Here is a 222623-nt window from a genome sequence, read left to right as displayed (position 1 = left end):
GCGGCGAGGGCCTTCTTCGCCTCGGCGAGCTCGGTGGCGACCTCCTCGCCGACGTCCTTCTTCTCGATCTTGGCCTCGACGGCGTCGCGCTTCGCGTCGATGGCCTCGATCTTCGCCTCGGCGGCCTCGACCGCGGCGGCGAGCTTCTCGTACTCCGCGAAGTCACCGTCCTCCGGGTCCTCCTCGCCGGAGGCGTCCTGCTTGCTCTGGGACGGGTTCGGGACGCTCGGCGTGTCGGCGAAGGCGGGCGCGGCGGAGAGGAACAGGGCCGGAGTGGTCACGGCGGCGGCGACGGCGGTCGCGATTGTGCGGCGAATCTTCACAGTGCGGACCTTTTCCTGGTCAGGGAAGAGCGAACAAGAGTGATGAGGCGTACTCCGCGGGGGCTTCACGCGAGACGACGCCACGGTGATCGTAGGTCCGGGAATGCCCCGGGGGGAGGGCCGGTTGCGGTGCTCGAAGTCGTTTACGCCGCCACCACGAGCGACATACCGCCCAAACATGGGTAGTTGCCCACGGAAAGCGCACTTTCCGTGTGATCCATGTCATCAGCGCCCGGCGGCAAGCGCCGTAACGTGTCCCCCACACACGGAAAGCGAGGCACGCACCGATGTCCGAGCACAGCCCGCTCGATCTGGCCGAGGGCGATCCCTTCGGCCCGCACAACCTCCCGTACGGCGTCTTCTCCACCGCCGACGAGCCCGAGCGGCGCCGACTCGGCGTCCGGATCGGCGGGTACGTCCTGGACGCGGGCGCCGCCGCCCACGCGCTCGGCTCCCCGTACGCGGCCCTCCTCGCGCAGCCGAGCCTGAACCCGCTGCTCGCCGCCGGGCGGACCGCCTGGCGCGACGTCCGCCGGGCCCTCACCGCCTGGGTGACCGTCCCCGCGCACCGCGCGGACATCGAGCCGCTGCTCCACGCGCTCGACGCGGTCACCCTGCACCTGCCGTACGAGGTCGCCGACTACGTCGACTTCTACGCGAGCGAGCACCACGCCACCAACGTCGGGAAGATCTTCCGTCCCGACGGGGACGCGCTCACCCCCAACTGGAAGCACCTGCCGATCGGCTACCACGGCCGCGCCGGCACGGTCGTCGTCTCCGGCACCGACGTCGTGCGCCCCTCCGGGCAGCGCAAGGCGCCGACGGACGCGGCGCCGGTCTTCGGCCCGTCGGTCAAGCTCGACATCGAGGCCGAGGTCGGCTTCCTCGTCGGCACCCCCTCGGAGCTCGGCACCTCCGTCCCGCTCGCGGACTTCCGCGAGCACGTCTTCGGCCTGACGCTGCTCAACGACTGGTCGGCCCGTGACGTGCAGGCCTGGGAGTACGTGCCGCTCGGCCCGTTCCTCGGCAAGTCCTTCCAGACCTCCGTCTCCGCCTGGGTCACCCCCCTGGAGGCCCTGGACGCCGCCCGTACGGCCCCGCCGGCGCGCGACTTCCCGCTCCTCCCCTACCTCGACGACGCGGACGAGGAGGAGCCCGGCGGCTTCGACCTGCGCATCACGGTCGAGATCAACGGCGAGACGGTCGCAGAGCCGCCGTTCTCCTCCATGTACTGGACGGCGGCCCAGCAGCTCGCCCACATGACGGTGAACGGCGCCTCGCTGCGCACGGGCGACCTGTACGGCTCCGGGACCGTCTCCGGCCCCGAGGTGAACCAGCGCGGCTCGCTGCTCGAACTCACCTGGAACGGCCGGGACGCCCTCGAACTCGCGGGCGGCAAGCGGACGTTCCTGGAGGACGGCGACGAGGTCGTCCTGACCGCCTGGGCCCCCGGCCCGGACGGCACGCGCGTGGCGCTCGGCGAGGTCCGCGGCCGGATCGTTCCTTCGGCCTAGCCCCGGATCCCCGGATCACCGGATCACCGGAGCCGCCAGAGCGCCGGGACGTTCGGCGGCTCCCACCCGGCCTGGGCCGTGTGTGCCTGGAGGCACACGTAGCCCAGGCCGCCGTACGTGACGGCGTCCCCCGCCTTGTAGGCGGTCCCGACGGCCCACGTGCCGCCGGGCGGCTGGGTCGTCGCGGTGGCCGTCGGGGTCGGCGTCGGGCTCGGGCCGGGGTTCTGCGGCACGTTCAGGACGAAGTCGAAGGCCGCCTCCCGGGCGCCGCCCGCGTCCCGCACGGTCATGAGGAGCCGCGGGTCGAAGATCGTGTCGGTGTTGTTGCGGGGCTCGTTCGGGAAGTACAGCTGCGTGGTGAGCACCGGACGGCCGGGCGCCTGGAGCTTGACGTGGATGTGCCGGGTGCGGCCGGGGTAGAGGCCGGGCACGATCGTGGTGAGCCGGAAGGCGCCGTTGGCGTCGGTGAACTGGTGGCCCCGGAAGCGGTAACCGGCGTTGTCGTAGGCGCCGTTGGTGTCGGCCTGCCAGAAGTCCAGCAGCACGCCGGATATCGGCCGGCAGGCGAGCCCGAAGACGTATCCGCTGACGGTGAGCCGCACGCCGGCCGTCCCCGCGTCCACGAGGCTCGTCCGGAGCGGCGAGTTCGGCTTGAAGTAGGGGCCCTCGGTCTGCGGCGGGGTGGGGTCGTCGCCGTCGTCGCACTCGGGGGTGAGCTCGGGTGCCGCCTCGCCGGCGGTGAGGGTACGGGCGAGCGCCGGGACGCCCATGAGCACCGCGGGCGCCGCCATGCCGGCGGCGAGCGCGGCCCGCAGCACCGCCTTGCGGGTGACGTGCCCGGTCGTGGTGGTTTCCTCGTCCATGACTGCTCTCCTCAGGTGGGGGCTGGGGTCGTCACGAACCTAGGGCCGCGCGGCACCGCCTTCGAGGGACGGAACGCGGCCGTCGTGGTGTTTCCGGAAGTCCCCGGGGCTGCGCCCGACCTCCCGCCGGAAGAAGCGGCAGAAGTACGCGGGGTCGTCGAACCCGACCCTGCTCGCGACCTGCCGGATCGTCAGCTCCGTTCCGATCAGCAGCCGTTGGGCCTCGCGCGTGCGCTGCTCGCGGAGCAGTTCCGCCGGGGTGCGGCCGGTGGCGGCCCGCACGGCCGCCGTGAGGTGCCCCGGCGTGACCCCGATCAGCGCGGCGTACTCCCGCACCGACCGGTACTCCTCGCCGGTACGGGCGATGAGCCGGCCGAACTCCTCGGCGACCGCCCCCGGCCGGCCGGCCGGTGCCCCGGGACCGGGCCCGGGGAGTCTCGCCGTGCGGACGAGGAGGACGCGCAGCAGGGACCGCAGGACGGTCGCGAAGCCCGCGCTCCCGTGCCCGTACTCCTCGGCGAGTTCGGCGAGCAGGCGTGCGGTACGGGCGTGCGCGGGCGCGTCGAGCGTGAGCCAGGGGCGTTCGCCGAGCCGGCGCAGCAACTCCCGGTCGCCGGGCTGGTCGAGGAGGAAGTCCTCCGTGAAGAGGACGGCGGTGCCTTCCAGGCCCCTGGCGCCCTCCCAGTGGTGCAGGCGGCCGGGCGCGATCACGGCCAGGTGGGGCGGGCGCAGTTCCCAGCGGTCGAGGTCGACGACGTGGGCCCCGGTCCCGGCGGTCACGTGGACGATCTCGTAGAAGGTGTGGCGGTGCGGGAACGAGGCCCTGGAGAGGGGTCCGAGGGCGTCGAGGCTCCCGACGGCGAAGGGCACGTCGTCGGGGAGGCGGAGCTCCAGGCGGTGGACGGGCGGGTCGCCCGCCCGCGGGTCGGCGCAGGGGGTCCCTGGCAGAACGGTCGAGCCACGCATCGGGCCGCCTCCCTCTCGACTGGTACAGACCATTCGGGGCGGCTCCACGATCGCACGCGGACCTCCAATGGGTCACCCCCGCGTGCGCGGCCCCCGTCGTCCGGCCGATGCTTCAGGAGGCGGCAGGACCAGGGGAGAGTCCGCCCCCCTCAGGCGCCCCGCACGGGCGGCGCGCCCCCTCCCTAGGAGCACACCCACATGTCCGCTCGACCCCGTACCCTCCTGGCCGCGACAGCCCTGGCCGCCACCGCGTCCCTGACCCTCGGGACGGCCCCCGCCGTCTCCGCCACCGCGCAGGGCGACGGCTTCCCCCACCCGGACCTGAAGGTCACCTACGCCGCCACGGTGAAGTACAAGAACGAACAGGCGGCCCTCGACGACGGCTACCTGCGCACCGACGTGTGCGTCGAGGACCCGCAGCTCGGCGGCATGGGCTACCACTACGTCAAGCCCGCCCTTCTCGGTTCGGTCGACCCGGCGAAGCCCACCGCGATGCTGTACGAGGAGAACGAGAAGACCGGCAAGCGCGAACTCGTCGCGGTCGAATGGGTCGTCCCCAACACCGGTCAGCCCCGGCCGCAGCTCTTCGACCGCGGCTTCGACGGCCCCTTCGACTTCCCGCCCGTCGGCCCCCACTACTCGCTGCACGCGTGGATCTACAAGAAGAACCCGAAGGGGGTCTTCACCCCGTACAACCCGCGGGTGACCTGCGACTGCGCGCCGGAGACGCCCGCGCCCGCGCACCCGTAGGAATGCCGAAGGGGCCCGGCTCTCGACGAGCCGGGCCCCTTCCGCGTACGCGCTCCCCCGCCGCTACCGGACGAAGACGCTCGCCTGGTTCGCCAGGTCCAGGAAGTACTGCGGCGCGAGGCCGAGCACCAGCGTCACGACGACACCGGCGGTGATCGTCAGCATCGTCAGCGCGGAGGGCACGGCGACCGTCGGGCCGTCCGCCTTCGGCTCGCTGAAGAACATGAGCACGATGACCCGGATGTAGAAGAACGCGGCGATCGCCGAGGACAGCACACCGACCACGACGAGCGCACCCGCGCCGCCCTCCGCCGCCGCCTTGAAGACCGCGAACTTCCCGGAGAAGCCGGAGGTCAGCGGGATGCCGGCGAAGGCGAGCAGGAAGACCGCGAAGACCGCCGCCACGAGCGGCGAACGACGCCCGAGACCGGCCCACTTGGAGAGGTGGGTGGCCTCGCCGCCCGCGTCCCTGACCAGCGTCACGACCGCGAACGCGCCGATCGTCACGAAGGAGTACGCCCCCAGGTAGAAGAGGACGGACGAGATGCCGTCCGGGGTGGCGGCGATGACACCGGCGAGCAGGAACCCGGCGTGCGCGATGGACGAGTACGCCAGGAGCCGCTTGATGTCGGTCTGGGTGATGGCGACGATCGCACCGCCCAGCATCGTGAGGATCGCGACGCCCCACATGACGGGCCGCCAGTCCCAGGTGAGGCCCGGCAGCACCACGTACAGGAGCCGGAGCAGCGCGCCGAAGGCGGCGACCTTGGTCGCGGCGGCCATGAAGCCGGTGACCGGGGTCGGCGCGCCCTGGTAGACGTCCGGGGTCCACATGTGGAACGGGACGGCGCCGACCTTGAAGAGCAGGCCCATGAGGACCAGCGCGAAGCCGATGAGCAGCAGCGCGTCGTTCCCCATGGTGTCGGCGAGGGCCGGGTCGACGGAGACGACGGCGCCGTCGACGACCCGGGCGATCGTGGCGTACGAGACGGAGCCCGCGTAGCCGTAGAGCAGGGCGATCCCGAAGAGCAGGAAGGCCGAGGAGAAGGCGCCGAGCAGGAAGTACTTGACGGCCGCCTCCTGCGACATCAGCCGCTTGCGGCGGGCGACGGCGCAGAGCAGGTACAGCGGGAGGGAGAAGACCTCCAGGGCGACGAAGAGCGTCAGGAGGTCGTTGGCCGCCGGGAAGACGAGCATGCCGGCGACGGCGAAGAGGGCGAGCGGGAAGACCTCGGTGGTCGTGAAGCCGGCCTTGACGGCCGCCTTCTCCTGGTCGCTGCCGGGGACGGCCGCGGCCTCGGCGGCGAAGGAGTCGACCTTGTGGCCGTGGTCGGCCGGGTCGAGCCTGCGCTCGGCGAAGGTGAAGATCGCGACGATCGAGGCGAGGAGAATGGTGCCCTGGAGGAAGAGGGCGGGTCCGTCGACGGCGATGGCGCCCATGGCCGCGATGTGGGCCTTGGTGGAGCCGTACCCGCCGGCCGCCAGGCCGACGACGGCGGCGAAGGCGGCGGCGAGGCCGAGGACGGACAGGAAGAGCTGGGCGAACCAGCGGCCCTTGCGGGGCACGAAGGCCTCCGCGAGGACGCTGACGATCGCCGCGCCGACCACGATGAGCACGGGCGCGAGCTGCGTGTACTCGATGTGGGGTGCCGGGATCTTCTGGAGCGGTTCCACCGCCGCCGTCGTCCACAGGCTGTGGACAGCCGTTGCACTCACTTGGCCGCCTCCACGGTGGGAACGGTGGGCTGGGGGTCCTTCTGCTGGACGTCCGACATGGTGTGCCGGACGGCCGGGTTGACGACGTCCGTCAGCGGCTTCGGGAAGACGCCGAGGAAGATCAGCAGGGCGATGAGCGGGACGACCACCGCCAGCTCGCGCACCCGCAGGTCGGGCAGCGCGCGCACCTCCTCCTTCACCGGCCCGGTCATCGTCCGCTGGTAGAGGACGAGGACGTAGAGCGCGGCGAGGACGATGCCGGTGGTGGCGACGATGCCGGCCACCGGGTAGCGGGAGTACGTGCCGACGAGGACGAGGAACTCGCTGACGAACGGGGCGAGTCCGGGCAGCGACAGGGTCGCGAGGCCGCCGATCAGGAAGGTGCCGGCGAGCACCGGGGCGACCTTCTGCACGCCGCCGTAGTCGGCGATGAGCCGCGAGCCGCGCCGGGAGATGAGGAAGCCGGCGACGAGCATGAGGGCGGCCGTCGAGATGCCGTGGTTGACCATGTAGAGCGTGGCACCGGACTGGCCCTGGGTGGTCATCGCGAAGATGCCCAGGATGATGAAGCCGAAGTGCGAGATCGACGCGTAGGCGACGAGCCGCTTGATGTCCCGCTGGCCGACGGCGAGCAGCGCCCCGTACACGATGCTGATCAGCGCGAGCACGATGATCGCCGGGGTGGCCCACTTGCTGGCCTCGGGGAAGAGGCCGAGGCAGAAGCGGAGCATCGCGAAGGTGCCGACCTTGTCGACGACGGCGGTGATGAGGACGGCGACCGGGGCGGTCGCCTCCCCCATCGCGTTCGGCAGCCAGGTGTGCAGCGGCCAGAGCGGGGCCTTCACGGCGAAGGCGAAGAAGAAGCCGAGGAACAGCAGCCGCTCGGTGTTGGTCGCCATCTCCAGCGAGCCGTTGGCCCTGGCCTCGGCGATCTCGGTGAGCGAGAAGTTCCCCGCGACCACGTAGAGCCCGATGACGGCGGCGAGCATGATGAGGCCGCCGACGAGGTTGTAGAGCAGGAACTTGACGGCCGCGTACGACCGCTGGGCCGCCGCGTTCTCGTCGGATCCGGAGTGCGCGCGGTCGCCGAAGCCGCCGATGAGGAAGTACATCGGGATGAGCATGGCTTCGAAGAGCACGTAGAAGAGGAAGACGTCGGTGGCCTCGAAGGAGAGGATCACCATCGCCTCGACCATGAGGATCAGGGCGAAGAAGCCCTGGGTCGGCCGCCAGCGCGACGACTTCGTCTCCAGCGGGTCGGCGTCGTGCCAGCCGGCGAGGATGACGAAGGGGATCAGCAGCGCGGTGAGCGCGATGAGCGCCACCCCGATGCCGTCGACGCCGAGCTCGTACCGCACGCCGAAGTCCTTGATCCAGGCGTGCGACTCGACGAGCTGGTACCGCTCGCCGCCCGGCTCGAAGCGCGCGAAGACGGCGCCGGCGAGCACGAGCGTGGCGAGCGAGACGAGCAGCGCCAGCCACTTGGCGGCGGTGCGACGGGCGGCGGGGACGGCGGCGGTGAGGATCGCACCGGCCGCCGGCACCACGGCCGTCAGGGTGAGGAGCGGGAAGGACATGTGGGTTACACCGCCCTCATCAGCAGGGTCGCGGCGATCAGCACCGCAGTACCTCCGAACATGGAGACCGCGTACGAGCGGGCGTAGCCGTTCTGGAGCTTGCGCAGCCGGCCGGAGAGGCCGCCGACCGCCGCCGCGGTGCCGTTGACGACGCCGTCGACGAGGGTGTGGTCCACGTACACCAGGGAGCGGGTGACGTGGGTGCCGCCGGTGACGAAGACGGCGTGGTTGAAGTCGTCCTGGAGGAGGTCGCGGCGGGCCGCCCGGGTGAGGAGCGAGCCGCGCGGGGCGACGACCGGGACGGGCCTGCGGCCGTACTGGAGCCAGGCGAGGCCGACGCCGATCACCATGACGGCGACGGTGGCGGCGGTGACGGCGGCGGCGCCGATCGGCGGGTGGCCGTGCTCGAAGTCCGTGACGGGCTCAAGCCATTCGACGAACCCGGCGAACTCGAAGAACGCGCCACCGGCGACCGAGCCGACGGCGAGCAGCACCATCGGGATCACCATGGACTTCGGCGACTCGTGCGGGTGCGGCGGGTTGCCGTCCGCGTCGTTCTGCCAGCGCTTCTCGCCGAAGAAGGTCATCAGCATCACGCGGGTCATGTAGTACGCGGTGATGGCCGCGCCCAGCAGCGTGACCGCGCCGAGGATCCAGCCCTCGGTGCCGCCCTTCGCGAAGGCCGCCTCGATGATCTTGTCCTTGGAGAAGAAGCCGGACAGACCGGGGAAGCCGATGATGGCGAGGTAGCCGAGGCCGAAGGTGACGAAGGTGACCGGCATGTACTTCCGCAGGCCGCCGTAGTGGCGCATGTCCACCTCGTCGTTCATGCCGTGCATGACCGAACCGGCCCCGAGGAACAGCCCGGCCTTGAAGAAGCCGTGCGTCACCAGGTGCATGATCGCGAAGACGTACCCGATGGGGCCGAGGCCGGCCGCCAGGATCATGTAGCCGATCTGCGACATCGTCGAACCGGCCAGCGCCTTCTTGATGTCGTCCTTCGCGCAACCGACGATCGCACCGAAGAGGAGCGTGACGGCGCCGACGATCGTGACGACGAGCTGGGCGTCCGGCGCCGCGTTGAAGATGTCGGCGGAGCGGACGATCAGGTACACGCCGGCGGTCACCATCGTGGCCGCGTGGATGAGGGCCGAGACCGGGGTCGGGCCCTCCATCGCGTCCCCGAGCCAGGACTGCAGCGGCACCTGGGCCGACTTGCCGCAGGCCGCGAGGAGCAGCATCAGGCCGATCGCCGTCGCCGTGCCCTCGGAGACCTCGCCGCTCGCCTCCAGGACCGGCCCGAAGGCGAAGGTCCCGAAGGTGGTGAACATGATCATGATGGCGACCGAGAGGCCGATGTCACCGACGCGGTTGACGATGAAGGCCTTCTTCGCGGCCGTGGCCGCGCTCGGCTTGTGCTGCCAGAAGCCGATCAGGAGGTACGAGGCGAGGCCGACGCCCTCCCAGCCGAAGTACAGCAGCAGGTAGTTGTCGGCGAGGACGAGCAGGAGCATCGCCGCGACGAACAGGTTGAGGTAGCCGAAGAAGCGGCGGCGGCGCTCGTCGTGCTCCATGTACCCGATCGAGTACACGTGGATGAGCGTGCCGACACCGGTGATCAGCAGGACGAACGTCATCGACAGCTGGTCGAGCTGGAACGCGATGTCCGCCTGGAAGCCCTCGACGGGGATCCAGGTGAACAGCCGCTGGTGCATCGCCCGGTCCTCGGCGCCCTTGCCGAGCATGTCGGCGAAGAGCGCCAGGCCCAGGGCGAAGGAGACGCCCGCGAGCAGGGTGCCGAGCCAGTGCCCGGCCCTGTCGAGCCGCCGTCCGCCGCAGAGCAGGACGGCCGCGCCGAGCAGGGGCACCCCGACGAGCAGCGCAATGAGATTTTCCACGGGTCAGCCCCTCACAGCTTCATCAGGCTGGCGTCGTCGACCGAGGCCGAGTGGCGGGCACGGAAGACGGACACGATGATCGCGAGCCCGACGACGACCTCCGCGGCGGCGACGACCATCGTGAAGAACGCGATGATCTGGCCGTCGAGGTTGCCGTGCATGCGGGAGAAGGTGACGAACGCGAGGTTGCAGGCGTTGAGCATCAGCTCGACGCACATGAACAGCACGATCGCGTTGCGCCGGATCAGGACCCCGACCGCACCGATGGTGAACAGCAGGGCCGAGAGATACAGGTAGTTGACGGGGTTCACCGGGTGGCCTCCTCTTCGTCCCGGTCGCGGCCGAGCCGCTCCTCGGAGCGCTGCTCCAGGGCCCGCAGGTCGGCCAGCGCCTCGCTGGACACGTCCCGGACCTGGCCCCGCTTGCGCAGGGTCGAGATGACGGTGAGCTCGGACGTCGTGCCGTCGGGCAGCAGACCGGGGACGTCCACCGCGTTGTGCCGGGCGTAGACGCCCGGGGCCGGCAGCGGCGGCACGTGCTTGCCCTCGCGCACGCGCTGCTCGGCGAGCTCGCGCTGCGTGCGGGCCCGCTCGGTGCGCTCCCGGTGGGTCAGCACCATCGCGCCGACGGCGGCGGTGATGAGGAGCGCGCCGGTGATCTCGAAGGCGAAGACGTACTTGGTGAAGATGAGGGCGGCGAGGCCCTCCACGTTCCCGCCGTGGGCCGAGTTCGCCGCGCCGAGGCCGTTGAACTCGGTCAGCGAGGCCTGGCCGATGCCGGCGAAGAGCAGGACGCCGAAGCCGAGGCCGCAGGCGGCGGCCCACCAGCGCTGGCCCTTGATGGTCTCCCGCACCGAGTCCGCGGCCGTGACGCCGACGAGCATGACGATGAAGAGGAAGAGCATCATGATCGCGCCGGTGTAGACGACGATCTGGACGATGCCGAGGAAGTACGCGCCGTTGGCGAGGTAGAAGATCGCCAGGATGATCATCGTTCCGGCCAGCGACAGCGCGCTGTGCATGGCCTTCTTCATCAGGATCGTGGCGAGGGCGCCGACGACGGCGACCGTGCCGAGGACCCAGAACTGGAAGGCCTCACCGGAGGACGTCGCGTACGCGGCGAGGTTGGTGGCGCTCATGCGTCCGCCCCCTCCGGCTCGGCGTTCTCGCTGCTCTCGCCCTTCTCGCCCTTGGAGACGGCGACCTGCGGGACCGTGCCCGGCGCGGCCTCGGTGACGAGGCCCCGGTAGTAGTCCTGCTCGGTCATGCCGGGGAAGATCGCGTGCGGGGTGTCGACCATGGTCTCCTCCAGGCCCGCGAGCAGCTGCTCCTTGGTGTAGATCAGGTTCTCGCGGGAGGAGTCGGCCAGTTCGAACTCGTTGGTCATCGTCAGCGCGCGCGTCGGGCACGCCTCGATGCACAGCCCGCAGAGGATGCAGCGGGCGTAGTTGATCTGGTAGACGCGGCCGTAGCGCTCGCCGGGCGAGTAGCGCTCCTCGTCCGTGTTGTCCGCGCCCTCCACGTAGATGGCGTCGGCGGGACAGGCCCAGGCGCACAGCTCGCAGCCGACGCACTTCTCCAGACCGTCGGGGTGACGGTTGAGCTGGTGCCGGCCGTGGAAGCGGGGCGCCGTCGTCTTCGGCTGCTCCGGGTACTGCTCGGTCAGCCGCTTCTTGAACATGGCCTTGAAGGTCACGCCGAAACCGGCCACAGGATTCTGGAAGTCAGACACCGTCCGTCTCCTTTCCCTCACTCACAGTTGCAGTATCGGCAGCGCCACTGACAACGAGGTCCCTGTCGTGCCGCGGCCTGCGCCGGGGCACGGGCGGCAGGGACTGCCCGGGCTTGGGCGGTACGGGGAAGCCTCCGGCCATCGGGTCGAAGGCGCGCTCGGCCTCGGGGCCCGCCGCGGCCGCCTTCGCCTTCCGGTCCCGGAACAGGTCGAAGAGGAAGGAGAGCAGGAGCAGTCCGAGGACGGCACCCGCCACGTACAGGACGATGTCGGAGAACGCGATGTTCTCGTTCCGCAGGGCCCGGACGGTGGCGACCAGCATCAGCCAGACGACCGAGACCGGGATGAGGACCTTCCAGCCGAGCTTCATCAGCTGGTCGTAGCGGACGCGGGGCAGCGTGCCGCGGAGCCAGATGAAGAAGAACAGCAGCAGCTGCACCTTGACGACGAACCAGAGCATCGGCCACCAGCCGTGGTTCGCGCCCTCCCAGAACGTGGAGACCGGGTACGGGGCCCGCCAGCCGCCCAGGAAGAGCGTCACCGACACGGCCGAGACCGTCACCATGTTCACGTACTCGGCGAGCATGAACATCGCGAACTTGATGGAGGAGTACTCGGTGTTGAAGCCGCCGACGAGGTCGCCCTCGGACTCCGGCATGTCGAACGGGGCGCGGTTCGTCTCACCGACCATCGTGACGATGTAGATGATGAACGACACCGGCAGCAGGATCACGAACCAGCGGTCCGCCTGCGCCTCGACGATCGCCGAGGTCGACATCGACCCGGAGTAGAGGAAGACGGAGGCGAAGGCCGCGCCCATCGCGATCTCGTACGAGATCATCTGCGCTGCCGACCGCAGACCGCCGAGCAGCGGGTACGTCGAGCCGGACGACCAGCCCGCGAGGACGATGCCGTAGATGCCGACGGAGGCGACCGCGAGGACGTACAGCATCGCGATCGGCAGGTCGGTGAGCTGCATCGTCGTGCGGTGGCCGAAGACCGACACCTCGTTGCCCGCGGGCCCGAAGGGGATCACGGCGATCGCCATGAAGGCGGGGATCGCGGCGATGATCGGGGCCAGGACGTAGACGACCTTGTCGGCCCGCTTGACGATCACGTCCTCCTTCAGCATCAGCTTGATGCCGTCCGCGAGGGACTGGAGGAAGCCCCAGGGGCCGTGCCGGTTGGGTCCGATGCGCAGCTGCATCCAGGCGACGACCTTGCGCTCCCACACGATGGAGAAGAGCACGGTCACCATCAGGAAGGCGAAGCAGAAGACCGCCTTGACGGCGACGAGCCACCAGGGGTCCGTCCCGAACAGGGACAGGTCCTCGGCGGCGATGACGTACGCGCTCATGCCTGCACCTCCTGCGGGGTCGCCGGGCCGATGCGGACCAGGTCGCCCGGGTGGGCGCCGGTGTCGGAGAGGACGCCGGAGCCCGTCGAGTTCAGCGGGAGCCAGACCACGCGGTCGGGCATCTCGGTGACCCGGAGCGGGAGGGCGACGGAGCCGGCGGGGCCGGTCACCTCCAGGAGGTCGCCGTCCTTGACGCCGGTGTCGGCGGCGGTGGCCGCCGAGAGCCGTGCGACCGCCGCGTGGCGGGTGCCGGCGAGGGCGGGGTCGCCCTCCTGGAGCCTGCCGAGGTCGAGGAGGAGCCGGTGGCCCGCGAGGACGGCCTCGCCGTCGCCGGGACGGGGCGCGACCTGTCCGGAGGCGGCGGGCTCGGAGGCGCGCTCCTCGGTCCAGCGGCCGAGCCGGTCCAGTTCGCCGCGGGCCGCCCGCAGGTCGGGCAGGCCGAGGTGGACGTCCATGGCGTCGGCGAGCATGTGCAGCACGCGCGCGTCGGTCGGCGGGAGCGGCCGGGTCATCTGCTCGGGCTTGAGCGCGGCCTCGAACATCCGCACCCGGCCCTCCCAGTTGAGGAAGGTGCCGGCCTTCTCGACGACGGCCGCGACCGGGAGGACGACGTCGGCGCGGTCGGTGACCTCGCCGGGCCGCAGCTCCAGGGAGACCACGAAGGCCCGGTCGAGCGCCTCACGCGCGCGTGCCGGGTCGGGCAGGTCCGCGACCTCGACGCCCGCGACGAGCAGCGCGCCGAGCTCGCCGGTGGCGGCGTGCTCCACGATCTGCCCGGTGTCGCGGCCGTAGCGGTGCGGGAGTTCGCGTACGCCCCAGGCGGCGGCGACCTCCTCCCGCGCGCGCGGGTCGGTCGCCGGCCGGCCGCCGGGGAGCAGCGCCGGGAGGGCGCCCGCCTCGACGGCACCGCGCTCTCCGGCGCGGCGCGGGATCCACACCAGCCGGGCGCCGGTGGCGGTCGCCGCGCGCAGGGCGGCGGTGAGCGCGCCGGGCACGCCCGCGAGCCGCTCGCCGACGGCGATGACGGCGCCGTCGACGCGCAGCGCCTCGGCGGCGGCGAGCCCGTCGCCGGACAGGCCGACCCGGGAGGTCAGCGCGTCGAGCCACTCGGTCTCGGTGCCGGGCGCGGCAGGCAGCAGCGTGCCGCCGGTCTTCTCCAGGCCCCGGGTCGCGAACGCCGCGACCGCGAAGGTCTTCTGGCCGTGCTTGCGCCAGGCCTTGCGGAGCCGCAGGAAGACGCCGGGGGCCTCCTCCTCGGACTCCAGGCCGACGAGCAGGACCGCCGGTGCGGCTTCGAGCGAGGTGTACGTGACGCCGGTGCCGTCCAGGTCCCTGCCGCGTCCGGCGACGGCGGAGGCCAGGAAGTCGGCCTCCTCGCCGGAGTGGACCCGGGCCCGGAAGTCGATGTCGTTGGTGTCGAGGGCGATCCGCGCGAACTTCCCGTACGCGTAGGCGTCCTCGACCGTGAGCCGTCCGCCCGCGAGGACGCCGGTGCGACCGCGGACGAGTCCGCGCGCGGCGGCCTCCAGGGCCTCCGGCCAGGACGCGGGCTCCAGTTCACCGGTCTCGGCGTTCCGGACCAGCGGCGTGGTGAGCCGGTCGCGCTGCTGCGCGTACCGGAAGCCGAAGCGGCCCTTGTCGCAGACCCACTCCTCGTTGACCTCGGGGTCCTCGGCGGCGAGCCGCCGCATGACCTTGCCGCGCCGGTGGTCGGTGCGGGTCGCGCAGCCGCCCGCGCAGTGCTCGCAGACCGACGGCGTGGAGACCAGGTCGAAGGGGCGGGAGCGGAAGCGGTAGGCGGCCGAGGTGAGGGCGCCGACCGGGCAGATCTGGATGGTGTTGCCGGAGAAGTACGACTCGAAGGGGTCGCCCTCGCCGGTGCCGACCTGCTGGAGCGCGCCGCGCTCGACGAGCTCGATCATCGGGTCGCCCGCGACCTGGTTGGAGAAGCGGGTGCAGCGGGCGCACAGGACGCACCGCTCGCGGTCGAGCAGCACCTGTGTGGAGATCGGCACGGGCTTCTCGTAGGTCCGCTTGACGCCGTCGAAGCGGGACTCGGCCTGTCCGTGGGACATGGCCTGGTTCTGCAGGGGGCACTCGCCGCCCTTGTCGCAGACCGGGCAGTCCAGCGGGTGGTTGACGAGGAGCAGCTCCATCACGCCGTGCTGGGCCTTCTCGGCCACCGGCGAGGTCAGCTGCGACCGTACGACCATGCCGTCGGTGCAGGTGATGGTGCAGGAGGCCATCGGCTTGCGCTGGCCCTCGACCTCGACGATGCACTGGCGGCAGGCGCCGGCGGGGTCGAGGAGGGGGTGGTCGCAGAAGCGCGGGATCTCGATGCCGAGCTGTTCGGCGGCGCGGATGACCAGCGTCCCCTTGGGGACGGAGATCTCGATGCCGTCGATGGTCAGCGTGACGAGGTCCTGGGGCGGGAGCGCCGCCTCGCCGCCCCCGGAGGGGGCAGACGTGGTGACTGTCATGCGTTCACCTCCGTGTGGTCTGCGCGCCGGTCGGCCCAGACGGTCGACCTGGCGGGGTCGAAGGGGCAGCCCTTGCCCGTGATGTGCTGCTCGTACTCCGCGCGGAAGTACTTGAGCGAGGAGAAGATCGGCGAGGCGGCGCCGTCGCCGAGGGCGCAGAACGACTTGCCGTTGATGTTGTCGGCGATGTCGTTCAGCTTGTCGAGGTCGTCCAGGGTGCCCTTGCCGGCCTCGATGTCGCGGAGCAACTGGACGAGCCAGTAGGTGCCTTCGCGGCAGGGGGTGCACTTGCCGCAGGACTCGTGCGCGTAGAACTCGGTCCAGCGGGTGACGGCCCGGACGACGCAGGTGGTCTCGTCGAAGCACTGGAGCGCCTTGGTCCCGAGCATGGATCCGGCGGCGCCGACGCCCTCGTAGTCGAGGGGCACGTCGAGGTGCTCCTCCGTGAACATGGGGGTGGAGGAGCCGCCGGGGGTCCAGAACTTGAGGCGGTGGCCGGGGCGCATGCCGCCGCTCATGTCGAGGAGCTGGCGCAGGGTGATCCCGAGGGGCGCCTCGTACTGGCCGGGCGAGGCGACGTGGCCGCTCAGCGAGTAGAGCGTGAAGCCCGGGGACTTCTCGCTGCCCATCGAGGTGAACCATTCCTTGCCCCGGTTGAGGATCGCGGGAACGGACGCGATGGACTCGACGTTGTTCACCACGGTGGGGCAGGCGTACAGACCGGCGACCGCGGGGAAGGGCGGGCGCAGCCGGGGCTGGCCGCGGCGTCCTTCGAGCGAGTCGAGGAGCGCGGTCTCCTCGCCGCAGATGTACGCGCCGGCGCCGGCGTGCACGGTGATGTCGAGGTTCAGGCCGGTGCCGAGGACGTTCCGGCCGAGGTAGCCGGCCGCGTAGGCCTCGCGGACGGCCTCGTGGAGGCGGCGCAGGACGGGGACGACCTCGCCGCGGAGGTAGATGAACGCGTGCTCGGAGCGGATCGCGTAGCAGGCGATGATCATTCCCTCGATGAGGGAGTGCGGGTTGGCGAAGAGGAGGGGGATGTCCTTGCAGGTGCCGGGCTCGGACTCGTCGGCGTTGACGACGAGGTAGTGCGGCTTGCCGTCGCCCTGCGGGATGAACTGCCACTTCATGCCGGTGGGGAAGCCGGCGCCGCCGCGTCCGCGGAGGCCGGATTCCTTGACGTACGCGATGAGGTCGTCGGGCGTCATCGCGAGGGCCCGCTTGAGGCCCTGGTACCCCTCGTGCCGCTCGTAGGTCTCCAGGGTCCAGGAGTTCGGCTGGTCCCAGAAGGCGGAGAGGACGGGGGCGAGAAGCTTCTCGGGGCTGCTGTTGTCGATCTCGGCCGCCAAGGTCATCACTCCCCCTCCTGACGGGTGGATTCACCGCGCGGGTGAACGATTCGGTGGTGGGGTGCCTCGCCCTTGGCGAGCCGCAGGCCGACGAGGGAGGCGGGGCCCGCTCCGCCGGTGGCCTCGACGGCGCCGGGGCGCTCGTCGGGGAAGCCGGCGAGGATGCGGGCGGTCTCCTTGAAGGTGCAGAGGGGCGCGCCGCGGGTGGGTTCGACGGTCCGGCCGGCCCGGAGGTCGTCCACCATCTTCTTGGCGGACTCGGGGGTCTGGTTGTCGAAGAACTCCCAGTTGACCATCACGACGGGCGCGAAGTCGCAGGCCGCGTTGCACTCGATGTGCTCGAGGGTGACCTTGCCGTCCTCGGTGGTCTCGTTGTTGCCGACGCCGAGGTGCTGCTTGAGCTCCTCGAAGATGGCGTCGCCGCCCATGACCGCGCACAGCGTGTTGGTGCAGACGCCGACCTGGTAGTCGCCGGAGGGCTTGCGCCGGTACATCGTGTAGAAGGTGGCGACGGCGGTGACCTCGGCGGTGGTGAGGCCGAGGGTCTCGGCGCAGAACGCCATGCCCGTACGGGTCACGTGGCCCTCCTCCGCCTGCACGAGGTGCAGCATCGGCAGGAGCGCGGAGCGGGAGTCCGGGTAGCGGGCGATGATCTCCTTCGCGTCCGCCAGGAGGCGGTCGTGGACCTCCGCCGGGTAGGCGGGGGCGGGGAGCTGGGGCATCCCCAGGCTGACGTTCTCCGTCATCGGTCGACGCCTCCCATCACGGGGTCGATGGAGGCGACGGCGACGATGACGTCGGCGACCTGGCCGCCCTCGCACATCGCGGCCATGGCCTGGAGGTTGGTGAAGGACGGGTCGCGGAAGTGGACCCGGTAGGGGCGGGTGCCGCCGTCGGAGACGACGTGCGCGCCGAGCTCGCCCTTGGGCGACTCGACGGCCGCGTAGGCCTGTCCGGCGGGGACCCGGAAGCCCTCGGTGACCAGCTTGAAGTGGTGGATCAGGGCCTCCATCGAGGTGCCCATGATCTTCTTGATGTGGTCGAGGGAGTTGCCGAGGCCGTCGGGGCCGAGCGCGAGCTGCGCGGGCCAGGCGATCTTCTTGTCGCCGACCATGACGGGGCCGGGGGCGAGGCGGTCGAGGCACTGCTCGACGATCCGCAGCGACTGGCGCATCTCCTCCAGGCGGACGAGGAAGCGTCCGTAGGAGTCGCAGGTGTCGGCGGTCGGGATCTCGAAGTCGTAGTCCTCGTATCCGCAGTACGGGTCGGTCTTCCGCAGGTCGTGCGGGAGGCCGGCCGAGCGCAGGATCGGGCCGGTGGCGCCGAGGGCCATGCAGCCGGCGAGGTCGAGGTAGCCGACGTCCTGCATGCGGGCCTTGAAGATGGGGTTGCCGGTGGCGAGCTTGTCGTACTCCGGCAGGTTCTTCTTCATGGTCTTCACGAACTCCCGGACGGCGTCGACGGCGCCGGGCGGGAGGTCCTGGGCGAGGCCGCCGGGGCGGATGAACGCGTGGTTCATGCGAAGACCCGTGATCAGCTCGTACAGGTCCAGGATCATCTCGCGGTCCCGGAAGCCGTAGATCATGATCGTGGTGGCGCCGAGCTCCATGCCGCCGGTGGCGATGCACACCAGGTGCGAGGAGAGCCGGTTGAGCTCCATGAGGAGGACCCGGATGACGCTCGCCCGGTCCGGGACGTCGTCGGTGATGCCGAGCAGCTTCTCCACGCCGAGGCAGTACGCCGTCTCGTTGTAGAACGAGGTGAGGTAGTCCATGCGCGTGACGAAGGTGGTGCCCTGCGTCCAGGTCCGGTACTCGAGGTTCTTCTCGATGCCGGTGTGGAGGTAGCCGATGCCGCAGCGGGCCTCGGTGACGGTCTCGCCGTCGATCTCCAGGATGAGGCGGAGCACGCCGTGGGTGGACGGGTGCTGGGGGCCCATGTTGACGACGATCCGCTCGTCGTCGGCCTTGGCCGCGGACTGGACGACCTCGTCCCAGTCGCCGCCGGTCACCGTGTAGACGGTGCCTTCGGTGGTCTCGCGGGGAGACGCTTCTGAGGTGGACATCAGCTGTACGACCTCCGCTGGTCCGGAGCCGGGATCTGGGCGCCCTTGTACTCGACGGCGATGCCGCCGAGGGGGTAGTCCTTGCGCTGCGGGTGGCCCTGCCAGTCGTCCGGCATCATGATCCGGGTGAGGGCGGGGTGGCCGTCGAAGACGATGCCGAAGAAGTCGTACGTCTCGCGCTCGTGCCAGTCGTTCGTCGGGTAGACGGCGACCAGCGAGGGGATGCGGGGGTCGGCGTCCGGCGCCGAGACCTCCAGGCGGATCAGCCGGCCGTGGGTCAGCGAGCGCAGGTGGTAGACGGCGTGCAGCTCGCGGCCCTTGTCACCCGGGTAGTGGACGCCGGAGACGCCGGTGCAGAGCTCGAAGCGGAGCGCCGGGTCGTCGCGGAGCGTGCGGGCGACGCGGACGAGGTGCTCGCGCTCGACGTGGAACGTGAGCTCGCCGCGGTCGACGACGGTCTTCTCGATCGCGTTCTCGGGGACGAGCCCCTGCTCCTCGAGCGCGCCTTCGAGTTCGTCGGCGACCTCGTCGAAGTAGCCGCCGTACGGGCGGGTGGCCGCGCCCGGCAGCCGGATGGAACGGACAAGTCCGCCGTAACCGGACGTGTCGCCGCCGTTGTTGGCGCCGAACATGCCACGCTGGACGCGTACTTCCTCGCCGTGCTCCCCGCGCTGCCCCGGCAGGTTCTGCGCGCTGAGGTCCTTCTCGGGATTGGGTGTCTCGTCGCTCACCGGAGCAGACCCTTCAACTCAATGGTCGGCAGCGCCTTGAGCGCCGCTTCCTCCGCCTCCCGGGCCGCCTCCTCGGCGTTCACGCCGAGCTTGGAGGTCTGGATCTTCTGGTGGAGCTTGAGGATCGCGTCGATGAGCATCTCCGGCCGCGGCGGACAGCCGGGCAGGTAGATGTCGACGGGCACGATGTGGTCGACGCCCTGCACGATCGCGTAGTTGTTGAACATGCCGCCCGAGGAGGCGCAGACGCCCATCGAGATGACCCACTTGGGGTTGGGCATCTGGTCGTAGACCTGCCGCAGGACCGGCGCCATCTTCTGGCTGACCCGGCCCGCGACGATCATCAGGTCGGCCTGGCGCGGCGAGCCGCGGAAGACCTCCATGCCGAAGCGGGCCAGGTCGTACCGGCCGGCGCCGGTGGTCATCATCTCGATGGCGCAGCAGGCGAGGCCGAAGGTCGCGGGGAACACGGACGCCTTCCGCACCCAGCCCGCGGCCTGCTCGACCGTCGTCAGCAGAAAGCCGCTCGGGAGTTTCTCTTCGAGTCCCATAGGTGCCCCTCAGCCCCTCAGTCCCATTCCAGGCCGCCGCGCCGCCACACGTACGCGTAGGCGACGAAGACGGTGAGCACGAAGAGCAGCATCTCCACGAGCCCGAAAAGCCCCAGGGCGTCGAAGGTGACCGCCCAGGGGTAGAGGAAGACGATCTCGATGTCGAAGACGATGAAGAGCATCGCCGTCAGGTAGTACTTGATCGGGAAGCGGCCGCCACCGGCGGGAGTGGGCGTCGGTTCGATACCGCACTCGTACGCCTCAAGCTTTGCCCTGTTGTACCGCTTTGGCCCGATAAGCGTGGCCATGACCACGGAGAAGATCGCAAACCCCGCACCCAGGGCACCGAGCACGAGGATGGGCGCGTACGCATTCACGCTCCTCGCTCCTTCCAGTCGTCCTTGACCGTTGGATCGCACGACCGGGCCCTGAAAGATCGCCCCCATGTGAGGCAGTTCACAAGCCCGGCTGCCCCGCATCTTATGCCCGGCCCTCTGTGATCTGCGACACGGGTGTCACCAACGACTTTGTGATCTCCACCACCTGACGAAGGATCATGAAGTCGGATGAGCGGTGATCTTGTCGCGCGAAGCGCCCAGGTGATCACCAGATGTGACATCCACACCGGTTACCGCTGGTCGGAGGGGGTGTTGCACTATCAAGTGTTGGCCTATGCAGGCAAATTGGCGATGGACCACGCACGGGTGATAAAGGAAGCGCCCGTCGCCCGGTCGAGCGGTCCGGCGTACCGAGGTGGACACGTGCGTCCGTTCACGAGCCCGAGTGCCACCCCGATGTGACCTGCGTCACACCTCAAGAGGGGCCAGGGAAGCGGGGGTTGGCCACAGAGGTGAAGAGGTGGTAAGTGACGGGCAATTCGGACTTTTCATTGAAAACCCATGATCAAGCCACCGATGAGCCGTGCCCGATTTGCCCGTTACGGCGTCAATAAAGGCGCTGGAGAAGCGGATTCAAGCCTTCCTGGCCCAACTGTGGCGCAGCCCACGTTTCTTGAAGGGAACCACGAAGCCCTGATAGCGGTTGTACCCATGTCCCACACCGCTCCCATACCCAGCCACCGGAAGCCCCGCCGCAGCGCTTCGAAGCTCGCGCTCCGCGCCGGAGTCGCCGGTGGTTTCCTCGGCACCATCGCGGTGGCCGGTGCTGCCGGGCCGGCGAATGCCGAGCCGGTGACCGAGACCATCGAAATGCCCACGCTCGGATCCCTCGACACGGGCAGCGGCCTCGCCAACGCGGTCGCCGCCTCCGCCGACGCGTCCCAGCAGGAGGCCCTCGACCAGAGCCTGGAGGCCCAGGAGAACGCGGCCCTCCAGAAGGCCGCCAAGGAGGCCAAGAAGGCCAAGGCCGAGGCGGACCGCAAGGCCGAGGCCGAGCGCGCCGAGAAGGCCCGCGCCGAGGCCGAGGCCAAGGCGGCCGCGGAGAAGGCCGAGCAGGAGCGTCAGGAGCGCCAGGCCGCCGCCGCGCGCGCCTCCCGCGACAGCGCGCGCACCCAGCTCTCCACCACCTCCACGAGCTCCTCCTCGTCGTCCTCCTCGTCCACGTCCTCCTCGGACGGCGGCTCGTCCTCGTCCTCCTCGGACTCGGGCTCCACCGCCTCCTCCGGCAGCTCGACCGAGACGCAGGCCGCCACCGGCTCCGCCGCCGCGATCGTGGCCTTCGCGCGCGCCCAGGTCGGCGACGCGTACGTCATGGGCGGCACCGGCCCCAACTCGTGGGACTGCTCCGGCCTCGTCCAGGCCGCCTACCGCCAGGCCGGCATCGACCTGCCCCGGATCTCCGGCTCGCAGTCGAGCATGGGCACCTCCGTCTCGCTGGGCAACCTCCAGCCGGGCGACATCCTCTACTGGGGCAGCCGCAGCGGCTCGTACCACGTCGCCATCTACGTCGGCGGCGGCAAGTACGTGGGCGCGCAGAACCCCTCCACCGGCGTCGTCGAGCGCTCCCTCAGCTGGGACACCCCCTCGGGCGCCGTCCGGATCCTCTGATCCCCCGCTCGTACGCATGACGAAGGGCCGACACTCCTCGGGGGAGTGACGGCCCTTCGGTCGTTCGGCAGGCGTCGTCAGGCCTTCGGGGCCACCTTCGAGAGGCCGTTGATGATGCGGTCCATCGCGTCGCCGCCCGTCGGGTCCGTCAGGTTCGCCAGCATCTTGAGGGTGAACTTCATCAGGAGCGGGTGCGTCAGGCCCTTCTGGGTCGCGACCTTCATTACCCTCGGGTTGCCGATGAGCTTCACGAACGCGCGGCCGAGCGTGTAGTAGCCGCCGTAGGTGTCCTTCAGGACCTGCGGGTAGTTCCGCAGGGCCAGTTCGCGCTGGGCCGGGGTGGTGCGGGCGTGGGCCTGGACGATGACGTCGGCCGCGATCTGGCCGGACTCCATGGCGTACGCGATGCCCTCGCCGTTGAACGGGTTGACCATGCCGCCCGCGTCGCCGACGAGCAGCAGGCCCTTCGTGTAGTGCGGCTGGCGGTTGAAGGCCATCGGGAGGGCGGCGCCGCGGATCGGCGTCGTCATGTTCTCCGGCGTGTAGCCCCAGTCCTCCGGCATCGACGCGCACCAGGCCTTGAGGACCTCGCGCCAGTCCAGCTCCCTGAACGCCGAGGAGGAGTTCAGGATGCCGAGGCCCACGTTCGACGTGCCGTCGCCCATGCCGAAGATCCAGCCGTAGCCGGGCAGCAGCCGGTCCTGCGGGCCGCGGCGGTCCCACAGCTCCAGCCAGGACTCCAGGTAGTCGTCGTCGTGGCGCGGGGACGTGAAGTACGTGCGGACCGCGACGCCCATCGGGCGGTCCTCGCGGCGGTGCAGGCCCATCGCCAGGGACAGGCGGGTGGAGTTGCCGTCGGCCGCCACGACGAGCGGCGCGTGGAAGGTGACCTCGCGCTTCTCCTCGCCGAGCTTGGCGTGGACGCCCGTGATCCGGCCCGTGCGGTCGTCGACGATCGGCGCGCCCACGTTGCAGCGCTCGTACAGCCGCGCGCCCGCCTTCTGCGCCTGCCGCGCGAGCTGCTCGTCGAAGTCGTCGCGCTTGCGGACGAGCCCGTAGTCCGGGTACGAGGCGAGCTCCGGCCAGTCCAGCTCCAGCCGTACCCCGCCGCCGATGATCCGCAGGCCCTTGTTCCGCAGCCAGCCGGCCTCTTCCGAGATGTCGATGCCCATGGAGACGAGCTGCTTCGTCGCGCGCGGCGTCAGGCCGTCGCCGCAGACCTTCTCGCGCGGGAACGCCGTCTTCTCCAGGAGCAGGACGTCGAGTCCGGCCTTGGCCAGGTAGTACGCGGTGGTGGAGCCGGCCGGGCCCGCGCCGACGACGATCACGTCCGCGGTGTGCTCGGAGAGGGGCTGCGGCTCGGTCACGGCTGGTCTCCCGGAGGGTCGAGGAAGGGGGGTCCTGGGCAGTTTATGGGGCTTGGTGTTACGGCTTGAAGCCGCGGTGCAGGGCCACGATCCCGCCCGACAGGTTCCGCCACGCGACCTTCTCCCAGCCCGCCTTCTGCAGCATGCCCGCCAGCGTCGGCTGGTCCGGCCAGGAGCGGATGGACTCGGCGAGGTACACGTACGCGTCCGGGTTGGACGAGACCGCGCGGGCCACCGGGGGCAGCGCGCGCATCAGGTACTCCTCGTACACCGTGCGGAACGGCGCCCAGGTGGCGTGCGAGAACTCGGAGATGACGACCCGGCCGCCGGGCTTCGTCACCCGGTACAGCTCGCGGAGCGCCTGGTCGGTGTCCTGGATGTTCCGCAGGCCGAAGGAGATGGTGACCGCGTCGAAGACGTCGTCGCGGAACGGCAGCTTCGTGCCGTCGCCGGCCGTGAACGGCATCCACGGGTGCTTCTTCTTGCCGACCCGGAGCATGCCGAGCGAGAAGTCGCAGGGGACGACGTACGCGCCCGCGCGGGCGAAGGGCTGCGAGGAGGTCGCCGTGCCGGCCGCGAGGTCGAGGATCCGCTGCGCGGGGCGCGCGTCGACCGCCTTCGCGACCTCCTTTCGCCACCGCCGGTCCTGCCCGAGCGACAGCACGTCGTTGGTGAGGTCGTAGTTCGCCGCCACGTCGTCGAACATCGTGGCGACTTCGTGCGGCTGCTTGTCCAGGGATGCGCGGGTCACTGGCGTTCGGCCTCGCAGACTCGGTGAAGGGAAGGCGGATGCATTGTTTCAGGGCCCTGACGACCCCGGGGTCAGCGGGCCCGGTGGACGAGCCTGCCGCCGATGACCGTCGCGACGCAGGTCGACGCGCCGAGGCGGACCAGGGACGCGCGGTCCGGGACGTCGAAGACGGCGAAGCGGGCCGGGGTTCCCGGCTGGAGGGCCGGGAGGAGGATGAGGGGAGTCGGCGAGAAGGACGGGCTGCCCGGGAGCTTCTCCGGGCGGCGGCCCACCGCCAGGCCCGCCCTGCGGACGGCGTCCGCCGCCGCCTGGACGCGGAGTTCGCCCGCGACCGCGACCGTCCCGTGGGCGAGGAGCCGCTGCACGCCCCGGCGCGCGGAGGCGCCCCGGCGCGAGGCGTCCATGCGGAAGATGCGCTGCGCCCGCTCGCCGGTGATCGGCTCGGTGCCGAAGCCCTCGGCCTCCCGGGGGTCCGGGTGGTACATGCCTTCGAGGAGCTCGGGCGCGTACGGGTTGAGCAGGCCGGGCGTGAGGATGCCCGGCCACTCGCGGACCCTCGCCTCGGGGCGGACGGCGGCCAGGTCCTCGTACGGGCCGACGGCCGCGACGAGGCCGCCGTCGACGAGGACGGCGGTCTCGGGGGTCGCCTCGGCGACGTGGATCGTCAGCACCTGTGTCTCGTCCGCTCAGTTCGCGTCGAGGAGCTTCAGCTCCGGGTGGGCCGTGCCGCCCTCGATCGCGACGGACGAGATGTGGGAGACCACCCGGTCGTCGACCGGGTCGTTCGCCGGGTCGTCGTGGACGACGAGGTGCTCGTACGTCGTGGCGCGCTGCGCCGGGACGCGGCCCGCCTTGCGGATCAGGTCGATGATCTCCAGGCGGTTCGAGCGGTGCTTGGCACCGGCCGAGGAGACGACGTTCTCCTCCAGCATGATCGAGCCGAGGTCGTCGGCGCCGTAGTGCAGCGACAGCTGGCCGACCTCCTTGCCCGTCGTCAGCCACGAGCCCTGGATGTGGGCCACGTTGTCGAGGAAGAGGCGCGCGATGGCGATCATGCGCAGGTACTCGAAGAGCGTCGCCTGCGTCCGGCCCTTGAGGTGGTTGTTCTCGGGCTGGTACGTGTACGGGATGAAGGCCCGGAAGCCGCCCGTCCGGTCCTGCACGTCACGGATCATCCGCAGGTGTTCGATCCGCTCGGCGTTCGTCTCGCCGGTGCCCATCAGCATCGTGGAGGTCGACTCGACGCCCAGCTTGTGGGCGATCTCCATGATCTCCAGCCAGCGCTCGCCCGACTCCTTCAGGGGCGCGATGGCCTTGCGGGGGCGCTCGGGGAGGAGCTCCGCGCCCGCACCGGCGAAGGAGTCGAGGCCGGCCGCGTGGATGCGGGTGACGGCCTCCTCCACGGAGACCTTCGAGATGCGGGCCATGTGCTCGACCTCGGACGCGCCGAGGGAGTGGATGACCAGCTGCGGGTACGCCTTCTTGATCGCGGCGAAGTGCTCTTCGTAGTACTCGACGCCGAAGTCGGGGTGGTGGCCGCCCTGGAACATGATCTGGGTGCCGCCGAGCTCGACCGTCTCCGCGCAGCGGCGCAGGATGTCGTCGAGGTCGCGGGTCCAGCCCTTCTTCGTGTCCTTCGGCGCGGCGTAGAAGGCGCAGAACTTGCACGCCGTCACGCAGACGTTCGTGTAGTTGATGTTCCGCTCGATGATGTACGTCGCGATGTGCTCGGTTCCCGCGTACCGGCGGCGGCGCACCGCGTCGGCGGCGGCGCCCAGCGCGTGGAGGGGGGCCGAGCGGTAGAGGTCGAGCGCCTCCTCCGGGGTGATCCGGCCGCCGGCTGCTGCGCGGTCGAGAACGGACTGCAGATCGGCCTTCTCGGTCACCGGATGCGTCCCTTTCGGAGGGGTTCTGAACGACCGAACCAGCGTACGCCAGCGGCTGTCGCCGCTTCAGCGGGGTGCCGGTCGGACGGTCGGAGGAATCGTGAATGGCGGATGAATGGCGTGCGGGTGACACGTGAGCGGTGCATGAGCGGCACATGAGCGGTGTGCGAATTGCGCCGGGCATTACCGCCGCGCGCCGGATCGCGGCCCTTATCGGGCGCAATTCGGCGCACGGTCGGCGTACCGCCTCCTAATGCGCGGCCGGGCTCCCCAGGAGTTCCACCGCGACATCGGCGGGGAATCCCGTGGTCGGTCCCGTGCGGCGGGCGAACTCGCGGACGCCGGCGAGCTGCTCGGGGCCGAACCGGAAGTCGAGCGTACGGAAGTACCGCTCCAGGAGTTCGGCGTCGAAGGTCTCCCAGCGGGCCGCCTGCTCCGCCACCTTGGCGACCTCTTCGAGGGAGAGGTCGCGGGAGGCCAGGAAGGCCTGGTGGACCTCGTGGACGGTCTCCGGCTCGCGCGCCAGGTAGTCCTTGCGGGCCGCCCACACGGCGAAGACGAACGGCAGGCCCGTCCACTCCTTCCACATGAGGCCCAGGTCGTGGACCTGGAGTCCGAGGCGGGGCGCGTCGTGGAGGGAGGCGCGGAGGGCCGCGTCGCCGATGAGGACCGCCGCGTCCGCCTCCTGCATCATCAGCCCGAGGTCGGGCGGGCAGGTGTAGTAGTCCGGCGCGACCCCGTACCGCTCGGAGAGCAGCAGCTGGGCGAGGCGGACGGAGGTGCGGGAGGTGGAGCCGAGGGCGACACGGGCGCCGTCCAGGTCCTCCAGGGGGCGCTGCGAGACGATCACGCAGGACATGACGGGTCCGTCGCAGCCGACGGCGATGTCGGGCAGGGCGACCAGGTCGTCCGCGTTGCGGAGGTACTCGACGAGGGTGATGGGGCCGATGTCGAGGCCGCCGCGCACGAGGCGCTCGCTGAGCTTCTCCGGGGTGTCCTTCGTGAGCTCCAGGTCGAGCAGCGTTCCCGTTCTCGCCAGGCCCCAGTAGAGGGGGAGGCAGTTCAGGAACTGGATGTGTCCGACGCGGGGCCGGTTGCGCTGGTGGTCGTCGGTTGCATTGTCCACATCGCGAGGCTAGACCCGTCTCGTACGGCGGGCATCGCCGGGGCGCGCGGGAGGGGGGCCCGGGCCTTGTTCGAGCGTCTGAACGTCAGCGCTGAACCGCAGATCAAACCTGTGGGTGACGTGATCTTTCCCTCTACCGCCCGTCGCACCCTGCGTGCTAGGCTCGACGCAAGTTGCAGTTTGGTTTCCCTTGCAGTACAGAGCCTGCGGAGCATGTGACCCGCAGGCTTTTGTAGTTTTCAGACTTGTTTGCAGGTTCTGGAGCAGGGCGACCCTTTGGCCCATAGGAGGGCTCATGGCTACCGGAACCGTGAAGTGGTTCAACGCTGAAAAGGGCTTCGGCTTCATCGCCCAGGACGGCGGCGGCCCGGATGTCTTCGTCCACTACTCCGCGATCAACGCGAACGGCTTCCGTTCGCTCGAGGAGAACCAGGTCGTGACCTTCGACGTCACGCAGGGCCCGAAGGGCCCGCAGGCGGAGAACGTCACCCCGGCCTAGTTTGCCCGGGTCGACGGACACGCTCGACTAGTGCAGTACCCAAGGAGCCCCGCTCCGTGCTTCGGCACGAGCGGGGCTCCTGCCCTTTTCCGGGCCAGGTCGGGTCGGGTCAGGCCGGGTCGGGGCGTCTCGGGTCAGCAGTTCGGGATGACCGTGCCGTTGTTGTCGCGGGCCTCGTCGTTGCCCCAGCGGGACAGGTAGTAGGCGGAGACGTACGCCCCGGAGCCGTTCTTGCCGGAGTAGACGCTGTCGAGGTCGGTCCGCAGCCACCAGTGGTTGTAGTTGCCGGAGGCGTCCCTGATCTCCTGGCCCCAGACCTTGCAGTAGACGTAGTTCGTGCCCGCGTACAGCACGCCCTGGGCGTCGTTGGTGTTCGGCTGGGCGTAGCCGGTGGCGTTGGCGAAGGTGTCGACCCAGTACTTCCCGCCTCCGCCGCCCGAGCAGCCGTTGTCGCTGGTCAGGTACTTGGAGCCGTACGAGCCGGGGTAGGGCGCGAGGGAGGCGCCGTTGATGACGATGGTCTGGCCGACGCCGTTGTAGAGCTGCTCGTAGTGGATGTGGGCGCCCGAGCTGTTGCCGGTCGTGCCGGTGGTGCCGATCTGCTGGCCCTGCGAGACGGCGGCGCCGTGGGCGACGGAGTAGGCGTTGAGGTGGAAGTAGTACGTCTTCCAGCCGCCGCCGTGGTCGACCACGACGTAGTTGCCCGCGCCGGTCGGCTGGGAGTACCGGTAGGCGGTGCCGGAGGCCGAGGCGAGGACCGGGGTGCCGGCGGTGGCGCCGCCGTCGGCGCGGACGAAGTCGAGGGCCTGGCGGACCTCGGCGGAGTGGTGGCTGTAGGTCCACTTCTGGCCGCAGGGGAAGGGCGCCTTGAAGAGCGGCGCCGCCTGGGCGGGGGTGGCGGTCGCGAGGGCGCCGAGCAGGCCCGCGAGGAGTGCGAGCACGGCGGCGATACCGGTGCGGCGGGTGGGGCCGGTTCGTCGGGTGAGGCCTGTTCGTCGGGTGAGGCCTGTTCGTCGGGCGGGGCCGGTGGGGCGGTGACGCATGCGTCCTCCAGGAGCTGGTGAGCCGGTGGGAACGGGGTCGACGCGCGTTGTACGGCGTACGAGGTCAGTCGTACGGTGTACGAGGGCACTCAGCGTGCCGGAAGACCACCCGCCGCGACAGCCCGCGAGCACCACACTCATTCCGCCCCGACTACGTAGGCTGGACACATGACCGAACGGAAACCCCCCGGCGTCAGCTTCGAGTCATTCGTCGACAAGCAGATCCGCGAGGCGGCCGAGCGCGGCGACTTCCGCAGCCTGCCCGGCTTCGGGAAGCCCCTGGCCGACGACTCCGCCCCGTACGACGAACTGTGGTGGATCAAGGGCAAGATGCACCGCGAGGGCGCCGCCGTCCTGCCGCCCTCGCTCGCCCTCCGGAAGGCCGCCGAGGACGCGGAGGCGGAGATCGCCGCGGCCGTGTCGGAGTCCCGGGTGCGGCGGATCCTCGGTGAGATCAACACCCGGATCGCCGAGGCCCTGGCCCGCCCGCCGGCCGGTCCCCCGCTCGGTCTCGGCCTCTTCGACGTCGAGGAGACCGTCACCCGCTGGAAGAAGGACAGGGGACTGACGTGAACAGCGCCGGACTTCTCACCGACGCCTTCGGGCGGATCCGCGAGGTCGTCCACGAGGCCGTCGAGGGACTGACCGACGACGAGCTGGCCGTACGGATCGATCCGGACGCCAACTCGATCGCCTGGCTCGTCTGGCACCTCACCCGCATCCAGGACGACCACCTCGCCGACGCCTTCGACACCGAGCAGGTGTGGACGGCGGACGGCTGGCGCGACCGCTTCGGCCTCCCCTTCCCCGCCGCCGCGACCGGCTACGGCCAGTCCCGCGCCCAGGTGGACGAGGTCCGCGCCTCCGCCGAGCTCCTCCTCGGCTACCACGACGCCGTCCACGCCCGTACGGCGGAACTCGTCGCCCCGGTCACCGACGCGGACCTGGACCGGGTCGTCGACACCTCCTGGGACCCGCCGGTGACCCTCGGCGTGCGCCTGGTCTCCGTCATCGCGGACGACCTCCAGCACGCGGGACAGGCGGCCTACGTCCGGGGGCTGCTTCCCTGATCCCCGGTGCCTCCGCGTACCCGGGCGGCCGTGTCGCGGAGCCAGTGGGCGCTCCGCTTCGGCGTGCGCTTCCGGGTGGCGTAGTCGACGCGGACGAGACCGAAGCGCTGGGCGTAGCCGTAGGCCCACTCGAAGTTGTCGAGGAGCGACCAGGCGAGGTAGCCGCGGACGTCGGCGCCGTGCTCGCGGGCGCGGGCGACGGCGGCGAGGTGGGCGGAGAGGTAGGCGGTGCGCTCGCGGTCGTCGACGAAGCCGTCCTCGTCGGGGTGGTCCTCGTAGGCGGCACCGTTCTCCGTGATGACCATCGGGGTGCCGGGGTAGTCGCGGGCGACGCGGAGCAGCAGGGCGGTGAGGTCGTGGGGCATGACCTCCCAGCCGAGGCCGGTGACGGGCAGTCCGCCGTGCGGGAGGCCGCGGGTGACGGGGAGGCCGCGGGCGTCGGTGGTGGCGCCGTCGGGGCCGGTGCCGGAGGACTTCATGGAGCGGTAGTAGTTGACGCCGAGGGTGTCGATCGGGGTGGCGATGGCGGCCAGGTCGCCGTCGTGGACGGGGATCTCGACGCCCTGCGCGGCGAGGTCGGCGATCAGGTCCTCGGGGTAGGCGCCGCGCAGGATCGGGTCGAGGTAGAAGCGGAAGCCGAAGGCGTCGGCGCGGCGGGCGGCCTCCCGGTCGGCGGGGCTGTCGGTGGCCGGCGCGCTGGTGCCGAGGAGGTGGGTCACGGCCAGGTCGATCGGGCGGCGGGCGGCGGCGCGCAGCCGCAGCGCGGCGAGGCCGTGGGCGAGGTGCAGGTGGTGCACGGCGGCGACGCCGTCGGCGAGGGAGCGCCCGCCGGGGGCGTGGACGCCCTCGACGTGTCCGAGGACCGCCGAGCAGAAGGGCTCGTTGAGGGTGGTCCAGTGGGTGACGCGGTCGCCGAGCCGGTCGTGGACGAGTGCGGCGTAGTCGGCGAAGCGGTGGGCGGTGTCGCGGGCGGGCCAGCCGCCGGCGTCCTGGAGCTCCTGGGGCAGGTCCCAGTGGTAGAGCGTCAGCCAGGGGGTGACGTCCCGGGCGAGGAGTTCGTCGACGAGCCGGTCGTAGAAGGCGAGGCCCTTCGGGTTGCCGGGTCCGCGGCCGCCGGGCTGGACGCGCGGCCAGGAGACGGAGAAGCGGTACGTGTCGAGGCCGAGCTCCGCCACGAGGGCGACGTCCTCGGGCATCCGGTGGTAGTGGTCGCAGGCGGTGTCCCCGGTGTCGCCGCCCGCCACCGCCCCGGGCACGCGGCAGAACGTGTCCCAGATGGAGGGGGTGCGGCCGTCCTCGGCGGTGGCGCCCTCGATCTGGAAGGCGGAGGTGGCGGCGCCGATCCGGAAGCCGGGCGGGAGGCGGTCGATGAGGGCGTCGTCGTCGGGGAAGCGGTCGTGGGCGGGCGTGTCGGCGGCGGACATGGCGGAGGGCTCCCGGGGGACGGTCGTACGGGGCGGGCCGGACGGGCGTCCGGGCCGCCCCGTACGGGGTGGGCGGGGTCAGGGCAGGATGTGGTCGTCGTTCAGGACCTGGCCCCGCTCGGGCCGGTACAGGTCGAAGCCGCGCGTGTCGCACTGCAGGCCGCCGTTGATGCAGTGGTCGACGAGGGCCTTGAGGGTGCGCTCCTCCCACGCGTTGAAGAAGTCGTAGTGGAAGGAGTAGCCGCGGCCGCTGGCGAGGCGGACCTGGCTCATGTCGCCGTTGACCGGCCACGCCATCTTGAACTCGATCATCGGCAGGGCGACCGGGTGGGAGGCCGGGCACATGTTGTCGTTGGTGCCGGGCTTCACGACGGGGTAGGCCATGTGGCTCTTGTGGTCGGGGGTGTCGAGGTGCAGGCCGTTCCAGCAGCTGGGGGCCTGCATGCGCAAGTTGAGCTGCACGTCGGGCCGGCTGGGACAGCTCGCGGGGAAGTCGGTGTTGAAGAAGCTGTCACCGCACTCCCAGCCCTCGACGAAGCCCTTGTGGGCGCGGAACTCCTGCTCGGTCTGGGTCGGGCTGCCGACGACGAACCGCAGTCCCTTGGGGAAGGGCCGCACGCTCCGGTAGTCGGTGACGCCCGCCTTGTAGTAGATGACCTGCGGTCCCACGGGCAGGATCTTCTGGTCGCCCTTGTAGAGCGAGGGCATCCAGTACGCGGAGGCGTCCGCGGGCGCCTTGCAGGTCGTGGCACCCCCGTAGAGGGAGGCGGTGACGCTGGCGGCGTTGGTGGAGGTGTTGCCCATGAACGTGTGGTCGTGGGACTTGCCGAACTGGCCGGGGTAGACGATCGGGTCGTCGCCCGCGGTGTGGCTGACGGCGCAGCCGGCCTGGAACTCGTGGTGGTAGGCCGGCGGCGGGACCGCCGTGGACGGGGTGACGCCGGTGACGGGCGGGACGGCCGGGATGTATCCGTCCCCGTCGGCGTCGTCGCCCGACGCCATGGTGGAGGCGGCCATCTGGTGGCCGACGTGCTGGACGGCGGCGGGCCGGGTGGCGGTGTCGCGGTCCGTGGCCCGTGTCATCGTGCCGATGCCCAGGGCGCCGGCCACCAGGGCCGTACTGACGAGCAGTAACGAGAGCCGTCTCGGAGTGGATCTCATGGGGGTCTCCTCGGTGTCTCAGCCGTAGATGCCGAACTCGTGCAGCGAGTAGCCCCACCCGGTCCCCCGGGCCGTCAGCTGGAGCCTGACGTGGCGGGCGGTGGCGGGGGTCTCGACGGTGTCGACGTCGCCGTTGCCGGCGGTCTGGGTGTGGAGGGTGCGCCAGTTCTGCCCGTCGTCGGAGACCTGGACCTCGTACGCGCGGGCGTAGGCCGGGTCCCAGACGAGCTGGAGGCGCTGGAAGGAGCGGACCGCGCCCAGGTCGACCTGGATCCACTGGGGGTCGCTCCAGTCGCTGGCCCAGCGGGTGGTGAGGTTGCCGTCGGTGGCGTTGCCGGGCGGGCAGGGGCAGTCGCCGTACGACGCCTGGGAGGAGGAGGCGGTGGTGGGGCGGCCCAGGGCGAGGTTCGTGCCGGCGACGGGCGGGGCGACGACCTTCACGGACCTGGTCTCGATGCCGGCGTTGCCGCGGCCGTCCTCGGCCTGGACGTAGACCTTCCAGACGCCGAGCTTCTCGGGGGCGGTGACGGCGAGGGAGCCGTCGGCGTTGCGCCGGTACGGGGTCTCGATCAGGCGCTTGTCGCCGTTGACGTAGTTGCCGCTGAGGAAGACCTTGGTGGTGACGGGGTCGCCGTCGGGGTCGCGGACGTCGGCGCGGACGGTGAACTCGCCGCCGGCCGGGGCGGATCCGGACGGGGTGACGGTCATGTTCGTGATGACGGGCGGGGTGTTGTCGCCCGCGGTGCTGCCCGTGTACGCCTTCTTGAGGGCGTAGTACGAGAGCCGCTTGAGGCCGTCGGGCAGGAGGTTGAACCAGACGCCGCCGAAGTCGTGCTCGGTGCCGTAGTGGAAGACGGTGGCGCCCAGGGCGACGCCCTGGTGGCCGGTGACGCAGTTCCAGGCGCGGGTGTAGCCCTCGGCCTTCTGGACGTCGGTGGGCTCCTCGGCGACGCCGTTGGCGTCCTTCGGGGTCTCCCACTCGCCCGCCGGGCCGGTCTCGGTGATGAGGTACGGCTTGGTGTAGCCGCCCTGCTCCCAGTCCTCGCGGACGCCGCACATGTCGCCGTAGGCGTTCATCGAGTACAGGTCGAGGTCGGGGGCGTTGCGCTTGTAGTACGGCCAGGCGCCGGTCCAGGCGTCGGTGGAGGTCACCGGGTGGTCCGGGTCGATCGAGTGGATCTTCTTGGCGACGTCGTTGACGAAGGTCGTGTAGGCGTTGCGCTGGGCTTCGAGCGCGGTGCCGGAGTAGCAGTTCTGGAGGCCGAGGACGGACTCGTTGCCGACGTTCCACATCAGGGTGGCGGGGTGGGACTTGTAGGTCTCGACCCACTTCGCGAACTCGCCGAGCATGGTCGTCTTGTACGCGGTGTCGGTGACGTAGTCGACGCAGCCGCCGGAGCCGGGGCCGCCGCCGGGCTGGAGCCAGAAACCGTTCATGACGCGGATGCCCTGGGCGGCGGCCGCGTCCAGGAGCGGCTTGCTGCCGCCGTCGGTGCCCCAGGTGCGGACGGTGTTGACGCCGAGGGACTTCACGTCGGGCATGTAGCGGGCCGCGTCGGCCATGGCCGGACCCCAGGTGACGCCCTTGACGGTGTACGGCTGTCCGCCGACGGTCAGCCGCCAGTTGCCCTGGGTGCCGGTGACGCGGACGGCGCCGCCGGTCTGGGGCGGGGTGCCGCCCTCCTCCCCGTACACCTTGAACTCCCAGAGGGAGAGGCCGTATCCGCCGGAGCGGGTGACGCCCTGGAGGCGGACGTGGCGGCCGGTGCCGGTGACGGCGATCTCGTCGGTGCCGCCGTCGGAGCCGGTCACGGACTTCACGGTCCGCCAGTCGGTGCCGTTGTCGGAGAGCTGGATGTCGTACGCGGTCGCGTGGGCGGTCTCCCAGCTGAGGACGATCCGGCTGACGGTGGCGGTGCGGCCGAGGTCGACCTGGAGCCACTGGCCGTCGGTCCACTGGCTGGCCCAGCGGGTGCCGGGGTCGCCGTCGACGGCGGCGGAGGCGGGGAAGCCGGCGCCCTCGACGCTGGAGGCGGTGGCCGTCCTGCCCTGGGAGAGCAGGGTCTCGGCGGCGGAGGCGGGGGCGACGGCGAGGGCCGTCAGGGAGCCGGCGAGCAGCGCGCCGAGGGAGAGGAGTGAGAAGGCGGTACGGGGGACCGCGCTGACGGACGGAGGCATGGGGGGACCTTCCGGGGCGAGGTGGGGCCTTCCGGGCGGCGGGGCGGGACGGAACGCCGCCCGGAAGGAGTGGGTGGGGGGAGTGCGGGGACTTCAGGCCGTCACGGGAAGCTGACGACGGTGGAGGGGACGGTCGCGGTGCCCTCGGTGGGGGCGCCGGTGTCGTTGATGACGTGGTTGAACTGGCCGTTTCCGCCGAGCGAGACGGTCAGCAGGCTGTGGAACCTCACGCCGGGCTTCACGGGGGCCTTGAAGCCGTGGTCCTGCCGGATGGTGGGGTCGACGTTGTAGTAGCAGTAGCTGCCGAGGCCCCAGCCCTCGTGGGTGTTCACCGAGTCGTCGACGCGGTAGGCGGCGTAGCCCTTGGTGGTGCCGTTCTGGATGGCGGCCTGGTTGGGGGCGTCGTACGCCTTCTCGTTCTGGAAGAAGATCGTCCGGCCGCGCTCGCCGTACCACTCGACGTCGTACTTGTTGAAGTGCTCGACGAAGAGGCCGGTGGCCAGGACGTCGTCGCCGTTGACGCGGACGCCGTAGTCGGCACGGTTGGTCTCCCAGCCGACGCCCTCGCCGTGGTCGGCGCGCCAGACCCAGGTGTGGTCGACGATGACGTCGTCGCTGTTGACGGCCATGCTGGTGGTCGCCTTGCCGGGGCCGGCGCCGCCGATGCGGATGTAGACGTCCTGGACGGTCGTCGGGTTGGCGGCGTGGTCGGCGGCGGCGTTCTGCGGGCCGATCTCCAGGAGGACCGGGGAGTTGACCGGTCCGGCGTCGACGAGGAAGCCCGCGAGGCGGACGCCGTCGACGTCGGCGACCTTCATCGCGGCGACGCCGTTGTCCGGGATGATCGTCGCGAGGCCGAGGCCGAGCACGATCGTGCCCGCGCGGTTGATCTCGATCGGCCGGTCGACGTGGTAGACGCCGGGCGTGAAGAGCAGGTGCAGGCCCTGCTGGACGGCCTGGTTCATGGTCGCGGCCGTGGTGCCGGGCTTGACGACGTAGAACTGGGTGAGCGGGATCTTGTCGCCCTGCGGGGTGCCGTTCGCCCAGGTGGTGCCGCGGGCGTTGGTCCGCTTGGCCGGGGAGAAGACCTTGTACTGGTTGTCCTCCCAGATCAGGTACGGCTTCTCGCGGGAGACCGGGGTGGTGTCCAGGGTCGTGTAGCGGGGCTCGGGGAAGGCGGTCGGGGGCGCGCCCTCGGTGCCGGAGAAGACCTGGTTCCAGACGCTGTTGCTCCAGCCGCCGATCGAGCTGTCGCGGGTGTACCACTGCTGCTGCGAGTAGTTCCCGACCTGGCCGTCGATCTTCGAGTCGGCGATGTAGCCGCCGGAGGCCCAGCCGTAGCCGTTGGGGGCGAGGTTGAGGCTGCCCTTGACGTGCATGCGGCGGAACGAGGAGGCCTGGGAGACGGCCCAGCGGTCGGTGCCGCTGACCGGGTTGAGGGCGAGGCCCTCGGCGCCGCGCCAGAAGTTCTGGGTGGCGTTGCCGTTGAACCAGCCGGCGTCGACGGTCACGTCACCGTTGATGGTGGTGTCGTCGGGGCGGACGCCGAGGCCCGCGATCTGGGTGTAGAAGCCGAGCTGGGCGTTGAGGCCGTTGTACGTGCCGGGCTTGAGCAGGAAGGCGTGGCGGCCGGCCCCGAACTGGGCCGACTCCTGCTCCTGGAAGACGGCGTCCAGCTTGGTCTGGAGGCCGGGCGTGGACGGGTCGAAGACGTGCACGTCGGGGCCGAGGTCGCCGCCGCCGGGCAGCGTCGGGCCGGTGCCGTCGGTGGAGCCGTACACCTGGAACTCCCAGAGGGAGTAGCCGTATCCGGTGCCCCGGGTGAGGCCGTTGACGCGGACGTAGCGGCCGGAGCCGGAGAGGGCCACGTCGTCGGTGCCGCCGTCGCCCGCGGAAACGGTGGTGACGGTGCGCCAGTCGGTGCCGTTGTCGGACGCCTGGATCGCGTAGCTCTTGCCGTAGGCCGCCTCCCAGGTGAGGACGGCCCTGCTGAGCTGCCGGACGGCGCCGAGGTCGACCTGGAGCCACTGGGCGTCGGTCCACTGGCTGGCCCAGCGGGTGCCGAAGTCGCCGTCGACGGCGGCGGAGGCGGAGAAGACCGCGCCCTCGACGCTGGAGGCGGTGGCCGGCTTGCCCTGGGAGAGCAGGGTGTCGGCGGCCTGGGCCGAGGTGGTGGGGACCACCGCGAGGAGGGTGCCGGCCAGGGAGGCGACGAGGGCGCCGACCGTGGAGCGGCGGAGGGGGGAGGGCATGGGTCTCCTCTTCGGGAAACGTGACGGACACACGGGAGAGCGCTCTCCCGAAACCTTGCACGGGGCCGGAGTTGACGGTCAAGCCGTATGACACGACTTTTCTTTCGGCTTGCATTAAGCACGTACATCCACCGGACACGCCTCACCGATAAAGTGCGTGAGTGGGGAATCGAGGACCGACCCTTGAGGACGTCGCACGCGAGGCGGGGGTGTCGCGCGCGACGGTGTCCCGCGTCGTCAACGGCGTGCGGAACGTGGCCCCGGAGATCCAGGAGGCCGTCCGCGCGGCCGTCGACCGCACCGGATACGCCCCCAACCAGGCCGCCCGCTCCCTGGTCACCCGGCGCACCGGCGCCGTCGCCCTGGTCCTCTCCGCGACCGGCGGCTCCTTCACCGCCCGCCTCTTCTCCGACCCCTTCTTCGGGCGCGTCGTCGACGGCGTGCTCCCGGTGCTGCGCGAGCGCGCCGTCCAACCGGTGCTGCTCGTCGCCGAGTCCGAGCAGGCCCGCACCCAGCTCGTCGCCTACCTGCGGCGCGGCGGCGCCGACGGGGCCCTCGTCGTGCCGCTCGACGAGGAGGACCCGCTGCCCGGGGCGCTGGTCGCCGCCGGGCTGCCCACGGTGCTCTTCGGGCGCCCGCCCGCCGGGCTCCGCTGCGGCTGGGTGGACCTGGACAACGGCGCGGGCGCCCGGCTCGCGGCCGAGCACCTGTGGGCCGCCGGGCGGCGGCGGCCGGCGGCCATCGCCGCGCCGCCGTCGGCGCCCACCGCGCGCGAAAGGCTCGACGGCTTCACGGCCGCCCTCGCCGCGCGCGGCGTGACCGGCGTCCCGGTCGAACGGGGCCGCTTCACCGAGGAGAGCGGCCGGGACGCGATGGCCAGGATCCTCGACCGGCACCCGGACGTGGACGCGGTCTTCGCCGCCAACGACCTGATGGCGCGCGGCGCTTGCCGTCTCCTCGCGGAGCGGGGCGTCGCCGTGCCGGAGACCGTCGCCGTGGTCGGGTTCGACGACTCGGCGGCGGCCCGGGACGCCGCTCCCCCGCTGACCACCGTGCGCCAGCCGGTGGAGGAGATGGCGGCGGCGATGACGGAACTGCTGCTCGAACGGCTGGACCGGCGGGACCGGCCGGACGCGGGCGCACCGGGGACCGGTTCGAAGGTCTTCGAACCGGTCCTGGTGGTAAGGGAGTCGGCCTGATCAGCCGCTGGTCTCCCGGTGGGCTCGGATGATCTCGGCGTACCGGCGGCCGCTGCTCTTCACGGTCCGCCGCTGCGTCGCGTAGTCGACGTGGACGAGCCCGAAGCGCTTGTCGTACCCGTAGGCCCACTCGAAGTTGTCCAGGAGCGACCAGGCGTAGTAGCCGGCGAGCGGGGCGCCCTTGCGGACGGCACTCGCGCAGGCGGCGAGGTGCTGCTCCAGGTAGCGGGTCCGGTCGGGGTCGTGGACGGCGCCCTCGGGTCCGACCGTGTCGGGGAAGGCGGAGCCGTTCTCGGTGACGTACAGCTCGCGGACGCCGTACTCCTCGGTGAGCCGGATCAGCAGGCTCTCCAGGCCCGCCGCCTCGATCTGCCAGTCCATGCCGGTGCGGGGCACCTCGGGCAGCCGGACCTCGCGGGCGTGCGGGACGGGGCCCTCGGGGTCGTCGGCGACGGTGACCGGGAAGTAGTAGTTGAGTCCGTGCCAGTCCAGGGGGGCGGCGATGGTCTCCAGGTCGCCGGGCCGCTCGGGGAGTTCGGCCCCGTACGACCCGTACAGCTCGCGCACGTCGGCGGGGAAGCCGCGGCCGTACACCGGGTCGAGGAACCACCGGTTGGTGTGCCCGTCCATGCGGCGGGCGGCGGCGACGTCCTCGGGGCGGCTGGAGGCCGGCTCGACGGTGGAGTGGTTGGTCACCAGGCCGACGCGGGCGCCGGGGACGGCGGCGCGGATCGCGGCGGTGGTGAGGCCGTGCCCGAGGAGCAGGTGGTACGAGGCACGGACGGCGGCCGTCAGGTCGGTGAGGCCCGGGGCCATCCGGCCCTCCAGGTGCCCGATCCAGGAGGAGCAGAGCGGCTCGTTGAGGGTGGCCCAGGTGGTGACGCGGTCGCCGAGGCGGCCGGCGACGACGGAGGCGTACGCGGCGAGGTGCTCGGCGGTCTCGCGGGAGGTCCAGCCGCCCCGGTCCTGGAGGGCCTGCGGCAGGTCCCAGTGGTAGAGGGTGACGGAGGGGGTGATGCCGGCGTCGAGGAGGCCGTCGACGAGCCGGTCGTAGAAATCGAGTCCGGCGGCGTTGACGGGGCCGTCGCCACCGGGGACGACGCGGGGCCAGGCGATCGACATCCGGTAGGTGTCGGTGCCGAGCTCCTTCATGAGGGCGACGTCCTCGGGCCACCGGTGGTAGTGGTCGCAGGCCGTGTCCCCGGTGTCGCCGTTGTCGACCGCGCCGGGGACGCGGGAGAAGGTGTCCCAGATGGAGGGGGCGCGGCCGTCCGCGCCGACGGCGCCCTCGATCTGGTAGGCGGAGGTCGCCGTGCCCCAGGCGAAGGAGGGCGGGAAGGCCGCCAGGTCGATCGGGGTGGCGGTGGGCTCGGACACGGGGTGCCTTTCTGCGGTACGAGGGGTACGGGGCGTACGGAGCGGGGTGGCGGTCACTTGACGGCACCCGCGGTGAGCCCGGCGACGAGGTAGCGCTGGAGCAGGAGGAACCCGACGACGACGGGGACGCTCACCACGAGGGAGGCCGCCATCACCTGGTTCCAGTAGACGTCGTTCAGGGTGGCGTAGCCCTGGAGTCCGACGGCGAGCGTGCGGGTGCTGTCGGTGGTCATGACGGAGGCGAAGAGGACCTCGCCCCAGGCCGTCATGAAGGCGTAGATCGCGACGGCGACGATGCCGGGCCGGGCGGCGGGCACGATCACCCGGAACAGCGCCGTGACCGGGCCGCAGCCGTCGACCTTCGCCGCCTCGTCCAGCTCGCGCGGGATCGAGTCGAAGTACCCGGTGAGCATCCAGATGGAGAACGGCAGCGAGAAGGTCAGATAGGTGAGGATCAGGCCCTCGCGGGAGCCGAAGAGTGCGATGCCGGTGGCGTTGCCGAGGTTGACGTAGATGAGGAAGAGCGGCAGCAGGAAGAGGATGCCGGGGAACATCTGCGTCGACAGGACGGTGACGGTGAAGACCCGCTTGCCGCGGAAGGTGTAGCGGCTGACGGCGTACGCGGCGAAGACCGCGACGATCACCGAGAGGACCGTGGCGCCGCCCGCGACGACGATCGAGTTCACGAAGTAGTCGGCGAGCGGGACCGTCTCCCAGATGTCGAAGTACGGGGCGACGGTGAGCCCGGAGGGGATCCACTCGAACTTGCCGGACACGTCCTCCAGCGGCTTCAGGGAGCTGGAGACCATCACGTACACGGGCAGCAGGACGAAGCCGGTGAGGAGGGTGAGGACGATCCGCCGGGTCCAGAGGAAGGAGGCGGGCGGGGCCATCGGGGAGCGCCGGCGGACCGGGCTCCCGTGCCGGGCGTCAGACATCGGAGGCCTTCCTTCCGCGGCTGGTGAGCAGCAGGTAGACGCCCGTGACGAGGAGGAGGAAGAGCAGCAGGAGCACGGACATGGCCGAGCCGGTGCCGAAGTTCCAGGTCTGGAAGGACGACTGGTAGATGTGGAGCGAGATGAGGTCGGCGGCTTCCGGCGCCGCCTCGCCGAAGAGGACGAACGGCGTGTTGAAGTCGTTGAACGTCCAGAGGAAGAGGACGAGGACGAGGACCTGGTTGACGGGGCGCAGGGACGGCAGGGTGATGTGCCGGATCTGCTTCCACACGCCGGCCCCGTCGAGGGCGGCGGCCTCGTACATGTCCCGGGGGATGTTCTGGAGACCGGCCATGACGGTCAGGAAGGCGAAGGGCCAGCCCTTCCAGACGGAGACGGCGAGCAGGGCCCAGAAGCTGTTGTCCCCGATGAGCCAGAAGGCGGGGCTGTCGCCGATGCCGAGCTGGTCGTGGAGGACGTGGTTGATGACCCCGTTGTCGCGCTGGAACATGAACGCCCAGGTGATGACGGCGGCGTAGACGGGCAGCGCGTACGGGACGAGGAAGAGGGTGCGCAGGACGCCCCGGCCCCGGAAGTTCTCCTGGAGGAGGACCGCGGCGGCCGTGCCGAGGAGCCAGCACAGGCCCACCGAGAGCACGGTGAACTGGCAGGTGGTCAGGAAGGACTTCAGCAGGGACTGGCCGACGGCCGCGTCGAAGTCGAGCGAGACCGTGAAGTTGTCGAGTCCCGACCAGGGGGCGGCCGCCCAGTCCCGGATGTAGAACTGGGTGAGCTCCTTGAAGCTCATGGCGATGCCCATGAGCATCGGCACGAGGTGGACGAGGAGTTCGAGGAGCAGGGCGGGCAGGAGCAGGACGTAGGGCAGTGCGAGGCGGCGGCGGTGCCCGGAGCGGCGTGCGGTGCGGCGCTTGGCGCGCGCCCCTCCGGGTGTGGCCCCCCGCACCGCCGGCTCCCGCTCGGGGGTGACGGCGGTCTGGGTCATGGGGCGGATGCCTACTTCTTCGTCATGGTGCGGGTGCCTACTTCTTCGCCATCTGCTGCTGGGCCTTGTCGAGCTTGGCCTTCACGGACTCGGTGGTGACGGGCCGGCCGGCGGCGGCGTCGGCGAACAGCTCCTTGACGGCGGTGCCGACGACGGTCTCGAACTGGGACTCCGCCGGGACCTGCGGGAGGGCGGCGGCGCTGGTGGAGAGGGTGTCGCGGATGACGGCGAGGGAGGGCCCGGAGAAGGCCGCGTCCTTCTGCGCGGTCTTGACCGGCGGCACGGAGCCGTAGGTCTTGTTGAGGTCGACCTGCTGCTCGTCGCTGGTCATGTACTTCACGAACTTCAGGGCGCCGTCGAGGTTCTTGGTGTTCTTGAAGACGGCCATGTTGATGCCCGCGACCATGGAGTTGACGGCGGTGCCGGTGCCCGGCTTGCCGGAGGGCACGGGGGCGGGGACGACGCCCCACTCGTCCTCGGACATGCCCTGGGAGGCGAAGGTCTGGGACGGGGTCTGCCAGAGGACCATGCCGGTCCGGTCCTTGGCGAAGTCGCTGAGCGACTGGTTCTGGGCGTACTCGGCGTTGCCCGGGGCGACGATCTTGTCGGCGGCCATGAGGTCGACGTACTGCTTGACGGCGGCGACGGCGCCGTCGGAGGTGAAGTCGGGCTTGCCGTCGGAGGTGAAGAAGTCGGCGCCGTGCTGCTTGGCGAGGACGAAGACCTGGTGGATGTTGTTGGAGAGGTTGGAGCCCTCGACGCCGATGCCGGACTTGCCGTTCTTGCTGAGCTTCTTGCCGGCGGCGACGACCTCGTCCCAGGTCGTCGGCGGCTTGGCTATGCCGGCGTCCTTGAACATCTGCTTGTTGTAGTAGAGGGCGTAGGCCATGGAGTAAAGCGGGACGGCGGCCGGGTCCTGCCCGGGGGCGCCGGTGGAGCCGAGGGCCGAGTCGACGAAGCGGTCCTTCCCGCCGATCGCCTCGAAGTTCTTCGCGTCCCAGGGGAGCAGGGCGCCGGTGGCCTGGAGGGAGGCGCTCCAGGTGTTGCCGATGTTGAGGACGTCGGGGCCCTGGCCCGAGGTGGTGGCGGTGAGGATCCGGTTGAGGAGGTCGGACCACGGGATCACCTCCAGCTTGACCTTGACGCCGGTCTGGCGCTCGAACTCGTCCAGTTCCGGCTGGAGGACGTTCTTGTCGACCTCCAGGCTGGAGCCCTGGTTCGTCGCCCAGTACGTCAGGGTCTTCTTCGCCTGGCCGCCGTCGTCCCCTCCACCGCCACAGGCGGTCGCGGTGAGAGCGAGGGAGAGGGTGACGGCACCCGTGACGGCGGCTCTGATTCTGCGCATGGCTCCTGGTCCCTTTCAGGGAAGGCGGGAGTACCGACAAGGGGAGCGCCCGGACCGCTCTCCGCCGCATCGGCTTAATTTAGGATGTGAGTTAAACCCCATGAGAAAGTCGCGTCAAGGCTTCGCGCCCAGGCTTTCGTGCGGGTATGTTGCAGCCGACGACTACGACGGACGGGGACGAGAGTGCACGCGAAGAGTGGCCGCACAGTGCGCGACCTGCGGCGCGAGAACCGGACGGCGGTGCTGCGGAGGCTCTACTTCGACGGTCCGATGAGCCGCCTGAAACTGGGCCCCGCGACCGGGCTCAGCTCCGGATCCATCAGCAACGTCGTCTCCGAACTGGTCACCGAGGGCCTCGTCGAGGAGGCCGGCAGCGTCGACTCGGCCGGCGGCCGCCCCCGCACCCTGCTGAGGATCGCCCCCGCCAGCGGCTGCATGATCGGCGTCGACATCGGCGAGACCCGCGTACGGATCGAGCTGTTCGACCTCGCACTCACCGAACTCGCCCGCACCGAACGCCCGTTGGCCACCTCAGGACCCCGCACCGATCGGTACGAGGTCGGGGTCGTGGTCCGCCACCTGCGCGACGGCATCGCGGAGGTCCTGCGGACCGCCGGTGTCGACGCGGAGCGACTCCTCGGCGTCGGCGTCGGCGTCCCCGGCATCGTCGAGCACACCGCCGACGGCGGCGCCGTCGTCCACGGCCAGACCATCGGCTGGGACGCCGTCCCCCTCGAACGGCTCCTCCGCGAAGCCGTCGACCTGCCGCCGGAGGTCCCCTACCGGATCGAGAACGGCGCCAAGACCCTCGGCCAGGCCGAGATGTGGTTCGGCTCCGGCCGGGGCGCGGGCAGCGCCGTCGTCGTCCTCTTCGGCTCGGGCGTCGGCGCCTGCGTCGTGACCGACCCGCTGGGCCACGGGCGGGCCCTGGAGTGGGGCCACCTGACCGTACGCGTCCGGGGCCGGCGCTGCCGCTGCGGCGCCCAGGGCTGCCTGGAGGCGTACGCGGGCGCCGAGGCGCTCCTCGAACGGTGGCGCGAGGCGGGCGGCGAGCCGCCGGCCGGCGCCGACGAGGAGACCGCCCTCACCGCGATGCTCGCCGCCGCGTACCCCGCCGACGGCGCCCCCGACGCGGCGGCCCTCGCCGTCCTGGAGGAGACCGCCGAGTACCTCGGCGCGGGCATGGCCGACCTCATCAACCTCTTCCAGCCCGAGCGGATCCTCGTCGGCGGCTGGGCGGGCCTCCAGCTCGGCGCCCGCTTCCTCGCCGCCGTGTCCGACCACGCCCGCGCGTACGCGCTCCGCCACCCCGGCGACCGCACGGAGATCGCCCTCGGCACGCTCGGCCCGGAGGCGGTGACGGTCGGCGCGGGCCTCCTCCCGCTGGTCGACTTCTTCGCCCAGGGCGGGCGGCGCGCGGAACTGGCGCCGAGCATCCCGGCACCGGCTTGGCAGACGGCGCTGCGGGACCGGGCGACGACCTGACGTACTCGACGCGCCCGGCGCGATCGACGCGTGTTCCCGTACAACCTTTCGGTACCCGTGGGGGTCTTGGGGCTGGTGGTGCGACGACGAGCGTCGCCCCGCGTCCCCCGGGGGGAGCACTCTCTTGTCCCGCACGTCCCGTACGGCCCGTTCGTACCGCACGCCCCGCACGGCCCGTACGTCGCACTTCCGGCTGGCCGCCGCGCTCGCCGTCACCGCGTCGCTGTCCCTGACGGTGGGGTCGCTCGCCGCTGGGCCGGCGGGGGCGGTGACGGGGGCCGGCGTGGCGGCCTCGACGAGCGACACGGTCGCCGACGTCCCGCCGTTCCCGAAGGACGCGTACATCTGGGGCTCCGGTCCCGAGGGTTACGGCAGCAGGCAGTACACCGACAGCGACACCACCAGCATCCAGCGGTGGACGCGTCACCGTGACGGGGTCACGACCGTCCTCCCCGCCGGTACGTACGGCTACTCGGCCGAGACCGACATCGTGCCGCAGGTCCTCGGAGGCGGCCGGTACGCCATGCACGACATGAGCACGGGCACCGTCCTGGAGCTCGACCTCAACCCCCTCGGCGCGGGCTACACGATCGCCTCGTACGCGGGCGCGGACATCGTCGCGAGGAAGGTCAACGCGACCGGCGGCACCGATCTCCACGTCATCGGCAAGCGGGCGGGCGTCCTCTTCGACGATGCCGTGACCGGCTTCCCCGCCGACGCCGTGATCGGCGCGGTCTCTCCGCAGGGACCCGACATCATCGCCGTCCGGTACTCCGCCACCGTCAACGGTTCCCCGCAGAACCGCCTGGCCGTCGTGGACATCGCGTCGCACGCGGTCGTCGAGCGGTACGACCTACCCGCCACGGCCACGGGCAACATCGACGTGTCGGCCACCCGCATCGCCTGGGTCGAGAAGCCCAGCCAGTTCAAGTCGGTGGCGGCGGTGACCCCTCGGGGAACGACCGCGACCGTGCGGTACGACCTGGGTGCGTTCGAACACGTCACCGTGCGGATGGTGGGCGACTGGCTGACATACGCGCGGAGCGAGAACTCCGCGCAGTACCCGTTCAGGGTCGCGGCCCCGCTCATGGCCCGTTCCCTCACCGCCACTGGTGCTCCCGTCACGCTCCTGGACAACACAGTGCTGTCCGCCAGCAGCGCCGATGGAAGCCTGATGGTGCGAGGCGGGACGTTCACCCAGGGAGAGGGCCTGTACCGCATCGACCCCCGCGACGGCGCCACCCGGCCGCCCGTCGCGCTCGTGGCGAGTACGGGCGATTCCACCAACCTGACGCTGGTGAGCCAGGCCGCCTCCGGGACGTTCGCCCTCGACCAGCCCGGGACGCCCAAGGCCCTGGGCTGGAAGCTCAGTTACCCGATCGCCCGCGTGAGCGTCGAGCTGACCCACAAGGCGACCAAGCGGACGTGGACGCACCGTGTCTACGCCAGGGAAGCGGACGAGGTGTACCGCTTCCCCTGGGTGGATCCGACCAGGGTGGGCGGCGAAGTTCCCCTCCCCAACGGCGACTACACCTGGCGTCTTCGCGGGACGTACTTCGACCCGAACGGCCCCGCCCTGGACAGGACCGGCTCCTTCAAGATCGTCCGCAAGACCGTCCCGCACGACTTCAACGACAACGGCGCCCCGGACCCGCTCATGCGCACGTACGACGGTCGGCTGGTCCTCTACAACATCGATGTGCCGTCTGAGCTGACGTACCAGCATCCGCCGGAGATCATCGGCTCCAGCGGCTGGAACACGTACGACCAGCTCCTCACCCCGGGCCACGTCGGCGGCACCCCCTACCCGGACCTCGTCGCCCGCGACAAGACCGGCGCCCTCTGGCTCCACCAGGGCACGGGCCGCGCCTTCTCCACCCGCGTGAAGATCGGCTGGGGCTGGAACATCTACACCCAGCTCACCGCCGGAGGCGACTTCACCAGCAACGGCAAGCCAGACCTCCTGGGCGTCGACAAGGCAGGGGGGCTCTGGCTCCACAAGGGCACCGGCGACGCGACCCGCCCCTTCACCAGCCCCACGAAGGTCGGAACCGGCTACAACACCTACAACAAGATCGTCGCCACCGGGAACCTCGCCGGCAGTCCCGCCGGAGACCTCGTCGGCCGCGACAAGGACGGCGTCCTCTGGCTCCACCTCGGCAAGGGCGACGGCACCTTCGGCACCCGCACCCGCATCGGCGCCGGCTGGAACCAGTACAAGGACGTCGTCGGCATCGGCGACCTCGACCGCGACGGCCGGGCGGACCTGCTGACAGGCATCAACTCCAGCCTGTACTTCTACAAGGGCACCGGCGACTCGCGCGCCCCCTTCAAACCCGGCATCAAGTTCTACATCGCCGATGGATGGTCCCCCGTGTTCTGACCCCCCCACCGGCACCACCGCCCACACCGTCTTCCCCACACACCGCTTCCGCACCCCCACCCCGCCGTGAGCGCGGCCACGAGCACCAGCCCGTGGCCGCTCTCCGCGTCGACGGACGTCCGGCCGGGGCGGGGAGTCCGTCAGAACGCGAAGACCGGCGTCGTCGCCGCCTTCAGCTCGCACGCGTTCCCGTACGTCTTCTCCCACGCCACCGGCACCTTGTCGTACGTGCCCTCGGCCGTCGCCGTGACGGGTGCGTACTCGTCCGTGCAGGGCATGTCCGGGTCGCCCTTCAGCGCGTCGAGGTCGCCGGCCACCTCGTGGAGGGCTCCGCAGGCCAGGGTGGCGCTCGGGTGGTTCCCGCCCGTGGGGCGGCAGCCGAGGAAGACCTCCGTCACCGCGCCCGTCGCGTCGGTGACCGTGAGGTGGAGGCGGGTGGCGGGCGTGGGGGCCGTGACGGCTGCTTCGACGGCTGCGGTGTCACCCGGGTCGGGGGACGCGGCCGCGGGGCCGGTGAGTCCCAGGCCGAGGAGGGTGACGACGGCGAGGGCGGGGTACGCGAGGGTTCTCTTCATGCCTGGGGTCTCCCCGCCGCCCCGGCCCGGTGCATCCTCTTCGGCGACGACGGCACTCCGATGGACGACGCCATCGGCGAACCCCGGGCGCCGCCTACCATCCGGGGATGATCGTTTCTGCCGTGAAGTACGTCCTCTTCGACGTCGACGGGACGCTGATGGACGCCGTCGAGAACCAGCGCCGCATGTGGCACCGGTGGGCGGCACGGTACGGGCTCGACGGCACCGAGGTGTACGCGGTGGCGCTGCGGACGCGGCCCGTGGAGACGTTCGCGGCCGTCGCCCCCGGGGAGGACCCCGACGCGTGCCTCGCCCTCCTGCACGAGCTGGAGGACGAGGACGTCCGTACGGGCTCGTACGAGGCCTTCGCGGGCGCGGCCGAACTGCTCGCCGCGCTGCCGGCGGACCGGTGGGCGCTCGTCACCTCGAACTACGAGCACCGGGTCCGGGGACGGTTCGCCCGCACCGGCCTCCCGCTGCCGGGTCTCGTCGTGGACGCGGCGGCGGTGACGGAGGGGAAGCCGTCCCCGGTCCCGTACCTGCTGGCGGCGGAGAGGCTCGGCGCGGACCCGACCGAATGCCTGGTGATCGAGGACGCGCCGTCGGGCGTACGGTCCGGCCTCGCGGCGGGGATGACGGTGTGGACGGTGAACGGGCCGGCGGCGGGCGAGGGCCACCGCCACTTCACGACGCTGGCGGAGGCCGCACCCGAGATCCTGAAACTGATGGGATGGACGCGGGAGGCGAGACCTCACGGGAAGTAGAGGGCGGCCTTCGTCATGACGTGCTTCGTGAACATGCCGCCCAGGACGGTGCCGCCCCGGTACATCGTGACGCGGCGGGCCTGAGGAACGGCCTGGACCGTGATCGGGCGGCCGATCAGGGTCGTGCCGAGGAGCCGGGCGTCCTCGGCGGCCCACTGGGCCGCCTCGGGCTGGACGCGGTCACTGACGAGGGCGGGGAGCACGAAGGCCGCGTTGCGGGCACCGGAGAACCCGCTGCGCAGCCCCTTGGCGTAGCTCATGGCCCACCCGGTGAACTCCCCGAGCGTGGTCAGATCGACCTCGGGGACGACGCTCGCGAAGACGAACAGCTCGACCTTCGTCCCCATCCAGCGGGCCTTGCGGTCGCCCCGGGCGGCGGCCACCACGGAGTGATCGCGCCAGGGCGGCGAGGTCACGGTGCAGCCGTCGGCCGCGAGGCGCTCGGTGAGCGCGGCGAGGTAGGCGTGGGCGGGTCCGTTCGGAGGCGGGTTCATAGGAAAATCCTCCAACACCCTTACGGCGCAAGGGAAGAGGAGCATGCGAAGAGGTGAGATTCCCGAGGCCCCGGGGGTGGGGGTTTCGCGTGGGCTCCTGGTGGGACCGCCCTCCGAGTGGGAAAGGCGGCCTCCGCCCTTTGCCGTGGCGAGAGGGCATCGGAGGGCGTCGGAGGGCGTCAGAAGGCGGCGAGTCGGTCCACCAGCAGCTCCAACCGGTGCTCGCCCTCCCCCATCGGCAGCCGGCCCTCGCGGGTCAGCGTGGCCAGGCCGTGGAGGCAGGCCCAGAAGAGTTCGGTGAAGAGGCCCCGGTGGACACCCTCCCCCGCGACCTCGCCGAGGGTCTCCAGGAGCGCGGCGAAGGCGTCCTTCAGGGGCGCGGGGGTGTCCTCCTGCGCGAAGGTCAGGCCGCCGTCGAGCTGGAACATGGCGTCGTAGACCGCCGGGTTCTCCTCGGCGTAGGCGAGGTACGCGCCGGCCAGAGCCAGGACCCGGGCGCGGGGGCCGTCCGCCGAGGCGGCGGCGGTGGCGGCGCGCAGGGCTCCGGCCAGTTCGGCGGCGCCTTCGAGGGCGACGGCGCCGATGATCTCCCGCTTGCCGCGGAAGTGGCTGTAGAGGACGGGCTGGCTGTACTCGATGCGCTCGGCGAGCCGGCGGGTGGTGACCGCCTCCCAGCCCTGCTGTTCGGCGAGCTCGCGGGCCGTCGCCACGATGAGCCGCTCACGGTCCGCCCGCTCGCGCTGCTTGCGCTCCTGTACTGACATGCTCGAAATTCTAGCACCGCTAGACAATCGAGCGACAGCAGGTCTAGCATTGATTCATCAGCTAGCAATGCTAGATCCCGCCCCGGGAGGGTCGCACCATGTTCCACGCACTTCAGGTCTCCACCATCGTGGTCGTCGGCGTGATGGTGGGGGTGGAGTTCTCCGTCTCCTTCGTCATGAACCGGATCTTCAAGGCCCTCCCCGGCGACGCCGGTCAGCTCGGCCGTGCCCACGGCGGCCGGATGCTCGGGGCCGTCATGCCGTTCTGGTACATCGGCTCGCTCGTCCTGTCGGGGATCTGGGCCGCCGTCGCCTGGGGCGAGGCGGGGACCGGCCTCGTCGTCACGGCGGGGGCGCTGCTCGTCGTCAGCGTGCTCATGTCGGTCCTGCTGCTCGTCCCGATCAACAACCGCAGCAAGACCTGGACGCCCGAGAACCGGCCGGCGGACTGGCAGGAGCAGTCGGACCGCTGGGACCGGTACCACTACGTCCGCGTGGCGGTCATCATCGCCGCCTTCGCCTTCCTGGCCGCCGCCGCCGTCGCGTAACAGCACCTCCTGCCACTCGTGATCGTTGGGCACGGGACCGGACCGTCGTCCCCCCGCCCCCTTCGCAGGAAGGCCCCCGCCATGACCACCGTGACCTCGCCGCTCCCCGGCCGCGCCGTCGGACTCGCCAACGTGCCCGACCCCGTCTTCGCCGGGGCGATGGTCGGGCCCGGCACCGCCGTGGACCCCATCCGCGGGATCATCGAGGCCGTGTCCCCCGTGGACGGCCAGATCGTCTCCCTCCACCCGCACGCGTTCGTCGTGATGAGCGAGGAAGGGCACGGCGTCCTCACGCACCTCGGCATCGACACCGTCAAGCTGAACGGCGAGGGCTTCGACCTCCTCGTCGACAAGGGCGACCGGGTCAAGCGCGGCCAGGCCGTCATCCGGTGGAACCCGGCGACCGTCGAAGGCGCCGGGTACTCCCCCATCTCCCCGGTCGTCGCCCTGGAGGCGTCGGCGGACCAGCTGAGCGGCGTGGCCGAGTCCGGCGAGGTCACCGCGGGAGCGGAACTCTTCGTCTGGAACTGAGGGGGAGCGGAAACCCCCTGGGGCCCGTACGGGGGCGCGACCCCGGCCACGATCCGCCGGGCACGTCGGGCACGTCTGGCACGCCGGACACGCCGGATACGCCGGATACGCCGGACAGACCTAGTCGCCCGTCACGCCGTCGAGCAGCTCGCGGAGGATGTCGAGGTGGCCGTTGTGGCGGGCGGTCTCCTCGGTGAGGTGGAGGAGGATCCAGCGCAGGTCGACCTGGAGGCCGCCGCGGATCGGGCGCTTCGCCTTGGTGTCCAGGTCGTGCGCGGCCACCAGCTCGCGGTAGCGGGCGCTCTGTTCGGCGTACTCCGCGAGGAGCTGCTCGATCGGGAAGTCCAGCGCGATCCGCATCTCGCGGTCGGGGTCGTCGTCGTCGATCCACGGGAGGTTCTCGCCCTCCTCACCGAGGAAGACCATGGTGAACCACCAGTACTCGACCCAGCGGAGGTGGTTGACCAGTCCGCTCAGGGTCATCAGGGGCGAGCCGGGGAGCAGCGCCTTGCGGGCGTTCTCCTCGGAGACGCCCTCGCACTTCGCGCGGACGGTGTCGCGGGTGTAGTCGAGGAAAGTGGTGAGCTGGGTGCGCTCGTCCCAGGCGGACGGCGTGTCACTGTTTCTGGTCATCGGGCGAAGGCTGCCCGATGAGCCGTTCCGGTGTCGACCGATTTACCGGGACATACCCCGCGACGTCCCGAGGGCAGCCGCGCGACGGTGCCAACTACGGTATGGGCACGATCACTTGGGCTGCACACAGACGTGAAACACGCTCAGCTACTGTGTGGCTCATGCAGGGGGACACGCGCGGGGACATACAGGGGGAGCCCGACAGCGGCGCCGGATTCGGCGGGCTCGACGGCAGCGGGGCCATGCCCCTGGAGGCGGGGGATCCGCGGCAGATCGGTGCGTTCCGGCTGCTCGGGGTGCTCGGGTCCGGGGGCATGGGGCGGGTCTACCTCGGGGCCGTACCGGGGACCTTCGCGGCGGTGAAGCGGGTGCTCCCCGTCCTCGCCGAGGACGCCGACTTCCTCAGCCACTTCGGGCACGAGCTCGACAACCTCGCCCGGCTGCCCGCCGGGGCGAACACGAAGCTCCTGGCCAGCGACCGGACCGCCAAACCGCCGTGGTTCGCGACCGAGTTCATTCCCGGCATCACCCTGAACGAGGCGATACGGCTGCACGGCGGCCCGCTGCCCTCCGAGGCCCTGTGGCGCCTGCTGCGGGGCGCCGCCGCAGGGCTCGCGGTCGTGCACGGGGCCGACATGGTGCACCGCGACCTCAAGCCGTCCAACGTGATGCTCACCGAGGGCGGGCTCTCCCTCATCGACTTCGGCGTCGCCCGCGCCGCCGACCAGAGCCGGCTGACCAGGACCGGCATGGTCATCGGGACGCCCGCGTACATGGCGCCCGAGCAGGCCGTCGCCGAGCGCGAACTGACGGGCGCGGCCGACGTGTTCGCGCTCGGGAGCCTGGTCCTCTACGCCGCGAACGGGCGGCCCCCGTTCGGCGACGGCTCCGGGCCCGACCTCCTCTACCGCGTCGTCCACGGCGAGCCCGACTTCGGGCGGCTCCCCGAGGTCGACGACGAGCTCACCTCGGTGCTCCGGCGGTGCTTCGCCAAGGACCCCGCCGACCGGCCGACCGCCGCGGAGCTCGTCGACCTCGCCGACGAGAAGGCGGCGGAGGCCGTCGGGGCCGCCTGGCCCGCCGCCGTCGCCGGGCGGATCGGCGAACGGGCCGCGTTCGCGTCCGAGGCGCCCGGCGCCGAGCACCTGGCGGAGCTGGAGCGGAACGACCCCTCCCAGGCAGCCGACCCGGACGTCGCCACCGCCTCGCTCACGCCCCAGGAGCGCGTGAAGGAGCCCGGGACGGCCTCCCCCGACGTCCTCGCGGTCACGGGCCCCGCCTCCGGACGCCCGGAACGCACCCGGCGCCGGCGGCTCGTCATGCTCGCGCTGCCCGTGGTCGTCACCACCGGCGCGACCCTCACCGTCGCCCTGGGGCCGTACCAGCTGGGCCGCGACAGCGCCGCCGACGGCGTGACGCCTTCGCCCTCCGTCGTCGTCTCGCAGCCGGGCGGTGCGGGGGAACCCTCGGCGCCCAGGTCCACCTCGCCGTCGGGCGGCACGTCGTCGGCGAAGCCGTCCACCTCGGCCTCCGCGTCCACGTCCGGGTCCGCGTCAGCGCCCGCCCCGGGCTCCTCGGGGCCGGTGGTTCCGCCACCGGGTGGCGCGGGTGGCGGCACGAGCACCGGCGGGGGCAGCGGCGGCGGTACGAGTACGGGCGGAGGCGGCGCTGGTTCCGGAGGCAGTACAGGCTCCGGAGGCAGTACGGGTTCCGGAGGCAGTACGGGTTCCGGAGGCAGTACAGGCTCCGGAGGCAGTACGAGTTCGACCGGCGGCACGAGCACCACCGGCGGCACGAGCACCACCGGCGGGTCGGGCTCCACTGGCGGGTCGGGCTCCACCGGCGGGTCGGGCACGACCACCACCCCGCCGCCCGCTCCCCAGCCCTCCCGCACCGCCACCACCCAGCCCGCTCCCCCACCCTCCACCGGCGGCAGCGGTGGCTCGGCGCCCTCGGGGACGTACTCCCTGGAGAACGGGACGAGCGGCAAGTGCCTGGTCGAGTACGACGGCGGCTTCGGGCCCCTCGTCGGCACCCTGGCGTGCGGCGACCCGGGCAGCAACCCCGCGACCACCTACAGCTGGGCCTGGACCTACGAGCCGGGCGCGAACGGCACCTTCCGGCTGGTCAACAAGACGTCCCGGCGCTGCCTCCAGCCCGGCGGCAACACCGCCGTGACCACGGCGGCGTGCAACGGCTCCGGCGCCCAGTCCTGGAAGGTCGCCAGCTCCACCTCGGGCGGGCGGACCCTGAAGAACACGAGCGACGGAAAGTGCCTGTCGGCCGGCGGCTTCGCCGCCACGACGTTCACGTGCGGCTCCGACCCGGGCCAGCTCTGGCGGAACATCTCCCCTCTGTAGGGGCCAGGAAGGAGGCTCGGCCCCATGCAGGGAAAGGTGTTGGACGGACGCTACCGGCTCGTCGAGAAGGTAGGCGCCGGAGGCATGGGCGTGGTCTGGCACGCGGTGGACACCCGGCTCGGGCGGCGCGTCGCGGTGAAGCTGCTCGCCGTGCCCGAGGGCACGCCCGACGAGGACCGGAACCGGCTCCTCGCGCTCTTCCACCGGGAGGCGCGGGCCGCCGCCGTCCTGGACAGCTCGTACATCGTCGCCCTCCACGACCACGGAACGGTGGACGGCAGCTCGGACAGCGACGACGCCGGGGTCCCGTACCTCGTCATGCCCCTGCTCGCCGGGCGCACCCTCGCCGCTCGGCTCCACGAAGAAGGGCCTCTCGCGCCCGGCGAGGTCGCGCGGATCGGCGCCCAGATCTGCCGCGCCCTCGCCACAGCCCACCGGGCCGGGATCGTCCACCGGGACATCAAGCCCGCGAACGTCTTCCTCACGGACGAGAACCTGGTGAAAGTGCTCGACTTCGGGGTCGCGACCTTCATCGACGCCACCCACCGCCTCACCGGCACGGGGGAAGGTCCCAGCGGGACCGTCCTCTACATGGCACCGGAGCGGTTCAAGGGCCGGTCCGTCGAGGACCCGCGCGGTGACCTCTACTCGCTGGGCTGCGTCCTGTACGAACTCCTCGTCGGCCACACACCGTTCGCCTCCGGCTCCCTCGCCGCCGTCATCCACCACCACCTGTACGAGCCGCCGACACCGGTCGAAGCGCTCCGGCCGGGGCTGTCGGCGGAGCTCGCGGGGCTCCTCGGCGAGATGCTCGCGAAGGAGCCGGAGGGGCGGCCGTACGCGGAGGAGGCGGTTGAGCGGCTGGAGGCTGTGGGTCGGCTGGAGGCGGGTCGGCCGGAAGCGGGTCGACTGGACGCGGCGGGTGTGTCTCCGGCGGCCGCACCCGCTTTCCCGGAGGTCGTGGCCGTCGCCGAGAACGCGTCGGCCCCCGGCGCCGACGAACCTTCGGCCGGCACCCCGACGTCGTACCGGATCGCCGAGCCCGAACCCTTACGCGAGCCCGAGCCCGAGCCCGAACCCTTACGCGAGCCCGAGCCCGAGCCCGCGCCGCCGCCCGAACCCGCACCCGCACCCGAACCCGCGCCCGCGCCCGCGCCCAAAGCCAAGCCTGCGCCCGGTCCCGATCCCGACCCCGGCCCCTCCCGGCGTCGTCTTCTCGCCGCGTTCGCCGGGGTGGGGGTCGTCGCCGCCGGAGGCTCCGTCACGTACGGGGTGCTCGGCGGAGGCGGGAAAGGGGTCGGCGACTCCGCCGACCACCCCGCGCCCTTCAGCATCCTCACCGGCTCCGCCGCCTCCTCCGTCGGCCCGGCCGAGGTCCCCACGGGGGCCCGGCGCGGGGGCGAGGTGGTGCTGATCGGGGCCGAACCACCTGAGTCCTTCCGGATCACCCGGATTCCGTACCTGACGGGCGTACGCCACCTGCGCGCCCTCCTGCTTCGTACCCTCACCGGCTACCGGCGCACGCCCGGCGGCCTGCTGCTCGTCGGTGACCTCGCCGCCGATCCGGGGGTGACGCAGGACTCCGGACTGACCTGGACCTTCACGCTGAAGGAGGGCCTGCTGTACGAGGACGGGTCCGCCGTCAAGGCCGAGCACCTCCGGCGCGCCCACACACTCATGGTCGAGGAGGGCAAGAAGCGGAGGGACACGCTCATGGCCGAGCTCGCGGCGGGCGTGCGCACGATCGAGGTGGCGGACGACCGGAAACTCGTCTACCGGCTCGACAAGCCGGACATGGGATTCCCGCACCAGCTCTGCGGGCCGCTGGGAACCCCCGCCCCGGACGGCCCCGCTCCGGCGTCCAAGGCCGTTCCCCGGCGGGCATCGGGGCCGTACCGGATCGAGCGCAGCCCCAAGGTCGACGGGGCCGAACAGCCTCACCTGGTGCGCAACCCGCACTGGAGCGCCGCCACGGACCCGATCCGTACGGCCCTCCCCGACCGGTACCGCTTCGAGTGGCAGGACACAGAAACCCAGCTGACCTGGCGGATGGCATCGGCGCCGGCCGGACCGGCGCTCGTATCGCTGGACCGGCTGGCCCCCGAGGACCCCTCGGCCTCCTCCCCCGCACTGAGGTCCGTGCGGAGCAGCACCGGAGCCGTCCTGCTGTACGCGGTGGACACCAGGGCGGTGCCCGAGGCAGCCGTCCGGCAGGCCATCGCCCTCGCCTTCCCACGGCAGGACCTCGTCGAGGTCGCCCCCTTCGGGATCGTCGCCACGGACCGGCTGCTCCAGCCCGGGATCGTCGGGCACGTGGGAGCGGCGGTGCGGGGCAGCGCGGTGAACGGCGATCCCGCCGCGGCCCGGGCCGCGCTCCAGCGGGCGGGGAAGCTGGGGTACTTCCTCGACGTCGGCTACGACCCGGAGAGCAACTACGAGAAGAGACGGGCGGAGCTGCTCGTCGGCGCGCTGAAGAAGGCGGGGTTCGACGCGAAGGCGGAGCCGAGGAAGGCCACGGAGATCGCCGCGAAGGGGCCGGGGATGGTGTACCAGATCACTCTCGACGCCCCCCTGAAGGATCCGACGATGTTCTTCCGGGGCTACTTCGACACACGGGTGAAGGCACCGTACGGGTACGGGCTCGGGCGCTTCGACGACAAGGCCGCCCACGCGGCGATCGACCGGGCGATGGCCGCGTACGGCGGGCCCGTCGGCGACGGTGCGGCGCGCGGGCGGGCCTGGGCCGCCGTCGACGAGCTCCTCTGCCGTCAGGGCGTGGTGCTGCCCGTGGCGCGTTGGGAGGGCCTGCTGCCCTACAGCACGCGTCTCAAGGGACTCGCGGTGGACGGCTTCGGGGTCTCCCTCGACACGGTCTACGTGAGCTGACCACCCGGGTCCGAGGGGGTCGACGTCGTGAAGACGGGGACGGCGACGTCCCCCTCCGGGCGGAAGCTGACCGTCAGGTCCATGCCGACCCTGAGGTCCGCCTCCGGTACGTCCACGAGCTGCGTCATCATCCGGGGGCCCTCCGCCAGGTCGACGACGGCCGCGACGTACGGCACGCGCTCGCCGAAGGGCGGGAGGTCGTTCCGGTGGACGACGGACCAGGTGTAGAGGGTGGCCCGGCCGCTCGCCTGCCGCCAGTCGACGTCCTCGCTCCAGCAGTGCGGGCAGAACTCGCGGGGGTAGTGGTGGGGGCGGTCGCAGGCCGCGCAGTGGCGCAGGAGGAGGCGGCCTTCGGCGGCGGCGTCCCAGTAGGGGCGGGTGAAGGCGTCGATGTCGGGGGTGGCGGCGGTGGTCGCCGCGCCCCTGGCGTTCGTCTTCGGGGCCGTCGTCATCAGAAGAGTCCGATCGCGGAGTCGAGGGACCAGGTCTGCCAGGACATGGCGAAGAGCGCGACGAACGAGATCAGCGCCATCATCGCGTTCTGTCCCTGCTCGGCCCAGTCGTGGATCATCAGGACGAGGTAGAGGAGGTTGAGGAGGAGACCGCCGACCAGGGCGATCGGCGTGAGGAAGCCGAAGATCAGGCCCAGGGCCAGGGCCAGTTCCGCGTACACGACGACGTACGCCATCAGCTTCGGGCGCGGCGCGACGACCGTCTCGAAACCCTTCTTGACCTGCGGCCACTTGTGCTTGCCCGCGACGTCGGCGGCCCAGGCGATGCCGGTGCCGCGCTCGAACCAGCCCTTCTTGTCCTTGTGACGCCAGCTCTCCAGCCACCACAGGCCGAGGCCGATGCGGAGGACGGCTAGCCATTCGGCGCCGGTGAGCCAGACGGTCTGCATGCGCGTGTCCTCTCGGGCATCCCATCACTTCATATCTGACGGTACGTCAGTTCAGCGCAGGGGAGGCGCCGGGCGCAAGAGGTGCGGACGGCTGCTCTTGCGCGTGCTTGCGCGTGCTTGCGGGAACCATTCATCGGCAGGTACCTTGCGACACATGGTACTGCCCAGTGGATCGCGATCAGGAGTCAGCCAACTCCGCCGTGGAATCCTTCAGTTCTGCGTTCTCGCGCTGCTGCGCGACGGCGAGAGGTACGCCTTCGACCTCGTGCGCGAGCTCTGCGACGCCCACGGGATGGAGACCAGCGAGGGCACCATCTACCCGCTGCTCTCCCGGCTGCGGAAGGAGGGCTGGGTGGACACCGTCTGGCGCGAGTCCGACGCCGGCCCGCCCCGCCGCTACTACACGCTGACCGCCACCGGGCGGGCGGCGCTCGCCGAGTTCTCCACCGAGTGGGGGACCTTCAAGACCACCGTCGACAACCTGCTCAGCAGTGAAGGGAGCCACGGATGACCACCCCGAGGCGAGACCAGCTCGTGGACGAGTACCTGCGCCGCCTGGACAACGCGGCCGTCTTCCTTCCCGCCGAGCGGCGGGCGGAGCTCCGCCAGGAGATCGTCGAGCACATCGACGCGGGCCTCGAGGAGGCCGACGCGAAGCACGCGGCGGCGGTACGGGCCGTGCTCGACCGGCTCGGGCCGCCGGCGGACATCGTGGCGGCGGAGGTGGGCGGACCCCGGTCGACGGGCTCGACGCCGGTGGTGGGGACGGCCGTTCCGGAGCCGGCCACCACGGGGCGGGACGCGGCCGCCGCGCCGGAGCCGCCGACCGCGCCCCTGCCGCCGACGCCTCCCGCGCCGCCCACCCCGCCCGCGCCCCCGGCACCCCCTGTGCCCCCGGCGGCCCCGGCGGCCCCGGCGGCCCCCCGGCTCGGCCGGATCATCGCCTTCGCCGGGGCGGGGGTGGCCGTCCTCACCGCCGGCGCGCTGTTCCTCGGCCTCGCCGTCGCCACGGACTCGGGGTCGACGCCCGCGTACGAAGGCCCCGCCGTCACCGCGACGCCGACGGCCGACGCCCCCACCGAACCCACCGCCCCGCCGGCCCCGACCACCGACGCCCCCACCGAACCCACCGCCCCGCCGACCCCGACCACCGACGCCCCCACCGAGCCCGCCACCCCGCCGGCCCCGACCACCGACGCCCCCACCGAGCCGACCGAGCCCACTCCCCCGTCTCCGTAGGGGCAGACCGGTCTGCGCCCCGGGCTGCACCCCAGTCCGCGGCCCGGGGTGCGTGACCGATTCGCAACCGAACCCCCTCCCCGTCGAGACCCACGGCGTGTACGCGTCATTACGCTCAGCGTTCATGGTCATCACCCCCCATGAGCCGCCCGCGTACCCCGTGCACCCCGTGTACGTCATCGGCGCCGGGCCCGGCGGGCTCGCGGTCGCCGCCGCGTTGCAGGAGCGCGGTGTCCGGGCCGTCGTCCTGGAGAAGTCCGACGCCGTCGGCGCCTCCTGGCGAGGCCACTACGACCGGCTGCGGCTGCACACCACCCGCCGCCTCTCCGGCCTCCCCGGCCTGCGGATCCCCCGCGCCTTCGGGCGCTGGGTGGCCCGCGCGGACGTGGTGCGGTACCTGGAGAAGTACGCGGAGAAGCACGAGCTCGACGTCGTCACGGGCGTCGAGGTCACCCGTATCGAGCCCGACCCGGCCGGCTGGGTCCTGCACGCCACCGGCGGCCGACGCCTCACCGGGCGCGCGGTCGTCGTGGCGACCGGCTTCAACCACACCCCGCGCCTGCCCGAGTGGCCGGGGCTCGACGCGTACACCGACCCCGCGCTCGGCGGCGGGGACCTCGTCCACGCGAGCGCGTACCGGAACCCGGGACCGTACGAGGGGAAGGACGTGCTCGTCGTCGGCGTCGGGAACACCGGGGCCGAGATCGCCGCCGACCTCGCCGACGGCGGGGCGGCGCGGGTGCGGCTCGCGGTGCGGACCGTGCCGCACATCGTGCGCCGCACGACGGCCGGCTGGCCCGCCCAGCGGACGGGCATCCTCGTGCGGCGGCTGCCGGTGTGGCTGGTGGACCGGATGGGCGCGGGGCTCGCGCGGCTCGCGATGCCGGACCTGTCGGCGTACGGGCTTCCGCGACCGGAGAAGGGGCTCGCGACCCGGCAGCGGGAGGGAGCGGTGCCGGTGCAGGACGTGGGCCTGATCGATGCCGTGCGGGCCGGGAAGGTCGAGGTCGTCGCGGCCGTCGAGGGCTTCGAGGGCGGGGAGGTCCTCCTCGCGGACGGCTCCCGGATCGCCCCGGACGCGGTCGTCGCCGCGACCGGCTACCGGCGGGCGCTGGAGCCGTTGCTCGGCCACCTGGAAGGGGTGCTCGACGGGCGGGGGCGGCCGGTGGCGCACGGTGCGCGGTGTCCGCGTTCGGCGCCGGGGCTGTACTTCACGGGGTTCACCAACCCGATCAGCGGGATGTTCCGGGAGCTGGCGATGGACGCGGAGAAGATCGCGCGACGGTTGGCCCGGAGTGGGTGACAGCCCGCGGCCAGACCACAGCATCCAACAACTCCCCCCAACATCTCCACCAACATCCCCTCCGCACAACCATTCCTGACTGGCCGTCAGTTCTGTAACCTGACAGAGCGTCAGGTTAATGGTCATGGGCGGAAGGTGGAGCGGAACGATGCTTGGATCGACTCACGGCACCTTCACCACCGATCTCCGCGCCCGGGTCGTCGCCTGCGGCGAGGCACCCCCGGTCGTGGTGCACGGCGTCACCGCCGCCCCCGGCGACCAGGACGTCAGCGGACGCCCGCTGCACGCCCCCGTCCCCGACCTCGACCGCTTCTTCCGGCCCCAGTCCGTCGCCGTCGTCGGCGCCTCCGACGCCGAGGGCCGCCCGAACACCGGAATCACCCGGCAGCTGCTCGCCTGGGCCGAGCGGGTCGGCGCCCGCCTCGTGCCGGTGCACCCGACCCGCAAGACGGTCTTCGGGATCGACTGCGTACCGAGCGTCGGCGCGCTCACCGAGCCAGTCGACCTGGCGGTGCTCCTCGTCGGCGACCCGCTCCCCGTCATCGAGGAACTCGCCGACACGAAGGTGAAGTTCGCCGTCGCCTTCGCCTCCGGCTTCGCCGAGACCGGGGAGGCCGGCGCCGCCGCGCAGGAGCGGCTCGCCGCCGCCGTGCGCCGCTCCGGGCTCCGGCTCCTCGGCCCGAACACCAACCTCAACGCCTTCGAGCGCTTCCGCGAGGACCTCGAAGGACCGGCGATCGCGCTCATCACCCAGTCCGGCCACCAGGGCAGACCCGTCTTCGCGCTCCAGGAGCTCGGCGTCCGGATCTCGCACTGGGCGCCCGTCGGCAACGAGGCCGACCTGGAGACCGCCGACTTCCTCTCGTACTTCTCGGGGCTTCCCGAGGTCGGGGCCGTCGCCTGCTACGTGGAGGGGCTCAAGGACGGCCGTTCCTTCCTCCTCGCCGCCGACCAGGCCGCCCGGCAGGGCGTACCCGTCGTCGCGGTGAAGGTCGGCAGGACGGAGACCGGGGCCCGTACCGCCGCCTCGCACACCGGGAAGCTGACCGGCGCGGACCAGGTCGTGGACGCGGCGATGCGGCAGTTCGGGGTGATCCGGGTCGACGGGCTCGACCAGCTCCAGGACACCGCCACCCTCCTCGCCCGCGCGCGGCGGCCCGTCGCCGAAGGGGTCGTCGTCTACTCGATCTCGGGCGGTACGGGGGCCCACTTCGCCGACCTGGCGACGGCGGCGGGCCTGAAGCTCCCGTCGCTGTCGCAGGCCAAGCAGGACGAGCTGCACCAGTGGATCCCCGAGTACCTCGGGGTCTCGAACCCCGTCGACAACGGCGGCCACCCGGTGGGCGACTGGCGCGGCCGGAAGATCATCGATGCGATCCTCGCGGACCCGGAGGTCGGGGTCCTCATCTGTCCGATCACCGGCCCCTTCCCCCCGATGAGCGACAAGCTCGCACAGGACCTCGTCGACGCGGCCGAGGCGACGGACAAGCTGGTGTGCGTGGTGTGGGGGTCGCCGGTCGGGACGGAGGAGGCGTACCGGACGACGCTGCTCGGCTCGTCGCGCGTCGCCACCTTCCGCACCTTCGGCAACTGCATCGGGGCCGTGAAGGCCTACCTCGACCACCACCGCTTCACCGCCTCCTACAGCTCGCCGTTCGACGAGGCCCCCCGCACCCCCTCCCCCTCCTTCCGCAAGGCGCAGGCGCTCATGCGGCCCGGACGGCGGCTCAGCGAGCACGCGGCGAAGCAGCTGCTCCGGGCGTACGGGATCAGGGTGCCGCGCGAGCAGCTCGTGACGAGCGCGGCGGCGGCGGTCCGGGCCGCGGGGCTCGTCGGGTACCCGGTCGTCATGAAGGCGTCGGGCGCGCAGCTCGCGCACAAGACGGAGCTCGGGCTCGTGAAGGTCGGGCTGACGTCGGCGAGCCAGGTGCGGGACGCGTACCGGGAGCTCACCGACATCGCGCGGTACGAGTCCATCGACCTGGACGGGATCCTCGTCTGCCAGATGGTCGGGCGGGGCGTGGAGATGGTGGTGGGGGTGACCCGCGACGAACTCTTCGGGCCGACGGTGACGGTGGGGCTCGGCGGCGTCCTGGTGGAGGTCATGGGCGACACGGCCGTACGCGTCCCGCCCTTCGGCGAACGGGAGGCCCGGTCGATGCTCACGGAGCTACGGGGACGGGCGCTGCTCGACGGGGTGCGGGGGGCGCCGGCGGCGGACGTCGACGCCCTGGTGGAGGTCGTACTGCGGGTGCAGCGGATGGCCCTCGAACTGGACGGCGACCTGGCCGAGTTGGACATCAACCCGTTGATGGTGCTGCCGCGCGGGCAGGGAGCGGTGGCCCTGGACGCGCTGGCGGTCTGCCGCTAAGGAGCTGTGAACTGTGTCGGACGTACTCCACTCCGTCGAGAACGGCGTCTCCTGGATCACGCTGAACCGGCCCGAGGCGATGAACGCGGTCACCTGGGACCAGCGGGAACGGATCATCGGGCTGCTCGCGGACGCCTCCGCCGACCCGGACGTCCGGGCGGTCGTCGTGACGGCGACGGGCCGGGGGTTCTGCGCAGGGGCGGACCTGCGGGGTGCGCCTTCCCCCTCGGGTACGGACCGGGTCGTCGGAGACGTCTCCCGGATGATCCGGCTCGGCGCGCAGCGGTTCATCACCGCCGTCATGGACTGCGAGAAGCCGGTCATCGCGGCGGTGAACGGCACGGCGGCCGGCATCGGCGCGCACCTGGCGTTCGCGTGCGACCTGGTGCTCGCGGCGGAGTCGGCGCGGTTCGTGGAGGTGTTCGTAAGGCGGGGACTCGTCCCGGACGGAGGCGGGGCGTACCTCCTGCCCCGGCTGATCGGGCCGCAGCGGGCGAAGGAGTTGATGTTCTTCGGCGACGCGGTGTCGGCGACGGACGCGGAACGGCTCGGCCTGGTGAACCGCGTCGTCCCGGCGGAGGAACTCCCGAAGCTGGCGAGGGAATGGGCGGAACGGCTCGCCCAAGGCCCGACCCGATCGATCGCCCTGACGAAACAGCTGGTCAACACCTCCCTGGACGTGGACCGCACGACCGCCCTCGCGGCGGAGGCGGCGGCCCAGGAACTGAACATGGGGACGCGGGACGCGCAGGAGGGGGTGGCGAGTTTCGTGGAGCGGAGGGAGGCGGGGTACGTGGGGCGGTAGGGCAAGACCACGCCGAAGGTCACCGGCACCGCGCCGCACGACCGCTCGGCACCCTCAAGACACGGGTGTACACGGGTGTACACGCGCTACCAGCCCCAGGACACCAACCCGGTCACGATCTCGCGAACGGGGTCGCGATCGCGTGGGCCACGGCCTCCACGTACACGATTCCGTCGACGCTCCGGGGCAAGCAGCTGTCCGTGGCCGTGATCGCGCGGGAGGCGGGGCACCCGACGCAGACCTCCGTCAGCACGTCCGCCGTGGCCAAGGGCCGCGGCGCGGCCAGGGCGACGTTCGTCCCCACCACCGCCCAGCGCGGCAAGGCGCTCACCGTGAAGGTGACCGCCCGCCGGACCGGGCACTACTCCGGTGTCGCCTGGACGCGGGCGACGGTGGCGGTCGCCAGCTGAGTCCACAAGAAGCCGCGCACCACCGTGGCCGTCATCCCCCGGGCCGAAGCCCTTCCTATCTGACGCACCGTCAGCTTCAATGACGGTGTGATGGGACACGCGGGGATGGCGGCCACCGCCGTCCGACACCTGAGAGCGGCCGGTTCGCCCACGGCCGTCGAACCACTGCCACGGCCGGTACTGCGCGCGGTGCGGGAGGACGAGCGAATGCCCGTCGACCCCGCCGAATTCCGCCGCGTCCTCGGTCACTTCGCGAGCGGGGTCACGATCGTCACGGCCCTCGACGCAGAAGGTCCCGCGGGCTTCGCCTGCCAGTCCTTCGCCTCGCTCTCCCTCGACCCGCCCCTGGTCGCCTTCATGGTGGCCCGTACGTCGACGAGCTGGCCCCGCATCGCGGCGACCGGGACGTTCTGCGTCAACGTGCTCGGCGAGGCGCAGGGGCCGCTCTGCCGGTCCTTCGCCGTCAGCGGCGGCGACAAGTTCGCCGGGGTGGAATGGGGCCCGGCCCCGGGCACCGGCTCGCCGCGGCTCGCCGGGGTGCCCGCCTGGATCGACTGCTCGATCACCACCGTGCACACCGGCGGGGACCACCTGATCGTGGTGGGGCGGGTGGAGGCCCTGGGCGCGGTGGAGGCGGATGCCGAGGCCGGTCCCCTGCTGTTCCACCGGGGGCGGTTCGGGCGGTTCGACGCCTGACGCCCGCGGCGGCGGGGCGCGTCAGTCCTGTACGTACAGGATCGCCGCGCCCGCCGTGAACGCGGCGACGACCGCCACCGTGCCCCAGAGGAGCAGGGCGACGAAGTGGCCCTGCTTGGCCCGGGAGGCGAACAGCGCCGCCACGAAGAGCGCGACCGTGCCCGCCAGCCAGCCCCACAGACCTCCCAGCGGCTGCAGGAGCATCCCGGCGACGGCCGAAAGGCCCAGCTGCCAGCGGCCGGGGCCGCCCCCGTAACGGCGGGCCAGGTCCCCTCCGAGGAGGGCGACCGGCATGACGAGGACGGCGGAGACGGCGAAGGCCAGGAGGACGCCGAGGACCGCCGCGAAGGGCAGGAGCAGCAGCCCCAGGGGTTCGTAGCCCTCGTCGCCCGGCGCGGGCGTCTCGCCGCTCAGCCCCACCGTCATCAGCGCCGCCAGGCCCACCCCGCCCTCCAGGCAGAGCGCCAGCGTCGACACCCGCAGCATCCGGGCGTGCGTGCGCCCCCTTTCAGGACCGCTCACGGCGATCACCCCCTGGGGACATCATGCTCCTCGGCCGTCGAGCATCCGCAGGTCGGGGTACACGTCCTGCCGGCGGTAGCGGCGGCAGTGGAGGTGCACGCCGCGGCGGTACGCCGTGAGGTGCGGGCCGCCTCCTGGAGCGGCCGCCGGCGGATGCGGCCGGCCCTAAGCCGATCGGGGACGCCGGATGACCAGGGCCATCAGCGCGGCCGCCGCGCACAGCGCGCCGGAGGCGTACCAGACCGGGTCGTAGCTGCCGAAGACGTCGCGGGCGAGGCCGCCGCCGAAGGCGACGAGGGCGGCGCCGACCTGGTGCGAGGCGAGGACCCAGCCGAAGACGATCGCCGAGTCCTCGCCGTACTGCTCGCGGCAGAGGGCGATCGTGGGCGGGACGGTGGCGACCCAGTCGAGGCCGTAGAAGACGATGAAGAACAGCATCGGCGGGTGGACGGCCGGCGCGAGGAGCACGGGCAGGAAGAGGAGCGAGATCCCGCGCAGGGCGTAGTAGACGGCGAGGAGGCGGCGGGCCTCGAAGCGGTCCGTGAACCAGCCGGAGGCGATCGTGCCGACGACGTCGAAGACGCCGATGACGGCGAGGAGCCCGGCGGCGGCCGTGACGGGCATGCCGTGGTCGTGGGCGGCGGGGACGAAGTGGGTCTTGACCAGGCCGTTGGTGGAGGCGCCGCAGATCGCGAACGTGCCGGCGAGCAGCCAGAAGGGGCCGGTGCGGGCCGCCTTGAGGAGGACGGTGACGGCGCGGCGGGCGGCGCCGGTGACGGGGGCGGGCTTCTCGGCGTACTCGCCGCCGTACGGGGCGAGGCCCACGTCGGCCGGGTGGTCGCGCAGGAGGAGCCAGACGAAGGGGACGACCGCGAGGGCGGCGAGGGCGACGGTGACGGCGGCGGGGCGCCAGCCGTGGTGCTCGACGAGCCAGGAGAGGAGCGGGAGGAAGACGAGCTGGCCGGAGGCGCCCGCGGCGGTGAGGATGCCGGTGACGAGGCCGCGGCGGGCGGTGAACCAGCGGTTCGTGACGGTCGCGGCGAAGGCGAGGGCCATGGAGCCGCTGCCGAGGCCGACGAGGACGCCCCAGTAGAGGACGAGCTGCCAGGCCGCCGTCATCCAGACGGTGAGGAGCGAACCGACGGCGATGACCGTCAGCGCGACGGCGACGACCCGCCGGATGCCGAACCGGTCCATGAGGGCGGCGGCGAAGGGGGCGGTGAGCCCGTAGAGCGCGAGGTTCACGGAGACGGCGAAGCCGATCGTGCCCCGCGACCAGTCGAACTCCGCGTGGAGCGGCTCGATCAACAGCCCCGGGAGCGAGGCGAAGGCCGCGGCGCCGATGATCGTGACGAAGGTGACGGCCGCGACGAACCAGGCACGGTGGACGCGGGAGGAGGACCGCGGCGAGGGGACGAGCGGCGGAGCGCTGCTCTCAGTTGTCTGAGCCATGCCCTTCAGCATCCCGGCCCCGCCCCCGCCCGACCATTGGCCCGAATGACACGTTTCCAACGGATCGGGCCACTCGAACCGGCCCAAGGGACCGGGCCCAGGGACCGAGCTGTCGGATTCACCCCGTCGCCCTCGGCAGCCTCCTGATCGGGCGGGTCGACAGGAGGGCCGTGGCGACGAGGACGGCGATGGCCGCGCCCGTGAGGAGGACCGTTTCCGTGCCGACCGTCGCGGCCACCGGGCCCGAGAGGGTGCGGCCCACGCCCATCATCAGGAGGGAGCCGGCCACGTCGTAGGCGTGCATGCGGTTGAGGGAGTCCTGCGGGACGTGTGTCTGGACCGCCGTGGACCACATGACCAGCCAGAACGCGAAGGCCGCCCCGCCGGTGAACTGGCCCGCCACCAGGAGGCCCACCGGGGCGCCCGTCCCGAGCAGCAGGAGGTTGACCGGGAGGCCGAGGAGGGCCACCGCGCCCGCCGCGAGGGGGCGGGTCGGGCGGAGGCGGAGGGCGAGGAGGCCGCCGGTCGCGCTGCCGGCGCCGTTGACGGCCATCAGGACGCCGTAGGTCGCCGGGCCGTGTTCCGCCGTGACCAGGCTCGCGGTGAGCGGGACCATCGGGCCCGCCACCGTCAGGCCGTACACCGTCCAGATCGCGATCACTCCCCAGAGCCAGGAGCGGGAGGTGAACTCGCGCCAGCCCAGGGCCAGTTCGGAGGCCATACTGCCCCTTCGGGCCTTGTCCGAGGGGAGCGGGGGCAGGCGGATCAGTGTCAGGCACAGCGCGCTCACCGCGAACGTCACGCCGTTCACCGCGAACGCCGCCCCCGCGTTCCAGAGCGCCACCAGCACGCCCGCCGCCGCCGGGCCCGCCATCGTCATCAGGGCCTCCGCCACCCGCAGGACGGCGTTCGCCCGCTGCACGTCGGGGGCGATGCGGGGGATCGTGGACGCCACGCCCGGCTGGAAGAGGGCCGCGCCGATGCCGCTGAGGACCGACAGGGCGTAGACCGCCCACAGCGGCGGGCCGCCGAGGGCGAAGGTGACCGCGAGGACGCCCGAGGCGGGGAGGCGGAGCAGGTCCGCCAGGATCATCATGCGGCGGGCGGTGAAGCGGTCCGCCAGGACGCCGCCGAAGAGGACGAAGAGCGCGAACGCCGCCGTCCAGCCGCCGAGCGCGTACCCGACCGTCGACCCGGGGTGTCCGGCGCCGAGCAGGCCCGCCGCGAAGGCCACCGGGACCATGCCCTCGCCGAGGACGGCCACCGCCCTCGCGGTGAAGAAGAGCCGGAAGTTGCGGTTCCAGAGAGGCGGAGGCAGGTGCGCGGTCGTCGGAATGCGCGCGGCCGCCTCGGGCTTGTACGTGTTGTCCGTCACGGACACCTACTCGTACCAGCCCTATGGTCTGGACCACCATCGATTTTCGGAGGGAGCACCGCCCGTGCACCACCGCCCGCACCGCGTCGTCGTCCTCGCCCTCCCCGGGCTCCTCCCCTTCGAACTCGGCATCCCCCACCGGATCTTCGGGCGCGCGAAGGACTCCGAGGGCCGGGCGCTGTACGAGATCCTCACCTGCGCGACCACCGCCGGAGCCGTGCAGACGGACGCCGACTTCGCCGTCCACGTCGAGCACGGGGCCGAGATCCTCGCCACCGCCGACACCGTCGTCGTCCCCGCCTCCTACGAGCTCGGTCCGGTCTACGAGGAGGGCCGCCTCACCGACGAACTCGCCGCCGCCCTCGCGCACATCAGGCCCGGCACCCGCCTCGTCTCCATCTGCACCGGCGGGTACGTGCTGGCCGCCGCCGGGTACCTCGACGGGCGGCCCGCCACCACGCACTGGGCCTCCGCCGAGCACTTCCAGCGGCTCTTCCCCGAGGTGCGGGTCGACGCCGACGTCCTCTTCGTCGACGACGGCGACGTCCTCACCTCCGCCGGCGTCGCCGCCGGCATCGACCTGTGCCTGCACCTCGTCCGCCGCGACCACGGCACCGCCGTCGCCAACGACGTCGCCCGCAGGACCGTCGTCCCGCCGCACCGCGACGGCGGCCAGGCGCAGTACATCGCCCGGCCGATGCCGGAGGCCGGTACGCACACCACGACCGCCGCCCGCGCCTGGGCCCTCGCCCACCTCCACGAGCCGATCCAGCTGCGCGACCTCGCCGAGCGGGAGGCGATGAGCGTACGGACGTTCACGCGCCGCTTCCGCGAGGAGGTCGGCGTCAGCCCGGGGCAGTGGCTGACCCAGCAGCGCGTGGAGCGGGCCCGGCACCTCCTGGAGTCCACGGGGCTGCCGATCGACCGGATCGCGCACGACGCGGGCTTCGGGACGGCGCAGTCGCTGCGGGCGCACCTCATGAGTGCGATCGGGGTGACGCCGACCGCCTACCGGAGGACCTTCCGGGCCTCCTCCGCCAAGGCATCGGACTGAGCCGCCCGAGCGGTCAGCCGCCGCTCCCCGGCCGCCCCCACCGCGACGAGCAGGACCGTGAGCCCGACGCCGTACAGGATCGCCGTCGACGGCGCGACGACGGTCAGCAGCCAGCCCGCGAGCGCGCCCGCGCCCGCGTATCCCGCGCCGACGGCCGCGTACATCAGCGAGTACCCGGCGGCGAGCGCGGACGGCGGCAGGAGGCGGCGCAGGGCGAGGTTGCGGGTGAGGGATGACGGGGCCATGAGCAGGCCGGAGAGGGCGAGGACGATGCCGATGCCCGCCGTCCACGGGACGACGGCGACGAGCGCGATCCCGGCGCAGACGGTGAGGACGAGGGCCGCGGACTGGGCGGCGAGCGTGCCGGGCCAGGTGCTCCGCAGGCCGTAGACGAAGCCGCCGACGGCCGAGGCGACCGAGAATCCGGCGAGCAGCGGTCCGGCCCAGCCGAGGGCGATCCCGCGCTGTTCGAGGAGGGCGGGGAGGACGAGTTCGGCAAGGGCGAGCAGGCAGAGTCCGGCGGCCCCGAGGACGTACACCGGCCAGACCCGCGCCAGCACCCGGCGTGCGGACACGCCCTTCTCGGGCGGCTCGGTCGTCCAGCCGACGGGCAGCGTCCAGAGCCCGGCGATCGACAGCAGCATGAGGGCGCCCATGAGGAGGAGCGGTACGGCGGGTCCGGCGCCGAGCGCGATGCCGGTGGCGAGGGCGGGGGCGGCGGCCCAGACGCCGTAGATGAGGATCGACTCGCCGCTCATGGCCTGGGTGACGGACCGCTCGGGGACGAGGCTGGTCAGCAGGGCGCGCAGGCCGCCGGGGACGGCGGCGGGGCCGATGCCCGCGAGGACGCAGAGGGCCCCGAGGACGAGCGGGTGGGCGTCGGCCAGCAGGCCGAGGGCGGTGAAGGCGGCGGCGCCGACGGCGAGTCCGGCGGCGAGCTGCGGGCGGGCCCGCTCGGCGTCGAGGCGCAGGCCGAGGAGGGGGGCGCCGACGATCTCGCCGATGACGTACGCGGCGGCGAGGACCGCCCCGAGGGTGTAGCCGCCGGGCCGCTCCCGTACGAGGAAGACGAGTGCGAGCGGCGCCATGGCGACGGGCAGCCGGCCGGCGACGGCGACGGCGGACCAGGCGAGGACGGGTCGGGTGGCGAGCTCGCGATAGGACATGAGGGGACCGTAGGCGGTGGACGGTCCTGTCTCCAGGGGTATTCGGTGAGTGAGACCTCGGGCCCCGCCCGGTCGGCCCCGCCAGGCCCCGCCCGGTCGGCCCCGCCAGGCCCCGCCCCGGGGGCCCCGCCAGACCCCACCCCGGGCAGCCCCACCCCGGGCAGCCCCGCCCCGGGCAGCCCCACCCCGGTCGGCCCCGTCCCGGTCGGCCCCGTCCCGGTCGGCCTCGGCCGGGGCGGGGCCCGTGGGCCAGGGCGCTCAGAAGGTGAGCACGCCCCGCGCCACCTTCCCCTTCTCCGCGTCCTCCACGGCCCGCCCGAACTCCTCCACCGGATAGGTGGCCGTGACGAGCTCGTCGAGGAGCAGGCTCCCCGAGCGGTACAGCTCGGCGTAGAGCGCGATGTCCTTCTGCGGCCGCGAGGAGCCGTAGCGGCAGCCGAGGATCGACTTGTCCAGGAACATCGCGGCGGGCAGGAAGCTCGCCTCGGCGGTCGGCGCGGTCACGCCGAGCAGGATCGCCTGGCCGTGCCGGTCGAGGAGGTCGATCGCGGTGCGGACGAGTCCGGTGTGGCCGACGCACTCGAAGACGTGGTCGGCGCCGGTCGGCAGGATCTCCCGTACGCCGTCGGTGGAGGCGAGGAAGTGCGTGGCGCCGAACTGCCGGGCCACGGCCTCCTTGTCGGGGTTGGTGTCGACGGCGACGATCGTCAGCGCGCCCGCGATCCGGGCGCCCTGGATGACGTTGAGGCCGATGCCGCCGGTGCCGATGACGACGACGGTCTCGCCGCGGCCGACCTTCGCGCGGTTGAGTACGGCTCCGACGCCGGTGAGGACGCCGCAGCCCATGAGGGCGGCGGAGGTGAGCGGGATGTCCTTCGGGATCTTCACGGCCTGGACGGCCTTGACGACGGTCCGCTCGGCGAAGGAGGAGTTCGAGGCGAACTGGAAGATCGGCTGCCCGCCGCGGGAGAACGGCTTCCCCGGCATCCCGATGGCCTTCCGGCACATCGTCGGCCGTCCCCGGTCGCAGTCCGCGCAGGCCCCGCAGTTCGCGAGCGTGGACAGGGCCACGTGGTCGCCGGGTACGACGTGGGTGACGCCGGGCCCGACGGCCTCGACGACGCCGGCGCCCTCGTGGCCGAGGACCACGGGCGGCGGGAAGGGGATGGTCCCGTCGACGACGGACAGGTCGCTGTGGCAGAGCCCTGCCGCGGCGATCCCGACGAGGACCTCGCCGGGTCCGGGGTCGCGCACCTCCAGGTCGTCGACGACCCGGACGGACTTGCCGTCGAACACGACGCCCCTCATGAGCCGTTCCCCTTCCTGCCCTCAGGGGCCGCGTTCGGCCGGTCGCCGGCCGCCGCCGCCCGCGCCATCTCCTCCAGGCGCTCCAGCATCGGCATCGGGTCCTTGCCCACCGTCCCCGGCAGGAAGTCGGCGATCCGCTCGGGGGTCCAGCCGCCCTCCGCGTACCCGGCGCGCAGCTCGCGCGGCTGCGCCCAGACGGCGATCTTCGGGCCCGCGATCGTGTAGACCTGGCCGGTGATCTTCTCGTCCCGGGCCCGTTCGGACAGCAGGTAGACGACGAGTGCGGCCACGTCCTCCGGCTCGCCGATCTCCTTGAGCTCCATGGGGACGTTGGCGGACATCCGGGTCCGCGCGACGGGTGCGACCGCGTTGGCGGTGACGCCGTACTTGTGGAGGCCGAGGGCGGCCGACCGTACGAGCGAGATGATCCCGCCCTTGGCCGCCGAGTAGTTGGCCTGGGCGACGGAGCCCTGATGGTTGCCGCTGGTGAAGCCGATGAGCGTGCCCGTGCCCTGCTTGCGCATGACCGCCGAGGCCGCGCGGAAGACGGTGAAGGTGCCCTTGAGGTGGGTGGCGACGACGGGGTCCCACTCCTCCTCGGACATGTTGAAGAGCATCCGCTCGCGCAGGATGCCGGCGACGCAGACGACGCCGTCGACGCGGCCGTACTCCGCGAGGGCCACGTCCACGATCCGCTGGCCGCCGGCCATCGTGGAGATGTCGTCGGCGACGGCGATCGCCGTGCCGCCGGCGGCCTCGATCTCCTTCACCACCTCGGCGGCGATCTCCGAGGTCGGTTCGCCGCCCTCGATCGACACCCCGTAGTCGTTGACGACGACCTTCGCGCCCTCCGCCGCGCACGCGAGGGCGACGGCGCGGCCGATGCCGCGCCCCGCGCCCGTCACGGCGACGACCTTGCCAGCCAAGAAGTTCCCCACGCCCGGCCCCTTCCCGCATTTTCTGACGGTCCGTTAGATTCGTACGTCGTCAGGATTCTACGGTCCGTCAGATACCGGAAAACAAGCCCCCGGAGGCCCCGATGTCCCTCCCCGCCGCTTTTCACGAGATCGCCAAGCGCGTCAACAACTGGGGCCGCTGGGGCCAGGGCGACGAGATCGGGACGTTGAACCTCGTCACCGACGAGGTGGTCAGGGAGGCCGCCGCGACCGTCCGCACCGGCCGACGGATCCCGCTCGCCGTCGACCTCAAGCAGGACGGCGTGCAGACCGGCATGATCCCGGGCCGGGTCAACCCGCTCCACGTCATGGTCCAGGTGAACCAGGAGATCTTCGGACCCGGCACGGTCGCCACCAGCGACGACGCCGTGACCCTCGGCCTCCAGGCGGGCACCCACTGGGACGCCCTCACCCACGCCTCGCACTCCGGCCGCATCTACAACGGCCGGCCCGCCGACACCATCACCGCGCACGGCCGCTCCGCGTACAGCGGCATCCACACCGCGCGGCACGTGGTGAGCCGGGGCGTCCTCCTCGACGTCGCCGCCGCGAAGGGCGTCGACCGGCTGCCCGGCGACCACGCCGTGACGCCGGAAGACCTCGACGAGGCGGCGGAGTTCGGCGGGGTCACGGTCCGGGCCGGTGACATCGTGCTCGTACGGACGGGACAGATCCAGGCGTACCTGGCCGGGGACAGGCACGGGTACGCGTTCCCCTCGCCCGGCCTGTCGATCCGTACGCCCGAGTGGTTCCACGCCCGCGACGTCGCGGCCGTCGCCAACGACACGCTCACCTTCGAGATCTTCCCGCCGGAGATCGAGGACCTGTGGATGCCCGTCCACGCGCTCGACCTGGTGGAGATGGGGATGCTCCAGGGGCAGAACTGGAACCTGGAGGAACTGTCCACAGCCTGTGCACAGGAGCGGCGCTACGCCTTCCTGCTCTCCGCGATGCCGGAGCCCTTCGTCGGCGGCACGGGCACGCCGGTGGCGCCGGTGGCACTCCTCTGAACAGCGCTTTACACGCTTGTACGTTCGCGGGCGGCGGCGCGCTCGCGCGCACCCCGAGCACGGCACGAACACCCGCCGCCACCCGGCCACGACCCGCACACGCCGAGGGCCGTCGCGGCCCTCGGCTCCCCTCGCAACGAATCGCTCAGACCAGAGTGGGCAAAGCGCCACGAACCGTCAACAGTGCACCCGTCCGGGCGACACCGCCGACGCCGGGGCGGGCGTGACCCGGTCGACCTCGCACCAGATGCTCTTCCCCGCGCCTTCGGGCTGCCAGCCCCAGCGGTCCGCGAGCCCGTCGACCAGTTCGAGGCCGCGCCCGTTGGTGTCGTCGCCCTGCGCGTGCCGGGGCCGGGGCGGCCGGTCGCTCGTGTCGGCGACCTCGACCCGGACGCCGCCGCCGGCGGCGAAGGCCATCCGCAGAACGGCCGGGCAGCCGGTGTGCACCACGGCGTTGGTCACGAGCTCGGACACGATCAGCACGAGCGTCTCCGTGAGCGGCTCGTCGTCCCCTATGCCCGATCCGACGAGACGCGAGCGCGCCCACTTCCGGGCTCGCCCTACTTCAGCCGGGTCGGGCCCGACCTCCAACTGCACCTGAAGCACCTGCACCGCTCACACCATCCGAACCGGCGGACACACCTTTACGGAACGTGATTCCCTTATGGGACAGCATGGTTGACGTACAGTCACCGCAACAAGCGCTTCGGGCATATTCCAGCGCGAAGGAGTACGCATGGTCCATACTGTGCGACGCACGCTGCGGGTAGTCGAACGCATCCCACGGAGAGTACCGGAGCGGAAGACCGTCTCCCGGTCGCGACGGCCCCTCCGAAGGACACAACCCGATATCGACATTGCGTGACATTCTCGTCACACGATGTGACGATTCGGCCTCACAGGTGCGCCGCCACCAGCTCCTCCGCACGCGCCGCCGGGAGCCGCAGCTCCGCCCGCACCCAGGCCCGCTTGAGGTGCAGGTGCACGTCGGCCTCCCACGTGAAGCCCATGCCGCCGAAGACCTGGAGGCAGTCCCGGGCGTTCCCGGTCGCCGCCTCGTCGGCGAGCAGCTTCGCGCCCGCGACCTCGGCGGGCGCGGCGGTGACGGACGCGGCCCGCACCGCCGCACGGGCGAGCTCGGCCCTGACGAGCATCCCGGCGCAGAGGTGCTTGACCGCCTGGAAGGCGCCGATGGCCTGCCCGAACTGCTCCCGCTCACGGGCGTAGGCCACGGCCATCCCGGTCGTCCGCTCCGCGCTGCCGACCTGCTCGGCGGCGGTGAGGAGCACGGACACCGGGTCGGCCTCCGCCCGGCCCTGCACCCGGTGCAGCGGCGTCAGCGGATCCACCGACCGCACCGGTACGGCCCCGGCCGCGTCCCCCAGGACGACGTCGGCCGCGTCCAGCCACGGCACCAGCCCCTCGGCCGCCTCCGTGACCACCACCTCGCCCTCCGCCGCGCCCGGCACGGCCCCCGCCGCCACGTGCGTGGAGACCAGGGGTCCCGGCAGGAGCGCCCGCCCGGCCTCCTCGAAGAGGAGCACGGCCTCCGGCAGCCCGAGCCCGACCCCGCCCTCCTCCTCGGGGAGCCGCAGCGCGAAGAACCCGGCCGCGCCGAGCTCCCGCCACAGCTCCCGGTCGAGCCCCCCGGCGTCGACGGCCGCGCGCAGCGCGTCCCGGTCGAAGCGGCGGTCGAGGAGCTCCCGTACGCCCCGCCGCAGGGCGTGCTGGTCCTCGGTGAGTCGGAAGTCCATGCGTCGGGTCACCGGCCCTTCGGGAGGCCGAGGATGCGCTCGGCGACGATGTTGCGCTGGATCTGGGAGGTGCCGGCGGCGATCGTGTACGAGAGCGAGGACAGCCGGTCGAGGTTCCACTCGCGGTCGAGGTCGAGCGCGTCGGGGCCCAGGACGGCCCCGGCCGCCTCGTACAGCTCCTGGCGGGCGTGCGAGTAGTGCAGCTTGAAGACGGAGCCGCCCGCGCCCGGGACCCCGCCGGTGGCCTGGGCCTCGCTGACGTTGGCCTGGGTCAGCCGCCACAGCGCCTGGAACTCGGCGGACAGCCGGCCGAGCCGCCGGCGGAGCACCGGGTCGTCCCAGGTGCCGTTCTTGCGTGCCGTGCGGGCCAGCTCGCCGAGGAGGCGGCGGCAGGCGACGACCTCGCCGACGAAGGCCGTGCCCCGCTCGAAGGAGAGGGTGACCATGGTGACGCGCCAGCCGTCGTTCTCCTCGCCGACCCGGTTCGCGACGGGGACCCGTACCTCGTCGAGGAACATCTCCGCGAACTCCGTCGACCCGGCGAGCGTCCGCAGCGGGCGCACGGTCACGCCGGGCGCGTCCATCGGCATCGCGAGCCAGCTGATCCCCCGGTGCTTGGAGGCCGCCGGGTCGGGATCGGTGCGGACGAGGAGCTCGCACCAGTCGGCGACCTCGGCGTGCGAGGTCCAGATCTTCTGGCCGGTGACGACGTACGCGTCGCCGTCCCGGACGGCCTTGGTGCGGAGCGAGGCGAGGTCGGAGCCGGCTCCGGGCTCGCTGAAGCCCTGGCACCACACCTCGTCGCCGCGCAGGATCGGCGGCAGCCAGCGCTCGCGCTGCGCGGCCGTGCCCTCGGCGGCGATCGTCGGGCCCGCGTGGAGCAGCCCGACGAAGTTCGCGCCGACGTAGGGCGCGCCCGCGAGCTCGGTCTCCTCCAGGAAGATCAGCCGCTGGGTGGGGGACGCGTCCCAGTGGGTGTCGGCGTACCCGGCGTCGTACAGGCGGCGCTGCCAGCCGCAGTCGTACGCGCGGCGGGCGGGCCAGTCGAGCGGGTCGGGCCGGGCCGGGAGCGTCGGCAGGGTGGCGATCAGCCACGCGCGGAGCCGCGCCCGGAACTCCTCTTCCTCCTCCGAGCAGGTGAGATCCATCAGGACCGGCCCGTGCCGAAGCCCAGGTCGACGCCCTTGTCGAAGTCGAGGCCGAGCATGCGGATCGCGTTCCCCCGCATCAGTTTGTAGACCGTCTCGTCGTCGAGGCCCTGGACGTGGTCGAGGGCGACCTCCTTGGTGTGCGGGAAGGTCGAGTCGACGTGCGGGTAGTCGGTCTCGAAGGTGGCGTTGTCCCGGCCGACGACGTCGAGCGAGGCGATGCCGTGCTTGTCGCGGAAGAAGCAGCAGAAGATCTGCCGGTAGTAGTACGTGGACGGCGGCTCGGGGATCAGGTCGCGGACCCCTCCCCAGGCGCGGTGCTCCTCCCACACGTCGTCGGCGCGCTCCAGCGCGTACGGGATCCAGCCCATCTGGCCCTCGCTGTAGGCCAGCTTGAGCGTCGGGAACTTCACGAGGACGCCGGAGAAGAGGAAGTCCATCATCGAGGCCATCGCGTTGTTGAAGCTCAGGCTGGCCTGGACGGCGGGCGGGGCGTCGGGCGAGGCGGCGGGCATCTGGCTCGACGACCCGATGTGCATGTTGACGACGGTCCCGGTCTCCTGGCAGACGGCGAAGAAGGGGTCCCAGTAGCCGGAGTGGATCGAGGGCAGGCCGAGGTGGGTGGGGATCTCGGAGAAGGTGACGGCCCTGACCCCGCGGGCGGCGTTGCGCCGGATCTCCGCCACCGCCAGGTCGATGTCCCAGAGCGGGATGATGCAGAGCGGGATCAGCCGGCCGCCGCTGTCGCCGCACCACTCCTCGACCATCCAGTCGTTGTACGCGCGCACGCAGGCGAGGGCGACCTCCTTGTCCTGCGCCTCCGCGAAGGTCTGCCCGCAGAAGCGCGGGAAGGTGGGGAAGCAGAGGGAGGCCTCGACGTGGTTGAGGTCCATGTCGGCGAGGCGCGCCTTGGGGTCCCAGCAGCCGCGGCGCATCTCGGCGCGGGTGATGCCCTCCAGGGTCATGTCGTCGCGGTCGAAGCCGACGGCGGCGATGTTCCGCTTGTACGGGAACTTGAGGTCCTCGTAGATCCACCAGTCGGTGGGCGGGCCGTCGGGGTCCATCGTGATCTGGTACTTCCCGGCGACGTAGGCGAGCTCGCCGATCCCGGCGGTGAGGGCCTTGGGCCCGCGGTCCCGGTACTTCTTCGGGAGCCAGGTCTCGAAGAGGTGGGCCGGCTCGATCACGTGGTCGTCGACGCTGATGATGCGGGGCAGTTCCGCGCTGGAGCTCATGGGACCCTCTCCCGTTTCTGATGACCCGTCAGATCTGACGGCATCAGGCTAGCCCCGCACCCCTGGACCGACAAGCGCCCTGCCCTTACGCTCGCCGCACCATCTGACGGAACGTCAGTCGTGAGGAGTACGGGATGACCGACACCGCACACGCCCTGGGCGAGTCCCGCACGCTCTGGGAGCTCGTCGAACGCCGCGCCGCCCTCACCCCCGACCGGCCCGTCCTGCTCCAGGGCGACCGCGTCCTCACCTTCGGCGGCCTGCGCGACCGCGCCGAACGGTGCGCCGCCGGGCTGTACGGCATGGGCGTGCGGCCGGGGACGGTCGTCGCCTGGCAGCTGCCGACCCGGATCGAGACGGCCGTGCTCTCCTTCGCGCTCGCCCGCGTCGGAGCCGTACAGACGCCGGTGATCCCCTTCTACCGGGACAAGGAGGTCGGCTTCGCGCTCCGCGAGTCACGAGCCGAGTTCTTCGCCGTGCCCGGCGTCTGGCGCGGCTTCGACCACACGGACATGGCCCGGCGGCTCGGCGCGCGCGGGATCTTCGAGGCCTACTCCCCCGAGAGCCTCCCCGACGGCGACCCGGCCGTCCTGCCGCCTCCGCCCGCCTCCGGCACCGACGTCCGCTGGATCTACTGGACCTCCGGCACCACCTCCGACCCCAAGGGCGTCCTGCACACCGACCGCTCGCTCCTCGCCGGCGGCTCCTGCCTCGCGCACGCGCTGCGGCTGACCGCCGAGGACGTCGGCTCGATGGCCTTCCCGTACGCGCACATCGCCGGGCCCGACTACACGGTGATGCTCCTGCTGTACGGGTTCCCCGCCGTGATGTTCGAGCAGTTCGCCCTGCCCGACGCGCTCGCCGAGTACAACGCGCACGGCGTGACCGTCGCCGGCGGCTCCACCGCCTTCTACTCGATGTTCCTCGCCGAGCAGCGCAAGACGCCGGACCGGCCCGTCATCCCCACCCTCCGCCTCCTCGCGGGCGGCGGGGCGCCGAAGCCCCCGGAGGTCTACCACGCCGTGCGCAAGGAGCTCGGCTGCCAGCTCACCCACGGGTACGGGATGACCGAGGTCCCGATGATCACCATGGGCGACCCGGAGGACACCGTCGAGAATCTCGCGACGACCGAGGGCCGCCCGCCCGCCGGGATGGAGATACGCGTCACCGCCGACGGCGAGGTCCGGCTGCGCGGCGAGGCCGTCTGCCGGGGCTATCTCGACCCGGCGCAGACCGCCGCCGCCTTCGACGAGGACGGCTTCCTCATCACCGGGGACGTCGGGCACCTGACCCCGAGCGGGCACCTCGTCCTCACCGGCCGCATCAAGGACATCATCATCCGCAAGGGCGAGAACATCTCCGCCAAGGAGATCGAGGACCTCCTCGCCGGCCACCCGGACGTCGGCGACGCCGCCGTCATCGGCCTGCCGGACGCCGAGCGCGGCGAACGCGTCTGCGCCGTCGTCGAACAGCCGCCGGGCGCCGCGCCGCTGACGCTCGGCGCCGTCACCGCGTACCTCCGCGAGGCGGGGCTCTCGGTCCACAAGCTGCCGGAACAACTGGAGGTCGTGGACGCCCTGCCGCGCAACGAGACCCTGCGGAAGGTGCTCAAGTACAAGCTCAGGGAGCGGTTCGGCACTCGCTGAGCGGCTCCTCGCCGAGCGGCTCCTCGCCGACGGCCGCCTCGACGTCCCCGTGGACGTCGAAGAGGCGGCGGACGCCGAGGGCGGAGAGGACGCGTTCGACGTGCGCCTCCCCCTCGGCGTCAGCCGCGGGCAGGATCAGGCGGAGCCGTCCGCCGCAGGAGCGCAGCAGGCGGCGGGCGCCGATGAGGACGCCGACGCCGCTGGAGTCGCAGAAGCGGACGGCGGACAGGTCGACCACCAGGTCGCGGTGGCCGCCCGCGACGGCGTCGTGCACGCGTCGGCGTAGCCGCGGGGAGGTGACCAGGTCCAGCTCGCCCCGGATGCTCAGCACCGTCCAGGGACCGCGTTCGTCCTCGTCGACCTCGATCGTCGTCGTCACGGTCGCCGCCTGCCCCGCGGGGGCGGACCGAAACCCGTCCGGCCGTGGATGGCGCTTTCCTTACCATCCACATCGGCGTCAAGGGCGCACTTCCGGCAAACAGACGTGCGGTGCGGCGCGGGCCGTTACGTTGGTGGAGACGGTGAGGGGCCGACGAGCGGGGCGGAGGACGCGCATGGCGATGGAGACACCACCGCGCTGGGACCGCAGGATGCAGCAGCGGCTCGCGCGCGGGGAGGCCGCCGCGCTGGGCGAGTTCTACGACCGGTTCGCCTCGCTCGTGCACAGCCTCGCCAACCGCGTCCTCGACGACGTCCCCGCCGCCGACCAGATCACCCGCGAGGTCTTCGCCCACGTCTGGGAGCACCCCGACGAGTACGACCCCCGGCACGGCAGCATGCGCGCGTGGGTCGCGACCCTCGCGCAGAACCAGGCCGTGCGGCGGCTTCGTGAGACCGAGGCGACGGCGTACGCGGAGACCGGTGAGGGCTCGGCGGAGGAGCTGGAGCAGAAGGTGCTCCGCGCCAAGGCCGCCGCCCGCGCCGACTACATCGTCACGTCCATGCCGGCCTCGCTGCGGGCCGCGCTCGAATCGGCGTACGTCCAGCGGCGCGACTACCGGCAGACGGCGGCCGACCTCGGCGTCACCGAGGACGAGGCCCGGCGGCGGCTCCGGCTCGGCCTCCAGCTGCTCTCCTCGGCCAACGCCCGCCCACTGGAGGGCTCTTCGCCGCCGGGCTACGGGCGGGCGTGGTGACGGCCCGGGACGGGGACGCGGACGACGTCGCCCGCGCCCCGCGCATACCGGGCCCCCGCCTCTCGGCCGACGACCACGCGAGGCTGGACCGGCTCCCGACGGCGTACGCCCACGAGGACGACTCCGACGCCGACCCGGACGCCGACTCCCCCACCGACCTCGGTGCCGCCGCCGACGAGACGGGCGACGGTCCCGGGCCGCCGCCCCCCGAGGACGTCGAGGCCGACGTCCCGCAGCTCAGCCACCAAGTGCTCGCGTCCCTCCTCGGGGCCTGGGCACTTTCGGCGTGCTCCGCCGGGGAGACCCGGGCCGTCGAGGACCACCTCACCGACTGCGCGCCCTGCGCCGACGAGGCGCTCCGGCTGCGGGACGCCGTCACGCTGCTCCACGAGGACCGGGACCTCGACCTCGACCCGCTGCTCCGCGCCCGGGTCCTGGAGAGCTGCCTCGGCCGGCGCCCCGCGCGCGTACCGGTGCCGGACTGGGTCACCCCGTACGACGCCGAGACCGCCCGGCTCGACGCGCTGCTCCGGGACATCGGGGACGCGGAGTGGCACGCGCCGGTGCGGCTCAAGTGGTTCGAGGACGAGCGGATCGTGCGGCGCAGGACGAGCGTGGCCGGGGTCATCGGCCACCTCCTCGCGGTGGACGGCGTGGTCTCCGCCGCGCTCGGCCTCCCCGACCCGCTGGGCGCGGAGGTGCCCGAGCTCTCGCCGGCCGAGCGGACGGAGGCGCTGTGGTCGGGGCTCGACCGGCCGCCGAACCGGGAGCTGCGCAGGCCCTGGCGCGAGCAGTCGCACGCCCTGATCCGTACGGTCTCGTTCAAGGCGGGCGGCGTCGCCGACCTCACCGTCGACTACAAGGACTTCGCGCTGCCGCTGCGGGACTCGCTCCTGGAGCGGGCCTTCGAGTGCTGGCTGCACGCGGACGACATCGCGAACGCGGTGGCGTACCCGTACGACCCGCCGAGCGGTCCGCACCTGCACGACATGATCGACCTGGCGGCCCGGCAGCTGCCCGGCGCGCTCGCGAACCGGCGGCGCACGGGGCTCGCGTCCCCGCCCCGGCGGCTCGTCGCGGCGGGCGGGCGCGGCCGGTCGCTCCACTTGGAGGTCGAGGGGTCCGGCGGCGGCCACTGGTACATCCCGCTGGACTCGCCCGCGGCGGTCGGCGCGCCGGAGCTCGCGGTGGCGCAGGTCGCGATGGACGGCGTCGAGTTCTGCCGGCTCCTCGCGGGGCACATCTCGCCGGCCGAGGCGGCGGCGGGCCAGGAGGGCGACCGGGAGGCCATCCACGACGTCCTCGCCGCGGCGGCCTCCCTCAGCCGTATCTGAGCTCCGGGTCGCCTCAGGTGAAGACGACCGTGCGGCGGCCGTTGAGGAGGATGCGGCGCTCCGCGTGCCACTTCACCGCGCGGGCGAGGGCCTGGCACTCGACGTCCCGGCCGATGGCGACGAGCTGGTCGGGCGTGACCTCGTGGCCGACGCGCTCGACCTCCTGCTCGATGATCGGGCCCTCGTCGAGGTCCGCCGTCACGTAGTGGGCGGTCGCGCCGATCAGCTTCACCCCGCGCGCGTGCGCCTGGTGGTAGGGCTTGGCGCCCTTGAAGCTCGGGAGGAAGGAGTGGTGGATGTTGATGATGCGGCCGGAGAGCTGCTTGCACAGGTCGTCGGAGAGCACCTGCATGTAGCGGGCGAGGACGACGAGCTCGACGTCCTCCTCGCGGACCAGGTCGAGGAGTTCGGCCTCGGCCTCCGCCTTGGTCTCCTTGGTGACCGGGATGTGCCGGAACGGGAGCCCGTACGAGCCGACGAGCTCCTCGAAGTCGGTGTGGTTGGAGACGACCGCGACGATCTCGACGGGCAGCGCGCCGATCCGCGAGCGGAAGAGCAGGTCGTTCAGGCAGTGGCCGAACTTGGAGACCATGAGGACGATCCGCATGCGCTCGTCGGCGCGGTGGATCTGCCAGTCCATCGCGAAGGAGTCGCCGACCGCCGCGAAGCTCGCGCGGAGCTTCTCCGCGTTCACGGGTGCCTCGGCCGAGAAGTGGACCCGCATGAAGAAGAGACCCGTGTCACGGTCTCCGAACTGCTGGCTGTCCTCGATATTGCATCCGGTGATGAACAGGTAGCTCGACACGGCGTGCACGATGCCCTGCTTGTCGGGGCACGAGAGGGTGAGGACGTACTGGTCGGTCATCCCGACACCTTGCCACACCCGCGAGACCGCGCAGAGCCGCCGTCCGTCAGACGGACCGGCGGGGATCAGGCGGACCGGGTCATGATCTCCAGTACCTCCAGGGAGCGCGGGGGCGCGTCGGGGTCGTCGCCGTCGGCGACCGCCATCCGTACGTGTGCCTCGCGTGCGGCCCGTACGGCCTCCGGCCAGCCCTGGTGCTCCAGGTAGGCGGAGACGGGGGCGTCGGCGCCGATCTGGTGCATGATCCGCAGCACGCGGAGGACGGCGGCGTCGACGAGGGCGGCCTCCGCGGGGTCGCGGAAGACGGCGCCGACGTACTTATCGGCGGACCAGTTGTCGAGCCAGGTGTCCTCGACGAGGCGGTAGACGGCGTCGGTGACGTCGCCGTACCCCTCCTGGCCCGCGAGCCAGGTCGTCTCGTGGAAGACGGGGTCGGAGAGCATGTGCAGCGCGGAGCGCACGTTGATGCGCCAGCGCCACCACGGCATGTCGTTGAGCGGCATGCCGCCCATGGTGGAGGAGCGACGGCCGCGACGGGAAGGGTTCACCGGACGGGAGACTGGACTGGGGACGGGACTGGACACGTTTCGATCGTACGTTCCCCTACCCCACAAGCGGACTCACCCCCTCCCCTTCCACTCCTCCACCCCCGCAATTCACCTTCACGTCACCCTTCGTTGAACCATGCTCACTCCCGCGTTACCCCGGAACCGGAAGCGTGCGTGTTCATGACCGGTAGGCGACTGACCTCACTCCTCGCATACGTCACGACCACCGCGGCGGGTGCGTCGCTCATCACCGGGTGTGGCGTGCTCCCTGGGGCCACGGGGGGCTCCAGGGAGCACGTCACGGTGATGACCTGGGCACCCGACCAGACCCGCGCGACGAACATGCCCGGCATGCCCGCCATGGCGCAGACCTACGCCCGGTGGATCAACGAGCAGGGCGGCATCGACGGCCACGAACTCCGCGTCCTCACCTGCAACGAAGAGAACACCCCCGCGGGCGCCGCCGCCTGCGCCCGGCGCGCCGTCCACGAGGGCGCGGCAGCCGTCGTCGGCTCCTACAGCCAGAACGGCGAGGCCTTCATGGCCCCGCTGGAGGCCGCCGGCATCCCGTACATCGGCGGCTACGGCATCTCGGACGACGAGTTCACGAGCCCGCTCTCGTACCCCGTCAACGGCGGACAGGCCTCCCTCATCGCCGGGCACGGCATCCAGCTCGCCGAGTCCTGCCGTACGGTCTCGCTCGTCCGGCCCGACACCGTCGACGGCGACCGGCTCCCCGGCCTCCTCAACTCCGGCCTGAGCAGGGCCAGTCACCGCAACGCCGTCGACATCCCGGCCGTCGAGGACGCCGGCGAGTACGCCCGGCAGGCCGGGGAGGCCCGCGACCAGGCCGGGGTCGAACAGGGCTGCGTCACCGCCGTCCTCGGCGAACGCACCCAGACCTTCTTCGACTCCTTCCGGCGCCTGCCGAAGGCGACGGAGGGGAAGAAGGGGAACGGGAACGGGAACGGCGGAGAGGGCACGTCCGGCGACGGCAAGTCCGGCAGCGGCACGTCCGACGGCTCCGTCCGCATCTCCTCCGTGCTCGGCAGCGTCGGCCAGCCCGTCATCGACCGCACCGGCGGCGCCCACAGCCCCTTCGAGGGCGCGTACGTCACCGGCTGGTACCCGGAGTCCGGCGACAAGAGCTGGAAGCCGATGCGCGAGGTCATCCGGCAGCACGCCTTCGCGGACAACCGGGTCGACCCGTCCGACCCCGGCGTCCAGACCACGTGGATCGCCTACACGGTCCTCAAGGAGGTCATCGAGTCCCTCGACCAGGACGAGATCACCGGCGAGAAGATCGCCACCGCCCTCGACCGGGGCGCGCGCATCGACACCGGCGGCCTCACCCCGAGCCTGCGGTGGAAGTACGAGGACCTCCTCGGCGCCGCCGGATACCCCCGGATCGTGAACCACAAGGTGACGTTCCAGGTGGTCAGGAACGGGCGGCTCGTGGCGCAGAAGCCCGGCTTCGTCGACGTCGGCGAAACCGTCCTCAGCGCCCCGTAACCACCCAGCGCCCCGCAACCCCTCAGAGCTGCGTGGGCGAGCGCTTCTCCAGTCCGTACTTCTCGGCGGTCGGGTTCCACAGCCCGGCCGCCTGCTTCTTGGCCGCGCTCGCCTCGCCGCTCTTCTCGTTCGCCTCGGCCAGGTGCTGGGTCCGACGGGCCTCCCCGCCCTTGCACTTCTTCTTGTCCTTCATCTCGTCGGCCCAGGCCGCGTAGTGGTCGTCGGCCGAGGCCGAGGCGCGCCAGGCCTTGGTGAGCGCCGACGTCAGGGCCGCGTTCTTCGGGATCTTGTCGACCTTCAGCTTCTCCAGCCTGGTCACCAGGCCACGGCGCTGCTTCGCGGCGGCCCGCAGGTCCTTCGCCGCGTCGTCGAGGTTCGTGCACTTGTTGATCGCCGCGACGGCGCTGATCACCGAGTCACGGCTGCTGTTGCTGTCCCCGAGCAGCTTGTCCAGCTCCTTGGCCTGCGGCTCCGCCGGGTCCGGCTTCTCCTCGGCCGGCTCGGTGGTGGCCTCGCCGGGCTTGGCGTCGGGGGCGGCGGGCGCCGAGGAGCTCGCGGCCACGGTCTGGCCGCCCTTGTCGTCCTCGTCGCCGCCGCTGAGCATCATCCCGGCGCCGAGGCCGACGACCGCGCAGCCGACGACGACGGCCGCGATCAGCGCGACCGGCGACTTGCGGCGCGGGCGCTCGGGCTCGTCGTCGTAGTAGGCGTCCTGGTAGGCGTCCTGACGGCCGCCCGGGTAGCCGTACTGCTGCTGCGGGGGCTGCGGCGGCTGGTACCCCTGCTGCTGGTGCTGCGGGTAGCCCTGCTGCGGGTACGAGGCCGTCGGCGGCTGCTGCTGGTAGCCCTGGGGGGCCTGCGGCGCCTGGGGCCGCTGCGGGGTCTCGCTGCGGAAGAGGCTGTCGAACTCGGCGAGCGGCTGGCGCTCACCGGGAACCTCCGGCGGTACGGGGGCGATGTACTGGGTCGCGTCCGAGGCGCCGTGCGGCTGCCCCTGGCCCGGCAGCGGTCCGGTGCCGAGGAACTGGGTGTCGGACCCGGCGGCGGGCTGCGCCGGCGGGTACCCGTATCCGGGCTGCGGCGGCGGCATCGCGCCGGGGACCGGCGCGATGTGCTGGGTCGCCTGCATGTCGGGGACCTGCGGGGCCTGCGGCGGATAGCCGTACCCCGGCTGCGGCGGCACCGACGGCGGCCCCGCCGGGATCGGCGGCAGGTACTGCGTGGACTGCATGTCGGCGGCGCCCGGCACGGCCTCCGGGGGCAGCGGCTGCGCGGGGGGCAGCGGCTGCCCACCCGCCGCCGGGTACTGCTGCTCCGGACCCTGTCCGTACTGCGTCACCGGGACTCCTACTGATGGACCTACGGAATCGTCGGCTCACGCTACCGGGTACGTCCAGGGCTCCGCACACACGTGTGAGCCCGCTAACACCCCCGCCGTCATCCGCCGGACACCGCCCGAGCCGCCGCCCGAGCCGCCGCCCACGCCGCCGCCTACGCCACCGCCAGGTCCATCCGCGCCCCGAACTCCCGCACCACCGCCTCCCCCGCGTACGGCTCCAGACGGTCCCGCAGGTCCTCCAGGTACTCGGTGCCCCTCGACGACCGCATCGCCCCCAGGAGTTCGAGGGCCCGCGTGCCCGTCCGGCAGGCGAGCTCCACCTCCCGCTGCTGCACCTGCGCCGTCGCGAGCAGCGCGAGCCCGATCGCCCGCCGCCGCGCCCGCGACTCGGGGTGCCCGGCGACCGCCTCCCGAGCGGCCCGTGCCGCCGCCTCCGCCTGCCCCAGGTCCCGGTGGCAGTGGGCCAGTTCGTCGGCGAGGTAGGCGTGGTCGAAGTGCGCGATCCACGTCGGCTCGTCGCCGGCGTCCGGCACGGCCCGGTCCAGCGCCCGTACGGCCTGGGCCGCGGCGACCTCGAAGGCCCGGACGTCGCCGAGCAGCGCGTGCCCGCGGGCCTCCGCCGCGAGGAACATGGCCTCCGCGCGCGGCGGCACCTTCCCCCGCGCCCCCTCCTGCGCCGCCCGCGCCAGCTGCGCGATCTCCCGGGGGTTGCCGAGCTGCGCGGCGAGGTGGCTCATCGACGCGGCGAGCACGTACCCGCCGTACCCCCGGTCGCCCGCCGCCTGCGCCAGCCGCAGCGCCTGGATGTAGTAGCGCTGCGCGAGCCCCGGTTCGCCCGTGTCCACCGCCATGTACCCGGCGAGCTCGGTCAGCCGGGCCGCCGCGGCGAAGAGCTGCCGCCCCACACCCTCCCGGTACGAGCCGGACAGCATCTGCGACACGACGCTGTTGAGGTAGTGCACGACCACGGGACGCACGTGCCCGCTGCCGAAGCGCCGGTCCATGGCTACGAGCGCGGTCGTCATCTCCCGTACGGCCGTCACGTCCGCGACCCCCACGCGCGCGCCCGCGTGCCGGGCCACGTGCGTGTCGGCGCCCGTGATCAGCCAGTCCCTGCTGGGCTCGACGAGCGCCGAGGCCGCGACCGTCGACCCCGTGAGGAAGTCCCGGCGGCCCACGTCGCTGCGCCACAGCTCGCAGACCTGCTCGATCGCCCCCAGCACGGTCGGCGCGAACTGGAGACCGACGCCCGCCGCGAGGTTCCGCCCGTTGGCCATCCCGACCTCGTCGATCGTGACCGTACGTCCCAGCTTGCGGCCGAGGGCCTCCGCGATGACGCCCGGCGCCCGGCCGCGCGGCTGCTGCCCGCGCAGCCACCGTGCCACGGACGTCTTGTCGTAGCGGAGGTCGAGTCCGCGCTCCGCGCCGACCATGTTGACCCTGCGGGCCAGGCCCGCGTGCGAGCAGGCGGCCTCCTGGATGAGTGCCGAGAGCCGTTCGTTCGGCTGACGTGGGACGAGTGGACGGGCTGCTGTCATGAGGAACCCCCTATGACCGTGCGGTGATCACGAGAAGTGATCACTGCCCGGCGGATATCCGGTCAATGCCGATGTGAACACGCGAAACCGGACAGGGGTCACCGGCGCCCCCACTCCCCTGTACCCAGCCCCGCTCCCCGGCCCTCCGCGCGCCCCCACCAGTGCAACCGTGCGCCCCGCATGCAGGATCGATGCGTCACACGACTGCCACGCACGCCCGTAACCCCAGGTGGCGGGGGCAGTTGTGCTCACCGTGGAAGAGACCATCGGAGTCACGGAGACCGCACAGATCCCCCAGCAGCGCGGCGAACAGCTGCTGGACAGTGCCGTGCGGTACGCGGAAGAGCGGCACTGGGACGTGTTCCCCGGGACCTGGCTTGAGGCCGTCGAGGGCAGGGAGCGCTGTTCCTGCGGCGCCGAGGCGTGCGCCGTCCCCGGCGCGCACGCCGTCAAGCCCGACTGGTCGACCCAGGCCACCGGGAGCGGGGTCGGCGCCCGGCGGATGTGGTCGAAGACGCCGAAGGCGTCGATCCTGCTGCCGACGGGCCGGACGTTCGACGCGATCGAGGTGCCGGAGTCGGCCGGCTTCCTCGCGCTCGCGCGGATGGAGCGCATGGAGCTGACGCTCGGCCCCGTGACCTGCACTCCGGACCGCCGGATGTTCTTCTTCGTGCTGCCGGGCGCCGCGACCAAGGTGCCCGACCTCGTGCGGAAGCTCGGCTGGGTCCCGGCGGCGATCGACCTCACCACGCGCGGCGAGGGCCACTACGTGGCGGCCCCGCCGACCCGCATCGGCGGCGTCGGCGCGGTGCAGTGGGCGCGCCGCCCCACCCCGGCGAACCGGTGGCTGCCGGACGCGGAGGAGCTCATCAGCGCCCTCGCGTACGCGTGCGGCCGCGAGGCGGCCGAGGCGCGGAGCCGGGCGCAGTGAACCTGGCGTGATCGCACGTCACCCGTATGGTGGGCCCCTGTATACACGGGGACAACCGAAGGGTTGACGGACCATGCCTGACCAGGCATTTGACGGAGCATTGAAGAAGACGGTCGCCGCGACGGGCACCGCACCGGAGTCCGGTGCGGTGCCCGCGGTGCGTGTCGAGGGGCTGTGGAAGCGCTTCGGACAGCAGATCGCCGTGAACGGCGTCGATCTCGTCCTGCCCGCGGGGAAGTTCATCGGGCTCGTCGGGCCCAACGGGGCCGGCAAGACCACCACCCTCTCCATGATCACGGGCCTGCTCCGGCCCGACCAGGGGCGCGTTCTCGTCGCCGGGCACGACGTGTGGGCCGACCCGGACGCGGTCGCCGAGGTGAAGGCCCGGATCGGCATCCTTCCCGAGGGGCTGCGGCTCTTCGAGCGGCTCTCGGGCCGCGAACTCCTCGCCTACACGGGCCGGCTGCGGGGGCTGCCGGGCGCCGAGGTCGACAAGCGGGCGGCGCAGCTGCTCGACGTGCTCGACCTGGCGGGTTCGCAGAACAAGCTGGTCGTCGACTACTCGACGGGCATGCGGAAGAAGATCGGCCTCGCGGCGGCGCTCCTCCACAACCCGGAGGTGTTGTTCCTGGACGAGCCGTTCGAGGGAGTCGACCCGGTCTCCGCACAGACCATCCGGGGCGTCCTGGAGCGGTACACCGCCTCCGGCGCGACCGTCGTCTTCTCCAGCCACGTCATGGAGCTGGTGGAGTCGCTGTGCGACTGGGTCGCGGTCATGGCGGCGGGCCGGATCCGCGCGCAGGGCCCGCTCGCGGAGGTCAGGGGCGACGCGCCCTCGCTCCAGGCGGCCTTCCTCGAACTGGTCGGCGCCAACCGGCTGTCGGCGCACGGGGAGTCGCTGGACTGGCTGGGCGGCGGGACGAAGTGACGACCACGAACACCGCTGCCGCCCCCTCTCCCGTGCCGTCGCTGACCTCCGTCTTCGTCCACCTCAAGCTGTCGCTCCTGAAGAACGGGCTGCGGCAGTCGGGCGGGCGGACGGCCGCGTACGTCACGACCGCCGTCGTCGGGCTCCTCTTCGCCGCCGCGATGGTGCTGTCCTTCGCGCTCCTGCGGGGCAGCGCGAACGCCGCCACGGTCGCTGTCCTGATCATCGGGGTCCTCTCGCTGTCGTGGGCGGTGATGCCGCTGTTCATCCCGAGCGGCGACGAGACCCTCGACCCCTCGCGGCTCGTGATGCTGCCGCTGCGGCCCCGGCCGCTGATCCGGGCGCTGCTCGTCGCCTCCCTCGTGGGCATCGGCCCGGTGCTGACCCTCGTCCTGGCCTTCGGCGCGGCCCTGTCGGTCGCGCACGGCGCGGCCGGGACGGTCGCCGCCGTCCTCGCGGTGCCGCTCGTGACCGTCGGCTGCGTGGCGCTCTCGCGCGCGGTGGCCGCGGCGAACATCCGGCTCCTCACCTCCCGCAAGGGCCGTGACCTGGCCCTCCTGTCGGGTCTGGTGATCGCGGTCGGCATCCAGGTCGTCAACTTCGGCGCGCAGCGCCTGAGTCAGGCCGGGGGCCTCGACGTCCTCGAACCGGCGACGGACGTCGTCGCCTGGCTGCCGCCGGCCGCCGCGATCGGCGCGGTCGACGCGGCGAGCACCGGGGAGTACGGGGTCGCGGCGGCCCGGCTGCTCCTCTCGGCGGCGGCGCTCGCCGGGGTCGTGTACTGGTGGCGGCGGAGCCTCGTACGGCTGATGGTCGAGCCGGACGGTTCGACGATCGGCGCGGCGACGGACGCGGGGGCCGAGGAGAAGTCCGGCACGGGCCGGCTGGCGCGGCTCCTGCCCGGCGGGCGTACGGGCGCGGTCATGGAACGCAGCCTGCGGTACGTCTGGCGCGACCCGAAGACGAAGGCCGCGTGGGTCACCTCCCTGGCGATCGGCCTGATCGTGCCGATCGTCAACTCCCTCCAGGGCGCGGGCTCGATCTACTGGGCGTGCTTCGCCACGGGCATGCTCGGCGTGCAGATGTACAACCAGTTCGGCCAGGACACGTCGGCGTTCTGGATGGTCGCGCAGACGATCTCGACGACCGCCGACGCGTACGCCGAGCTGCGGGCCCGGGCGCTGGCGATCCTCCTCGTCACCGTCCCGTACACGCTCCTCGTGGCGGCGGCGACCGCCGCCGTCCTCGGCGACTGGTCGGCCCTCCCCGAGGCCCTCGGCCTGGCGCTGGCCCTGCTCGGCGCGGGGGTCGGCACGGGGGCGGTGGCCTCGGCGCTCTTCCCGTACTCGATCCCCCAGGACAGCGGCTACAAGAACGTGGTGCCCGGACAGGGCGGCCTCGCCTGGATGTCGATCCTCGGCGGCATGTTCGGCTCGGCGCTCCTGTGCGCACCGCTGATCGCGGCGACGATCGCACTGCACGTGACGGACTCGCGGTCGCTTCTGTGGGTGCTGCTCCCGGCGGGTGCGCTGTACGGGGCGCTGCTCGTGTGGGCGGGCCTGAAGGTGGCGGCGCCGCGGACGGCGCGGCGGCTGCCGGAGATCCTGACGGCGGTCAGCAAGGGCTGAGACCGCTCGGGGAAAGTGGTGGGGGGAACGGTCGGCGGGCGTGCTAGCGTCCGCCGATCGTTTGTTCGTTCGCTTCTTCCAGGGGTGGGAATGCTTCGCAGATTCATGGGATCTGGTGTCGCCGCCGCGATGCTCGTGACCGGTGGGGTCGTGGGGGCGGGGTCGGCCGTGGCGGCCGGTGACCCGACGTTCGGATTCGGGACGCTCGACGACCAGATCCTCATGCCGGGTACCGGCTACGCGGAGCTGTGGCCCGACGCGACCTACGGCTCGTCCAGCGGCCAGCCCGACGGCACGTACGTCTACGCGATCAGCAAGAAGCCCCTCACCGACGCGACCTGGGCGGCCGGCGGCCTGCCGACCGGCCTGAAGGTGGTGCGCGCCGACGGCTGCGCGCCGAGGAGCGGCAAGCCCGGCGTGTACACCTGCGACGTCCGGAGCTCCGGTTTCCTCGGTCCCGAGGTCGTGGCGGCGAGCACCGCCGCCGACGGCACGAGGATCTACTACGGCCTCGTGTACGTGCCGCGCGGGGCAAGCGTCGACGCGGGCATCAAGGAAGCGCAGATCGCGGCCACGAGGACCGAGACGGACCGTCGGTCGCACGCGACGGTCACGGCCAGGACCAAGGCCCACGTCGCGCTGAACACCATGACCATGACGACCCCGACGCTGCCCGCCGGCGGCACGGTGAAGCACACGGTCAAGCTGCACGCGGTGGACCCGGGAGAGCTGCGGCTCGACCTGTCCGCGGCGCCCGGATACCGCGACTGGGACCCGGGGGAGCTCAAGGTCTCGGTCACCGGCGTCTCCACGGGGACCGCGACCGGGATCAGCTGCGACTACGCGACGGGCTACATCCCCGACGGCGGCGTCTCCTGCACCGTCGCGAAGCCCGGTGACTACACGATCACCTACGGCATGAAGGCCCTGGCGGGCGCGCCGGCCTGGCGGGTGCGGACCCTCGCCACGTACGAGGTCTACGACTTCGGCGTCGGCAACCCGGAGAAGACCTCCGACTTCTCCATCGGCAGCACGATCCCGGTGATCCAGCGCTACCAGCTCGTGGGCCGCGGCACGGACGGCGACCTGTACGCGTACGAGGGCACGGGCAAGAGCTCCCCGCTGTTCCAGGTGCTCTCCCAGGTCGGCTACAGCGGCGACTGGAACCGGTACTCGGCGATCACCCGCCTCGGCCCGCTGACCGTCCAGAGCACCGGCCCCGGCGCGGTCGCCCGGGACAAGTACGGCGTGCTGTGGCTCTACCGGGCGTCCGGTGACGGCGGACTCTTCACCGGCCGGTCGCGCATCGGCGGCGGCTGGAACGTCTACAACCTGCTCGCCGGCGCCTCGGACCTGACCGGGGACAAGAAGGCGGACCTCGTCGCGCGGGAGACGTCGACCGGAGCCCTGTACCTGTACCAGGGCACGGGCGTCACGGCGACGCCGTTCAAGCCGCGCGTGCGGATCGGCGGCGGCTGGAGCGTCTACAACGCGTTCGTCGGCGGCACGGACCTGACCCGCGACGGCAAGGCCGACCTCCTCGCGCGCGGCAAGGACGGCAGGCTGTGGCTGTACGTGGGCACGGGCTCGGCGACGAGGCCGTTCGCCCCCGCGCAGCAGGTCGGCACCGGCTACCAGACGTACAACGCGATGGTCTCGCCCGGCGACCTGAACTCCGACGGCAAGGCGGACCTGGTGGGCCGGGACTCGACGGGCTCGCTGTACTTCCACCCGGGATCGGGCTCGGCGACGAGGCCGTTCGGGACGCGGGTGCGGGTCGGCGGCGGGTGGCAGCGGTACAACCTGCTGTTCTGAGTGTTCCGAGCGTTCTGAGTGTTCCGAGTGTTCTGACGAAGCTCATATGTGGCTCAAGTCCCTTGCTGGTACCACGTGCTGTGGCGATGCTGAGGCGCGGAGCAACACCGACACCGCGCCACCTGACCCGTGGTGCTCGCAGGGGGAGCCGAAGCACATGAAGAAGTACCGGGAGACGGTCCTCGCGGTCTGCGCGGTCGCCGCGCTGGTCGCGGGGGCGTCGGCGTGCACGTCGTCGGGCGACGGAAAGCCGAAGGGCAAGACCAAGCCTGCGGCTTCGGCTTCGGCTTCGGCCAAGCCGTGCGAGGGCGGCACGTACACGTGGTCCGGCGTGACCCGGAAGGACGTCCTGACCGGCGTCTCCGACGAGCAGGAGCTCGGCAAGGACGGCGGGGAGCTCACCCACCCGATGCGGGAGCTCTACACCCCGCACGTGTCGGTCACCTACGCGGACTGGGTCCCGGCCGGGGCCCGGGACGCGAAGGCCGCGCTGAACGCGCTGGGCGTGAAGATCGGCGAGATCGAGCCCGGTGACACCGGCTCGGAGCACGCGTTCACCGACGTGAAGAGGCCGGCGCCGGACACGAAGAACCGCACGAGCATGCTCGGCCCGGGGAAGTTCGTGGACTTCGCCTGGGTGAAGGAGGTCACCGGCGAGTTCACGTACAACTGCGGCACCGAGGCGTCCGTCACGGGCAAGGCGACCAGCTGGACCGTCGACGGGTCGGGCGTCCTGACGTGCTCGGAGCCGCCGAAGGGGGCGGAGAAGCGCGAGGAGTACGTGCTGGAGGCGGCGCGGATCGCCTGCGGGCCGGACGCTCCGGCGGCGAAGGGCTGATCTGACGGATCGCGACCGCCGCGAAGCGCCCCGGGTCTTCATGACCCGGGGCGCTTTCTCATGCGCCCCACGAGGCTCTCCAGAGCACTCGTGTGAACAGTATTGAAAAGCAATGTGACGTGTGCCATTTTACTGCCTGTCCCGTCATGGACGGGTCACCCGCACCAATCCCCCTCCTCCTCGGGAGTCCCCCTTGCGTGCCATAGCCACCGCCCTGCTGGTCACGGCCTTCGCCGCCGCGCCCCTCCAGTCCGCCCAGGCCGCCCAGCCCACTCCCCCGTCCGCGCCCAAGCTCACGGTCGAGCAGGCCCTCTCCGACCCGACCGCGCGCCCGGCCCACGGCAAGGACAAGGGCGGCGCCCCCGGTGAGGCCGCGGGCGGCGGCAACCTGGAGTCCCGCATCCTGTCGATCGTCCACGACTGCAGCCCCTCGCTGCGCATCCGCGCCCAGGAGATGACCGCCGACCAGCTCGCCGCGACCTGCGCGAGCCTCGCCAACCAGGACGCCTTCTTCCACAACGTGGCGAAGGACTCCGGCCCGGTCGCGGGCGACAACAACACCCGCCTCGAAGTCGACGTCTTCAACACGCGCGCCGACTACCAGCAGTACGCGGGCCAGATCTACAACATCGACACCAACAACGGTGGCATGTACCTGGAGGGCAACCCCTCCCGCCCGAAGAACCAGCCGCGCTTCATCTGCTACGAGCGCACCGACGTGGCCCCCGGCTGGCAGATCTGGAACCTGAACCACGAGTACACGCACTACCTCGACGGCCGCTACAACATGTACGGCGACTTCAACGCCGGCTACAGCACGCCGACCGTGTGGTGGGTCGAGGGCGTCGCGGAGTACGTCTCCTACTCGTACCGCAACGTCACGTACACGAACGCGCTGACGCAGGCCGGAAACCACACGTACTCGCTGCGCACGCTCTTCGACACGACGTACGAGAACGCCGACTCGACCCGCGTCTACAACTGGGGCTACCTCGCCGTCCGCTACATGCTGGAGCGCCACCCCGCCGACGTGCAGACCGTCCTCGGCCACTACCGCACGGGCAACTGGGCCGCGGCCCGCACGTTCCTGACCTCGCTGGACTACGAGGCGGACTGGAACGCGTGGCTGACGCAGGTCAACGCGGCCGGCGTCTGAACCGACAGGCAGTAAGCGAGAGTTGAGCCCGGCGGGATTCCCTCCGGGCTCGATGCGTCGAGCTCCGCTGGTCCACTATGGACGGCATGGCGACGTGGCAGCGGATGTGCTGGTGGGGACTGGCCCTCGTGGGGGCCGGTGCGGGGGTCGGACTCCTGGTGTGGGTGACGGTGTCGCATCCGGAGGGGTCGGCGCAGGGGTGGGGCGTCGCGGGTGCGGTGGCGGGGATCGTCGCGGCGGGCGTGGGCCTGTGGCAGCTGCGGGCACCGGCGCCGGCCGCCACCACCGCGACGGGGCCGGTTGTCGCCGAGCGGGGCGGGATCGCGGCGAGGGGGAACGTGACCCGGTCCTCGACGACGTACGTGGGCACGCCACCGCCCTCCCCTTCCCCTCCGGGGCAGGACGGCCTCGTCGCCCGGGAGGGCGGGATCGCGGCGGGCGGTGACGTCGAGGACTCGACGACGGACGTCCGCCCGTGATCGGCAAGCGGCCCACCGAACCGAGGCAGCCCACGCAGCCGACGCAGCCCACGCAGCACGGGACGAACGGCGGGATCGCCGCCGGCGGGAACGTCAGCAACTCCGTGGCGCAGCACGTGGAGGCCCAGCAGGCGTTCTTCCTGCCTCCCGACACGCACGGGCCGATCCCGGCCGAGGCCGGAGGGACCGGGATGTCCAACATCCCGGCCACCGAGGGCTTCGTCGGCCGGACGCCCGAGCTCGCGGCCCTGGAAGAGGCGTTCACCGCTCCGGGAGAAGTGTTCGTGCAGGCGGTGCACGGACTCGGCGGCGTCGGGAAGTCCGCGCTCGCGGCCGAGTGGGCCGCCGGTCGTCACGAGCTGGTGCGGTGGTGGATCACGGCGGACACGGCACCCGCCGTCGAAGCGGGGGTGGCGGCCCTGGCACGGGCCCTCCAGCCGGGCCTGGCCGGACTCCCCGCCGAGGTGCAGACCGAACGCGCGACCCGCTGGCTCGCCGACCACCCGGACCGGTGGCTGCTCGTCCTGGACAACGTCGAGGACCCCGCCCACATCCGCCCGCTCCTGGACCGCGTCCCGGGAGGGCGGGTCCTGGTCACGACCCCTCTGGCCAGCGGCTGGCACCGGCACGCGACGGTCGTCCGGCTGGGCGTGCTGGCCCCGGCCGACGCGGTGGAACTGTTCACCCGCATCCTCACCCAGCACGGCCCGCGCGACGGCACGGGCGCGGAGGCGGTGTGCGCGGAGCTGGGCCACCTCGCGCTGGCGGTGGAGCAGGCCGCCGCCTACTGCGCGGAGACCGGCGTCGGCCCGACCGAGTACCTGGAGCAACTGGCCGCCTGGCCCGCCACGATGTACGCGGCGACGGCCGAGGGCGGCGACTCGGCCCGCACTGCGGCCCGCATCTGGCGCCTGACGCTGGACCGCGTGGCGGCCACGCCGCTCGCGGGCGACGTGCTCCGCGTACTGGCCTGGTACGCCCCGGACCGCATCCCCCGCGACCTGCTCGCGCCTCTCGGCACACCGCCGGAGGTCAACGCGGCGATCGGCAAACTCGCGGCGTACAGCATGATCACCGCCAACCGCGACGGCACCCTGAGCGTGCACCGTCTGGTCCAGGCCTTGGCCCGTACGCCGGATCCGGAGGACCCCCACCGACAGGCCGATGACATCGACGGGGCACGGGACGCGGCTGCCGCATTCCTAGTCAACGTATGCCCCATCGATCCCGACGATCCCACGAACTGGCCCCGCTTCCAGACGCTCACCCCCCATGTAGGCGCCCTCGTCAGCCACCATCCCAGCGACCACGACACCGTCGCGACCGCATACATCCTCGACCGCACGGCCGCCTACATGCTGGGCCAAGGCTCGCTCGACCGGGCTCTCACGCGGCTCCGGCGCGCACTTGCCGCGCAAGAGCGGGAGCAAGGTCAAGATCATCCGAGCACGCTCACATCACGCAGCAATCTCGCCAGTGCGTACAGGTCAGCTGGGGACTTCGCCCGTGCCATCTCCCTCCACGAAGAAACCCTCACCGCCCGGGAGCGCGTCCTGGGTCATGACCACCACGACACACTCAACTCTCGCAACAACCTTGCCAGCGCGTACGACGCGGCAGGACAATTCGCCCGCGCCATCCCCCTCCACGAAGAGACCCTCACCACCTGCGAGCAGCTCCTGGGTCATGACCACCCACACACGCTGATCTCACGCAACAACCTCGCCAGCGCGTACAGGTCAGCAGGGGACTTCGCCCGCGCGATCCCCCTCCACGAGACAAACCTCGCCACTCGAGAGCGGGTCCTGGGCCTTGATCACCCGCACACATTCGTCTCACGCAACAACCTCGCCATCGCGTATGCGTCGGCGGGGCATCTCGACCGAGCCATCCCGCTGTACGAAGAAACCCTCACCGCCCGTGAACGCGTCCTGGGTCATGACCACCCCGACACACTCCTCTCACGCAGCAACCTCGCCAGCGCCTACCTCTCGGCCGGACACCGGGGTCGGGCAGCCTCCTTGTACGAAGCAACCCTCAGCACCTGCGAACGCATCCTTGGCAGGGAGCATCCACTCACCGTGCAGGTGCTTGAGAACCTGCAGTTCATGCGCGAAACCGCTGACGGGCAGCAGCCGTCCTAAGCGGATCCGTCCGCAGCCGCTTGGGCGACCCGGTCACGCCAGGGGATCCAGGCAGAAGCAGGGCCTCGGGTCTGCTCCGGGTGGCGTTCGTGGTGGGCCTGCCAGGCCGCTTCCATGCGGCAGGGGCCGCAGAGGGTCTCGTCCGCCACCGGGCGGAAGACATGGTCGTCTCCCGGGCCCTCGCAGGCGATCAGCGCCCTTCGGGCGAGCGGCGGCGGCACGGCTGCTACCGGCTCAGGCATCTTCGCCATCAGGCGGTGGCGGAGGAAGCCGACCGCCGAGCGGACGCCGTCGGGCGGGAGGTACGCCGTCAGGGCGCGGACCAGTTCGCCGGCCGTGACGCCTCGCCGTAGCCACTCCGCCGCCGTCCCGGCGAGGCCACGGGCCTCCCGGACGCCGAGGAACAGGTCGCGGTGGGAGTGGCGGAGGGAGAGCAGCAGGCGTTCGGCCTGGACGACTTCGGGGTGGGGGGCAGGGTCGGGGGCAGGGTTAGGGGTGGGGCCGGGAGCGGGGTTCTCCTCCCCCGGCCCTTCCTCCTCGCCGCTCGGCGCCGCCGCGTCCGCCCGGGGGGTAGGGGGGTGGGGGGTTTCGTCTTCCCCCCAGTCTTCGTCCAAGGGTTTTGAGCCGCGAGCTTCCCGGGACTCCCCGTTGCCGACTTCCCGCCACCGGTCACTCGGCGACGCGGAGGTCCGCAACGCGTTGGCCTCGTCACGCGTGAGGGTGACATTCGAGAGGAGCTGCTCGGTGACCCAATGACGGTTCTCGTTCTGGTACTTCCACTCATGGAGGTACCCGTCCGCGATCAGGTGCTTCCGCGCGTTGCGGTACTGCCGAGGCGTCAGTTCCAGCTGCTCCGCGTACTTGCCGAGGGCTTCGCAGCGCTCGTGCTCGGGGAGGCCCTGGACCAGGAGGAGGAGGATCTTCGCGTCGCTGTTCATCCGACGCGTGCGAAGGATCTGGTTGGAAGCCTTCGTGTAGTCGCCCGTAGGGGCGATAGCATGCCGAAGCATTTCTGGTGGACTCTCATTCCACTGGGCGTGAAGGTCCTCGGACGGTGTTGGCGCACCCCCGGGGACCGCTCCATTTACGGAGTGTGATGACGGGGTTACCGTAGCGCACAACTCACCGTCATATGCAACAACTTGGCCTCTACGAACGGATCTTCGACCGTCGGTCGGGACCTCCAGTCCAGCGGCCAGGTGTGCCCCTGGAACGCCGGGATCCCGACGTACGCCTCGCTCTTCCCGCCCCCGTTGCCGAGCGCCCGCGTGAGCGCCGGCCACTCGAAGTCACGGACGGTGCCGGGCGGCAGCAGGAAGTAGAGGTTCTTGTCCCCGGTCGCCTCGCGGACGATCGGTCCGGCCTGGAAGTCGGTGAACTCCATCAGCCGGTAGGCCACGTCCTCACCGAGGAAGCCGCCGATCCGTACGGCGTCGAAGTAGACACCCGCGAGGCGGAGTGCGTGGCCGGTGGCCGGGACCCAAGAGGGCGCGCTGTCAAGCGGCTTGCGCAGATTCATGCGGCCAGCTTCTTGGCCGTGCTTCCCTGTGACCACGTGCACAGGTGGGTTGTGCCGAACTGTGCACTCGGGAGGTCGGGTGTGAACAACGAGAAGAAGGACCTTGGCGCCGCCAAGGCGTTCGGAGCACTGCTCCGCTTCTATCGGGAGCGGGCAGGCATGTCCCAGGAGGTGCTGGGCCGGAAAACCGGGTACTCCAAGTCGAACATCGCGATGATCGAGCGGGGGCTCCGGCGGCCGAAGCAGGTGTTCGTCGAGTTCGTCGACGAGTTGTTCGGTGCACAAGGTGCACTTTTGAAGCTCGCCGAGGACGTGATGGCCAGCGGTATCGCTGCCTGGTTCGAGGACTACCTGGCCGAGGAGGCCAAGGCGGCGGGGATCCACTGGTACGAGACCCATCTGATCCCCGGACTGCTCCAGACACCCGAATACGCGGAAGCAGTCTTCCGCTGTGCCGTCCCACCCATGGAGGACGAAGTCATAGAGGCGAGCGTGACCGCACGCATCAAGCGCCAGGAAGTGTTCTTCCGCAAACCGCCGCCGCTCGTGACGTTCGTCCTGGAAAAGGCCACGCTCACCCGGCCGATCGGCGGGCCTGACGTACTCCGGAAGAACCTGCTGTACATGCGCGAGTGCGCGGATCTTCGGAACGTCACGATCCAGGTGATGCCGGAAGACTGCTGGACCCACGCCGGTCTGAACGGGCCCTTCATCCTCCTGGAGACAGAAGACCGCCGTAACCAACTCGTCTATGTCGAGGGGCAAGGCGGCAGGTACTTTCTCAGCGAACAGCCGGACGTGGGGGACTGCTTCGCCCGCTACAGCGCGCTGCGCGCGCAGGCCCACACGCCCGAGAATTCCGCACGACTCATCGAACAGGTGGCACGAGAGCTATGAGCACCGACCTCAACTGGTTCAAGAGCAGCTACAGCGGCGATCAGCAGGGCGCCTGCGTCGAGGTCGCCGCCACCCCCCACACCATCCACGTCCGCGACTCCAAGGACGTCACCGTCCCCTCCCTCACCCTCTCCCCCACCGCCTGGGACGCCTTCGTCTCCGCCGTGTAGTCGTCAGCAAAGGCTCCGGTACGGAAGGTCCGGGACGTACGTCCGCCACTCCTCGGTGGTGATGTCGCGGCCCGCCTTCTCGCAGGTCGCCGTGGACAGGGCCTCGGGGGTCAGGTCCACGGCGTGGGTGCGGCTGCCGCTGAGGGTGCGCAGGACGTTGCCGTCGAAGGCCATGGCGTCGATCTCGCGGCCGTCCAGCTCCAGGGGCCGGCCCAGGGCGAGGCGGGCCTCGACGTCCCAGAGCTGGACGGTGACGCCGTCCACCGTGGCGGCGAGCAGGCGGCCGTCGGGGGAGAAGACGGGGAGGGCCAGGGAGGAGCCGGAGTGGGTGCCGCCGTTCACCGTGCTGCCGGGCATCCGGGCCAGGCGGCGGCGGGCCTCGCCGTCCCACAGGTCGATCCAGCCCGAACCGTGCACCACCGCGAGGAGCCTGCCGTCGGGTGAGTGGGCCACGTCCGCGATGTCGTCGCCGAAGTCGGCGCGGCGAACGGTGCCGGTCGCCAGGTCGAGGACGTCGCCCCTCGCGGTGACGAGGCGGCGGCTGTCGGGGCTGAACTGGCCGAAGCCCCGGTGCCCGCCCGCGTAGCGGTGCACGCGCTTGCGGGTTCGTACGTCCCACACGTCGATGGCGCCGCCCTTGGCGGAGGGGACTCCCGCGTAGTCGCTGTAGAAGGCGACGTAGCGGTTGTCGCGGGAGAGCGTGATGAGGAAGACGTCCCGCTGCTCGGGGACGAGCGCGCGCAGCAGCTCCTTGTGGGCCCGCACGTCCCACACGCTCACGGACAGGTTGAGGTTCTCGCCGGACGGCCGGAAGTCGGTGAAGGCGGCGAGCTTGCCGTCCGGCGACAGGGCGCTGATCTTGGTCTGTGCCGCCTCGCCGGGCCCGATCCGCTGCGTCAGAGGCGTACCCCGCTCCTCGCCCGTGCGCGCGTCGAAGACGTGCTGGGCGAGATCGTCGGCGCCCTGACGGTAGAGACCGGTCCTGCCGTCTGCGGAGAGCGCCGAGCCGTCGACGGACGGGCGGGCGCGCTCTGCGCCGGACAGGGCGGCCGTCAGGTCGAGCCGGTGGGCCTGCTGCCGGCCGTTGCTCAGATAGGTCAGCGTGTGGGACTCCTCGTCGAAGCCCAGCCCGACCGTGCCGTTCGTCCTCAGCCCCTGGCTCCCCGGGCGTTCGGCCCGGCGGAAGAGGGGGACGGAGGAGCCGTCGAGACTCCAGACGGCGAGGGGATGCTCGTCGGACGAGGTCACGACGTACCGGCCGCCGGAACTCAGCCACGCGGACGCGTCCGTCTCGGTGAGGGCGCCGACCGGGGTGTGGGCTCGCAGGCGGCCGTCCGCCGTGGACCAGGCGAAGAAGGCCCTCCCGTGCGGGAGGCCCACCGTGCTGCCGTCCGCGCTGAAGCTGAACCCCCTCTCGCACGTGGCGCGCGCGCCGTCGACGGGGTCCGCGACGGTGGCGGAGCTGGAGAACACGAACCGGGGCTGGGCCTTCCCCGGGCGGATCGCCCACACCGACAGGGGCCCCTTGCCGGCCCCCGTGTCGTCCCTCAGGCAGGCAGCGAGGTGGGTGCCGTCCGGGGAGAGGACGTATCCCCCGGCTCCCCCGACTCCTCCCTCGATCGTCCACGTACCGGCGCCGGGCGAGAAGAACCGGTAGGACGCCGGTGGCACGTCGCTCAGAGGCCCCTCCGGGCTGAACAGGACGTGTCCCCTGCTCGACACCTGCGCGGGCTGGAAGCCGGGCTGTCGGGGCACGGGCTTCCCGAACGGTCGGCCGTCGCGGGTGGACACCAGCTGGTACGCGCCCGCCGCGCCCTTCGTCATGAGCAGACGGCCGTCGCCGCTGAGCAGGAGCCCGCCGAAGGGATCGCGGACGGAGCCCGTGACGGTGAGCCGGGGAACCGAGGCACCCTTCTGCCCCCTGGTCAGGTCCCGGAAGGTCGCCTTGTCGTTGAGGAAGGACATGAACGTGCGTCCCCTGTCGAGGAGTCGCGACCCCTGGGGTTCGCCCTCGCCCCCACGGTCGACGGGGAGGTCGATCACACCGGTCTCCTGCTGCGTCGCCGACACGCCCAGCGACGCCCGCGCCTCCGGTGTCCGCGCGATGCGCCACGCGGCCAGGCTCAGGAGCGCCGCCGTGTCCGGGCTGCTGCCTCGCAGGCTGTCGGCGGCCTGGGCCACGGAGCGAGACGTCGCCTGGTCCCGGCGGATCGACGCCTCGGCGCCACGGCGTTCGCTCTCCCTGTTCTGGAACCAGGCGACGGTTCCGGCCAGCAGCGCCGCCACCATCAACACCGCTGTTGCTGCGAGCAGTTGACGTCTGCGGCGGGCCGTACGGGCGGACACCTCACGGGCCACCTCCAGGAGGCGGACCTCCAGGGGGCTGGGGCGCAACTGGGCGGGGGCGACGGCCAGCCAGTCCAGGAAGGTGCGGAGGGCCGTGCCCTGGGGCAGGTCGTCGGGGCGTTCGCCGTGCTCCTGCCACTGGCGGGCGGCGCGGCCCAGGGCCCGGTGGACCACGAGCCGGGGCCGGTCGGCGTCGACGGCGGTGCGGAGCCTGCGCCAGGCGGGGATGAGGGCGGCGCTGACGGGACGTACGGAACCGTCGTCCTCGGAGACGTACAGGATGCCGGCGGCGGCGAGCACCGTGACCGCCTCGCGGACGGCCCGCCGCTCGCTCTCCGGGCGTCCGGCGTACAGCTCGTCCTGGCTCGCCGTACGGACGGAGTCCTGGGAGCCGTCCGACGCCTCGCCGGGGGCTATGAGGCGTAACAGGACCTCCTGGGCCACTGGTTGGGCGGCCGGAGGGAGGGCGGCGAAGGCCGCTTCCGCTCGCTCGCCCAGCGGGGGGACCGCCTCGGTCGGGGGGTGGGGCGCGGCCTCGCGCGAGGTCGCGTGGCGCGCCCCCGCCTCCAGCAGGGCCCGGCGCGGATCCGCCGCGTCGCCCGGTCCGCCGATCAGGCCGGCCAGGAGCTCCTGCGCGGAAGGGCGGTGCGCGGGGTCCTTGGCCAGGGCCGCGGCGACCAGCGGGCGGAAGCGGGGCTGCACCGCGCCGAGGTCGGGATGGACGGACGCGGTGCGGTGGGCGACCTCGCCGATGTGGGCGCCGCGGAACGGCTCGTCGCCGCTCGCCGCGAACAGCACGACCGCTCCCCAGGCGAACACGTCGGACGCGGCGGTGGCCCGGTGGCCGGACAGGACCTCCGGCGCCATGTAGCCGAGGGTGCCCATCAGCGCGCCCGTGGCCGTGAGGGACATGTCGGCGGCGCGGGCGATGCCGAAGTCGATGATGCGGGGGCCGTCCGGGCCCAGGAGGACGTTGCCCGGCTTCAGGTCCCGGTGGATCACGCCGGCGCTGTGGATCGCGGCCAGCGCCGTCGCCGCACCGGTCGCCAGTCGCACGACGGCGTCGGGGTCGAGCGGGCCGTGGTGGTGGACGTGGGCGGCGAGCGTGGGGCCGGGGATGTACTCGCTGACGATGTACGGGACGGCGCCTTGCCCTTGTGCCTGTACCTGCGCCTGCCCCTGCCCCTGCCCCGGTCCCCCCGTGCCGTCCGCCGCGGGAGGGACGGCCACGTCGAGGATCCTGGCCGTGCAGAACGGCGCGACCTTCCGGGCCGCCTCGGCCTCCTTGCGGAACCGTTCCCACACGAACGGCGTGGCGTCCCCGCGCAGCACCTTGACCGCGACCCGTGCCCCGTCCCGGGCGTACGCCTCGTACACCACGCCCTGCCCGCCGGACCCGAGCCGCGCGGCGATCCAGTAGTCGCCGAGCCGCTCCGGGTCCTCCGACGTGAGTGGAGTCGTCAACTCGCCTTCCCCCTTTGGCTGGTGTCCTCCGGCCGTGCCGATGACCGGCCGTGCCAGTGAGACGCCCGAGGGTAGACCTTCGGTTGCCCGTCCGGGGCAGGAACCAGGGGTCAGAACGCGCCGTTCAGGCCCCACCAGTTGCCGTCTTCCGGGGAGCCCGGGTTGAGGCCGCCGGTGCCCTTGCCGGTGTAGTGGACGAGGCATCCGACGCCCTGGCACTCCGGCTTGGAGAACGTGGAGGCGCTGATCGCGACGAGGTCGTTGCGGCCGTCGGCGTTGATGTCGGCGACCGGGAGGATCGTCGCCAGGCCGTTCCAACCGCTGGTGCCGATCAGCACGCGGGTGCCGAGGGCGCCGGTGGACGTGGCCGGGTAGAACCAGAGCTTGCCGGTGGACGCCTCGCGGGCGATGAGGTCGGCGCGGGCGTCGCCGTTCATGTCGCCGGGGGCGACGAGCGCGTTCATGGCGTTCCAGCCGCCGGAGCCGAGGAGCTTGCGGGCACCGAGCGCGGCCGTGGCCGTGGAGGTGGACGTACCGGGGTAGAGCCACAGCTTGCCCGTGGACTTCTCGACGGCGAGGAGGTCGGAGCGGGAGTCGCCGGTGATGTTGCCGTACGCGGTGATCTTGTCCATGCCGTTCCAGCCACCGCTGCCGATGAGGATGCGGGTGGTGAAGCCGCCGGCGCCGGTGCCGGGGTAGAGCCACAGCTTGCCGGTGGACTTCTCGCGGGCGACGACGTCCTCGCGGGTGTCGTTGGTGAAGTCGCCGTGGCGGCTGAGGCGGTCCATGCCGTTCCAGCCGGTGCCGACCTGCTTGCCGGTGCCGTTGCCGGGCAGGAACCACAGGCGGCCGGCGGTGTCGCGGACGACGACGTCCGACTGGCCGTCGTTGTTCAGGTCGCTGAACCCGGCCTTCTTGGGGGCCACGGCGGAGTACCAGTCCGGGTACGCCGGGAGGACGCACTCGCGCTCGGTGACGGTGAACTTGACCGAGCTGACCGAGGTGCTGCCGGGGCCGCCCCACTCGCTGCCGGACGGGCTGGAGGGGATGACCATCGCGCCGTTGGCCTCGGCGTCGGAGTAGTTCGCCGCGTCGTAGAGGCAGGCGACCTTGCTCGTACGGTTCACGACCGAGCGGAAGGTGTTGTCCCAGGTGCCCAGGGTCGCCGTGTTCACGTTGGTCTTGTACATCGTGCCGGTGGCGTTGTCGCTCTTCCAGGCACAGAAGTAGCCCGAGGGGCAGTCGGAGACGGCGGCCTGGGCGGGGGCGGCGGCCGTGCCGACGAGGGCGGCCGAGGTGAGGCCGAGCGCCGTGGCCACGCCGGCCAGGCGCGTCAGCAGAGACGTGCGCAAGATCGTTCCTCCTGTGGGGGCGGCACGGAGGGGGCCTCGACGCGCCGGGGGGTGACGTTATCGCGTCCGGGCGGCGGATTCGGCGGCGGGGGGGCTCAGGAGGCGAGGGTGTTCGCGCGCCGGGGCAGGTGGTCCTGGACCCAGCGGTGGGCGAGGCCGAGGGCGAAGGAGTGGAGCAGCGCGGCGAGGGCGAGGGCCAGGAGGAAGAGCGGGGCCCCGAGGTCCGAGTCGACGTCCCAGAAGAGGACCATCAGGCCCATGCTGGTGGGTGCGGTCGCGAGGAGGAGCCAGATGCCCCCGAAGCCGGAGGCGCCGGTCAGCGACTCGTACAGCAGCGGGAACGCCGCCACGAGCACCAGGCCGAGGTAGAGCAGCGAGGCGGGGTTGGCGAAGGTCAGCTGGACGAAGGTGCGGAGGCGGCTGGCACGCATGGTCGGTGTCTCCCGGGCTGGTGAAGTCGCGCCGTTGCGGCGGTGGTTCCATCCTGCGGCGGGGAGGTGCCCGGCCACCTGAGTAGTGCTACTCAAGTGGCCGTGGGGGGCTGTGCGGGCTACTACTGCGTCAGAACCCCGTTCAGGAAGGGCTCGACCGCCTCCGCCCAGGCCTCCGGGTGCTCGTAGTGGAGGAGGTGGCCCGCGTCGGGGATCTCCGCGTACGCGCCGTGGGGCAAGACGCGGACCATCTCCTGGGCCTCCGCGCGGCCCAACTCGCCGTCCAGGCCCCGCACGACGAGGGTCGGGCAGCGGACCTGGGCGAGGGAGTCCCAGTGGGCGTCGTGGACCCAGGTCGCCCGGGAGGTCAGCATCTGGGCGGGGTCGAAGACCGGGTGCCAGCCGTCGGGGCGCTCGGTCATGACCTCCGCGAAGAACGCTCCCCGGGCCGGGTTGGGGCGCTCCACCCAGGGGTCCTCGTCGCCGAACCAGCGGTGGACCGCGTCGAGGGACGGGAAGGGGGCCGGCCAGCCGCGGAACCAGTCCTGCCAGGCGCGCTGCGAGGCCGCGCCGAGGGCGGAGGCGCGCATGTCGCAGATGACGAGGGCGCGGACCAGGTCGGGGCGCTCGGCGGCGAGTTGCCAGGCGGTGAGGGCGCCCATGGAGTGGCCGACGAGGGTGACGGGGCCGAGGCCGAGCTGTTCGACGGCGGCCGCCGCGTCGGAGACGTACGCCTCGCGGGTGAAGGGCCCGGCGGGGGGCTTCTCGCTGTGGCCGTGGCCGCGCTGGTCGAGCGCGACGATCCGGTGCCGGCCGGCGCGGGAGAGGCGGCGGATCGCGGGGGTCCAGTGGGCGGCGTGGCCCATGAGGCCGTGGAGCAGTAAGACGCCCGGAGGGGTGGGGGCGGCGGTTGCCGGCCGCTGCTGGTGGCGGGGGCGCGGGACCGCGTCGAGGGCGGCGTCGCGGCCTCCGTGCTCGGCCTGATGGCCGACGCCCGTCAGTGGTGCGCGGGCCGGTGTGTGGTCCCAGGCCGCCAGGCGTACGCCGTCGGCCCCGGTGACGTCGAGTCGTCGCGCCATCGGTACGGCACCCCCTCTTTTCCGTCGAACCTCGCCAGAGTATCGAACCTGTATTCGAAAATGCGCTCCTGCCGCCCAACACCCCTCTTTCGAGTGACAGGGCTCAAGGATTGGCGCGCTCTGCCGAGGGGAGATCTTGAACGGGAGGCGGACCACTCGGGGAAAAGGGGTCCGGCGGGACTGACCTTGAGAGCTCGGGGCTCCAGGTCAGGACAGGGGAGGACAGGCCCCGGCGCCGCAAGGCGCCGGGGCCCTCTGCTGTTCGCACCCGCCATCGGCCCGCACCCCCTCCGCGCCTGGACACGTTCGGACTTTCAGCGTGGCACGGCAAGAGGGCGGGCGTGGCGATTCCGGCGTAAAACGGGGCGCGCGGGGGGTGTTGGGGCCGAGTGATACCGCTTCGTGACCCGGATGCGCACAACCCGATCAACGCCGCACGGGTCACCTGGTCGTGCTGTCACCGCAGATACTCACCCAGGGCACGAACTCCGCCCTCCTCGAAGACGGCCGGCTCGTCATCACGACGACCTCCGCCCGTACCGTGATCCCCCTCGCCGCCGTCCGGGACGTCCGACTGGAGCCGGAGCACGAGACGTCGCTCAAGGTCGTCCTCACCGACGAGGCCGTGTACTGGATCAAGGGCGGCAACCCGACCGCGACCGGCGTCTTCCTGACCGCCCTCACCACCGCCCTCCCCGAGGTGCGGGACCCGGCCGGCAGCGCGCTGGTGACGGTCGAGGGCGACCCCGGGGCGATCCCGTGGCCGAAGGTCCTCGCCTGGGGCGGGGGCTTCGTCGCCGCCTACACCGCCTACGTGTGGTGGACCGCCGTCGCGCACGGCGGCGCGATGGCCGTGCTCGCCTTCATCGCCGGATTCGGCACGCTCTTCGGCCTGGCCTGCGTCTTCGGCATCGCCAGCGACCTCCGCGACCGGTGGATCCTGCGCCGCCGCGGCATCACCGTCCGCGCCACCGAGGAGTTCTACCCGAACGGCAAGCGGTCGCAGTACTACAAGTTCACCGACCTCAACGGGAACGAGCACAGCCAGAGAGGGCGGAACAACCTCTTCCCGCACATCACCGTCGTCTACGACCCGCAGGCACCAGGCCGCCACATCCACCGGCTGTGGCTCCCGATCGTGATCACCCGGTACTTCTTCGGCTCGCTCGCCGCCCTCGGCGTGCTCGCCCTCGGCCTCTGGGGCGTCCTCGCGCCGTACCTCTGACGCACGCCGCACGCCCCCGGAGGCCGGCCCCCGGGGGCGTACGCACGCGAACGCGTCAGCGCTTCGCCACGAAGACGTGCGCCGCGATCTCCGGGTCCAGCTCCGCCGCCTCGCCGCTGGAGCCGACCAGGACGCCGCCCGGGGACTCCGACACCGACACCACCGAGCCGGGCTGCACGCCCGCGCGGCGCAGCGTGTACATCAGCTGGGCGTCCGTCTGGATCGGCTCGCCGATGCGGCGGACGACGACCGTCTTGCCGCCGGACGCGTCCAGGTCCGCGAGCGAGACCATCGAGTCGTCGAGGAACGCCTCGGCCTCCGCCTTCTCGCCCAGCTCCTCCAGGCCCGGGATCGGGTTGCCGTACGGCGACTCCGTCGGGTGGCGCAGGAGCTCCAGGACGCGGCGCTCCACGGCCTCGCTCATCACGTGCTCCCAGCGGCACGCCTCCGCGTGGACCTGCTCCCACTCCAGGCCGATCACGTCGACGAGCAGGCACTCGGCGAGGCGGTGCTTGCGCATCACGCGCGTCGCCAGGCGGCGGCCCTCGTCCGTCAGCTCCAGGTGGCGGTCGCTCGCCACGGCCACCAGGCCGTCGCGCTCCATTCTCGCCACCGTCTGGCTCACGGTCGGGCCGCTCTGGTCGAGCCGCTCGGCGATCCGGGCACGCATCGGGACCACACCTTCCTCCTCAAGCTCGAGGATGGTGCGGAGATACATCTCCGTTGTGTCGATCAGTCCGGACATACGTGCCCCTTGATGAGTCGTGCGCTGGCCCTTCCCCAATTCTGACGCATCGCGCCGACAACCGGGTGTCGCCGGGGTGAGCGGGGTGAGGCGGTATTGACAGGGCAATGGTCCAGACCGCACCGTGATCGGCGACCTCGGCACGAAGCGTGGCGCGAGCCACGACGGATCCACGGCGGATCCACGACGCATCCACGCCCTATCCACGACGAGAAGGAGCCTCCCCGATGGGTGAGAGCAAGCTGGCGGGACAGTTCTTCGACGCGGCGATCGACCTGCTCCAGCAGGTCCGCGACGGGGACTCGGCCGAGATCTCCGCCGCCGGGGCCGCCATCGCCGAGGCCGTCGCCAACGGCAACCGGCTCTTCGCCTTCGGCGCCGGGCACTCCTCGCTCGCCGCCCAGGACGTCGTCTACCGCGCCGGCGGCCTCGCGCTCATGAACCTGCTGGTCGTGCCCGGCGTCGTCGGCGTCGACGTCATGCCGGCGACGCTCGGCTCCGCGCTCGAACGCGTCGACGGGCTCGCGGGAGCCGTCCTCGACTCCTCCCCCGCGAAGCCCGGCGACGTCCTGATCATCATCTCCCTCTCCGGGCGCAACGCCCTGCCCGTCGAGATGGCGATGAACGCCCGCGCGCTCGGCCTCACGGTCATCGGGGTGACCTCCGTGGCGTACGCGACCGAGACGAAGTCACGGCACGTGTCCGGCACGTACCTCAAGGACCACTGCGACATCGTCCTCGACTCCAGGATCGCCGTCGGCGACGCGGAGCTCACCCACGAGGGCATCGAAGCCCCGTTCGCGCCCGCGTCGACCGTCGTCACCAGCGCCCTCATGCAGGCCACGATGGCCGCCGCCGCCGAGGAGCTCGTACGGAAGGGGATCGAGCCGCCGCTCCTGCGCTCCGGCAACGTGGACGGCGGGCACGAGTGGAACGGACGCGTGATGACGGAGTACGGCGACCGGATCTTCTACCGGCACTGACCTCTGCCGGCGCCGATCCTCCGCCGGCGCCGATCCTCTGCCGGCGCCGATCCTCTGCCGGCACTGATCCTCTGCCGGCAGCCGAGGCCGCCGGGCGCGTCAGCCGCGCTCCATGACCTGGGTCACCCGCGTGAAGCCGTCCGCGCCGTGGCCCAGGTCCACCGCCCGTACCGCCAGGGCCTCGGCCGCGCGCATGACGCTCGCGTCGATCCCGTGCGCCTCCGACGCGTGCACGACGTGCGTCATCGTCGACAGCGCCGAGGTCAGCGGGTTGCCCTCGCCCGTGTACGAGCCGCCGTCCACGTCCTCCGCCCACTCCGCGAACAGCGGCGGCAGGATCGCCCCGATGCCCTGCGCGAACGGCGCCAGCTCCCGGGCCGAGACGCCCTCCGCGCGGGCCAGGGCGAGGGCGTGGACGTACCCCGTCATCGACGTCCAGAAGATGTCGAGCAGCGCGATGTCGTACGCGGCGGCCCGCCCGATGTCCTCACCGAGGTGCGTGTGGGTGCCGCCCAGCGCGTCCAGGACCGCGCGGTGCTCGCCGTACAGCGCGTCCGGCCCGCTGTGCAGGAACACCCCGGCGGGCGTCCCGATCGTCGGCGTCGGCGTCATGATGGCGCCCTCCAGGTAGCCGATGCCGTGCTCCGCCGCCCAGCCGCCGGTGTCCCGGGCACGGTCCGGCGTGTCGGCGCTCAGGTTCACCACGGTCCGGCCCTTGAGCGCGACGGCGACGGCCGGCTGCCGCAGGACGGAGTCCGTGGCGTCGTAGTTGACCATGCAGATCACCGTCAGATCGCTCGCGGCGACCGCTTCCTCGGCGCTCGCCGCCACGACCGCGCCCCGCTCGGGCAGGTCGCCCTCCTTGCCGGGGGTCCGGTTCCAGACGGTCGTGCGCACCCCGGCGTCGACGAAGGCGCCGGCGAGCGCACGGCCCATCGGCCCGAGACCGAGGACCGTGACGGAAGTGGTGGGGGAAGCAGGGGAAGAAGACATGGCGGAACTCCCTTGGACATGAGTGGGTAAGGACATGACGGAACGACCGAACGACCGAATGACGGAATGACCGGACGGGGACGACACGCATGACACGCCAGCGCGCACAGGACACCGACGTCTGCGGAGTGGCGGCCGCGATCGCCGTGATCGACGGCAAGTGGAAGACGGGACTGCTGTGGCTGCTGGAGTCCGGCCCGCGCCGGCCCGGCGAACTGCGGCGCGAACTTCCCGGACTCAGCGAGAAGGTGCTGACGCAGGCGCTCCGCGAGATGGAGACGGACGGTCTCGTGCACCGGCAGGTGTACGACGTGCTGCCCCCGAAGACCGTGTACTCCCTGACGGAGTTCGGGCGCGAACTGTCCGAGCTGCTCGGCCCGTTGTCGGACTGGGGCCACCGTCGGATCGACCGGATGACGGAGTCACGGGCGTCGGCGTTGGCGGAGGCGCGGGCGGCCTCCTGAGGCCCGGGGAATCCCTTCTCTCTCTGGGCCACCACCAGGTTCCCCCGGGCACGGAACCCCGACAAGTACCCACAAAAAAGTGGGTATGGCCCCTGGGCTCCCAGACCCCTAGGAGATCGCCCCGAGGCCCAGCTCCGCCGCCACCCGCGCCGCCACCGTCTCCCCGTACACGACGTCCTCCCGCTCGAAGCCCGCGCGGCACCCGGCACGGAGGAACGTCAGGACGCCGAGGGTGCGGCCACGGGTGCGCAGGACCACGCAGAGCGCGTGCGCCGCGTCGGTCGGCCACTGGTGGGCCTCGGCCCAGACCTCGGCCGTCCGGCCCGCGCTCGCGCGGACCGTGCCGACCCGGTCCCAGGCCTGGAGCGCCGGGTGCCTCGGCCCGTACCGGAGCGGGATGTCGCCGCCGACGACCGGCGAGGACGGGCCGGGGGCCGGGGGCGGGGTCGCGAGGGCGCGGGTGAGGCGGCGCTCGCCGACGGCCAGGTCGACGAGGGCGTGGTCGGCGAAGCCGGCGAGGGCGAAGTCGAGCAGGACCGTCGCCGCCTCCTTCGGGTCCTCGCACTCGGCCGCCGCCGCGCCCGCCCGGTGCAGCTGGCTCCACCGGAACCGCAGCCGGTCCGCCTCGCGCGCGGCGAGCCGCTCCTCCGTGACGTCCTGGAACAGCCAGGCCACGCCCAGCGGCACGGGCTCCTCCGCCATCGGCGAAGCCAGCCGCACGAACCCGCTGCGCCAGCACCGGCGGCGCTCGCCCGACGAGCTCCGCAGCGTCACCCACACCTCGGCGGGCGCGGCCGGGGTTCCCTCGGCCAGGACGTGCTGGAGGGCGGCCTCCAGCTCCTCCGCGCCGTGCACGACGACGTCCCCGAGGGGCCGCCCGAGCAGGGACGTGCGCCCGGTCCCGAAGGCACGGGCCGCGTGCCCGTTGACGACGGCGGGGCGGAGGTCGGCGTCGACGAGGACGACGCCCCACGAGGCGTCGTCGAAGAGCGCCTCGCTGAGCGCGACGGACCGCTCCAGGTCGAGCTGTACGTGGACCTCGCTGAACGCGCAGTAGACCCCGGCGGGAGCACCGTCGGCCCCCCACACCCCCACGACCTGGCTCCGTACGAGCACCCGCCCGCCGTCCTTGCGCAGCAACGCGAGCTCGTGGACCTGCCGACCGGACCCCTTCGTGGCCCCCATCAGCCGCCCGAGGGTCTCCTCGGCGTCCGCGCTCCGCGCCGCCCAGCCCCCGAACCCCCGCCGCCCGACCGCATCAGCCGCCGACCAGCCGAGGATCCGCTCGGCCTCGCGGTTCCAGTGCGTGATCACCCCGCCGCCGTCCAGCGCGCACAGCGCCGCGTCCATCCCGTCGAGCAGCGCGGCCAGCAGATCGGCCCCGTCCCCCGACACGGGAGCGGTCTCACTCGCGGACCCCGTGAAAGCACTCATCCCGGCACCCCCCATTGCTGCGCCCATTCAACTGGAAACGTGACGCAGGGCACACCCCTGTTCCGAGAATGAAATAAATGGGTTGAGGCGGGCCGGAGCGCTTCCTAGGGTGTGGGTACACGCGAAAGGAGGTGATCCGAAGACATGGTTTCTTTTCGGATTCGTGAGGTGACTGCGGGCTAAGGCCTGCCAGTCGCACTCTGTGCACCTCGGCAGGCCATCTGCCGAACGCCAACGCAGTCACCCGACCCGTGAGTCGCCGGCAAGTCCGGCCGGCGGTCCCCGTCCGAACCTAGGCGGACGGAGCCAGGACTCACGGGTCGTCTGCGTGTCCGGCCTCCTTGCGGCCGTCCGCCGCCCCCTACGGCGCCAGCCGCTCCACCCGCCACGTCCCCGGGGCCTCGGCCGCGCGTACGTACCGCAGGCGGTCGTGGAGGCGGTTCTCGTGGCCCTGCCAGAACTCGACCGCCTCCGGGACGACGCGGATGCCGCCCCACTCCGGCGGGACCGGGACCTGTGCGCCCTCCGGGTAGCGGGTCTCCAGTTCCTCGTAGCGGGCGAGGAGTTCCGCGCGGGAGGCGATCACCGTGGACTGGTGGCTCGCCCAGGCGCCCAGCTGGGAGCCGTGGGGGCGGGTGCGGAAGTAGGCCACCGTCTCGTCGCGGCCCGTGCGGGTGGCGCGGCCGGTGACGATGACCTGGCGGGCCAGGGGGTGCCAGGGGAAGAGCAGGGAGACGTACGGGTTGGCCGCCAGCTCCCGGCCCTTGCGGGAGCCGTAGTTCGTGAAGAAGACGAACCCGGCGCCGTCGTAGTGCTTCAGGAGGACCGTGCGGGAGGACGGGCGGCCGTCGGGGCTCGCGGTGGAGACGACCATCGCGTTGGGTTCGTGGATCGCCGGGTTCGCGGCGGTCTCCTTGAACCAGCGGGAGAACTGTTCGATCGGTTCGGGCGCGAGGTCGGCCGCGGTGAGCTCCATCGTGCGGTACTGCTCGCGCATGTCGGCGGGATCCAGAGCGTCGGTCACGGGGCACATCCTGCCCCAGGGCCTCCGGAGGCACGGCACCGCGTGCCATTATCCGCCCGTCGCCGGAACGGCGCAGTGTGCCGGATGTCACGCTTCCCCGCATCATCGGAACCGTACAGACTCAACAGCTGGACGACTGTTGAATCTCTCCAGCGACCAGCGTTCAGTTGATCGATCATCGATTAGAGGAGCCGCCTGATGTCCGACTTCGTACCGGGACTTGAGGGAGTCGTCGCGTTCGAGACGGAGATCGCCGAACCCGACAAGGAGGGCGGCGCCCTCCGTTACCGAGGCGTCGACATCGAGGACCTCGTCGGTCACGTCTCCTTCGGCAACGTCTGGGGGCTGCTCGTCGACGGCGCCTTCAACCCCGGCCTGCCCGCCGCCGAGCCGTTCCCGATCCCCGTCCACTCCGGTGACATCCGCGTCGACGTCCAGTCCGCCCTCGCGATGCTCGCGCCCGTCTGGGGCCTCAAACCGCTCCTCGACATCTCCGCCGAGCAGGCCCGCGACGACCTCGCCCGCGCCGCCGTCATGGCCCTCTCGTACGTCGCGCAGTCCGCCCGCGGCCAGGGCATGCCCATGGTCCCGCAGAGCGAGATCGACAAGGCCGAGTCCATCGTCGAGCGCTTCATGATCCGCTGGCGCGGCGAGCCCGACCCGAAGCACGTCAAGGCCGTCGACGCCTACTGGACGTCCGCCGCCGAGCACGGCATGAACGCCTCCACGTTCACCGCGCGCGTCATCGCCTCGACCGGTGCCGACGTGGCCGCTTCCCTTTCCGGTGCCGTCGGCGCCATGTCCGGCCCGCTGCACGGCGGCGCGCCCTCCCGCGTCCTCGGCATGATCGAGGAGATCGAGCGCACGGGCGACGCCGAGGCGTGGGTGAAGCAGGCCCTCGACAAGGGCGAGCGCCTCATGGGCTTCGGCCACCGCGTCTACCGCGCCGAGGACCCCCGCGCCCGCGTCCTGCGCCGTACCGCCAAGGAGCTCGACGCCCCGCGCTACGAGGTCGCCGCCGCCCTGGAGAAGGCCGCGCTCGACGAGCTCCACAACCGCCGTCCGGACCGCGTCCTCGCGACCAACGTCGAGTTCTGGGCCGCCATCGTCCTCGACTTCGCCGAGGTCCCGGCGCACATGTTCACCTCGATGTTCACGTGTGCCCGTACGGCCGGCTGGTCCGCGCACATCCTGGAGCAGAAGCGCACCGGCCGCCTCGTCCGGCCCTCCGCCCGCTACATCGGGCCCGGTCAGCGCGACCCCCGCGAGATCGAGGGTTACGCCGACATCGCCGGCTGAGTCCGGGCGACGGGAGAGGGGCTGTCCGGTGTTCTTCCGGACAGCCCCTCTCCCGTGCCTCACACCAGCTGCGCCGACTCCGGGTGCAGCAGCAGGTCCGCGTGGTGGCGGGCCGTCGTCAGCGGGTGCGCCCGCAGCTTGCCCTTGAGCTCGTTGCGCCCGTACTCCGCGAAGAGCGGGTTCGCCGGGTCCGCCGTCACGCCCGGCGCCCGGTCCGCGTACGGGAACTCCAGCGGCGCGACGCGGGCGTCCAGGCGCGGGTTGTAGAAGAACGGGACGGAGTACCGCTCCGTCGCCCCGGGCGGCGACACCACGCGGTGGTTCGTCGCCACCAGGTAGCCGTTGGTCGCGACTTCGAGGAGCTCGCCGAGGTTGACGACGAAGGCGCCGGGCAGCGGCGGCACGTCGTGGAAGTTCCCGTCCTCCCGCTGTACCTGGAGCCCGCCGACCTGGTCCTGGAGGAGCAGGGTCAGGAAGCCGTAGTCCTTGTGCGCGCCGACGCCCTGGTCGTCGCCCTCGCCGCTGCTGCCGGGGTAGCGGACCAGCTTGAGGTGCGGGTAGGCGCGGGGGCCGAAGACGTCGTCGTAGAAGTCCTCCCGTGCGCCGATCGAGAGCAGCAGCTCGTGGAGGAGCTTCTCTGCGACGGCGCTGAGGCGGTCGATCCAGTGCAGGGCGGCCGTGCGGAGCTCCGGGAGGGCCTGGGGCCACTGGTTGGGGCCTTCGAGCCACCAGTACGGGGCTTCCCAGGGCCCGGGGGCGCGCGCGGGGCGCTCCCGGCCGATGTCGAGCTGGTCGCGCCAGTCGCGGGCGCCGGCGGTGCGCTCGTCGCCGATGCGGGTGTAGCCGCGGAAGTGCGGGGAGTTGATGTTGTCGAGGGCGAGCCGGTCGGCCTCGGGCAGTGCGAAGAAGGCGTGCATGGCGGAGGTGAGCGCCTGCGTCTCGGCCTCCGTGATGCCGTGGCCGATGAGCTGGAAGAAGCCGACGTCGTGCGCGGCGGAGTGCAGCTGGGCGTGGAGGAGGCGGCGGGCCTGCGGGTCGCGGTCGGCGGCGGAGAGGTCGACGATCGGGAGCTGCGAGGGGTAGGTGTGGGTGTGCGGCTTCTGCCGGGGCTTCTGCTGAAGCGGGGACTTCTGCTGAAGCTGCTGCTGCGAGTACGAGCTGGGGTTCATGTGTGCGTCCGCGGGGTCTACGGGTGCCCGGGCGGCCGCCAGGGGTGGGGCGGGGGCCTCGGGTGCCGGTCGGCTGTGCTCGGGAGACGAGGGACCCGCCGGGGATGCTGAGTGGTGTCCCGGAGGGTCAGGCGGAGCGGCGACAGCTCATGCTCGTGACGCGGACGAAGTCCACGTGGCGGCGGCGTACGAGCGTAGGCATGCGACCAGGGTACTGCGGTCGCCGCGGAACGACTGTGGTCCGCGTCACGTGACCCGGGGGCTCTCCGGGGAGGCGCGGGCTCTGGTCAAAACCGTCGGCCGTGCGCGAAGATCGCCGCCTCTGCGTGTTGAGTACACGCCAAGCTTCCCGTCGCAGCATCCCCTCGCAGAAGGATGTCCATGCCTCGTACGCCCCGTTCCCGCACCTCGCGCGGCCTCGTCGCCGCGCTCGCCGTCGCCGGCACGGCCGCCGCCGCCCTCCTCCCGTCCACGGGCGCCACCGCCGCCTCGCTGCCGCAGGCCCGCGTCTTCATGGTCAACCCGGTCCAGTCCTCGGGCGACCAGACCCTCACCGACCACAAGGACGCGGCGAGCGACGTGCCCGCCTCCGCCTACGCCCTCGCCACGCTGCGCAACCTCGACGCGAGCGGCAAGCTGTCCGGCAAGTGGGTCACGGTCCGCTCCGAGACCGGCAACCCCGCGTCGGTCGCCGCCGCCACCGCGTACAACCGCTCCGACGACGAGTTCGAGCAGGTCATGGCGTACTTCTGGGTCAACGAGGCCCAGGAGTACCTCCAGAGCCTCGGCTTCGGCACCGAGCTGCGCGGCGCGAACGACCGCGTGCAGCCCGTCCGCCTCAACCAGTGGGGCGCCGACAACTCCTTCTTCACCGACAAGAAGGGCGAGATCCGCCTCGGCAAGGGCGGCGTCGACGACGCCGAGGACGCCGACGTGATCGTCCACGAGTACGGCCACGCCGTGCACGACGCCCAGGTCCCCGGCTTCGGCACGACCCCCGAGGCCGGCGCCATCGGCGAGGCCTTCGGCGACTACCTCGCCGTCGCCGTCGGCACCCACGCCGCCACCCGCTACGGCTGGCCCCTCAAGGCCAACGCCAACTGCGTCGGCGACTGGGACGCCACCTCCTACAGCACCGCCCCGCACTGCCTGCGCACGATCGACGGCGACAAGACCTACGCCGACCGCGAGGGCGAGGTGCACGCCGACGGCGAGATCTGGTCGCGCGCGCTCCTCGACATCCGTACGGCCCTGGGCGCCCGCACCGCCGACCGGATCATCGTGAACGCGCAGTTCGGCTTCACCGCCGACACCAGCTTCGAGGCGGCCGCGAAGACCACCGTCGCGACCGCGCAGAAGATGTACGGCACGTCGGCGGCGACCGCCGTCCGCGCGGCCTTCCAGGCGCGCCAGATCCCCGGCGTCTGACCGCCTACGTGCCCAGCGTCTCGCTGACGAGCCGCGCCCACTGGGCCACCACACGGTCCCGGCGGGCGCGGTCGTCCGTGAGCAGCGTCGCGAGGCCGAGGCCGCGCGCCATGTCCAGGAGGCCCTGGACGGTCTCCCGCACCCCCGGCCGCGACTCGTCCGCGCCCAGGACCTCGACGGCGACCCGGTGCGACTCGCGGCCCACGCGGGCCTCCAGCTCCGTGACCCGGTCGCGGAGCTGGTCCTCGCCCGTGGCGGCGACCCAGAGGTGCAGCGCGGCCCGGAAGAGCGGGCCGGTGTAGAGGTCGACGAGCGCGGCGACGGCCTTCTCGCGGTCGTCGGTACGCAGCTCCCGCAGCGCCTGGGACCGTTCCTCGGCGACGTACTCGACGGCCGCCGTGAAGAGGTCCTCGCGGGTCGGGAAGTGGTGCTGGGCGGCGCCCCGGGAGACTCCGGCGCGCTCGGCGACGACCGTGACGGTGGAGCCGGCCCAGCCGTGCTCGGCGAGGCAGGCCACGGCGGCTTCGAGCAGCCGCTGCCGGGTGAGCCGGCTGCGGTCCTGCTTGGGGTTCCGGTCGGGGATCCGCTCGGGGATCCGCTCGGGGATCCGCTCCGGGCGCCCGTCGGGAGGCGTCAGAGGGGTCAGAGCCGCCATTCGGGGTCCCGTCGTTCGAGGAAGGCCGTCATCCCTTCGCGCGCCTCGGCGGAGGCGAAGAGCGTGGCCGACCTCCGTACGAGGTCCTCCGCGTCCCGTTCGAAGGTCTCCAGGACTCTAGCGGTGACCAGCCGTTTCGCCTCGCGCAGGCCCTGCGGCGAGGCGGCCCGCAGTGCGTCGAGGATCGCGTCGAGCTCCGTGTCCGGTGCCGTCACCAGGCCCGTCGCGACCGCCTCCGCGACGCCGAACCGCTCCCCCGTGAGGTAGTAGCGGGCCGCCGCGCGCGGGTCCAGTTTCGGGAGCAGGGTCAGGGAGATCACCGCCGGGGCGACCCCGATCCGCACCTCCGTCAGGGCGAAGTCCGCGCCCTCCCCGGCGACCACGATGTCGCACGCCCCGAGCAGCCCGAGCCCGCCCGCGCGGGTGTGGCCGGTGACGCGGGCGACGACCGGCTTCGGGAGCTCGACGACCTGCCGGAGCAGGTCGACGAAGACGTACGGGCTCGGCGGGGCCTTGAGGTCCGCGCCCGCGCAGAACGTGGAGCCGGTGTGCGTGAGCACGACCGCGCGGACGGCCGGGTCCTTCCCCGCGGTGGCGAGCGCCTCGGAGAGCTCGGCGACGAGGGGGACGGAGAGGGCGTTGCGGGTGGCGGGCGAGTCGAGGGCGAGGGTGGTGATGCCCCGTTCCTCCGTGACGAGGATCGACGGCGTGGATGTCATGCGTGCCCCCCGGTGGTGATGTCCGAACAAACAATCAAGCACGCTTGCATGGTTCTTGGGAAGGGCGCCTGCCCCGCCCGCCGCGGCTCCCGCCCTACCTCACCCACGTCAGCGCGTACAGGCGGTACCCCACCGGCTCCGTCGGCTCCCACTTGCGCGGACCGACGACGAGGAAGCCGAGGTCCCCCTCGGCGGTCTTCACACAGCTCACGATGATGTCCTCGCCCAGGTCCTCGGCGGTGAAACCGGGGCGCCACTCGGCGGCCGGCGTCTTGAGGCACCTGTCCTCGCTCGGGTAGTCCGAGCCGGTCATGGCGTCGTCGCCGTAACCGAAGACGCTGTGCCGGGTCACCTGGGAGACCTGGGCGCCGTTGACCGTCCTCAGCTCTCCCGTCACGTGGTCGTACGCGAGGTCCGCCTTGGTCCCCGAGTAGCTCTGCTCCAGGTCGATCGCGGAGTAGTCCTTGCCGCGCGCCTTGATCTCGTACTCCTCGATCGCCCAGTACGCGGGGCCCCGCACGTCCCGCTTCGTCGGCTCGCCCGCGTCCAGGACGCGGATGGTGGAGCCGGGTTCGGCCTCGATGACGATGCGCTGCTGCTCGACCTGCTGGACGAACCTGCCGTCCATCTCGATCGTCAGCTTGCGGCCCGTCCCGATGCGGTGGCCCTCGCAGTGCCGCCGGGCCTGCCCCTTCTCGCAGATGAACAGCTGCGTCACGTCGGCGGGCGCCGGCGGGAGCACCTTGCCGGTGTCGTCGTCCGTGGCGCTGCTCACGCCGGTGCTGAAGGAGACCGTCCCCAGGGGCGTGGACAGCTTGGGGGTGACGCTGACGCGGAACTTCCCGCTCCCGCTGATCGAGAACGAGATCGGGATGATGGGGAGTTGGTACGCCAGGTGCCCGTCCGGCCTGAATCCCGGCTCGTTCGGCTTGTCGGACTGCTTGTCCCGGCCGGGCAGCCCGTCGTGGCCCGCCCGGGGCGGCTTGGGGTCCTTGCCCCAGGGGTCGCCGTAGCCCTCGTAGCCGTACTTGTTGTAGCCGGTGCCCGCGCACCCCGACAGGGAGAGGCCTGCCAGGAGGACGAAGGCTGTCGCGACCGCCGTCCGCACGTGACGTCGAGGCATGGTTCAACTCCCCTGATGTGACGACCAGATGAGCTGAAGGTACGGGTCGGTCAGCCCTCGCGCAGCGGGTTCGCCCGGTCGTCACCGTGCAGTGTCCTGATGCGCGCCGGGTCCGCCGGATCCCGGTCCACGACCCGGATCGGCGCCCACGCCCACTGCCACACCCCGATGCCCGGTTCGCGCGTGAACCGGACCGTCCCCCGGGTCCCCTCGGTCTCGACGCGCGGCCACGCGGCGGCGACCTCCGCCCGGTCGGCGCCGTGGCCCGGGGCGGCGCGCAGGAGCCCGGCGAGGACGGTGACGCCGTCCCAGCCCTCGTGGGCGACGAAGGACGGCTCCCCGCCGAGCCGTTCGCGCAGCTCCTTGCCGACGCGCTCGCCGAGCGGGCCGGGCTCCTCCGGCAGGTAGTGGAGGAACGGGATCCCGGCACCGTCCGCCCCCAGCTCCGCCAGCCACTCGGCGAACTCCGGCTGCCCGGCCGGTGCGCCGAGCAGGATCCCGGCGAGGCGGCCGTCCGCCCGTACGGCCCTGACGATCGGCGCCGCCGGTTCGGGGGTGCCGGCGAGCAGGAGGAGGGCGGTGGCGCCGTGGTCGGCGAGGGCGTCGCAGAGCTCGGCGGGGGTGAGGGCGTTCGCGTCGAGCTCGACGAGGCTGCCGCCGTGCTCGGCGAGCCGGTCCCGCAGGACGCGGGTGCCGGTGGCCCAGTAGACGCTGGGCTGGGTGGCGACGGCGACCCGGGTGCGGCCCGTGGCCGCGAGGAAGTCCGCGTAGATCCGCCAGCCGCGCGACTGGACGGGCGCGATCCGCGCCACCCACTCCGTCGGCTCCTCGGTCAGCCCGTCGAGCACGGCGGAGGTGCAGAGGAACGGGACGCCGAGGGCGTCGGCCCGCGCGGCGGCGGCCCGGGCGACGACGGAGTGGTACTCGCCCACGACGGCGGCCACCCCGAGCCCGGCCAGCTCCTCCACGGCGGCCTCGGCCCGCGCCGGGTCGGCGGCCGTGTCCCTGACCAGCAGTTCGAGTGGCCTGCCGGCGATCCCGCCGGCGGCGTTGACCTCCTCGACGGCGAGCTCGATCCCGGCGACGAGGTGCCGGCCCGCCTCGGCCCAGCCGGGGCGGGTGAGGGGGGCGAGGGCGCCGAGGAGGACGGGGGCGGGAGAGGTGCTTCCGGTGGGCATGCCGTTCATTGGATCTCCGGCGGCGGCCGACGACAACCCCTTGATGACCCCGCGTGCCCCGTGGCCCGCGCGCGGTAGCCGACCCGGGCACCCTTGTCAGGGCATTTTCCGGGCGTTTTGTCAGCTCTCACCCCTTACTTCCACTTCAGGACGAAGCGGATCGAAATCCAGTCATATTCCGGCAGCATGACACCGTCCGCTGAGCGAACTGCGTAGGTTCTGGGCCGCAGAGTTCGTCCACTGGTATCCGGAGGGGAATTCACATGGCAGACATCGACCTCGGCGTGGCGTCCGACTGGGACGAGGGCGACACCCACGGCCGCGTCAAGCTGCGGCAGAACCAGGTCTACCCGGGCTCGCCCAAGAAGGACGTGCTCATCAGCTCCCCGGTGAGCATCGAGCTGTCCGTGAACACGAACCACTCCACCTCCCAGGAGGCGGACAAGATCTACTTCACGACCCACCACGGCTCCACGAAGAAGATCATCGCGGTGCTCGACTCCGACGGGAACCTCCAGATCGCCGGCCGCCTGATCACCGAGCAGAAGGACCTGCGCTACTAGGGCCTGTCCGCCGGGAGGTGATCGATCAGTAGGACTTCGGCAGCCCCAGCGTCGCGTGCGACACGAAGTTCAGGATCATCTCCCGGCTGACCGGCGCGATCCGCGCCACCCGCGCGGCCGTCACCAGCCGGGCGAGGCCGAACTCCTTGGTGAGGCCGTTGCCGCCGAGGGTGTGGACGGCGGTGTCCACCGCCCGTACGCACGCCTCGGCCGCCGCGTACTTCGCCATGTTCGCCGCCTCGCCCGCGCCCATGTCGTCGCCCGCGTCGTAGAGGTGCGCGGCCTTCGCCATCATCAGGCGGGCGAGTTCGAGCTCGATGTGGGCCTGGGCGAGGGGGTGCGCGACGGCCTGGTGGGCGCCGATGGGCGCCTTCCAGACCTGCCGCTCCTTCGCGTAGGCCACGGCCCGCGCGAGCGCGTACCGGCCCATGCCGATGGCGAACGCCGCCGTCATGATCCGTTCGGGGTTGAGGCCCGCGAAGAGCTGGAGCAGGCCGGCGTCCTCGTCGCCGACGAGCGCGTCCGCCGGGAGGTACACGTCGTCGAGCGTCAGCTCGAACTGCTTCTCGTTCGCGTCGAGTTCCATCTCGATGTGACGGCGACCGAACCCGGGAGCGTCGCGCGGAACGATGAAAAGGCAGGGCTTCAGGTTGCCGGTGCGGGAGTCCGACGTACGGCCCACGATCAGGGTCGCGTCCGCGATGTCGACGCCCGAGACGAAGACCTTCCGGCCGTTCAGGACCCAGCCGCCCTCCGTCCGGGTCGCGGTCGTCGTGATCCGGTGCGAGTTCGAGCCCGCGTCCGGCTCCGTGATGCCGAAGGCCATCGTCTTCGAACCGTCCGCGAGCCCCGGCAGCCAGGCCCGCTTCTGCTCCTCGGTGCCGAAGCGGGCGATGACCGTGCCGCAGATCGCCGGCGACACGACCATCATCAGGAGCGGCGCGCCGGCGGCGCCCGCCTCCTCCAGGACGACCGACAGCTCGGCCATGCCGCCGCCCCCACCGCCGTACTCCTCGGGCAGGTTCACGCCGAGGTAGCCGAGCTTCCCGGCCTCGGCCCACAGCGCGGCCCGGTCGAAGCCGGGGCCGTGGCGGTGCCCGAGGGCGGAGACGGCGGCGCGGAGGGCGGTCAGTTCCTCGGATTCCAGGTGCGTGCTCATGCGGGGTCTTCCTCCTGTACGACGGCCAGCAGGGCACCGACCTCGACCTGGTGGCCGGGGGCGGCGTGGAGCGCGGTGAGCGTGCCGGAGGCGGGAGCGGTGACGCGGTGCTCCATCTTCATGGCCTCCAGCCAGAGCAGGGGCTGTCCGGCGGTGACCCGGTCGCCGACGGCGAGGCCGTCCGCGACCCGGACGACGGTGCCGGGCATGGGGGCGAGCAGGGAGCCGGGGGCCCGCCGGGCGGCGGCGGGGTCGGGGAACCGGGGGTGGACGGTGAGGCGGTGGCCGCCCGCGTGGACGGTCTCCCCGTAGGCGGCGACCTCGAAGTGCCGGACGACTCCGGCGACTTCCAGGCTCACGGAGCCGGGGGACGCCTTCACGACCCGTACGCCCTCCGGGGACGTCACCTCGTAGCCGCCGCCCCGTGTCGGCCGGTAGCCGACGGTGTGGTCGCCGTACGTACGGATCTCGTCCTGCGAGCGGAGGTTGCGCCAGCCTCCGCCGAACCGGCCGGTGCGGGAGGCCGCTTGGGCGAGGGCGGCGGCCACGGCCGCGTGCTCCCCGCCGGGCGCGGGGGCCGTGAGCGCGGCCAGGTTCCGGTCGTAGAAGCCCGTGTCGAGCCCCTCGGCGGCGTTCGCGAAGTCGGGGTGCCGGAGGGAGGCGACCAGCAGCTCCCTGTTGGTCACCGGGCCGTGGACCACGGCTCGTTCCAGGGCGTGGGTGAGCTTGCGGAGGGCCGCCTCCCGCGTCTCGGCGTGGACGATCAGCTTCGCGAGCATCGGGTCGTAGTGGACGCCGACGGTGTCCCCCGACGCGTATCCCGTGTCGGCCCTGACGCCACCGGGGACCTCGAAGCGGTGCAGGACGCCCGCCTGCGGCGCCCAGCCCCGTGCCGGGTCCTCCGCATAGAGCCGGGCCTCGATCGCGTGGCCCCCGCGGGCCGGGGGCCCGGCCGGGAGTTCCCGGCCCTCCGCCACCGCGATCTGGAGGGCGACGAGGTCGACCCCGTACACCTCCTCCGTGACCGGGTGCTCGACCTGGAGGCGGGTGTTCATCTCCAGGAAGTGCGCCCGGCCGTCCTTCACGAGGAACTCGACCGTGCCCGCGCCGACGTACCCGACGGCCTTCGCCGCCGCCGTCGCCCGCTCGTACAGCTCGTCGACGAGTCCGGCGGGCAGGCCGGGCGCCGGGGCCTCCTCGACGACCTTCTGGTGGCGGCGCTGGAGCGAGCAGTCGCGGGTGCCGAGCGCCCAGACCGTGCCGTGGGTGTCGGCGAGGAGCTGGACCTCGACGTGCCGGCCGTTCTCGACGTACGGCTCGACGAACACCTCGCCGTCCCCGAACGCGCTCGCCGCCTCGGCCGACGCGGAGCGCAACTCTCCTTCGAGTGAGTCGAGTTCACGGACGACCCGCATGCCGCGGCCGCCGCCGCCCGCCGCCGCCTTCACGAGCACCGGCAGGTCGGCCTCCGTCACGTCCTCCGGGCGGAGCGGGGCGATCCCGAGGAGTTCCTTCGCCCGGGTCTTCGAGGCCATCGCCTCGATCGCCTCAGGGGGCGGCCCGATCCACACCAGACCGGCGGCCACGACCGCCCGGGCGAAGTCGGCGTTCTCGGAGAGGAAGCCGTAGCCGGGGTGGACGGCGTCCGCGCCCGCCGCGAGCGCGGCCTCCACGACGAGGTCGCCGCGGAGGTACGTCTCCGAGGGCGCGGCCCCCGGCAGCCGCACCGCCGCGTCCGCCTCCCGTACGTGCAGGGCGTCGGCGTCCGCGTCGGAGTGGACGGCGACGGTGGAGATGCCCAGGTCACGGCAGGTGCGGAAGACCCGGCAGGCGATCTCGCCGCGGTTCGCGACGAGCACTGAGGAGATCATCGTGGGCCTCACATTCGGAAGACGCCGAAGCCGCCGCGCGCGCCCTCGACCGGTGCCGTGTGGATCGCGGAGAGGCAGAGCCCGAGGACCGTCCGCGTGTCGCGGGGGTCGATGACCCCGTCGTCGTAGAGCCGCCCCGAGAGGAACATCGGGAGGGACTCGGACTCGATCTGCGCCTCGACGAGCGCGCGGAGACCGGCGTCGGCCTCGTCGTCGTAGGGCTGCCCCTTGGCTGCGGCACTCGCCCGCGCCACGATCGACAGCACGCCCGCGAGCTGCTGCGGGCCCATCACGGCGGACTTCGCGCTCGGCCAGGCGAAGAGGAAGCGCGGGTCGTACGCCCGGCCGCACATGCCGTAGTGCCCGGCGCCGTACGAGGCGCCCATGAGGACCGACAGGTGCGGGACCTTCGAGTTCGCGACGGCGTTGATCATCATGGCGCCGTGCTTGATGATCCCGCCCTGCTCGTACTCCTTGCCGACCATGTAGCCGGTGGTGTTGTGGAGGAAGAGGAGCGGGATGTCGCGCTGGTTGGCGAGCTGGATGAACTGGGCGGCCTTCTGCGACTCGGCGGAGAAGAGGACGCCCTGCGCGTTGGCGAGGACGCCGACGGGATAGCCGTGGATCCGGGCCCAGCCGGTCGTCAGGGAGGTCCCGTAGAGGGGCTTGAACGCGTCGAAGTCGGAGCCGTCGACGATCCGGGCGATGACCTCGCGCGGGTCGAAGGGGGTCTTCAGGTCGCCGGGGACGATCCCGAGGAGTTCCTCCTCGTCGTACCTGGGGGGTTCGGCGTGCGACGGGTCGGCGTGCGCCTTGCGGTGGTGGAGGCGGGCGACGATCCGGCGGGCCTGGTGGATCGCGTCCGTCTCGTCGACGGCGTAGTGGTCGGCGAGCCCGGACGTCCGGGCGTGCATCTCGGCGCCGCCGAGGGACTCGTCGTCGCTCTCCTCACCCGTCGCCATCTTCACGAGCGGCGGACCGCCGAGGAAGACCTTCGACCGCTCCCTGATCATCACGGCGTGGTCGGACATGCCGGGGACGTACGCGCCTCCGGCCGTCGAGTTGCCGAAGACGACCGCGACCGTCGGGATGCCGGCGGCGGAGAGCCGGGTCAGGTCGCGGAAGAGCGCGCCGCCCGGGATGAAGATCTCCTTCTGCGACGGCAGGTCGGCGCCGCCGGACTCGACGAGCGAGATGACCGGGAGGCGGTTGGCGAAGGCGATCTCGTTGGCGCGCAGGGCCTTCTTCAGCGTCCACGGGTTGGAGGCGCCGCCGCGCACGGTCGGGTCGTTGGCCGTGATCAGGCACTCGACGCCCTCGACGGTCCCGATGCCGGTGACGAGCGAGGCGCCCACGGCGTAGTCGCTGCCCCAGGCGGCGAGCGGGGACAGTTCGAGGAACGGCGAGTCGGGGTCGAGGAGCAGCTCGATCCGCTCGCGGGCGAGGAGCTTGCCGCGCTCGCGGTGGCGGGTCGTGTACTTCTCGCCGCCGCCCGCGAGGGCCTTGGCGTGCTCGGCGTCGAGGGCGGCGAGCTTGTCGAGCATGGCGGCGCGGTGGGCCCGGTAGTCGGGTCCGCCGGTGTCGAGGGCGGAGGCGAGGACGGTCATCGGGTTTCCTCCAGAAGGGCCGCCGGTACGTCGGTGCGGCGGGAGCGGAGCCATTCGCCGAGGGCCTTGGCCTGGGGGTCGAAGCGGGCCTGGGAGGCGACGCCCTCGCCGAGGATCCCGGCGACGGTGAAGTTGAGGGCGCGGAGGTTCGGGAGGACGTGCCGGGTGACGTCCAGGTCGGCCGTCTCCGGCAGGAGTTCGCGGAAGCGGTCGACGGTGAGGGCGTGGACGAGCCACCGCCACTCCTCCTCGGTGCGCACCCACACGCCGACGTTGGCGTCGCCGCCCTTGTCCCCGCTGCGGGCTCCGGCGATCCGGCCGAGCGGCGCTCTCCGGACGGGGCCGGGCGGGTGCGCCGGCGGGAGCGCCGGTTCGGGTACGGGTTCCAGGGCGCGGAACCGCGTGGGCGCGGGGATCTCCCGGCGGGTCCCGTCGGGCAGGACGGCCGTGTGCGGGACGTCCCGCTGCGGGACGGCCGAGGTGGTGAAGACCCCGTAGGGGGCGCCCCTGCCCGGCGGGGCGGTGACGTGGAAGCCGGGGTAGCTGGCGAGGGCGAGCTCGATCGCCGCCCCCGTCAGGGTGCGGCCGACCTTCTCGGGGTCGGGGTCGCGGACGACGAGCCGGAGCAGGGCGCTCGCCGTCTCCTCCGTGGGCGCGTCCTCGCGGTCGGTGCGGGCGAGCTCCCAGCGGACCTCGGCGGGCGGGTGCGCGGACAGGGCGTCGGCGAGCTGGTCTCGGACGAGCGCGGCCTTGGCCTCGATGTCGAGGCCGGTGAGGACGAAGACGACCTCGTTGCGGAAGCCGCCGAGGCGGCAGGAGCCGGCCTTGAGCGTGGGCGGCGGGGCCTCTCCGCGTACCCCGTCGATCCTGACCCGGTCGGGGCCGTCCTGGGTGAGGCGTACGGAGTCGAGGCGGGCCGTGACGTCGGGGCCGGGGTAGCGGGCGCCGGCCGTCTCGTACAGGAGCTGGGCCGTGACCGTACCGACGTCGACGAGCCCGCCCGTGCCGGGGTGCTTGGTGATGACGGCGCTGCCGTCGGCGTGGAGTTCGGCGAGCGGGAAGCCGGGGCGGCGGACGTCGTGGCCGGTGAAGAAGGCGTAGTTGCCGCCGGTGGTCTGGGTGCCGCATTCCAGGACGTGTCCGGCGACGACGGCGCCGGCGAGCTTGTCGTACTCCTCCGGGCCCCAGCCGAAGTGCCACTGCGCGGGGCCGGTGACGAGGGCGGCGTCGGTGACGCGGCCGGTGACGACGACGTCCGCGCCCGCCGCGAGGCAGGCGGCGATCCCGGCGCCGCCGAGGTAGGCGTTGGCGGTCAACTCGCCCTCTCCGGGGCGGAGTCGGTCGCCCTCGACGGAGGCGACACGGGTCGGGAGGCCGAGCTTCCCGGCGAGCGCGCGGAGGGCGTCGGCGAGGCCCGCCGGGTTGAGGCCGCCCGCGTTGGCGACGATCCGGACCCCGCGCTCGTGGGCGAGGCCGAGGCCGTCCTCCATCTGGCGGAGGAAGGTCTTCGCGTAGCCGGCGGAGGGGTCCTTGAGGAGGTCGCGGCCGAGGATGAGGAGGGTGAGTTCGGCGAGGTAGTCGCCGGTGAGGACGTCGAGTTCGCCGCCGGTGAGCATCTCGCGGACGGCGTCGAAGCGGTCGCCGTAGAAGCCGGAGGCGTTGCCGACGCGGAGGGGGGCGGTCACCCTGCCTCCCGGGGTGCGCGGCCGGCGCCCGCCGGGCCCGCGAAGGCCTGGGCGATGGTCAGCCACCGCTCGGCGTCGGCGCCGTGGGCGACGAGGGCGGTGTCGGCGCGGTGGACGCGCTGGGCGACGAGGAGGCAGAAGTCGAGGGCCGGGCCGGTGACCTTCTGGGCCGCGTCCTCCGGGCCGTACGCCCACGTCGTCCCGTCGATGCCGGTGCCGTCCAGTTCGATGCGGAAGGGCCCGGCGGGGGCGGGGAGGCCCCGGACGAGGTAGGCGTAGTCGCGGGCACGGGCGCCGATCCAGGCCACGTGCCGGAGCCGGGCGGTGGGGACGCGGGTGACGCCGAGGGTGTCGGCGACGTCCTGGGCGTGCGCCCAGGTCTCCATGAGCCGGGCGGTCGCCATCGCGGGGACGCTCATCGGCGGCCCGTACCAGGGGAAGCGCGTCCCGGCGGGGGCCGCCCGCAGGGCGTCCTGGAGGTGCTCGCGGCCGGTGCGCCAGGTGGCGAGGAGGTCGGCGGGCGGCAGCTCGGCGCCTTCCTCGGCGCCCTCGTCGACGAACCGGTCGGGGGCGGCCATGGCCCGCGCGACCTCGGCGGCGAAGGCGTCGGGGTCGGTGGCGGCGAGGAGGGCGGCGCGGTCGGTCCAGGCGAGGTGGGCGATCTGGTGGGCGACCGTCCAGCCGGGGGCGGGGGTGGGCGCGGCCCACCCCTCGTCGCTCAACTGCCCTACGAGCCGGTCGAGTTCCGCGCTCTCCTCGCGCAGATCGTCGAGCACGGCGGCGGGATCGGACACGTGCGCTCCCCTCGTCACAGGACGCGCTTCGGCGCGGTGTGACCGGAGCATGGCAGCGAACCAGAAAACAATCAAGCATGCTTGCTTTGATTGGCCGAAAGGTCCGGGCAGGGGTGCGGACCAGGAGGCCGGGCCGTCACACCCCAGACGTACGAGCACCGCCCCCGGGGGCGGGCTCCGGGACGACCCCGACGTGAGGCCCTCAGGCGTTGGCGGCGACGCCCCGGCGCGGCCGCGCCACCAGCTCGCCCCCGCAGTTGGGACAGACGTCCCGCATCGCGTCGGCGCAGGGCACGCAGAAGGTGCACTCGTAGGTGCAGATCCGGGCGGGTCCGTCCACGGTCAGGACGGCGGTCTCACAACGTTCGCAGAGGTCACGCATCTCCAGGGCCATGCCCTCATCCTCGGACCCGCCCCCGCACCCCCGAAACAGGCCGGATGCCAAAGATCATCAGGATCGGGCCATCGGGCACGGAGTCGCCGGCCCGATCCGGCCGGCCCGATCCGGCCGGCCCGTCAGTGCCGGACCAGGCAGAACGGGTGCCCCGCCGGGTCCGCGTACACCCGCCAGCTCCGCTGTCCGTCGCCCTCGTCGAGGACCGTCGCCCCGAGGGCGAGGACCTCGGTCCGGGCCGCGTCCAGGTCCCGTACCTCGAAGTCGAGGTGGAACTGCTGGGGGCGCTCCGGGTCCGGCCAGGTCGGCGGGCGGTGGTCGGTGACGCCCTGGAAGCAGAGGACGAGCCCGCCGGGGGTGTGCAGCGTGGACCAGTCGTCGCCGAGGGACCAGCGCGGGTCGGGCCGGTCGACCTCGCCGCCGAGCACGGCGGCGTAGAACCCGGCGAGTGCGCGCGGGGCGGGACAGTCGAGGACGAGGCACTGCAGTGCGGCGATCATCCCCGGATCCTCCTACGAGGACGCCGCCCGCCGCGACTGCATGCGCACGGCGCCCATGCTCGCCCCGATGACCAGCGCTATCGCGAGCGCGTCGGTCGCCGACAGGGCCTGATGGAGGACGAGGAAGCCCGCGCCCGCCGCGATGGCCGGCTCCAGGCTCATGAGGATCGCGAAGGTCGGCGCGGGCAGGCGCCGCAGGGCGAGGAGTTCGAGCGTGTACGGCAGGACGGACGACAGCAGCGCCACCCCGAGGCCGAGCAGGATCGTCGACGGCACGAGGAGCTTGTCGCCGGCCTCCGCGATGCCGAGCGGCAGGCTGAGGACCGCGCCGAACGCCATCGCGAGCGCGAGACCGTCGGCCTGCGGGAAACGGCGGCCCGTGCGCGCGCTGAAGACGATGTACGCGGCCCACATGGCGCCCGCCGCGAGCGCGAAGGCCGCGCCGAGCGGATCGAGCCGGTCGAAGCCGCCGCCGGAGAGGAGGACGACGCCGCCGAGCGCCAGGCCCGCCCACAGCAGGTTGCCCAGCCGGCGCGAGGCGACCACCGAGAGGATCAGCGGGCCGAGGACCTCCAGGGTCACGGCGGCGCCCAGCGGAATGCGGTCGGCCGCCTGGTAGAAGAGGATGTTCATGCCGGCCATGGCGGCGCCGAAGGCGAGGATCGTGCCCCAGTCGGCGCGGCTGTAGCCGCGGACCTTGGGGCGGCAGACCGCGAGCAGCACGAGGGCGGCGAGCACGAGCCGGAGGGTGACGACACCGAGGGCGCCGGCGCGGGGCATGAGCAGGACGGCGATGGCCGCCCCGAACTGGACGGAGAGCCCGCCGGCGACGACGAGCGCGACGGGGCCGAGGCGCCCGCCGCCCTTGAGGCGCGCGGAGACCCCACGGGTCACCCGCGCCTCGGACGCCGAGGACGGCACCGGGGCCGTGACCGCCGGCGTCCTCTCCTTGACCGGGCTTCCCACCGGTGACCCCACTTCCCACACCGCAAAGAACAACGAACCGTACTGTCAGTACAACACACTGAACTGACGGCCGGATTCCCCGGCACAATCCCGCCAGGGTGCCCTTCCACGCTACGAGCCCGAGCGCGGCACCGGAAATGCCGACTTAGCTGCGGTTATGCTCCGAAGACATGAGCATCGAGCTGCGCCACCTCCGCTGTTTTCTGGCCATCGCCGAAGAACCCAGCCTGACCAGGGCCGCAGCCCGGCTCCACCTCACCCAGCCCGCCGTCTCCCGCACGCTCGCCGCCCTCGAACAGCACCTCGGCGCGCGGCTCGTCGACCGCTCCACCCACCACCTCGCCCTCACCGCCGAGGGCCGCGCCTTCCGCGACCGGGCCGCCGCCGCGCTCGCCGCCTTCGACGACGCCGTCGACCCGGCCCGCCTCCGCCACCGGCCGCTCCGCCTCGGGCACGCCTGGTCGGCCTTCGGCCCGTACACGACCCCGCTGCTCCGGCGCTGGCAGCGCCGGCACCCCGAGACCCCGCTCGAACTCCTCCGCGTCGACGACCGCACCGCCGGTCTCGCGCGCGGCGACGTCGACGCGGCCCTCCTCCGGGGCACGGTCGACGCGCCCGGGCTCGTCACGGAGGAGCTCGCCACGGAGGACCGGGTCGCGGCACTCCCCGCCGACAGCCCGCTCGCCGACCGCGCCGGGCTCACGCTCGCGGAACTGACCGCCCAGACGGTCGTCCTCAACACCGTCTCCGGCACGACCACCCTCGCACTGTGGCCGCCCACCGCCCGCCCCTCGGCGACCCTCACCGTCGCCAACACCGACGACTGGCTGACCGCCATCGCGGCCGGCCGGGGCATCGGCGTCTCCTCCGCCTCCACCGCCGCGCTCCACCCGCACCCCGGCGTCGCCTACCGCCCCCTGCCCGACGCGCCCCCGCTCCCGGTCGTCCTCGCCTGGCGCGACGCGTTCCCGCACCCGGCGACGGGCGCGCTGGTGGCGATGGCCCGGGAGATCGTCACCGAGGCGACGCACCCCACGGGCCGTACCCAGGACCCGCCGGAGCCCTACTCAGGACGCGACGACGAGCACTGACCCCGCTCCTCCTCCGTCATCGGCCCGGTGCGCTGGAAGAGCCGGTCGTACATGCCGGCCGCCGGACCCTCGAAGGTGCCGGTGAGGGTCTGCTCGCGGCCGTTCTCGTCACGGACGACGAAGGAGGCCGAACCCTTCTGGGTGGCCCGCTGGACCTCGACCCAGGAGACCTCGCCGGGCTCGATCCGCTCGGCGACGTCCCGGTAGTCGTACCGCGTCCAGGTGAAGGACGTCGGCGTGCGCCCGGCGCCGGACGAGGCGCGGGCGGTCCCGGAGGGCGCACGGACGGCACCGGAGGCCGTGCGGACGGCGAAGTCGGCCTGCCCGGCGGTGGCGTACTGCAGGGACCGGGACCGCTGGACGGTCCTGCGCGTGCAGTTCACGTACACCTCCCCCTCCATGACGGCCTTCTCGTACCCGCTCTCGCTCTCCCCCACCGCCATCTCCACCGTGCACGCCCAGCCCCCGTCGGCATCGTGACAGGTGCCCTCGTACCCGACGGCGGCCCGGACGTCGGAGCGGTACGGGGCGGCGGGCACGGGCCCGGCGGAGACGAGGGCGAGGACGGCTCCGGCGGCGGCGACGGCCGCGGTCGTAAGTGTGCGCATGCCCGCCCCAACGAACCCGGGACCCGGTCCCGTCACGGGGACGGCGCCGGGATCACCTCAACGGCGGAGGCGGCCCCGGCGCACGTCAAGATCCGGACGGTCCGGTTCCTCTGTCCAGCCCTTCCGCCAGCAGTTCCGCCAGATGACGGGCCCGGTAGTCCGTCAGGTCGCCGATCTGCGTCCGGCACGAGAAGCCGTCCGCCAGGACCTCGGTGGTGGGGGGCGCGGATCGGAGCGCCGGGAGGAGTCGGTCCTCCGCGCAGGCGGTCGAGACCTCGTAGTGGCCGGGTTCGAAGCCGAAGTTGCCCGCCAGCCCGCAGCAGCCGCCCGCCAGGTCGCCCGTCAGGCCCGCGCGGGCGCGGAGGCGGCGGTCGGCCGCGTCGCCGAGGACCGCGTGCTGGTGGCAGTGGGTCTGGCCGGTCACCTCGCGGTCGAGACGGGGTGGGCGCCAGCCGGGGGCCAGGTTCTCCAGGGCCTCCGCGAAGGTGGTGATCCGGTCGGCCAGGCCCGCGGCCCTCGGGTCGTCCGGGAGCAGCTCGGGCAGGTCGGTGCGGAGGGCCGCCGCGCAGGAGGGTTCGAGGACGATGACCGGGCCGTCCCCGGAGGACGCCAGGACGTCCAGGGTGCGGCGCATGACCCGGCGGGCCGCACCCAGCCTCCCCGTCGACACGTACGTCAGGCCGCAGCACACCCGTCCTTCCGGGAGCCGCACCCCCACTCCCGCGTCCTCCAGCACCCGTACCGCCGCCCGGCCCACCTCCGGCGCCAGGTGGTTCGTGAAGGTGTCCGGCCACAGGGTCGCCCGTGCCGGGCGGGACGACACCCGCTCCCCGAACCACGACACGAAGGAACGTCCCGCCACCCTCGGCAGCTCGCGTTCCGGCGTCACCCCCGCCAGCCGGGCACCCAGGCCGAAGGGCAAATGCGCCGCCGCGTTCACGCCCCTCCCGAACAGCGCCAGCCAGCGCGGCAGGCCGCCCATCGACCAGTGGGAGCGGGGGCGCGCGAGGGGGCGCCCCGCGTAGTGGCGGTCGAGGAACTCCGCCTTGTACGCGGCCATGTCGACGCCCACCGGGCAGTCGCTCCTGCACCCCTTGCAGGAGAGGCAGAGGTCCAGAGCCTCCCGCACCTCCTCCGACCGCCAGCCGTCCGTGACGACCTCCCCGAGCGCCATCTCGTGGAGCAGCCGCGCCCTCCCCCGCGTGGAGTGCTTCTCCTCGCCCGTCGCCCGGTAGGACGGGCACATGACCCCCGGAGTCGGGCCGGTCGTACGGCATTTGGCCACGCCCACGCAGGTCGCCGCCGCTCTCCCGACGCCCACCAGCGGCAGCCCCTCGAACCGCAGCCCCTCGTCCAGGCGCCTCGGCCGCACGAGCATCCCCGGGTTCAGGCCACCGTCCGGGTCCCACACGTCCTTCACCGCGCCGAACAGGCCGACGAGCTCGTCCCCGTACATCCTCGGCAGCAGCTCCGCCCGCGCCTGCCCGTCGCCGTGTTCGCCGGAGAGCGAGCCGCCGTGGGCGACGACCAGGTCCGCGACCGCCTCCGAGAAGCGGCGGAAGTCCCGCACCCCCTTCCCCGTCCACAGGTCGAAGTCGACACGGACGTGCACGCAGCCGTCGCCGAAGTGCCCGTACGGGGTTCCCCTGAGGCCGAAGTCGGCCAGGAGCGCGCGGAACTCGCGCAGGTACGCGCCGAGCCGGGCCGGCGGCACCGCGCAGTCCTCCCAGCCCGGCCACGCCTCCGTCCCGTCCGGCATCCGCGTCGCCGTGCCCGCCGCGTCCTCCCGGATCCGCCACAACGCCCGCTGCCCGGCCGGGTCCCGGACGACGGCGGCGTCCAGCGCGTCGGCCGCCTTCACCAGGGCCGAGGCCGGTCCGGCACCGTCGACCTCCACGAACAGCCAGGCGCCGCCCCTCGGCAGCTCCGCGCCCCGGCCCCGCACCAGGTCCGCCGCCATGCCCTCCACCGTCAGCGGCCCGTACGGGAGCAGGCCCGCCGCCGCGTCCGCCGCCGCGCTCTCGTCGGCGTACCCGAGGACGACGAGCACCGGCTCCGCCGGCAGCGGCACGAGCCGGACCGTCGCCTCCGTCACCACCCCGAGCGTGCCCTCGCTGCCGCAGAAGGAGCGGGCCACGTCGACGCCCCGCTCGGGGAGCAGCGCGTCGAGCGCGTACCCGGAGATCCGGCGGGGCAGCCCGGCCGGGTAGCCGGTGCGGAGGAGCGCGAGGCGGCCGTGGACCAGGTCCAGCAGGCCCGGCGGGGCGCCCGCGCCGTCCCGCCCCAGCGTCAACCGCGCGCCTGCGTACGTCACCACGTCGAGCGAGCGCACGTTGTCCGCCGTGGTCCCCCAGGCGACCGAGTGCGCCCCGCACGCGTTGTTGCCGATCATGCCGCCGAGGGTGCAGCGGCCGTGCGTCGACGGGTCCGGGCCGAAGGTCAGGCCGTACGGTCGCGCCGCCTCCCGCAGCCGGTCGAGGACGAGCCCCGGGCGGACGACGGCCTTCCGTACCTCGGGGTCCGGGTCCAGGGAGACGATTCCGGCCATGTGCCGTGTGAGGTCGAGCACCACGCCCGTGCCCGTCGCCTGTCCTCCGATGGACGTCCCGCCGCCCCGCGCGACCACCGGCGTGGTGCCGTGCTCACGGCACACCTCCAGGACCGCGGCGACGTCGTCCGCGTCGCGCGGCGCGACCGTACCGACCGGCACACGGCGGTAGTTGGACGCGTCCATCGTCGCCAGGGCCCGTGCCGTGACGGAGAAATCGACGTCCCCACGGACCGCTTTCCGCAGCTCGGAGGCAAGGTGCGCGGCGCTTTTCTCGTCTGTTACCACAACGTCAGGATGTCCCAGTTCTTGTCTCATCGTGCGGACGTCCGGCGACCGGCCCCTCTCCGACCCGCTACTCTCCGGCTCGTGGCTGAGATCCGGATTCCCGCTGACATCAAGCCCGCCGACGGCCGTTTCGGCGCGGGCCCCTCCAAGGTGCGTACGGAGGCGCTGGACGCCCTGGCCGCGACCGGCACTTCCCTCCTCGGCACGTCCCACCGCCAGGCTCCGGTGAAGAACCTGGTCGGCGAGGTACGTGCCGGCATCTCCGACCTGTTCTCCCTGCCCGAGGGTTACGAGGTGATCCTGGGCAACGGCGGCTCCACCGCCTTCTGGGACGTCGCGACCCACGGTCTGATCGAGAACAAGTCGCAGCACCTCACCTTCGGCGAGTTCTCCTCCAAGTTCGCGAAGGCCGCCAAGCTGGCTCCCTGGCTTGCCGAGCCGACCGTGATCTCCTCCGACCCGGGCACGCACCCGGAGCCGGTGGCCGAGGCGGGCGTCGACGTCTACGCGTACACGCACAACGAGACCTCGACCGGTGTCGCCGCCCCGCTGAAGCGGGTCGCGGGCGCCGACGAGGGCGCGCTCGTGCTGGTCGACGCGACCTCCGGCGCCGGCGGTCTGCCCGTCGACATCGCCGAGACCGACGTCTACTACTTCGCCCCGCAGAAGTCCTTCGCCGCCGAGGGCGGCCTGTGGCTCGCGGCCTTCTCGCCCGCCGCCCTGGAGCGCGCGCAGAAGATCCACGCGTCCGGCCGGCACATCCCCGAGTTCTTCTCGCTGCCGACGGCGATCGACAACTCGCTGAAGAACCAGACGTACAACACCCCCGCGCTCTCGACCCTCTTCCTGCTCAACGAGCAGCTGAAGTGGATCAACGGCCAGGGCGGTCTCGACTGGGCCGTGGCCCGGACGAAGGAGTCCTCGGACGCGCTGTACGGCTGGGCCGAGGAGTCCAAGCACGCCTCCCCGTTCGTCACGGACGCGGCGAAGCGCTCGCAGGTCATCGGCACGATCGACTTCTCCGACGACGTCGACGCGGCGGCCGTCGCCAAGGTGCTCCGCGCCAACGGCATCGTCGACACCGAGCCGTACCGCAAGCTCGGCCGCAACCAGCTCCGCATCGCGATGTTCCCGGCGATCGACCCGGCGGACGTCCGCGCGCTGACGGCGTGCATCGACTACGTCATCGGCCAGCTCTGACCGTCGACCGTCGACCGTCGAAGGGCCCGGCATCCCCCTGGGGGGCGCCGGGCCCTTCCCGTCTCACGCCGTCTGCGCCTTCACGTGGTCGATCACTTCGTTGAACTCCTCGGTCGGCGAGAACTCGACGACGTCGACGTCCTCCAGCGCCTCGGGCGCGTGGCCGGGCCCCCAGTAGTAGGCCTGCCCGGCCTCGTAGATCCGCTCGCCGTCGGCGTACCGCATCCTGATGCGGCCCTTGAAGAGGTATCCCCAGTGCGGGCACTGGCAGAGGTCTCCCTCCAGGCCCTTCAGGGCCGGGCCCAGGTCGGTGCCCTGGGGAAGGTGGATGAAGGCGAGGGTCATGCCCCCGCCGATCTCCTGCAGGCGGATGTCGACGCCGTCGCCCCCGAGCGCGACCGGGGTGTCCTCCCGGGTGAATGAGGTCATGCCGCCACCTCCGCGGGTTTTCCGGTCCCCTTCCAGTCTCGCCCCTCCCGGGCTCACCGGCCCGCCGACCCCGCCGCCGGCCCCGGCGGCCCGCCGACGCCGGCCCCCGGCGGTCGGCCGCGCCGCAGCTCGTCAGCCTCGCCGCATGAGGCGCTTCGCGCCGAGGACGAGGACCGTCGCGCCCGCGAGGACCAGGAAGCCCTTCGTCGCGCTGCCGGTCGGCTCGTCCGTCCCGCCGCTCGCCCCGGGGGAGGACGTCCCCGGCGGCTTCGGGCTGCCGGACCCCTGCTCCTGCCCGCCCTGCCGGTCCACCCTGACGACCGGGCTCTCCTTGCCCTCCGTGCCGAACATGAACGCCGAGCCGTCCGTCGTGTACGTCACCGACTCCGCCTGCGCCTGGAACGGGGCGCCCGGCGAGGTGCCGTCGCCCTCGATGCGGCCGTCCTTCCAGTCGTACTCGCGGGCGCTGAAGTAGCTGCGCAGGACGAGCTTTCCGCCGTCGGGCGAGAAGGCGCCGTCGGTGACCCAGGGGACCTCGCCGACCGGCTTGAAGACGTTGGTGCCGGAGGCGGAGAGCTTCTCGGGCCCGGCGTAGAGCTTGCCGCCGCCCTCGCGCTTGCTCGCGACGTAGACCCGGCCGGTCTTCGGATGCACCATCAGGGCCTCGGCGTTGCGCGCCCCGTCGGCGTACTTCACGACGTACTGCGTGGCCTTGACCTTCTGGTCCGTGAGGGTCTTCGGCTCGGGGAAGCGGTAGATCCAGACGTGGTCCCAGGAGCCGTCGAGGTTGTCGCCGATGTCGCCGACGTAGATGTCCCCGTCGGGGCCGACGGAGATGGCCTCCATGTCCCTCGGGGTGCCGACCCCGGTCATCGTGAGGGTCGCGACGGTCTCTCCCGTACGGGAGTCGACGCCGTAGACCAGGGGCTCGTCCTGGTCGTTGTGCGTCCAGTAGATCCCGGGGTGGGCGCGGCTCGCGGCGAGGCCGCTGGACTCGGTGATCCGGGGGTCCTTGATCGTGAAGTCCCGGTCGGGTTCCTGCCCTTCGGCACGGGCATGGCCGGCGGGGAGCAGGGCCAGGACCGCGGCCGCGCCCAGGGCGCACAGAGCAGTTCGCATGCCCCCAAGCCTGCCACGGGCCCCGGAAACACGCTTGACCTGCACGGAAGCCACTGTCATGGTCGCGATCATGCCTACCTTCACCTCGCCGGACGGCACCCTTCTCGCGTACCACGTGTCGGGCTCCTTCCCCGGTTCCGGTCCCGTGCTGCTCTGCCTCCCCGGCGGCCCCATGCAGGACTCGGCCTACCTGGGGGACCTGGGCGGGCTCACCGCCTTCCGCACGGTGGTCCGGCTCGACCTGCGCGGCACGGGCGCCTCGGCGGCGCCGGAGGACCCGTCCTCGTACCGCTGCGACCGGCTGGTGGCGGACGTGGAGGCGCTCCGCGTCCACCTCGGGCTCGACACGGTCGACCTCCTCGGGCACTCGGCGGGCGCGAACCTGGCCGCGCTCTACACGGCCGCGCACCCGGAGCGCGTGGCGCGGCTCGTCCTGGTGACCCCCGGCACGGCGGCGGTCGGCCTCGACACGAGCGGCGAGGAGCGCCTCGCGGCGGCGAAGCGGCCGTGGCGCGAGGAGGAGCCGTGGTTCCCGGAGGCGTACGCGGCGCTGGAGGACCTGACGTCGGGGCGGGGCGGGCCGGAGACCTTCGCGGCGGTGGCGCCGTTCTTCCACGGGACGTGGGACGAAGCCGCGCGGCGGCGGAACGCCGACACGGTGACGCAGCGGAACGGCGAGGCCGCCGGGGTGTACGCCGGCGAGGGCGCGTTCGCGCCGGAGGCGACGCGGGCCGCGTTCGCGGAGTTCGGGCGCCCCGTGCTCGTCGTCGCGGGCGAGGGCGACGCGAACACGCCCGTACCGACGGCGACTGCGTACGCGGAGCTGTTCCCGCAGTCCGCTCTCGCGGTGCTCGACGGGGCCGGCCACTTCCCCTGGCACGACGACGCGAAGTGGTTCGCGACGACGGTCGACGGCTTCCTGGGCTGACTCACCGGCGCGGTGGTGGCCCGGATCACGTACCGGCCCCGCGCGGCGGTCCGGGATGATGTGGCCATGCGTTTTCTGTTCGTCGGCGACAGCATGACCATCGGACGCGTCGGCGACTGGACCTGGCGCTACCGGATGTGGCGGCACCTGGAGGCCACACTGCCCGGCGCGTACGAGATCGTCGGCCCGCGCACCGGCCTGTACGACCCGACGGCCCCCGACGAACCCGGCGGCGTCGAGGCCTACGCCGACCCCGACTTCCCCGCCCCCGCCCGCCGCCACCTGGCCGGCTGGGGCGAGGGCTGGCTCCACATGGCGCCGGTGATCGGGGAGACGGTCGGGGCGACGGGGGCGGACGTGCTGCTCATCTCCCTCGGCCTGATCGACCTCGGCTTCTACACGAACAGCGACCAGACCGAGGAGAACGTCCGCGCGTTCGTCGCGGCGGCCCGCGCCGCGAACCCGCGCGTCCGGGCCGTCCTCCTGCCGGTCATCCCGAACGTCCGCGCCGAGTACGACGCCCCCTTCGCCGCCGAGTGCGCCCGCTTCAACGAGCTCCTCGCGAAGGCCGTCGCCGACCTGGACGCCCCCTCGTCCCCCTTGCTGCTCGCGACGGTCCCGGAGTCGTACGACATCCACACGGACACGTACGACGGGACGCACCCGGGCGTGACGGGCGAGCACAAGCTCGCGTCCGCCTTCGCGACGGCGATGCACCAGGCGTGGGGCCTGGGCGGCGCCTACGCCCACTGAAACGGCGCGGAGCGCGCACGGGGGACGGAGGCGTCCCCGGCCGATCACCAGGCGAAGGCCTCCGGCGACGGGCCCGGGCCCGGGAAGATCACGTCCAGCTCCGCCAGGAGCTCGTCGCCCAGCTCCAGCTCCAGCGCGCGGAGCGCCCCGTCCAGCTGCTCCGGCGTGCGCGGGCCGACGATCGGACCCGTCACGCCCGGGCGGGTGAGGAGCCAGGCGAGACCGACCTCGCCGGGCGCGAGCCCGTGCTTGTCGAGCAGGTCCTCGTACGCCTGGAAGCGCGCCCGGATCACCGGGTCGGCGAGGCTCTCCGCCGCGCGGCCCTCGGTCCGGCGCCTGCCCTCGGTCTCCTTCTTGAGGACGCCCCCGAGGAGGCCGCCGTGCAGGGGCGACCACGGGATGACCCCGAGCCCGTACTCCTGGGCCGCCGGGATCACCTCCATCTCGGCGCGCCGCTCGAAGAGGTTGTAGATGCACTGCTCGCTGACGAGGCCGACCGAGCCGCGCCGGGCGGCGACCTCGTTGGCCTGGGCGATCTTGTAGCCGGGGAAGTTGGAGGAGCCGGCGTAGAGGATCTTGCCCTGCTGGATCAGGACGTCGACGGCCTGCCAGATCTCCTCGAAGGGGGTGGCGCGGTCGACGTGGTGGAACTGGTACAGGTCGATGTAGTCCGTGTTCAGCCGCTTCAGGCTGGCCTCGACCGCCCGGCGGATGTTGAGCGCCGAGAGCTTGTCGTGGTTGGGCCAGGCCTCGCCGTCGAGGCCCATGTTCCCGTAGACCTTGGTGGCGAGGACGGTCTTGTCGCGGCGGCCGTCACCCTTGGCGAACCACGAGCCGATGATCTCCTCCGTACGGCCCTTGTTCTCGCCCCAGCCGTAGACGTTGGCGGTGTCGAAGAAGTTGAGCCCCACGTCCAGCGCCGTGTCCATGATGGCGTGGCTGGTGGCTTCGTCCGTCTGGGGCCCGAAGTTCATCGTGCCGAGAACGAGGCGGCTGACCTTGAGTCCGGTGCGTCCGAGCTGCGTGTACTCCATGGGGAGCAAGCCAACTGCTTCGAGTCCGCTCGAAGCAAGGGGTTACTGTCCCGTCACCGCCGCCACCGCGATGATCGCGAACATCAGAACGAGCACGCCGGCCATGATTCGGTTTCGGGTCTTCGGATCCACCCGTCGAGGTTAACCCGCTCCTCCGCCCCGCCCGTCCCCTCCCCCCGCCCCGAGGGGCCAGGACTCGACCGCCTCGTACCGCGGCTGCTCGCCCCGCACCCCGCTCACCGGCAGGTTCGAACGGACGAGGACCAGCTCCCGGGCCTGCCAGCGGGTGCCCTCGAAGGCGGCCAGCTCGTCGAGGAAGGGCCGCAGGTCGACGGCGCCCGCACGGGACCGGGCCAGCGTCACGTGTGCCTGGTAGCGGCGGTGCTCCTCCATCGCGACCCCGGCCCGGCGGGCCGCCGCGTCCGCCCGCTCGGCGAGCAGCCGCAGCTCGTCCAGGTCCCCGGCGACGCCCGCCCACAGGGTCCCGCGGCCGAAGTGCCCGCCGCCGTGGAGGCGGAGCGGGAGCGGCGGGGTGCGGTGGGCGGCGCGGGCGAGACGGGTGCGCAGCTCGGGGAGGAGCTCCTCGTCGACCTCGCCCATGAAGGCGAGCGTGAGGTGCCAGCCGGGCCGCGAGGTCCAGCGGAGCGCGTCGGCGCCGGGGAGCGCGTGCAGCCGGTCGGCGGCGCGGGCGAGCTCGGCGAGCTGCTCGGCGGGCGGCAGGACGGCCGCGAAGAGCCTCATGGTCAGAAGTGTCGCAGCGGATAACCTCGGCGGCATGAAGATCCGTAAGGGCGGGGCCGATGACCTCCCCGCGATTCTCGCGATACTCGACAGCGCCGTGACCTGGCTGAACGGCAGGGGCATCACCGCCCAGTGGGGCACGGAGTCCTTCTCCGCGCGCCCGGCGGCGGTGGAGCAGGTGGAGCGGACCATGGCCGAGGGCGACCCGTGGATCGTCGAGATCGACGGCGTACCGGCGGGGACGATGACCCTGACCCCGCACCCGGGCAAGCACGTCCCGCCGGCCGACGAGCCCGAGGTGTACGTCCGGCTCCTCGCGACCGACGCGCGCTTCCACGGCCACGGCGTCGGCGCGGCCCTCCTCGCGCACGCGGCCGAGGAGACCCGCCGCCAGGGCGTCTCGCTGCTGCGGGTGGACTGCTTCGCGGGCAGCGAGGGGCGGCTGGTCTCCTACTACGAGGGCCAGGGCTTCACGCGGACCGAGCCGTTCGCGGTGGGCGAGTGGCGGGGTCAGGTGCTGGAGCGGCGCATCAGCCGTGATACGTGATGTAGCCGTTCCCGTCGCGGTCGTTGGCGCTCTTGGAGTACGCGTGCACGTCGGCGTAGGCGCCACCGGGCTTCAGCAGCTTGATGGTGTCGCGGTCGTTGTTCCACATGAAGTTGCAGTTGTTGCGGTAGGCGACGTTGCGGGCGTCGGACTCGGTGCCGTAGTTGCCCCGCAGGTTCACGTAGTCGCCCGGCTGCAGGTAGTGGTTGATCCGGAAGACGTACGTGTTCCCCGCCGCGTCCTTCACGGTGTAGCCCTTGAGGTTCACCGTGGCGGTGCGCGAGTAGTTCTTGATGCTGACGTACTCGGCGGCGGTGTTGCCGGTGGAGCACGCGTTGGAGTCCCGGCCGGGGGCGTCGTACTGGATGCCCCTGATCTTCAGCGCGGAGGAGTACTCGGCGGCGTGGGCCGGAGCGGTGGAGAGGGCGGCGAGCGCCCCGACGGCGAGGGCCGGGGCTATGACGCTGAGCTTGCGCAAGGTGTGTCCTCCTGGGGGATTCCCGTGGTGCCCATGACAGGGCGGCACAGAAGATACACAGAACGCTCACGAACGGGCCTCGCGCGGGCGGCAGTTTGTCAGTTGGCGGCGGGGCGGGGACGGTACGGGTACGGGTACGGGTACGGGTACGGGTACGGGTACGGGTACGGGTACGGGACGGAGCTGGGGACGGGTACGAAGATGGGGGCGGCCCCTGACAAGACCCCGCCCCCACTCCCGCACGCACCCCTACGGCGCTCCAACGGCGCCCCAACGGCACTCCTGCCGCGTCACGCCGCCGTCGCCAGCCGTTCGCGGGCCACGAACCGCACCTGCGGGTGGCCGTGGTGCCAGCCCATCGCGACCTTGAGGCCGCCCACGCGGGCCAGGACGAGCCCGATGACACCGGCAGCCGCGAGCGAGATCGCGCCGCCGGCCGCGAAGCCGACGCGGGCCCCGTACGTGTCGGTGACCCAGCCCAGGAGGGGCGCGCCGATCGGCGTGCCACCGGCGAAGACCATCATGTAGAGGCTCATGACGCGGCCGCGCATGCCCGGGTCGGTCGCCATCTGGACCGCCGAGTTCGCGGTGATGTTGACCGTGAGGCCGATCATGCCGATCGGCACGAGCAGCAGCGCGAACAGCCAGAACGTCGGCGACAGGGCCGCCGCGATCTCCAGGGCGCCGAAGACTCCGGCCGCGACGACGAGCATCCGCAGGCGGGTCGAGCCGCGCCGGGCCGCCGCGAGGGCGCCCACGAGGGAGCCGGCCGCCATGAGCGTGTTCAGGAAGCCGTACGCGCCCGGGCCGAGGTGGAAGACGTCGCCGGCGAACGCCGACAGCCAGATCGGGAAGTTGAACCCGAAGGTGCCGACGAAGCCCACGAGGACGATCGGCCAGATCAGGTCGGGGCGCCCGGCCACGTACCGCAGCCCCTCCCGGAGCTGGCCCTTGCCGCGCGGGGCGCGCTCCACCTTGTGGAGCTCGCTCGGGCGCATGAGCAGCAGGCTGACCAGCGGGGCGAGGAAGGACAGGCCGTTGAGCAGGAAGGCCCAGCCGCTGCCGACGCCGGCGATGAGGACACCGGCGACGGCGGGGCCGACGAGCCGGGCGGACTGGAAGTTCGCGGAGTTCAGCGAGACGGCGTTGCGCAGCTGCTTCGGGCCGACCATCTCGGAGACGAAGGACTGCCGGGCCGGGTTGTCGACGACCGTCACCATGCCGAGCAGGAAGGCGATCAGGTAGACGTGCCAGACCTGGACGGCTCCGGAGAGCGTGAGCGCGGCGAGCGCGAGTCCGCAGAGGCCGAGAGCGGCCTGGCTGACGAGGAGCAGCTGCCGCTTCGGGTAGCGGTCGGCGATCACACCGCCGTACAGGCCGAAGAGCAGCATCGGCAGGAACTGCAGGGCCGTCGTGATGCCGACGGCGGCGGCGGAGCCGGTGAGGCTGAGGACCAGCCAGTCCTGGGTGATGCGGGCCATCCACGTGCCGGTGTTGGAGACGATGGCTCCGGTGAAGAACAGCCGGTAGTTGCGGATGCGGAGCGAGGAGAAGGTGTCCCCGAAGAGGGGTTTCCGCCTCCGGGTTCCTCCCCGCCCCTTGGTGTCGAGGGTGGGTTTATGGACGGGTGCGGAGTCTGCTCCGTGTCCCGTACTCAATGTGCGTCGCCTCCTTGGCGCTCGGGTCAGAGGTGGGCGAGCTTCTCCAGGACGGGGGCGGCGGCGCGCAGCTTGGCCCAGTCGTCCTCGTCCAGACCCTCGGCGAGGGCGGCCAGCCAGGCGTTCCGCTTGCGGCGGGACTCGTCGAGCATGGCCTCGGCCTGCTCGGTCTGGCGGACCACCTTCTGGCGGCGGTCGTCGGGGTGAGGCTCCAGCCGGACCAGTCCCTTGGCTTCGAGCAGTGCGACGATGCGGGTCATCGACGGCGGCTGAACGTGCTCCTTGCGGGCCAGCTCGCCGGGGGTGGCGGAGCCGCAGCGGGCGAGGGTGCCGAGCACCGACATCTCGGTGGGGCTCAGCGACTCGTCGACCCGCTGGTGCTTCAGTCGTCGGCTCAGTCTCATGACGGAGGAGCGCAGCGCGTTCACGGCGGCGGCGTCGTCGGCGGTGCCGTGGGACAGGTCAGGCATGTTCGTTAGCCTAACTCATTACTCTCCCTAAAGACCAATCGGCACGCCGGAGTGCGAGAAGCGTCACGGCTCGTATCGATGTATCACCCAAATGAGTGAGTAGGATCCGGAAAGTGACGCAAAGAAGCACCGAGAGCCCCGACCCTGACGACATGGGATCGACAGTGCTCAGCCTGCGCATCGACAGTGAGCTGCTCGACCGGCTCAAGAGTCACGCCGCGAAAAGAGGAATGAGCGTCCAGGACTATGTCGTCCGGACGCTCATTCGGGAGGATTTCGACGAACGGTTCAAGACCGCCGTCGAAGAGACGGAGAAGTTCTACGGGACGCCCGAGGCGCCCCGCGAAACGGCGACCACGTGATCGCCCGACCGCTTACGTGAGGCCGAGGGCCGGCATCGCGTAGTAGAAGACGAAGACCGCCGAGACGACGTACATGGCCGCCGGGACCTCGCGGCCTCGGCCGGCCGCGAGGCGCAGGACGGTGAAGGCGATGAAGCCGATGCCGATGCCGTTCGTGATCGAGTACGTGAACGGCATCATCATCATGGCCAGGAAGGCCGGCACCGCGATGGTGTAGTCGGTCCAGTCGATGTCCTTGATCGAACCGGCCATGATCAGGAAGCCGACCGCGAGCAGCGCGGGCGTGGCGGCCTGGGACGGGACCATCGTCGCGAGCGGCGTGAGGAACAGCGCGATCGAGAAGAGGCCGCCGGTGACGACCGAGGCGAGGCCCGTGCGGGCGCCCTCGCCGACGCCGGCCGTGGACTCGACGAAGCAGGTGGTGGCGGAGGACGAGGTCGCGCCGCCGGAGGCGACGGCGAGGCCGTCGACCAGCAGGACCTTGTTGATGCCCGGGAAGTTGCCGTCCTTGTCGATCAGCTTGGCCTCGTCGCCGACGCCGAGGATCGTGCCCATCGCGTCGAAGAAGCAGGACAGCAGGACCGTGAAGACGAAGAGGACGCCGGTGAGGATGCCGACCTTCTCGAAGCCGCCGAAGATGCTGACCTCGCCGACGAGGCCGAAGTCCGGCGAGGCGACCGGGTTGCCCGGCCACTTCGGGGTGGTGAGGCCCCAGGACGGGACGGTCGCGACCGCGTCGATGACCATCGCGACGATCGTCATGGCGACGATCGAGATGAGGATCGCGCCCGGCACCTTGCGGATGATCAGCGCGAGGGTGAGCAGCGTGCCCAGGATGAAGACGAGGACCGGCCAGCCGTTCAGGTGACCGTCGCTGCCGAGCTGGAGCGGGACGGTCGTGTGCGCGGCGTCGGGGATGCGGGAGACGAAGCCCGAGTCGACGAGGCCGATCAGCATGATGAAGAGGCCGATGCCGATCGCGATGCCCTTGCGGAGGCCGACCGGGACGGCGTTCATGACGCGCTCGCGCAGGCCGGTCGCGACGAGCAGCATCACGACGATGCCGGCGAGGACGACCATGCCCATGGCGTCCGGCCAGGACATCTTGGGCGCGAGCTGGAGCGCGACGACCGTGTTGACGCCGAGGCCGGCGGCGAGGGCGATCGGGACGTTGCCGATGACGCCCATGAGGAGGGTCGTGAACGCGGCCGTCAGGACGGTCGCGGTGACGAGCTGGCCGCCGTCGAGCTGGTGCCCGTACATGTCCTTGGCGCTGCCGAGGATGATCGGGTTCAGCACGATGATGTAGGCCATCGCGAAGAAGGTGGCGAAGCCGCCACGGACCTCGCGGGCGACGGTGGAACCGCGCTCGGAGATCTTGAAGTAGCGGTCGAGGCCGGAGGTGGGAGTTCCCGGGGTTCCAGGGGTCTCCGGCTGATTGGCCTTGGCGGTGGCCGTCGAGCTCATGGGGTTTCCTCTACGGAGGTGAAGGGCTTGGCGGTTCATACGAAGGAAACCCGCCAGAGGCAAACCGTTTCAGTATGAACACATGAACGAGAGCGAGTCCATCTCCGCGCGTAGAACGTCCACCGTACGAACGAGGGTCCGCATGCGGGCGGCCTAAACTGAGCCCATGGCGAAGGCGAAGTGGACACCGAAGCACGAGGCACCCGAACCCCTCGAAGGGCCGGTCGTCGCCACGATCACCGGCGGAACGATCCTCTGGTTCGTCCTCTTCCTGGTACAGCTCCCCTTCTACGGCTGGTTCGCCGACCGCGACCTGACCTGGTGGGTCTGGACGTGCCTCGCGGGCGCGGGCCTCGGCCTGATCGGCATCTGGTACGTACGGAAGCGGGACGCGGCGATCAAGCGGCACGAGGCGGCGCGGGCGGCTGAGGGGTCCGGGGCGGCTGGGGCGGCTGGGGCGCCCGGGGCGTCCGGGGCGTCTTCCGGTACGCCGACCCCGGAGGCGTAACACCACCCGACCGGCTCCCGCCTCCTGCCGGGGTCCGGCCCCGCATGGGCCCCAGGGACGATCCCGCTCCTCCCCTGGTCGGATCTTGCCCCCGATCGACGGAGATCGGCAGGTAATCGATCGAATCCGGCCGTAACGTCGAAAGCATGACTCAGCGGGCGAAGACCGACACGGACGGCGGCGGAGCCGAGGCGGTGAGGCCGCCGGAAGCGGCCGACCGGCCGGAAATCGTCCATCGGCCGGGCGGACTGACCGCCGCCGAGGTCGCCGAGCGGATCGCGCGCGGCGAGATCAACGACGTACCGGTGCGGAGCTCGCGCTCCACCGCCGACATCGTCCGCGCCAACGTCTTCACCCGCTTCAACGCGATCATCGGCGTGCTCTGGGTGATCATGTTCTTCGTCGCGCCGATCCAGGACAGCCTCTTCGGCTTCGTGATCATCGCCAACACCGGCATCGGCATCATCCAGGAGCTCCGGGCCAAGAAGACCCTCGACGGCCTGGCCGTCATCGGCGAGGCGAAACCGACCGTCCGCCGCGAGGGCGCCGCCGCGGAGATCTCCACCTCCGAGATCGTCCTCGGCGACCTCATCGAGCTCGGCCCCGGCGACAAGGTCGTCGTCGACGGCGTCGTCGCGGAGGCGGACAGCCTGGAGATCGACGAGTCCCTCCTCACCGGCGAGGCCGACCCCGTCGTGAAGCAGCCCGGCGACCCCGTCATGTCGGGGTCGTTCGTCGTGGCGGGCGGCGGCGCGTTCACGGCCACGAAGGTCGGCCGGGAGGCGTACGCGGCCCAGCTCGCCGAGGAGGCCTCGCGCTTCACGCTCGTCCACTCGGAGCTCCGCACCGGAATCTCCACGATCCTGAAGTACGTGACGTGGATGATGATCCCCACGGCCATCGGCCTGATCATCAGCCAGCTCGTGGTCAAGGACAACGACCTCAAGAGCTCGATCGCGCGCACGGTCGGCGGCATCGTCCCGATGATCCCGGAAGGCCTCGTCCTCCTCACCTCCGTCGCCTTCGCGATCGGCGTGATCCGGCTCGGCCGCAAGCAGTGCCTCGTCCAGGAGCTGCCGGCGATCGAGGGCCTCGCCCGCGTCGACGTCGTCTGCCTCGACAAGACGGGCACGCTCACCGAGGGCGGCATGGACGTCACCGAGCTGCGGACGCTGAACGGCTCGGACGAGGAGTACGTGCGGAAGGTCCTCGGCGCCCTCGGCGAATCGGACCCGCGCCCGAACGCCTCCCTCCAGGCGATCATCGACGCCTACCCGGAGACGGTCGAGTGGCGGTGCACCGAGAGCCTCCCCTTCTCCTCGGCCCGCAAGTACAGCGGCGCGGCGTTCAGCGAGGGCGACGGCGACGACTCGACGTGGCTCCTCGGCGCCCCCGACGTCCTCCTCACCCCCGGCGACCCGACCCTCGCCGACATCGACCACCTGAACGAACAGGGCCTCCGGGTCCTCCTCCTCTCCCGTACCGTCCACGACCTCGACTCCCCCGACGTGGCGAAGGACGCGCGGCCCACCGCGCTCGTCGTCCTCGAACAGCGGCTGCGCCCCGACGCGGCCGACACCCTCGCCTATTTCGCCGACCAGAACGTGGCGACGAAGGTCATCTCGGGCGACAACGCGGTCTCGGTCGGCGCGGTCGCCGGGAAGCTCGACATGCCGGGCGCCGCGAACACCGTGGACGCCCGGACCCTCCCCACCGACACGGAGGAGATGGCGAAGGTCCTCGACGAGAACGCGGTCTTCGGCCGGGTCACGCCGCAGCAGAAGCGGGACATGGTCGCGGCGCTCCAGTCCCGCGGGCACACGGTGGCGATGACGGGCGACGGCGTGAACGACGTCCTCGCCCTCAAGGACGCGGACATCGGCGTCTCGATGGGCTCCGGCTCCGAGGCGACGCGGGCCGTGGCCCAGATCGTCCTCCTGAACAACAGCTTCGCCACCCTCCCGAGCGTGGTCGCGGAAGGCCGCCGGGTCATCGGCAACATCACCCGGGTCGCCACCCTCTTCCTCACCAAGACGGTCTACTCCGTCCTCCTCGCCGTCCTCGTGGTCTGCTCCCAGGTGGAGTACCCCTTCCTCCCCCGCCACCTCACCCTTCTCTCCACCCTCACCATCGGCGTCCCGGCCTTCTTCCTGGCCCTCGCACCGAACAAGGAGCGGGCGAAGCCGAACTTCGTCCGCAGGGTGATGCGGTACGCGATCCCCGGCGGCGTCATCGCCGGAACCGCCACCTTCACGACGTACCTCATCGCCCGCCACTACTACGTCGGCGAAGGCTCCCTGGAAGCGGAGACGAGCGCGGCGACCCTGACGCTCTTCCTGGTCTCCATGTGGGTCCTCGCGATCATCGCCCGCCCCTACACCCTGTGGCGCCTGGCCCTGGTCGCCACGATGGGCTTCGCCTTCCTCCTCGTCCTCGTCGTCCCGTGGCTCCAGGACTTCTTCGCCCTCAAGCTGGTGGGAGTGACGATGCCGTGGACGGCGGTCGCGATCGCGGCGGCGGGCGCGGTACTCCTGGAGCTCGCCTGGCGCTGGGTGACGAAGAGGTTCCCGGCGTAGGGATCCGGCGCGGGCTCTGCCCGATGCGGGTCGCCGTGAGCGTACGGACGCAAGAAGGGACGTGCCCGACCGGGAGGCGGTCGGGCACGTCCCGGTCGGGCAGGACGGGGTGTGCTACTTGGGGTCGCGGTTGAAGGCCGACTTCGACCAGAAGTAGCCGAGGAGGGTCAGGGCCACGCACCAGCCGGCCGCGAGCCAGCCGTTGTGGCCGATCTCGGTGCCGAGGAGGAGGCCTCGGAGGGTTTCGATGGCCGGGGTGAAGGGCTGGTACTCGGCGATCGGCTGGAACCAGCCCGGCATCGCGTCGATCGGCACGAACGTGCTGGAGATCAGCGGCAGGAAGATCAGCGGCATCGCGTTGTTGCTCGCCGCCTCCGCGTTCGGGCTGACCAGGCCCATGCCGACCGCGATCCAGGTCAGGGCGAGGGCGAAGAAGACCAGGAGGCCGAAGGCCGCGAGCCATTCGACGGCCGTCGCGTCCGTCGAGCGGAAGCCGATCGCGACGGCGACGCCGCCGACCAGGACCACGCTCGCCACCGACTGGAGCACGCTGCCGATGACGTGGCCGATGAGCACCGAACCCCGGTGGATCGCCATCGTCCGGAACCGGGCGATGATGCCCTCGGTCATGTCCATGGACACCGACACCGCCGTGCCGATCGTCGTCGAGCCGATCGTCATCAGGACCAGGCCCGGCACGAGGTAGGCGATGTAGTCGGCGCGGTCGCCGCCGCCCATGCCCGCGCTCATCACGTCGCCGAAGATGTAGACGAAGAGGAGCAGGAGCATGATCGGGGTGAGCAGCAGGTTCAGCGTCATCGACGGGTAGCGGCGCGCGTGCAGCAGGTTGCGGCGCAGCATGGTGGTCGAGTCGCGGAGCGCGAGGGAGACGGTGCTCATCGGACGTCCTCCTTCGAGGAGTTGAGGGAAGAGGGGGCGGTGGGGGCCGTCAGGGCGAAGAAGACGTCGTCCAGGTCCGGCGTGTGGACCGTCAGCTCGTCCGCCTCGATCTGCGCCGCGTCCAACCAGTCGAGAATCGAGCGCAGTTCGCGCTGACTGCCGTCGCTCGGGATCTGGAGCGTCAGCGCCTCGTCGTCCTTGTCGCGGATCGCCTCCCCCAGACCCGATACCGCCGTCTGGTACGTCGCCGGGTCCGAGAACCGGAGCCGTACGTGCCCGCCCGGGACGAGCCGCTTCAGCTCCTCCGCCGTCCCCTCGGCCGCGATCTTGCCGTCATTGAGGACCGCGATGCGGTCGGCCAGCTCGTCGGCCTCTTCGAGGTACTGCGTGGTGAGGAAGACCGTCACGCCGTCGGCGACCAGGCCCCGGATGATCCCCCACATGTTGTGGCGGGAGCGCGGGTCCAGGCCCGTCGTCGGCTCGTCGAGGAAGATGATCCTGGGGTTCCCCACCAGCGTCATCGCGATGTCGAGGCGGCGCTTCATGCCGCCGGAGTACGTCGACGCCGGCTTCTTCGCCGCCGCCGTGAGGTCGAACCGCTCCAGGAGTTCGGCGGCGACCCGCCGCCCCTCGCGCTTCGAGAGGTGGTGGAGGTCCGCCATGAGGAGCATGTTCTCCTCCCCCGTGATCAGCCCGTCGACGGCGGAGAACTGGCCGGTGACGCCGATCGCGGCCCGCACGGCCTGCGGTGCCCTGGCGAGGTCGTGGCCGGCGATCCGCGCCTCGCCGCCGTCGGCGGAGATGAGCGTGGACAGGATCTTCACGGCGGTGGTCTTGCCGGCCCCGTTCGGGCCGAGCAGCGCGAACACCGAACCTGCGGGGATGTTCAGGTCGATGCCGTCGAGGACGGTCTTGTCGCCGTAGGACTTGCGGAGGCCGGTGGCGGAGACCGCCGCTCCCGACGTCGCAATCTCTGATGTGGGCATGACAGAAGAAGGCATGGAGTCCTCCGTTAGAGGGCTTGGGGGAGGGAGAAGGGAGAGGGCGGGGGTGGGGTGGGGTGGGGCAGAGGTGGGGGCGAGCCCCCTTGCCTCAGTGCTTCGCGTGGCGGATGTCGATGTTTCCGTACGACGTACGCGCGACGATCTTCACGCGGCCCTCCGCCTCGCCCGGCGCGTCCGACGCCGACAGCGAGTTGCGGACCTGCCCCGAACCGGAGTTGGCGTCCAGCCACGCGGCCACACCCGGGCGGATGCCGACCTCGATCCCGCCGTGGCGGGTCTCCAACTGGATCGTCCCGTTGGCGACTTCGCCGATCCGGACCGTGCCGTGGGCCGTCTTCGCGGTGACCGAGTCCTCGGCGCGGCGGATCTCGATGTCGCCGTTCGCGCCGCTCACGCGGGCCTCGCCGGTCACGGCGTCCACGGCCGTCGTGCCGTGGGAGTTCTTGAGGACCGCCGAACCGTCGATCACGCCGATCCGCATGCTGCCCGAGCTGGTGGTGACCTCGGCGTGCCCCTCGACGCGGTCGACCGTGATCGAGCCGTGCGAGGCGGTGAGGTTCAGCGGGCCGGTGGTGTCGAAGCGGGCGTCGCCGGACGAGGTCTTCACCCGCACCTCGCCGAGCCGGCCCTCGCCGAGGACCTGGGTCCAGGCACCGTCCACCTCGACCCGCGAACCGGCGGGCAGCTCGACCGTGACGTCGACGACGCCGGTACGTCCGAACAGGCCGGACTTCGGCGTCCTGACCGCCAGAACACCACCCGAGCACGTGACCTCGGTCTGCTCGGCGGCCTTCACGTCCAGGTCCTTCTTCGGGTTGCGCGGCACCACCGTGACGACGGTGTCGACGCGGTCACCCGCCGCGAACCGGATGGAGCCGGCCTCGACGCGGGTGGTGGCGGAGATCGCTTCGGGAGTGTCGAAAGAAGGCATGGCTGTCCCGTCCTCTTGGGTCTTCAGGGCGTCCCCGCTGGTGGGACGTGGTGTGGGTGAGGTGAAGTCGAGTGGATCGGTGCGGGCTGGGGCGGGTTAGCGGACCCAGCCGGTGATGCTCTGTCCGACGGTGTGGGTCGTGTCCTGGGTACGGGGTCGGGCCCCGCCGTCCACCGCCGCCGAGACGGCCCGCACCAGCCACGCGTTGACCGACAGGCCCTCGCGGGCGGCGGCCTCCTCCGCGCGGGTCTTGAGGTGGGCCGGGAGGCGGAGGTTCACGCGGGCGGTGCCGCCCTCGTCGCCCTCGGCCGGGACCGAGGCCTTCCCGAGCTCGACGGGCGCGACCGGCTCGGCGGGGGCGCCGGCGCCGGTGGGCGGCAGCGTCACCACGAAGTCGGGGTCGAGCCCGCGAAGCCGTACGTCGACGGAACCGGGGGCGAGTTCACGGGTGATCTCGTCCGTGGCGGCGGACAGCACGTTGAGCATCGCCAGGCGGGTCGCCGACTCCAGCGGAGCGGTGAGCCTCTCGGCCAGCTCGCGAGCCGCGTCGCCGCCGGCTTCGGCGGCCACCGCGAGTTCGCGGCGGAGGGTGTCGACATACGGGGTGAGGTCCATGACGTCATCATGGCACCACGATGGCGCCACACGCAAGCGGAAGTGGCGCCACAGGGGGCTCTTTTTGGCACACACGCTGCCGACCTGCGGAAACGTCGAGAAGTTGGGGGGTGCGGGAGTGGCGCGGTGGGGGGTGGGCGCGACCTGGTGGCGGGGATTGGCACCAAATGGCACCGCATGGCGCCACCTGGCGCCAGGTGACACCACGAGGTGGCATCACGGGGGTGACGCCTGGGCCTGCGAGATGGACATCGACACAACAACCCACGAACCGCCGGTAACCCCCGACAACGAGCCCCCAAACCGGGCAAAACGTCCACGCGAACCTCAACAGCACGGGAAACGCGCGCCCAAGCACCCCACCACCCACCGGGAAAGACCAGCGGGGCCTGAAGCCCGACAACGGCAGCGGGAAACCCGCTAAGCCAAGCCCGGCCACCCCACTCCACTCCCGCGCGACCCCACCGGCCCGCCACTTCACCCACCGGGCGCAACCGCTAACCCAGCCCCACCCCACCGGCATGCCACACCGCCGACAACCCCGGACACTGCCCGAAGAGAGTCGGCGGCCCCGCCCCCGGCCGCCCTCCGAGTGGGAAAAGGCGGCCTCCGCCGCCGGGTCAAGGGTGGGCGCAGCCCATCGGCGAAGCCGACTGGCCCTTGACGCGGCGGTGGAGGCCGCCACACTCGGAAAGAGGGCGGCCGCGCCAGAAGCCCTCTGGCAACGGCCACCCTCGGAACCTCGGAGACCTCAGCGCACGTCGACGTAGTCCGCGGCCGAGAACGACGGTGCCGTCCAGTACGGCGCCGCGTACTTCCAGCGCCAGTAGCCGTCGGCCGCCGCGGTGACGGTCGTCCGGAGGTTGCCGGTCGCGTTCGAGGTCACGGTCTTCACCGTGGTGTACCCGGTGCAGGGGTACTTGCAGTACTGGAGCTGCACCCCCTGCCCCGACAGGCCCGTCCACGTGTTGGTGTTCCAGTTCGCCACCGTGAGGCGGCCGTTGACGGTGAGCGTCGCCCCCTTGCGTACCGGCTCCGGGCCGGCGTCGACGGTGAGCGCGGTCGCCCTGCGCACGCCCACGGAGGGGAAGAAGCCGCTCTCGAAGTCGCCGTCCTTGGCGTACACCTGAACGAACGCCTTCCAGTTGCGGGGGCCCGCGAGGCCGTTGTGGAGCAGGTCGCCCGCCGGGTCGAGCGTGAGTGTCCGGGAGCAGGTCTTGACCGTGCCCGTACCGGTGCAGGTGGCGCGTCCGTGCGTGGAGAAGTTGACATCGTCGCCGACCCTGTTCTCCAGGGAGATCTCGACCTCCGTGAGGGCCGAGTCCTCGGAGATGGTGGCCACGACGGTCACCTTCTTCGCCGTGGTGGTAAGGACGATGTCCTTCCCGCCGTTCACCACGACCTTCGTGATGCGCATGTTGCCGACGGTCGCGTGAGCGGTCGGGGTGGCCACCAGAGTGACGGCGGCGAGGGCCGTGACGATGCCGGTCCGGATGCGTGCGCGCAGGCGCAAGGAGTCCCCCCAAGGACGAGATCCGGCCCCCCGGCCGGATCAGAGCTGATCAACTGCGAGCGGAGTCTACGGGTCCGCTCGGCAGTCGATCAGGGAGGCCAGCCAGTCGAGCATCCGGGCGCACTCCCGGGGGTGACGGCGAGCTGGGATCAGCTGGTCGTCGGCATCGGCCGACGGTGCTCGAAGGGCGATCGCGCGTACGCGGGCGTCTGCAGCAGACCCGGCACCGCCTGCACCACGTAATCGGGCATCGCCACCGCCTTCGCCTCCTCATCGGCGAAGTTCCTGAACCGGTCCGGATGCCGCACCCCGGCCAGGGGGCGGTAGGGCTCAAACCGCCACCCTGACCGGCTAGTTCGCGCCGGAGCACGCGCCCCGCGCGTCAGTCGAACCAGCGGTCCCGTGCCAGTTCCGCCGTCCTCGACGGGTCCTCCAGGAGTGCCGCCACCTCGAAGCGGCGGGGCCACTGGCCCGCCGCCCAGGCGAGCCCGGCGGCCACGCCCTCCAGGGTGGCGGCGTGGAGGACGCCGTCGGGGGTGATGCGCCAGTCGAGTTCCGTGCCGGCCGCGCGGAGTTCGTCGTGCTCGATGTACGACGCCGGGGTCGACGGACCGAGGAGGGCGTGGACCGCGTCGGGGACCTCGTGCTCCTCGCCGACCGTCGTCACCTCCGCCTCGACCGCCTCGCTGAGGCACTGCACCTGGAACAGCTCGGCCAGGTCCGCCGCCCGGGACGGGGCGACGGGGAGCAGCGGCAGTCCGCCCGCCAGCGGGAGGAGGTCCGGGGCGTCGGCCACGAGCGCCTCCTCCGCGTCGACGACGACCAGTTCGCCGTCGACGACGGTCCGCAGCTTGCCGGGGAGGGTCACCTGCTCCGGGTCCAGGTCGGCGAGGGCCGTGTACAGGGCGTGCAGCTGCGCGGCCGTGACCTCGCGGTCCGGGTCGGCCAGGCGGGCCAGGAGTTCCGCGGCACCACCGGGCTCGTCGAGCAGCGCCGCGACCGAGGTGCGGACGCCCAGGGCCCGGAGGACCTGCTCGTCCTCGAAGCCGGTCGCGTCGGCGGAGTCGTACAGGCCGGAGAGGAGCGGGTCCGAGCCCTCGGCCCGCAGGCCCGCCGGGCGGCGGCCGTCGAGGACGGGGTGGTCGCGCAGCCACCAGGCCGTGTACGAGCGGACCGTCTCCGTCGTGCCGTCCGGCAGGAGCACCCGTACGGGCTGAGTCAGGGCGTCCCGCAGGGGCGGCTGCGCGAGGAGCGCGAGCGCCTGGGGCCAGGCGTCGTCCTCGACGAGGTCCAGGTCCCGTACGGCGACGATCTCCGTCGCCACCGGCGGCACGACCCCCATGGGGAGGTGGTCGAGGACGTCCTCGCACCACACGTCGACCGCTTCCAGGAGCCCGGCGTCGTCCGGCTCCGGGTAGTCGGCCTCGCGGGGGTCCAGGTCGTCCGGGTCGAGGACGAGGTCGGTCGTGCGGATCAGCGTGAAGTTCGCCAGGACGCCGACGGCGGCGAGGGGCTGCTCGCCCCAGCGGGACGCCAAGTCTGCGTCGAGGTAGGCGAGTTCACCCTCACGGATGACGGCGGCGAACGGGGAGTCCGGGAGGACCAGTTCACTCGCGGGAGCGAGTTCGCCGTCCTCGTCGGGGAGCGCGAGCGCGCCGAGCCACGGCTCGTCCCCCGGGGCCAGGTCCGCTTCCCGTACGAGACCGAGCACCGCCTCCGCGAGCTCCTCCGCGTCCAGGGTGTCCGCGTCCTCGTCCCAGATCTCGCCCGCGTCGAGCGAGGCCGCGACCGCCGCCCGTACCTGCGGGGTCGTCAGGACCGCGCGGGGCGTCGCCGGGAGCGCGCCGAGCTTCTCCAGGAGGGGGTGCGCGGCCTCCGGATGCGCCACCTTCAAGCCGAGTCGCGTCAACTCTGCGGGAGTGCGTTCCTCCGGAAGGAGGACCTGGCGAGGGCCGATCGTCGTGCGGATGCGACGCGGCTCGCCGTCGTCGTCGGGGTCCGAGGCCACCGCGAGCGGCACCGGGAGGCCCGTCAGACGGTCCGGGTCGACGCCGGCGAGGGAGTCGTACAGCCGCCACCACCACGTCGGGGCCCTGTCCACGCCCGCCAGGCGGTCGATCGCCTCCGTGAGGGGCACGCGGCCGACGCCGAGCGTGCGGAGCTCCGGGCGGCGCTCCAGGCCCGCCGGGAGGAGGGTCGGGAAGACCTCGGCGAGGACGCCGACCGTGTCCTTGCCCGCGCCCTCGGCGACCTCCGCCTCGATCGGACGGAGCGCCGGGAGCTCCTCGGACGGGGCGGCGGGCGCGAGGAACGCGACCCTCGGCAGCCGGTCGAGGATCGCCTCGCGGAGGATGCCGTCGACGTGCCCCTTGCCCAGCGGGCCGGGGACGAGGTCGAGGGTCGCGGTGGTCACCGGACGCCACTCGGCGAGCAGCTCGGCGTACGCGTCCGCCGCGCGCTGCACGAGGAAGTCGGTGAGCGGGCCGGGGGCCGTGTGTCGGCGGGTGGTGTCGAGCGGGAGGGAGGCGATGAGCAGGGCGGGGATGGCGAGGGGTTCGTCGGTGGGGGTGGGGGCGTGGACGACCGGGGTCGTCCGGGGGTACTTCGGGGCGCCCTCGTCGTCCACGGGAACGGCCCAGGTGACGGACCAGTGGGGGCGGAGGCGCTCCTCCACCGGGCGGTCCTTGAGGAGGGCGGGGTCGAGGGGACCGGTGTGGGTGACGGTGCGCCAGCGGTGGGTGCTCGTCGTGTCCTTGCCGGCCTCGGTCGTCCCGTCCGTGACGTGGACGTAGCCGTCGGCCTCGTGGCGGCGGAGGGTGCGGACGCCCGCCGGGGTCTCGACGACGACCTCCGCGAGGCCCGGGAGGGCCAGGAGCAGGGCGTCGTCGATGCCGTCGAGGAGACGCTCCGCCAGGTCGAGGGCGGCGGCGTCGCGGAGCGGGAGGACGACGACCGTGTCGTAGCCGTCCGGGGCCGAGCCCTCGGCGGGGAGGGGGAGGCGGAGGAGCGGGACGTGGCCGTCGCGGCGGCGGAGCTCGTCGGCGAGGCCCGGGTTGCGGGCCGCCGCGTCCGCCGCCAGCTCCCGGGCCTCGGCCAGGGACCAGCGGATGCCGCCGTGGCGGCTCAGGACGGCGGGCTCGTCGCTGACGGCGAGAACGGCGGCGAAACCGACGCCGAAGCGGCCCACGGCGCCGTGCTCCTGCTCCTGCTGGTCGCGCTTGGCGGAGGCGCGGAGCGTCGAGAGCGACTCGGCGCCGGCGGCGTCCAGGGGGGCGCCGGTGTTGGCGGCGGCGAGCACCGCCGGGCCGCCGTCCGCGTCCGCCGGGTGCAGCGTCAGGCGCAAACGGCCCGTAACGGCGGCGCGGCGGGCGGCGTCGGCGGCGTTCTGGGCGAGCTCGACGACGAGGCGGTCGCGGTAGCCGCCGAGGGCGAGGTCCTCCTCGGCGTTCGCGTCCTCGCGGAAGCGGGCGGGGGAGGCGGTCCAGGCGTCGAGGACGCCCCGCCGGAGCCGGGCGGTGCCGAAGGGGTCGGCTCCGTCGTCGGCCGTCGTCGTCGTCCGGACGCTGGCGCTCACGTCTGACTCCAGTCTGGGGTGTCGCGTTGCGTGGTGGGTGCGGCTGGGGTGCCTCCCCGGGCGAAGGTATCGCGCGGCGGGCCCGCGCCGTCGTCTGGGCACGTCGGAGTCCGGGCGGGTGGGACGGGGGCCTCGCGGAGGGGCGGCCCTGGTCCGACGGGGCGACGCCTGCGGGCTGCCGCCCGGGGAGTGCGCCCTGGCCCGCCGGGGCCGACGCCTGGGGCCTACCGCCCGAGTTGGCCCTCGCCCGCCGGGGCCGACGCCTGGGGCTTGCCGCCCGAGGTGGCCCTCGCCCGCCAGGGCCGACACCTGGGGCCTACCGCCCGAGTTGAGGTGGCGGCCCGCCGGGCGGTGACCACGGGCTCCGGGCCAGGCTCCAGCGCCGCGCAGCCGAGCGGCGTCATTGGGCTGCTGCCCCGGTTGTGGCGGTGCCCCTCCGGGCGGTGGCAACGGGCTGCCGCCCTTCGTTGTGGGCAGGCGTTCCGCACGGCCGGGGCCCCCTGCTCGAAGAGCTCGGGGGCGGGTGGGCACAACCCATCACGGCGCCGCGCTCGGGGTGCGGGTCCAGGCGCGGAAGCCTGGGCCCGGCAGGGGGCGCCGTCCCGTGTGCCCACCCGTCCCGCCCTGCGGGACGACTGCCCACACGGAGGTGGCACCGGGCCCCGCCCGGTTGCGGGCACCGCCCGGATTGCGGGCGCCGCCCGGCGAGGGGCACCGCCCAGCGGGGCGGCCGTACGGCCCGGGGCGCGGACCGTCGGCCCAGGGGCCGGACCACCCGCCCAGAGGACGAACCGACGGCCCAAGGCCAGACCACCAGCCCAGAGGACGAACCGACGGCCCAGAGCACGAACCGACGGCCCAAGGCCAGACCACCAGCCCAGAGGACGAACCGACGGCCCAGAGCACGAACCGACGGCCCAAGGCCAGACCACCGGCCCGGCGGACAGGCCACCGGCCCAGGGGTCAGACCACCGGCCCGGCGGACAGGCCAGTGGCCCAGGGGGCGGAAGGAGCCCCAGGGGCTACCGGTGGCCCAGGGGGCGGAAGCCGCCGCAGGGGTTACGAGTGGCCGAGGTCCTCGACCGTCTCGTCGGGTTCCGTGGTGGAGCCGGAGTCCTTGGCCGGGCGGAGGGGGAAGGCGTCCGTGGCCATGGAGTCCAGGACCGGCGGCGCCGGCCTCGGGGGCTTCGGCATGACGGCCGCTTCCGAGTGGCCGCCGCAGCCGTACGCGAGGGAGACGACCCGGCCGTCCGCCGGGGCGAACTCGTTCGCGCAGACGCCGAACGCCTGCTTCAGGGAGCCCGCGAGCGGCACCAGGAAGGCGCAGGACTCGCAGGAGGCCGGTGCCGCCTGCGCCATCGGCGTCTTCGCGCCGAACGCCTCGTCCCAGCGGTCCGCCGCGACGTGGAGCCCGTACCGCGAGAGGACGCGCGCCCGGCGCATGCCCAGTTCCTCCGCGACGGAGGCGATCGCGGTCCGCGACGGCGTGCGGGTGACGACCTCCGCGTCCTCCGCGTCGAGGTGGTCGGCCATCTCCTCGGAGACGACGGAGTTCGGCGGCGGCGTGTCCTCGCCCGTGTAGCCGGGCTCCAGGCGCGGGTCGTCCTGCTCGGTGGGCAGGAGGTCGCCGGGGCCCATGTCGCCGGGGCGCAGGCGCTCGCTCCACGGCACCCACTCCGGGGCGAGCAGCGCGTCCGCGCCGGGCAGCAGGACGGTTTCGTCAAGCGTGACGTTCTTGGCGCGCGACGCGCGCGTCACCGTCACGGCCCAGCGCCAGCCGCGGTAGCCGGGCTCCTTGGACTCGAAGAAGTGCGTGACGACCCGGTCGCCTTCCGCGACGACCTCGACGTGCGCGCCCACGATCCCTGGCGCGGCCGCCTCCTCGGCGGCCTCCCGCGCGAGGTCTACGGCCTCGACGCACAGGCGGTCGGGGGTACGCGTGGCTCGCGGGGTACGCGGGGCACCGCTTCGCGTCGTCGCAGTACTCACAGGTCTCGCTTCTCTCCTACGCCGTCTCTCGGGTGCGCCGGCCGAGGGGCGAAAGCGAAGCCACGGGCGGCGGGCGGAGCGGACCAGGGGGCCGCATCGACGTCCGCGCCCGACTTTGTCTCGCGTGTCTCGGGCACACCTAACGCCATCCATTCTGCGGGATGCCGAAGAGGCGCGCGGCCGAGAACTTCCGCCGGTGACGCGCTACGCACGCTACCCCGTTCCCGGGCCTCCGCCCACCTGCCCGTCCCAAGTGGACCGGATCCCGGAATCCCCGGTCCCGCCTCCCGGACGGCCGGGAGGGCCTCAACACGCAGGTCCCACAGCGTCGGTGGGCCTTTTCGCGGGCGCGCCGCACGCGTCCCGGGCGTCCTTCACGACACCCCAGCTCCGCCCGGTCGCGTTCGTCCCGCCGCCCCGTGGGGCACTATGACGGAGTGGCAGCCGCACGGTCCCCCGCGCGATCACACGATCATGCCGGGCCGCTCAGCCGAGCGGGCCGGTCGGTCGGTCGTGCCCTGCACCTGCCCTTCACCGGGACCGCGCGCGGCATCCGCAAGGCCACGCACGCGCACGGCGCCGGGGAGTCCGGGCTCGGCAAGCTGATCGAGCTGCACGCCGTGAACGGCGCCGGGGACGTCATGATCACCGTCGCCCTGGCCTCCACCGTCTTCTTCTCCGTCCCCACCGACGAGGCCCGTGGGCGCGTCGCGCTCTACCTCGCCATCACGATGGCCCCCTTCGCCCTCCTCGCCCCGGTGATCGGTCCGCTCCTCGACCGCATCCCGCACGGCCGCCGCGCCGCCATGGCCGGCGCCATGCTCACCCGGGCCGTCCTCGCGATCATGATGTCGGGGGCGGTGGCCACGGGCGGCCTCGAGCTGTATCCGGCCGCGCTGGGGGTGCTGGTGGCCTCGAAGGCGTACGGGGTGGTGCGGAGCGCCGTCGTGCCCCGGCTGCTCCCACCGGGTTTCTCGCTGGTCAAAGCCAACTCGCGGGTCACCCTGGCGGGGCTCCTCGCCACCGGCATCGCCGCGCCCGCCGGCGCCGGGCTCCAGCTCATCGGGCCGTCCTGGCCGCTCTACGGCGCCTGCGTGCTCTTCGTCCTCGGCGCGTTCTGGGCCTTCCGCATGCCGCACAAGGTCGACTCGGCCAAGGGCGAGCGGCGCGCGCACCTGCTGACGCACGGGGAGAAGAAGCCGAGCCTGCGGACCGTCGGGCCGTCGGTGCTGCACGGCCTGGAGGCCAACGCCGCGCAGCGCATGCTCTCCGGTTTCCTGATCTTCTTCCTCGCCTTCCTCCTCCGCGAGCACCCACTCTCCGGTCAGAGCGCCGCCGTCTCCCTCGGCATGGTCGCCGTCGCCGCCGGGGTCGGGAACGCCTGCGGCACGGCCGTCGGCTCCCTCCTCCGCGAGCGGGGACAGGCGCCCGAGGTGATCATCGCCACCATGATCAGCGTCGTCTGCGGCACGGCGGTCTGCGCCGCGGTCTTCTTCGGCGGCTTCATGGTGGCCGTCCTCGGCGCCGTCGCGGGCCTCACCCAGGCCCTCTCCAAGCTCTCCCTCGACGCCCTCATCCAGCGGGACGTCCCCGAGTCCGTCCGCACCTCCGCCTTCGCCCGCTCCGAGACCGCCCTCCAGATGGCCTGGGTCATCGGCGGCGGCATCGGGATCTCGCTGCCGCTGAACGGCACCCTCGGCATGGCCGTCGCCGCCGGGATCCTGGCGCTCGGGGCCCTCCTCGCCGTACGGGGGCTTCTCGCCGCCTCCCGACGCCAGCCCCGCGACGACTCGCGGCCGCGCGCCGCCCGGTGACGGCGGTCGGGGCGGGCGCGCGGTCGGGCGGGCGCGCGGTCGGGCGGGCGCGCGGTCGGGGCGCGACGAGGGCGGCCGGAGGCCCGTAACCCGTACGTATGGGTGTTTACGGGGCTTACCGGGGCCGTCCGCAGGTCGCAGCGGGGTCACCGGGCGCGGCACGCCGTACCCCCGCGTGGCGCGGGCGCGGCGGCCCGATAGCCTTCGGCTCATGACCGTTGCGTTCTTCTCCGGCTCGCGCCGCCGGGCCGCCGTCGCCCTCGGGGCCGTCTCCGCCGGGCTCCTCGTTCTCTCCGCCTGCGACAAGCCGACGCCGATCGCGACCGTGACGGTCGGGACCGACTCGATCCACTCCGAGGCCGCCTGCTACAACGACGGCAAGGCGATCAAGGAATCGCAGATCCAGCAGTGCCTGAACAAGAAGGCCGAGAAGTCCATCACCGTGGCGATGGACGACAAGATCCGCTTCGGGGTCGACCCCGACATCGCGGACAACGGCTGGACGATCTTCCTCGGCGGCCAGCAGGCCGAGCCCGAGCCGTACAAGAAGACGTACCGGACCATCCCGGCCAGCGCCTTCTTCTCCAGCCAGTCCGGCGAGGCCACCAACGAGACCCAGGTGACCATCGTCGAGAACACCGGCAAGCAGCTCACCGGCATCTGGCACTTCAAGCTCAAGAAGGAATCCTGAACCACAGGGTTCTGATCGTGACGGCCGTGGCGGCGGAGGCTGACTCCGTCGCCGCCGGCCTCACTTCCGACACCTCGGGCGATCCCGAGGCGGTCTCCCTTCCCGGCGGGCTCTCCCTGCGCCGCCACACCCGTGACGGCCTCCGCGTCGACGTGCTCGTCGGCGGGGTCGGGCCCGCGGCCGTCGCCGCCGCCACCGGGACCGCGCTCGCCGTCGCCTCGCTCGAAGGCGCCGGCGAAGACCCCGGCAAAGGCCCCGGCGAAAGCACCGGCTACGAGCTCCTCGTCTCCGCCGGGATCGCCGGCGGCTTCGCCCCGCACGCCCCCCTCGGCTCCCTCGTCGTCTCCACGGCGATCGTCGCCGCCGACCTCGGCGCCCAGACCCCCGACGGGTACCTGTCCGTCGACGCGCTCGGCTTCGGCCGCTCCGCCCACCCCGTGCCCGAGGCGCTCACCGGCCCCCTCGCCGCCGCCCTCGCCGCCGCCGGGCTGCCGCACGCCCTCGCGCCCGTCCTCACCGTCTCCACCGTCACCGGCACCGCCGCCCGCGCCGCCGAGCTCGCCGGACGCCACCCGGATGCCGCCGCCGAGGCCATGGAGGGCTTCGGCGTCGCCGAGGCCGCCGCCGCGTACGGCGTCCCCGTGGTCGAGGTCCGCGCCGTCTCGAACGCCGTCGGGCCGCGCGACCGGGCCGCCTGGCGCATCGGCGACGCCCTGGACGCGCTGCGGCGCGCCTTCGCGTCGTTCGCGTCCTCCCGGTCGTTCGCGTCCTCCGGATCGGTCGCGTCCTCCGGATCGGTCGCGTCGGTCGAGCCGGCCGACCGGACCGTCGTTCTCGTCGAGGAGTCCTCGTGACCAAGCTGAAGATCGCCTACTCGCCCTGCCCGAACGACACCTTCGTCTTCGACGCCTGGGCCCACGGCCGCGTCCCCGGCGCCCCGCGCCTCGACGTCACCTTCGCCGACATCGACATCACCAACGGCTGGGCCGAGGGCGGCACCGACGACCACGACGTCCTCAAGGTGTCGTACGCCGTCCTGCCCTGGATCCTCGACGAGTACGCGCTCCTCCCCTGCGGCGGCGCCCTCGGCCGGGGCTGCGGGCCGCTCGTCCTCACCCGGGAGGCCGGTTCCGGGGCGGACCTCGCCGGGAAGACCGTCGCCGTACCGAGCGAGCGCTCGACCGCGTACCTGCTCTTCCGGCTCTGGGCGGCCGAGACCGTGCCCGGCGGCGTCGGGAACGTCGTCGTCATGCCGTTCCACGAGATCATGCCCGCCGTCCGCGACGGCAAGGTCGACGCCGGGCTCGTCATCCACGAGGCCCGGTTCACCTACAAGGGGTACGGGCTCCACTGCCTCGCCGACATGGGAGAGCACTGGGAGGCCACCACGGGGCTCCCGATCCCGCTCGGCGCGATCGTCGCCCGCCGGTCCCTCGGCGAGGAGGCCCTGCGGCTGCTCGCCGACTCGGCCCGCGCCTCGGTGCGGATGGCCTGGGACGACCCGGAGGCCTCGCGGCCGTACGTCCTGGAGCACGCCCAGGAGATGGACCCGAAGGTCGCCGACCAGCACATCGGCCTGTACGTGAACGAGTTCACCGCCGACCTCGGCGAGCACGGCTACGCGGCCGTCCGCGGGCTCCTCACGCGCGCGGCGGCCGAGGGACTCGTACCGCCCCTCGGCCCGGACGCGCTGGCCTTCCCGTAACCGGCCCTTTCGGACGTCGGCTCCTCCACGTCCAGCCGGTCCGCGGTCACGTCCAGCCGGTCCGCGGTCACGTCCAGCCGGTCCGCGGTCACACGTCCAGCCGGTCCGCGGTCACACGTCCAGCTGGTCCGCGACCGCCCGCAGCAGGCCCGCGATCTTCTTGCCCGCGGCCTTCTCCGGGTACCGGCCGCGCTCGAGCGCCGGCGTGATGTTCTCCAGGAGCGTCGTCAGGTCCTGGACGATCGACGCCAGCTCGTCGGGCTTGCGGCGCTGGGCCGCCGCCACGGACGGGGTCGGGTCGAGGACCGTGACCGAGAGCGCCTGGTCACCGCGCTGACCCGCGACGACACCGAACTCCACCCGCTGGCCGGGCTTCAGCGCCTCGACTCCGTCGGGGAGCACCGAGGAGTGCACGAAGACGTCGCCGCCGTCGTCGCGGGAGAGAAAGCCGAAGCCCTTCTCGGGGTTGAACCATTTGACCTTGCCGGTAGGCACGTCTGTCCTCGTCCTCGTGATCGTCGCTGGGGTGGGCACCCGTCACTGGGTGTGCAGCAGAAGGCTAGTGGTACGGGGAGGACGGAGAAGACGTCCCCGGAGTGGTTCCTCAGACCTGGGAACTACCCTGGCCGAATGCGTAACGAAACCCCCGCCGCACCCGACGACGACAGCGCGCCCGGCGACGGCCTCGTCAAGGCCGGTGTCGTGATCTTCGGCATCGGGGCCGTGGCGACGCTGGTCACCGTGGCTCCGCTGTTCCTCGGCACGGACCCGTTCCCCACCGTCGCGTACACCGTCTCCATGCTCATGGGCGTCGGCTTCGCCGTCGCCGCCGCCGGTGTCCTGCGGTCGATCGCCGCCCAGCGGCGTCAGGCCCGCAGGGCTTCGGCCACTCAGCTTCCGGCGCGGTAGCCCGCCAGCCAGGCGCGGAAGTCCGTCAGGTCCGCGAGGACCACGTCCGCCCCGGCCTCGCTGAGCTCCTCGGGGGCGCACGGGCCGGTCGCCACGGCCACCGAGAGGGCCCCGGCGGTGGCGGCGCCGCGGACGTCGCCGACGTGGTCGCCGACGTACACCTGGGCGCCCTCGGCGCGCAGCGCCCGCGCCTTGCCCTCGGCCCACAGCTCTCCGAAGACGGCGTCGGCGGGGATGCCGAGGTGCTTGAGGTGGAGCTCCGCGTGCGAACCCTTCTTCGCGGTGACGACGATCGTCCGGCCGCCGGCCTCCCGCACCGCCTCGATCGCGTCCACCGCGCCCGGCATGGGGAGCGAGGGCTCGATCGCGTACAGCGGGTACAGCGCGCGGTAGCGGACGACCATCTCCGGGACCCGCTCCGCCGGGAACCAGTGCGCCATCTCCCGTTCGAGCGGCGGCCCCAGGCGGGAGACGACGAGGTCGGTGTCGATGTCGACGCCGGTCTCGGTGGCGAAGACCTGCCAGGCGGCCTTGATGCCCGGCCGGGTGTCGAGGAGGGTCAGGTCGAGGTCGAAGCCGACGGTGAAGGGCGGCTGGGGAGTCTCCGGGGTCGTCATGCGGACATTCTCCGGGACCCTGGGCCCCGTCCGGACGCATCTGCGTGCTGCATACACTGAGGCCAGCCTTACCAAACCTCCCCCTGGGGCCTCATGTCAGCCGCTTTCCGCTCCCGACGCGTTCTCGCGACCTCGGCGGCCGTCGTCGCCCTGCTCGTCGCCGTCCTCCTCAGCCTCACCGTCGGCGCCCGCGCCATCGCACCCTCGACCGTCTTCGACGCGCTGCTCCACGGCGGCACCAGCGACGACGCCCAGGTCGTACGGGAGCTCCGCGTCCCGCGCACCGTCGTCGGGCTGATGGTCGGCGCCGCGCTCGCCCTCGCCGGGACCGCCCTCCAGGGCATCACCCGGAACCCGATCGCCGACCCCGGCATCCTCGGCATCAGCCAGGGCTCGTCCGTGGCCGTCGTCCTCGCCATCGCGTTCCTCGGCGTGCACGACCTCGGCGGGTACGTGTGGTTCGCCTTCCTCGGCGCCGCCCTCGCCTCCGTCGCCGTCTACGCCATCGCCTCCGGCGGGCGCGGCGGCGCGACGCCCGTGAAACTGGCGCTCGGCGGGGCCGCGATCAACGCGCTCCTGCTCTCCGTCACCACCGGGATCCTCACGACGAAGGCGTCCGCGCTCGACGAGTTCCGGTTCTGGCAGATCGGCTCCCTCGACGGCCGGGACGCCGAGATCATCGGCCAGATCTGGCCCTTCCTCCTCCTCGGCCTCGTCCTCGTCGTCTCCGTCGCGCGCGGCCTCGACGCGCTCGCGCTCGGCGAGGACGTCGCCAAGGGGCTCGGGCAGCGCGTCGCGACCGTCCGGATCGTCGCCGGGCTCGGCGCGACCGTCCTCACCGGCGTGGCCGTCGCCGCCGCCGGGCCCGTCGCCTTCGTCGGCCTCGCCGTCCCGCACATCGCACGGGCCGTCGTCGGCTCCGACCACCGGTGGGTGCTGCCCATGGCGATGCTCGTCGGACCCGTCATGCTGCTCGTCGCGGACGTCGCCGGACGGATCGTGTTCCCGCCGGGCGAGGTGCCGGCCGGGGTGATGACGGCGCTGATCGGGGTGCCGTTCCTGGTGACGCTGGTGCGGCGGAAGGCGGTGCCGGCGTGAGGGGGGCCAGTGGGGTGCGTGGGGTGCGTGGGGCTGGGGTCAGTGGGGTGAGTGGGGTGCGTGCCGTGCGTGGCGTGCGTGGGGTTCAGCCCGCCGGATACGGGCTCATACGGGTCGGGCGCGCCTCGTTCCTCGTGCACCGGCGGTCCGCCGCCGTCGCCGCCGGGCTGCTGGCACTCCTCGCCGCCGTCTCCGTCGCGTACCTGTGCGTCGGCGAACGGTTCGTGCCGCCGTCGGAGGTCGTACGGATCCTCTTCGGCGAGTCGTCGCCGTCCGCGTTCGTCGTCGAGAAGCTGCGCGAGCCCCGGCTCGCCACCGCGCTCGCCGTCGGCGCCGCGTTCGGCATCGCGGGCGCGCTCATCCAGACAGTCGCCCGCAACCCCCTCGCCAGCCCCGACATCATCGGCATCAGCCAGGGCGCCGGAGCGGTCACCGTCGCCGCGATGACCTTCGGGCTCGCCTCGTACACCGTCCTGCCGTACCTCTCCATCGCCGGCGGCGTGCTCGCCGCCGGCCTCGTCTACCTCTTCGCGTGGCGCGGCGGACTCCACGCGACCCGGTTCGTCCTCATCGGCATCGGGTTCGCGATCGCCCTGCGGTCACTCACCACGCTCTTCATGACCAAGGGCGACTTCCTCGTCGCCCAGCAGGCGCAGATCTGGATGACCGGCTCCCTCAACGGACGGGGCTGGGAGGAGTCCGCGCCCATCCGCTGGACGCTGCTCCTCATGCTCCCCGCCGTCCTGTGGGCCGCCCGCGCCCAGCGGACCGTCTCCCTCGACGACGACACGGCGACCGGGCTCGGCGTACGGCTCGGCCGCGTCCGGCTCGGGCTCGTCGCCGTCGGCGTCGTCCTCGCCTCCGTCGCGACCGGCGTCGCCGGACCCGTCGACTTCGTGGCGCTCCTCGCGCCGCAGATCGCCCGCCGCATGACGCGGACCGCGCAGATCCCGCTGCTGTGCTCCGCGCTCGCCGGGGCGGTCGTCGTCACCGCCGCCGACCTCCTCGGACGGCGGCTCTTCTCCCCCGTCGAACTGCCCGTGGGCGTCCTCACGGCGGCGGTCGGCGCCCCGTATCTGATCTGGCTCATCGTGCGGAGCCGAGCTGTTGGTGGAGGTAAGGCGTGAGCGTGACCAGGTTGACCGAGAGCAGGCTGACCGCGCGCGAGCTGACGCTCGCCTACGAGGAGCGGACCGTCGTCGACTCCCTCGACCTCGCGATCCCCGACGGCAAGGTGACCGTCATCGTCGGCCCCAACGCCTGCGGCAAATCGACCACCCTGCGGGCGCTCGGGCGGCTCCTCAAGCCCGCCGGGGGCTCCGTGCTCCTCGACGGGGAATCGCTGGCGAAGCTGCCGACCAAGCGGATCGCCCAGTCCATCGGCCTGCTGCCGCAGACGCCCGTCGCACCCGAGGCGATCACCGTCGCCGACCTCGTGTCGCGCGGCCGGCAGCCGCACCAGGCCTGGTGGAAGCAGTGGTCCGAGGAGGACGAGCGGGCCGTCGTCGACGCCATGGCCCGTACGGACGTGACGGCGCTCGCCGAACGGTCCGTGGACGAGCTGTCCGGCGGCCAGCGGCAGCGGGTCTGGATCGCGATGGCGCTCGCGCAGGAGACGGACCTGCTGCTCCTCGACGAGCCGACGACGTACCTGGACATCTCCCACCAGGTCGAGGTCCTCGACCTCGTACGCCGCCTCAACCGACTGCGGGGCCGGACCGTCGTCCTCGTCCTCCACGACCTCAACCAGGCGGCCCGGTACGCCGACCACCTGGTCGCCATGAAGGCGGGACGGGTGGTGGCGGAGGGGGCGCCGTCGGAGGTGGTGACGGCGGAGCTGGTGCGGGACGTGTTCAGGCTGGAGTCGGTGGTCGTTCCGGACCCTGTGACGGGGTCGCCGCTGGTGGTGCCGGGGAGCCCTTGGGAGGGGGAGGGGGAGTAGGGAGAGGTAGTAGGGAGGGGAGTAGGGCGGGGCGGCCGGTGCGGGCTGGGGGCGCCTGCGGGTGGGGGCGCCTGCGGCGTGCATTTCCCCCCACGCGGCGGCCCGCCCACCGGTGCGCCTACCGCCGTCGCGACCTCCACACCAGGAACAGCGCCGACGCCGTCGCCGCCCCCCGCAGCACCCACGGCCACGTCTCCCCGATCGCCGCGCTCATCGCCGGGCCGCCCGCCTCGATCGGCTCGCCCCAGCGGCCCGCGACCCGGCCCCAGATCCAGGCGATGCCGGCCGTCGCCGCGAGGCCGGGGAGGACGAGGACGGCGGTCTTGATCTCTCCGGGGTTCAGACGGCGGGAGGCGTACGCGAGGATCCAGCCCGCCGCGAGGGCGATCAGGGAGCCGTAGACCGCTCCGCCCAGGAGGAGAAGGGCCGCGAGGAGGACGAAGGGGTTCGAGAACCGGGGCAGGCGGGAGGATCGTGCGCGAGCCGACGGTTCCTCGTACTCCTCCTGCTCATCCTGGTCCTCGTGGTCCTCGTGGGCCTCGTCCTCTGGCTCCTCGGGCTTCCTGCGGCGGAGTACGGCCTTGGCGCGTGTCCACGCGCTCCGCCGTTCGGGAGGACCTTCCCGCTCCTCGGACTCCGGATCCTCTTCCTCCGGCTCCGGCTCCGGTTTGTAGAAGAGGTCCGGGCGTTCGATGACGCCCTGGAAGCCGAGCACGTCCTCGCCCTCCGTGCTCCACCAGTCCGGCTGCCGCGGCGCCGGGACCGCCGCCTTGGCCACCACCTCGTCCGGGGTTCCCAGCGCGCCCAGGATGCCCCGTACCGTCTCCGTCGTTTCGTCGTCGTCGGAATCCGTCGACCGCCGCCGGTCGTCGATCTCGCTCCGCAGCGTCGACACCAGCCGCATCCGGTCGCTCTCCGGGAGCTCCCGCTGCTGCGCCAGGTCCCCGACCCGGCTCAGGTAGTCGTAGACCAACTGGTCGTTCTCGAACCCCACGGTGCCCCTCCCCTGCCGGTTCGCCCGGTACGGACCCGACGGTAGCGCGCGGGCAGGGGCTAACGTGGTGCGGATGGGGATCGGTGAGCTCGACCGGGAGGCGCACGTGCCCGAAGCAACTGGCGCCGCGGCCGCGCCGCGCACGCTCGCGGAGGCGCTGCGCGCGCGGGGCGACGAGGGGCTCGCCGCGCTGCTGCGCGCCCGGCCGGATCTGCTGGGTCCCGTGCCGAACGACCTGACGCAGCTGGCGACCCGCGCCGGCACGCGCGGTTCGGTCGTGCGGGCCGTCGAACGGCTCGACCGGTTCGCGCTCCAGACGGCCGAGGCGCTCGCGGTGGCCCCGGACCCGACCCCGTACCCCGTGCTCCTCGGTCTGCTCACCGGCGACGAGGGCGACCCGGCGATCGAGGCCGCGCTGCCCGGAGCCGTCGCGCTGCTGCGCGAGCAGGCGCTCGTGTGGGGCGACGACGAGCGGCTGCGGCTCGTGCGGACGGCGCGCGAGCTGCTCGCGCCGTCGGCGCAGCACCCGTCCCCGACGGGTCTGGGGCCGACCGTCGCCGAGGCGACGTCCGGGATGTCCCCGGGCCGGGTGCAGGAGATCATCGAGGCGGCCGGGCTGCCCGCGACACACGACCCGGTGTCGGCCGTCGCCGCCCTGACCGCGCTCTTCACGGACCGCGACCGCATGGGCGCACTGCTCGACACCGCGCCGCCGGAGGCCCTCGCCGTCGTCGACCGGCTCGTGTGGGGACCGCCGTACGGCGAGGTGACGGCCAATCCCGCGCCGCCCGTGCGCTGGCTCCGCGACCGCGGGCTGCTCCTGCCCGTGTCCGCGCGGACGATGGTCCTGCCGCGCGAGGTGGCGCTGCACCTGCGGGGCGGGCGGGCGCACCGCGCGCCGGAGCCGGTGGCGCCGGAGCCGGTGGTGTCGCGCGAGTACCGTCCCCAGGTTGTGGACAACGCCGCCGCCGGCCAGGCGCACGTCGCCCTCGCCACGGTCGAGGAGCTCCTGAAGTCCTGGGACCTGGGCGGCCCGCCGGTCCTGCGGGCGGGCGGTCTGGCCGTACGGGACCTGAAGCGGGTCGCGGCGGGCCTGGACGTGTCCGAGCGGATCGCCGCCTTCTGGATGGAGCTCGGGTACGCGGCGGGGCTGCTCGCCTCGGACGGCGAGGCCGACGAGCGGTACGCCCCGACGCCCGCCTACGACGACTGGCTCGACCTCCCGCCCGCCGAGCGGTGGGCCGCGCTCGTCACGCCCTGGCTGACCGCGACCCGCACCTCCGGGCTCGTCGGCGGCCAGGACGCGAAGGGGCGGACGCTGTCCGCGCTCGGGCCCGACCTGGACCGGTCCTCCGCGCCCGAGGTGCGCCACCGGATGCTGCTGCTCCTCGCGACCCTGCCGCCGGGCTCCGCCGCCGACCCCGAGTCGCTGCTCGCGCGGCTGCGGTGGGAGCGGCCGCTGCGGGGCGGCGGAAACGCGGGCGGGTCACACGCGGGCGGCGGAGACGCCGGGGGCTCCGGGTCCGACCTGCGGTCGCTCGTCGCCCGCTGGACGCTCGAGGAGGCCGAGCTGCTCGGGCTCACCGGCCGCGGCGCGCTCTCCGGGCCCGCCCGCGCCCTGCTCAACCTGCCGCTCGCCGAGGCCGCCTCCCCCGCCGACGAGGGCGGCGGCGTCGAACCGTCGGTCGCCGCGACCCGGGCGGCGACGCTCCTCGCACCGCTGCTTCCCGAGGCCGTCGACCACGTCCTCCTCCAGGCCGACCTGACGGCCGTCGCGCCCGGGCCGCTGCGGCGGCCCCTCGCCGACGCGCTCGGCGTCCTCGCCGACGTGGAGTCGAAGGGCGGCGCGACGGTCTACCGGTTCACGCCCGGTTCCGTGCGGCGCGCGCTCGACTCCGGGCAGACCGCGACCGACCTGCACGCCTTCCTCGCCGCGCACTCCCGGACGCCCGTCCCGCAGCCGCTGGCCTATCTCATCGACGACGTCGCCCGGCGCCACGGCCACCTGAAGGTGGGGGCGGCCTCGGCGTACGTGCGCTGCGACGACGACACCGTCCTCGGCGAGATCCTCGCCGACCGGCGCTCCGCCCACCTGGGACTGCGGCGGCTCGCGCCGACGGTCCTCGCGGCGCAGGCCGACCCGGTGACGCTCCTCGACGGGCTGCGGGCCCTCGGCTACGCGCCCGCGGCCGAGTCCGCCGAGGGCGACCTGCTGATCGCCCGCGCCGACGCCTACCGCACCCCGGCCCGTACGGCCCCGGTGCCCGTCCCCGACGGCCCGCCCACCCCGGACGCGACCCTGCTCGGCGCGGCGGTCAAGGCGATCCGGGCGGGCGACCGGGCGGCGACGGCGGTACGCAAGGAGCCGGCCACCCCCACGACCTCCGGCGGCCTGCCCCGCACGTCCGCGGCCGAGACCCTGGCGACGGTCCAGATGGCGGCGATGACGGGCACGGCGGTCTGGATCGGTTACGTCAACGCGGAGGGCGCGGCGAGCCAGCGGGTCATCGCCCCCGTCCGGGTGGAGGGCGGCTTCGTGACGGGCTACGACCACACGGCCGACGAGGTCCGCACGTATCCGCTGCACCGGATCACGGGGGTGGCGGAACTGGCGGACGACCAGGTCTGAGGGCGACCGGGTCCGAGGTCAGTCCAGTTCGAGGACGACGCGCACCCTCGCCTCGACGGCGGCGAGTTCCGAGGGCGCGAGCAGCCCGAGCATGCGGCGCAGTCGCGGCTTGCCGACGGTGTGCAGTTCCGTGCAGTCGACGTACGACTCCGCGTATTTCTTGAGGCCGCTCTCCGGGCCGACGGCGACGTGCGTCTCCTCCGGTCCGGACGTGCCGGTGACCAGCGCGACCGTGACACCGGCGAGGCGTCGGGAGATCCTGTTGGCCGTCAGCACCACCACGGGGTGCGGCCCGATCGGCTGGGGAAAGGCGCAGGCCCACACCTGGCCGCGCAGCGGAGGCATCGAGAGGGTCGGCGTCACGCTCAGAACTCCGCCGAGTCCGCTGCCGCGAGGTCCGCCTCGGTGACCAGTTCGTCGAGCAGCGGGCCGGGGGCTCCGCCCTCACCGTAGAACCGGGCGATGTTCCGCGCCGCCTCGATCTGGCGGGCCTCCCTGTGCAGGAGCCGGATGGCCTCCCGCAGTGCGTCCGAGGTCGATTCGAGGCGCAGTATCGCCATCGTCTCCCGCAGGTCCGCCCAGTCCTGCCGGGAGAGCCTCACCTGGGCAGGGCTGCCGGCCGTCTCCGCCGCTCGTTCACCCGCTCGTTCAGCCGCCATGGGAATCGACTCCCCGCCTCGCGTAGTACATCTGTCATACGGGTACCTCGCGAGCATCCCACGCACTGCCCCGCAGCGGCAACCATGCTGCACACTGGAGGATTGGCCGTCGTCGGAGCGGCCCGGGAAGGATCTGATCGCGCGTGAACGGGCCACTCATCGTCCAGAGCGACAAGACGCTGCTCCTCGAAGTCGATCACGAGCTCGCCGAGGCGTGCCGGCGGGCCATCGCGCCCTTCGCCGAGCTGGAGCGGGCGCCCGAGCACATCCACACGTACCGGCTCACGCCCCTCGGGCTGTGGAACGCGCGGGCCGCCGGGCACGACGCCGAGCAGGTCGTGGACGCGCTCGTCGAGTACTCCCGCTACCCCGTGCCGCACGCCCTGCTCGTCGACATCGCCGAGACGATGGACCGGTACGGGCGGCTGACGCTGTCCAAGCACCCCGCGCACGGGCTCGTGCTCACCAGCACCGACCGGCCCGTCCTCGAGGAGATCCTGCGGTCGAAGAAGATCCAGCCGCTGGTGGGGGCCCGGATCGACCCCGACACCGTCGTCGTGCACCCCTCCGAGCGCGGGCAGATCAAGCAGACGCTGCTCAAGCTGGGCTGGCCTGCCGAGGACCTCGCCGGGTACGTGGACGGGGAGGCGCACCCGATCGAGCTCGCCGAGGACGGCTGGACCCTGCGGCCGTACCAGCGGCAGGCCGTGGACGGGTTCTGGCACGGCGGTTCCGGTGTCGTCGTGCTGCCCTGCGGCGCGGGGAAGACGCTCGTCGGGGCCGGGGCGATGGCCGAGGCCAAGGCGACGACGCTGATCCTCGTCACGAACACCGTCTCCGCCCGGCAGTGGAAGGCCGAGCTGGTAAAGCGGACCTCGCTGACGGAGGACGAGATCGGCGAGTACAGCGGGACCCGGAAGGAGATCCGGCCCGTCACGATCGCCACGTACCAGGTGCTGACGACCAAGCGGAAGGGCATCTATCCGCACCTGGAGCTCTTCGACTCCCGCGACTGGGGGCTCGTCGTCTACGACGAGGTGCACCTGCTGCCCGCGCCGGTCTTCAAGTTCACCGCCGACCTCCAGGCCCGGCGGCGGCTGGGGCTCACCGCGACCCTGGTACGGGAGGACGGGCGCGAGTCCGACGTCTTCTCGCTCATCGGGCCCAAGCGGTTCGACGCGCCGTGGAAGGAGATCGAGGCGCAGGGCTACATCGCGCCCGCCGACTGCGTCGAGGTCCGGGTGAACCTGACCGACTCCGAGCGGCTCGCGTACGCGACGGCCGAGGCCGAGGAGAAGTACCGCTTCTGCGCGACGACGGCGACGAAGCGGAAGGTCACGGAGGCGCTGGTCAGGAAGTTCGCCGGGCAGCAGATCCTCGTCATCGGCCAGTACATCGACCAGCTCGACGAGCTCGGCGCGCACCTCGACGCGCCCGTCATCAAGGGCGAGACGTCGAACAAGGAGCGGGAGCGGCTCTTCGACGCGTTCCGCAACGGCGAGATCAGCGTGCTCGTGGTGTCGAAGGTCGCGAACTTCTCCATCGACCTGCCGGAGGCGACGGTCGCCATCCAGGTCTCGGGCACCTTCGGCTCCCGCCAGGAGGAGGCCCAGCGCCTGGGACGGGTGCTGCGCCCGAAGGCGGACGGTCACCAGGCGCACTTCTACTCGGTCGTCGCGCGGGACACGATCGACCAGGACTTCGCGGCGCACCGCCAGCGGTTCCTGGCGGAGCAGGGGTACGCGTACCGGATCGTCGACGCGGACGAGCTGCTCGCGCCCTAACGCACACGGGCGGGGCGGGGGTCTCTGACTCCCGCCTCCGGCGGGCCGTAGTCGCCGAGGAGGGCGACCGAGACGGCGGCGCCGCCGAAGGCGCGTATCGCCCGGAGGGCCTTGGCGGTCCTGGCCCGGGCGTGGGGTCGGGGGGTGGCGGTGGTGACCGCCTCGGACACGGGGGTGAAGGTCGTCGCTGCCATGCCTCCATGATGGAATTCGGGCATTTCGAACACATCGGCCTGCGGGTGGAACCGGTGTCACCCTCTCGTCGGACCCCGACCCTTAGGGGGCAGGACGTTCGCCCCTCCCACCCGCACCGCGTTACACTCGTCGGCTCCCCCGCCTCCCGTCGTCGCACGGAGCGCCGCCGCCCGGTCGGAAACCGGCGGCCACCTTGTCGTGTCCGTGTAACCACCTGCTCGGAGGCTTCGTCGTGTCCACACCCGCACCCGTACCCGATACCGATTCCGGTGCCGATCCGCTCGCCCGGGAGCGCGCCCACCTCACCTCCTCGCGGGCCGCCCTGCGTGCCATGCGCGAGGACGTCGAGGCGCTCGACATCAAGGACGTCACGGCGAACTGGGTCAACTCCCTCGTCCTCGGGCGGCAGATCGAGGACCGGATCAAGGCGCTCGCCGACCTCGCCGACACCCCGCTGTTCTTCGGCCGCCTCGACTACCTGCACACCACGCAGGAGGGTCAGCGCTTCTACATCGGGCGGCGGCACGTCCACGACGCCGACGGCGACCCGATGGTCATCGACTGGCGCGCGCCGGTCTCGCAGCCGTACTACCAGGCCTCGAAGAAGGACCCGCAGGACGTCGGGCTGCGCCGCCGCTTCGGGTACACGGGCGGCGAGCTCACCGCGTACGAGGACGAGCACCTCTCCGACCCGACCGAGCTGGAGCACACCAGCCGCCTGCTCCAGGCCGAGATCGAGCGGCCCCGCGTCGGCCCCATGCGGGACATCGTCGCCACCATCCAGCCCGAGCAGGACGGGATCGTCCGCTCCGACCTGGCCGGGACGGTCTGCGTCCAGGGAGGCCCGGGGACCGGAAAGACCGCCGTCGGCCTGCACCGCGTCGCCTACCTGCTGTACGCGTTCCGGGAGCGGCTGGCCCGTACCGGCACCCTCGTCATCGGACCGAACCGGTCCTTCCTCCAGTACATCGAGCAAGTCCTGCCCGCCCTCGGCGAGTTGGACGTCCAGCAGGCGACCGTCGACGACCTCGTCGCACACGTCGAGGTGCGCGGCACGGACGAGGCCGCGACGGCCGTCGTCAAGGGCGACGCCCGCATGGCGGAGGTGCTGCGCCGGGCCCTGCGCTCGCACGTCGCGATGCCGGCCGAGGCGCTGATGGTCGTGCGCGGCTCGCGGCGCTGGCGCGTCCCCGCGCACGAGATCGAGGAGATGGTCCGCGAACTGACGGAGCGTGACATCCGGTACGGGGCCGCCCGCGAGGCGCTCCCGCAGCGGATCGCGCACGCCGTCCTCGTCCGGATGGAGGAGGCGGGCGAGGCGCCCGACGACCGGGTGCAGAACGCGGTCGCGCGGAACACGGCCGTGAAGGCCGTCGTGAAGGAGTGCTGGCCGCTCGTCGAGCCCGCGAAGCTCGTGCTGCGGCTCCTCTCCGACGCCGAGTTCCTCGCCGAGCACGCCGAGGGCCTCCTGACGGAGGACGAGCAGAAGCTGCTGCTCTGGGCGAAGCCCGCGCGGAGCGTGAAGGCCGCGAAGTGGTCGGCCGCCGACGCGGTCCTCATCGACGAGGCCCGCGACCTCATCGAGCGGACCCACTCGCTCGGCCACGTCGTCCTCGACGAGGCCCAGGACCTGTCCCCCATGCAGTACCGGGCCGTCGGCCGCCGCTGCACCACCGGGTCCGCGACCATCCTCGGCGACCTCGCGCAGGGCACGACGCCGTGGGCGACCGGAAGCTGGGCGCAGGCCCTCGCGCACCTCGGGAAGCCGGAGGCCCTCGTCGAGGAGCTCACCGCCGGTTTCCGCGTGCCGCGCGAGGTCATCGCGTACGCCTCCCGGCTCCTCCCCCACATGTCGCCCGGGCTCGCCCCCGTCGAGTCCGTCCGGGAGAACCCCGGGTCGCTCGAAACCCGGGCGAGTGCGGATCTCGACGCGGACGTGGTCGCCGCCTGCCGCGACTCCCTCGCCCACGAGGGCTCCATCGGCCTGATCGCCGCCGACGCGCGGATCGCGCCCCTCGCGGAGGCGCTGACGGCCGCCGGGCTCGCGCACCTCTCCCCCGGCGAGGAGACGAGCGCCGATTCGCGGCTGACGCTCGTCCCGGCCTCGCTCGCGAAGGGCCTGGAGTACGACTACGTGGTCCTGGACGAGCCGGCGGCGGTCGTCGACGGCGAGCCGGACGAGCGGACCGGTCTGCGGCGGCTGTACGTGGCGCTGACGCGCGCCGTGTCCGGTCTGACGATCGTTCACGCGGCGCCGCTGCCGACGCAGTTGGGCGCCCCGTGAGCCCCTCCGCGCCCGTCGGCGCCCTGCACCACGTCGAGCTGTGGGTGGGCGACCTGGCGGCGGCCGAGGAGAGCTTCGGCTGGCTCCTCGGCGCCCTCGGGTACGCGCCCTTCCAGCACTGGGAGGGCGGGCGGAGCTGGGCGCTCGGCGGCACGTACCTCGTCGTCGAGCAGTCGCCGGCCCGCACGTCGGACACCCACGACCGGCTCCGCCCCGGCCTCAACCACCTCGCCTTCCACGCGGGCGACCGCGCCGCCGTCGACGCCCTCGCGGCGGCGGCCCCGGAGCACGGCTGGCGGCTGATGTTCGCCGACCGGCACCCGTACGCGGGCGGCGAGGGCCACTACGCGGCCTACCTGGAGAACGGGGACGGCTTCGAGGTGGAACTCGTCGCATCGAAATGACCCCGACACGCCGTTCCCACCTGCGGAACCCCCAAACCCTCCAACTTGACTGACAACAAGCCGACTTGACCACTGCGCGCGGGCTCCGCGAGGGCTTACCATCGGCTTGAGCTCACCGAGATTCCCGTGCACGGCGTGCACGAACGGAACAGCTGGGGGACCTGTGTCAGAACTGCTCACCGTCACCGCGGAAGTCGCTCCCTATCTCTCCACTTTCTTCGGCGCCGTCGGCGGGGCGGTGGCGACCCGTGCCGTCGACCGCGTGGCCGACACGACGGTCGAGGCGGGCGAGGGCTTCCTCCGCCGCCTCGTCCCGTGGGGGGACCGCCCCGATCCCGAGCTCCTCGACGCGGACGAGGAGCGCCGGGCCGACGAGGGCCTCTCACGGCTCGACGAGGACGAACGCCGGCAGCTGGCCGAGGTGTTGACCGACTGGCTCGCCGAGGCGGAGGAGGACGGGGTCGTGCCCGATCCGGAACGGCTGGTGGCGCTCGTGCGGGAACGGGAGACCGACCCGGAGACCGCGGCACCGGCCCCGGCCGTCACCAAGACCTACACCACCTACGGCTCGAAGTCGCCGATCATCGACAAGGTCGGCGACAACGCCACCTTCAACTTCGGCACCTGACCATGGCCGGAACCGACGGAGGGGGCGGCAGAGGAGGCCGGGGCGGCGGGAACGAGAGTTACCGCACCGACGGGAAGGGCTCGCCCATCATCGTGCCCCGGGGCACGACCGTCATCAACTTCAAGTCCCTCCAGCGCTTCCTGGAGGCCCTGCCCCTCCTCGTCGCCATCGCCGTCGTCGCGTACACCGTCCAGACCTGGCCCGGCGGCCCGCAGAACCAGTACGCCCTCTTCTACGGGTTCCTCGTCGTCGGCTTCGTCTGCTCCGTCGCGTACGCCGTCCGGGGAAAGGGCTGGCTCGCGCTGACCCTGGCCCTGGCCGGCACCCTCCTCGCCTTCGGCACCCACGCCTACATCGCCCGCAACGGCGAGGTCACCGTCACCGTCACCGCCCCGGACCGGCTCACCCCGTCCGTCGCCCACGAGATCGCCATGGCCGCCCCGCCGCCCGGCAAGGTCCGTGACCGGCTCCGGATCACGCTGGCCTTCTACGACGTCGACCCCGCCGCCCCCACCTGTGTCCACCGGACGACCGGGACCCTGTCGGCCACCACCGCCGGCGTCACGCCCAGCTCGGTCCTGGTCACGGCCGACTCCCCCGTCGTCGACCTCGACCTCGGGGGGAACCAGGGGGCGGTCGTCCTCTCCCTCGTCCCGCACACCGGCCCGACCTGCGCCATGCGCCTCGGGACCGTGACGGGCACTCTCCACAACCGCTGAACCCCGGAGGTACGTGCGTGAGCGTCACCCACAAGGCGGGACGTCGGTCCCTCGGACTCCGGCTGGGGGCGCTCGTCCTACCCGCGCTCCTCGCCGCGGGCTGTGCCACCACCGGGGGCACCGGCACCGGCACCGGCACCGACCCCCTGCCGCCGAGCCAGTCCCAGCCGGCCCCGACACCGGCGCCGCTGGACCCGTCGGACCGGCCGATCCTCGTCCCGGGCCAGACCATCCGCCTGGGGATGAAGAGCGACCAGCCCGGCACCGGATTCATGCTGCACGCCAAGCAGTTCAACGGATACGACCTCGTGATCGCCAACCAGCTGGTGACCCTGGCCGGCCTCAACTCCGCGTCCGTCAAACCCCAGCCGGTCGGGTCCAAGGACCGGGCCCCGGACCTCCAGAACAACCAGGTGGACCTGGTCGCCGCCACCTACTCCATCACCGCCAAGCGGACCATGGCACGTCCGGCGGGCGACGGCCTCGACTTCGTGGGCCCGTACGCCACCACTTACCAGGGCGTCCTCGTCCGGGCCGAGGACAAGGACCGCTACCGCACCCTCGCCGACCTGGACTACAAGCAGGTCTGCGTCTGGGGAGAGACGACGTCGAAGACCGAGCTGGACAGGCCCGCGTACGAGAAGATCCGCCAGCTGCCCCTGACCGACGCCGGGGAATGCGTCAGGGCCCTCAAGGACGGCGTGGTCGACGCCGTCTCCACCGACCGGCTGATCCTCTACGGCTTCGCCCACTCCGATCCCTCGGTCGTCGTCGTCCCGAAGATCAAGATCGGCGATCCCAACCAGTACGGCGTCGCCATGCTCCGCACCCCCCAGCACAAGAAGGACTGCGAAAGGCTCAGGGAGGCGCTGAAGCAGTACCTCAGCGGCAACGACTGGGACAGCGACATCCGCCGCAGCCTCCCCTCCCTCCCCGAGGAGGACCTCGTCACGGCCCGCCCCAAGGTCTCCGAGGTGGAGGCCCTGTCCTGCCGCGAACGCCCGGGGAACGCGGCGGGGAACTAGGGGGTCGGGAACTCGGGCAGCGCCTGCGACCACGTGCGGTGGGCGACGGCGGCCAGGACCGGGTTCCTCCCCCGGTAGTACGCCTCCGTCACCAGGCCCCATCCCAGCGCCCAGCCCCGGCCGCGCGCCCAAGTGGCGTCGTCTGTCTCGTCACCCTCGCCGACCTCGGCGGCCGCGTGGAAGAGGGGGCGGGTCTCGGGGGTGAGGAGGGACCAGGCCGGGAGCAGGTCGACGGCCGGGTCGCCCGTGCCGAGGCCGCCGAAGTCGATGACCGCGCTGAGGCGTCCCTCGTGGGTGAGGACGTTGCCGGGCAGCAGGTCTGCGTGGATCCAGACGGGAGCGCCCTCCCACTGCGGGAGGCGCGTGACCGACTCCCACGCCGCGGTGGCCCGGTCCGCGTCGAGCGTGCCGTCGGCGGCGAGTTCGCGGATCGCGCCCGGCGTGTGGCCCTCCGCCCAGTCCATGACCGTGCCGCCCCGGAAGGACGCCGGCGCGCCGGTCGCGTCGAGGACGCGCAGGGCAGCGGTGAAGCGCCCCAACTCCTTTGCGGCATGCGGGAGATCGGCGATCGGCGCGGTGTTGGCGTCGGCGCCTTCGAGCCACGCGTAGACGGCCCAGTCGAGCGGGAAGTCCTCGCCCGGCGCGCCCAGGGCGAGCGGGGCGGGGACGGAGAGCGGGAGGTGCGGGGCGAGGCCCGGGAGCCAGCGGTGTTCGAGTTCCGCCTGTCCGGCGGCCCAGTCGGCCTTCGGGATCCGTACGACGAGTTCCTCACCCAGGCGGAACATCGCGTTGTCCGTGCCGGCCGAGGCCACCTCCCGTACCGGGAGGTCCGCCCACGCGGGGAACTGGGCTGCTATCAGGCGGGCGACGAGGTCGTCCGTGATCGTGGGGAGCTCTCGGGCGGCAGCCATGGACCCTCACGCTAGTCAGGGCCCGTCGACCGCCGCCACGAGTTTTTCGCCTGCGGGGCGGAGCCTCCGGGGCTCCGGGGCTCCGGGGCTCCGAGGAGTTACGCGTCGACCGCCTCGCGCCACACCCGCACCGCGTCCGCCGAGACCGGGCCCGTCCAGCCCTGGGGGCGGGCCGCGCCGCCGATGTGGAAGGCGTCGAGACCGGCGGCGCGCAGTTCGGGGAGGTGGTCGAGGCGCAGGCCGCCGCCGACGAGGATGCGGGCCTCGTAGCCGGGCTCGCCCGCGCGGGCGGCCTCGGCCTTGAGGGTGGCGAGGCCGTCGTCGACGCCCGCCGCCGAGCCCGCCGTCAGGTAGGTGTCGAGGCCGGGGAGGTCGGCGAGGCGCTTGCGCAGGCCGTCGCGGTCGCCGGTGCGGTCGATCGCGCGGTGGAAGGTCCAGCGGCAGCCGTCGAGTACGGCGATGAGGCGCTCGACGGCGACGAGGTCGGGTTCGCCGTCGACGGTGAGGAAGCCGAGGACGAACTCGTCCGCGCCCGCCTCGCGGAGTTCCGCGGCCCGGGCCACGAGGGCGTCGACGCCTTCGGGGCCGCCGGCCGAGAACCCGTCGGCGAGGCGGAGCATCACGCGCAGCGGGATGTCGACGGCGGCGCGGATGGCGGCGAAGTCGGCCGCGGACGGGGTCAGGCCGTCGGCCGCCATGTCCGTGACGAGTTCGAGGCGGTCGGCACCACCGGTCTGGGCAGCGACCGCGTCCTCCACGTCGAGGGCGATCACCTCAAGGACTGCACGGTTGCTCATCGCTGCCCATTCCTCCATGAATGACGGCTACAGGTCACACGTCTGCGTCTACAGGTCTAGTCCAATGACCAGACTAGCCGTGCGCGTGGCCCGATGCACCGTCCCCGGGCCCCTCGGCAGCGGGAACGTTCCCGCCGCCCGCGCCTCCGGCCGCCCCCGCCGTGACCGTGAAGGCCGCCGTGCGGACCTTCCCCTCGTGCTGGAAGTCCAGGAACAGACGGTACGTCCCCGCGCTGGGTGCCGTCGCGGTGAAGGAGACGTCCGGGCCCGGGCCCCCCTCGTTCGGGTGCACGTGGAGGTAGGCGAGGTCGCCGCCGCGGAGGGCGACGAGGTGCCCGTACGCCCCGAGGTAGGGCTCCAGGTCGGTGACCGGCCTCCCCGCCTTGGAGACGGTCAGCCTCAGCTCGCCCGCCCTGCCCGGGTCGAGGGTGCCGGCGAGGCGGACCTGGTAGCCGTCGACGTCCGCCGTCGGCGCGGCGGCGGGCAGCGGCTTCGGTGCGAACGCCCCCGGCACGGCGAGGTCGGCGCCGAGCGTGACGGCCCCGGCGCCCGGGGCGGCGGGCCTGAAGTCGGCGAAGGCCTTGTAGGCGCCGGCGGCGGGGAGGTCCGCGTCCACCGACCAGGTGCCGTCGGCGGCCCGGACCGGGTGCAGGTGGCGGAAGGTCGTGAGGTCGCGCGAGGCGACGATGAAGTGGAGCTGCTTGCCGTGCTCGGTGGTGAAGGCGGTGACCTTCTCGCCCGCCGCGTCCTTGACGGAGAACTTCAGGGTGCTCCTGCCGCGCGCGGGGGTCGGGGTGTCGAGGTCGAGGGTGTAGCCGCCCTCGGAGACCTGGAGGCCGCCGGGGAGGTCGGCGGGGGCGGATTCCGTACGTGCCGACGCATGGCCCGCGTGCTCCACCTTCCGCGGCTCGTCGACCGGGCCGACCGCCTTGCCCACCCCGTACGCCGTCCCGAAGGTCGCGGCGAGCGCGGCGGCGAATGCGGTGATCTTCACTCCGGTGTTCATGGCTGCTCTCCCGTAGGACGTAGGGACCTTCGACTGCACTTCACCATACCCCTGGGGGGTATAAATTCAAGTCCGGGCGACCCTTGCGGACCACACCCCAGGGGGGTATACATTGAAACCGATGACGAGATACCCCCCAAGGGTATCCAGACAAGGGAGACACGCCATGGGTTCCTGCTGCACCCCCGACCACAGCTGCTCCACCGGCAACGACGGCACCGGCGCCGGCGCCACCGCCGTCGCCATCGCCGAGACCACCACCACGACCTACACGGTCTCCGGCATGACCTGCGGCCACTGCAAGTCCGCGATCACCCGGTCCGTCGGCGCGGTCCCCGGCGTCCTCTCCGTGGACGTCGACCTCACCGCCGGCACGGTCACCGTCACCACCGGCGGCGCGCCCGACGACGCCGCCGTCGCCGCGGCCGTCGACGACGCGGGCTACGAGCTCACCGGCCGCGCCTGATCCAGGCCGGACACCCCCGCCCCCGCACTCACGAGGAGCAGCACTCATGACCACGACCACTCCGGGCGCCGCCACCGCCCAGGTCGAGCTCGCCATCGGCGGCATGACCTGCGCCTCGTGCGCGGCGCGCATCGAGAAGAAGCTCAACCGCATGGACGGGGTCGAGGCCACCGTCAACTACGCGACCGAGAAGGCGAAGGTCACCTTCGACGCCGGCATCGACGTCGCCGCCCTGATCGCCACCGTCGAGGCCACCGGCTACACCGCCAAGCAGCCGGAGCCGCCGAAGACCGCGGCGGCCGGAGCCCCCGGCACCCCCGAGGGCCCCTCCGACGAGGAGCTCGCCGACGCCGAGCTCCGGCCGCTCAGGCAGCGACTGATCACCGCCGTCGTCCTCGCCGTGCCGACGATCCTCATGGCGATGGTCCCGGCCTTCCAGTTCGCGTACTGGCAGTGGCTGAGCCTCACGCTCGCCGCACCCGTCGTCACGTACGCCGCCTGGCCCTTCCACAAGGCCGCCTGGACCAACGCCCGGCACGGCGCGGCCACCATGGACACCCTGATCTCGGTCGGCACGAGCGCCGCGTTCCTCTGGTCCCTGTGGGCGCTGTTCTTCGGCACCGCCGGCACGCCGGGGATGACGCACCCCTTCGAGTTCACGATCGCCCGCTCCGACGGCGCCGGGAACATCTACCTGGAGGCCGCCGCCGGCGTCACCGCCTTCATCCTGGCGGGCCGCTACTTCGAGGCCCGCTCGAAGCGCAAGGCGGGCGCCGCGCTGAAGGCGCTCCTCCAGCTCGGCGCGAAGGAGGTCACGGTCCTGAAGGACGGCCGCGAGGTCACCGTACCGACCGCGGAACTCCAGGTCGGGGACCGCTTCCTGGTCCGCCCCGGCGAGAAGATCGCCACCGACGGCACCGTCGTCGAGGGGTCCTCCGCCGTCGACGCCTCCATGCTGACCGGCGAGTCCGTCCCGGTCGAGGTCTCCGTCGGCGACTCCGTCACCGGCGCCACCCTGAACGCCGGCGGCCGGCTCGTCGTCGAGGCGACCCGCGTCGGCGCCGACACCCAGCTCGCCCGCATGGCCAAGCTCGTCGAGGACGCCCAGAACGGCAAGGCCGCCGCCCAGCGGCTCGCCGACCGGATCTCCGCCGTCTTCGTCCCGGTCGTCATCGCGCTCGCCCTCGGCACCCTCGGCTTCTGGCTGGGCACGGGCCAGGGCCTCACCGCCGCCTTCACCGCGGCCGTCGCCGTCCTCATCATCGCCTGCCCCTGCGCCCTCGGCCTGGCCACCCCGACCGCCCTCATGGTCGGCACCGGCCGCGGCGCCCAGCTCGGCATCCTCATCAAGGGACCCGAGGTCCTGGAGACCACCCGCAAGGTCGACACGATCGTCCTCGACAAGACGGGCACCGTCACCACCGGCCGCATGACCCTCCTCAAGGTCCACACCGCCGACGGCGTGGCCGAGACCGACGTCCTGCGCCTCGCCGGGGCCCTGGAGCACTCCTCCGAGCACCCGATCGCCCAGGCCGTCGCCACCGGCGCCGCCGCCAGGGTCGGCAGCCTGCCCACCCCCGAGGACTTCGCCAACGTCCCCGGACTCGGCGTCCAGGGCGTCGTCGACGGCCACGCCGTCCTCGTCGGCCGCGAGAAGCTCCTCGAAGAGTGGGCCATGGCACTCCCGGCCGCGCTCAGGTCCGCCAAGGACGCGGCCGAGAAGGCCGGGAAGACCGCCATCGCCGTGGCGTGGGACGGCGAGGCCCGCGCGGTCCTCGAAGTCGCCGACGCGGTGAAGGAGACCAGCGCCGAGGCCATCCGGCGGCTGCGCGCCCTCGGCCTCACCCCGATCCTGCTCACCGGTGACAACACGGCGGTCGCCGAGGCCGTCGCCGCCGAGGTCGGCATCGACGAGGTCATCGCGGAGGTCATGCCGCAGGACAAGGTCGACGTCGTCAAGCGCCTCCAGGCCGAGGGCCGTTCGGTCGCCATGGTCGGCGACGGCGTGAACGACGCCGCCGCGCTCGCCCAGGCCGACCTGGGCCTCGCGATGGGCACGGGCACGGACGCCGCCATCGAGGCCGGCGACCTGACCCTCGTACGGGGGGACCTGCGGGCCGCGGCCGACGCGATCCGGCTCTCCCGCAAGACGCTCGGCACGATCCGGTCGAACCTCTTCTGGGCCTTCGCCTACAACGTGGCCGCCCTGCCGCTCGCCGCGGCCGGACTGCTCAACCCGATGATCGCCGGCGCGGCCATGGCCTTCTCCTCGGTCTTCGTCGTCGGCAACAGCCTCCGACTGCGGGGTTTCCAGGCCGCGGACAAGGCCTGAGAGGCCCCGCGGCGGCCGGGCCGCGAAGGCCGCCCGCCGTCCTTGTGACACCACGCACCCCGTGAGACGGTGAACGTCTCACGGGGTCGCGTGTCTCCAACACGCATGTGGCGAGGGGGAGTTCAGACATGGAGTACACCGAGGAACTGGCCCGGCTCCTGATCGACCAGGAGCTCACCAGGGTCGAGGCCCGGCACGACTCGTACTACGCCGTGGCCACCGGCCTGAGCTCCTACGCCGACCTGATCGAGGGCAACGCGGGCGAGGCCAACCTCGCCGTCCAGCGGCTCCTGTCCACGGGCAGCGGAGAGGCGATGAACGCCCTCGCCACCCACTGGTCGAAGGTCCTCGGCCACGACGCGCAGTCGATGACGCAGGCGGCCCGGCTCGGCGCCAAGGCCGCGAACCGGATCGGCTACGCCATCGAGGCGGCCAAGGTCCAGAACCTCGAGATCGCCGTCGTCTGCGCGGCGGAGTGCGAGGCCGCCGTCGCCGGGAGCGTGATCACCTTCGGCGCCTCGCTGAGCATCGTCGAACCGGCCCTCGCCCTGGCCCGCGGCCGGTCCCAGAGCGCCGTCGACGGCTGCCACCGCCAGATCTTCTCCGACCTGGCCTCCCTCCGGAGCGACCCGTCCGTCGCCGCACTCCCCACGATCGTCACGGACCTGGCGTCGGGCGTCGGCGGGGGTACGGGATCGGGCGGCGGCCAGGACACCGGCCGCGCGTGGGGCGGCTCGGCCACCGACCCGGGCCGCGCCTGGGGCGGCTCGCTCCCCGCCCCGGGCACGGGCGGCACGACCCTCCGCGTCGACCACGCCGAGCACGAACGCGCCGCCGGGCGCCTCCGCGAGGTGGCCGTCGAGGTCTGGGGCACCACCGCCGGCACCATCCAGGGCTGCCAGGGCGACCACAACAACGCCGCCAACAGCGGCGCCCTCGGAGCCGCGGTCGCCGGCCTCCTCGGGCCGGTCCTGGAGGACCTGTCCCGCGCCACGACCGAGTTCGGCGCCCACCTGGACGGCGCGCTCGCCAACGCGATCGAGCAGATCTCCCTCGACCAGCAGTCCATGGACGACGGCCTCAAGCAGAAGATGTCGGAGCTGGACCGCTAGCTAGGCTGAGGACATGAACAGGAGAAGCGGTTCGTCACAGTCGTCCTCGCTGTCACTGTGGTCGCAGGGCTCGTTCCTGTCCGTCGGATCGGTCGGGTCGGCGCTGTCCGTGGGATCGGTGGGGTCCTTCCTCTCCGTCGGGTCGGTGGGTTCGGCGCTCTCCGTGGGGTCCGTCGGATCCTGGGCGAGCGTCGGGTCGGTGCTGTCCGCCCGGTCGGCGTGGTCGGTGATGTCGTACCGCTCGCGCTGCGGGGTGGTGGCGGCGGCCGGCACCGCCGCCCTGACCGCCGGCGCCCTCCTCGCGGCGCGCGCCCGGCGCTGACGGGCGCCGCGGAGGGCTCAGGTCCGGAGCTCCTCCGGGACGCCCGGGGTCAGGCGGCGGAGGCGGCCCGCGAGGTCCGGGGCCGCGAAGGCCTCCTCGATGCGCGCCGGGTCCTCGACGAAGTGGTCCCAGCCCTCGAAGTGGAGCGGGATCACCGTGCGCGCGCCGAGCTCGCGGGCGAGGGCGGCGCCCTCCCGCGCGCTCATCGAGAAGGCGCGGTCGCCGGTGGCCGGGAAGTGGGCGTCGCCGAGGTGGAGGAAGGCGATGTCCACGGGGAAGTGGTGGCCGATCGCCGCCAGGGCGTCGTGGCGGACGGTGTCCCCGGAGAGGTAGAGGTGGACCGTCGCGCCGTTCTCGTCCTCGTAGGCGAGGACGAAGCCCGTGACCGGGCCCGTCACCTGTTCCGTACCCTCCGGTCCGTGGCGCGCCGGGGTCGCGGTGACCGTGACCGTGGTGGCGCCCGCGGTGACCTTGCGGCTCTCCCAGGGGGCGAGCCCCTCCGCACGGCCGCCGAGGCGGTCGGCGGCCTCGGGGGTGGTGAGGACGGCGGAGGCCCGTTCGAGGACCTCGCGTCCGGTGTGGTCGAGGTTGTCGGCGTGCTGGTCGTGGGAGAGCAGCACCAGGTCGACGGGCGGCAGCCGGTCGGCGGTGAGCGCCGGGCCCGCCGTGCGGCGGAGGGGCCGGGCGGCCGGGTAGTCGGTGGGGGCGGGGTCGAAGGCGGGGTCCGTGAGGACGGTGAGGTCGCCGATCCGGAGGAGGACGGTGGCGGTGCCGATGTACGTCGCGGTGACCGCGACGGAGGGTGCCGGGGTGGCGTCGGCCGGGGCGGAGCCGGCCGGGATCGGGGTGTCCGTCATGACCGGGCCGTCGCCTTCGCCGTGTCGATCTTCTCCTGAAGGGCCGTCAGGAGGCCCCGGAGCAGCTCGATCGTGACCTCGTCCGTGAGCTGACCGGCCGCGTCGAAGCGCTCGTGCGAGCGGAAGACGTGGACCTCGGGCTTCACGACGACGTCGCTGTCCGTCCAGAGGAAGAGCTGCCGCAGCGCGAGCTGCGCGCGGACGGTGCCGAAGCTGGTGGGCGCGGCGCCGAGGATCGCGGTGGGCTTGCGGTGCAGGGGGAGGCCCTCGGTCTTGGTCCAGTCGGTGCTGAGCCAGTCGAGCGCGTTCTTGAGGACGCCGGGGACGCCGTAGTTGAACTCCGGGGTCGCGATGAGCAGGCCGTCCGCCTCCTCGACCCGTCGGCGGAGCTCCCGGACGGCGTCCGGGCGGCGCTCGGGGGTGTCGAGGTCCATGTCGTACGGCGGGATCGCGCGGAGGTCCTCGTAGATCTCGATCTCCTGGCCGGTGTTGAACTTCTGGGCGGCGTGGAGGAGTCGGGTGTTGTGGGAGTCGGCGCGGAGCGAGCCCGAGAGGGCGAAGATCTTCGACGCGGTCATGAGAACTCCTGGGAGAGGTGGGTCCGTTGGTCTCGACGACCACGAAGCTAAACCGTTCGGTTCAGTCTGTCAACAGAACGGTTCAGTCTTGACGGTAAACTGAATCGTGTAGTTCATTGATGGCATGGTTGTCGCCACCGCCGAACCGCGGTCCCTGGCCGCCCCCACGCCCTCCGGACCCCTCCTCGCCCTCCTCGCCGCGCCCGCCGCCATGGGCGTCTCCGGCCCGACCCTCGCCCTCCCCGAGGCCGCCCGCGCGCTCGCCGTCTCCCCCGGCGCCGCGGCCTGGCTGATGACGGCCTTCGGCATCGGCATGGCCGTCGGCACCCCCCTGCTCTCCGCCGCCGGCGGACGCCGCGGACCCTCCCGAACCGTCCAGGTCGGCGCGGCCCTCGTCCTCCTCGGCGCCGTCCTCGTCTGCCTCGCCCCGAACCTCCCCCTCACCGTCGCGGGCCGCGCCCTGGAAGCCGTCGGCGCGGCCGGACTCAACGTCGCCGCCTTCCAGTTCGCCGCCCGCGACGGCTCGGGCCGCGTGCCCGGGATCGTCGCGATCGGCAGCGCGGCCGGCGGAACGACGGGGGTCTTCGCGGGAGCCGCCGTCGCCGAGGTGCTCGGCTGGCGCTCGGCGCTCGTCCTGCCCGTGCTCGGCCTGCTCGCCGTCGGGGCGGTGCTGCGGGGCGACGGGTGGGGCCGGTCGGTGGACGGGCCCGCGCGCGAGGGGCGGCACCCCCGTACCGCACGCCTGCCCCTGGACGTCCTGCGCGCGCCGGGATTCCGCACCGCGGCCGGGCTCATGCTCGGCCTCGCCACCGTCAACTTCGCGATCCTGTACGGCGCTCCGCGACGCGTCGCCGACCTCACCGGCTGGGGCCCCACCGGCACGGGCGCGGCCGCCTCGGTCGCCGCCCTCCTCGGGGCGCTGCTCTCCTGGTGGCTGGTCCGCGCCGCGCCGGGACTCGGCACGCGCCGCGTACGGCTGATCCTCGCGGGCGGAGCCGCGGTGGCGGCGGCGCTGGCCGGCTTCGCGCCGTGGGCCGTCGCCGTCCTGGCCGGTTCGGCGGCGAGCTCGCTGGTCACCGCCGGGGGTCAGGGACTCCTCACGGGACCGGCGGCGGAGGGCCTGCCGGAGGAACGGCGGGGGACGGCGATCGGACTGTTCAACCTGGCGTTCCTGGTGGGCGTGGCGGTGGGGCCGGCGTCGGCGGAGGGGTTGCTGACGACAGGGACCTGACCTGACCCCGTACGGACACGGCCGACGCGAACGACACCGCACCGCACCGCACCGCAGTAGAAGACAGACCAAGGAGCACACGATGTCCCTCATCCAGCCCGGACAGCCCGGACGGCCCGCCCACCCCGCCTACCCCGCCCCCCGTTACCTCGGCGGCGACCAGGGTGAGATCAACGCCCGGTTCCGGCCCGCGTCCGCCGCGCCCGATCTCGTCTCGGGGACGGGGCCGGGGGCCACCACGTACCACTACCTGTCGACCTCGGCCTCGACCGACGGCGACTACGGGCTCTACCGCGTCGACATGGGGCCGCGGGCCGGCGGACCGAGCACGCACTTCCACAAGGCGATCTCGGAGGCGTTCTTCGTGCTCTCCGGCAGCGTGCGGCTGTTCGACGGCGAGCGGTGGGTCACGGCCCGGTCCGGCGACCACCTCCACGTGCCCGTCGGCGGCCTGCACGGTTTCCGCAACGACGCCGACGACCCGGCCTCGATGCTCATGCTCTTCGCGCCGGGCGCGCCCCGGGAGGAGTACTTCGAGGCGATCACGCGGCTGCCGGACATGAGCGACGAGGAGCGGCGGGAGTTCTGCGAGGCCCACGACAGCTTCTTCGTGTGAGAGGCTCCCCGAGCTTTGCAGACCGAACGGTTCAGTTCATACACTGGACGGCCCCCCTCCGCCTGACGACGTTAAGGAACCGCCCATGGGAGCCGAAGTCGACGAGTACGGCATCCCGATCATCCCGGACCCCGCCGACGCCGCCTCGCGCAAGCGCCAGGCCATCATCGACGCGGCCCTCGCCGAGTTCCTCGCGGAGGGGTACTCCGCGGCCTCCATGGACGCGATCACCCGGGCCTCCGGAGTCTCCAAGGCGACGATCTACAAGCACTTCGGCAGCAAGGAACGGCTCTTCCTCGCCGTCGTCGGCGGTGTCCTGCCGAAGACGTACGCGGACCTGGAGCCCTCCAACTCCACCCTCGCCGACGCCCCCGACCTGCGCGCCGCGCTCATCCGGCTCACCACCGACTGGGCTCGGATCCTGCTCCGCCCCGACATCATGTCGCTGCGGCGGCTCGTCATCGGCGAGATCGACCGCTTCCCGCAGCTCGGGCAGCTCTGGTACCGGGTCAGCTACGACATGAACAACGGCCCGCTCGTCGAGGCCTTCACCGAGCTGACCGAGCGCGGCACCCTCGCCGTCCCCGACGCGAAGCTCGCCGTGCAGCAGCTGGTGGCGACGACGGTGGGCGTGCCTCAGCTCGTCCACACCTTCGCGCCGGACGCGGAGGTCGACGACGCGGAGCTGACGCGGGTCATCAGCTCGGGAGTGGATCTGTTCCTGGCGCGGTACGCGACCTCCGCCTGACGCTCCTCACCCGGGCGAGGAGCAGCAGACCCGCCGCCCACGCGCCCGTCGTCAGGAGCTGCGTGCGGCTGGCGGCGTCGCCGAGCATGAACACCAGCACCCCGCCGATCCCCGCCAGCGCCACCCCGGCCCGTACGGAACGGCCGTGCACGCGCCAGTGGGAGGCGGCGATCAGCGCCCACACGACGAGGATCGCGGCGCCGATCGAGTTCAGCAGGAACGGGAAGACCGTCCGCGGCCAGAGCAGGCTGAGGACGACCGAGACGAAGCCGAAGGCGGCGGACGCGAGGACGGCGGCGAACGGGACGCCGGCGCGCAGCCGGGCGAGCGCGCGGGGCGCGTCGCCGCGGGCGACGAGGGCGTGGAGCATGCGGGAGGAACCGTAGATGTTCGCGTTCATCGCGGACAGCAGCGCGACGAGGACGACCGCCTTCATGAGGTCCTCGGCGCCGGGCACCCCGATCCGCCCCATGACGGCGGCGTACGGGCCGTCGGCGGTCACGGCGGGGTCGTTCCACGGGACGAGCGCCACGATGACCGCCATCGAGCCGAGGTAGCAGACGGCGACCCGCCACATCACGGCCCGCACGCCGCGCCGGACGGCGCGGACGGGGTCGTCGCACTCGGCGGCGGCGATCGTCACCGTCTCCAGGCCGCCGAAGGCGAAGACGGCGGCGACCGTGCCGACGGCGACGCCGTACCAGCCCTGGGGCAGGAAGCCGCCGTGGCCGAGGAGGTGCGAGGTCCCGGGCGAGCCCTGCCACGGCGGGAGACCGAGCAGCACCACGGCCCCGAGCACGAGGAACAGGCCGATCGCGGCGATCTTCAACCCGGCGAACCAGAACTCCAGTTCGCCGAAATGACGCACACCGGCGAGGTTGCTCGCGGTGAACAGGCTCATGAAGAGGGCCACCCAGGCCCAGCCGGGCACGCCCGGCACCCAGCCCTGGACGATGTGCGCCGCGCCGACCGCCTCGGCGGCGACGCTGACGACGAGCAGTGCCCAGTACATCCACCCGGCGAGCAGCCCCGCCCACGGCCCGAACGCCGAACGCGCGTGCTCGGCGAACGAACCGGAGACCGGGCGGGCGGCGGACATCTCGCCGAGCATCCGCATCACGAGGACGGTCAGGACGCCGGCGAAGGCGTACGAGACGAGGATGCCCGGCCCGGCGGCGGCGATGCCGAAGCCGGATCCGACGAAGAGCCCGGCGCCGATGGCGCCGCCCATGGCGATCATGGCGAGATGCCGCTGGCGCAGCCCCGTGCCGAGCGCATGCCGAACAACGTGGTCAGTCACGATTCCCCCGAATTGTCGTTGACGCGAGGGATCTTGACCGAAAAAGACCGCGAAAGGCAACCGTGGGCAGCGCTCCGTCACGCCACCAACCGCACGGCGAGAAAACAGATGAGTCCGCCGGAGGCGAGGGCCGTCACCAGCCTCCCCCGCGGGGAGGCGACGAGGTGCCCGAGCACGGTCCCGCCGGCGGCGAGGAGGAGCTGCCAACTCGCGGAGGCGGCGAAGGCGGCGGCGACGAAGACGGCGGCCTCGGCCGTCCCGGTGGTGGCGTGTCCGCCGAGGACGAGGGCGGTGAAGTACAGCACCGTCATGGGGTTGAGGACGGTGATGCCGAGGAAGGCGAGAAAGGACCGACGGGCCGAACCGCCGCCCCCATCGGCGGCGTCCTCCCCGCCTCCCGCGCGATGAGCGCGCAGGGCGGCCACGGAAGACCGCAGGGCAAGCGCGACGAGAACGCCGGCGGAAGCCCAACGCAGAGGCGTGGCAACAGGGTTGAGCAGCGGCACGAGGGCGGCCCCGCCGAGGACCGCGACCAGGGCGTAGACCCCGTCGGCGGTGGCGACGCCGAGGGCCGCGCCCACTCCCGTACGCCAGGGACCGCGGGCCGCGACCGCCACCAGGTGGGCGCCGACGGCGCCGACCGGGATCGCGATGCCGTAGCCGGCCAGCAGGCCGGCCACCACCGCGGCCGTCACGCGACGGCGGTGGTCGCGCCTCCGTGGGAACCGGGCTGCTGCTGTCGGCGGTAGGCCGAGCCGTCCTTCGTCCGGGCGAGGAAGCCGCCGATCACGAGATACCGTCGGAGGGCCGAGAAGTCCTCGTGCACGGTGAGGAGCGCCTCGTTGACCTCGCGCTCCCCGTACTCGCGGCCGTCCTCGAACAGCGACTCGGCGAGGTGCGCGAGAAGCGCCTCGCGGCGGGCGGGCTTGCGCGGGACCGCCTTGAGTCGCCCGTCGGCGGAGAACAGGTCCGCGACGGGGCGGATCCGGGAAGATTCACTGGTCATGGCCCCGAAGCCTGACGGCACCCCCGCCGCCCCCGCAAAGCATTTCCGGCCGCGCCCCTACCGGAGCTCGATGTTCACGGCCTCCTGCACCTTCGGGATGACCCGGGGCATGCCCCCGCGCTCGAAGATCGGCCGCGCGAGCTGCACGAAGGCGAGGAAGTCGTCCTCGGAGTCCCAGAAGTCCACGACCCGCCACCCCCCGGACCCGTCGGGCCCGGCTGCGTGCGCGATGAACCCCTGCGGCGGCCACCACTCGGCGGCGACGAGCTGCGCGTGCGTCTCCTCGTACTCGGCCTGGGTACGCCCGGGAATCTCGACGGTGACGATGACGGCCATGGGCCTGCTCCTGTACGTGGGGGGGGGAGGATCGACATCCCACCCAGCTCACCACCGGCCCCCTGGGCCCGCACCCTCACACGCCCCGAACGAGCGAGTCCCGCCCGGGACCCGTACCGCGCCGCGACTACGGCGCCACGGCGCCCCGGCCGGCTTCATCACACATCCACGAGACGGGCCTTGTCCCCGCACAGCGCTGCCAGGTCGTCGCGATCCGAGGTCAGGACGACGACGGGCCGCTGCTGCCGCATTGCGGTCTCCGCCACGGCCGCGTCGACGGCGTACTCGCGGCCGTGGAGACCTGCCTCGATCAGCAGGGCGGACGCCGCCCTCTCCTCCTCCTCTCCCACCGGCACCACCCGCACGCCGGACACACCCCCTCCGACGTACACGACCGGTCACTCTGTTCCGGCCCGTCGCCGACGAAGCCCTGTGCCCCGCACGCCTCGGGGGCACGCGGGGTCAGGTGGAGTGACGCGTCACGCCGGGAGCTTCTCGCTCTCCGCGGGGGCCTGAGCCGCCGCCTCCGCCGCCACCCTCTTGTCGCTCTTCATCACCAGGAGGGTGACCACCCCGCCCACCGCCGCGATGACCGCCGCGCCGGTGAACGCCGCCGAGAAGCCGTTCGTCAGTTCGGGGAGGTTGCCGAGCTGGTCGGCGCCCTGGGACATGGCGACGGCGGTGAGGGCGGCGAGGCCGAGGGCTGAGCCTACGTTGTAGGTGGTGTTGACGATGCCGGAGGCGAGGCCGGCCTGCTCCTGGGGGGCGCCGGACATCGCGGCGATCATCGCCGGGATGTAGGCGAGGGACATGCCGAGCGCGGCGACGAGCGAGGCCGGGAGGACGTCGACCAGGAAGGTGCCGGTCGGCGGCACGGCGGCGAGCCAGACCAGGCCGGCCGCGAGGACGAGGAGGCCGGTGCCGACGAGCCGCTTCGCGCCGACCTTCGCCATCAGGCGGGCGGTGACGGCCGTCATGAAGATCATGAGCAGGACGGTCATCGGCAGCAGCGCGGCGCCGGAGGCGAAGGCACCGTAACCGAGGACCTGCTGGAGGTACAGGTTGAGGAAGTACCACATCGGGATCCACGCGGCGCCGAGGAGCGTCATCGCGAGGTTGGCGGAGCCGAGGCGCGGGACCCGCCAGATGGCGAGCGGCATGAGGGGCTCGCGCACGGACTTCTGGAGGAGGAGGAAGAGGGTCAGGAGGGCTGCCGCGCCCGCCAGTTGGAGGATCGTGGCGGTCGAGCCCCATCCCGTCTCGGGGGCGCGGACGACCGCGAAGACGGCGAGGGCGAGACCGGCGGTGACGGCGACGGCGCCGAGGACGTCGACGGAGCCGCGGCGGGCGGCGACGTCGGGGAGGAGCCGGGTGGCGGCGAGGGTCGCGAGGCCGATCGGGATGTAGATGACGAACACCCACTGCCAGGCCGCCCACTCGGTGAAGACGCCGCCGAGGAAGACGCCCGCGGTGCCGCCGGCGGGGGCCGCGGCACCGTAGAGGGCCATGGCCTTGCCGAGCTCCTTCGGGTCGTGCATGAAGAGCATCATGAGCAGGGTCATGGCGGAGGGGGCGATGAGCGCGCCGCCGACGCCCTGGACGGCGCGGCCGGCGATCTCGACCCAGGCGGTCTGCGCGGCGGCGGCGAGGACGGAGCCGCCGATCATGACGGCCCAGCCGGTGACGAAGATCCTGCGGGCTCCGAGGAGGTCGGAGAGGCGTCCGCCGAGGAGCAGGAGACCGCCGAAGACGACGACGTAGGCGTTGAAGACCCACTGGAGCTCACCCTGGGTGAAGCCGAGGTCCTTCTGCATCTCGGGGAGCGCGACGCCGATGATCGAGGTGTCCATGATGACCATGAACTGCGCGGCGGCGAGCACGGTCAGTGCCCACCAGCGCCGGGGGTTGACGGTTGACGACATGAGCCGGCCCTTCGCTCGCTCCTTGATACCCCTGGGGGGTATCCCGTGCGGAGGAAGGTAGCATACCCATGGGGGGTATTTAAGGGGGGTGAGGTGCGGCAAGACGGCCGGGGCGCGGCGGGGCAGCGCTCCGGCCCCGGGGCACAATGCGTCCATGACCGCCGAGGACCCCACGCACCCGGACCTGCTCCAGCGCTGGAACGCCACCCTGCTCGCGGCCCGGGCCGGCCGCGAGGGGCCCGACCCCGCCCCGTACGGCCACAACCTGCTCGCCCGCTGGGCCGAGCCGCAGCGCGCGTACCACACGGTCGACCACCTGCGGGCCGTCCTGGACCGCGTCGACGAACTGGTCGACCAGGGCGGGGAGGGCGGCGAGCTGGAACTCGTACGCCTGGCCGCCTGGTTCCACGACGCGGTCTACCGGCCCGACCGCTCCGAGAACGAGGAGCGGTCCGCGGCCCTCGCGGAGAAGGCCCTGACGGAGGCGGGCCTGACCGGGCACGAGGTCCGCGAGGTCGCGCGACTCGTCCGCCTCACGGTCACCCACGACCCGGCACCCGGCGACCTCAACGGCGAGACGCTCTGCGACGCGGACCTGGCGATCCTCGCGACGGACCCCGACACCTACCGGGGGTATGCGGAAGCGGTCCGCACCGAGTACGCCTTCGTGCCCGACGAGGCCTTCCGCGAGGGCCGGGCCGCCGTCCTCCGCCAACTGCTTTCCCTGCCACGGCTGTTCAGGACGCCGTACGGAGCTGCCGCCTGGGAGGAGCGGGCGCGGGAGAACCTGGAGCGGGAGCTCCGGGAGCTCACCGGGGCCTCCTGAGGCCCCGCGGCCGCCCCCGTCTCACATCCCGAGACATTCCCGGCACATTCCCGGCACATTCCCGGCGCAGGGAATGTCAGGCACAAACCACCCGTTGACGCATGTCATGCCGCCTTCCTCTGCCGAGCCCGGTCCGCCCTCCTCCCCCGCCCGCATGCCCCTGGCCGTCCACATCCTCGGCCTCGCCGTCTTCGCGCTCGGCACGAGCGAGTTCATGCTGTCCGGGCTCCTCCCGCCCATCGCGGAGGACATGGACGTCTCCATCCCCCAGGCCGGGCTCCTCATCTCCGCCTTCGCCATCGGCATGGTCGTCGGGGCGCCGCTCCTCGCCGTCGCCACGCTGCGGCTGCCCCGCAAGACGACGCTCGTCGCGCTCATCACCGTCTTCGGGCTCGGCCAGATAGCCGGGGCGCTGGCGCCCTCGTACGAGATCCTCTTCGCGTCCCGCGTGGTCAGCGCGTTCGCGTGCGCCGGGTTCTGGGCCGTCGGCGCGGCCGTCGCCATCGCGATGGTGCGGGAGAACCAGCGGGCCCGCGCCATGGCCGTCATGATCGGCGGGCTCTCGATCGCCAACGTCCTCGGCGTCCCCGCCGGTGCCTTCCTCGGCGAGCACCTCGGCTGGCGCTCCGCCTTCTGGGCCGTCGCCGCCGCCTCCGCCGTCGCCCTCGTCGGCGTCGTGACCCGCATCCCCCACATCCCGCTGCCGGAGACGAAGCCCCGCCTCAAGCGGGAGCTCACCATCTACCGCGACCGGCAGGTCCTGCTCTCGATCGTCGTCACCGCGCTCGCCGCCGGTGGCGTCTTCTGCGCCTTCTCGTACCTCGCCCCGCTCCTCACCGACGTCTCCGGCCTCGCCGACGGCTGGGTCTCCGGCGTCCTCGGGCTCTTCGGCGTCGGCGCGCTCGTCGGCACGACGATCGGCGGCCGGGTCGCCGACGCGCACCTCTTCGGCGTCCTGCTCAGCGGCATCACCGCCTCGACGGTCTTCCTCGTCGCCCTGGCCCTCCTCGCGCCCAGCCCGGCGGCCACGATCGCCCTGACCTTCCTCCTCGGCGTCTCCGCGTTCTACACGGCCCCCGCGCTCAACGCCCGCATGTTCAACGTCGCCGGTGCCGCCCCGACCCTCGCGGGCGCCACCACGACCGCCGCGTTCAACCTCGGCAACACCGGCGGGCCCTGGCTCGGCGGCACGGTGATCGACGCGGGCCTCGGCTACACCGCCACCGCCTGGGCGGGTGCCGCCATGACCGTCACCGCCCTCGCCGTCACCTTCCTCGCGCTACGGCTCACGAAGCGGCCGTCCCGCGTGGTCGCCTCGGGCGCGGCGCCTGCGGGAGAGCGTTTCGGCCGATCGACGGAAACGGCGGCGGCGTCCCGCACGCGTGCCCTACCTTGAGTGATCCGTGCACGCATCCGGGGGGATCACCGCCGCCGTGGAACAGCTGACGGGGGAGGACCCCGCGCACATAGGGCCCTATCGGCTCATCGCTCGCCTCGGCGCGGGCGGTATGGGGCTGGTCTATCTCGGGCGGAGCGACCTCGGCCGTACCGTCGCCGTCAAGGTCGTCCAGGCCGAGCACGCGCAACACCCCGAGTTCCGGCGGCGGTTCGCGCGCGAGGTGGCCGCCGCGCGGCGGGTCGGCGGGGACTGGACCGCCGCCGTCCTCGACGCCGACACCGAGGCAGCCGTGCCGTGGGTGGCGACCCGGTACATCCCCGGGCCCGACCTCACCGGCGTCGTCGCCCGGGACTTCGGGCCGCTGCCCGAACACTCCGTCCGCACCCTCGCCAACCGGCTCGCCCTCGCCCTCCAGGCCGTGCACGGCGCCGGGATCATCCACCGCGACCTGAAGCCGTCGAACGTCCTCGTCACCGTCGACGGCCCCCGCGTCATCGACTTCGGCATCGCGCGCGCGATGGACGGCCTCGCCGGGGACAGCCTGCACACCCGCACCGGCATGCTGATCGGCTCGCCCGGCTTCATGTCCCCCGAGCAGGTGCGCGGGCTCGAACTCACCCCCGCTTCCGATGTGTTCTGCCTGGGCGCGCTCCTCGTGTACGCCGCCACGGGCCGGCTCCTCTTCGGCGCCACCGACACCGGGCTCAACGCCCACCTCTTCCGCGTCGCCGAGGAGGAGGCTGACCTGACCGGCGTACCGGATTCCCTCCGCGACCTCGTACGGGCCTGCCTGGAGAAGGACCCGGCCAGGCGGCCGACGCCGAGTGACGTCGCCGCGCGGACCGCGGCGGTCGCCGGGGAGGGCGAGTGGCTTCCCGGGGCCGTACTCGCGCAGCTCGGACGGCGGGCGGCGCACCTGCTGGACTACGCGCCCGCCGGACCGGCCGTCGCGGTGACGCCCCCCGCGCGCGCCGCCGTGCCCGCCGCTCCCGTCGTGCCCGTCGCTCCCGCCGCGCCCGTCGTGACCGCCACCGTCCCGCCCCCTCCCGCGTACGCGCCCACCGCTCCCGCGTACGCCCCCGCCGGCTCGTCCCCGCCCGGCCTGGTCGCGCTCGCCTTCGCACAGCTCATCGTCCTCGTCGAGGCGGGGTTCGCGGGTACGGCGATGATCTGGCGCGGCGCGAACTACGACCTGGGACTCCCCGGCAACGAGATGGAGCTGTCGGACACCGTCTACCTGGACCTCGCGCCCTGCCTCTATCCGCTCGCGTTCCTCCTCGTCCTGCCCTTCGCCCCCGGGCTCGCGGGCCGTCTCGGGCACAGACGCCTGCTGCTGTCCGGCCTGGCCGGCTTCGCCGTGGCGGGCGCGCTCGGCGGGAGCGCCGCCGGTTCCGGCACCTGGATGACGGCCCGCGTGCTCCAGGGCCTCTTCGCAGCCGTCGTGACGGGGTCCGTGCCCGGTCTGCTGCGCTCCCTCACCGGCCCCCGCAAGGCCTTCGGCACGTACGCCGCCGTCGCGGGCCTCGGCCCCGTGCTCGGCATGCTGCTGACGTGGCTGCTGCCGTGGGGGTGGGAGTGGCGCTGGTGGATGTACGCCACCGTCCCGCTCGCCCTCGTCGCCACGGCCCTCGTCGCGACCCGGGCCCCCGACCCCGGCAGGCTCCGCACGCCCACCGACGGACCCGGGGTGCTGCTCGGCTCCCTCGGCGCCCTCGCCGTCAGCAGCGCCGTACCGTACTTCACCGGCGGCGAGTACCTGCCGGTCGCCGCCGCCGTCCTGCTCGCGGCCCTCGCCTGGCGGCAGACCCTCCTGCCGGGCGGCCCCCCACGGGCCCCGCTCGGCGTCCTGTGCGCGGTGGCGGCGGCCGGCGGGGCGCTGGCGTTGCTGTTCGTGTGGTCGGGGAACTACCTGTACTAAGAGGAGGACCGTCCGTACTTCGGGCGCCGCAGCCCCGCCTCCGTCAGGCGGCGGAGGAGTTCCTTCGAGCCGACCTCGACCGCGCCGCCCGCGACCGCGTCCGCGTAGCGGTCCGACGGGATGTCGTAGTGGTCGCGGTCGAAGGCGCGCGGCGGGGCGCCGATCGAGGCGGCGAAGGCGTGCAGCTCCTCGAAGGAGGCGTCGCTGACCAGGTGCGACCACATGCGGCCGTGGCCCGGCCAGGTCGGCGGGTCGATGTAGAGAGTCACAGCGCCGGTATCCCTCTCACGTCAGGCCGCCCACCGGGGCGACCACCACTCCCTGCTTCCCGCACACCCAGTGCGGGTCCGGGCCCAGTTCCGGTTCCACGTCCAGGGCGTGCGGGTCTCCCGAGGAGCAGACCGGGCACAGGGGCCAGCGGCCGTACCGTTCGAGCAGGGCGTCCTGGACGTCCTGGGCGACGAGCCCGGCGACGTACTCCGTGCCCTCCGGCCACTGCTCGACCCACCAGCGCCGGTGGGTCACCGCGTCCTCCACCAACGACACGACCTCGGCGGCGGCCACGTCCCGTGCCACCAGGTCGGCCAGTACCAGCGCGCGGGCGGCGTGCAGCGCCTGTTCGACGGGGTCGATCGCATCCATGCACTCATTGTCTCCCGCGCCCGCGAAAGGACGAAGGTCCCCTCCGTTTCCGGGACCTACTCGGGACCGTAGAGGTCTTGTCGGCCCCGCGCGACCGAAAGTATCTTTCAGATGTGACCAATGAAGTGAAGGAAACTTTCAGGAGCGACGCTCCGCCCGCGCCCGCCGCCCTCGCGGCGAAGGTGCGGACCCTCGCGCCCTCCATGACCCGCTCGATGCAGCGGGTCGCCGAAGCCGTCGCCGGAGACCCGGCCGGCTGCGCCGCCCTCACGGTCACCGGCCTCGCCGAGCTCACCGGGACGAGCGAGGCGACCGTCGTCCGGACCGCCAGGCTCCTCGGCTACCCCGGCTACCGCGACCTCCGGCTCGCACTCGCCGGCCTCGCCGCCCAGCAGCAGTCCGGCCGCGCGCCCGCCGTCACCGCCGACATCGCGGTCGACGACCCGGTCGCCGACGTCGTCGCCAAGCTCGCCCACGACGAGCAGCAGACCCTCGCCGACACCGCCGCCGGACTCGACACCGTCCAGCTCGGCGCCGCCGTCGCCGCCCTCGCCACCGCCCGCCGCGTCGACGTCTACGGCGTCGGGGCCTCCGGCCTCGTCGCCCAGGACCTCGCGCAGAAGCTGCTCCGGATCGGCCTGATCGCGCACGCGCACAGCGACCCGCACCTGGCCGTCACCAACGCCGTGCAGCTCCGCTCCGGCGACGTCGCCATCGCCATCACCCACTCGGGTTCGACCGGCGACGTCATAGAACCGCTGCGGGTGGCCTTCGACCACGGCGCGACGACGGTCGCGATCACGGGCCGCCCGGACGCGCCGGTGACGCAGTACGCCGACCACGTCCTGACCACCTCGACCGCCCGCGAGAGCGACCTCCGCCCCGCGGCCATGTCGTCCCGCACCAGCCAACTGCTGGTCGTGGACTGCCTGTTCACCTGTGTCACCCAACGTACGTACGAGACGGCGGCCCCTGCCCTCGCCGCCTCGTACGAAGCCCTCGCCCACCGCCACTCCCCCCGGACCCGCTGACCCCCCACGCACCAGCCTCAGCCGCCGAGACACCGACGTCGACGCATCGAAAGAGCACCCCATGTCCACTTCCACGCCCTCCTCCACGTACTCCGAACTCCGCGCCCAGCTCGCCACCCTGAGCACCGAGGCCTTCCGCCCCGAGCTCGCCGAGATCGACCGGCTGTCCACGCTGGAGATCGCCCGGACGATGAACGGCGAGGACCAGGCCGTCCCCGTCGCCGTCGCCCGCGAGCTGCCCGCCATCGCCGCCGCGATCGACGCCACCGCCGAACGCATGGCCCGCGGCGGCCGGCTGGTCTACATGGGCGCGGGCACGGCGGGCCGGCTCGGCGTCCTGGACGCCAGCGAGTGCCCGCCGACCTTCAACACCGCCCCCTCCGAGGTCGTGGGCCTCATCGCGGGCGGCCCGTCCGCCATGGTGAAGGCCGTCGAAGGCGCCGAGGACTCCAAGGAGCTCGCGGTCGAGGACCTGACGGCGCTCGGCCTGACCGCCGACGACACCGTGGTCGGCATCTCCGCCTCCGGCCGCACCCCGTACGCCATCGGGGCCGTCGAGCACGCCCGTACCGTCGGCGCGCTCACCATCGGCCTCTCCTGCAACGCGGACAGCGCGCTCGCCGCCGCCGCCGAGCACGGCATCGAGGTCGTCCCCGGTCCCGAGCTCCTCACCGGCTCGACCCGGCTCAAGGCGGGTACGGCCCAGAAGCTCGTCCTCAACATGATCTCGACGATCACCATGATCCGACTGGGCAAGACCTACGGGAACCTCATGGTCGACGTCCGCGCCTCCAACGAGAAGCTCCAGGCCCGCTCGCGGCGGATCGTCGCGCTGGCCACCGGCGCGCCGGACGAGCAGATCGAGAAGGCCCTCGCCGCCGCCGACGGGGAGGTGAAGAACGCGATCCTCATGATCCTCGCCGACGTCGACGCCCCCACCGCCGCCGCCCGGCTGACCGACTCCCAGGGCCATCTGCGCGCAGCGCTGCACGCAGCCGGCTGACGTCGCCCGCGCCGCCCCCCACCCCCGTACAGCAAGGCCACCGCACCATGAGCACAGACGACAAGAACCGCGCCATCGCCGCCGCGATCCTCCCCCTCGTCGGCGGCGCCGAGAACATCAGCTCCGTAGCCCACTGCATGACCCGCCTCCGGCTCGGCCTGCGGGACCGCTCGCTCGTCCAGGACGAGGCCCTCAAGGCCCTGCCCGACGTGATGGGTGTGGTGGAGGACGAGACGTACCAGATCGTCCTGGGCCCCGGGAAGGTCGCCCGTGTGACCCCGGAGTTCGAGGCCCTGGTGGCCGAGGCGCCGAAGGCCGAGCCCGCCCCCTCGGGCTCGGGCTCCGGCTCCGGCTCCGACGACCTCGCCGCGCAGGGCGCCGCGATGAAGGCCGCGCAGAAGCAGAAGAACGCGACGCCGTTCAAGCTCTTCCTGCGCAAGATCGCGAACATCTTCGTCCCGCTGATCCCCGCCCTCATCGGCTGCGGCATCATCGCCGGCCTCAACGGCCTCCTGATCAACCTCGGCTGGCTGCCCGGCGTCACCCCGGCGCTCGCCGCCATCGCGAGCGGATTCATGGCCCTCATCGCGGTCTTCGTCGGCTACAACACGGCGAAGGAGTTCGGCGGTACGGCGATCCTCGGCGGCGCGGTCGCGTCCATCATCGTCTTCGCGGGCGTCGCGAAGATCGACGTCTTCGGCCAGACGCTCTCCCCCGGCCAGGGCGGTGTGCTCGGCGCGCTCGGCGCGGCGGTGCTCGCGGTGTACGTCGAGAAGTGGTGCCGGCGCTGGGTGCCGGAGGCCCTGGACGTCCTGGTCACCCCGACGCTGACGGTCCTCATCTCGGGCCTGGTCACGATCTACGGCCTGATGTTCGTCGCCGGTGAGATCTCCACGGCGATCGGCGACGCGGCCAACTGGCTCCTCGCGAACGCGGGCGCCGGCGCGGGCTTCCTCCTCGGCGGCCTGTTCCTCCCGCTCGTCATGCTCGGCCTGCACCAGGCGCTCATCCCGATCCACACCACGCTCATCGAGCAGCAGGGCTACACGGTCCTCCTCCCCATCCTCGCGATGGCGGGTGCGGGCCAGGTCGGCGCGGCCATGGCCGTCTACCTCAAGCTCCCCCGCAACGGCTCCATCCGCCGCACCATCAAGTCCGCCCTCCCGGCCGGCTTCCTGGGCGTCGGCGAGCCCCTGATCTACGGCGTCTCGCTCCCGCTCGGCCGCCCGTTCGTCACGGCCTGCGTCGGCGGCGCGTTCGGCGGCGGCTTCATCGGCCTGTTCAGCATGCTGGGCGACTCGGTCGGCTCCACCGCGATCGGCCCGTCGGGCTGGGCGCTCTTCCCCCTCCTCGACGGCGACAAGGGCCTCGGCACGACGATCGCGATCTACGCGGGCGGCCTGCTGGTCGGCTACGCGGTCGGCTTCCTGGCCACCTACTTCTGGGGCTTCAACAAGGAACTCCTGGAGGAGTTCAACGTGGACACGGAGGCCGCCCAGCCGGCCCCGGCCGTGACCCCGACGGGAACGACGGGAACGACGGGAACGACGGAGGCCCCGGGGACCCCGGAGACGAAGCCGGAGCCGGTGAAGGTCTGACACACGGCGGTACGGGAAAGGGCCCGGCGGCAGACGGCCGCCGGGCCCTCGCGCGTCCCCTCCTACCGGCAGGGCCTCCTACCGGCAGAGCACGTCCGCCGTCGGGCGGACGCCTTCCGTCAGGTAGCGGGTGACCGCGCGGTCGCCGCAGGGGTTGCCGTTGCCGAGGTAGACGCCGTGGCCGCCGTGGTCGACGGTGACGAGGCGGGCGCGGTCGCCGAGGGCGGCGCGCATCCTCAGGCCGTTGGCGTAGGGGGTCGAGGGGTCGCGGAGGTTCTGGATCATCAGGATGTTCGACGGGCCCCGGTCCGTGATCCGGACCGGCTTCTCGACCGCGCCGCCCTTCCAGAAGGAGCAGGGCGTGATGTTCGCCGGCATGCCGGCCGTCAGCGGGTGGCGGGCGCGGTCGGCGGCGACCGCGCGCTCGTACGCCGGGACCGACGCCGGCCAGTTCACGTCGTTGCAGATCACGCCGACCGTCACGGCCGCAGCGTCGTCCGGCATCGCGCCCGCCAGCTCGCGCGGCAGGACCGGCTTGCCGTCCGGGACGGAGGCGTCCGCCACGAGGCGGGCGAAGGCGGGGAAGCCGGCGTCGGAGTACAGGGCCTGCTGGAGCGCCTGGAGCAGCATCGCCCCCGTGAGCGGGACCCCCGGCGTCTCCGGCGTACCGGTGCCGGTGCCGGTGCCGCTGCCCGTGCCGGTCCCGGTGCCGGTGCCGGTGCCCGTGCCCGTGCCCGGGAGGACCGTGGCGTGCGGCTCGCGGTCCAGGCGGGCCGCCAGGGCCAGGACCCGGCCCCGTACGTCCTCGGGTCGCTCCGCGAGCCGGAGGCCCTCGCCCGCCCGGTCCGGGTGCGCCGCCCAGGCGGCGAAGTCCGGGAAGCGGTCCTCCGCGCCCCGGGCCATGCCCTCCAGCCAGCCGCGCGCGACCCGCTTCGGGTCGGGGTCGTTGCTGCTGTCCAGGACCCAGCGGTCGGTCCGCTCCGGGTACTTCTCCGCGTACGCGGCCGCCGCGTACGTCCCGTACGACACGCTCCACGCCGACAGCTTCCGCTCGCCGAGCGCCTGCCGCAGCCGGTCCAGGTCCCGGACCTCGTTGGCGGTCGTCAGGCCGCGGAGCATCGCGCCGCCGTTGCGGGCGCAGGCCTCCGCGATCCGCTTCGACCGGGCGACGTTCGCGTCGATCCCGCCGTCCCCGCCCGGCCACGACCGCAGCGTCACCATCCACCGGTCGCCCTCGTCGAGCCCGCACCGCGCCTTCGCCGAGCCGCCGATCCCGCGCGGGTCGAACGCCACCAGGTCGTACGCCCCGGCCGTCTCCCGCTCCAGCGCCGCGCCCTTCTGCGCGAGCCGCTGCACCCCCGAGCTCCCGGGCCCGCCCGGGATCACCATCAGCACCCCGCGCCGGGCCTCGGGCCGCGTGCTCGGCAGCCGGGACACCGCGAGCCCGATCCGCTCGCCCTCGGGATCGGCGTAGTCCAGGGGTACGGAGAGGGTGGCGCACTCCTGGCCCGGCAGCGGCCGCACGGAGGGCGCGCACGCGCCCCACGCGAGTCCGGAGTCCGTCGCCGGACCGGCCGCCCCCGCGGGACCGGCGAGCGCGACGCCCGCGACGGCGGTGGCGGACAGGGCGAGGAGGAGGGCCTTGCGACCACGGTTCGTTGTCATGCGCACAGCCTTCCGGAACGGGCGTCCGCACCCCATCCGGCAGGCACGCGGGCGGAGGGTGGGGGCAACCCCCGTGCGGGCGTGGGCCGTTCCGGCGCGCGGGACGCAGAACTCGATGGCGCTCCGCAAGGCCCTGAGAGATCATCCGCCCCATGAGCACCACCGAACCCATCGAACCCATCGAACCCACCGGTACCGCCGCTGCCCGCCCCGCCGCCTCCTCCGGCACCTGGCTCCTCGGCGGTGACCTCCCCGTCCGCCGCATCGGCTTCGGCTCGATGCGGCTCCCCCAGCGCGGCGAAGCCCTCGTCGAGCACGCCGTCCCCCGGGACCGCGACAGCGCGATCGCCGTCCTCCGCAAGGCCGTCGAGCTCGGCGTGAACCACATCGACACGGCCGCCTTCTACTTCTCGCCGCTGCGCTCCGCCAACGAGCTCATCAACACGGCCCTCGGCGGCCCCTACCCGGACGACCTCGTCATCGCCACCAAGGTCGGCCCCGCCCGCGACGCCACCGGCGCCTGGGCGGAGCACGCGCGCACCCCCGCCGCGCTCCGCGCGCAGGTCGAGGAGAACCTGCGCCAGCTCGGCCGCGACCACCTCGACCTCGTCAACCTCCGCGTCCTCGGCACGGACTCGGTCGCCGAGCGCTTCGGCGCCCTCGCCGAGCTCCGCGAGGCCGGCCTCATCCGCCACCTCGGCCTCTCCAACATCACCCCCGCGCACCTCGCGGAGGCGCAGGCCATCGCCCCCGTCGCCTGCGTGCAGAACATGTACGGGATCGGCGTCCGCCCCGAGTACGCGGACTTCGTCCGGCACTGCGGCGACCAGGGCATCGCCTTCGTCCCCTTCTACGCCATCGCCGCCGCGGGCCGGCAGGGCGGGGCCACGGCCGCCGAGCGGGACGAGGTCCTCGCCGTCGCGAAGGCCCACGGCGCCGACCCCGCCCAGGTCCGCATCGCCTGGACCCTCCACCAGGGCCCGCACGTCCTCGCCATCCCCGGCACGGGCGACCCGGACCACCTCGCGGCGAACGTCGCCGCCGGCGCGCTCACCCTCACCCCGGAGGACCTGGCACTCCTGGACACCGCCCACCACGAAGCCGCGTAGGCGGGGAGAACGGGCCGCCTCCCTACACTCCACTCCCATGACGACCACGACCTCCGCCCTCGCCGCCGACCTGGCGCCCACCGGCACCCTCCGCGCCTCCGTCAACCTCGGGAACCCCGTCCTCGCCCAGGGCACCCCCGACGCGCCCTCCGGCATCACGGTCGACCTCGCGCGGGAGATCGGGGCGCGCCTCGGGCTCCCCGTGGAGCTGCTCTGCTTCGACGCGGCGCGCAAGTCGTTCGACGCGATGGCGGAGGGGCGGGCCGACCTCTGCTTCCTCGCCGTGGACCCGGCGCGCGAGAAGGAGGTCGCGTTCACGGCCCCGTACGTCGTCATCGAGGGCGTGTACGCCGTCCCGCGCGACTCGGCGCTCACCACCGTGGACGAGGTGGACGCCCCCGGCGTCCGCATCGGTGTGAAGCGGGGATCGGCCTACGACCTGTTCCTGTCCCGCTCCCTCGCCCACGCGACCGTCGTGCGCGGCGAGGAGGGCGTGGACGTGTTCCGCGCCGAGGGCCTGGAGGCGGGCGCGGGCATCCGGCAGCCGATGACGGCGTACGCCGCCGCCCACGCGGAGCACGTACGCCTCGTCGAGGGCCGCTTCATGGAGATCCGCCAGGCGGTCGGCACGACCGTCGGCCGCGCCCCCGGGACCGTCGCCTTCCTGCGCGACACGGTCGAGGAGCTGAAGGCGAACGGCTTCGTCGCCGACGCCCTCCGCCGCGCCGGCCAGGACCCGGCGCTCGTGGCCCCGTAGCCGGTCGAGAAAGGCCGCCGGGCGGGGTCCGAAAGGGCCCCTTCCCGGCCTCCCAGGGGGTCTTGGCGGGGGGCCGCACCCTCCTCGCGCCCGCGGGGTCCACCCCTCGCCGCACCGGCCGCCCACGCCCCGCACAGACCCTCACCACACCACTCCCGACCTGCGATTTCTTCCCCAACCCTCCTATCCTGGGAACCTACTTGGAGGGGGATATCCGTGGACCTCAACAGCCTCCCGAACCGTGACATCCGCACGGTCGAGGACGTCCTGAGCCTGCTCGACGGGCTCTTCGCCCCCAGCGCCGTCCGGTGGTCGGAGGACGGCGCCGACTGGTGGGACGGCTTCTACGCGGACCGGGACCGGTCGGTTCCGTTCTTCGTCGCCAAGCCGGACGAGAACCTCGTCTCGTACCGGGAGAGGGGGCTCCTCCCGGAGGACGGGAAGGTCCTCGACCTGGGGTGCGGGCCGGGGCGCAACACCCGGTACCTCGCCTCGCTGGGGTACGAGGTCGACGCGGTCGACCTCTCCGCCACCGCACTCGCCTGGGCCGAGGAGCGCACCCGCGAACTCGGCACGGAGAACGTCCGGTTCGTGCACGGGAACGCCTTCACCAGCACCGAACTCGACGGTCCGTACGACCTCGTCTACGACTCCGGCTGCTTCCACCACCTGCCCCCGCACCGCCGCGTCAGCTACCTCGCGCTCCTCGACCGCGTCCTCGCGCCCGGCGGGCACTTCGCGCTCACCGCGTTCGCCGCGGGCGAGGGCGGCATGGGCTCCGAGCTGCCGGACGCCGACTTCTACCGGAAGGGCCGGCTGGACGGTGGACTCGCCTTCACCGACGACGAGTTGCGCGGACTCTTCGCCGACCTGACGGAGGTCGAGATCCGGCGCATGCGCGACGAGCCGGCGGAGTCGGGGCGCTTCGGGGAACCCTTCCTGTGGACGGGGCTCTTCCGCCGCTGACCCCGGCCGCCGACCCCGGCCACCGTCGCCGACCCCCGGCCGCCTTCCAAGATCATCTCGGGTGCACAATGGCCGCATGTCAAAGACGACTAACAGCCCCAACGCCCCGAAAACGGCCACCCTCGACGACGCCGCCTCCGTCAGCCGCCCGCTGGCCCGCGCCTTCCACGACGACCCGATGATGGCGTTCTTCTTCCCCGACGCGGACACCCGCGAGGAGACGCTCGCCCGCTACTTCGGCACCCTCTTCACCCGCCAGTACGCCCAGAACGCCGTCTGCGAACTCACCGAGTCCGCGGCGGCGTTCTGGGTTCCGGCCGAGGCCGCCGAGAAGGCCGCGCCCGACGCCGGGACCATCGCCGAACTGACCGCCATCCTCGGCGACCGCGCACCCCTCTTCGGCGAGGCCGTCGCCGCCTCCGAGGCCCACACCCCGAAGGAGCCGCACTGGTTCCTGGCCGTCATAGGCGCCGACCCGGCCGCCCAGGGCCAGGGCCACGGCGCCGCGCTCCTGCGCTCCGGCCTCGCCCAGGCCGACGCGGCGGGCCTGCCCGTCTACCTGGAGTCCTCGAAGGAGAGCAACCTCCCCTTCTACGCGCACTTCGGCTTCGCCGTGCGCGAGGAGCTCCGCCTGCCCGGCGGCGGCCCGAAGCTGTGGTCGATGTGGCGCGAGGCCCGCCGGCCGTAGCCTCAGGCCTCCCCCTTCAGATACGCCGCGAGCCGGTCGTACTGCTCCCGTACGCCCGCCTCCATCCCCGCCGCGAGCGCCTGGTCCCTGATCTCGTTCGAGGGCCAGACCGACGTGCTGGTCAGCGCCGTCCCGCCGTCGGGGGTCGCGTCGAAGGTGAGGGTGACGCGGACCGGCTCCGCGTCCGGCATCTGCTCGAAGACCTCCGTGTAGTCGAGCCGCTCGACGGGGACGACCTCCTCGTACGTACCGGAGAAGACGATCTCCTGTCCGTCCGGGGCGGTCTGCCCCCAGCGCCAGGCGCCGCCCGCCCGCAGGTCGACGTCGACGACCGTCGTGGTCAGCGCCGTGGAGCCGTACCACTCCCGCACCTGCTCGGGGCGCGTCCACGCCTCCCAGAGGCGGCCCGGCGGGGCGTCGAAGGTGCTGGTGACGACCAGCTCCCGGTCGGACGGTGTCGTCAGCAGCGTGACCATGACACGGATCCCTTCCCGAGGCGCGTACACCTCCAGGATCCACTGAACGCCCGAGGGCGGCACCCCCTGTGGGAGTGCCGCCCTCGGTCCTGGTCCCGCGAGGGACCGTGTCCTGCGATGAACGTCCGATCCGTCAGGATCAGAAGTCCATGTCACCGCCCGGCATGCCGCCGCCGGCGGGCGCGCCCGCCTTCTCCGGCTTGTCGGCGATGACGGCCTCGGTGGTGAGGAACAGCGCGGCGATCGACGCGGCGTTCTGCAGCGCGGAGCGCGTGACCTTCGCCGGGTCGATGATGCCCTCGGCGATGAGGTCGACGTACTCGTTGGTCGCGGCGTTCAGGCCGTGGCCGACGGGCAGGTTGCGGACCTTCTCCGCCACGACGCCACCCTCGAGACCGGCGTTGACGGCGATCTGCTTCAGCGGGGCCTCGAGGGCCAGCTTCACGATCGCGGCGCCCGTGGCCTCGTCGCCCGAGAGGTCGCCCTCGAGCTTCTCGAAGACCGAGGAGGCCTGGAGCAGGGCGACGCCACCGCCGGCGACGATGCCCTCCTCGACGGCCGCCTTCGCGTTGCGAACGGCGTCCTCGATGCGGTGCTTGCGCTCCTTGAGCTCGACCTCGGTCGCGGCACCGGCCTTGATGACGGCCACGCCGCCGGCCAGCTTCGCGAGGCGCTCCTGGAGCTTCTCGCGGTCGTAGTCCGAGTCGGAGTTCTCGATCTCGGCGCGGATCTGGTTCACGCGACCGGCGACCTGCTCGCTGTCACCGGCACCGTCGACGATGGTGGTCTCGTCCTTGGTGATGACGACCTTGCGGGCGCGGCCCAGCAGGTCGAGGCCCGCGTTCTCCAGCTTGAGGCCGACCTCCTCGGAGATGACCGTGCCGCCGGTGAGGATGGCGATGTCGTTCAGCATGGCCTTGCGACGGTCGCCGAAGCCCGGGGCCTTGACCGCGACGGACTTGAAGGTGCCGCGGATCTTGTTGACGACCAGGGTCGACAGGGCCTCGCCCTCGACGTCCTCGGCGATGATCAGCAGCGGCTTGCCCGACTGCATGACCTTCTCCAGGAGCGGAAGGAGGTCCTTCACGGAGGAGATCTTGGAGTTGACGATGAGGAGGTACGGGTCGTCGAGGGACGACTCCATGCGCTCCATGTCGGTGGCGAAGTACGCCGAGATGTAGCCCTTGTCGAAGCGCATGCCCTCGGTGAGCTCCAGCTCCAGACCGAAGGTCTGGGACTCCTCGACGGTGATGACGCCTTCCTTGCCGACCTTGTCCATCGCCTCGGCGATGAGCTCGCCGATCTGGGTGTCGGCGGCGGAGATGGAGGCCGTGGAAGCGATCTGCTCCTTGGTCTCGACATCCTTCGCCTGCTCGAGCAGGGCGCCGGAGACGGCCTCGACGGCCTTCTCGATGCCGCGCTTGAGGGCCATCGGGTTGGCACCGGCGGCGACGTTGCGGAGGCCCTCGCGGACGAGAGCCTGGGCGAGGACGGTGGCGGTGGTCGTACCGTCGCCGGCGACGTCGTCCGTCTTCTTGGCGACTTCCTTGACCAGCTCGGCGCCGATCTTCTCGTACGGGTCCTCGAGCTCGATCTCCTTGGCGATGGAGACACCATCGTTGGTGATCGTGGGGGCGCCCCACTTCTTCTCGAGGACGACGTTGCGGCCCTTGGGGCCGAGGGTGACCTTGACGGCGTCAGCGAGCTGGTTCATGCCGCGCTCGAGACCGCGCCGGGCCTCCTCGTCGAACGCGATGATCTTGGCCATGTGAAGTGGTCCTCCCGGACATGGGGTGGATAACGCTCCAGGACCGCGCCGACGCCCGCGACGGACGGCCTCCGTGACTCCGCGTGGTTCCTTGCCCCACCCGGACGGCGACCTCGTCTGCCCGATCCTCGTAGCACTCTCACCTTCCGAGTGCTAACGCCAATGATTAGCACTCGCCCTAGGAGAGTGCAAGCGACTCTCGACGATCGGGACGAGGATCGGGACGGAGTCACGGGAGGGGTCGGGACGGCCTCACGCGCGGAGGGCGTACGTCCCCGGGAACGCGTGAGGGGCCCGTATCCCCTCAGGGATGCGGGCCCCTCGACGGCGTTGCGTCGGTGGCCGATCGCGCCGCGCTCAGACGGCGAGCTTGACCATGTCCGCCTGCGGACCCTTCTGGCCCTGCGAGATCTCGAACTCGACTCGCTGTCCCTCTTCGAGGCTGCGGTAGCCATCCATCTGGATCGCGCTGTAGTGGACGAAAACATCCGCACCACCGTCGACCGCGATGAAGCCGTAGCCCTTCTCCGCGTTGAACCACTTGACGGTGCCCTGAGCCATGCCTAACTCCCCTATTACTGGCCCTTGCGCGGGCCCCGCACTTCGCGGAACCCGGGTCAGACCCTGCGCCGGAACGCGTCGACCGCCGCTGAATGTATCTGCCCAACTGCCCTGTGCAACAGGCCATTCGGGCGAGAATTCTGGGCACGACGGAAAGGGGAATTGGGGATAATCCCCGGACTTCCGGGGCAAGTCGGGCCCGGCAAAACGCGCAGAACGTACACAACGCTCACGCAGTTTGGCTGCTTCCAGACGTGCGGGGACGCATTCTCATATGCGGGCGGCACGGGCAGCGGAGGGGACTTCCCCAACTCTACCCCGCTCAACCATGCAGAATTGCCCCTTCCGCTTTATGGCGCGGAAGGGGCAATTCACGAAACTCGGAACGACTCGGAAGTGATCAGCCGCCGGCGACGGCCGGGATGATCGAGACGCCCGCGCCGGCCGGCGTGGCCGTCTCCAGGCCCTGCTCGAACCGCACGTCGTCGTCGTTCACGTACACGTTCACGAAGCGGCGCAGCTTGCCCTGGTCGTCCAGGACGCGGGCGGCGATGCCCGTGTGGTTCTTCTCCAGGTCGGCGATGACCTCGGCGAGGGTCGCGCCCTCGGCCTGGACCTCGGACCGCCCGCCCGTGTAGGTGCGGAGGATGGTGGGGATGCGGACGTTCACGGCCATGTCTTCGTACCTCTCGGCGACGCTTGCGGAGCGCGGAATCAGTGGGCCAGGCCCGCGTCGCGGAACGCGTCCAGGCTCGGGCGGATGGTGGCGGTCGCCTGCGAGGTCTCGGCCACCGCGTCCAGGGTCTTGAGGCCGTCACCGGTGTTGAGGACGACGGTCGTGAGCTCGGGGTCGATGAGACCGGCCTCCACGAGCTTCCTGGTCACGCCGACGGTCACGCCGCCGGCGGTCTCCGCGAAGATGCCCTCGGTCTGCGCGAGCAGCTTGATCGCGTCGACGACCTGCTCGTCGTTCACGTCCTCCACGGCGCCGCCGGTGCGGCGGGCGATGTCGAGGACGTACGGGCCGTCGGCCGGGTTGCCGATCGCGAGCGACTTGGCGATCGTGTTCGGCTTCTGCGGGCGGACGACGTCGTGGCCGGCCTTGAAGGCGGCCGAGACCGGGGAGCAGCCCTCGGCCTGCGCGCCGAAGATCTTGTACGGCTTGTCCTCGACGAGGCCCAGCTTGATGAGCTCCTGGAGACCCTTGTCAATCTTCGTGAGCTGCGAGCCGGAGGCGATCGGGATGACGAGCTGGTCCGGGATGACCCAGCCGAGCTGCTCGCAGATCTCGTACGCGAGCGTCTTGGAGCCCTCGCCGTAGTACGGGCGGAGGTTGACGTTCACGAAGCCCCAGCCCTCGCCGAGCGGGTCGCCGATGAGCTCCGAGCAGAAGCGGTTGACGTCGTCGTAGTTGCCCTCGATGCCGACGAGGTCACCGCCGTAGACGGCGGCCATGACGACCTTGCCCTGCTCCAGGTCGTGCGGGATGAAGACGCAGGAGCGGAAGCCGGCGCGGGCGGCGGCGGCGCCGACGGCGCCGGCCAGGTTGCCGGTGGAGGAGCAGGAGAGGGTGGTGAAGCCGAAGGCGCGGGCGGCTTCGAGCGCCTGGGCGACGACCCGGTCCTTGAAGGAGTGGGTCGGGTTGCCGGAGTCGTCCTTGACGAAGAGCTTGCCGGGGGCGACGCCGAGCTCGCGGGCGAGGTTGTCGGCCTGGACGAGCTTGGTCCAGCCGGGGTTCAGGTTCGGCTTCTCGGCGACGTCGGCCGGGACGGGCAGCAGCGGGGCGTAGCGCCAGATGTTGGCGGGGCCGGCCTCGATCTGCTTGCGCAGCGCCTCGGGGTCGCCGGTGGGAAGGTCGTACGCGACTTCGAGCGGTCCGAAACACAGCTCACAGGCGAAAATCGGACCGAGGGCGAAGACCTCGCCGCATTCGCGACAGGAGAGTCCGGAAGCGGGGCCGAGGTCGACGGTGGAAGCTGAATCGGCTTCGGTGGTGTCGGTGACAGCGGGTGCGACGGTCTGTGCAGCCATGGAGGCGAGGCCCTTTCTCCTCATCTTTCGCATGACGAATTTTTCGCCATGCGACGGATTTGGCACCTTCCCTAGCCGGGGGCCTCGCGAGAACGAGACAAACCGACTGGAGGGTTGCCGGGGCTTCAACGGGCCGTTTCCCTCTGCCCCTCTGGATGAGCGGTATTCGATTGTGGAACGCGGTCGGCACCCCGACGTGCATCGGAGATCCGCGTTGCTCAAGACTGTAACCGAAGGCCTGGGTGCTCGGACGGGCCGTCCGTACCGCGAGATGGAGATCACGTGCTGGAAGAGGTGGAGCGCTGGCTGGCCCGGCGGTCCTGGTCCGTGGCCGACCGACCGATGGAGCGCATCCTCGCCGCCAAGCGCAACACGAAGGTCAGCGTCGTGCTGCCCGCGCTCGACGAGGAGGCCACGGTCGGCGACATCGTCGCCGTCATCCGCCGCGAGCTGATGAGCCCGTCCGTGCCCCTCGTCGACGAGCTCGTGGTGATCGACTCGGGCTCCACCGACCGTACGGCCGAGGTCGCCGCGGCGGCCGGCGCGCGGGTCGTGGCGCGGGACGAGATCCTCCCCCGGGTCCCGGCCGTGCCGGGCAAGGGCGAGGTCCTGTGGCGGTCACTGATGGTGACGAGCGGGGACGTGGTCTGCTTCGTCGACGCGGACCTGAGGGACTTCTCGGCGGACTTCGTGACGGGCATCGTGGGCCCGCTCCTGACCGACCCCGACGTGTCCTTCGTGAAGGCGATGTACGACCGTCCTTTCGGGGACACGCCAGGTCAGGGCGGCCGGGTCACCGAGCTGGTGGCGCGTCCGCTCCTCAATCTCCACTGGCCGCAGCTGGCCGGTTTCGTGCAGCCGCTGGGCGGCGAGTACGCGGCGCGGCGCGAGCTCCTGGAACGCCTCCCCTTCCCCGTCGGTTACGGAGTGGAGCTGGGGCTCCTCGTCGACGCGCTGCACACGGTGGGCCTGGACGGCCTCGCGCAGGTCGACGTGGGCGTGCGCAAGCACCGCCACCAGGACGGGCAGGCGCTGGGCCGGATGGCGGCGGCGATCTACCGGACGGCACAGCTGCGGCTCTCCCGCGGGCACCTCGTGCGCCCCCGCCTGACGCAGTTCGAGCGGGGCGACGAGGGCTTCGTCCCGCGGACGTACGACGTGGACACGGAGGAGCGGCCCCCGATGGCGGAGATCGCGGAGTACGCGCACCGCCGCGTGGCGTAGCCCATCAGGAGATCCGTTTTGCCTATATTGCCCCCTTATGTGCAGTACACAAGAAGGGCATGAGAGAAGAAGTAGACGTTTTCCGGGAGCAGCGGCGGCGACCGGTCTCGCCGCCGCCACGCTCGCCTTCGCCTTCGTGTCCCCCAGCGCATCGGTGTCTCCGACTGCATCGGCATCGACGGCATCGGTGAACCCGACCCACCCGACGTATCAGCCGACGTCCTCGCGCACGTCCCCGCCGCCTCCCCCGGCCCCCGGTCCGCAGGGCGGTTCCGGCGGGCAGATGGCGGAGACGGGCAGGAACGGCGAGCGGCTGTGGCTGCTCGGCGCGCTGGGCGTGGCGCTCGCGGCGATGGGCGCGGTGGCGAAGGCGGCGATGCGCGGCCGTCGCGACTGACGAGTGACCGGCCGGCTCCGGTGACTCCCGGTGGCCGAATCAGCCCGTCTCGTATACGTACGTTTGAGCGTTTACGGGACGGGCTAGGTTCGCCATATGGCTACCGTTCTCGTGGCATCCAACCGTGGCCCGGTCTCGTACAAGCTCCAGGACGACGGAGGACTGGACGCCCGCAAAGGCGGAGGCGGCCTGGCGTCGGCTCTGAGCGGCATCAGCTCCCCGGACAACCTGTGGGTGTGCGCGGCGCTGAGCGAGGCCGACCGGGAGGCGGTGAGCCGTGGCGTCGCCGAACCGGGCGTACGGATGCTGGACATCCCGCCCGAGGTCTACGCGGACGCGTACAACGGCATCGCGAACTCGGTGCTGTGGTTCCTGCACCACCACCTGTACGACGTCCCGCGCGAGCCGGTCTTCGACGCGGAGTTCCGACGCCAGTGGGAGTCGTACCGCGCGTACAACGAGGCGTTCACGGAGGCCCTGGCGGCCGAGGCGGCGCACGGGGCGGCCGTCCTGGTCCAGGACTACCACCTGGCGCTGGTCCCGGGGCAGCTCAGGAAGGCCCGCCCGGACCTCAGGATCGCGCACTTCACGCACACGCCGTGGGCTTCGCCCGCGTACCTGCGCATGCTCCCGGACGACATCCGCGAGGAGCTGCTGCGGGGGATGCTGGGCGCGGACGAGCTGGGCTTCCACACGCGGGCGTGGGCGAAGGAGTTCCGGGCCTGCGCGGAGCAGCCGGGCCTGTCGGGGACGCACGTGGCGGTCCACCCGCTGGGGGTGGACGCGGACGACCTCAGGAAGATGGCCCACACTCCCGAGGTGGACGCGCGGCTCGCGGAGCTCCGGGCCGAGATCGGCCCGCGCAGGACGATCGTGCGCGTGGACCGCACGGAACTCTCGAAGAACATCCTGAGGGGCCTGCTGGCCTACCGCGAGCTGCTCACGACCCGCCCGGAGTGGCGGGAGAAGGTGGTCCACCTGGCGTCGGCGTACCCGTCGCGCCAGGACCTGGAGTCGTACCGGGCGTACACGCAGGCGGTCCGGGACCTGGCGGACGCGATCAACTCCGAATTCGGCACGGCGGACTGGCAGCCGGTCCTGGTCTCGGTGAAGGACGACTTCACCCGCTCGCTGGCGGCGTACCGCCTGGCGGACGTGGCGCTGGTGAACCCGGTGCGGGACGGCATGAACCTGGTGGCGAAGGAGATACCGGTGGTCTCGGAGGAGGGCTGCGCCCTGGTGCTCTCCACGGAGGCGGGCGCGTACGAGGAACTCCACGAGGACGCCCTGACGGTGAACCCCTTCGACGTCACGGCCACGGCGGAAGCCCTCCACCGGGCCCTGACGATGCCCCCCGCCGAGCGCAAGGACCGCACCCGGCGCCTCGCGTCCGCCGCCACCGCCTTCCCGCCCCAGCGCTGGTTCCTCAACCAACTGGCGTCCCTGCGGGACCGCTGAGAACCGGCGGGTCAGCGAGGAACGAGGCCGTCGACGTCCAGCGTGACCGTGAAGGGGACGGAGACGTCCAGACGGCCTCGGTGAATCCCGGTCGGGACGTAGGTGCGGGTCATGGTGTCGAGCTCGTACGTGTGCACCACCGGGGTGCCGGCCTCGTCCTCCACCCGCCAGAAGTGGGGAATCCCGGCCTGCGCGTACTTGAAGGGCTTCAGGGACCTGTCGCGGTCCGCCGACTCCTCGGAGACGACCTCGACGACCAGGGCGACGTCCTCCGGCGCGTACCACGTGCGGTCCGGGTCGTACGAGGCCGTGGTCACCAGGATGTCGGGCTCGGGACGGCTCTTCCTGTCGAGCCGGACGGTCATCTCCCGCTCCGCCTCGAACCCTGCCGGCGCGGCCTGCCGCAGGGCGAAGGTCAGGTTCTCCACCAGCCGGGAGTGCCAGGAGCGCTGCGGCGACATCATGAAGATCAGTGCCCCGTCGATGAGTTCGGTGTGCCGAGGGGCCTGAGGAAGGTGATCGAGGTCGTCCGCCTCCCAGCCGCTCGGCCGGGGCGGGATCATCCAGTCGGGGAGTTCGGCGGTCACGGCTTCCTCCAAGCACCGCGGGGAGTCTCCCAGCGTAGTGGACACGTGACCCGTGACCCGTGAGCGGTAAATCCCTGTCGGTTATCGGTACGGCCCTCTCCTCCTGAGGGGTCGAGTCGTGTCAGACTCCGCTTCGATCGTTCCCCCAGGCGATCCGTTTCTCCCCATGGCGCGCACGCAGCGCATCAGACGCATGAGGCAAGCGGAAGGATCGCGACACACGTGAAGAAGATTGTCGTGGGCATGACCCTCGGGTCGGCGCTCACCGCACTCCTCGCCGCCGGGCTCACGCCCGCCGTCGCGCAGGAAGCACGGGACGGCGGGGTCGGGTCGGCGGCGGGGGCCAAGGCCCACCGGTCCGACAACCGGCCCGGGCCGCTCACCAAGCAGCGCACCGAGCTGCGCGAGAAGGCGATCGACCTGATCGCCAAGGGCAAGGCCAGGGCGAACGCCGACGGCGTCGTCGAGGTCGCCGACGGCAAGTTCGTGGAGACCGAGACCACGACCGCCGACCGGCAGGAGAAGATCTTCACGATCCTCTCCGAGTTCGGGACCGAGGGGTCGGGCAAGCTCGGCACCGTTCCCGGCCCGCTCCACAACGAGATACCCCGGCCGGACCGCGGCGTGGACAACTCCAACGCCTGGACCGCCGACTTCGACAAGGGGTACTACGAGAACCTCTTCAACGGCTCCGGCGAGTCGATGAAGACGTACTACGAGAAGCTCTCCAACGGCCGCTACTCCGTCTCCAACGTCGTCGAGGACTGGGTCAAGGTCCCCCACAACGCCTCCTTCTACGGCGACAACGCCGTCGAGGACACCGGCGGCTCGTGGGCCTTCATCCAGGACACCGGCGACGCGTGGTGGAACGCCCAGATCGCGGCCGGCAAGACGCCCGCCGAGATCGACGCCCACCTCGCCCAGTTCGACGTCTGGGACCGCAACGACTGGGACCACGACGGGAACTTCGACGAGCCCGACGGCTACATCGACCACTTCCAGGCCGTCCACGCCGGCATGGGCGAGGACGCCGGCGGCGGCGCCCAGGGCGAGGACGCCATCTGGTCGCACCGCTGGTTCGTGAACGGCGACGACTACGGCCTCACCGGCCCCGACGTGGCCGGCACCCAGAACAAGGGCGGCGGCGCCCGCATCGGCCAGTCCAAGTACTGGCTCGGCGACTACACCACCGAGGGCGAGAACGGCGGACTCGGCGTCTTCTGCCACGAGTTCGGCCACGACCTCGGCCTGCCGGACTACTACGACACCGACGGCGGCGAGAACTCCACCGCCTTCTGGACCCTCATGAGCTCCGGCTCGTGGCTCAGCCACGGCGCCGCCGCCAACGCGGGCATCGGCACCCACCCGGGCCTCATGGGCGCCGAGGAGAAGCTCTTCCTCGGCTGGCTGGACTACTCCGACGCCCCGCTCGGCGCCTCCGGCACGTACACCCTGAACCCGGCGCAGCTCCAGGTCACCGGCAAGGACCAGGCCGTCCGCGTCGCGCTCCCGGACAAGACGAGCAGCACCACCTACACCGCGCCCGCCTCGGGCACGCACGCCTGGTGGACCGGCTCGGCCGACGGGCTCAACCAGTCGCTCACCCGCTCCGTCCCGGCCGCCCCGCGCGTCACCGTCAAGGCGTCCGCCTGGTACGAGATCGAGGCGGACTACGACTACCTCTTCGCCGAGTACTCCCTCGACGGCGGCACCACCTGGGCCCGCGCGGGCGACGCCGTCTCCGGCTCCTCCGCCGGCAAGTGGACGACCCTCCGGTTCACGTACGACTCCGCCGGCAAGCCGTCCCTGTTCCGCTTCCGCTACCAGTCCGACGGCGGCGTCCACTTCGCCGGCGCCTTCCTCGACGACATCAGCCTGAGCAGCGGCGGTACGAGCCTGCTGGGCGACGACGTCGAGAACGGCACCAACGGCTGGACCCCGCAGGGCCGCTGGAAGATCTCCACCGGCACCGAGACCGCCACGTCCCCCCGGTACTACCTCGTCGAGAACCGCGAGTACGTCGGCTCCGACGCGCTCCTCGCCGAGGGCCCGTACCAGTTCAGCAAGGGCGTCACCGCGCCCGACTGGGTCGAGTGGTTCCGCTACCAGAACGGCATGCTGGTCTGGTACGTCGACCGCTCCTTCGACGACAACAACGTCAGCAACCACCCCGGTGGCGGCTCGGCGATGGCCGTCGACGCCCGCCCGGCCCCGTTCACGTACGCCGACGGGACCGCGCCCACCAACCGCCGTCAGCCCTTCGACGCCACCTTCGGCCTCGAGGCGACCGACGCCACCTGCCTCCACAAGGAGGTCCTGGTCGGCAAGGGCGGCAACAAGACCGTCGAGACGCTGGCGGCCTGCGCCCCCTCCGTCGCGGGCATCCCGGTCTTCGACGACACGAACCCGAACGCCTACTACGACACGACGGCCCCCCAGGCCAGCGTGAAGGTCGCGGGCCACGGCGTCCGTGTCACCGTCACCGGTGACGCCGGCGACGACCTGACCATCAGCGTGGTCAACCCGGCCGCCGCCCACTGATCCAGGGCGACCGGCAGCACGACCGCGAGGGCGGTACGGGGCCCCAGGGCTCCCGTACCGCCCTCGTCGGTACCGTCAGGGCAGCTCTCGTACCGCCCCCGTCGGTACCGTCAGGGCTCCCGCACCGCCCTCGCCAGTTCCGTGAGGAGCGCGACCACGCCCGGTGGGCCGTCCACCGCCACGTCCGCGCGCTCCGCGAGCTCCTCGACCTCCGTCGAGCCGCTGCACACCAGCAGGCCCGGCATGCCGTCCGAGCGGAGCTTCTCCACCGCCGCGAAGGCCGGCAGGTCGCCCAGGTCGTCGCCCGCGTAGAGGACGGAGCCCGCGCCCGCCTCCCGGAGGAACTTCCCGAGCGCCACGCCCTTGTCCATGCCGGGGGGCCTAAGCTCCAGGACCATGCGGCCCGGCTCCAGGACCAGGCCGTGATGGGCGGCGAGGTCGCCGAGGGGGGCCTTGAGGGCCTCGAAGGCGGCCTCGGGCGCCTGGGCGCGGCGGGTGTGGACCGCGACCGCGCGGCCCTTCTCCTCGATCCAGACGCCCGGCCACGCCCCGAGGCGGTCGAGGAAGCCGGGGAGCTCGGCGCGGACCGAGGCGACGCCGGGGTGCGGGGCCGCCGCCCGTACGGTGCCGGTGACCGCGTCCCAGCGCTCGGCGCCGTAGTGGCCGAGGACGGTGAGGTGTTCGAGGCCGGGGACGCCGGCGAAGCCGCCGTACCGGACGGCGACCCCGGCGGGTCTGCCGGTCACGACGACGACGGAGCGGACCTCGGGGGCGAGGGCGGCGAGCGCCTCGACCGCGCCGGGGTGGGCGCGGGCCCGCTCGGGATCGGGGACGATCTCGGCGAGGGTGCCGTCGAAGTCGAGGGCGACGACGGCTTCGGAAGGGCGCGCGAGGAGGGCCGCGAGGCCCTCGCGGCCGGAACTGTTGGTCGGATGCGGAAGGCTGGTGACCATGTCCACGACCCTAGCGAGGGTCGTCGCTCACGTCAGCGTGACCGGGGTCATCCCGTACGCCTCTACCGCTTCCCCCGCCGCTCCTCCCTCACCCGTCTCAGGCGGTTCACCGTCACGGGGTCGTGGGCCAGCGCCCTGGGGTCGTCCAGGAGGGCGTTGAGGAGCTGGTAGTAGAGCGTCGGGGAGAGCCCGAGGCGTTCGCGCACGGCCCGCTCCTTGGCGCCGGGGCCGGGCCAGGAGCGGCGTTCGAGGGCGAGGAGGGCTCGTTCGCGTGCGCCGAGCCCGTGGGAGTCCCCCGCCGCCCCACGGGAGTCCCCCGCCGTCCCCCAGGAGTCCCCCGCCGTCTCTTCGCTCATACGCTCAACCTATTACTCGGCGGCCTCCGCCGCCGTCGCCGCCTGTCCGATCTGCGCGAGGACCTCCGCCGGGCGGCCCGCCGGGGTCACCGCCTTGCCGATGTTGCGCTTGACCGTGTCGCTGACCGTCGCCCAGGAGGTCTTGCCGACCGGCGGGAGCTGCGCGTCCGGCAGGGCGGCGAGGAACTCGTGCAGGTGCGCGTACTTCGGGTCGCTCTCCATGGTGGTGGAGGCGCTGACCGTGACGGGCAGCAGGTCGTTGTCCCCGGCGAACTTCAGGACGTTCTCGTCGCTGAAGACGAAGTCGAGGAAGGAGCCGATCTCCGCCCGGTGGCCGTTCTCCTTGAAGCCCATGATCCAGTCGGCGACACCCATGGAGGTCTCGGGCTTGCCGTCGATGCCGGGCAGCGGGACCTGGCCGATCTGGACGCCCTTCTTCGCGGCCTCCTTGAGCAGCGAGGGGTGGCCGTTGAGCATGCCGACGTCGCCGGCGGCGAAGGAGGCGAACGCGGCCTTGCGGTCGAGCTTGCCGGGGGCGACGGGGCCGGTGAGGCCCTTGCCGACGAGCTCGGTCTTCAGCCAGTCGAAGGTGGCGACGTTCGGCGCCGAGTCGACGGCGTACCGGTCGCTGAAGTCGGTCCAGCCGCCCCCGCCGCTGAGCAGCCACATCATGGCCTCGGCCTGGGCCTCCTCGGGGCCGAGGGGCAGCGCGAAGGGGGTGCGGACGCCGTCGTCCTTGAGCTTCCTCGCGGCGGTGGCCAGCTCGGCCCAGGTGGTGGGGGGCGTGGCCTTGGCCGAGGCGAAGAGGGCCTTGTTGTAGAAGAGCGTGCGGGTGGAGGCGACGAACGGCAGGCCGTACTGGACGCGGTCGGTCTCCCCGGCGGCGGCGAGCGGCGGGAGGAAGTTGGCCTGGACCGGGATGGAGAGCAGGTCGTCGGCGGGGTAGAGCTTGCCGTCGGCGGCGTAGTCGGCGTAGGCGCCGATCTGAGCGATGTCGGGGGCGTCGCCCGCCTTGACCATCTCGGCGACCTTGCGGTCGACGTCGGTCCAGGACTCGACGCTGACCTCGACCTTGACGTCGGGGTGGGTGGCCTCGTAGGCGGCGACGAGGTCGTTCCAGTACTTCTTGGTGGTGTCCCCGCCGGTGAGGTCGTAGTCGGCGGCGACCAGTCTCAGGGTCACGGGCCCGGAGTCGCCTCCGAGGACGCCGCACCCGGAGACCGTCGCGGTCAGTCCGAGGGCGGCGGCGGCCGCGGTCAGTCCAAGGAATCGTCGCCGCTTCACGGCTTGTCCCACCTCTTTGCTCGGCTGCTCGTCGTTGAGCGTCGTCATTGCGGCCGTCAGTCTCCCCCGACCGCACACAAGAGGTCTAGTCCACTCGGGTATCGCTTCCGCAACGCCGACGGGACCATGGGCCCACCACCCCTACGGAGGAGGGTCCCGAATTTGTATCCGAACGCAACAATCCTCGGCAGTGGACTAGACCTATCGGGTCCCCGCGCGACAGACTGTTCCACGTGAAACACGTCATCGCCCTGGATGTGGGCGGCACCGGCATGAAGGCCGCCCTCGTCGGGGCGGACGGCACCCTGCTCCACGAGGCCCGTCGCGCCACCGGGCGCGAGCGCGGCGCCGAGGCGGTCATCGAGACCATCCTCGGCTTCGCCGCCGAGCTCCGCGCCCTGGGCCAGGAGCGGTACGGCGAGCCCGCCGCCGCGGCCGGAGTCGCCGTACCCGGCATCGTCGACGACGCGAACGGCATCGCCGCCTACTCCGCCAACCTCGGCTGGCGTGACGTACCCCTGCGCGCCCTCCTCAGCGAGCGGCTCGACGGCGTCCCCGTCGCCCTCGGCCACGACGTGCGCACCGGCGGACTCGCCGAAGGGCGGATCGGCGCGGGCAACGGCGCCGACCGCTTCCTCTTCATCCCCCTCGGCACCGGCATCGCCGGGGCCATCGGGATCGCCGACCGCATCGAGACCGGCGCCCACGGCTACGCCGGCGAGA

General features: G+C 72.4%; 208 protein-coding genes, 2 pseudogenes and 1 riboswitch (2 of these 211 only partly in view). Of the genes and pseudogenes, 88 read left to right on the top strand and 122 right to left on the bottom strand.

What is annotated here, in order from left to right; all coding sequences use genetic code 11:
- Nucleotides 1-323, bottom strand: the beginning of a protein-coding gene (locus AB0G79_RS04600; protein ID WP_360800063.1) for an LPXTG cell wall anchor domain-containing protein. It extends 1078 nt beyond the left edge of the window; the window shows 323 of its 1401 coding nt (coding positions 1-323); the start codon lies at nucleotides 321-323; the stop codon falls past the left edge of the window.
- A gap of 287 nt (nucleotides 324-610) precedes the next feature.
- On the opposite strand from AB0G79_RS04600, the gene fahA reads away from it, so the two are divergent.
- A complete protein-coding gene (fahA, locus tag AB0G79_RS04595) occupies nucleotides 611-1837 on the top strand; it encodes a fumarylacetoacetase (RefSeq protein WP_360800061.1) in 1227 nt (408 codons plus the stop codon).
- 23 nt (nucleotides 1838-1860) lie between these two features.
- Here the strand turns inward: fahA and AB0G79_RS04590 are convergent, their stop codons facing one another.
- Nucleotides 1861-2700, bottom strand: coding sequence for a carbohydrate-binding protein (locus AB0G79_RS04590; RefSeq protein WP_360800058.1), 840 nt, complete (start codon nucleotides 2698-2700; stop codon nucleotides 1861-1863).
- Nucleotides 2701-2739: 39 nt separating this feature from the next.
- Nucleotides 2740-3666: an AraC family transcriptional regulator gene (locus tag AB0G79_RS04585; protein WP_360800055.1), complete on the bottom strand. Its 927-nt coding sequence runs from the start codon at nucleotides 3664-3666 to the stop codon at nucleotides 2740-2742.
- Nucleotides 3667-3864: 198 nt separating this feature from the next.
- Between AB0G79_RS04585 and AB0G79_RS04580 the strand changes: the two genes are divergently transcribed.
- Nucleotides 3865-4416: a hypothetical protein gene (locus AB0G79_RS04580; RefSeq protein ID WP_360800052.1), complete on the top strand. Its 552-nt coding sequence runs from the start codon at nucleotides 3865-3867 to the stop codon at nucleotides 4414-4416.
- Nucleotides 4417-4479: 63 nt separating this feature from the next.
- Here AB0G79_RS04580 and nuoN read toward each other — a convergent pair whose 3' ends face one another.
- From nuoN to AB0G79_RS04510, 14 genes are read right to left on the bottom strand one after another with little or no spacing between them, the layout of a single operon-like run.
- Nucleotides 4480-6132, bottom strand: a complete 1653-nt coding sequence (gene nuoN / locus AB0G79_RS04575; RefSeq protein WP_360800049.1) for an NADH-quinone oxidoreductase subunit NuoN — start codon at nucleotides 6130-6132, stop codon at nucleotides 4480-4482.
- Nucleotides 6129-7709 (bottom strand): NADH-quinone oxidoreductase subunit M, encoded by a 1581-nt coding sequence (locus AB0G79_RS04570; RefSeq protein ID WP_360800046.1) that lies wholly within the window; start codon nucleotides 7707-7709, stop codon nucleotides 6129-6131. The genes nuoN and AB0G79_RS04570 overlap by 4 nt, the downstream gene beginning before the upstream one ends.
- A gap of 5 nt (nucleotides 7710-7714) precedes the next feature.
- Complete coding sequence (gene nuoL / locus AB0G79_RS04565; RefSeq protein ID WP_360800043.1) at nucleotides 7715-9607, bottom strand: NADH-quinone oxidoreductase subunit L; 1893 nt, start codon at nucleotides 9605-9607, stop codon at nucleotides 7715-7717.
- Between the two features lie 11 nt (nucleotides 9608-9618).
- On the bottom strand, nucleotides 9619-9918 hold the full coding sequence (nuoK, locus tag AB0G79_RS04560) for an NADH-quinone oxidoreductase subunit NuoK (RefSeq protein ID WP_046908839.1): 300 nt from the start codon (nucleotides 9916-9918) through the stop codon (nucleotides 9619-9621).
- On the bottom strand, nucleotides 9915-10745 hold the full coding sequence (locus AB0G79_RS04555; protein ID WP_360800039.1) for an NADH-quinone oxidoreductase subunit J: 831 nt from the start codon (nucleotides 10743-10745) through the stop codon (nucleotides 9915-9917). The genes nuoK and AB0G79_RS04555 overlap by 4 nt, the downstream gene beginning before the upstream one ends.
- Complete coding sequence (nuoI, locus tag AB0G79_RS04550; protein ID WP_360800036.1) at nucleotides 10742-11338, bottom strand: NADH-quinone oxidoreductase subunit NuoI; 597 nt, start codon at nucleotides 11336-11338, stop codon at nucleotides 10742-10744. Before nuoI ends, AB0G79_RS04555 begins: the two co-directional genes overlap by 4 nt.
- The gene (nuoH, locus tag AB0G79_RS04545; protein WP_360800033.1) at nucleotides 11331-12695 is read right to left on the bottom strand and encodes an NADH-quinone oxidoreductase subunit NuoH; all 1365 of its coding nucleotides are present in this window, start codon (nucleotides 12693-12695) and stop codon (nucleotides 11331-11333) included. Before nuoH ends, nuoI begins: the two co-directional genes overlap by 8 nt.
- Nucleotides 12692-15175: an NADH-quinone oxidoreductase subunit G gene (locus AB0G79_RS04540; RefSeq protein ID WP_360800030.1), complete on the bottom strand. Its 2484-nt coding sequence runs from the start codon at nucleotides 15173-15175 to the stop codon at nucleotides 12692-12694. The genes nuoH and AB0G79_RS04540 overlap by 4 nt, the downstream gene beginning before the upstream one ends.
- On the bottom strand, nucleotides 15172-16530 hold the full coding sequence (gene nuoF / locus AB0G79_RS04535) for an NADH-quinone oxidoreductase subunit NuoF (protein ID WP_360800027.1): 1359 nt from the start codon (nucleotides 16528-16530) through the stop codon (nucleotides 15172-15174). The genes AB0G79_RS04540 and nuoF overlap by 4 nt, the downstream gene beginning before the upstream one ends.
- Entirely contained in the window at nucleotides 16530-17270 is a 741-nt protein-coding gene (nuoE, locus tag AB0G79_RS04530; RefSeq protein WP_360800024.1) for an NADH-quinone oxidoreductase subunit NuoE, read from the bottom strand. The genes nuoF and nuoE overlap by 1 nt, the downstream gene beginning before the upstream one ends.
- Nucleotides 17267-18589 carry an NADH-quinone oxidoreductase subunit D gene (locus tag AB0G79_RS04525; RefSeq protein WP_360800021.1) on the bottom strand — a complete coding sequence of 441 codons (1323 nt, stop codon included), beginning with the start codon at nucleotides 18587-18589 and terminating at the stop codon, nucleotides 17267-17269. The genes nuoE and AB0G79_RS04525 overlap by 4 nt, the downstream gene beginning before the upstream one ends.
- On the bottom strand, nucleotides 18589-19320 hold the full coding sequence (locus AB0G79_RS04520; RefSeq protein WP_360800018.1) for an NADH-quinone oxidoreductase subunit C: 732 nt from the start codon (nucleotides 19318-19320) through the stop codon (nucleotides 18589-18591). The genes AB0G79_RS04525 and AB0G79_RS04520 overlap by 1 nt, the downstream gene beginning before the upstream one ends.
- Nucleotides 19317-19871 carry an NADH-quinone oxidoreductase subunit B gene (locus AB0G79_RS04515; protein WP_030208804.1) on the bottom strand — a complete coding sequence of 185 codons (555 nt, stop codon included), beginning with the start codon at nucleotides 19869-19871 and terminating at the stop codon, nucleotides 19317-19319. The genes AB0G79_RS04520 and AB0G79_RS04515 overlap by 4 nt, the downstream gene beginning before the upstream one ends.
- 17 nt (nucleotides 19872-19888) lie before the next feature.
- A complete protein-coding gene (locus tag AB0G79_RS04510) occupies nucleotides 19889-20248 on the bottom strand; it encodes an NADH-quinone oxidoreductase subunit A (protein WP_030494815.1) in 360 nt (119 codons plus the stop codon).
- Nucleotides 20249-20920: 672 nt separating this feature from the next.
- On the opposite strand from AB0G79_RS04510, the gene AB0G79_RS04505 reads away from it, so the two are divergent.
- Complete coding sequence (locus AB0G79_RS04505) at nucleotides 20921-21877, top strand: C40 family peptidase (protein WP_360800014.1); 957 nt, start codon at nucleotides 20921-20923, stop codon at nucleotides 21875-21877.
- Nucleotides 21878-21954: 77 nt separating this feature from the next.
- On the opposite strand, the gene AB0G79_RS04500 is transcribed toward AB0G79_RS04505, so the two are convergent.
- The 5 genes from AB0G79_RS04500 to AB0G79_RS04480 form a co-directional block, all read right to left on the bottom strand.
- Nucleotides 21955-23244: a geranylgeranyl reductase family protein gene (locus AB0G79_RS04500; RefSeq protein WP_360800011.1), complete on the bottom strand. Its 1290-nt coding sequence runs from the start codon at nucleotides 23242-23244 to the stop codon at nucleotides 21955-21957.
- A gap of 58 nt (nucleotides 23245-23302) precedes the next feature.
- The gene (locus AB0G79_RS04495) at nucleotides 23303-23995 is read right to left on the bottom strand and encodes a demethylmenaquinone methyltransferase (RefSeq protein ID WP_360800008.1); all 693 of its coding nucleotides are present in this window, start codon (nucleotides 23993-23995) and stop codon (nucleotides 23303-23305) included.
- A 71-nt stretch (nucleotides 23996-24066) separates the two neighbouring features.
- Nucleotides 24067-24666, bottom strand: a complete 600-nt coding sequence (locus tag AB0G79_RS04490; RefSeq protein WP_360800006.1) for a hypothetical protein — start codon at nucleotides 24664-24666, stop codon at nucleotides 24067-24069.
- Between the two features lie 15 nt (nucleotides 24667-24681).
- The gene (mqnC, locus tag AB0G79_RS04485) at nucleotides 24682-25881 is read right to left on the bottom strand and encodes a cyclic dehypoxanthinyl futalosine synthase (protein ID WP_360800003.1); all 1200 of its coding nucleotides are present in this window, start codon (nucleotides 25879-25881) and stop codon (nucleotides 24682-24684) included.
- A gap of 250 nt (nucleotides 25882-26131) precedes the next feature.
- Nucleotides 26132-27007, bottom strand: coding sequence for a menaquinone biosynthesis protein (locus tag AB0G79_RS04480; protein WP_360800000.1), 876 nt, complete (start codon nucleotides 27005-27007; stop codon nucleotides 26132-26134).
- A gap of 295 nt (nucleotides 27008-27302) precedes the next feature.
- Here AB0G79_RS04480 and AB0G79_RS04475 point away from each other — a divergent pair, with 295 nt between their 5' ends.
- Nucleotides 27303-27506: a cold-shock protein gene (locus tag AB0G79_RS04475; protein WP_360799997.1), complete on the top strand. Its 204-nt coding sequence runs from the start codon at nucleotides 27303-27305 to the stop codon at nucleotides 27504-27506.
- 134 nt (nucleotides 27507-27640) lie between these two features.
- Here the strand turns inward: AB0G79_RS04475 and AB0G79_RS04470 are convergent, their stop codons facing one another.
- Nucleotides 27641-28549, bottom strand: a complete 909-nt coding sequence (locus AB0G79_RS04470) for a M23 family metallopeptidase (protein WP_360799994.1) — start codon at nucleotides 28547-28549, stop codon at nucleotides 27641-27643.
- Between the two features lie 168 nt (nucleotides 28550-28717).
- Here AB0G79_RS04470 and AB0G79_RS04465 point away from each other — a divergent pair, with 168 nt between their 5' ends.
- A complete protein-coding gene (locus AB0G79_RS04465) occupies nucleotides 28718-29122 on the top strand; it encodes a DUF1992 domain-containing protein (protein ID WP_360799992.1) in 405 nt (134 codons plus the stop codon).
- Nucleotides 29119-29619, top strand: coding sequence for a DUF664 domain-containing protein (locus tag AB0G79_RS04460; RefSeq protein ID WP_360799989.1), 501 nt, complete (start codon nucleotides 29119-29121; stop codon nucleotides 29617-29619). Before AB0G79_RS04465 ends, AB0G79_RS04460 begins: the two co-directional genes overlap by 4 nt.
- On the opposite strand, the gene AB0G79_RS04455 is transcribed toward AB0G79_RS04460, so the two are convergent.
- The 4 genes from AB0G79_RS04455 to AB0G79_RS04440 form a co-directional block, all read right to left on the bottom strand.
- A complete protein-coding gene (locus AB0G79_RS04455; RefSeq protein WP_360799986.1) occupies nucleotides 29595-31043 on the bottom strand; it encodes a GH1 family beta-glucosidase in 1449 nt (482 codons plus the stop codon). The genes AB0G79_RS04460 and AB0G79_RS04455 overlap by 25 nt on opposite strands.
- Nucleotides 31044-31121: 78 nt before the next feature.
- Nucleotides 31122-32204 (bottom strand): DUF1996 domain-containing protein, encoded by a 1083-nt coding sequence (locus AB0G79_RS04450; RefSeq protein ID WP_360799983.1) that lies wholly within the window; start codon nucleotides 32202-32204, stop codon nucleotides 31122-31124.
- Nucleotides 32205-32222: 18 nt separating this feature from the next.
- A complete protein-coding gene (locus tag AB0G79_RS04445; RefSeq protein WP_360799980.1) occupies nucleotides 32223-34382 on the bottom strand; it encodes a discoidin domain-containing protein in 2160 nt (719 codons plus the stop codon).
- Nucleotides 34383-34483: 101 nt separating this feature from the next.
- Nucleotides 34484-36634 (bottom strand): discoidin domain-containing protein, encoded by a 2151-nt coding sequence (locus tag AB0G79_RS04440; RefSeq protein WP_360799977.1) that lies wholly within the window; start codon nucleotides 36632-36634, stop codon nucleotides 34484-34486.
- Nucleotides 36635-36795: 161 nt separating this feature from the next.
- Here AB0G79_RS04440 and AB0G79_RS04435 point away from each other — a divergent pair, with 161 nt between their 5' ends.
- Nucleotides 36796-37833, top strand: a complete 1038-nt coding sequence (locus tag AB0G79_RS04435) for a LacI family DNA-binding transcriptional regulator (protein ID WP_360799974.1) — start codon at nucleotides 36796-36798, stop codon at nucleotides 37831-37833.
- Here AB0G79_RS04435 and AB0G79_RS04430 read toward each other — a convergent pair whose 3' ends face one another.
- The 4 genes from AB0G79_RS04430 to AB0G79_RS04415 are packed head-to-tail and all read right to left on the bottom strand — an operon-like array spanning nucleotide 37834 to nucleotide 42493.
- Nucleotides 37834-39210, bottom strand: a complete 1377-nt coding sequence (locus tag AB0G79_RS04430) for a GH1 family beta-glucosidase (protein WP_360799971.1) — start codon at nucleotides 39208-39210, stop codon at nucleotides 37834-37836.
- Nucleotides 39211-39263: 53 nt separating this feature from the next.
- Complete coding sequence (locus AB0G79_RS04425; protein ID WP_360799969.1) at nucleotides 39264-40148, bottom strand: carbohydrate ABC transporter permease; 885 nt, start codon at nucleotides 40146-40148, stop codon at nucleotides 39264-39266.
- Entirely contained in the window at nucleotides 40141-41148 is a 1008-nt protein-coding gene (locus AB0G79_RS04420; RefSeq protein WP_360799966.1) for a sugar ABC transporter permease, read from the bottom strand. Before AB0G79_RS04420 ends, AB0G79_RS04425 begins: the two co-directional genes overlap by 8 nt.
- 37 nt (nucleotides 41149-41185) lie before the next feature.
- Nucleotides 41186-42493, bottom strand: a complete 1308-nt coding sequence (locus AB0G79_RS04415) for an extracellular solute-binding protein (RefSeq protein ID WP_360799964.1) — start codon at nucleotides 42491-42493, stop codon at nucleotides 41186-41188.
- A gap of 183 nt (nucleotides 42494-42676) precedes the next feature.
- Here AB0G79_RS04415 and AB0G79_RS04410 point away from each other — a divergent pair, with 183 nt between their 5' ends.
- Both AB0G79_RS04410 and AB0G79_RS04405 read left to right on the top strand, forming a co-directional pair.
- Nucleotides 42677-43978 carry an ROK family transcriptional regulator gene (locus tag AB0G79_RS04410; protein WP_360799962.1) on the top strand — a complete coding sequence of 434 codons (1302 nt, stop codon included), beginning with the start codon at nucleotides 42677-42679 and terminating at the stop codon, nucleotides 43976-43978.
- Nucleotides 43979-44102: 124 nt separating this feature from the next.
- Nucleotides 44103-46361 carry a VCBS repeat-containing protein gene (locus AB0G79_RS04405; RefSeq protein WP_360799960.1) on the top strand — a complete coding sequence of 753 codons (2259 nt, stop codon included), beginning with the start codon at nucleotides 44103-44105 and terminating at the stop codon, nucleotides 46359-46361.
- A gap of 140 nt (nucleotides 46362-46501) precedes the next feature.
- Here the strand turns inward: AB0G79_RS04405 and AB0G79_RS04400 are convergent, their stop codons facing one another.
- Nucleotides 46502-46936 (bottom strand): SSI family serine proteinase inhibitor, encoded by a 435-nt coding sequence (locus tag AB0G79_RS04400; protein WP_360799957.1) that lies wholly within the window; start codon nucleotides 46934-46936, stop codon nucleotides 46502-46504.
- A 107-nt stretch (nucleotides 46937-47043) separates the two neighbouring features.
- On the opposite strand from AB0G79_RS04400, the gene AB0G79_RS04395 reads away from it, so the two are divergent.
- Nucleotides 47044-47700 (top strand): HAD-IA family hydrolase, encoded by a 657-nt coding sequence (locus tag AB0G79_RS04395; RefSeq protein WP_360799954.1) that lies wholly within the window; start codon nucleotides 47044-47046, stop codon nucleotides 47698-47700.
- Here the strand turns inward: AB0G79_RS04395 and AB0G79_RS04390 are convergent.
- Together AB0G79_RS04390 and AB0G79_RS04385 are read right to left on the bottom strand one after the other, a co-directional pair.
- Nucleotides 47688-48194: a hypothetical protein gene (locus AB0G79_RS04390; protein ID WP_360799951.1), complete on the bottom strand. Its 507-nt coding sequence runs from the start codon at nucleotides 48192-48194 to the stop codon at nucleotides 47688-47690. The two genes, AB0G79_RS04395 and AB0G79_RS04390, sit on opposite strands and share 13 nt — an antisense overlap.
- Nucleotides 48195-48373: 179 nt before the next feature.
- Complete coding sequence (locus AB0G79_RS04385) at nucleotides 48374-48958, bottom strand: TetR/AcrR family transcriptional regulator (RefSeq protein WP_360799948.1); 585 nt, start codon at nucleotides 48956-48958, stop codon at nucleotides 48374-48376.
- Between the two features lie 98 nt (nucleotides 48959-49056).
- Here AB0G79_RS04385 and AB0G79_RS04380 point away from each other — a divergent pair, with 98 nt between their 5' ends.
- Together AB0G79_RS04380 and AB0G79_RS04375 are read left to right on the top strand one after the other, a co-directional pair.
- On the top strand, nucleotides 49057-49506 hold the full coding sequence (locus AB0G79_RS04380) for a DUF1772 domain-containing protein (protein WP_360799945.1): 450 nt from the start codon (nucleotides 49057-49059) through the stop codon (nucleotides 49504-49506).
- Nucleotides 49507-49587: 81 nt separating this feature from the next.
- Nucleotides 49588-50037 (top strand): PTS glucose transporter subunit IIA, encoded by a 450-nt coding sequence (locus tag AB0G79_RS04375; protein ID WP_360799942.1) that lies wholly within the window; start codon nucleotides 49588-49590, stop codon nucleotides 50035-50037.
- A gap of 120 nt (nucleotides 50038-50157) precedes the next feature.
- Here AB0G79_RS04375 and AB0G79_RS04370 read toward each other — a convergent pair whose 3' ends face one another.
- Nucleotides 50158-50670, bottom strand: a complete 513-nt coding sequence (locus AB0G79_RS04370) for a DinB family protein (protein ID WP_360799939.1) — start codon at nucleotides 50668-50670, stop codon at nucleotides 50158-50160.
- A 161-nt stretch (nucleotides 50671-50831) separates the two neighbouring features.
- Between AB0G79_RS04370 and AB0G79_RS04365 the strand changes: the two genes are divergently transcribed.
- Together AB0G79_RS04365 and AB0G79_RS04360 are read left to right on the top strand one after the other, a co-directional pair.
- Nucleotides 50832-53030, top strand: coding sequence for a protein kinase (locus tag AB0G79_RS04365; protein WP_360799937.1), 2199 nt, complete (start codon nucleotides 50832-50834; stop codon nucleotides 53028-53030).
- A 24-nt stretch (nucleotides 53031-53054) separates the two neighbouring features.
- Nucleotides 53055-55916 carry an ABC transporter substrate-binding protein gene (locus tag AB0G79_RS04360; protein WP_360799934.1) on the top strand — a complete coding sequence of 954 codons (2862 nt, stop codon included), beginning with the start codon at nucleotides 53055-53057 and terminating at the stop codon, nucleotides 55914-55916.
- On the opposite strand, the gene AB0G79_RS04355 is transcribed toward AB0G79_RS04360, so the two are convergent.
- Entirely contained in the window at nucleotides 55904-56368 is a 465-nt protein-coding gene (locus AB0G79_RS04355) for a Zn-ribbon domain-containing OB-fold protein (RefSeq protein ID WP_360799932.1), read from the bottom strand. The two genes, AB0G79_RS04360 and AB0G79_RS04355, sit on opposite strands and share 13 nt — an antisense overlap.
- Entirely contained in the window at nucleotides 56368-56817 is a 450-nt protein-coding gene (locus AB0G79_RS04350; protein ID WP_360799929.1) for a DoxX family membrane protein, read from the bottom strand. The genes AB0G79_RS04355 and AB0G79_RS04350 overlap by 1 nt, the downstream gene beginning before the upstream one ends.
- A gap of 154 nt (nucleotides 56818-56971) precedes the next feature.
- Here AB0G79_RS04350 and AB0G79_RS04345 point away from each other — a divergent pair, with 154 nt between their 5' ends.
- The 7 genes from AB0G79_RS04345 (at nucleotide 56972) to AB0G79_RS04315 (ending at nucleotide 63641) form a co-directional block, all read left to right on the top strand.
- Complete coding sequence (locus AB0G79_RS04345) at nucleotides 56972-57328, top strand: PadR family transcriptional regulator (RefSeq protein ID WP_360799926.1); 357 nt, start codon at nucleotides 56972-56974, stop codon at nucleotides 57326-57328.
- Entirely contained in the window at nucleotides 57325-58056 is a 732-nt protein-coding gene (locus AB0G79_RS04340) for a hypothetical protein (RefSeq protein WP_360799923.1), read from the top strand. The genes AB0G79_RS04345 and AB0G79_RS04340 overlap by 4 nt, the downstream gene beginning before the upstream one ends.
- 124 nt (nucleotides 58057-58180) lie before the next feature.
- Nucleotides 58181-59359, top strand: coding sequence for an NAD(P)/FAD-dependent oxidoreductase (locus AB0G79_RS04335; RefSeq protein ID WP_360799920.1), 1179 nt, complete (start codon nucleotides 58181-58183; stop codon nucleotides 59357-59359).
- Between the two features lie 148 nt (nucleotides 59360-59507).
- Nucleotides 59508-61730 carry an acetate--CoA ligase family protein gene (locus AB0G79_RS04330; protein ID WP_360799917.1) on the top strand — a complete coding sequence of 741 codons (2223 nt, stop codon included), beginning with the start codon at nucleotides 59508-59510 and terminating at the stop codon, nucleotides 61728-61730.
- Between the two features lie 13 nt (nucleotides 61731-61743).
- Nucleotides 61744-62535 carry an enoyl-CoA hydratase-related protein gene (locus AB0G79_RS04325; RefSeq protein ID WP_360799914.1) on the top strand — a complete coding sequence of 264 codons (792 nt, stop codon included), beginning with the start codon at nucleotides 61744-61746 and terminating at the stop codon, nucleotides 62533-62535.
- A gap of 200 nt (nucleotides 62536-62735) precedes the next feature.
- Complete coding sequence (locus AB0G79_RS04320; protein ID WP_360799911.1) at nucleotides 62736-62945, top strand: glycoside hydrolase Chb; 210 nt, start codon at nucleotides 62736-62738, stop codon at nucleotides 62943-62945.
- Nucleotides 62946-63050: 105 nt separating this feature from the next.
- Nucleotides 63051-63641, top strand: coding sequence for a flavin reductase family protein (locus AB0G79_RS04315; RefSeq protein ID WP_360800582.1), 591 nt, complete (start codon nucleotides 63051-63053; stop codon nucleotides 63639-63641).
- A gap of 21 nt (nucleotides 63642-63662) precedes the next feature.
- On the opposite strand, the gene AB0G79_RS04310 is transcribed toward AB0G79_RS04315, so the two are convergent.
- The 3 genes from AB0G79_RS04310 to AB0G79_RS04300 form a co-directional block, all read right to left on the bottom strand.
- On the bottom strand, nucleotides 63663-64163 hold the full coding sequence (locus AB0G79_RS04310) for a hypothetical protein (RefSeq protein WP_360799908.1): 501 nt from the start codon (nucleotides 64161-64163) through the stop codon (nucleotides 63663-63665).
- A 165-nt stretch (nucleotides 64164-64328) separates the two neighbouring features.
- Entirely contained in the window at nucleotides 64329-65615 is a 1287-nt protein-coding gene (locus AB0G79_RS04305; RefSeq protein WP_360799905.1) for an MFS transporter, read from the bottom strand.
- Between the two features lie 118 nt (nucleotides 65616-65733).
- Nucleotides 65734-66996 (bottom strand): MFS transporter, encoded by a 1263-nt coding sequence (locus tag AB0G79_RS04300; RefSeq protein ID WP_360799902.1) that lies wholly within the window; start codon nucleotides 66994-66996, stop codon nucleotides 65734-65736.
- Between the two features lie 58 nt (nucleotides 66997-67054).
- Between AB0G79_RS04300 and AB0G79_RS04295 the strand changes: the two genes are divergently transcribed.
- Nucleotides 67055-68044 (top strand): helix-turn-helix domain-containing protein, encoded by a 990-nt coding sequence (locus AB0G79_RS04295; RefSeq protein ID WP_360799899.1) that lies wholly within the window; start codon nucleotides 67055-67057, stop codon nucleotides 68042-68044.
- Here the strand turns inward: AB0G79_RS04295 and AB0G79_RS04290 are convergent.
- The 3 genes from AB0G79_RS04290 to AB0G79_RS04280 all read right to left on the bottom strand — a co-directional run bounded on the left by AB0G79_RS04290 (nucleotide 67999) and on the right by AB0G79_RS04280 (nucleotide 71456).
- Nucleotides 67999-69210 carry an MFS transporter gene (locus AB0G79_RS04290; RefSeq protein WP_360799896.1) on the bottom strand — a complete coding sequence of 404 codons (1212 nt, stop codon included), beginning with the start codon at nucleotides 69208-69210 and terminating at the stop codon, nucleotides 67999-68001. The genes AB0G79_RS04295 and AB0G79_RS04290 overlap by 46 nt on opposite strands.
- A 258-nt stretch (nucleotides 69211-69468) precedes the next feature.
- On the bottom strand, nucleotides 69469-70518 hold the full coding sequence (locus AB0G79_RS04285) for a Zn-dependent alcohol dehydrogenase (RefSeq protein WP_360799893.1): 1050 nt from the start codon (nucleotides 70516-70518) through the stop codon (nucleotides 69469-69471).
- The gene (locus tag AB0G79_RS04280) at nucleotides 70515-71456 is read right to left on the bottom strand and encodes an SDR family NAD(P)-dependent oxidoreductase (RefSeq protein WP_360799890.1); all 942 of its coding nucleotides are present in this window, start codon (nucleotides 71454-71456) and stop codon (nucleotides 70515-70517) included. The genes AB0G79_RS04285 and AB0G79_RS04280 overlap by 4 nt, the downstream gene beginning before the upstream one ends.
- Nucleotides 71457-71557: 101 nt before the next feature.
- Here AB0G79_RS04280 and AB0G79_RS04275 point away from each other — a divergent pair, with 101 nt between their 5' ends.
- Nucleotides 71558-72484 (top strand): cyclase family protein, encoded by a 927-nt coding sequence (locus AB0G79_RS04275; RefSeq protein ID WP_360799887.1) that lies wholly within the window; start codon nucleotides 71558-71560, stop codon nucleotides 72482-72484.
- Between the two features lie 177 nt (nucleotides 72485-72661).
- Here AB0G79_RS04275 and AB0G79_RS04270 read toward each other — a convergent pair whose 3' ends face one another.
- The 4 genes from AB0G79_RS04270 to AB0G79_RS04255 all read right to left on the bottom strand — a co-directional run bounded on the left by AB0G79_RS04270 (nucleotide 72662) and on the right by AB0G79_RS04255 (nucleotide 76621).
- The gene (locus AB0G79_RS04270; protein ID WP_360799884.1) at nucleotides 72662-73096 is read right to left on the bottom strand and encodes an ATP-binding protein; all 435 of its coding nucleotides are present in this window, start codon (nucleotides 73094-73096) and stop codon (nucleotides 72662-72664) included.
- A gap of 284 nt (nucleotides 73097-73380) precedes the next feature.
- Nucleotides 73381-74238 (bottom strand): acyl-CoA dehydrogenase family protein, encoded by an 858-nt coding sequence (locus AB0G79_RS04265; protein WP_360799881.1) that lies wholly within the window; start codon nucleotides 74236-74238, stop codon nucleotides 73381-73383.
- An 8-nt stretch (nucleotides 74239-74246) separates the two neighbouring features.
- On the bottom strand, nucleotides 74247-75386 hold the full coding sequence (locus tag AB0G79_RS04260; protein ID WP_360799878.1) for an acyl-CoA dehydrogenase family protein: 1140 nt from the start codon (nucleotides 75384-75386) through the stop codon (nucleotides 74247-74249).
- Complete coding sequence (locus AB0G79_RS04255) at nucleotides 75386-76621, bottom strand: amidohydrolase family protein (RefSeq protein WP_360799875.1); 1236 nt, start codon at nucleotides 76619-76621, stop codon at nucleotides 75386-75388. The genes AB0G79_RS04260 and AB0G79_RS04255 overlap by 1 nt, the downstream gene beginning before the upstream one ends.
- A gap of 134 nt (nucleotides 76622-76755) precedes the next feature.
- Between AB0G79_RS04255 and AB0G79_RS04250 the strand changes: the two genes are divergently transcribed.
- Entirely contained in the window at nucleotides 76756-78267 is a 1512-nt protein-coding gene (locus tag AB0G79_RS04250; protein ID WP_360799872.1) for an AMP-binding protein, read from the top strand.
- Here the strand turns inward: AB0G79_RS04250 and AB0G79_RS04245 are convergent.
- A complete protein-coding gene (locus tag AB0G79_RS04245; RefSeq protein WP_360799869.1) occupies nucleotides 78242-78646 on the bottom strand; it encodes an STAS domain-containing protein in 405 nt (134 codons plus the stop codon). The genes AB0G79_RS04250 and AB0G79_RS04245 overlap by 26 nt on opposite strands.
- A 175-nt stretch (nucleotides 78647-78821) precedes the next feature.
- Between AB0G79_RS04245 and AB0G79_RS04240 the strand changes: the two genes are divergently transcribed.
- Both AB0G79_RS04240 and AB0G79_RS04235 read left to right on the top strand, forming a co-directional pair.
- The gene (locus AB0G79_RS04240; protein ID WP_360799866.1) at nucleotides 78822-79403 is read left to right on the top strand and encodes a sigma-70 family RNA polymerase sigma factor; all 582 of its coding nucleotides are present in this window, start codon (nucleotides 78822-78824) and stop codon (nucleotides 79401-79403) included.
- A complete protein-coding gene (locus tag AB0G79_RS04235) occupies nucleotides 79397-80737 on the top strand; it encodes a zf-HC2 domain-containing protein (RefSeq protein WP_360799863.1) in 1341 nt (446 codons plus the stop codon). Before AB0G79_RS04240 ends, AB0G79_RS04235 begins: the two co-directional genes overlap by 7 nt.
- Nucleotides 80738-80750: 13 nt before the next feature.
- Here the strand turns inward: AB0G79_RS04235 and purU are convergent, their stop codons facing one another.
- Nucleotides 80751-81602 (bottom strand): formyltetrahydrofolate deformylase, encoded by an 852-nt coding sequence (gene purU, locus AB0G79_RS04230; RefSeq protein WP_360799860.1) that lies wholly within the window; start codon nucleotides 81600-81602, stop codon nucleotides 80751-80753.
- Nucleotides 81603-81667: 65 nt separating this feature from the next.
- Nucleotides 81668-82114 carry a hypothetical protein gene (locus tag AB0G79_RS04225; protein WP_360800579.1) on the bottom strand — a complete coding sequence of 149 codons (447 nt, stop codon included), beginning with the start codon at nucleotides 82112-82114 and terminating at the stop codon, nucleotides 81668-81670.
- 216 nt (nucleotides 82115-82330) lie between these two features.
- On the opposite strand from AB0G79_RS04225, the gene AB0G79_RS04220 reads away from it, so the two are divergent.
- Nucleotides 82331-83662, top strand: a complete 1332-nt coding sequence (locus AB0G79_RS04220; RefSeq protein ID WP_360799857.1) for an ABC transporter substrate-binding protein — start codon at nucleotides 82331-82333, stop codon at nucleotides 83660-83662.
- 22 nt (nucleotides 83663-83684) lie between these two features.
- Here the strand turns inward: AB0G79_RS04220 and AB0G79_RS04215 are convergent, their stop codons facing one another.
- Nucleotides 83685-85001, bottom strand: coding sequence for a hypothetical protein (locus tag AB0G79_RS04215; RefSeq protein ID WP_360799854.1), 1317 nt, complete (start codon nucleotides 84999-85001; stop codon nucleotides 83685-83687).
- A 152-nt stretch (nucleotides 85002-85153) separates the two neighbouring features.
- Entirely contained in the window at nucleotides 85154-86539 is a 1386-nt protein-coding gene (locus tag AB0G79_RS04210; RefSeq protein WP_360799851.1) for a transcriptional regulator, read from the bottom strand.
- 244 nt (nucleotides 86540-86783) lie between these two features.
- Between AB0G79_RS04210 and AB0G79_RS04205 the strand changes: the two genes are divergently transcribed.
- The 8 genes and pseudogenes from AB0G79_RS04205 to AB0G79_RS04170 all read left to right on the top strand — a co-directional run bounded on the left by AB0G79_RS04205 (nucleotide 86784) and on the right by AB0G79_RS04170 (nucleotide 96458).
- Entirely contained in the window at nucleotides 86784-87470 is a 687-nt protein-coding gene (locus tag AB0G79_RS04205) for a bifunctional DNA primase/polymerase (RefSeq protein ID WP_360799848.1), read from the top strand.
- Nucleotides 87471-87543: 73 nt separating this feature from the next.
- Nucleotides 87544-88398, top strand: coding sequence for an ABC transporter ATP-binding protein (locus AB0G79_RS04200; protein WP_360799845.1), 855 nt, complete (start codon nucleotides 87544-87546; stop codon nucleotides 88396-88398).
- On the top strand, nucleotides 88395-90026 hold the full coding sequence (locus tag AB0G79_RS04195) for a transporter (protein WP_360799841.1): 1632 nt from the start codon (nucleotides 88395-88397) through the stop codon (nucleotides 90024-90026). Before AB0G79_RS04200 ends, AB0G79_RS04195 begins: the two co-directional genes overlap by 4 nt.
- Before the next feature lie 105 nt (nucleotides 90027-90131).
- Entirely contained in the window at nucleotides 90132-91841 is a 1710-nt protein-coding gene (locus AB0G79_RS04190; protein WP_360799838.1) for a VCBS repeat-containing protein, read from the top strand.
- Nucleotides 91842-91998: 157 nt separating this feature from the next.
- Complete coding sequence (locus AB0G79_RS04185) at nucleotides 91999-92679, top strand: hypothetical protein (RefSeq protein ID WP_360799835.1); 681 nt, start codon at nucleotides 91999-92001, stop codon at nucleotides 92677-92679.
- A 388-nt stretch (nucleotides 92680-93067) separates the two neighbouring features.
- Nucleotides 93068-93811, top strand: a pseudogene (locus AB0G79_RS04180) (collagenase); the annotation flags it as partial.
- Nucleotides 93812-93921: 110 nt separating this feature from the next.
- Nucleotides 93922-94314, top strand: a complete 393-nt coding sequence (locus tag AB0G79_RS04175) for a hypothetical protein (RefSeq protein WP_360799832.1) — start codon at nucleotides 93922-93924, stop codon at nucleotides 94312-94314.
- Nucleotides 94311-96458, top strand: coding sequence for a tetratricopeptide repeat protein (locus AB0G79_RS04170; RefSeq protein ID WP_360799829.1), 2148 nt, complete (start codon nucleotides 94311-94313; stop codon nucleotides 96456-96458). Before AB0G79_RS04175 ends, AB0G79_RS04170 begins: the two co-directional genes overlap by 4 nt.
- On the opposite strand, the gene AB0G79_RS04165 is transcribed toward AB0G79_RS04170, so the two are convergent.
- Together AB0G79_RS04165 and AB0G79_RS04160 are read right to left on the bottom strand one after the other, a co-directional pair.
- Nucleotides 96455-97396: a hypothetical protein gene (locus AB0G79_RS04165; RefSeq protein ID WP_360799826.1), complete on the bottom strand. Its 942-nt coding sequence runs from the start codon at nucleotides 97394-97396 to the stop codon at nucleotides 96455-96457. The genes AB0G79_RS04170 and AB0G79_RS04165 overlap by 4 nt on opposite strands.
- Nucleotides 97397-97563: 167 nt before the next feature.
- Complete coding sequence (locus AB0G79_RS04160; protein WP_360799823.1) at nucleotides 97564-97977, bottom strand: hypothetical protein; 414 nt, start codon at nucleotides 97975-97977, stop codon at nucleotides 97564-97566.
- An 81-nt stretch (nucleotides 97978-98058) separates the two neighbouring features.
- On the opposite strand from AB0G79_RS04160, the gene AB0G79_RS04155 reads away from it, so the two are divergent.
- Entirely contained in the window at nucleotides 98059-98874 is an 816-nt protein-coding gene (locus tag AB0G79_RS04155) for a helix-turn-helix transcriptional regulator (protein ID WP_360799820.1), read from the top strand.
- Nucleotides 98871-99044 (top strand): DUF397 domain-containing protein, encoded by a 174-nt coding sequence (locus AB0G79_RS04150; RefSeq protein ID WP_360799816.1) that lies wholly within the window; start codon nucleotides 98871-98873, stop codon nucleotides 99042-99044. The genes AB0G79_RS04155 and AB0G79_RS04150 overlap by 4 nt, the downstream gene beginning before the upstream one ends.
- Before the next feature lie 3 nt (nucleotides 99045-99047).
- On the opposite strand, the gene AB0G79_RS04145 is transcribed toward AB0G79_RS04150, so the two are convergent.
- The 4 genes from AB0G79_RS04145 to AB0G79_RS04130 form a co-directional block, all read right to left on the bottom strand.
- Complete coding sequence (locus AB0G79_RS04145; protein ID WP_360799813.1) at nucleotides 99048-102854, bottom strand: serine/threonine-protein kinase; 3807 nt, start codon at nucleotides 102852-102854, stop codon at nucleotides 99048-99050.
- Nucleotides 102855-102964: 110 nt separating this feature from the next.
- On the bottom strand, nucleotides 102965-104206 hold the full coding sequence (locus tag AB0G79_RS04140) for an FG-GAP-like repeat-containing protein (protein ID WP_360799810.1): 1242 nt from the start codon (nucleotides 104204-104206) through the stop codon (nucleotides 102965-102967).
- 95 nt (nucleotides 104207-104301) lie between these two features.
- On the bottom strand, nucleotides 104302-104637 hold the full coding sequence (locus AB0G79_RS04135) for a hypothetical protein (RefSeq protein ID WP_360799807.1): 336 nt from the start codon (nucleotides 104635-104637) through the stop codon (nucleotides 104302-104304).
- 122 nt (nucleotides 104638-104759) lie between these two features.
- Entirely contained in the window at nucleotides 104760-105716 is a 957-nt protein-coding gene (locus AB0G79_RS04130) for an alpha/beta hydrolase (RefSeq protein WP_360799804.1), read from the bottom strand.
- A gap of 451 nt (nucleotides 105717-106167) precedes the next feature.
- Here AB0G79_RS04130 and AB0G79_RS04125 point away from each other — a divergent pair, with 451 nt between their 5' ends.
- On the top strand, nucleotides 106168-106941 hold the full coding sequence (locus AB0G79_RS04125; RefSeq protein WP_360799801.1) for a hypothetical protein: 774 nt from the start codon (nucleotides 106168-106170) through the stop codon (nucleotides 106939-106941).
- 55 nt (nucleotides 106942-106996) lie between these two features.
- Here AB0G79_RS04125 and AB0G79_RS04120 read toward each other — a convergent pair whose 3' ends face one another.
- The gene (locus tag AB0G79_RS04120; protein WP_360799798.1) at nucleotides 106997-107686 is read right to left on the bottom strand and encodes a metal-dependent transcriptional regulator; all 690 of its coding nucleotides are present in this window, start codon (nucleotides 107684-107686) and stop codon (nucleotides 106997-106999) included.
- Nucleotides 107687-107913: 227 nt separating this feature from the next.
- Between AB0G79_RS04120 and AB0G79_RS04115 the strand changes: the two genes are divergently transcribed.
- On the top strand, nucleotides 107914-108669 hold the full coding sequence (locus AB0G79_RS04115) for an SIS domain-containing protein (protein WP_360799795.1): 756 nt from the start codon (nucleotides 107914-107916) through the stop codon (nucleotides 108667-108669).
- Nucleotides 108670-108768: 99 nt separating this feature from the next.
- On the opposite strand, the gene AB0G79_RS04110 is transcribed toward AB0G79_RS04115, so the two are convergent.
- A complete protein-coding gene (locus AB0G79_RS04110; protein WP_360799792.1) occupies nucleotides 108769-109662 on the bottom strand; it encodes an NAD(P)-binding domain-containing protein in 894 nt (297 codons plus the stop codon).
- Between the two features lie 89 nt (nucleotides 109663-109751).
- Here AB0G79_RS04110 and AB0G79_RS04105 point away from each other — a divergent pair, with 89 nt between their 5' ends.
- A complete protein-coding gene (locus AB0G79_RS04105; protein WP_360799789.1) occupies nucleotides 109752-110126 on the top strand; it encodes a helix-turn-helix domain-containing protein in 375 nt (124 codons plus the stop codon).
- A gap of 108 nt (nucleotides 110127-110234) precedes the next feature.
- Here the strand turns inward: AB0G79_RS04105 and AB0G79_RS04100 are convergent, their stop codons facing one another.
- The gene (locus tag AB0G79_RS04100; RefSeq protein WP_360799786.1) at nucleotides 110235-111560 is read right to left on the bottom strand and encodes a PAS domain-containing protein; all 1326 of its coding nucleotides are present in this window, start codon (nucleotides 111558-111560) and stop codon (nucleotides 110235-110237) included.
- A gap of 361 nt (nucleotides 111561-111921) precedes the next feature.
- Nucleotides 111922-112557, bottom strand: a complete 636-nt coding sequence (pdxH, locus tag AB0G79_RS04095; RefSeq protein WP_360800576.1) for a pyridoxamine 5'-phosphate oxidase — start codon at nucleotides 112555-112557, stop codon at nucleotides 111922-111924.
- A 225-nt stretch (nucleotides 112558-112782) separates the two neighbouring features.
- Here pdxH and AB0G79_RS04090 point away from each other — a divergent pair, with 225 nt between their 5' ends.
- Complete coding sequence (locus tag AB0G79_RS04090; protein WP_360799784.1) at nucleotides 112783-113883, top strand: citrate synthase 2; 1101 nt, start codon at nucleotides 112783-112785, stop codon at nucleotides 113881-113883.
- Between the two features lie 59 nt (nucleotides 113884-113942).
- Here the strand turns inward: AB0G79_RS04090 and AB0G79_RS04085 are convergent, their stop codons facing one another.
- Complete coding sequence (locus tag AB0G79_RS04085; protein ID WP_360799781.1) at nucleotides 113943-115052, bottom strand: 2-oxoglutarate and iron-dependent oxygenase domain-containing protein; 1110 nt, start codon at nucleotides 115050-115052, stop codon at nucleotides 113943-113945.
- 381 nt (nucleotides 115053-115433) lie between these two features.
- Between AB0G79_RS04085 and AB0G79_RS04080 the strand changes: the two genes are divergently transcribed.
- Complete coding sequence (locus AB0G79_RS04080; RefSeq protein WP_360799778.1) at nucleotides 115434-116480, top strand: M4 family metallopeptidase; 1047 nt, start codon at nucleotides 115434-115436, stop codon at nucleotides 116478-116480.
- A gap of 4 nt (nucleotides 116481-116484) precedes the next feature.
- Here AB0G79_RS04080 and AB0G79_RS04075 read toward each other — a convergent pair whose 3' ends face one another.
- From AB0G79_RS04075 to AB0G79_RS04060, 4 genes are all read right to left on the bottom strand, one after another.
- On the bottom strand, nucleotides 116485-117135 hold the full coding sequence (locus AB0G79_RS04075) for a TetR/AcrR family transcriptional regulator (protein ID WP_360799775.1): 651 nt from the start codon (nucleotides 117133-117135) through the stop codon (nucleotides 116485-116487).
- Entirely contained in the window at nucleotides 117123-117854 is a 732-nt protein-coding gene (locus AB0G79_RS04070) for an enoyl-CoA hydratase family protein (RefSeq protein WP_360799772.1), read from the bottom strand. The genes AB0G79_RS04075 and AB0G79_RS04070 overlap by 13 nt, the downstream gene beginning before the upstream one ends.
- A gap of 94 nt (nucleotides 117855-117948) precedes the next feature.
- Entirely contained in the window at nucleotides 117949-118977 is a 1029-nt protein-coding gene (locus tag AB0G79_RS04065; protein ID WP_360799769.1) for a hypothetical protein, read from the bottom strand.
- 50 nt (nucleotides 118978-119027) lie between these two features.
- Nucleotides 119028-120164 carry an ABC transporter substrate-binding protein gene (locus tag AB0G79_RS04060; RefSeq protein WP_360799766.1) on the bottom strand — a complete coding sequence of 379 codons (1137 nt, stop codon included), beginning with the start codon at nucleotides 120162-120164 and terminating at the stop codon, nucleotides 119028-119030.
- Between the two features lie 254 nt (nucleotides 120165-120418).
- Here AB0G79_RS04060 and AB0G79_RS04055 point away from each other — a divergent pair, with 254 nt between their 5' ends.
- On the top strand, nucleotides 120419-120718 hold the full coding sequence (locus tag AB0G79_RS04055; protein ID WP_360799763.1) for a DUF6342 family protein: 300 nt from the start codon (nucleotides 120419-120421) through the stop codon (nucleotides 120716-120718).
- A 25-nt stretch (nucleotides 120719-120743) separates the two neighbouring features.
- Here the strand turns inward: AB0G79_RS04055 and AB0G79_RS04050 are convergent, their stop codons facing one another.
- The 8 genes from AB0G79_RS04050 to AB0G79_RS04015 form a co-directional block, all read right to left on the bottom strand.
- On the bottom strand, nucleotides 120744-121877 hold the full coding sequence (locus AB0G79_RS04050; protein WP_360799760.1) for an acyl-CoA dehydrogenase: 1134 nt from the start codon (nucleotides 121875-121877) through the stop codon (nucleotides 120744-120746).
- On the bottom strand, nucleotides 121874-123748 hold the full coding sequence (locus AB0G79_RS04045) for a biotin carboxylase N-terminal domain-containing protein (RefSeq protein WP_360799757.1): 1875 nt from the start codon (nucleotides 123746-123748) through the stop codon (nucleotides 121874-121876). The genes AB0G79_RS04050 and AB0G79_RS04045 overlap by 4 nt, the downstream gene beginning before the upstream one ends.
- Nucleotides 123749-123756: 8 nt before the next feature.
- Entirely contained in the window at nucleotides 123757-125355 is a 1599-nt protein-coding gene (locus tag AB0G79_RS04040) for a carboxyl transferase domain-containing protein (protein ID WP_360799754.1), read from the bottom strand.
- Nucleotides 125352-127040 carry an acyclic terpene utilization AtuA family protein gene (locus AB0G79_RS04035; protein WP_360799751.1) on the bottom strand — a complete coding sequence of 563 codons (1689 nt, stop codon included), beginning with the start codon at nucleotides 127038-127040 and terminating at the stop codon, nucleotides 125352-125354. Before AB0G79_RS04035 ends, AB0G79_RS04040 begins: the two co-directional genes overlap by 4 nt.
- The gene (locus AB0G79_RS04030; protein WP_360799748.1) at nucleotides 127037-127834 is read right to left on the bottom strand and encodes a TIGR03084 family metal-binding protein; all 798 of its coding nucleotides are present in this window, start codon (nucleotides 127832-127834) and stop codon (nucleotides 127037-127039) included. The genes AB0G79_RS04035 and AB0G79_RS04030 overlap by 4 nt, the downstream gene beginning before the upstream one ends.
- A gap of 202 nt (nucleotides 127835-128036) precedes the next feature.
- The gene (locus AB0G79_RS04025) at nucleotides 128037-128228 is read right to left on the bottom strand and encodes a DUF1272 domain-containing protein (RefSeq protein WP_360799745.1); all 192 of its coding nucleotides are present in this window, start codon (nucleotides 128226-128228) and stop codon (nucleotides 128037-128039) included.
- 122 nt (nucleotides 128229-128350) lie between these two features.
- Entirely contained in the window at nucleotides 128351-128728 is a 378-nt protein-coding gene (locus tag AB0G79_RS04020) for a VOC family protein (RefSeq protein WP_360799742.1), read from the bottom strand.
- Between the two features lie 12 nt (nucleotides 128729-128740).
- On the bottom strand, nucleotides 128741-129622 hold the full coding sequence (locus tag AB0G79_RS04015) for an EamA family transporter (RefSeq protein ID WP_360800573.1): 882 nt from the start codon (nucleotides 129620-129622) through the stop codon (nucleotides 128741-128743).
- 242 nt (nucleotides 129623-129864) lie between these two features.
- On the opposite strand from AB0G79_RS04015, the gene AB0G79_RS04010 reads away from it, so the two are divergent.
- Nucleotides 129865-130785 (top strand): LysR family transcriptional regulator, encoded by a 921-nt coding sequence (locus AB0G79_RS04010; RefSeq protein WP_360799739.1) that lies wholly within the window; start codon nucleotides 129865-129867, stop codon nucleotides 130783-130785.
- On the opposite strand, the gene AB0G79_RS04005 is transcribed toward AB0G79_RS04010, so the two are convergent.
- Complete coding sequence (locus tag AB0G79_RS04005) at nucleotides 130758-131393, bottom strand: hypothetical protein (RefSeq protein ID WP_360799736.1); 636 nt, start codon at nucleotides 131391-131393, stop codon at nucleotides 130758-130760. The two genes, AB0G79_RS04010 and AB0G79_RS04005, sit on opposite strands and share 28 nt — an antisense overlap.
- A gap of 85 nt (nucleotides 131394-131478) precedes the next feature.
- Nucleotides 131479-134259: an FAD-binding and (Fe-S)-binding domain-containing protein gene (locus AB0G79_RS04000; RefSeq protein WP_360799733.1), complete on the bottom strand. Its 2781-nt coding sequence runs from the start codon at nucleotides 134257-134259 to the stop codon at nucleotides 131479-131481.
- Nucleotides 134260-134310: 51 nt separating this feature from the next.
- On the opposite strand from AB0G79_RS04000, the gene serC reads away from it, so the two are divergent.
- Nucleotides 134311-135429, top strand: a complete 1119-nt coding sequence (serC, locus tag AB0G79_RS03995; protein ID WP_360799730.1) for a phosphoserine transaminase — start codon at nucleotides 134311-134313, stop codon at nucleotides 135427-135429.
- A 63-nt stretch (nucleotides 135430-135492) separates the two neighbouring features.
- On the opposite strand, the gene AB0G79_RS03990 is transcribed toward serC, so the two are convergent.
- Both AB0G79_RS03990 and AB0G79_RS03985 read right to left on the bottom strand, forming a co-directional pair.
- A complete protein-coding gene (locus tag AB0G79_RS03990; protein ID WP_360799727.1) occupies nucleotides 135493-135858 on the bottom strand; it encodes a hypothetical protein in 366 nt (121 codons plus the stop codon).
- Between the two features lie 132 nt (nucleotides 135859-135990).
- Nucleotides 135991-136977, bottom strand: coding sequence for a WD40 repeat domain-containing protein (locus tag AB0G79_RS03985; RefSeq protein ID WP_360799724.1), 987 nt, complete (start codon nucleotides 136975-136977; stop codon nucleotides 135991-135993).
- A 70-nt stretch (nucleotides 136978-137047) separates the two neighbouring features.
- On the opposite strand from AB0G79_RS03985, the gene AB0G79_RS03980 reads away from it, so the two are divergent.
- Together AB0G79_RS03980 and AB0G79_RS03975 are read left to right on the top strand one after the other, a co-directional pair.
- The gene (locus AB0G79_RS03980; protein ID WP_360799721.1) at nucleotides 137048-137905 is read left to right on the top strand and encodes an alpha/beta hydrolase; all 858 of its coding nucleotides are present in this window, start codon (nucleotides 137048-137050) and stop codon (nucleotides 137903-137905) included.
- Between the two features lie 66 nt (nucleotides 137906-137971).
- A complete protein-coding gene (locus AB0G79_RS03975) occupies nucleotides 137972-138658 on the top strand; it encodes a GDSL-type esterase/lipase family protein (protein ID WP_360799718.1) in 687 nt (228 codons plus the stop codon).
- A gap of 44 nt (nucleotides 138659-138702) precedes the next feature.
- Here the strand turns inward: AB0G79_RS03975 and AB0G79_RS03970 are convergent, their stop codons facing one another.
- Together AB0G79_RS03970 and thpR are read right to left on the bottom strand one after the other, a co-directional pair.
- Complete coding sequence (locus AB0G79_RS03970) at nucleotides 138703-139692, bottom strand: aldo/keto reductase (RefSeq protein ID WP_360799715.1); 990 nt, start codon at nucleotides 139690-139692, stop codon at nucleotides 138703-138705.
- Between the two features lie 141 nt (nucleotides 139693-139833).
- The gene (gene thpR, locus AB0G79_RS03965; protein ID WP_360799712.1) at nucleotides 139834-140433 is read right to left on the bottom strand and encodes an RNA 2',3'-cyclic phosphodiesterase; all 600 of its coding nucleotides are present in this window, start codon (nucleotides 140431-140433) and stop codon (nucleotides 139834-139836) included.
- A gap of 34 nt (nucleotides 140434-140467) precedes the next feature.
- Between thpR and AB0G79_RS03960 the strand changes: the two genes are divergently transcribed.
- Nucleotides 140468-140980, top strand: coding sequence for a GNAT family N-acetyltransferase (locus tag AB0G79_RS03960; RefSeq protein ID WP_360799710.1), 513 nt, complete (start codon nucleotides 140468-140470; stop codon nucleotides 140978-140980).
- Here the strand turns inward: AB0G79_RS03960 and AB0G79_RS03955 are convergent.
- The 3 genes from AB0G79_RS03955 to AB0G79_RS03945 all read right to left on the bottom strand — a co-directional run bounded on the left by AB0G79_RS03955 (nucleotide 140964) and on the right by AB0G79_RS03945 (nucleotide 143586).
- Nucleotides 140964-141458, bottom strand: coding sequence for a lamin tail domain-containing protein (locus tag AB0G79_RS03955; protein ID WP_360799707.1), 495 nt, complete (start codon nucleotides 141456-141458; stop codon nucleotides 140964-140966). The two genes, AB0G79_RS03960 and AB0G79_RS03955, sit on opposite strands and share 17 nt — an antisense overlap.
- Before the next feature lie 290 nt (nucleotides 141459-141748).
- Nucleotides 141749-143116, bottom strand: a complete 1368-nt coding sequence (locus AB0G79_RS03950) for an MFS transporter (RefSeq protein WP_360799704.1) — start codon at nucleotides 143114-143116, stop codon at nucleotides 141749-141751.
- A gap of 26 nt (nucleotides 143117-143142) precedes the next feature.
- Entirely contained in the window at nucleotides 143143-143586 is a 444-nt protein-coding gene (locus AB0G79_RS03945; protein WP_360799701.1) for a MarR family transcriptional regulator, read from the bottom strand.
- Between the two features lie 152 nt (nucleotides 143587-143738).
- On the opposite strand from AB0G79_RS03945, the gene AB0G79_RS03940 reads away from it, so the two are divergent.
- Complete coding sequence (locus AB0G79_RS03940; protein WP_360799698.1) at nucleotides 143739-143948, top strand: ribbon-helix-helix protein, CopG family; 210 nt, start codon at nucleotides 143739-143741, stop codon at nucleotides 143946-143948.
- A gap of 12 nt (nucleotides 143949-143960) precedes the next feature.
- Here the strand turns inward: AB0G79_RS03940 and AB0G79_RS03935 are convergent, their stop codons facing one another.
- Nucleotides 143961-145415, bottom strand: coding sequence for an NCS2 family permease (locus AB0G79_RS03935; RefSeq protein ID WP_360799695.1), 1455 nt, complete (start codon nucleotides 145413-145415; stop codon nucleotides 143961-143963).
- Nucleotides 145416-145581: 166 nt separating this feature from the next.
- Here AB0G79_RS03935 and AB0G79_RS03930 point away from each other — a divergent pair, with 166 nt between their 5' ends.
- A complete protein-coding gene (locus AB0G79_RS03930) occupies nucleotides 145582-145923 on the top strand; it encodes a DUF2530 domain-containing protein (RefSeq protein ID WP_360799692.1) in 342 nt (113 codons plus the stop codon).
- A 146-nt stretch (nucleotides 145924-146069) separates the two neighbouring features.
- Complete coding sequence (locus AB0G79_RS03925; RefSeq protein WP_360799689.1) at nucleotides 146070-148499, top strand: HAD-IC family P-type ATPase; 2430 nt, start codon at nucleotides 146070-146072, stop codon at nucleotides 148497-148499.
- A 114-nt stretch (nucleotides 148500-148613) separates the two neighbouring features.
- Here AB0G79_RS03925 and AB0G79_RS03920 read toward each other — a convergent pair whose 3' ends face one another.
- From AB0G79_RS03920 to AB0G79_RS03885, 8 genes are all read right to left on the bottom strand, one after another.
- Entirely contained in the window at nucleotides 148614-149399 is a 786-nt protein-coding gene (locus AB0G79_RS03920) for an ABC transporter permease (protein ID WP_360799686.1), read from the bottom strand.
- Nucleotides 149396-150400 carry an ATP-binding cassette domain-containing protein gene (locus tag AB0G79_RS03915; protein WP_360799683.1) on the bottom strand — a complete coding sequence of 335 codons (1005 nt, stop codon included), beginning with the start codon at nucleotides 150398-150400 and terminating at the stop codon, nucleotides 149396-149398. Before AB0G79_RS03915 ends, AB0G79_RS03920 begins: the two co-directional genes overlap by 4 nt.
- Nucleotides 150401-150491: 91 nt before the next feature.
- Nucleotides 150492-151334: a DUF4097 family beta strand repeat-containing protein gene (locus tag AB0G79_RS03910; protein ID WP_360799680.1), complete on the bottom strand. Its 843-nt coding sequence runs from the start codon at nucleotides 151332-151334 to the stop codon at nucleotides 150492-150494.
- Between the two features lie 96 nt (nucleotides 151335-151430).
- Nucleotides 151431-151949 carry a toxin-antitoxin system HicB family antitoxin gene (locus tag AB0G79_RS03905; protein ID WP_360799677.1) on the bottom strand — a complete coding sequence of 173 codons (519 nt, stop codon included), beginning with the start codon at nucleotides 151947-151949 and terminating at the stop codon, nucleotides 151431-151433.
- Nucleotides 151950-152700: 751 nt separating this feature from the next.
- Nucleotides 152701-153462, bottom strand: coding sequence for a calcium-binding protein (locus AB0G79_RS03900; RefSeq protein ID WP_360799674.1), 762 nt, complete (start codon nucleotides 153460-153462; stop codon nucleotides 152701-152703).
- A gap of 149 nt (nucleotides 153463-153611) precedes the next feature.
- A complete protein-coding gene (locus AB0G79_RS03895) occupies nucleotides 153612-153770 on the bottom strand; it encodes a Scr1 family TA system antitoxin-like transcriptional regulator (protein ID WP_360799671.1) in 159 nt (52 codons plus the stop codon).
- A gap of 74 nt (nucleotides 153771-153844) precedes the next feature.
- Nucleotides 153845-157036, bottom strand: coding sequence for a molecular chaperone Hsp90 (locus AB0G79_RS03890; RefSeq protein WP_360799668.1), 3192 nt, complete (start codon nucleotides 157034-157036; stop codon nucleotides 153845-153847).
- A gap of 1059 nt (nucleotides 157037-158095) precedes the next feature.
- Nucleotides 158096-159025, bottom strand: a complete 930-nt coding sequence (locus tag AB0G79_RS03885) for a DUF3027 domain-containing protein (protein ID WP_360799665.1) — start codon at nucleotides 159023-159025, stop codon at nucleotides 158096-158098.
- Between the two features lie 437 nt (nucleotides 159026-159462).
- On the opposite strand from AB0G79_RS03885, the gene AB0G79_RS03880 reads away from it, so the two are divergent.
- The 4 genes from AB0G79_RS03880 to AB0G79_RS03865 all read left to right on the top strand — a co-directional run bounded on the left by AB0G79_RS03880 (nucleotide 159463) and on the right by AB0G79_RS03865 (nucleotide 163235).
- Nucleotides 159463-160839 carry an MFS transporter gene (locus AB0G79_RS03880; RefSeq protein ID WP_360799662.1) on the top strand — a complete coding sequence of 459 codons (1377 nt, stop codon included), beginning with the start codon at nucleotides 159463-159465 and terminating at the stop codon, nucleotides 160837-160839.
- 211 nt (nucleotides 160840-161050) lie between these two features.
- Nucleotides 161051-161530, top strand: coding sequence for a DUF2771 domain-containing protein (locus tag AB0G79_RS03875; protein ID WP_360799659.1), 480 nt, complete (start codon nucleotides 161051-161053; stop codon nucleotides 161528-161530).
- A complete protein-coding gene (locus AB0G79_RS03870; RefSeq protein ID WP_360800571.1) occupies nucleotides 161527-162384 on the top strand; it encodes a futalosine hydrolase in 858 nt (285 codons plus the stop codon). Before AB0G79_RS03875 ends, AB0G79_RS03870 begins: the two co-directional genes overlap by 4 nt.
- Nucleotides 162381-163235, top strand: a complete 855-nt coding sequence (locus AB0G79_RS03865) for a 1,4-dihydroxy-6-naphthoate synthase (RefSeq protein WP_360799656.1) — start codon at nucleotides 162381-162383, stop codon at nucleotides 163233-163235. The genes AB0G79_RS03870 and AB0G79_RS03865 overlap by 4 nt, the downstream gene beginning before the upstream one ends.
- Nucleotides 163236-163346: 111 nt before the next feature.
- Here AB0G79_RS03865 and AB0G79_RS03860 read toward each other — a convergent pair whose 3' ends face one another.
- Nucleotides 163347-163730 carry a cold-shock protein gene (locus AB0G79_RS03860; RefSeq protein ID WP_360799653.1) on the bottom strand — a complete coding sequence of 128 codons (384 nt, stop codon included), beginning with the start codon at nucleotides 163728-163730 and terminating at the stop codon, nucleotides 163347-163349.
- A gap of 135 nt (nucleotides 163731-163865) precedes the next feature.
- Between AB0G79_RS03860 and AB0G79_RS03855 the strand changes: the two genes are divergently transcribed.
- Nucleotides 163866-164144: a hypothetical protein gene (locus tag AB0G79_RS03855; RefSeq protein WP_360799650.1), complete on the top strand. Its 279-nt coding sequence runs from the start codon at nucleotides 163866-163868 to the stop codon at nucleotides 164142-164144.
- Here AB0G79_RS03855 and AB0G79_RS03850 read toward each other — a convergent pair.
- Nucleotides 164126-164761 (bottom strand): HAD family hydrolase, encoded by a 636-nt coding sequence (locus AB0G79_RS03850; protein WP_360799647.1) that lies wholly within the window; start codon nucleotides 164759-164761, stop codon nucleotides 164126-164128. The two genes, AB0G79_RS03855 and AB0G79_RS03850, sit on opposite strands and share 19 nt — an antisense overlap.
- Before the next feature lie 93 nt (nucleotides 164762-164854).
- On the opposite strand from AB0G79_RS03850, the gene AB0G79_RS03845 reads away from it, so the two are divergent.
- The 3 genes from AB0G79_RS03845 (at nucleotide 164855) to AB0G79_RS03835 (ending at nucleotide 167801) form a co-directional block, all read left to right on the top strand.
- Nucleotides 164855-165859 (top strand): iron ABC transporter permease, encoded by a 1005-nt coding sequence (locus AB0G79_RS03845; RefSeq protein WP_360799644.1) that lies wholly within the window; start codon nucleotides 164855-164857, stop codon nucleotides 165857-165859.
- Nucleotides 165860-165924: 65 nt separating this feature from the next.
- Nucleotides 165925-166986, top strand: coding sequence for an iron chelate uptake ABC transporter family permease subunit (locus AB0G79_RS03840; protein ID WP_360799641.1), 1062 nt, complete (start codon nucleotides 165925-165927; stop codon nucleotides 166984-166986).
- Nucleotides 166987-166988: 2 nt separating this feature from the next.
- A complete protein-coding gene (locus AB0G79_RS03835; protein WP_360799638.1) occupies nucleotides 166989-167801 on the top strand; it encodes an ABC transporter ATP-binding protein in 813 nt (270 codons plus the stop codon).
- A 118-nt stretch (nucleotides 167802-167919) separates the two neighbouring features.
- Here AB0G79_RS03835 and AB0G79_RS03830 read toward each other — a convergent pair whose 3' ends face one another.
- On the bottom strand, nucleotides 167920-168795 hold the full coding sequence (locus AB0G79_RS03830) for a hypothetical protein (RefSeq protein WP_360799635.1): 876 nt from the start codon (nucleotides 168793-168795) through the stop codon (nucleotides 167920-167922).
- 73 nt (nucleotides 168796-168868) lie between these two features.
- Between AB0G79_RS03830 and AB0G79_RS03825 the strand changes: the two genes are divergently transcribed.
- Complete coding sequence (locus AB0G79_RS03825) at nucleotides 168869-171424, top strand: helicase-associated domain-containing protein (RefSeq protein WP_360799632.1); 2556 nt, start codon at nucleotides 168869-168871, stop codon at nucleotides 171422-171424.
- Between the two features lie 18 nt (nucleotides 171425-171442).
- Here AB0G79_RS03825 and AB0G79_RS03820 read toward each other — a convergent pair whose 3' ends face one another.
- Nucleotides 171443-171787 (bottom strand): type II toxin-antitoxin system PemK/MazF family toxin, encoded by a 345-nt coding sequence (locus AB0G79_RS03820; RefSeq protein WP_360799629.1) that lies wholly within the window; start codon nucleotides 171785-171787, stop codon nucleotides 171443-171445.
- 2 nt (nucleotides 171788-171789) lie between these two features.
- Complete coding sequence (locus AB0G79_RS03815) at nucleotides 171790-172083, bottom strand: hypothetical protein (RefSeq protein WP_360799625.1); 294 nt, start codon at nucleotides 172081-172083, stop codon at nucleotides 171790-171792.
- 143 nt (nucleotides 172084-172226) lie between these two features.
- Here AB0G79_RS03815 and AB0G79_RS03810 point away from each other — a divergent pair, with 143 nt between their 5' ends.
- Entirely contained in the window at nucleotides 172227-173867 is a 1641-nt protein-coding gene (locus AB0G79_RS03810; protein ID WP_360799622.1) for a DNA repair helicase XPB, read from the top strand.
- On the opposite strand, the gene AB0G79_RS03805 is transcribed toward AB0G79_RS03810, so the two are convergent.
- On the bottom strand, nucleotides 173864-174061 hold the full coding sequence (locus AB0G79_RS03805; protein WP_360799619.1) for a hypothetical protein: 198 nt from the start codon (nucleotides 174059-174061) through the stop codon (nucleotides 173864-173866). The two genes, AB0G79_RS03810 and AB0G79_RS03805, sit on opposite strands and share 4 nt — an antisense overlap.
- 233 nt (nucleotides 174062-174294) lie before the next feature.
- Here AB0G79_RS03805 and AB0G79_RS03800 point away from each other — a divergent pair, with 233 nt between their 5' ends.
- From AB0G79_RS03800 to AB0G79_RS03780, 5 genes are all read left to right on the top strand, one after another.
- The gene (locus AB0G79_RS03800; protein WP_360799616.1) at nucleotides 174295-176346 is read left to right on the top strand and encodes an ATP-binding domain-containing protein; all 2052 of its coding nucleotides are present in this window, start codon (nucleotides 174295-174297) and stop codon (nucleotides 176344-176346) included.
- Nucleotides 176343-176750, top strand: coding sequence for a VOC family protein (locus AB0G79_RS03795; RefSeq protein ID WP_360799613.1), 408 nt, complete (start codon nucleotides 176343-176345; stop codon nucleotides 176748-176750). The genes AB0G79_RS03800 and AB0G79_RS03795 overlap by 4 nt, the downstream gene beginning before the upstream one ends.
- 163 nt (nucleotides 176751-176913) lie before the next feature.
- Nucleotides 176914-177378 carry a hypothetical protein gene (locus AB0G79_RS03790; RefSeq protein ID WP_360799611.1) on the top strand — a complete coding sequence of 155 codons (465 nt, stop codon included), beginning with the start codon at nucleotides 176914-176916 and terminating at the stop codon, nucleotides 177376-177378.
- Between the two features lie 2 nt (nucleotides 177379-177380).
- Nucleotides 177381-178097, top strand: a complete 717-nt coding sequence (locus tag AB0G79_RS03785; RefSeq protein WP_360799608.1) for a hypothetical protein — start codon at nucleotides 177381-177383, stop codon at nucleotides 178095-178097.
- A 17-nt stretch (nucleotides 178098-178114) separates the two neighbouring features.
- Nucleotides 178115-179122 carry a transporter substrate-binding domain-containing protein gene (locus AB0G79_RS03780; protein WP_360799605.1) on the top strand — a complete coding sequence of 336 codons (1008 nt, stop codon included), beginning with the start codon at nucleotides 178115-178117 and terminating at the stop codon, nucleotides 179120-179122.
- Here the strand turns inward: AB0G79_RS03780 and AB0G79_RS03775 are convergent.
- From AB0G79_RS03775 to AB0G79_RS03765, 3 genes are all read right to left on the bottom strand, one after another.
- Nucleotides 179119-180033, bottom strand: coding sequence for an aminoglycoside phosphotransferase family protein (locus tag AB0G79_RS03775; RefSeq protein WP_360799602.1), 915 nt, complete (start codon nucleotides 180031-180033; stop codon nucleotides 179119-179121). The two genes, AB0G79_RS03780 and AB0G79_RS03775, sit on opposite strands and share 4 nt — an antisense overlap.
- A 98-nt stretch (nucleotides 180034-180131) precedes the next feature.
- Nucleotides 180132-180830, bottom strand: coding sequence for a copper homeostasis protein CutC (locus AB0G79_RS03770; protein ID WP_360799599.1), 699 nt, complete (start codon nucleotides 180828-180830; stop codon nucleotides 180132-180134).
- Nucleotides 180831-180903: 73 nt separating this feature from the next.
- Nucleotides 180904-181836: a hypothetical protein gene (locus AB0G79_RS03765; RefSeq protein WP_360799596.1), complete on the bottom strand. Its 933-nt coding sequence runs from the start codon at nucleotides 181834-181836 to the stop codon at nucleotides 180904-180906.
- Between the two features lie 166 nt (nucleotides 181837-182002).
- On the opposite strand from AB0G79_RS03765, the gene AB0G79_RS03760 reads away from it, so the two are divergent.
- The 4 genes from AB0G79_RS03760 (at nucleotide 182003) to AB0G79_RS03745 (ending at nucleotide 186068) form a co-directional block, all read left to right on the top strand.
- Complete coding sequence (locus AB0G79_RS03760; RefSeq protein WP_360799593.1) at nucleotides 182003-182302, top strand: cation transporter; 300 nt, start codon at nucleotides 182003-182005, stop codon at nucleotides 182300-182302.
- Nucleotides 182303-182348: 46 nt separating this feature from the next.
- Nucleotides 182349-184634, top strand: coding sequence for a heavy metal translocating P-type ATPase (locus tag AB0G79_RS03755; RefSeq protein WP_360799590.1), 2286 nt, complete (start codon nucleotides 182349-182351; stop codon nucleotides 184632-184634).
- 128 nt (nucleotides 184635-184762) lie between these two features.
- Entirely contained in the window at nucleotides 184763-185746 is a 984-nt protein-coding gene (locus AB0G79_RS03750) for a hypothetical protein (protein WP_360799587.1), read from the top strand.
- Nucleotides 185747-185759: 13 nt separating this feature from the next.
- Nucleotides 185760-186068, top strand: coding sequence for a hypothetical protein (locus AB0G79_RS03745; protein WP_360799585.1), 309 nt, complete (start codon nucleotides 185760-185762; stop codon nucleotides 186066-186068).
- 17 nt (nucleotides 186069-186085) lie between these two features.
- On the opposite strand, the gene AB0G79_RS03740 is transcribed toward AB0G79_RS03745, so the two are convergent.
- Nucleotides 186086-186925 carry an MBL fold metallo-hydrolase gene (locus AB0G79_RS03740; protein ID WP_360799583.1) on the bottom strand — a complete coding sequence of 280 codons (840 nt, stop codon included), beginning with the start codon at nucleotides 186923-186925 and terminating at the stop codon, nucleotides 186086-186088.
- Nucleotides 186922-187503 (bottom strand): NADPH-dependent FMN reductase, encoded by a 582-nt coding sequence (locus AB0G79_RS03735; protein WP_360799580.1) that lies wholly within the window; start codon nucleotides 187501-187503, stop codon nucleotides 186922-186924. Before AB0G79_RS03735 ends, AB0G79_RS03740 begins: the two co-directional genes overlap by 4 nt.
- Nucleotides 187504-187627: 124 nt before the next feature.
- On the opposite strand from AB0G79_RS03735, the gene AB0G79_RS03730 reads away from it, so the two are divergent.
- From AB0G79_RS03730 to AB0G79_RS03720, 3 genes are all read left to right on the top strand, one after another.
- Nucleotides 187628-188734 carry an MFS transporter gene (locus AB0G79_RS03730; protein ID WP_360799577.1) on the top strand — a complete coding sequence of 369 codons (1107 nt, stop codon included), beginning with the start codon at nucleotides 187628-187630 and terminating at the stop codon, nucleotides 188732-188734.
- Between the two features lie 82 nt (nucleotides 188735-188816).
- The gene (locus AB0G79_RS03725; protein ID WP_360799574.1) at nucleotides 188817-189350 is read left to right on the top strand and encodes a cupin domain-containing protein; all 534 of its coding nucleotides are present in this window, start codon (nucleotides 188817-188819) and stop codon (nucleotides 189348-189350) included.
- An 85-nt stretch (nucleotides 189351-189435) separates the two neighbouring features.
- The gene (locus tag AB0G79_RS03720) at nucleotides 189436-190098 is read left to right on the top strand and encodes a TetR/AcrR family transcriptional regulator (RefSeq protein ID WP_360799571.1); all 663 of its coding nucleotides are present in this window, start codon (nucleotides 189436-189438) and stop codon (nucleotides 190096-190098) included.
- On the opposite strand, the gene AB0G79_RS03715 is transcribed toward AB0G79_RS03720, so the two are convergent.
- The 6 genes and pseudogenes from AB0G79_RS03715 to AB0G79_RS03690 all read right to left on the bottom strand — a co-directional run bounded on the left by AB0G79_RS03715 (nucleotide 190049) and on the right by AB0G79_RS03690 (nucleotide 194662).
- On the bottom strand, nucleotides 190049-191338 hold the full coding sequence (locus AB0G79_RS03715; protein ID WP_360800568.1) for an amino acid permease: 1290 nt from the start codon (nucleotides 191336-191338) through the stop codon (nucleotides 190049-190051). The two genes, AB0G79_RS03720 and AB0G79_RS03715, sit on opposite strands and share 50 nt — an antisense overlap.
- 137 nt (nucleotides 191339-191475) lie before the next feature.
- Nucleotides 191476-192093, bottom strand: a complete 618-nt coding sequence (locus AB0G79_RS03710; RefSeq protein WP_360799568.1) for a LysE family transporter — start codon at nucleotides 192091-192093, stop codon at nucleotides 191476-191478.
- Nucleotides 192090-192404, bottom strand: coding sequence for a DUF2087 domain-containing protein (locus AB0G79_RS03705; protein WP_360799565.1), 315 nt, complete (start codon nucleotides 192402-192404; stop codon nucleotides 192090-192092). The genes AB0G79_RS03710 and AB0G79_RS03705 overlap by 4 nt, the downstream gene beginning before the upstream one ends.
- Nucleotides 192405-192461: 57 nt before the next feature.
- A complete protein-coding gene (locus tag AB0G79_RS03700; RefSeq protein WP_360799562.1) occupies nucleotides 192462-192740 on the bottom strand; it encodes a hypothetical protein in 279 nt (92 codons plus the stop codon).
- A 158-nt stretch (nucleotides 192741-192898) separates the two neighbouring features.
- A pseudogene (locus AB0G79_RS03695) lies at nucleotides 192899-193114 on the bottom strand (DNA-binding protein); the annotation flags it as partial.
- A 105-nt stretch (nucleotides 193115-193219) separates the two neighbouring features.
- Nucleotides 193220-194662, bottom strand: coding sequence for an MFS transporter (locus AB0G79_RS03690; protein ID WP_360799559.1), 1443 nt, complete (start codon nucleotides 194660-194662; stop codon nucleotides 193220-193222).
- A gap of 154 nt (nucleotides 194663-194816) precedes the next feature.
- Between AB0G79_RS03690 and AB0G79_RS03685 the strand changes: the two genes are divergently transcribed.
- The 3 genes from AB0G79_RS03685 (at nucleotide 194817) to AB0G79_RS03675 (ending at nucleotide 198805) form a co-directional block, all read left to right on the top strand.
- A complete protein-coding gene (locus AB0G79_RS03685) occupies nucleotides 194817-195488 on the top strand; it encodes a hypothetical protein (RefSeq protein WP_360799556.1) in 672 nt (223 codons plus the stop codon).
- Between the two features lie 154 nt (nucleotides 195489-195642).
- Nucleotides 195643-196884, top strand: a complete 1242-nt coding sequence (locus AB0G79_RS03680) for a Cmx/CmrA family chloramphenicol efflux MFS transporter (RefSeq protein WP_360800565.1) — start codon at nucleotides 195643-195645, stop codon at nucleotides 196882-196884.
- Between the two features lie 37 nt (nucleotides 196885-196921).
- The gene (locus AB0G79_RS03675; protein WP_360800562.1) at nucleotides 196922-198805 is read left to right on the top strand and encodes a bifunctional serine/threonine protein kinase/MFS transporter; all 1884 of its coding nucleotides are present in this window, start codon (nucleotides 196922-196924) and stop codon (nucleotides 198803-198805) included.
- Here AB0G79_RS03675 and AB0G79_RS03670 read toward each other — a convergent pair.
- Complete coding sequence (locus AB0G79_RS03670; RefSeq protein WP_360799553.1) at nucleotides 198802-199074, bottom strand: DUF4031 domain-containing protein; 273 nt, start codon at nucleotides 199072-199074, stop codon at nucleotides 198802-198804. The genes AB0G79_RS03675 and AB0G79_RS03670 overlap by 4 nt on opposite strands.
- Before the next feature lie 16 nt (nucleotides 199075-199090).
- Entirely contained in the window at nucleotides 199091-199447 is a 357-nt protein-coding gene (locus AB0G79_RS03665) for a hypothetical protein (protein WP_360799550.1), read from the bottom strand.
- Nucleotides 199448-199560: 113 nt separating this feature from the next.
- Here AB0G79_RS03665 and AB0G79_RS03660 point away from each other — a divergent pair, with 113 nt between their 5' ends.
- The 3 genes from AB0G79_RS03660 to AB0G79_RS03650 all read left to right on the top strand — a co-directional run bounded on the left by AB0G79_RS03660 (nucleotide 199561) and on the right by AB0G79_RS03650 (nucleotide 203079).
- Nucleotides 199561-200478 (top strand): MurR/RpiR family transcriptional regulator, encoded by a 918-nt coding sequence (locus AB0G79_RS03660; protein WP_360799547.1) that lies wholly within the window; start codon nucleotides 199561-199563, stop codon nucleotides 200476-200478.
- A gap of 61 nt (nucleotides 200479-200539) precedes the next feature.
- Nucleotides 200540-201481, top strand: coding sequence for an N-acetylmuramic acid 6-phosphate etherase (gene murQ, locus AB0G79_RS03655; protein WP_360799544.1), 942 nt, complete (start codon nucleotides 200540-200542; stop codon nucleotides 201479-201481).
- 47 nt (nucleotides 201482-201528) lie between these two features.
- Entirely contained in the window at nucleotides 201529-203079 is a 1551-nt protein-coding gene (locus tag AB0G79_RS03650; RefSeq protein ID WP_360799541.1) for a PTS transporter subunit EIIC, read from the top strand.
- Nucleotides 203080-203157: 78 nt separating this feature from the next.
- On the opposite strand, the gene AB0G79_RS03645 is transcribed toward AB0G79_RS03650, so the two are convergent.
- A complete protein-coding gene (locus AB0G79_RS03645; protein WP_360799538.1) occupies nucleotides 203158-204744 on the bottom strand; it encodes an alpha/beta hydrolase in 1587 nt (528 codons plus the stop codon).
- A 152-nt stretch (nucleotides 204745-204896) separates the two neighbouring features.
- On the opposite strand from AB0G79_RS03645, the gene AB0G79_RS03640 reads away from it, so the two are divergent.
- The 4 genes from AB0G79_RS03640 (at nucleotide 204897) to AB0G79_RS03625 (ending at nucleotide 208264) form a co-directional block, all read left to right on the top strand.
- Nucleotides 204897-205853, top strand: a complete 957-nt coding sequence (locus tag AB0G79_RS03640) for an aldo/keto reductase (protein ID WP_360799535.1) — start codon at nucleotides 204897-204899, stop codon at nucleotides 205851-205853.
- A 37-nt stretch (nucleotides 205854-205890) separates the two neighbouring features.
- Nucleotides 205891-206610, top strand: coding sequence for a transporter substrate-binding domain-containing protein (locus AB0G79_RS03635; protein ID WP_360799532.1), 720 nt, complete (start codon nucleotides 205891-205893; stop codon nucleotides 206608-206610).
- Between the two features lie 216 nt (nucleotides 206611-206826).
- Complete coding sequence (locus AB0G79_RS03630) at nucleotides 206827-207576, top strand: class I SAM-dependent methyltransferase (RefSeq protein WP_360799529.1); 750 nt, start codon at nucleotides 206827-206829, stop codon at nucleotides 207574-207576.
- Nucleotides 207577-207652: 76 nt separating this feature from the next.
- Nucleotides 207653-208264: a GNAT family N-acetyltransferase gene (locus AB0G79_RS03625; RefSeq protein ID WP_360799526.1), complete on the top strand. Its 612-nt coding sequence runs from the start codon at nucleotides 207653-207655 to the stop codon at nucleotides 208262-208264.
- 2 nt (nucleotides 208265-208266) lie between these two features.
- Here the strand turns inward: AB0G79_RS03625 and AB0G79_RS03620 are convergent, their stop codons facing one another.
- From AB0G79_RS03620 to thrC, 5 genes are all read right to left on the bottom strand, one after another.
- Nucleotides 208267-208740, bottom strand: a complete 474-nt coding sequence (locus AB0G79_RS03620) for an SRPBCC domain-containing protein (protein ID WP_360799523.1) — start codon at nucleotides 208738-208740, stop codon at nucleotides 208267-208269.
- A 139-nt stretch (nucleotides 208741-208879) separates the two neighbouring features.
- Nucleotides 208880-210508 (bottom strand): chaperonin GroEL, encoded by a 1629-nt coding sequence (gene groL / locus AB0G79_RS03615; RefSeq protein ID WP_360799520.1) that lies wholly within the window; start codon nucleotides 210506-210508, stop codon nucleotides 208880-208882.
- 357 nt (nucleotides 210509-210865) lie between these two features.
- Nucleotides 210866-211069: a cold-shock protein gene (locus AB0G79_RS03610; RefSeq protein ID WP_015035246.1), complete on the bottom strand. Its 204-nt coding sequence runs from the start codon at nucleotides 211067-211069 to the stop codon at nucleotides 210866-210868.
- Nucleotides 211070-211469: 400 nt separating this feature from the next.
- The gene (locus AB0G79_RS03605) at nucleotides 211470-211745 is read right to left on the bottom strand and encodes a MoaD/ThiS family protein (RefSeq protein ID WP_360799517.1); all 276 of its coding nucleotides are present in this window, start codon (nucleotides 211743-211745) and stop codon (nucleotides 211470-211472) included.
- Between the two features lie 38 nt (nucleotides 211746-211783).
- Nucleotides 211784-213124 (bottom strand): threonine synthase, encoded by a 1341-nt coding sequence (gene thrC, locus AB0G79_RS03600; RefSeq protein WP_360800559.1) that lies wholly within the window; start codon nucleotides 213122-213124, stop codon nucleotides 211784-211786.
- A riboswitch (SAM riboswitch) is annotated at nucleotides 213118-213262 on the bottom strand. (Overlaps the previous gene by 7 nt.)
- A gap of 120 nt (nucleotides 213263-213382) precedes the next feature.
- Between thrC and AB0G79_RS03595 the strand changes: the two genes are divergently transcribed.
- From AB0G79_RS03595 to AB0G79_RS03585, 3 genes are all read left to right on the top strand, one after another.
- Nucleotides 213383-214324, top strand: a complete 942-nt coding sequence (locus tag AB0G79_RS03595; RefSeq protein WP_360799514.1) for a glucosyl-3-phosphoglycerate synthase — start codon at nucleotides 213383-213385, stop codon at nucleotides 214322-214324.
- 187 nt (nucleotides 214325-214511) lie between these two features.
- Entirely contained in the window at nucleotides 214512-214721 is a 210-nt protein-coding gene (locus tag AB0G79_RS03590; RefSeq protein WP_360799511.1) for a hypothetical protein, read from the top strand.
- Nucleotides 214722-214817: 96 nt separating this feature from the next.
- A complete protein-coding gene (locus AB0G79_RS03585; protein WP_360799508.1) occupies nucleotides 214818-216179 on the top strand; it encodes a trehalose-6-phosphate synthase in 1362 nt (453 codons plus the stop codon).
- Nucleotides 216180-216190: 11 nt separating this feature from the next.
- Here AB0G79_RS03585 and AB0G79_RS03580 read toward each other — a convergent pair whose 3' ends face one another.
- Nucleotides 216191-216766 (bottom strand): Uma2 family endonuclease, encoded by a 576-nt coding sequence (locus AB0G79_RS03580; protein ID WP_360799505.1) that lies wholly within the window; start codon nucleotides 216764-216766, stop codon nucleotides 216191-216193.
- Nucleotides 216767-216988: 222 nt separating this feature from the next.
- Here AB0G79_RS03580 and AB0G79_RS03575 point away from each other — a divergent pair, with 222 nt between their 5' ends.
- Nucleotides 216989-219307 carry an immune inhibitor A domain-containing protein gene (locus AB0G79_RS03575; protein WP_360799502.1) on the top strand — a complete coding sequence of 773 codons (2319 nt, stop codon included), beginning with the start codon at nucleotides 216989-216991 and terminating at the stop codon, nucleotides 219305-219307.
- Between the two features lie 110 nt (nucleotides 219308-219417).
- Here AB0G79_RS03575 and otsB read toward each other — a convergent pair whose 3' ends face one another.
- The 3 genes from otsB to AB0G79_RS03560 all read right to left on the bottom strand — a co-directional run bounded on the left by otsB (nucleotide 219418) and on the right by AB0G79_RS03560 (nucleotide 221948).
- The gene (gene otsB / locus AB0G79_RS03570) at nucleotides 219418-220260 is read right to left on the bottom strand and encodes a trehalose-phosphatase (RefSeq protein ID WP_360799499.1); all 843 of its coding nucleotides are present in this window, start codon (nucleotides 220258-220260) and stop codon (nucleotides 219418-219420) included.
- Between the two features lie 62 nt (nucleotides 220261-220322).
- On the bottom strand, nucleotides 220323-220616 hold the full coding sequence (locus tag AB0G79_RS03565; RefSeq protein ID WP_360799496.1) for a DUF3263 domain-containing protein: 294 nt from the start codon (nucleotides 220614-220616) through the stop codon (nucleotides 220323-220325).
- Nucleotides 220617-220628: 12 nt separating this feature from the next.
- Complete coding sequence (locus AB0G79_RS03560) at nucleotides 220629-221948, bottom strand: extracellular solute-binding protein (protein WP_360799493.1); 1320 nt, start codon at nucleotides 221946-221948, stop codon at nucleotides 220629-220631.
- 185 nt (nucleotides 221949-222133) lie between these two features.
- Here AB0G79_RS03560 and AB0G79_RS03555 point away from each other — a divergent pair, with 185 nt between their 5' ends.
- Nucleotides 222134-222623 carry the start of an ROK family protein gene (locus tag AB0G79_RS03555; protein WP_360799490.1) on the top strand. It continues 533 nt past the right edge of the window, so only the first 490 of its 1023 coding nucleotides appear in the window; its start codon is at nucleotides 222134-222136; its stop codon lies beyond the right edge, outside the window.

The organism is Streptomyces sp. NPDC020807 (genome assembly GCF_040641575.1).
Taxonomy (GTDB): Bacteria; Actinomycetota; Actinomycetes; order Streptomycetales; family Streptomycetaceae; genus Streptomyces.
Note: the sequence above shows the minus strand (reverse complement) of the source record. Positions and strands in the feature narration are given on the sequence as shown.

What these genes read in the sequence shown, in the direction of transcription:
- fahA (WP_360800061.1), top strand. Translation starts at nt 611, where the DNA reads ATGTCCGAGCACAGCCCGCTCGATCTGGCCGAGGGCGATCCCTTCGGC.
- AB0G79_RS04590 (WP_360800058.1), bottom strand. Translation starts at nt 2,700, where the DNA reads ATGGACGAGGAAACCACCACGACCGGGCACGTCACCCGCAAGGCGGTG.
- AB0G79_RS04585 (WP_360800055.1), bottom strand. Translation starts at nt 3,666, where the DNA reads ATGCGTGGCTCGACCGTTCTGCCAGGGACCCCCTGCGCCGACCCGCGG.
- AB0G79_RS04580 (WP_360800052.1), top strand. Translation starts at nt 3,865, where the DNA reads ATGTCCGCTCGACCCCGTACCCTCCTGGCCGCGACAGCCCTGGCCGCC.
- AB0G79_RS04570 (WP_360800046.1), bottom strand. Translation starts at nt 7,709, where the DNA reads ATGTCCTTCCCGCTCCTCACCCTGACGGCCGTGGTGCCGGCGGCCGGT.
- AB0G79_RS04555 (WP_360800039.1), bottom strand. Translation starts at nt 10,745, where the DNA reads ATGAGCGCCACCAACCTCGCCGCGTACGCGACGTCCTCCGGTGAGGCC.
- nuoH (WP_360800033.1), bottom strand. Translation starts at nt 12,695, where the DNA reads ATGAGCGCGTACGTCATCGCCGCCGAGGACCTGTCCCTGTTCGGGACG.
- AB0G79_RS04540 (WP_360800030.1), bottom strand. Translation starts at nt 15,175, where the DNA reads ATGACAGTCACCACGTCTGCCCCCTCCGGGGGCGGCGAGGCGGCGCTC.
- nuoF (WP_360800027.1), bottom strand. Translation starts at nt 16,530, where the DNA reads ATGACCTTGGCGGCCGAGATCGACAACAGCAGCCCCGAGAAGCTTCTC.
- nuoE (WP_360800024.1), bottom strand. Translation starts at nt 17,270, where the DNA reads ATGACGGAGAACGTCAGCCTGGGGATGCCCCAGCTCCCCGCCCCCGCC.
- AB0G79_RS04525 (WP_360800021.1), bottom strand. Translation starts at nt 18,589, where the DNA reads ATGTCCACCTCAGAAGCGTCTCCCCGCGAGACCACCGAAGGCACCGTC.
- AB0G79_RS04515 (WP_030208804.1), bottom strand. Translation starts at nt 19,871, where the DNA reads ATGGGACTCGAAGAGAAACTCCCGAGCGGCTTTCTGCTGACGACGGTC.
- AB0G79_RS04505 (WP_360800014.1), top strand. Translation starts at nt 20,921, where the DNA reads ATGTCCCACACCGCTCCCATACCCAGCCACCGGAAGCCCCGCCGCAGC.
- AB0G79_RS04475 (WP_360799997.1), top strand. Translation starts at nt 27,303, where the DNA reads ATGGCTACCGGAACCGTGAAGTGGTTCAACGCTGAAAAGGGCTTCGGC.
- AB0G79_RS04470 (WP_360799994.1), bottom strand. Translation starts at nt 28,549, where the DNA reads ATGCGTCACCGCCCCACCGGCCCCGCCCGACGAACAGGCCTCACCCGA.
- AB0G79_RS04465 (WP_360799992.1), top strand. Translation starts at nt 28,718, where the DNA reads ATGACCGAACGGAAACCCCCCGGCGTCAGCTTCGAGTCATTCGTCGAC.
- AB0G79_RS04455 (WP_360799986.1), bottom strand. Translation starts at nt 31,043, where the DNA reads ATGTCCGCCGCCGACACGCCCGCCCACGACCGCTTCCCCGACGACGAC.
- AB0G79_RS04450 (WP_360799983.1), bottom strand. Translation starts at nt 32,204, where the DNA reads ATGAGATCCACTCCGAGACGGCTCTCGTTACTGCTCGTCAGTACGGCC.
- AB0G79_RS04445 (WP_360799980.1), bottom strand. Translation starts at nt 34,382, where the DNA reads ATGCCTCCGTCCGTCAGCGCGGTCCCCCGTACCGCCTTCTCACTCCTC.
- AB0G79_RS04440 (WP_360799977.1), bottom strand. Translation starts at nt 36,634, where the DNA reads ATGCCCTCCCCCCTCCGCCGCTCCACGGTCGGCGCCCTCGTCGCCTCC.
- AB0G79_RS04425 (WP_360799969.1), bottom strand. Translation starts at nt 40,148, where the DNA reads ATGTCTGACGCCCGGCACGGGAGCCCGGTCCGCCGGCGCTCCCCGATG.
- AB0G79_RS04420 (WP_360799966.1), bottom strand. Translation starts at nt 41,148, where the DNA reads ATGACCCAGACCGCCGTCACCCCCGAGCGGGAGCCGGCGGTGCGGGGG.
- AB0G79_RS04415 (WP_360799964.1), bottom strand. Translation starts at nt 42,493, where the DNA reads ATGCGCAGAATCAGAGCCGCCGTCACGGGTGCCGTCACCCTCTCCCTC.
- AB0G79_RS04400 (WP_360799957.1), bottom strand. Translation starts at nt 46,936, where the DNA reads ATGAAGAGAACCCTCGCGTACCCCGCCCTCGCCGTCGTCACCCTCCTC.
- AB0G79_RS04395 (WP_360799954.1), top strand. Translation starts at nt 47,044, where the DNA reads ATGATCGTTTCTGCCGTGAAGTACGTCCTCTTCGACGTCGACGGGACG.
- AB0G79_RS04390 (WP_360799951.1), bottom strand. Translation starts at nt 48,194, where the DNA reads ATGAACCCGCCTCCGAACGGACCCGCCCACGCCTACCTCGCCGCGCTC.
- AB0G79_RS04385 (WP_360799948.1), bottom strand. Translation starts at nt 48,958, where the DNA reads ATGTCAGTACAGGAGCGCAAGCAGCGCGAGCGGGCGGACCGTGAGCGG.
- AB0G79_RS04380 (WP_360799945.1), top strand. Translation starts at nt 49,057, where the DNA reads ATGTTCCACGCACTTCAGGTCTCCACCATCGTGGTCGTCGGCGTGATG.
- AB0G79_RS04375 (WP_360799942.1), top strand. Translation starts at nt 49,588, where the DNA reads ATGACCACCGTGACCTCGCCGCTCCCCGGCCGCGCCGTCGGACTCGCC.
- AB0G79_RS04370 (WP_360799939.1), bottom strand. Translation starts at nt 50,670, where the DNA reads ATGACCAGAAACAGTGACACGCCGTCCGCCTGGGACGAGCGCACCCAG.
- AB0G79_RS04365 (WP_360799937.1), top strand. Translation starts at nt 50,832, where the DNA reads ATGCAGGGGGACACGCGCGGGGACATACAGGGGGAGCCCGACAGCGGC.
- AB0G79_RS04360 (WP_360799934.1), top strand. Translation starts at nt 53,055, where the DNA reads ATGCAGGGAAAGGTGTTGGACGGACGCTACCGGCTCGTCGAGAAGGTA.
- AB0G79_RS04355 (WP_360799932.1), bottom strand. Translation starts at nt 56,368, where the DNA reads ATGACGACGGCCCCGAAGACGAACGCCAGGGGCGCGGCGACCACCGCC.
- AB0G79_RS04350 (WP_360799929.1), bottom strand. Translation starts at nt 56,817, where the DNA reads ATGCAGACCGTCTGGCTCACCGGCGCCGAATGGCTAGCCGTCCTCCGC.
- AB0G79_RS04345 (WP_360799926.1), top strand. Translation starts at nt 56,972, where the DNA reads ATGGTACTGCCCAGTGGATCGCGATCAGGAGTCAGCCAACTCCGCCGT.
- AB0G79_RS04340 (WP_360799923.1), top strand. Translation starts at nt 57,325, where the DNA reads ATGACCACCCCGAGGCGAGACCAGCTCGTGGACGAGTACCTGCGCCGC.
- AB0G79_RS04335 (WP_360799920.1), top strand. Translation starts at nt 58,181, where the DNA reads ATGGTCATCACCCCCCATGAGCCGCCCGCGTACCCCGTGCACCCCGTG.
- AB0G79_RS04330 (WP_360799917.1), top strand. Translation starts at nt 59,508, where the DNA reads ATGCTTGGATCGACTCACGGCACCTTCACCACCGATCTCCGCGCCCGG.
- AB0G79_RS04315 (WP_360800582.1), top strand. Translation starts at nt 63,051, where the DNA reads ATGGCGGCCACCGCCGTCCGACACCTGAGAGCGGCCGGTTCGCCCACG.
- AB0G79_RS04305 (WP_360799905.1), bottom strand. Translation starts at nt 65,615, where the DNA reads ATGGCTCAGACAACTGAGAGCAGCGCTCCGCCGCTCGTCCCCTCGCCG.
- AB0G79_RS04290 (WP_360799896.1), bottom strand. Translation starts at nt 69,210, where the DNA reads ATGTCCTATCGCGAGCTCGCCACCCGACCCGTCCTCGCCTGGTCCGCC.
- AB0G79_RS04285 (WP_360799893.1), bottom strand. Translation starts at nt 70,518, where the DNA reads ATGAGGGGCGTCGTGTTCGACGGCAAGTCCGTCCGGGTCGTCGACGAC.
- AB0G79_RS04275 (WP_360799887.1), top strand. Translation starts at nt 71,558, where the DNA reads ATGTCCCTCCCCGCCGCTTTTCACGAGATCGCCAAGCGCGTCAACAAC.
- AB0G79_RS04265 (WP_360799881.1), bottom strand. Translation starts at nt 74,238, where the DNA reads ATGGACTTCCGACTCACCGAGGACCAGCACGCCCTGCGGCGGGGCGTA.
- AB0G79_RS04260 (WP_360799878.1), bottom strand. Translation starts at nt 75,386, where the DNA reads ATGGATCTCACCTGCTCGGAGGAGGAAGAGGAGTTCCGGGCGCGGCTC.
- AB0G79_RS04255 (WP_360799875.1), bottom strand. Translation starts at nt 76,621, where the DNA reads ATGAGCTCCAGCGCGGAACTGCCCCGCATCATCAGCGTCGACGACCAC.
- AB0G79_RS04250 (WP_360799872.1), top strand. Translation starts at nt 76,756, where the DNA reads ATGACCGACACCGCACACGCCCTGGGCGAGTCCCGCACGCTCTGGGAG.
- AB0G79_RS04240 (WP_360799866.1), top strand. Translation starts at nt 78,822, where the DNA reads ATGGCGATGGAGACACCACCGCGCTGGGACCGCAGGATGCAGCAGCGG.
- purU (WP_360799860.1), bottom strand. Translation starts at nt 81,602, where the DNA reads ATGACCGACCAGTACGTCCTCACCCTCTCGTGCCCCGACAAGCAGGGC.
- AB0G79_RS04225 (WP_360800579.1), bottom strand. Translation starts at nt 82,114, where the DNA reads ATGGGCGGCATGCCGCTCAACGACATGCCGTGGTGGCGCTGGCGCATC.
- AB0G79_RS04220 (WP_360799857.1), top strand. Translation starts at nt 82,331, where the DNA reads ATGACCGGTAGGCGACTGACCTCACTCCTCGCATACGTCACGACCACC.
- AB0G79_RS04210 (WP_360799851.1), bottom strand. Translation starts at nt 86,539, where the DNA reads ATGACAGCAGCCCGTCCACTCGTCCCACGTCAGCCGAACGAACGGCTC.
- AB0G79_RS04200 (WP_360799845.1), top strand. Translation starts at nt 87,544, where the DNA reads ATGCCTGACCAGGCATTTGACGGAGCATTGAAGAAGACGGTCGCCGCG.
- AB0G79_RS04190 (WP_360799838.1), top strand. Translation starts at nt 90,132, where the DNA reads ATGGGATCTGGTGTCGCCGCCGCGATGCTCGTGACCGGTGGGGTCGTG.
- AB0G79_RS04185 (WP_360799835.1), top strand. Translation starts at nt 91,999, where the DNA reads ATGAAGAAGTACCGGGAGACGGTCCTCGCGGTCTGCGCGGTCGCCGCG.
- AB0G79_RS04175 (WP_360799832.1), top strand. Translation starts at nt 93,922, where the DNA reads ATGGCGACGTGGCAGCGGATGTGCTGGTGGGGACTGGCCCTCGTGGGG.
- AB0G79_RS04165 (WP_360799826.1), bottom strand. Translation starts at nt 97,396, where the DNA reads ATGAACAGCGACGCGAAGATCCTCCTCCTCCTGGTCCAGGGCCTCCCC.
- AB0G79_RS04160 (WP_360799823.1), bottom strand. Translation starts at nt 97,977, where the DNA reads ATGAATCTGCGCAAGCCGCTTGACAGCGCGCCCTCTTGGGTCCCGGCC.
- AB0G79_RS04150 (WP_360799816.1), top strand. Translation starts at nt 98,871, where the DNA reads ATGAGCACCGACCTCAACTGGTTCAAGAGCAGCTACAGCGGCGATCAG.
- AB0G79_RS04135 (WP_360799807.1), bottom strand. Translation starts at nt 104,637, where the DNA reads ATGCGTGCCAGCCGCCTCCGCACCTTCGTCCAGCTGACCTTCGCCAAC.
- AB0G79_RS04130 (WP_360799804.1), bottom strand. Translation starts at nt 105,716, where the DNA reads ATGGCGCGACGACTCGACGTCACCGGGGCCGACGGCGTACGCCTGGCG.
- AB0G79_RS04120 (WP_360799798.1), bottom strand. Translation starts at nt 107,686, where the DNA reads ATGTCCGGACTGATCGACACAACGGAGATGTATCTCCGCACCATCCTC.
- AB0G79_RS04115 (WP_360799795.1), top strand. Translation starts at nt 107,914, where the DNA reads ATGGGTGAGAGCAAGCTGGCGGGACAGTTCTTCGACGCGGCGATCGAC.
- AB0G79_RS04110 (WP_360799792.1), bottom strand. Translation starts at nt 109,662, where the DNA reads ATGTCTTCTTCCCCTGCTTCCCCCACCACTTCCGTCACGGTCCTCGGT.
- AB0G79_RS04105 (WP_360799789.1), top strand. Translation starts at nt 109,752, where the DNA reads ATGACACGCCAGCGCGCACAGGACACCGACGTCTGCGGAGTGGCGGCC.
- AB0G79_RS04100 (WP_360799786.1), bottom strand. Translation starts at nt 111,560, where the DNA reads ATGAGTGCTTTCACGGGGTCCGCGAGTGAGACCGCTCCCGTGTCGGGG.
- pdxH (WP_360800576.1), bottom strand. Translation starts at nt 112,557, where the DNA reads ATGCGCGAGCAGTACCGCACGATGGAGCTCACCGCGGCCGACCTCGCG.
- AB0G79_RS04090 (WP_360799784.1), top strand. Translation starts at nt 112,783, where the DNA reads ATGTCCGACTTCGTACCGGGACTTGAGGGAGTCGTCGCGTTCGAGACG.
- AB0G79_RS04085 (WP_360799781.1), bottom strand. Translation starts at nt 115,052, where the DNA reads ATGAACCCCAGCTCGTACTCGCAGCAGCAGCTTCAGCAGAAGTCCCCG.
- AB0G79_RS04080 (WP_360799778.1), top strand. Translation starts at nt 115,434, where the DNA reads ATGCCTCGTACGCCCCGTTCCCGCACCTCGCGCGGCCTCGTCGCCGCG.
- AB0G79_RS04075 (WP_360799775.1), bottom strand. Translation starts at nt 117,135, where the DNA reads ATGGCGGCTCTGACCCCTCTGACGCCTCCCGACGGGCGCCCGGAGCGG.
- AB0G79_RS04070 (WP_360799772.1), bottom strand. Translation starts at nt 117,854, where the DNA reads ATGACATCCACGCCGTCGATCCTCGTCACGGAGGAACGGGGCATCACC.
- AB0G79_RS04065 (WP_360799769.1), bottom strand. Translation starts at nt 118,977, where the DNA reads ATGCCTCGACGTCACGTGCGGACGGCGGTCGCGACAGCCTTCGTCCTC.
- AB0G79_RS04060 (WP_360799766.1), bottom strand. Translation starts at nt 120,164, where the DNA reads ATGAACGGCATGCCCACCGGAAGCACCTCTCCCGCCCCCGTCCTCCTC.
- AB0G79_RS04055 (WP_360799763.1), top strand. Translation starts at nt 120,419, where the DNA reads ATGGCAGACATCGACCTCGGCGTGGCGTCCGACTGGGACGAGGGCGAC.
- AB0G79_RS04050 (WP_360799760.1), bottom strand. Translation starts at nt 121,877, where the DNA reads ATGAGCACGCACCTGGAATCCGAGGAACTGACCGCCCTCCGCGCCGCC.
- AB0G79_RS04045 (WP_360799757.1), bottom strand. Translation starts at nt 123,748, where the DNA reads ATGATCTCCTCAGTGCTCGTCGCGAACCGCGGCGAGATCGCCTGCCGG.
- AB0G79_RS04040 (WP_360799754.1), bottom strand. Translation starts at nt 125,355, where the DNA reads ATGACCGTCCTCGCCTCCGCCCTCGACACCGGCGGACCCGACTACCGG.
- AB0G79_RS04025 (WP_360799745.1), bottom strand. Translation starts at nt 128,228, where the DNA reads ATGGCCCTGGAGATGCGTGACCTCTGCGAACGTTGTGAGACCGCCGTC.
- AB0G79_RS04020 (WP_360799742.1), bottom strand. Translation starts at nt 128,728, where the DNA reads ATGATCGCCGCACTGCAGTGCCTCGTCCTCGACTGTCCCGCCCCGCGC.
- AB0G79_RS04010 (WP_360799739.1), top strand. Translation starts at nt 129,865, where the DNA reads ATGAGCATCGAGCTGCGCCACCTCCGCTGTTTTCTGGCCATCGCCGAA.
- AB0G79_RS04005 (WP_360799736.1), bottom strand. Translation starts at nt 131,393, where the DNA reads ATGCGCACACTTACGACCGCGGCCGTCGCCGCCGCCGGAGCCGTCCTC.
- AB0G79_RS04000 (WP_360799733.1), bottom strand. Translation starts at nt 134,259, where the DNA reads ATGAGACAAGAACTGGGACATCCTGACGTTGTGGTAACAGACGAGAAA.
- AB0G79_RS03990 (WP_360799727.1), bottom strand. Translation starts at nt 135,858, where the DNA reads ATGACCTCATTCACCCGGGAGGACACCCCGGTCGCGCTCGGGGGCGAC.
- AB0G79_RS03985 (WP_360799724.1), bottom strand. Translation starts at nt 136,977, where the DNA reads ATGCGAACTGCTCTGTGCGCCCTGGGCGCGGCCGCGGTCCTGGCCCTG.
- AB0G79_RS03980 (WP_360799721.1), top strand. Translation starts at nt 137,048, where the DNA reads ATGCCTACCTTCACCTCGCCGGACGGCACCCTTCTCGCGTACCACGTG.
- AB0G79_RS03975 (WP_360799718.1), top strand. Translation starts at nt 137,972, where the DNA reads ATGCGTTTTCTGTTCGTCGGCGACAGCATGACCATCGGACGCGTCGGC.
- AB0G79_RS03970 (WP_360799715.1), bottom strand. Translation starts at nt 139,692, where the DNA reads ATGGAGTACACGCAGCTCGGACGCACCGGACTCAAGGTCAGCCGCCTC.
- thpR (WP_360799712.1), bottom strand. Translation starts at nt 140,433, where the DNA reads ATGAGGCTCTTCGCGGCCGTCCTGCCGCCCGCCGAGCAGCTCGCCGAG.
- AB0G79_RS03960 (WP_360799710.1), top strand. Translation starts at nt 140,468, where the DNA reads ATGAAGATCCGTAAGGGCGGGGCCGATGACCTCCCCGCGATTCTCGCG.
- AB0G79_RS03945 (WP_360799701.1), bottom strand. Translation starts at nt 143,586, where the DNA reads ATGCCTGACCTGTCCCACGGCACCGCCGACGACGCCGCCGCCGTGAAC.
- AB0G79_RS03940 (WP_360799698.1), top strand. Translation starts at nt 143,739, where the DNA reads ATGGGATCGACAGTGCTCAGCCTGCGCATCGACAGTGAGCTGCTCGAC.
- AB0G79_RS03935 (WP_360799695.1), bottom strand. Translation starts at nt 145,415, where the DNA reads ATGAGCTCGACGGCCACCGCCAAGGCCAATCAGCCGGAGACCCCTGGA.
- AB0G79_RS03930 (WP_360799692.1), top strand. Translation starts at nt 145,582, where the DNA reads ATGGCGAAGGCGAAGTGGACACCGAAGCACGAGGCACCCGAACCCCTC.
- AB0G79_RS03925 (WP_360799689.1), top strand. Translation starts at nt 146,070, where the DNA reads ATGACTCAGCGGGCGAAGACCGACACGGACGGCGGCGGAGCCGAGGCG.
- AB0G79_RS03920 (WP_360799686.1), bottom strand. Translation starts at nt 149,399, where the DNA reads ATGAGCACCGTCTCCCTCGCGCTCCGCGACTCGACCACCATGCTGCGC.
- AB0G79_RS03915 (WP_360799683.1), bottom strand. Translation starts at nt 150,400, where the DNA reads ATGCCTTCTTCTGTCATGCCCACATCAGAGATTGCGACGTCGGGAGCG.
- AB0G79_RS03910 (WP_360799680.1), bottom strand. Translation starts at nt 151,334, where the DNA reads ATGCCTTCTTTCGACACTCCCGAAGCGATCTCCGCCACCACCCGCGTC.
- AB0G79_RS03905 (WP_360799677.1), bottom strand. Translation starts at nt 151,949, where the DNA reads ATGGACCTCACCCCGTATGTCGACACCCTCCGCCGCGAACTCGCGGTG.
- AB0G79_RS03875 (WP_360799659.1), top strand. Translation starts at nt 161,051, where the DNA reads ATGACCGTTGCGTTCTTCTCCGGCTCGCGCCGCCGGGCCGCCGTCGCC.
- AB0G79_RS03855 (WP_360799650.1), top strand. Translation starts at nt 163,866, where the DNA reads ATGCGTAACGAAACCCCCGCCGCACCCGACGACGACAGCGCGCCCGGC.
- AB0G79_RS03850 (WP_360799647.1), bottom strand. Translation starts at nt 164,761, where the DNA reads ATGACGACCCCGGAGACTCCCCAGCCGCCCTTCACCGTCGGCTTCGAC.
- AB0G79_RS03845 (WP_360799644.1), top strand. Translation starts at nt 164,855, where the DNA reads ATGTCAGCCGCTTTCCGCTCCCGACGCGTTCTCGCGACCTCGGCGGCC.
- AB0G79_RS03825 (WP_360799632.1), top strand. Translation starts at nt 168,869, where the DNA reads ATGGGGATCGGTGAGCTCGACCGGGAGGCGCACGTGCCCGAAGCAACT.
- AB0G79_RS03815 (WP_360799625.1), bottom strand. Translation starts at nt 172,083, where the DNA reads ATGGCGGCTGAACGAGCGGGTGAACGAGCGGCGGAGACGGCCGGCAGC.
- AB0G79_RS03805 (WP_360799619.1), bottom strand. Translation starts at nt 174,061, where the DNA reads ATGGCAGCGACGACCTTCACCCCCGTGTCCGAGGCGGTCACCACCGCC.
- AB0G79_RS03785 (WP_360799608.1), top strand. Translation starts at nt 177,381, where the DNA reads ATGGCCGGAACCGACGGAGGGGGCGGCAGAGGAGGCCGGGGCGGCGGG.
- AB0G79_RS03775 (WP_360799602.1), bottom strand. Translation starts at nt 180,033, where the DNA reads ATGGCTGCCGCCCGAGAGCTCCCCACGATCACGGACGACCTCGTCGCC.
- AB0G79_RS03770 (WP_360799599.1), bottom strand. Translation starts at nt 180,830, where the DNA reads ATGAGCAACCGTGCAGTCCTTGAGGTGATCGCCCTCGACGTGGAGGAC.
- AB0G79_RS03765 (WP_360799596.1), bottom strand. Translation starts at nt 181,836, where the DNA reads ATGAACACCGGAGTGAAGATCACCGCATTCGCCGCCGCGCTCGCCGCG.
- AB0G79_RS03760 (WP_360799593.1), top strand. Translation starts at nt 182,003, where the DNA reads ATGGGTTCCTGCTGCACCCCCGACCACAGCTGCTCCACCGGCAACGAC.
- AB0G79_RS03755 (WP_360799590.1), top strand. Translation starts at nt 182,349, where the DNA reads ATGACCACGACCACTCCGGGCGCCGCCACCGCCCAGGTCGAGCTCGCC.
- AB0G79_RS03750 (WP_360799587.1), top strand. Translation starts at nt 184,763, where the DNA reads ATGGAGTACACCGAGGAACTGGCCCGGCTCCTGATCGACCAGGAGCTC.
- AB0G79_RS03745 (WP_360799585.1), top strand. Translation starts at nt 185,760, where the DNA reads ATGAACAGGAGAAGCGGTTCGTCACAGTCGTCCTCGCTGTCACTGTGG.
- AB0G79_RS03740 (WP_360799583.1), bottom strand. Translation starts at nt 186,925, where the DNA reads ATGACGGACACCCCGATCCCGGCCGGCTCCGCCCCGGCCGACGCCACC.
- AB0G79_RS03735 (WP_360799580.1), bottom strand. Translation starts at nt 187,503, where the DNA reads ATGACCGCGTCGAAGATCTTCGCCCTCTCGGGCTCGCTCCGCGCCGAC.
- AB0G79_RS03730 (WP_360799577.1), top strand. Translation starts at nt 187,628, where the DNA reads ATGGTTGTCGCCACCGCCGAACCGCGGTCCCTGGCCGCCCCCACGCCC.
- AB0G79_RS03725 (WP_360799574.1), top strand. Translation starts at nt 188,817, where the DNA reads ATGTCCCTCATCCAGCCCGGACAGCCCGGACGGCCCGCCCACCCCGCC.
- AB0G79_RS03720 (WP_360799571.1), top strand. Translation starts at nt 189,436, where the DNA reads ATGGGAGCCGAAGTCGACGAGTACGGCATCCCGATCATCCCGGACCCC.
- AB0G79_RS03715 (WP_360800568.1), bottom strand. Translation starts at nt 191,338, where the DNA reads ATGATCGCCATGGGCGGCGCCATCGGCGCCGGGCTCTTCGTCGGATCC.
- AB0G79_RS03705 (WP_360799565.1), bottom strand. Translation starts at nt 192,404, where the DNA reads ATGACCAGTGAATCTTCCCGGATCCGCCCCGTCGCGGACCTGTTCTCC.
- AB0G79_RS03700 (WP_360799562.1), bottom strand. Translation starts at nt 192,740, where the DNA reads ATGGCCGTCATCGTCACCGTCGAGATTCCCGGGCGTACCCAGGCCGAG.
- AB0G79_RS03690 (WP_360799559.1), bottom strand. Translation starts at nt 194,662, where the DNA reads ATGTCGTCAACCGTCAACCCCCGGCGCTGGTGGGCACTGACCGTGCTC.
- AB0G79_RS03685 (WP_360799556.1), top strand. Translation starts at nt 194,817, where the DNA reads ATGACCGCCGAGGACCCCACGCACCCGGACCTGCTCCAGCGCTGGAAC.
- AB0G79_RS03680 (WP_360800565.1), top strand. Translation starts at nt 195,643, where the DNA reads ATGCCCCTGGCCGTCCACATCCTCGGCCTCGCCGTCTTCGCGCTCGGC.
- AB0G79_RS03665 (WP_360799550.1), bottom strand. Translation starts at nt 199,447, where the DNA reads ATGGATGCGATCGACCCCGTCGAACAGGCGCTGCACGCCGCCCGCGCG.
- murQ (WP_360799544.1), top strand. Translation starts at nt 200,540, where the DNA reads ATGTCCACTTCCACGCCCTCCTCCACGTACTCCGAACTCCGCGCCCAG.
- AB0G79_RS03650 (WP_360799541.1), top strand. Translation starts at nt 201,529, where the DNA reads ATGAGCACAGACGACAAGAACCGCGCCATCGCCGCCGCGATCCTCCCC.
- AB0G79_RS03645 (WP_360799538.1), bottom strand. Translation starts at nt 204,744, where the DNA reads ATGACAACGAACCGTGGTCGCAAGGCCCTCCTCCTCGCCCTGTCCGCC.
- AB0G79_RS03640 (WP_360799535.1), top strand. Translation starts at nt 204,897, where the DNA reads ATGAGCACCACCGAACCCATCGAACCCATCGAACCCACCGGTACCGCC.
- AB0G79_RS03635 (WP_360799532.1), top strand. Translation starts at nt 205,891, where the DNA reads ATGACGACCACGACCTCCGCCCTCGCCGCCGACCTGGCGCCCACCGGC.
- AB0G79_RS03625 (WP_360799526.1), top strand. Translation starts at nt 207,653, where the DNA reads ATGTCAAAGACGACTAACAGCCCCAACGCCCCGAAAACGGCCACCCTC.
- AB0G79_RS03620 (WP_360799523.1), bottom strand. Translation starts at nt 208,740, where the DNA reads ATGGTCACGCTGCTGACGACACCGTCCGACCGGGAGCTGGTCGTCACC.
- groL (WP_360799520.1), bottom strand. Translation starts at nt 210,508, where the DNA reads ATGGCCAAGATCATCGCGTTCGACGAGGAGGCCCGGCGCGGTCTCGAG.
- AB0G79_RS03610 (WP_015035246.1), bottom strand. Translation starts at nt 211,069, where the DNA reads ATGGCTCAGGGCACCGTCAAGTGGTTCAACGCGGAGAAGGGCTACGGC.
- AB0G79_RS03605 (WP_360799517.1), bottom strand. Translation starts at nt 211,745, where the DNA reads ATGGCCGTGAACGTCCGCATCCCCACCATCCTCCGCACCTACACGGGC.
- thrC (WP_360800559.1), bottom strand. Translation starts at nt 213,124, where the DNA reads ATGAGGAGAAAGGGCCTCGCCTCCATGGCTGCACAGACCGTCGCACCC.
- AB0G79_RS03585 (WP_360799508.1), top strand. Translation starts at nt 214,818, where the DNA reads ATGGCTACCGTTCTCGTGGCATCCAACCGTGGCCCGGTCTCGTACAAG.
- otsB (WP_360799499.1), bottom strand. Translation starts at nt 220,260, where the DNA reads ATGGTCACCAGCCTTCCGCATCCGACCAACAGTTCCGGCCGCGAGGGC.
- AB0G79_RS03565 (WP_360799496.1), bottom strand. Translation starts at nt 220,616, where the DNA reads ATGAGCGAAGAGACGGCGGGGGACTCCTGGGGGACGGCGGGGGACTCC.
- AB0G79_RS03560 (WP_360799493.1), bottom strand. Translation starts at nt 221,948, where the DNA reads ATGACGACGCTCAACGACGAGCAGCCGAGCAAAGAGGTGGGACAAGCC.